Source organism: Methylomonas koyamae (genome assembly GCF_006483455.1).
In the GTDB taxonomy this organism is placed as follows: Bacteria; Pseudomonadota; Gammaproteobacteria; order Methylococcales; family Methylomonadaceae; genus Methylomonas; species Methylomonas koyamae_B.
Genome location: NZ_PPPU01000022.1, coordinates 1 through 192,115, shown reverse-complemented (window position 1 = coordinate 192,115; position 192,115 = coordinate 1). Strand labels below are relative to the sequence as shown.

Here is a 192,115-nt window from a genome sequence, read left to right as displayed (position 1 = left end):
CAAAAATTCTTACACCCTCGCCAGGTGAACATAAATGTGTTTCGTATCAACTCTAAATAGTTGATTGCAAACACCTGGAAACCCTCACCAAATCCTCCTCCGTATCCACCCCCGCCTCCGGCGTCTTGTCGACGATCTTTACCAATACCTTTTCGCCGTGCCACAGAATCCGCAATTGCTCCAGCGATTCGACACTCTCCAGCGGCGAGGCGGACCAACTGCAATAACGGTTCAAAAAACCCACGGTATAGGCATACATGCCGATATGTCGTAAATGCGGTAACGCCGCGGACTGAATATCATGCTGGTCGGGAAACGTGGCGCGGTTCCAAGGAATCGGTGCCCGGCTGAAATACAGGGCATAGCCGTTCTTATCCAACACCACTTTCACGGCGTTGGGATTGAAGATTTCGTCGGCGTCCAAAATCTTGGCCGCCAAGGTAGCAATGCCGGCCTGGTCTTGTCCGGCCAACGCCAAGGCCGCGTCGCGGATGTAGGCCGGCGGAATCAGCGGCTCGTCGCCTTGCAGGTTAACCACGATTTGATCGTCATCCCAGCCCATGATGCGCGCCACTTCGGCAATACGTTCGGTGCCGGATTGGTGATTGGGATCGGTCATTACCGCCTGCAGGCCCAGATTGCCGACCGCAGCGAAAATGCGCTGATCGTCGGTGGCGACGACCACTTGCCCGGCGTCGGCTGCCAGCGCCCGCTCGCAAACGTGGACGATCATCGGCTTGCCGGCGATGTCCAGCAGCGGCTTGCCCGGCAAGCGGGTGGAGCCGTAGCGGGCCGGAATCACGACCTTGAAGCCGGCGCTCATTTTTTCAGGGCTTCGGCTTCTTCGAAACTCAGTTCGCGGGCTTCGTCTTCCAGCATCACCGGAATACCGTCGCGGATCGGAAACGCCAGTTTGTCGGCCTTGCAGATCAACTCTTGCTGGTCTTTATCGTAAATCAGCGAGCTTTTGCACAGCGGGCAAGCCAGAATATCGAGCAATTTTTTATCCATGGGTTTTGGTTTTCAATAGTTTTAAGAGCTGTTGAGAAAATGCCTCGGGCAATTCGGCATCGATGGGTAAATACCAGAAATTATCGGCGGCAAAGGCGGCGCATTTGACGGCGTCTTTCTCGGTCATGACCACCGGCCGCTGGTCTTTGAACTGCAAGTCGGCAGCGCTAAATGGGTGATGATCCGGGAAGGCATGGGTTTCGCAGACCAGGCCGGCCTCGGCCAATTGGTTAAAAAAACGCTTGGGATTGCCGATCGCGGCCACGGCATGGACCGCTAGGCCTTTAAACTCGGTTAAAGGCCGGCTTTCGCCGGTTTTTAAGTTGACCAATTGCAGACCGACGCATTGCATCGCTATCTCGCCTTCCAGCAATTCCAATGGGCTGTTGACCACCACCAGATCGACTTCCCGCACGCGTTCGGGCGGTTCGCGCAACGGGCCGACCGGCAGGCAATAGCCGTTGCCGAACCGGCGCTGGCCGTCGATCACGATAATCTCGATATTGCGTTCCAGCGCGTAATGTTGCAAGCCGTCGTCGGAAATAATCACATCACAGTGATGGTTAGCCAGCAGATGTTTGGCGGCTGCCGGCCGGTCCCGGCCGATCGCCACCGGGCAGCCGCAACGGCGGGCCAACAACACCGGTTCGTCGCCGACGCTGGCCGGGTCGCTGTCCGCTGCGACCAGTTGCGGGCCTGAGTCGGTTTTGGCGCCGGCGTAACCGCGACTGACCACGCCGGGTTTATAGCCTTGCCGGCGCAAAAATTCGACCATCCAAACCACCAACGGCGTCTTGCCGGTCCCGCCGACCGTGATGTTGCCGACCACGATCACCGGCACCGGCAGTTTGGTTTTCTTCTTGATACCAACCCGATAAGCGAAACGGCGCAAGCGCACCGCATCGACATAAAGCATCGACAGCGGCATGAACCAGGCCGAGATATACATCTCGCCATACCAGGCATCTTCGAACCATTTCACGAGTTTTTTGTTCATGGCTGTTCCGGCTGATTGACGGCAAAGGTAATGTGATGGAAACCGAGTTGGTTGGCCACATCCAAGGCACTGACCACGGCTTGGTGCGGCGCCTTGCCGTCGGCGCTGATGATGAACGGCAAGTGCCGAGTTTCGCCGGCAAACTTAGCCAGCGCCGCTCTCAGGCCGTCCAGGTTTTGATTGACCAGTTCGTGAAATTGGTTGTCTTCGCCGGACAAGGAATAAACGCCCTTGGCGTCGACATACAAATTGATGGTTTTGCCCGGCTCGGCCGCTTCACTACCCTGCGCTTCCGGCAAATTGATCTTTAGCTCCGAATGGTGGCGGAATGTCGTCGCCACCATGAAGAAAAGCAGCAGAACCAGCAACACGTCGATCATCGGAATCAAACCGATTTCCACTGGCGCGCGGCGACGGCGGCGAAATTCCATTACACGTCCTCTCTGGCGCCTTGCATGATGTCGACCAGACGCAACGATTCCTCTTCCATCCGCACCACGTGGTCGTCGACCAGCCGTTCGAAATAACGGTGAAAAAACAGGCTGGGTATCGCCACGGTCAACCCGGACGCGGTACAGATCAAGGCTTCCGAGATACCGCCGCTCAACACCGCCGGGTCGCCCATGCCGCCGACCGCGATATCGGAAAACACCCGAATGATACCGTCCACAGTACCCAACAAACCCATTAGTGGCGTGATCGAGGCGATGCTGCCCAGGGCGTTCAAATAGCGTTCCAGTTCGTGAGCGACTTGGCGACCGACTTCCTCAATACTGGATTTCATGATCTCGCGGCCGTGTTTGCGGTTAAGCAAGCCGGCGGCCAGTATTCGCCCTAGCGGCGAACTGAGTTTGATGCGGCGGATGGTGGCTTCGTCGAGCTTGTTCTCGCGATGCAATTGCCAAATGTACGGCACCAGCTCGGCCGGAAGAATGCGTTTGCGTTGCAGCGACCAGAATCGCTCGCCGATGATAGCCATCGCCACAATCGAACACAAAATGATCGGCGCCATCATCCAGCCGCCGTTTTTGATAACCTCGAACACTTGATAACCCTTGTTAGTAAATCGTCACAATTTTAACCCAATCCGGGCCGCGATTCCCGCGCCAGACCCAGGAAAGCGATCAGCCAAGCCACGCCGCAAACCAGGGCCGCAATCACGTAAACTTCGCGCCCGCCCAACACGTCCCAGAAATAACCGCTGTACAAACTGCCGACCATGCCGCCGACGCCGAAACTGGCACTACTGTACAAGGCCTGACCTTTGCTCTGGTGGCGTTCGCCGAAATAATGGTAGAGCAACTGCATTGCCACGACATGGGCGACGCCGAACGTGGCGGCGTGCAGCAGCTGTGCGGCGACGGTCAAAATCAACGAGCCGACGCCGTCGGCAATCAACAGCCACCGCACCACGCTGAGTGCAATCGCCCACAGCAGCAAGCTGCGTGGCTTGCAACAACTCAACAGGCGGCGCATCGCCAGAAACAGCAGAATTTCGGCGCCAACTCCGGCGGCCCATAGCAGGCCGGTTTCGCTGGCGCTGTAACCGTGTTGCTGCAAATATACCGAATAGAACACGTAATAAGGACCGTGAGCCACTTGCAACAACAGATAAACCAGCAGAAACGCCAGCAACTCCCAGCGCAATAATACCTGCCAGATACCCGGCCCGGCTTGGCCGCGATCGATACGAGGCCGGGCTTCCGGGGTCAGTAGCGCCGCCAGCCAGTTCAACAACATCAAACCGCCGATGATCAACGGCAAGTTGGCGATACTGAAATAATCGAGAAAACGGCCGATGCCAAGCACCGCCGCAATGAAACCGATCGACCCCCACAAGCGGATCTGGCTGTAACGCTGCGGCTCGGCCTGCAAATGAAACAAAGTTGCCGCTTCGAACTGCGGCAGCGTCGCATTCCAGAAAAAGCTGAAGCCGACGGTGACCAACGCAAACCACCAGTAGTCGTTGCGGAACAAAAACCCGGCAAAACTGGACGCCGCCAGCAGCAGCGTCAGCCGAATCAAACGCAGATTACGGCCGGTTTTGTCGGCCAGCCAGCCCCAATAGTTCGGGGCGATGATTTTGGTCGCCACCATCAGCGCGGTCAGTTCGCCGATCTCATCGGCGGCAAATCCGGCCTGCTTCAGATATAAGCTCCAGAACGGAAGAAACGCTCCGAGCGTCGCGAAGTAGAAGAAATAAAAGCCGGATAGCCGCCAATACGGGACTGGCATCTAACGCAAGACAGGCAAACCGCAGTCGACGTGCAAATTTTGGGCGCGATGGCGCAGCAAGTGATCCATCAATACCAAGGCTACCATAGCTTCCGCAATCGGCGTGGCGCGGATGCCGACGCAAGGGTCGTGGCGGCCTTCGGTGATGACTTCGATCGGTTCGCCTTGGGTGTTGATGCTGCGGCCCGGCAGGCGCAGGCTGGAGGTCGGCTTCAACGCAATCCGGGCGACGATGTCCTGGCCGGTGGAAATACCGCCCAAAATGCCGCCGGCGTGGTTACTCAAAAACCCTTCCGGCGTGATTTCATCGCGAAACTGAGTGCCTTTGGTGGCGATGCAATCGAAACCGTCGCCAATCTCGACGCCCTTGACCGCGTTGATGCTCATCAAGGCGTAGGCCAGTTCGGCATCCAGCCGGTCGAAAATCGGCTCGCCCAAGCCCGGCGGCACCTGGCTGGCGACGACTTCGATTTTGGCACCGATCGATTCGCCTTCCTTACGCAGCGCGTCCATGTATTTTTCCATTTCCGCAACTTTGCCGGCGTCTGGGGAAAAAAACGGGTTATTGCCGACTTCGTTCCAGTCGAAACTTTCGATCTTGATCGGCCCGAGTTGCGACAAATAACCGCGCACCTGAATGCCGTGTTGCTGGAACAGATATTTCTTGGCAATCGCGCCGGCCGCGACCCGCATCGCAGTTTCCCGCGCCGACGAGCGGCCGCCGCCGCGATAGTCGCGGATACCGTATTTGTGGTGGTAGGTGTAATCGGCATGACCAGGGCGGAAGCTTTCGGCGATTTTGCCGTAATCCTTGGAGCGCTGATCGGTATTCTCGATCAACAAACCAATCGGCGTGCCGGTAGTTTTACCTTCGAACACGCCGGACAGAATCTTGACCTCGTCGGCCTCGCGGCGCTGGGTGGTATGGCGCGAGGTGCCCGGTTTGCGCCTATCCAGATCGATCTGCAAATCGGCTTCGCACAATTCCAGTCCCGGCGGGCAGCCGTCGACGATCGCCCCCAGCGCCGGGCCGTGGCTTTCGCCGAAGGTGGTAACGGTGAACAGTTTGCCTATGGTATTTCCGGACATGGTTAGAGCGCGTTGGTAAAGAGTGAATGGTAAGTGGAAACTTGTTCGGCGGTCAGCAGAAACACGCCGTCGCCGCCATGTTCGAACTCCAGCCAGTGGAACGGTACTTCCGGGAACATCTCCTGCAAGGTCTGGGCGCTGCTGCCGACTTCGACCACCAGGATACCCTGCTCCGCCAGATAGCGCTCGGCATCGACCAAAATTCGCAGTACCAAATCCAGGCCGTGTTCGCCGCCTTTGAAACCCAGCGCCGGTTCGGCATGGAATTCCGGAGGCAGGCTTTCCCACTCGGCAATCGAAACGTAGGGCGGATTGCTGACGATGATGTCGTAAGGTTTGGCCGGCAGACTATCGAATAAGTCCGACTGGTAGAGCTGCAATTGCTCTTGCAACTCGTGCTGTTCCAGATTGATGCGGGCCACGGCCAATGCGGCGTCGGACAGTTCCACCGCATCGACTTGCGCTTCCGGGAAGGCATAAGCGCAGGCGATGGCGATACAGGCGCTACCGGTACACAAATCCAGAATATTGAATACTTGGGTTTCGTCGACCCAAGGCTCGAAGCGTTCGTTGATCAATTCCGCTATCGGCGAGCGCGGCACCAGCACCCGCTCGTCGACGTAAAACGACAAACCGGCAAACAGGGCTTCGTGGGTCAAGTAAGCGGAAGGCTTGCGTTCGACGATACGCCGCTCTATGAGTTCGACCACTTGCTGGCGCTCGGCCATCGTCAATACGCTATCCAAGTAACTATCGGCCAGATCGTAGGGCTGGTGCAAGGTATGCAGTACGATTGCCGCGGCTTCGTCCAGCGGCGTTGCGGTGCCGTGGCCGAGAAATACCTTGTGTTCGGCAAAGCGGCTGGCGGCCCAGCGGATGTAATCTCGAATGCTGCTCAGGGTTGTAATAACATCCGGGCCTGTTATAGTCATAGCGTATCCGTGTGTAAAAAATGCAGCGGCGGATTTTAAACCAAACCCTTGCCGCTTGTCCGAATTAAGCAATGTCCATGACCGAGGCCGCAACCCATCCGCTCAGCGCCAAGCTGGCGAAAAACCGCTTGTACCAGGATTGCTTCAAATACATGCAATCCGATTCGCTGGCCTTGCCCACCATTCCGGACGTATCGCTGAAAATCCGCCGCGCCATCAACGAACCCAGCGCCAACAGCAACAAGATCGCCCGCGTGGTGCAAATCGACCCCAGCATCACCGCCCGCCTGGTCAAGATCTCGAACAGCCCGCTCTACCGCGGCCGACGCCGCATCGAAAGCTGCCCGGAGGCCTTGACCCGACTCGGCTTGAAGGCAGCGCAAGACATTATCACCGCGTTTGCCTTGAAAGCCGTGTTCAATGCCCGCTCGCCGGTGATCCGGCGCAGAATGCAGGAGCTGTGGGCCCACAGCAGTTACGTGGCGGCTATCAGTGCGGTACTGGCGCATAAGACGCCGGGCTTCGATCCGGACCGGGCCATGCTGGCCGGCCTGATCCACGACATTGGCGTGGTGCCGATTTTGGCATATGCCGATAGGCAACCGGACATTCTGGATAATCCGGGCGACCTGGCCGAAGCCGTGCGGGAATTACGCAGCCCGATCGGCGTGCAGATCGTGCGCAAATGGGACTTCCCGGCCGACTTCGAGGACGTGATCATTCACGCCGAAAACTGGCGGCGCGACAGTGGCGAATCGGCCAGCTACAGTGACATCGTGATGATTTCGCAATTGCACAGCTTCATCGGCAAAGTCGACGTCAAACAAATGCCGAAGATGGACGAACTACCTGCGTACAAAAAATTGGCGGCCGGGAACCTGGACGCCGATCTGAGCATCAATATTCTCGACCAGGCCAAGGACGAGATCGAACATATCCGGCAAATGCTCAGCTAAGCTGCCGTTTTTTGTACCGGCGATTGGCATTGGCGCCGGGTTGCGGAATAATCCCGCCGGCAACCCCCGCGGCCGCTTGCGGCCGATAAATTTCCGTTTAAATCCGTCATGGAGACAGCGAATGAAACTGACCGTTTTAGCGACGACCGCCCTGCTGGTGTCCAGCAGCATCACCACCGCCGGTACTTTGGGCAACGGCACTTGGGTTCCGGCCGCTTGCGGTACGCCGCCGGAAACACCGGTCGTCGATGACAGCGATGTCGATGCTTTCAATAAAAGCATTGCCGCAATCAACACCTGGCAACAAAAATCGCGCGACTATTTCGAGTGCATGATCAAAGAAGCCAATACCGACAATGCCACCATCGCCGACAGCGCCAACCAGGCTCAAGCCAAATATCGGGAAACCGTCGAGAAAGTCGGTGCCCAAGCCGACGCGGCGAAGAAAAAGCTGGATAAGTAACGCCCGCTGCGGAAAACCGCGCCTGCCGTCGGCATCAACCAAGCAACCCTGCCCGTAAACGCAACACACATGAAAATACTCAAACTGAAGCTGCCGATTCTGGCGCTTGCACTGCTGTCGTCCGGCTGCGCCAGTATCGGCAAAGGCATCACCGAAGCCATCCTGGAAAAACAGGAAGAAGAAGATACCCGCATCTGCGAGATCAAAGGCGAAAAATTCAGCGGCATCAAACCGCAGTTGGAAATCGCCAACCGGAAAATGAAATTGTTGATGGTGCACGGCGTCGGCAACCATTTGCCGGGCTATTCCACCCAGTTCATGGAAAAGCTGGCAAAAGAATTGGACCTGACCGTCACCTCCCGCAACATCAAAAACATCCGCTTGACCGATGCCAAGGAGCCGGCAAGGCCGTTGGGCAATTTGCGCATCAACCGCTATCTGAATGCCGACCGGACTCAAGAGATGCTGTTTTACGAGCTGACCTGGTCCGAAATCAGCGCCAAGGACAAGGAAGTGCTGTCTTACGACAATTCCGGGGAACAGTCTTTCCGCCGCGCCGAAGTCAACGACTTATTGAAGAAGTTCTCCAACGATACCGGTCCCGATCCGATCATCTACCTGGGCGAGAAACGCGAAGACATCCTGTCGGCCTTTGCTCAATCGTTTTGCTGGATGATCCAAGGCGATTGGAACAGCCTGCCGGACGATGTCCAACAAAGCTGTTCCACCAAAAATGTTACACCGTTTTACAACGACAGTTACGCCTTCGTCTCGCATAGTTTGGGCAGCCGGATCACCATCGACGGCCTGCAACATCTGGCGTCGAAACTGAGCAACGGCGATACCGCCAGCTATTACACCGCGCTGACCAATGTCTTGAAAAACAAGGAAGTGCCGATCTACATGATGTCCAACCAATTGCCGATGTTGCAGTTGGGGCGCAGCCTACCGGAAGTCGCCAACCAAGCCGAGGCCTATTGCAACAGCAATGGCGCCAAATACGGCGAACGGATACTCGCGAAAACGTCGGTGATTGCATTCAGCGACCCCAACGATCTACTCAGTTATGCGATCCCGCACGACTTCGTCAACAAGTATCTGGACTCGCGACTGTGCATTGATGTCACCAACATCAACATCAACGTAGCCCGGGTTTACGATGCGTTCGGTTTGGGCAAGCTTGCCAACCCGATGGATGCCCACATCGGCTACGATACCGACGAGCGAGTGGTGGCGATGATCGCGAAAGGTATCGCCAACGACAAAACCGCGCCCGTCGTCAACGAACGTTGCCATTGGATACAGACCATCGATTGACGGGCGTCAGCAGCAGCGTTTGACGCCGCTCCATTTGCGGCGGGTTTCGGCGGCGAAAAACGCCTTGCGGCTGAGCGGTTCGGCCTGTTGGCCGGCATGCTCGGCCTGCCAATGGCGCAAATAGCGCTGGTAGGCCGCATCGCCGTTCAGAGTGCGCCAGACCTGCAACCACGCTTGCGAATCAAATTTCATGAACCGCTTCCGGTTGCGGCGCCAGTTTGACGCATTCGAACATCAGATCGTCCAATTCGTGTTCTTGGTGCCTGTCGGGGTCGTATTGCAAACCGCACTCTTGTTCTTCCTGAATATGCTTGATGGTGCCGTGAATCGACACCGGTATTCCCGACTCCGGCAATACAATCGAAATACGTAACTCGGCCTCTTCGATAGCTTGACCCAACGGCTCCCGCAAACGGATTTTGATTCCGCTGTAACTCATATCCACCACTTGACCGTCGATGACGATTTCCCCGCCGGGCGGCGGCGGATCGATAATAATGTGGGCGACTAATCCGGCCGGATTAAAACGTATTCTGCTGCGGTTTTCGTTCTGCACGAATCGGTACTCCTGTGTTCGGTTTGCCAGAGTATAGGCACAAACCTCCGGCCGGCACAATTCATCTCGGCTTCCCGGCTAACCTTCCGGCTAGTCCGAATGCCAATAGCGCCGTCGCCGTGGCCGCTCCGCCACCGGAGACTGGCCGCTGCTCACGATATCGATTGCGCCCAGCTCAGCGGTATTCATCACCGTAGCCGGGAGTTGCCGATAACGTTCCAGCACTTGGCGATGGGGAAAGCCGAAACGGTTGGCGTAACCGGCCGGGATCAACACCCATTCGGGCTTAACCGCATCCAAAAACGCCTGGGTCGATGAGGTCTTGCTGCCATGGTGCGGTGCAACCAATACCCGACTGGCTAACTCGCCGCCGTAAGTCGCAGTCAACCAGGCTTCGGCAGTCTGCTCTATGTCGCCGGTCAGCAGTGCACTCTGTCCGGCCGCGATGACCTGCAATACGCAGGAATTATCGTTTTCTTTATTGAATGCCGGCTGCGGCGGCGCCAACATCCGGAAACGCACATCGTCCCACAGCCATTCCTGCCCGGCCCGGCAATAACCGGCACGCTCGCGCTCGGCCCACTCCGGAACGCTGCTCAGCAGGCGCTCTACCGGCAGTTCGGCCAGTACCGATTCGGCACCGCCGCTATGGTCGTTATCACCATGACTGACAATTAGCGCATCGACCTTGGCAATACCGCGCAGACGCAGGAAGGGCAACACTACCGATTCCCCCATATCGGAAAATTCGGAATATTTGGCCCCGGTGTCGAACAGCAACACGTGGTTAGCGGTCCGCACCACCGTAGCCAGGCCCTGGCCGACATCCAACAGCGTCAAGCCGAATTCACCGGACTTGGGTTTGTCGATAGCGGGAAAAAATAATGGAATCAGCAGCAACGGACTCAGCTGCCGCCCCGGAAAGCCGCGCGGCGCCAACGCCAGCAGAATGCCGATTGTCGCCAGTGGCAGTGCGTACCAGGGCGGCGACGCTAAACTCAATTGCGACAAAGGCAGTGCTGCCAGATGCTGCAATAGCCACCACAAGCCCTGTAATACCGAATCCGCCACCTGCAATAAAATGCTCGCAGCAGCCGGCCAGACGAACAACAGCGCGATAGCCAACAATGCCAACGGTACCACCACGATTCCGATCAGCGGCACCGCCAACCAGTTCGCCAGCGGCGCGATCAAGGACACCTGTTGGAAAAACAAGACCAATAGCGGCGCCAGGCCAAGCAAACTGGCCCATTGCGCCACGGCCAAATCCCGCCAATAGGCGGGACGCGCCAGCCGTCCGACCGAGACATACATCAATAAGGCCACAGCCACAAACGACAACCAAAAGCCGACTGACAAAACCGCCAACGGATCGGCAAGCACGACAGCCAACAAGGCCCACAGCAGCACCTGTGTCGGTGCCGGATTGCGTTGCCAGGCAATTGCCGCCAGCGCCACGCCAAGCATGATTACCGCCCGCTCCGTCGGCGCCGAGAATCCGGCCAAACCGGCATAGAACAGCGCCGCCAGCCAAGCAACCGGCGCGGCGGCCGATTGCGGCGAAATGCCGAGCAAACCCAAGTTAATCCAGATTCGCCGCGTCGCCAGATAGAACCAGCCGGCAATCAGGCCGATGTGCGATCCGGAAATAACGATTAAGTGTACGACACCCGTGACGCGGAAGATTTGCCATTGCTGTTGGCTGATTGCGTTCTGGGTGCCGATGGTCAATGCCTTTATCACGCCAAGTTGCGAACTTCCCGGCAATGCCGCGTCGATTTTGTCCGCGATCAGATTGCGGCAGACTGCAAGATAGCGGCCCAGGCTGGCGCTGTCGGCGATCCGCTGCGGCGGCGGCTTGCTCTTGACGTAACCCGTGGCGCCAATGTGATTGGCAAACAGCCAGGCTTCGTAATCGAAACCGCTGGGATTGAAACGGCCATGGGGTTTTCGCAACTTGACCTGAAACCGCCAACTTTGCCCCGCCTTCAGTTCGAACTCCGGCGTATACCAGGACAAGCGCATCTTCTCCGGAACCGCATCCGGCGCGCTCGTAACCACAAAATCGAAACCGGTTCGATGTTCCTGAACCTGGGGCAGACTGGCGATGTAGCCCTCGACTTCTATTTCGGTATTTTGGTAACGGTCCGGCAATTGTTGAGCCAAACGCCAAGCGCCGAATGCGCAAGCCCAAGCCAGGCCAAGCGACAAACTCAACACGGCATAATGGCGCCTGACGCAGGCCAGCAGCGCGAGCGCCGCCAAGCCGAGCCATTCCGCCGAATTCGGCAAGCGGCTGAATTGCTGAACCGCAACAATGCCGGCAAAAAACGCCAAGCTGTAGCCGGTCATTGTTGATTTTCTCCCGGAACAGCCGGTGCCGATTTGCTTTTTAACTCTACCATCGAATCTATGCGGCCAAACAATCCGGCCAGTCTAGTCGATTTTTCGGCCAACTGCGGCAAGGAAACGCGTTAAACTGCGCCGATTTTTTTCGCGGTGTCGGCGTCTCGAAGCGAAAACGCCGAGCCGGCCCCGATTCGCCTGGCCGTGTACGACCTGCAATATAGCGCAAACCCAACCATGCCTGAACCGTATTACCCACTGATCGTCCGCCCCCGCTTTATCGTCAACGCCCGAAAATTTTGGCGCCAGTGCCATTTGTTATTGGCGCTGGGCTTGGGATTGGTATTTGCGCTGATCGGCCTGACCGGCAGCCTCAGCGTTTACCGCGAGGAACTGGACAGCCTGTTCAATCCGCAACTGCGGATCGACATTCCGCGCGATGGTGCGCCGCTGCCACTGGATAAAATCCTGGCTTCGTTACGTACCGCCCATCCCGACCGCCACGGCGCCTGGACACTGGAAATGCCGCTCGCGCCGGACCGGCCGCTGACCGCCTGGTTCGACAAACCCAAGGAAAGCGTCGACGCGTTTTACGCACCATTGATGGTTTCGATCAACCCCTACACTGGAGCGGTGTTGGACAGCCGATTGTGGGGCCAGACCTTCGCCACCTGGCTCCTGGACCTGCACGCCCAACTGCAACTCGACGCCGCCGGCCGTAACGCGATGGCCATTCTGGGCAGCTTGCTGATGCTGTCTACCGTCAGCGGCCTGTATTTGTGGTGGCCGGGCTGGCGAAATCTGGCCGGCGCTTTCCGCGTCCGCCGCGATGGCAGTCTGATCGGGCTGATATTCGACCTCCACCGCTGGTTAGGCTTGGCAGCGGCCGGATTTTTGCTGTTGCTGGCGTTCACCGGCCTCCATTTGGCTTATCCGCCGTTACTGGAAAGCCTGACTTCGGCCGAAGGCATGGGCCACGGCGACGCCGGCCCCAACGTGCGCAGTACCGCGGTTCCGAACGATAGGCCAGTATCGGTAGGCGAAGCGATTTTGGTCGCCCGCGGACCGTTTCCCAGTTCCGAGGTCAGGCGAGTAACCACGCCGGCCGGCGAACTGGGCGTGTATCGGGTCAATCTGCGCCAGCGCGACGAAATCAACCAACACCACCCGTTTACCACAGTCTGGGTCGACCGCTGGAGCGGACAAATCCGAGACGTCCGCAATCCGCACCGGTTCTCGATGGGTCAGACATTCACGGTCTGGCTTTGGCCCTTACACACCGGGGAAGCCGTCGGTGGCGGCGGCCGTTTTCTATGGTTCTGCGCCGGACTGACCCCAACCTTGTTGTTCGTTTCCGGCTTACTGCATTGGCTATATCGGCACGGCTGGATAGCGGACCGCCAGGTCGACTGGGCAGCGCTGGCCGATAGAACCAGACGCAAAACCGCTGGCTCTGCAAGACGGATTGGCGCCGCTTGGGCCGCCCTCCGGCCACGGATTCAAACCTGGAGTGGCAACGCCGCTCGAGAAATATTGAATCGATTGCGGCATTAACCGAAAAGCCCAGTGTATATGGCGTTGACGACATACGGGCCGGTATTGAATTTGGGAACGACAGGCTTTGGATACCAACCTGCCGTCCGTGTCGGCGACAACCTATCTTCTATCGGCCCTAAGTATCGATGACAATGGCTTGCCGCAATGAGCGCAGACGAAACTTCCGGTCGGCAAGCCCATTACCAATTCTTTTGCCAGAGACGAATGGCTGCAATCGCCGCCGTGATTCTTATTTGATGTGTCGTTTTTCTTGGTGTCCATAATCTTTGGCCTCGCTATCGCTAAAATCACAATTCTTAAAGACTTTCCCTACACACCGACACCAAGCAAAATATGTGCACTTACCAAATAAGCAAGAAAAAATAACCACTTTATGTGACGAGCCTCACACGAAACAGGTCTTTGTTACAGAAATATGTAAAAATTTCCGACTAGTCATAAAGCCTTATCCGGCTAAACAAATATGCAGAAACAATCGTCACCAACTCGCTCTGCAAATACCAGAAAACTGATTATTCAACAAACACTTGTAAAATTTTTCGACAATAAACTTCAATAATCTTCATGTTGAATGTATCGCCTGATCCCGGCACCAGCGCCGTTCACGGTCAGCAGATATGTTCAATCCGGCGACATACGAAAGCCGCCGGACTGCCAGGCATCCCTTTCAGCGTAACAAAAGGCTACGCCGCTACGCGCCGATCAACTCCAACATCTCTTCTCGCTGTATTACTTCCCGGTCTTGCAACAACTCGGCGAGCCGATCCAACTGGCCACGCTTACTGGTCAGAATTTTGTGGGCCCGGCGTTCGGCATCTTCGACCAGCTCGCGAACTTCGGCATCGACCACCCGCGCGGTTTCTTCGCTGTAGTTACGCTGTTCGGTAACGTCTCCGGCCAAAAACTGCAGCTGCTGGCGTTGGCCGTAAATCAACGGCCCCAGCTTTTTACTCATGCCTAAATAACACACCATGTTACGGGCAATTTCGCTGGCTTTTTCCAGGTCGTTTTGGGCGCCGGTGGAAACGCTCTGCAACGCCAGCTGCTCGGCCACCCTTCCGGCCAGCAGTATGGCGATTTGGTCTTTCAGTTCCGCTTCGGTGGACAGGTATTTTTCTTCGACCGGCAGCTGCAAAGTAAATCCCAGCGCTGATACGCCGCGCGGAATGATCGAGATTTTGTGCACCGGCTGGCCGGTCGGCACGTTCTCGGCAACCAAAGCATGGCCGGCTTCGTGGTAAGCCACCCGGCGTTTTTCCTCCGGGCCGAGCACACGGTTTTTCTTTTCCGGCCCGGCCATAACCCGGTCGATCGCCGCTTCGAAATCGGCCATGTTTACGGTGTCGCGGCCGGCCCGAGCGGCCAGGATCGCCGCCTCGTTGGCAATATTGGATAGATCGGCACCAACGAAACCGGGGGTGCGCTTGGCAACGATGGTCAGATCGACGTCTTTGTCCAGTTGCATGCCTTTAGTGTGCAATTTCAGGATTGCCACCCGATCCAGTTGATCGGGCTTGTCGACCACGATTTGCCGGTCGAAACGGCCGGCGCGCAACAAGGCCTTGTCCAGAATTTCCGGCCGATTGGTCGCTGCCATCACCACAACGCCGGAAGTGGCGTCGAAACCGTCCATTTCGGTCAATAATTGGTTCAAGGTTTGCTCGCGTTCGTCGTTGCCGCCCATCACCACCGGGCCGCCGCGAGAACGGCCGATCGCATCCAGTTCGTCGATGAAAATGATGCAAGGGGCTTTCTGCCGGGCCTGTTCGAACAAGTCCCGCACCCGCGCCGCGCCGACACCGACGAATAATTCGATAAACTCGGAAGCGCTGATATTGAAGAACGGCACGCCGGCCTCGCCGGAAACGGCCCGCGCCAGCAAGGTTTTCCCGGTACCCGGCGAGCCGACCAGTAATACGCCTTTCGGCATCCGCCCACCCAGCTTTTGCAATTTTTCCGGCGCTTTTAAAAATTCGATGGTTTCCTTAAGTTCCTGTTTGGCGCTATCGGCGCCGGCTACATCGTCGAACGTAGTTTTCGAGGTTTCCTGCTGGATGCGCATTTTGTTGCCCAGATTCAGAAAACCGCGACCGCCTCCACCGGCCATTTTCGGTAACAGCCACATCCAGATGCCGGCAAAAATCGCGATTGGAATGATCCAATTGAACAACAAGCTGCTGGCCCAGTTGTCGCCGCTCCTGACCACATATTCCACCTTATGCGCCTGCAGGTTTTTGACCAGCGACTCGTCCCACAACGGTATCGTGAAAAATTGCTTGCCGATCTTTTGGTCTTCCTGCTTCAAGGTGCCGTTAATGAAGCGCTGGGTCACGACCGCATTTTCCACTTTGTCTTCATTGACCAGATTGATGAACTGGCTATACGGGATTTCCCGACCCTGGATACGTTCACCGCCGGCAAAAATCGACAACAGGAAAATACCTAAAAGCAGATACAACCAGAATCGCGATTGCTTCGGCGCGTCGCTACCGGATTGGCCGGCGCCATCCTCGCTTTTGGCATTAAAAGCGCGCCAACGCCCCTGTAGCCAAGCCCAGGCCACATTCAGCCATTCGACCGCAAGCCGGTAAATCTCGCCGATTTTTTGCTTATCTATCATGACCTTCGCCCTCGTTAGTTTCTTATTCGCAAAATACTCTACTCCACTTTTACCGTATTTTATCGACTTATCAACTAGCGGCTTTCTCCGCCGTCACTCGCGGCGCGCGGTCTCATTGGTTTTTGATAATCAGCGGCTGGACGATGGTGAAAACATCTGGCGATTTAACATCGCCAATCGGCAATTGCCCGATCGCCGGAAAGACGTATAACTCGAAGCGGCGCTGTTTCTTTTGCTGAGTAATGTCTCGGACAGTGTGAGCGGTCGACGCCAGCCATTCTCGGGTGACATATTGAAGCTGTTAATCAACACAGGCCGGCATCGAGGTGCCTTTCCTGTTCTAACACCCCTGTTTGGGGGGGTTATGGGCTTTCGAATTTTGCTGGAATCGCTGCCGTTGACCACAGGCGCACGGGCTTATCCGTTTTACGCCTGGCATCGGTTAAGCTGGTTGAGGGATAAACGCCAAGAGAAATCGTTTTTCGGCGGACGTCGATGGAATAATCGAATCGCCACCATTTGGCGCCGTTGGTCTTAACCAGCAAATACAATCCAGAACCGTCGTTTAGCAGGTTGGTGAAAAACCATATTTGAGACGCTAATTTTGCTCAATCGAACCAACATTTAGTAGGAAAGCGGCTTAATCGTCACTAAATATAGAGTCATTCAAAGCCAAAAAGAGTTTTTCACCAACCTGTTAGCCCATCCAAATAATCCGCCCAGTGCTGCATCATCTTGTGCCGTTCCGGTAAATGCGCTGTCCTGTTGTAAGCACGGCCGTTGGGATCTCGGACCGCGTGGGCGAGCTGGTGTTCGATAAAGTCCGGACGCACGCCTAACACTTCGTCGAGGATGGTTCTGGCCATGGCTCGAAAGCCGTGCATCGTCATTTTGCCCTTCCCTATCGGCAGACAATAAACGATTTCAACACCCCGAAAAACTTCAGCACAAACTAAGCCTGAAGCGAAAATTGGATAACCGTCGCCCTGTCCCGTAGCGCGTCAAGATAATCCGCGCAAGCCTGCATCATCCGCCGGCGTTCGTCCAGATATTGCGCCCGATTACAGGCGGCTCTGACTTGGTCTTTCGGCATGTGGCATAGCTGCCGCTCGATGGCATCAGGCGACCAGCCTTGTTCGTTGAGTAAGGTTGACGCCGTCGTTCTAAAACCGTGGGCGCTCATTTGGTCGCTTTCGTAACCAAGGGTTTTCAGCGCGGTGCGAATGGTTCCGTCGGACATCGGCCGGCCGTCGCCGCCGCTGGACGGGAAAACGTATCGGCCGGCCCCGGTTAACGGTTTGATGGTTTCCAAAATTTCGACCGCTTGCAGCGATAACAGAACAATGTGTAGCGTTTCGGTTTTAGTGACGAGGTAACGCCATTCCTTTGCCGCCAGATCGACATCTTTCCATTCCATTTGCCGAATTTCTCCCGGCCGCTGAAAAAGGTAAGGCGATAGCTTTAGCGCGGATTGCACCACGAATGCGCCTTTGTAGTGCGCGATGTCCCGCAGTAACTGGCCCACTTCTTTAGGCTCGGTAAGCGCGGCGTTGTGCTTCGCCTTTTGCGCCGGGATTTTAGCAGTAACCGCTTGGGCCGGATCGTAGTCGGCAAAACCATGGGCGATGGCGGATGCGTAAACGGTGCTGATGTCGGCACGTACCCTGTGAGCAGTTTCCAGTTTTTTTTAATTATCAGTGGTCGGATCACGGCAAAGACTTCGGGCGATTTAACTTCCCCGATCGGCTTTTGGCCAATTTCCGGAAACACGTAGAGATCGAAGCGGCGGATTTTCTTTTGGTGAGTAATATCGCGCACGGTATGCGCCGACGATTCGAGCCACTGTCGGGTGATGTGATCGAAGCTGTTGGCGATAGGCAGGCCGGCTTCGAGCCGGGTTGATTTTCGGCGACTTGGGCAATTTCAGCCCTGGATTGCTTTCTGATTTCGCTTGGATCGATGCCGTCGGCAAAATTGTTTCGGGCTTCTTCAGCTTTGCGCCTGACATTTTCCAACGTGGTGTCCGGATGCACGCCAAACAAAAGTTTTTCGCTTCCCTTCGAAGGTGAAGATGAACTTCCATATTTCGGTGCCGTTTTTTCCGACGACCAGATAAAGCCCTCCCCTTCGTTGATAAAGCATTCTTTATCGCGAGGCTTTGCCGCCCTGTAAACCGTGTCTTTATTGAGATGGAACGCCATTGTGCGTCTTCAATCGTGTCCTCGGTGAGAAGCATTATAGAAAAGGACACAATGAAGGACACACTTTTGGTGTGTATGCCCCCTACATTTCGTTGAACAATAAAAAACCCGCTAAGCCTTGAGGCTCGCGGGTTTTTAAATTTCTTTGGACTACCTTAGATAGGTAGGTGGTACCGAGGGTCGGAATCGAACCGACACTCCCGAAGGAACCGGATTTTGAATCCGGCGCGTCTACCAGTTTCACCACCCCGGCAAAGAAAGCGTCATTATACTGAAATATTCAGAAATGACAAATGTTTTTTATCAAGCTTCTAATGTCACCGCCGCTCGGAGTTTCTTCATCGCGTTTTGCTCAAGCTGCCGAATCCGTTCTGCAGATACCTGATACCGATCGGCAAGCTCGTGCAATGTAGCTTTTTCTTCGACCAACCACCGGCTAGCCAGAATATCCCTACTTCTTTCGTCCAGCCCCGCCATGGCATCCATCAGCAGCTCTTCCTTGCGACCTTCCCAGTCGCTGGCTTCGAGCATTAATGCCGGGTCGGCGCCGTGTTGTTCCAGGTAGGCAATCGGGGCCTGCACCTGATCTTCGCTATCGTCGCCAGTGGGCTCCAGCCCCACGTCGCGACCGTCCAGCCGCCGCTCCATCTCGTAGACGGTTTTGACGTCTACGTCCAGATTTTCGGCAATCGCTTCGGCATCTTCCCGCGTTAGATAGCTCAATTCCTTTTTGAATTTACGTAGATTGAAAAACAATTTACGCTGCGCTTTGGTTGTGGCGACTTTGACGATACGCCAGTTCCGGATCACATATTCGTGGATTTCGGCTTTGATCCAATGGACCGCGAACGACACCAAACGTACGCCCATGTCGGGGTCGAATCGTTTGACTGCTTTCATCAAGCCGATATTGCCTTCCTGCACGATATCGGCCATCGGTAGACCATATCCGGAGTACCCGCGCGCCACGTGGGCGACAAACCGCAGGTTCGTCATCACCAATTCGCGCGCTGCTTCCAAATCACCACGATCGCGGTAACGTAAAGCCAGTTCCTGCTCCTGTTCGGCGCTGAGTTTGGGCATCTGCGCAATCAGGTTCAAGTATGAATCAAAAGTCCCAACCGACAAATTGATGGGTAAAGCCAAGCTGTTACTCATATCTTCCTCGATTTTTCTGAAAAATTAGACATGTCCGAATTCTAGCACTCGTTTAACAAGAGTGCTAATAATTTAACAATTTCTTTATATATCAGTTAGATAAACCATTTTCCAGCTTCTATCGCGGTTTGCATTCGCCTTTACGGGCTCACGACAAACTCGTTAAAATGACCGGACGCTTAGCTTTTATCAGCGTTCTCGCAAAAAATCTAAAACCTCAACTCGCATCCGAACATGTCCGCCAACGATAACAGCACCGCCGCGCCTAATTTCATTCGCCATATTATTGCCGCCGACTTGGCTTCCAACAAAAACCAGGGCAAGGTTGCCACCCGCTTCCCGCCAGAGCCTAACGGCTATCTGCATATCGGCCATGCCAAATCGATCTGTCTGAATTTCACTCTGGCACTGGAAAACAAAGGCACCTGTAATTTGCGCTTCGACGACACCAATCCGGAAAAGGAAAGCGTCGAGTACATGGAGTCGATCGAGCGCGACGTCGCTTGGCTTGGGTTCAAATATGCCGGCAAATTCCACGCCTCGGATTATTTTGAACAGCTCTACGACTACGCGGTGCAGTTGATTAAACAAGGCGACGCTTATGTCGACAGCTCCAGTTCAGAACAAATGCGCATGGACCGCGGCACCTTGACTCAACCGGGCAAAGAAAGCCCGGATCGCAACCGCAGCATCGATGACAACCTGGATTTATTCCAACGCATGCGGGCCGGCGAGTTCAGCGACGGCCAATATGTGCTGCGCGCCAAAATCGATATGGCGTCACCGAATATCAACATGCGAGATCCGGTGATCTACCGCATCCGCCGGGTACACCACCACCGCACCGGGAACGCATGGTGCATCTACCCGATGTACGACTACACCCATTGTTTGTCGGATATGCTGGAAGGCATCACCCACTCGATCTGTACTTTGGAATTCGAAGACCATCGACCTTTGTACGACTGGGTGTTGGATAAATTGAACACACCTTGCCATCCGCAACAAATCGAATTCGCCCGCCTGCAATTGGAATACACCATCGTCAGCAAGCGTAAACTGCTGCAATTGGTCACCGAGAAGCATGTTTCCGGCTGGGACGATCCGCGGATGCCGACCATTTCCGGCCTACGCCGCGCAGGTTTCACCCCGGAAGCGATTCGCGATTTCTGCGAACGGATCGGCGTGACCAAAAACGATTCCTGGATCGAGATGGGGGTGTTGGAAAACTGTATCCGCGAAGATTTGAACGAGCGGGCACCGCGCGCGATGGCGGTGTTGCGGCCGCTGAAAGTGACGATCAGCAACTGGGAAGACGGCAAAACCGAAACCTACCAGATTGCCAACCATCCGCAAAAACCGGAAATGGGTAGTCGCGAAGTTCCGTTCGGCAAAGTCATATTGATCGAACAAGACGACTTCATGGAAAATCCGCCCAAAGATTTCAAACGCCTGGTGCCGGGCGGCGAAGTGCGCTTGCGCGGCTCTTATGTCATCAAATGCGATGAAGTAATCAAAGACGCTACCGGCAATGTTGTCGAACTCATTTGCAGCTACGACCCCGCAACCTTGGGCAAAAACCCTGAAGGCCGCAAAGTCAAAGGCGTCATCCATTGGGTATCCGAGGCGCATTCCATCCCGGCGGAATTGCGTTTATACGACCGCTTGTTCAGCCACCCCAACCCGGACACGTTGGACAATTTCCTCGACGGCATCAATCCCAACTCACTGGAAATCCTTAACGACTGCCGCCTGGAAGCCAGCTTAGCCAAGCCGGCACCGGACACGCGCTACCAATTCGAACGCACCGGATATTTCTACCTGGACGACCTGGATAGCAAAGCCGGCAAATTGGTATTCAATCGTACCGTGACCTTACGCGACAGCTGGGGAAAATAAGGGCCTGCCGATGTCGGACCGATTGCAACCCTTGATGCGGCATCTGGCGCAATCGACCGGACAAAATCTGGCCGAAGCTCGCCTGACTAGCGTCGGCGGCGGCGACATCAATTCCGCTTATCGGTTACAAAGCCGGGGTATCGACTGGTTTATCAAACTTAACCAAGCGGAATTGGCCGACATGTTTGCTGCCGAAGCCGTCGGCTTGACCGAATTGGCCGGTATCGGCGCTGTTCACATCCCGAATGTGGTCTGCCATGGCCAGCATCAGCAATACGCCTACCTGGTTTTGGAATACATCGAACTGCGCTCCTTGTCAGCCGGTGCTGCCGCACTATTCGGCGAACAACTGGCCCGCATGCACCTCCAACCGCAAGCCTACTTTGGCTGGAGCATCGACAACACCATAGGCTCAACTCCTCAATACAACCCGAGGCATCATGACTGGATGGAATTTTGGCGCGACCAGCGCCTGGGCAAGCAATTGCAACTCGCCGCCGAGAATGGCCATCGCGGCACACTGCAAAAACAGGGGGAAAAACTTCAGGAACGGCTAAACAGCCTATTCGACAGCTATCGACCGCAACCATCCCTATTACATGGCGATTTATGGGGCGGCAACGCTGCCGCCGACAGCCAGGGGAAGCCGGTAATGTTCGATCCGGCCTGCTATTACGGCGACCGCGAAGCGGATATTGCCATGACCGAATTGTTTGGCGGTTTCGGGCGAGAATTCTATTCGGCGTACCAAGCGTACTACCCTTTGGATCCGGGCTACAAAGTCCGCAAAACCTTGTACAACCTCTACCATATTCTCAACCACTTGAATTTGTTCGGCTCGGGCTACTTAAGTCAAGCTGCCCGGATGGTAGAACAATTACTAGCCGAATTGAAATAATCCTGCCGATGACGCCTCGTTAATAGCCCCGCATAACGGCCCGAGCAAGCCTGCACACATACTCCGCCGGAAACAACAAACACATGGAAACGAAAAGAAATCAGGAACTTATTGACCGGCAATTTGCGCTGACCTCACAAATTGAGGACAACCTACCAGCTAAAAGGGGAAAAAACACTGCAGAAGAAAGACCATTTATCCGGAAAAAATAAATGGTGCCGAGGAGAGGACTTGAACCTCCACGGGGTTACCCCCACTAGCACCTGAAGCTAGCGCGTCTACCAATTTCACCACCTCGGCTGAGTCAAGTGAAGTCCACATTGTATAGATCGCCAGCGCACATGTCAACTCAGATCTACCTAAATAACGAATGGCTGGCCCCGTCCAGCAAACGCCGGCTAAACCGTTCGCGTCAATCAAACCGCTTGGCGTTAGCCGGCAACTTATCGAAAAGCGGATGTTTGGCAATACCGTATTGGTGTGGGTAATACACCGCGGCCAGATGAAGGCCGTTGGGCGGCGCCGTCATTGCAGCTCTAGTACGGTCCTTGGCGACCAATAGCTCGGCAGTCCAATCCTCAGGCTGTTTACCGCTACCGATTTCGATCAATACGCCGGCGATATTGCGCACCATATGATGCAAAAAGGCATTGGCGCATAAATCGATCACCACTCTCTCGCCGTCGCGGTAAACATCGATGAAGTACATCAATCGGTTCGGACTGACCGATTGACAGCTTTGGGCGCGAAACGAGGAAAAATCGTGTTCGCCGAGCAAATGCTGAGCGGCTCGGTGCATACGCTGCTCGTCCAACGGCCAATAGCACCACGTCGCCTGATTGCGCAGCAGGGCCGATTTTGTCTGCCGGTTCAAAATCACATAGCGGTAAGCTCGGGCAATGGCGCTGTACCTGGCATGAAAGTCGGCAACTGCCGGCTGCGCCCAGGTAATCCGTATATCGTCCGGCAAATGGCTGTTGCCACCCATCAACCAGCCGCGCAAATCGCGCTGCACCGGGCTATCGAAATGCACCACTTGTTCCAGCGCATGGACGCCGGCATCGGTGCGGCCAGCGCATAACACACTGATCGGCGCGCAGGCGATTTTGCTCAAGGCACGTTCCAGTTCGCCTTGCACGGTGCGCTTGCCCTGCTGCCATTGCCAGCCGGCGTAAGCGCTGCCGTCGTATTCGATGCCTAAAACAATGCGATTCATACAGGTGGCACGCCGTGATCGACAGGTACGCTTCGCGGTTTTAAATTGCCGGCCATATCTCGGATACGGGGCTCAGACATGAATAAATACCCGGCAACCGACCGGCACCGCAGCGAACAAGGCAATCACGTCGGCGTTGTTCATCCGTACGCAACCGTGCGACTCCGGTTGTCCGTTCATCAATTCGTCCGGCGTGCCGTGGATATAGATATACCGCCAGCCACTATCGACCTCGCCGTAACGGTTCTTGCCGGGCTCCAAACCGCCCAACCACAGAATCCGGCTCAAAATCCAGTCGCGTTGCGGCTGTTGAATCGACAATTCGGGACTGTAAATCTCGCCGGTCGGACGCCGGGCTTTGAACACACTGTTAATCGGCAAACCGGCCCCGATCTTGGCCCGAATCCGGTGCCAGCCGGTCGGCGTACAGTAACTGCCCTTTCTTTCGCCGGGGCCGTTTTTTGCGGTCGATACCGGATAATCGGCAACGACCGCGCCAGCTTGCAGCAAACGCAAGCGCTGTTCGGCGATCGAGACATCGATCAAGCAAGCCGTCGACGCATCCGTCATTTCACAAACAATGCAATCGATTCGACGTGGGCGGTCTGCGGGAACATGTCCATCACGCCGGCTTTGACCAGTTTGTAGCCGAGTTCGTTGACCAGAATGCCGGCGTCGCGGGCCAGCGTCGACGGGTTGCAGGACACATAGACGATCCGTTCCGGCTGCCAATGCTTAAAATTATGCAAAACCTCGGACGCACCGGCCCGCGAAGGGTCGAGCAGGACTTTATCGAATTTTTGCTTGCACCACGGCAGCTCCTTGACGTCCTTGCTCAAATCGGCGACGTGAAACTCGACATTCTGCAGATTGTTGAGACGGGCATTTTCCCTGGCATGGTTGACCAACGGCAAATCGCCCTCCACGCCGACGACATGGCCGGCGCGGGTCGCTAATGGCAAGGTGAAATTGCCCAGGCCGCAAAACAAATCCAGTACCCGGTCGTCTTTGCCCAACTCCAAGGCCTCAATGGCGCGGCTCACCATCTTCCGGTTAATTTCATAGTTCACTTGAGTGAACATCGCCGGGCGGAAATTGAATTTGACGCCCTGCTCGGCCAAGGCATAACTCGGCACGACTTCGGCTTCCCCATCCAGCGGCACGATGCTGTCCGGGCCTTTCGGTTGCAGACAAATCGTCACTCCCAACTTTTCGGCATATTCGCGCATGCGCTGCTTGTCTGCCAAATTAGGCGGTTCCAACACCCGCACCGCCAGCACGCAGTCGTTGTCGCCGATCGCGACTTCAATCTGCGGAATCTTGTCCTTGATCGACAGGCCGGCGATCATTTCGCCCAAGGCCAACAGATTTTCGCCGACGATAGGATGCATGACCTTGCAACTATCGATTTCCGCCAAAAACGGATTGCGCCGTTCACGAAAGCCGACCAACACCCTGCCCTTCTTCGCCACCCATTTCACGCCCATCCTGGCTTTACGCCGGTATCCCCAATGCGGCCCGGTCAACGCTTCCCAGATTTGCGGGATTTCCAGCTTACCGATCCGGCGGAACTGGTCGCATAACAATTCTTCCTTGAAATGAATTTGCTCGGCGTCGTCGACATGCTGAAAACTGCAACCGCCGCAACGGCCGAAATGCGGACAAACCGGCTCCACCCGATGCGGGTTGCGGTCGTGCAATTCGACCACTTTGCCTTCAGCATAATCGCGGCGGCTGTCGGTGTAGACAAAATCCAGGGTTTCGCCGGGTAAGGCTTCGTCGATGAATACCACTTTGCCGTTGACGTGGCTGACGCCGCGACCGTCGTGGGACAGTGATTCGATGGTTACGGTGACGGGTTCGAGCGGAAGTTTTTTCTTGTGGGCCATTATCAGTAGAAGTTAGATCGGGGCCGCTCGTTAGAGCGCGACCCGACATGACAGGATGCGAAGACGGATAGTTTAAAAGAGGTGGTTCAGGTCGGAAATACGCCGGTCGACAAATAGCGGTCACCGCGGTCGCAGACGATGGTGACGATCAAGCTGTTTTCGACTTGCTCGGCCAATTTCAACGCGGCAAACACGGCACCGCCGGAAGAGACCCCGGCAAAAATACCTTCCACCGCCGCCAGACTGCGCGTGGTGTTTTCCGCATCCAATTGCTCGACTTCGATGATCCGATCCACCCGGCTGGCGTCGTAGATTTTCGGCAGATACTCCTGTGGCCAGCGGCGGATGCCGGGTATCTTCGATTCGCCTGCCGGCTGCACACCGACGATTTGAACATCCGGATTTTGCTGCTTCAGATACCTCGAAGTCCCCATAATCGTGCCGGTAGTCCCCATCGAGCTGACGAAATGGGTCACTTTGCCATCGGTGTCGCGCCAAATTTCCGGGCCGGTACCTTCGTAATGCGCCCGCGGATTATCGGGATTGGCAAACTGGTCCAAAATCCGGCCTTCGCCGCGGGCTTCCATCGCCCGCGCCAAATCGATCGCGCCTTCCATGCTCTGTTTTGCCGGGATCAAAATGATCTCGGCGCCATAGGCTTTCATCGACGCGATCCGTTCCGCGCTCATATTGTCGGGCATGATCAAGGTCATTTTATAGCCCTTGATCGCTGCGGCCATCGCCAATGCGATACCGGTATTGCCGCTGGTGGCTTCGATCAACCGGTCGCCCGGTTTGATCTCGCCGCGGGCTTCGGCGTGCTTGATCATGCTGACAGCCGGCCGGTCCTTGACCGAACCGGCCGGATTATTGCCTTCGAGTTTCAATAACACGGTGTTGCCGCCGACCACCGGCAGACGTTGCAGGCGCACCAATGGCGTATTTCCGACAAAAGACTCAATGGTTGGGAAGTTCATCAATGGCATCCGATTTGCGTGATGGCGGCGATTATAGCAAGTTCGAGGCCTGAGGCGCCGCTGTAACCCAAGGCCGAAAAAATTCCTTTATAATCGATTCAACCCAATCCAACCCGCAGCAGACATGGAATCCATCGATTTGACGAGTCCCGAACTCTACCTGAACCGCGAACACAGCCTGCTGGAATTCAACGTTCGGGTGCTGGCGCAGGCATTGGACGAAAGACTCCCGCTGCTGGAGCGCTTGAATTATCTATGCATATCCTGTTCCAACCTCGACGAGTTCTACGAGGTGCGCGTCGCCAGCTTGTTGCAGATGGCGGAAATGGACCCGAATCTGGTCAGCGCCGACGGCCTGACCATCAACGAACAGTTCGAGAAAATTTCGCAAAAAGCCCACGAGCTGGTCGCCGAACAATACCGGGTGCTGAACGAAATTCTGATCCCGAAGCTGGAAGGCGAAAACATCCGCTTCCTGCGCCGCGACCGTTGGTCGCCGTCGCAAAAAGCCTGGCTGGAAAGATACTTCAACGAGGAATTGCTGCCGATTCTGACGCCAGTCGGTTTGGATTCGGCCCACCCGTTTCCGCGCATCCTGAACAAGAGTTTGAACTTCATCATCTCGTTGACCGGAAAAGACGCGTTCGGCCGCAACAGCGGCCGCGCCGTGCTGCAGGCACCGAGGGCGCTGCCGCGCATCATCCAATTGCCGGTCAGCGAAACCGACAGCGGGCCGCACGATTTTGTGTTTCTGTCGTCGATCATCCACGCCTTTGTCAACGACCTGTTCAACGGCATGACGGTAAAAGGTTGTTACCAATTCCGGGTCACTCGAAACAGCGACTTTTTCGTCGACGACGACGCGATCGACGATTTGCTGCTCGCCGTGGAAGGCGAACTGGCGATGCGCAACTACGGCGACGAGGTTAGGCTGGAAATCGACGCCAATTGCCCGGAAGAAACCACCCAATTCCTGTTGGCACGCTTCGACTTGACCCAAGATCGATTGTTTTTGGCCAACGGCCCGGTCAATTTGAGCCGGATGCAAGCCATCTACAACATGATCGAACGGCCCGATTTGAAGTTTCCGCCGTTCAAACCCAGCGTACCGTCGGCCTTCGGCCGCAACAAAGACTTCTTCGCCAGCATCCGCAAACAGGACATCCTGCTGCACCATCCCTACGAATCGTTTTCGCCGGTGGTCGATTTCATCAAGCAGGCCGCAGCCGATCCCGACGTGTTGGCCATCAAACAAACCCTGTACCGGACCGGTGTCGATTCGCCTATCGTCGCCGCGCTGATCAAAGCCGCCCGTGCCGGTAAGGAAGTCACGGTCGTCATCGAATTGCGGGCCCGGTTCGACGAAAAGGACAACATCGGCCTGGCCGCCAAATTACAGGAAGCCGCGGCGCACGTGGTATACGGCGTGGTCGGATATAAAACCCACGCCAAAATGTGCATGGTGCTGCGCAAGGAGGGCAACAGCTTACGCAATTACGTCCATCTCGGCACCGGCAACTACCATCCACGCACAGCCAGGCTATATACCGATTACGGCCTGTTCACCTGCGAGAAGGAACTGGCCGAGGACGTGCGCCGGGTATTCATGCAATTGACCAGTCTGGGCAAGGTCAGCAAACTGAATAAATTGCTGCAATCGCCGTTTACGCTGCATCACGGCCTGCTGAAAATGGTGGAAAGAGAAATCGAACAGGCCAAGAAAGGTAAAATGGCCAAGATCGTGATCAAGGTCAATGCCGTGGTCGAAGAGCAAGCGATTCAAGCCCTTTATCGCGCCTCGCAGGCCGGAGTCGAGATCAAATTGATCGTGCGCGGCGTTTGCTGCCTGCGGCCGGGCGTGCCTGGGGTTTCAGACAATATCGAAGTCCGCTCCATCGTCGGCCGCTTCCTGGAACATACCCGGGTTTATGCCTTCTACAACGGCGGCGACTGGGCCGTCTACGCCTCCAGTGCCGACCTGATGAACCGCAATCTGTTCCGCCGGGTCGAAGTTTGCTTCCCGATTGCCGACAAAAAAATCGTCGAACGCGTACTCGGCGACCTGGACGGCTATTTGAAGGACAACACCCAGGCTTGGCTGCTCGGTCCCGACGGCCAATACCGGCAAGTACACGACGAACAACACCCGCTTTACCAAGTGCAAACCGAATTGTTGAAACACTTTTGCTCCTGAGGCCAAGGCATGAGTAAACCGACTCACCGTCAAGTCGTTCTGGATACCGAAACCACCGGTATCAACCCGAAAGAAGGCCACAAAATCATAGAAATCGGCTGTGTCGAGTTGGTTAATCGCCGGCTGACCCGCAACCATTTCCACGTCTATCTGAACCCGGATCGGGAAATCGACGCGGGCGCGATTGAAGTCCACGGCATCACCAACGAATTCCTGCGCGACAAACCGCGCTTCGCCGACGTGGTGGAAGATTTCATGGCGTTTACCGCCGGCGCCGAGCTGATCATCCATAATGCGCCGTTCGACGTCGGCTTTTTGAATCACGAGCTGTCGCAGCTGCCGCGCGAGACCCGCACCGTGGAAAGCAACAGCAGCGTATTCGACACGCTGGCCTACGCCCGCAAAAAACATCCCGGCGCCCGCAATAGCCTGGACGCGTTATGCAAACGTTACGGCATCGACAACAGCCACCGGGAGTTGCACGGCGCGCTGCTCGACGCCGAAATTCTGGCCGACGTTTATTTGTTGATGACCGGCGGCCAATCTTCATTGCTGGACGAGGGCGACCAGCAGGACGGCGGCGGCGAACGCGCGATTGTGCGGTTGCCGGCGGATCGGCCGCGTTTGAAGGTGATTGCCTGCAGTGACGACGAACTGTCGGCACATCAGCAACGTTTGGCAAAAATCAGCAAGGCTAGCGGCGGCGTTTGCCTTTGGCAGGAATAAAATTAACGGCGGAGCGCACTGACCTCAACCGATAGCCCGTCTGGTCAAAGCCTGCGGAGCACTAAAATCGCTCAATACGGCTTTGTCCAAGGTTTGCAAAAACTGTTCGATGGCGTGACCCAATAGACCGGTCAAGCCGCACCCATTTTCCAACGGGCAAAGCCCCTGCTTTTTCGGATTGAAGCATTCTGCCATCTGAAACCGGCCTTCGACTTCGCGCACCACATTACCGATACTGATTTCCTGGGCCGGCCGGGACAGGCGGATGCCGCCGCCTTTGCCGCGTACGGTTTTGATGAAACCCTTGACACCCAGCTTGTGTACCACTTTGACCAGATGGTTTCTGGAAATACCGAAGAACTCGGCCAGCTCGGTAATCGTGACCAATTTTTCGTTATTGACGTTCAGATAAATCAGTACGCGCAGCGCGTAATCGGTGTGTGCAGTCAGTTGCATATCCAGTCCTCACAAAGCTGTATTTGAAATAAATGTTAATGGCGCTTACACTTGTCGTAAAGCTGCATTTAAAAAACACCTTAAAAACTTACCTGGCGGTGGTAATCGATGTTGATAGAACCGGTGGCGTTATCCGACTTTTTTCTGAGTTTTTTCAGTGCGGCGCTGATTATTTTGCTCGCCACGCTGTACGCGGCGCTATTTGCCTGGGGCAAGGCCAGCGGCCGCCGGTCGCTGGGCGTTGCTGCGTGGATAACATACTTCGCGTTGATGGTTTGCGTCGCTGTTTTTAGCTACGTCAACCATTTCAGCGACTATTGGCTGGTACTGTCGCTGCTAATGGCGCTAGGTTACGGCTGGATGCCGCGCTTTATCTGGCAGTTGTGCGCAGCCACGCACCAGCCGGACCATCATCCCCCTCACCAAGCAGGAGACCACCATGACTGAGCACATCCCGCCGCCCTGGGCGACGGAAACTTTCTGGAAGAAAACCGCAATCTGGGTCACCGGCGGCTCATTCGTACTGCTAGTGATTTTAACCTTCGACTCGTTGGCGAAGATTTCCGCCGGCGGCCCGCGGGTACCGGCTTACAGCGTGATCAACCAAGACGTCGGTTACCGTTTCGATAAAACCAAACAGCGTTACCAGCCGGTGATCGGCGCCGAAGCGCCCTTGTTCGGTAAAATCCTGAGCGAAGAGGAAGCTGAAAAACTGGTCGATCTGGGCAAGAAAACCGTGCAGGCCAAAAACTGTATGAACTGCCACACCCTGCTCGGCAACGGCGCCTATTACGCGCCGGATCTGACCAAAGCCTGGCTGGACCAGGGCTGGATCGCCAAGGAATCGCGCGAACAGATGATGCTCAATTTTCTGCTCGATCCGGAAAAGAACGCCCGCACCTTCGGTTCCAACCGCAAGATGCCGAACCTGGAGATCACCCCGCAAGAAGCCGAAGGCATCGTCGCTTTCCTGAAATGGATGGCAGCCATCGACACCAACGGCTTCCCGCATAATTTCAGAGCACTCGGCGCAGAGGAATAAGACGATGACAGCGACAACTTTCCAAGACAAAGCGGCCGCCTGCTGGTTCGGCTGCAAGCAACGTCACGCCGAGCTCATGGCCAATCCGCATTTAAGCGGCGGCCAGAAACTGGCGGTGCACTACTTCACCGTCGCCATGGTGCTGTTCATGGCGCAATTGCTATTCGGCCTGCTGGCCGGCCTGCAATTCTTGTTTCCGAGTTTTCTTTACGAAATCCTGGATTTCAACGTCAACCGCATGGTGCATATCAACGCCATGGTGGTGTGGATGTTGTACGGTTTTATCGGCTCGGTGTACTGGTTTCTGGAAGACGAAAGCGGCGTCGAAATCGTCGGTCTGAAATGGGGCCAACTGGCGTTTTGGGTGCTGACCGGCGCCGTGACGCTGGTGGTTTTAGTTTACTTGTTCATCCAGTTCGGCGCCGGCAACGATACCTCGCTGTGGCTGATCAACGAAGGTCGCGAATACATCGAAGCGCCGCGCTGGGCCGACATCGGCATCGTCGTCGTGGTCTTGACCTTTTTCTACAACGTCGCCGCCACCTTTGCCAAGGGCCGGTGGTCCGGCATCGCCGGCGTACTGGTGCTGGACTTGGTGGCATTGGCCGGTTTGTATCTGGCCGGGATGTTTTACGTAACCAACATTTCGGTCGACCAGTACTGGTGGTGGTGGGTGATCCATTTGTGGGTGGAAGCGACCTGGGAAGTCTTGGTCGGCTGCATCATGGCCTGGAGCTTGATGAAACTGCTTGGCGTGCGCCGCCAAATCGTGCAGACCTGGTTGTATATCGAAGTGGCGTTGATGTTCGGCTCCGGTATTTTGGGCTTGGGCCATCACTATTTCTGGATCGGCACCCCGGAATATTGGTTCAGCATCGGCGGATTTTTCTCGGCCTTGGAACCGATCCCGCTGGTAGCGATGGTGGTGCATTCGGTCTACGATTCCGGCGTCCATCGCTTTAAAAACAGTAACCACCCTGCCCTGGCCTGGATCATTGCCCACACCTTCGGCAACTTCCTCGGCGCGGGCGTCTGGGGTTTCATGCACACCCTGCCGCAAATCAACCTATACACCCACGGCACGCAATGGTCCGCCTCGCATGGCCACTTGGCCTTCTTCGGCGCCTATGCCACGATCAATATCGCCTTCTTTTACCTGGCGGCACAGCAGGCGCGCGGTAAGGTCTGGATGGGCGGCGACCTGGCCAACGGCTGGCGCTGGAAAACGGCGGCGATTTTGCTGAACCTCGGCGTGCTAGGCATGACCGTAGCGCTGTTGATCGCCGGTTATGAGCAATCCTTCATAGAACGCGCCGTCGAAGGCTCGACCTGGGCCGGCTACTTCGCCGCGCAAAACCACCCGTGGTTCATGCAAGCCATGGTCTGGCGCATGGTGTTCGGCCTGATGACCGCGGCCGGCGGCGGCCTGCTGTTCTGGGACTTACTGGAAATCGGCAAAGGCGAACAACGGCCCGCCGCAGTAATCGCTAGCACAGCCGAATAAGCAATTATCGCTCAACCGGGCAAGCACAGACCGGTTTGCCCGGAATGCAGCTTCCGATCTTGTGCCGCGGCTAAAGCTGCCGCGGCACAAACACTGTCTTTAGCTTATTACCTCTGTCCGGCGCCCGGCCAATACGCCGTTCTGACGGTTCCAAGCCAAACGGCGCAGGCCCTAAAAATTGCAGGCGCTAATACAACCATCCCGGAACCGGTTCGCAAAAGTGTGACTACCCGGCCTTATTTTGCCTAATCCGTTTGTTGGATCGCGGAAATCTCTCCGATACTGTGCGGCACGAACGCTCGGCGTTCGGACAACCGATAACAACAATAACGAGAAAAACCATGACTTTCCTCTATAAACGCAATTTCGGGCCGATCGCGGCGGCCGCATTACTATTCAGTAGTTCGGCAATGGCCTCCTTCGTCAACACCTCGCCGCTGATCAACAGCTCGCGTAGCAACCGCAATGTCGATAACGGCTACGCCGGCCTAAAATGGACTTTGGGAGAAAGTTTCATTCCTGAATTGGTCGTCGGATTCCGCCATGCCAACATCAGCTCGAACGGCGATACCTATGGCGGCGATATTTCGTTTTCATTCCGGGTTTGGGGCGGCCTGCAGCCCGGACAAATAAGATTGAAATACTTTAACGGCGCCGACTATCTGCAAGGCGAGGTCGGCGGCGGCTACGATTTCAAAAACGGTTTTTTCGTCGGCATCGGCGGCAAAGCGCCTTTCTCCAGCGTGGGTTTGGATTATCAGTTTAACGGCCCGGTGCCGTTAGTTCCTTACTTCATGCTGGATTCAATCGGCCAGTACCGTAAGCCGGGCGTAAATTTCAGGTTTATCTGTCCGGTGGCAGGACAACACTACAACCCGGTCACCGGACTCTGCGACGGCGTAATCTGATAGCGCCAGCGGCGGCTGCATCGCCCACATCGGGAGTGTGGGCGAATTCCGGCGCCTGAAGGTACGGCGTCGCCCAACGCGAGGCAACCGCCACGGAGCCCGCCGCAAGCCCTATCCCGTCAAATTTTTCGCCGATCCAGCGGATGATTGTTAAAGGCCTTGCGCGCCTGTTGCCAGTGTTCAATGACCGCTTCGATCCGATTGGTATTCGCCGGCGTTAGCTGGGTAAAACACTCGCTGCTGCGAACGAAGGAGGCCAAAAAATCGGCCATAATGCGTTGCTGCGTCGCGTACTGGGCAATCGCTTCGTGCTTGCGAGCGATCTCGGTCGGCGTCAAATCCAGGCAAACCCGGCGATGCCCGCGTGGCGGCAGATTTTCCGGCAAATGCATGGGTTGGTTGCTCCAATCCTGCGCGACGCCCCAATCCGAACCCGTAGGCCAATGCGGCCAATGCACCAGATACGCCAACATTTTCGGGTTGACCTGTTCGGCCGATGCTTGCGCCCGCCATTCGTGCACCGCCAACAATGCAAACATACCCAATCCGGCATGGTCGGAATCGTCTTCCATCACATCCGGAAAACTGATGATGGTCGGTTTGGTCTCCTGCATGATTGCCACCAATTCTGCGACCAGATCTTTACCATCTTGCGCGTAGCCCCAATCCTGGCTGTCGCGATACGGTACATGGTCGAACCCGGTGAATTGCGACCGAAACGGGCTGTTTCGCCGCCAATGCGATACCAGAGCGGAATAGATCGCACCGTCGGAAAATCCCATTAAATCCAAGTGCAGGAAACCGTTGCCTAAAATCTGCGCCGCCCGGCGGGATTCTTCCAGCCGTTTTTCGCCGAATGCCAAATAATCGGCCGCAGACAAGCGGCTTTTGCCGGTATCCATTTTTACCGCATCGACATAGGCATCGCCGGATGTCACGACAACGGCTCGCACCGAGCCGCCTTTGGCAAACACTCGCTGAGTCAAACCGGCAGAACTAAGACTCTCGTCGTCCGGATGGGGAGCCAACACCAGTAAACGTTCGCCGACACCGACATCCAATGCGGATTCTTGCGCCAAGGCCGGCGCTATTGTCAGGCCCAGCCAGCAGGCGATAATGCCAACAAAGCCGCCACGCACTCTCATAGATCACTCCTTTGCAATCCCTAATTAATAATCTCTGCAATCAAGCGGATGCACACTCAAGTAAAAGCGTTCGATTCTTACCTTGCTCTGCCTGAATGCCGCCGTACTGAACCCCTTTTTTAAACCGCGGACACTCGACTAGATCCGCCCCGGACCTAGTCAAGCCGCGGAGCGTTTAGTGTAATTCGAAACGATCCAAATCCATCACCTTGGCCCAGGCAGTGGCGAAGTCCTGAACGAACTTCTGCTTGGCGTCGTCCGCCGCTTACACCTCGGCCACCGCCCGCAACTCGGAGTTGGAGCCGAAAATCAAATCGACGGGGGTCGCAGTCCATTTGACTTGCTTGGTCGAACGGTCAAGCCCCTCATAAATGCCATCACTGGCCGACTTGCTCCACTGCGTCGACATATCCAACAAATTGACGAAGAAATCGTTATTCAGTGTGCCCGGCCGGCTGGTCAGTACGCCGTGCTTGCTATGACCGGCGTTGGCATCCAGTGCCCGCATACCGCCGACCAGCACCGTCATTTCCGGTACGGTCAAGGTCAGGAAGTTGGCGCGCTCGACCAGCATTTCCGCCGGCGAATGCGCATTATCCTTGCCGAAGTAATTGCGGAAACCGTCGGCTTTGGGTTCCAACACCGCGACGGAATTGGCATCGGTTTGCTCCTGGGTCGCGTCCATCCGCCCCGGTTTGAACGGTACTTGCACCTTGTAACCGGCCTTTTTGGCGGCTTCTTCCACCGCCGCCGACCCGCCCAGCACGATCACGTCGGCCAGCGACACTTTCTTGCCGCCTTTCAAAGTGCGGTTAAAGTCGGCTTGGACGGCTTCCAGTTTGCCCAGCACTTTAGCCAATTCGGCGGGATCGTTGGCCTCCCAGTCTTTCTGGGGCGCCAGCCGAATCCGCGCGCCGTTAGCGCCGCCGCGCAGGTCGGTACCGCGGAAGGTGGCTGCCGATGCCCAGGCGGTTCTGACCAATTCCGGAATCGTCAAATCCGAAGCCAGAATCGCCGATTTCAGCTTGGCGACATCCTTGGCATCGATCAGTTTATGATCGACTTTGGGGATAGGATCCTGCCAGATAAAGTCTTCGGCCGGCACTTCGGCACCGACGTAACGCGCTTTCGGCCCCATGTCGCGATGGGTCAGCTTGAACCAGGCTTTGGCGAACGCCGCTTCGAACGCTTTAGGGTCATCCAGGAAACGTTTGGATATTTTTTGATACTCCGGGTCCATTTTCAAAGCCAAATCGGTGGTGAACATGATCGGCGCATGGCGCTTGCTCGAATCGTGCGCGTCCGGCACGAAGTTGTCGCCCTTGCCGTCTTTCGGAATCCATTGCGTCGCACCGGCAGGGCTCTTGGTTTGTTGCCACTCGAAGGTATACAGCCAAGTCAGGTAATCGTGGGTCCAGCGGGTCGGATTGGTCGACCAGGCCCCCTCCAGGCCGCTACTGACCGTGTCGACCCCGTTGCCTGCACCGCATTTGTTGGCCCAGCCCAGGCCTTGCTGTTCGATGCCGGCAGCGGCGGGTTCCTTACCGACACATTCGTCCGGCTTATGTGCACCGTGGGCCTTGCCGAAGGTATGGCCGCCGGCGATCAGCGCCACGGTTTCCTCGTCGTTCATCGCCATCCGGCCGAAGGCTTCGCGGATATGTTTGGCCGCTGCCAACGGATCGGGATTGCCGCCGGGGCCCTCCGGGTTGACGTAGATCAGGCCCATTTGCACGGCGGCCAGCGGTTTCGCCAGATCGCCTTTTTCGTCATGGCGTTCGTCGGCCAGAAATTTCTTTTCGCTACCCCAATTCACGACCTCGGCTTCCCAATCGTCGGCACGGCCGCCGGCAAAGCCTAAGGTCTTGAAGCCCATGTCTTCCAGCGCCACGTTGCCGGCCAGCACCATCAAGTCGGCCCAGGACAGTTTGGATCCGTATTTTTGTTTGACCGGCCACAACAAGCGTCTGGCTTTGTCCAGGTTGACGTTGTCCGGCCAACTGTTGAGCGGTTCGAAGCGTTGCTGGCCGCCGGAGGCGCCGCCTCGGCCGTCGAAGATGCGGTAAACACCGGCGCTATGCCAGGCCATGCGAATGAAGAACGGCCCGTAATTGCCGTAATCCGCCGGCCACCAGGGTTGGGACGTATGCAGCACCCCGGCGATATCCTTTTTCACCGCCGTCAAGTCCAGGGTTTTGAATTGAGCCGCGTAATTAAAATTTTGTCCCAACGGATTGGACTCGGCCGCGTTCTGGCGTAGCGGTGTCAAATCCAACTGGTCCGGCCACCAGAAACTGTTCATGGTCGGTTGCGATTCCGCCAACACCTGGCCGGCGTTCAAGGCTGCGGAGATGGCTAACGCCAAGGCGGATGCCAGCAAAATTGGTTTGGTTTTCATGGTGCACCTCTGTTAATTATTGTTAGTCTGCGAAAATACGTACCGTCGATAGCTGAGTTTAGATGCCGCTACGGAATAAAACCGTAGCCGCTTAAAACTGGCGTCATCGCTCAGGCACTACCGAATTGCTGTACGGCGATGGCAAATAAACTTATCTGCCATTGCCAACGGTACTAGCGAATTATCCGTCCGCCCTTTGAACGTGCTCGGTGGCTACATTGAACCGAATAGAGCCTGGAATTAGAAATTGATTCCCTCGATAAGCCGATAGGCGGAATCAATAAGCCTCGCTTTATGTTGTTATCATTTGCGGCTGAAACCAACCTTTCCGGACTTTCCAACTAACGACGGGCAGCAAGCCATGACTTTGCGCGAATTGAGCTATCTGGTAGCGGTGGCGGAATTTAGAAACTTCAGCCAAGCGGCCGAACATTGTGCAATCAGCCAACCCACTTTGAGCACCCAAATCAAAAAGCTCGAGGACTATCTGGGTGTGGACCTGTTCTTGCGCGACAAAAACAATGTGGACGTAACCGAAGCCTGTCGGGAGATTTTACCCATCGCCCGCCGCATGCTCGACGACGCCCGCGCCATTCGCCAAATCGCCGCCCATGCCAGCGGCCGCCAACGCAACCAACTGTCACTGGGCGCGTTTCCGTCGCTGGCAAGTTACGTATTGCCGGAGTACGTTTTTCGCATCAAGCAACATTATCCGGAACTCAAATTGCAATTGGTTGAGGAAAAAACCCACGCCTTGATCGCATTGCTGCTCGACAAAAAACTGGACGCGGCCCTGCTGGCCTTGCCGATCGCCCCCGATACGCTAGACTCCCGGGTGTTGTTCGAGGACCCATTCACGCTGGCAGTCAGCGCCGATCATCCGCTCGCCGATCAGGCCGAAGTCGACCTCAACCAAGCCGCCAACGAAAACCTGCTACTGCTGGACGAAGGCCACTGCCTGCGCGACCAGGCACTGAAATTGTGCGACCCGTCCCGTTTCATCGAACACGATTTTCGGGCGTCGAGTCTGGAAACCCTGCGCTTCATGGTCAGGAACGGTGTCGGCGTTACCTTGATGCCATCCGTGGCGATTCAGCCGGAAGACAAAGACATTCGTTACATCGACATTCGGCAACGCCCCAGTCGAGCCATTGCCCTGGTATGGCTCAAGACTCATCCGCGTATCGCCTTGCTGGAAACCATGGCCCAACTGCTGGCATACAAACCATTGCCCTGAGTGGGAGAAGCTTTGATCTGGCTGACGTTAAACGTCAGCCAGACGAACCCGGATTCTGTTATCACGCGGCAACAAGGGCGATCGCCGCGGTTTCAATAGCTGACGCCGGCCATCTAGCCGGCTCGAGATTGCCGGCCGAACAAAACGCTAATCCCGCTGCCGTGGCCACCGATGCCGGGGCCGACTTCAATCCGCGCCGCGTGCAGGTCGGCGATTTCCTTGACGATGGCCAGGCCCAAACCGCAGCCTTCACCGCGGCTGCCCGGAATCCGGTAAAACCGCTCGAATATCCGGTCCGCTTCCTCCAGCCGGATACCGGGACCGTCGTCCTTGACCACCCAGCCGGGCGGGTCAGCCAGAACCGTTACGTTGATCCGGCCGCCCGGATTGCTGTAGCAAATACTGTTATCCAGCAGGTTGTTCAGCAGCTCCCGCAGCAGGGTTTCGTCGCCTTTGATCGAAACCGGGACGCGCGGCGCGTCGAATCCCAATTCAATTTCCTGTTCCAGGGCTTTATATACCCAGTCCATACAGCAGGCTTTGGCCAGCGCGGCCAAATCCAGGAGCCGAAACGGGCGCGAACCCTGCGAGACCGATTCGGAACCGGCCAGAACCAGCAACTGCGAACTCAAATGCGCCACCCGGTCTGCCGAATGTTTGATGTGGCTCAGTGCCGGTTTCATCGCGTCCGGACTATCCGCGGCCAACGCCCGCTCGGCATGCACTTTCAGCCCGGCCAGCGGCGTGCGTAGTTGGTGGGCGGCGTTTTCGATGAAACGCTGCTGCGCGGCCAGCGCGGAACCCAGGCGTTGCAGCAGCGCGTTGATGGTGTGGGTCAAGGACCGCACTTCCAGCGGCACGTTGGTATCCGGAATCGGGTCCAGTTCCCGCGCCGACCGCTGGCCGATCAGCGTCGCCAGATCGTGCAACGGGCTCAAGCCGCGATTGATGCCGGCCCAGATGTGGAGCCCGGCGACCAGCAGCAGTAATAGCTGGGGCGCGACCACCGCCAGCAAAATCTCGTTCATCATGCCGCGCCGCTTGTTCAAGGTTTCCGCGACCGACACCAGCACGTCGCCGCTATCGCCGCCGGCCGACGCGGTCAACACCGAAACGATGCGAACCTTACGCCCCTGGATTTCGCCGTCGGAGAACAACGGCGCATCGGCCGCCATCGCCGCCAACGCCGGACCGGGCAATGCCCTGTCGCCGGCAATGAATCCGGCCGCCGCCGACTCGACCTTGAAAAAGGTCTTGTCCATTGCGTCCCAACGGAACACTTCGACCGCAATCGGCGGCAAATCGAAAGTCACTTTATCCTTTTGCGTCTTCACCTCCTGCGCCAACGATTTGGCCGAGTCCAGCAGCCAACTGTCGTAAGCGCGGTCGGCATAGTGCAACGCCACGAAATAAGACACGGCGGCATCCAGCACGACGACCGCGATCAACGGCAGCGTCAGCCGCGCCAGCAACTGCGCTCTCAGGCTCTGCGGTTTGCGCATCAGTCTTGCTCCAGCAGATAGCCCAGGCCGCGCAAGGTGCGGATACCGATGGCATAGGGTTCCAGCCGTTTGCGCAACCGGTGGATGTAGACCTCGATGGCGTTGTCCGCCAACTCGTAGGAACGCGCCGCCAAGCGTTGGGCGATATGGTCCTTGCTGACTACGCGCCCGGCCTGCAACAACAGCGCCTCCAGAACGCCGTATTCGCGCGGCGGCAGTTGCAGGGGCTCGCCGCGCACCTTGATCTGCTGCTGACGGGTATCCCAAACCAGGTCGCCGAAAACGATATCGTGACTGAAACCGCCCTGGCTGCGGCGCAACAACGCTCTGACCCGCGCCTCCAGTTCCAGCAGCTCGAACGGCTTGGTCATGTAATCGTCGGCACCGAGCTGCAAGCCGCCGACCCGGTCGTTCAGGCCGTCGCGGGCGGTCAATATCAACACCGGCATCGGCGACTGCTGCCGCCCGCGCAATTCGCGCAACACTTCGCGCCCGTCCATGTCCGGCAGACCCAAGTCCAGAATCGCCAACTCGAAGGGTTGCGTACTCAAGACCCCGACGGCAAAGGTACCGGTCTTGGCCAGTGTGACGTCGAATCCCCAGTCGCGCAAACTATGCGACAGTCCGTCGGCCAAGGCCTGATCGTCCTCGACCAGCAAAATCCTCATGTGCCATTCTCGCTAATGAAAGGTTGATGAAAGGTTAGCCCGCTAAAGTGGCAGGGTTAAAACCGGTGGCAAGCGCAGGGATTGCCACCGCACCGCTAATCGCGCTACTCGAACCGGCAACGGCAAGCTACCCGACACCACAACAGAGTTCATTATGAAATCGACATTAGCGACCGCGCAACCGCGCAATCGGCAATTGGACTTTTTCCGCGGCGTGGCGCTGTTGGTCATTTTCGTCAACCACATGCCGGGCAACCCCTGGTTCTGGTACACGCCGTCGCGTTTCGGCTTCAGCGATTCGGCGGAGATTTTCGTGTTTTTATCCGGATACGTCTCGGCCGTCGCCTACGGCCGCGGCTTCCGCCAGGCCGGCCTGGCGCTGGGTAGCGTCAGGGTGTTCTTGCGTTGTGCTCAGATTTACGCCGCCCATCTGGCATCGTTTTTGGCAATGGCCGCCGTCTGCGTAGTCGGCAACCGCTGGTTGCCCGGAACCGACTACATCCAACAATTGAACATCGCTTATTTTTTTAACGATACCCAGCAAGCTGTGTTCGATTTATTTGCATTGAGTTACGTGCCGAATTATTTCGACATCCTGCCTTTGTATTTGGTGCTGCTGGCCTGGGTGCCGCTGGCCTGGAGCCTGTCCCTGCTCGGCAAATACCTGGCCGTAGCGGCTTCGCTGCTGATTTACCTGGCAGCCTGGCACTACGGACTGGAGCTGAGCGGCGACCCGCACGACGGCCGGCCCTGGTTTTTCAATCCGTTCTGTTGGCAACTGTTGTTTTTCACCGGCTTTGCCTTCGCTGCCGGATGGCTGCCGCAACCCGGCTACCGGCCCGGTCTGATCTTGGCCTGCGCCCTGATCGCGGCCCTGGCCGTGCCGTTGGCTTACGAACCGTTCTATAGCCGGCATGCGCCATTACTGGAACTGCGGGCACAGCTGGAGCCGTTGCTGGACAAAAGCCACCTCGGCCCTTTGCGCTGGCTGCATCTGCTGGCACTGGCCTATCTGGCCGCGCAACTGCCGGCCCGCATCACGGCAGGCTTGGAGCGAGCTCCGGCGCGTTGGCTGGCCGAAATGGGACGCCAGTCCCTGCCCCTGTTTTTGTGCGGCATGGTCCTGTCGTATTTGGGCGGAATGGCGCTGGATTGGGCCGGCCGGGAGCCGCTTGCCGCAGCCGCGGTCAACCTCGCCGGCATCGCCGGCCTGCTGAGTATCGCCAGACTGTTGGCCTGGCTGCATGCCAAGCCGTGGCAAGCGACTTATCGCTCCGACGCCGAGCGCGAGACTAGCAGTTTGCCGCCCTTGTTCGGCTTGGGGTTGAAACAAGCCGCCGCCCTGCCCGTCCTGGTCTGCGCCGCCTTGACACCGCTGCTGTTGGTTCGGAGCCAGGATGACGCCAACACGCCGGCCGTAGCGACCGCGCCGCCGGCACCAGAGCCGGCGCCAACCGGCGAACTGCTGCAGACCGGCGCAACCAAACCCGACACAGATACCGAAACCGTGGCCCAGCGCCAGTTGTAGATTAGGGCTGAGCGGATCGTCAGGATTGCGATCTTGATCGACTCGGTGATTGGCTGAATTTGCAGTTTTTCCAGGTATGCTAGCCGGCGGCCGGTATTGCGCGGCCCGGCGTTCGGGCGGCAAAATGCCGGGCTGCCGACAACAGACTGATCAGGATTATTAGTATGGCAATCAACAAATTTTCGGCCGGCAAACTGAGATATGCCGGCATCAGCTTCATGTTAATGCTACAGCCCAATTCCGCGTTTTGCGCCACGCCGGAGGCTTTGGATTTAAGCGGGCATTGGATCGGCTTCCTGGCCTTGGGTTTGTTTGCCACCGCCTACGTGCTGGTAGTTCTGGAAGAACTGTTGGAACTGCGCAAATCCAAGCCGATGATGCTGGCCGCCGCGCTAATTTGGCTGGCAATCGCACTGATTTACAAAAGCCATGGCTTGTCGGACCTCGCCGAAACGGCGATACGGCATTACGTGCTGGATTACAGCGAATTATTCCTGTTTTTGATCGTCTCCATCGCCTACATCAATGCGATGGACGAAAGGCGCGTATTCGACAACTTGCGTGCCTGGCTGGTAAATCGCGGTTTCAGTTACCGTCAGCTATTCTGGGTCACCGGCCTGCTGGCATTCTTCATTTCGGCGGTCTCCAATAACATGACGACCGCAATGCTGATGTGCGCCGTGGTGATGGCAGTCGGGAAAGACAATCCGCGCTTCGTCGGCATTTCCTGCGTCAACACCGTCGTCGCCGCCAATGCCGGCGGCGCATTCTGCCCTTTCGGCGACATTACCACCTTGATGGTCTGGCAAAAGGGCATGATCGAGTTTTGGACCTTTTTCAACCTGTTCATTCCGTCGGTCGTCAATTTTCTGATACCGGCAACCATCATGCATTTCGCAATACCCAACGCCCGGCCGGCGCCGATTCAGGTCCAAATCCGCACGCTGCGCGGCGCCAAACGCATCGTCCTGCTGTTTCTGCTGACGGTGCTGACCGCGGTCGGGTTCCAGAACAGCCTGCAATTGCCGGCCGCCGTCGGCATGATGGCCGGTCTGACTTACCTGCAACTGTTCGGCTACTTCCTGCACATCACCCACCGCGACGAACCGGAACTAAGTATCGACGGCGTGGCCGGGGACCATCTGCCGGAGACCGGCGATGGCGGCAACGGTCTGCGTTTCGACGTGTTCCACCATCTGGCCAGGATGGAATGGGACACCCTGCTGTTCTTTTACGGCGTGGTGCTGTGCGTCGGCGGCCTCAACTTCATCGGCTATTTGCAGCATCTGTCCGAGTTCCTGTACGGAGAACTGGGGGCGACGCCGGCCAACATTCTGGTCGGTATCGTGTCGGCGGTGGTGGATAACATTCCGGTGATGTTCGCGATACTGGCCATGACGCCGGACATGAGCGAGGGCCAATGGTTGCTGGTGACATTGACCGCGGGAGTCGGCGGCAGCTTGCTATCGGTAGGCTCGGCCGCAGGCGTCGCGCTGATGGGGCAAGCGAAGGGGGTTTACACCTTTATGACCCACCTGAAATGGGCGCCGGCCATCATGTTGGGCTATCTCGGCAGCGTCGGCGCGCATTTTCTGATCAACGGCAGCCTGTTTTGACCGACTGGCCCGCACGGCGGCGAGCCGGCTTTACCTGCGAGCCGATGCCGCGCTATGCTGAGCCAGCTAGTGAATGCGCCGCGGCCGCGTGAACTATTAACCAGGCCCTTAAACTCCCTGGAGTCGTCATTCCAGCGAAGGCGGGAATCCACTATTGATTCTGGGCCCCCGCTTTGGCGGGAGCGACCCTATTTTAAAGTCGGGTTAATAAAACCCCTTGTCCCAACCGCACCATTTTTCAGGAAGCCCAAGCATGTATCAAGAACCGTCAATACCCGAAACCGAACCCGGCAAGCGCTACGTTTTTGTCGAGCAAAGCGTGTTTATTCTGCTGGTTTTGTTATCTCTGGCCGGAATTTACATTACCGATTTCAATCCGGATGACGGCTACGGTTACTGGCTGACTATGGTGTTCGTATTCGGTTCGCTTTCGGTGTTCGTGTCCTGGCTGCAGGCCAAAAACGGCGCCGCCGATTTCGGCCAGGTGTTGAAGGCGCAGGCGATGCATTGGCTGCATACCATCGTGGTCGTGATCGCCGCAGCCTTTTTGAACAAGTCCGGCCAATTGTCCGGCGTCAGCGCCGACTTGGTGATATTGCTGATTTTAGGCTTGGCGGCGATGCTGGACGGTTACCACATCGGCTGGGAATTCAGTTTCCTGGGCTTTTTTCTGGTCGGCTGCGCCGTGATCATCGGTTACGTGCAACCCTTTCTGTGGGCTTGCGGTGGATTCGCCGCCACCATCGTCGCCGTGTCGTTGCTACGCAATTTCCTTGGCGCAAAAGTCCGCCGCCTCGACGGCGAGCAAACATGATCAGAACAATTACCTGGTTCCGGCGGTTAAACCGCAAAAACAAACTGGCGGTGGTCTTATCCGCAATCTGGATGCTGGCGGTACCGGCTTTCGTCGTCCCCTACGGCGACGAAGCGACCGGCCGACTGGAACATTTTTTCTGGTGGGGCCTGTTTCCGGTGTTTTTATACTGGGGCCGCCATATTTGGGTCAGAAAATGGCCGAACTGAACCCCAATTATTCATGGTAAAAGCAGTATCAGCCGCCGGCCTAGACTATGAACCAAAATCCGCAGCAAGCACCTTTCAGCCCCAGCCTAGCCGAAGCCAGCCGATTCTGGCTGAAGCTGGGCTTCATCAGCTTCGGCGGCCCGGCCGGGCAAATAGCGATCATGCACCAGGAGTTGGTCGAGCGCCGGCGCTGGATCAGCGAAACACGCTATCTGCACGCCTTGAATTACTGCATGGTACTGCCCGGCCCGGAAGCGCAACAACTGGCGACTTACATCGGTTGGCTGCTGCACAAAACGCCGGGCGCATTGATCGCCGGCGGCCTGTTTTTCCTGCCGGCGCTGTTGATTTTGATCGGCCTGGGCTGGGTCTACATGCGGTTCGGCGACCTGCCCACGGTGGCCGGCTTGTTGTACGGCATCAAACCGGCCGTCACGGCGATCGTGTTGTTTGCTGCCTATCGGATCGGTTCGCGGGCCTTGAAAAACCGCTGGCTGTGGGCGATGGCGGCGGCAGCCTTTATCGCCATTTTTGCGTTGCAATTGCCGTTTCCGTTGATCGTGATTGCGGCCGGCTTGATTGGCGCCGCCGGCGGTAAATGGGCGCCGCAGTATTTTGCGGTCGGCGGCGGCCACGGCAGCACCAAGGCCAATTTCGGCCCGGCCGTGATCGACGACGATACGCCAACGCCAGAGCACGCCCTATTCAGGTGGGGCAAGTTTTACCGCCTGTTGGCGATAGGCCTGGTGCTGTGGGCCGGCGTGCTGGGCTGGCTGTGCGCGCAATACGGCTGGCAGGGCGGTTTGACCCAAATGGGCTGGTTCTTTACCAAGGCCGCCTGGCTGACCTTCGGCGGCGCCTATGCGGTATTGCCTTACGTCTATCAGGGGGCAGTGGAACAGTACCACTGGCTGACGCCGCAACAAATGATCGACGCACTGGCGCTGGGCGAAACCACGCCAGGGCCTCTTATCATGGTCAACACCTTCGTCGGTTTCGTCGCCGGTTGGGGCCAAGCCTGGTTTGGCGCGGATTCGGCGTTTTTGGCCGGCAGCGTGGCGGCCATGGTCGTCACCTACTTTACCTACCTGCCCAGCTTTTTATTCATTCTGGCCGGCGGCCCACTGGTGGAAACCACGCACGGCAATCTGAAATTCACCGCGCCGCTGACCGGCGTCACCGCCGCCGTGGTCGGCGTCATCGTCAATCTGGCCGTATTTTTTGCTTACCACGTGTTCTGGCCGCAGGGCTGGAACGGATCGTTCGACCTGTTTGCCGCCGGGCTGAGTCTGGCCGCGCTGTTGGCGTTGTTTCGGTTCAAACTCGGCATTATCCCGGTCATTGCCGGCGCGGCGCTAGGCGGCTGGCTGTGGATGCTTTGACCTAAAGCTACGCAGTGCTTACCCTCGTGGCAGGTCGTAATCTCCAATGAATTTAAAGAATCCCATCATCTGTGTCGGAATATGCCGAACGGCGTTTCTGGTGATTTAAAACTTACTGGAAACGCTAACGCTTGTTCCGGGCCACCTGGACTGACCGGCAAAGGGAGTGTTGACTAGCGGCCAATTGCCGTCCTTCTAGGTTGATCTCTGAATGTCCGGTATAAGTCACAGATTGCTCATTTAACATGGAGTTGTGGGGCTTCGCGCAAAGGTTATACCTTGGCTGCCTGTAAAAGTGAGATGAACTCAGAGAGGTTTGGTAACTCGTCATAGCATACTCCCTGAAGAATGGTGGGATCCCATGAGGCTTTGTACGCAACACATAGTTGGGCAACGATTTGCAGGTCGCCGTTGTCTTCAAGCAAACCGGTAGGCACCCAGATGTAAGGTAGGTTTCTTAGCGGATTCGGAACGGGAGAGCCGCAGATGGAACAAAAATCAGAGCGGAACCCTGATTCTTTCATCCACGAGGATATGAACTCAGCACCGGCCAACCACCGAAATTTTTCGTTCGGAACAATTGTGGCAGCATTGGATAGCGAGCCGCCTTGCCTCCGGCAAAGAGAGCAGTGGCATTGGTAGAGCTTGAAACTCTCGCCAACAATTTCAAATTCGACTTGTCCGCAAAGGCAATGACCCAGCATAAAACTTCCGATGATTAACGTTTTTTATAATGTGGGCGATTTAGCGAGTCGAGCTTGACTGATGGGGTAGCATTGCTCGATTTACGCAACGCCGTGTGACGGCGTTGCGAAACGGTCAAACACGAACAATCAATAGTTAACCCGGCTCGACAAGGCGCCATCCACATGAATATTGGCGCCGGTTACAAAGGAAGCAGCGGCAGAACACAGAAAAATGGCAACATTGGCCACTTCCCCAGGTGTTCCCATTCTTCCGAATGGATTCTTGTTCAAATAGCTTTGGAACAATTCCGGCATCTGCTGTCTGGCATTGCCCCAAAAACCGTCTTCGACGTAAATCGTTCCAGGGGAGATCACATTGACGCGAATTTTCTGATTGGCCAGTCTTCGAGCCGCACCTTTGGCTACATGAATCAAAGCCGCTTTATAAGCGCCATAAGCGCTTTCTTGGTCGGCTTCAACGGTTGCCACGGAAGAAAGGATTACTATTGCCGCATCGCCTGATTGGAGTGCCGATTGCTGTAAATAGGGTTGAGCTTCCTGTATTAAGTGAACTGTGCTCATGAGATCTGTTGAATAGCCCATTTGCCAGTCCTGTTCGCTGAAGCCGATGGCAAACGCGCTGGGATTGGCAATGATGATATCAATGCCGCCCATGGTTTCGGCTGAGTCGGCGATCCATTGTTTGAGTGCTTTGGAATCCGATACATCCAAGCAGCTTGCGTCTACCGGATAGCCTTGCTGCTGAAAATCCGTAGCTACCTGCTTAAGGCGTTGCGGATTGCGGGCGCACAGACAAACTGTTGCCCCTTCGGCAACCATTGCCTGCACAATCGCCAGTCCTATACCACGCGTTCCCCCCGTTACCAGTACTCTTTTATTTTTCAATTCAAGTTTCATGCTAAATTCCTAACCTCACTAAATCCCCTCGCTGTAGGGTGTGCGAAGTTTAAGACGGGGGAGTTTGTCAAACCATGCCTGAAAATCCTGAAGTTTTGTCCGATTGGCCGTATTGATGGATGCGCTGGAAGTCCTGCTGCCTAAGCTACAGATAGAAAAAGCCGTTTATACCCGAGTAGAGGGGCATTCGCCCTGGGGGATTGATTTAAAAGCCTACCCGCATACCAAGTTTGGCATTGTGATCCAGGGTTGCTGCTACATAGACCTTAAGGATGGTTCCTTGCCGGTAAAACTTGAACGGGGGTTCTGTTATTTATTGCCGCGTGGCAATGCGTTCCGGGTTCGTTCATCGGCAGACGGCACGACCGACAAATTCGAGGATTTGCTGGTGAATTTGCAAGGTAGAGTGTTGCGCTGTGGTCAGGATGGCGACCAAACCATCGTGCTGGGTGGACAATTCGTTTTTGCGCTTGAGCGTTATCCTTTAGCACTCGATTTACTGCCTCCGTTGATTTGTTTTCAGGTCACCGACTCGGAGTTGGTTGCCCTACAGGCCACATTGTCATTGATGGAACAGGAAATCCGCTCGCAAACTCTTGGCACTCAGGCCATGCTGAATTCGCTGGCCGACATTTTTTTCGTGCAAACATTGCGCGCCTATTTGTCGGGGTCTAGCGACCGTCAAACCGGATGGGCAGGTTTGTTAAGTGATGAGCGATTGGGCAAGGCGTTGCGGTGCATGCATCAGCAGATTGGCAAGCCCTGGACGATAGCCGCGTTGGCAGCACAAAGCGGCATGTCCCGCTCGGTATTTACTCAGCAGTTTAAGCAAAAACTGAGCATTGCCCCCATGGCTTATCTCAAACTCATCCGGATGAATCTAGCAAAAGAGCTGCTGCAACAATCGTCTGCTTTGGGGATTGCTCAAATCGCCGTCAAAGTCGGCTACGAATCCGAAGTAGCTTTCAATAAGGCTTTCAAACGGGAAATCGGTACTCCACCTGCTGCCTGGCGAGCGAAAAATAGTGATCGTTGATTTACGCAATTAAGCACTAGCTTGCCTCTGCAAAGTGTTAGCTAAATCAGCTCTTATCAATCCATAGCAACATAGCAATTAGGTTTACCGTTTCATTGCGCCCAATCCACCATATTATCGAAGACCAAGGTATATGACTGGTAACGAATCAATCTCTGTCATAGAATCACATTAGGTGACAGACCGCAAAGGGTCGAAACCAGCCAATCAACCTCGCAACCGAATAGCGCGGAACAACTCACAAACCCCGGCTATTTCAAACCATACACCTTCAATTGGCTGCAAACCGGCAACTGGTTATCCGGCGCGGTGCAATCCGAGGTGCCGATTCGGTAAATCATCACATACACCCGACCGTTGGCGACCACCGGCGGGATCATTCGCGACATTTTGCCCAGGCCGCCGTTATTGTCGTCGCCGGTGCGGAACAGGCGTTTCAGCTTGTTGCCCGGCAACACCGTGGTCGCGTCGTAGGCGACCAATTGGCCTTCGGCGAACTCCTTATTTGCATCGCCGAATTTGGAATAAACCGCCCAGACAATGGCAGAACCGAAGTCGATAGCGTGCGGAAACGCCGATGCGGCCGAGGGTTTGCCGGAGATCATCAGCAAACCGCCGGGCATGCCGCCGGGAGAGGCGACGCCGACCGAGGCCAGATCGTCGGCTTCGGCGCGGAAGCTGGGCAATTTGCCGTCCAGCGTCGAGAAATCGTAAGCCTTCAACCGCGAATTTTCGCCCCAGACGTAGACGATACCGCCGCTCTGGTCGCGTTGCGCCAGCGCCAAAGCATGGATATGGTGCATCTTGTTGTTTTCCGGATCGCCGCAGGGTACGAACCAGCCGTGGTCGCTGTGGCCGGCCGCCGGACACGGAAGACTGCGGTTCAGGTGTTGCGCCCTGTCCCAGTTCTCGTCGATGCCGCCGCCGTAGTAAGTCGCCACCAGCGGCGGTTTGGATAGCAACTGGTTGAAGCGATCGTTTTTCCCCAGATTGAATTTATCCAACGAATAAATGATGCCGTCCTTGGTGCCTTGGAGCAGCAAACTCGAACCCGGCACCAGCATCGGCCCCGCCGCACCGAAATCCCAATCCGCGCCAGCGGAACCGGCACCGGCCCGGCCGCAGGACACTTCCGAGTCGTTGTCCTGCCACAGGCAATCCTTTGGCGCAACCCGCTCGTCAAGAAAGGCTTTGTAATAATCCACTTGCTCCAACAGCGGCCGGGCGCCGCCAAGGCCGGGCTTGAAGCGCAGTTTGATCATGCTTTCCGCCAGATCGACGCCGCCGTTATTGGACGTACCGTTGGAGGTGGCAACGTAGATCATGTCGTCTTCGGTGACCGGTGCGCCGCCGGCGTGCCAGATGCCGGCGCCCCACGAATTGAACGCGGTCGCGCAGAAGATCGCCGCTTCTTTGGAGAACCCCGGCTGCCCCAGCAGCGCGCGGGTATCGTAGGCGACGACAAAACCGTGCGGATTTTTGCGCCCGCCCAGCAATTTTTCCTCGTTGGCGGCAAATGCCATGACCAAGCCGTTATTCGCGGTCAATGCCAGACCGGCGCGCAACTTGGGATAGACATATTGCTTGGTCTGGTTATTCTCCCGGTAAAGCGCACCGGCGTCGTTGAACCAACAGCCGTTGCCTTCCTGCGACCGGCCGAAAATCCTCACCGGCGGCGCTTTTTGGCTGCCGTCCGCGGGATTCAAGGCATAGACCCAATAGTCGCGGAGCTTGTTGTCGTTGTTTTTCTTTTGCCAGGAGGCGACAAATAAAGTATTGCTGGCCGGATCGACGATAGGCGTGGCCGATATGCCCCAGGTCGGCGTGTGCTTCCACATATCCATGTCCTGCGAACTGATTTCCGGCCCCAATTTGACGTGATAAACGGTGGCATCGGTGCGGGCGTTGATGCCGACAACTTCGTTTTTCATCGTCGTGACGACGACCAAATCGTCGCCGTTGGCCGCGTTTTCCAGCACCAATGGCTGGGTTTCGACTTTGGCGTTGAAATCATAGGTACGCAACAAACCGAAGCGGTCGGGGTTGACGCTATCCTTGTCAAGCAGCACTTCCTGATTGTTGGCGGCGGTGCGGAAATTGTTGCCGGCCCGTTGGGTAATACTGACCGCCACCGCCTGATTGACAAACACACCGCTTAACACGGCCCCGGCAAGACTGAGCGCAATTCGTTTCATGGCGTACTCCGGCTGTGGCAAAAGTCAACTGAGCCTAGAATTTATCGCTCGCCGCTGTCAAGCATTTAATAATCAAGGTTTTTTCTAGTCTGCCCGCCCGCCAACACTACGCCGTTTCAAGATCGTGCAATTGCGCCCGCATCACGCTAACCCGGCTGCCGCGGTATATTTCCTCGGCAACAGGCTGCCACCCCAGAGTTTCGTAAAACGCAACCCGATCCGGGGTAAACAAGTACAACTGCTCGTAACCGGCCGCACCGGCTTGGGCCATGACATGCCGCACCAAGCGCCCGCCGATTCCCTGCCGACGAAACTCCGGCGCGACAAACACGCTGGCCAACCAAGGCGTCCACTGCGGTCGGGTTTCCATATCGCAGGCCACAATGGCCGCCGACCCGGCCAGACAACCTTGTCGCTCGTAGACAAAGGTCGATGGAATCAGGCCGGCCTGCAAATAAGCCTGCATCCTGGCGATGCGCATCGGCAAGGTTTCGCCCGGATTCAAATACGCCCATTCCGCTTGGTGCCAGGCGGCCAAAGTTGGCAGGTGATGAGGTGCGGCGGTCAAATCGACGATCGACATACGATTTTGCTTATGTTGTTGAACTGGCCGGAATTATACGGAAACCCGGTGCCATTGAATCCGCGCTTTTTGCCAGCCCCCAACCTGGTCCGGTTTGACAAGCTCGCCCGCCGCGGCATGTTAATCCACTAACGGCCGGTCATATTCAAGCGTTGCAGCGCTGCCGGCATTCGGCGTAACATCGGCGGCAACGCCATCCCCGCGAGGCATACTCTGATGCTGCAAAAACGATTAATCGCGCTGTTGCTGCTCTTGATTTTGTTGCCGACCTTCGCGACCGGCTGGATGGCCTACCGCTTTGCGATCGACGATATTCTTGGCAACCGTCTGGACGCAGTCAGCCGCGTCGCTGAGAGCCGCCTGGAACAACTGGTGATGGTATTGCGCCGGGCCAATAGCCACACCAGTGCCGCTTTGGCAGATTTGTTGGCCGAATGTATGGTCCAGGACCGGCTAAACCGGGACTGCGCGATGCGTAGCGTCAACGATTTCCTGCATCGGGAAGGCGCAGCAGGCGCTTGGCTATTCCGCAGCGATCGGACCGACACGTTGGCGATCGGCAATCCGCCGCTGCCGATCGCCGATTTCGCCCACTTTGGCCGTGACCAGCTCGCCGGGCTGATTCCATCAGTGCCCGATCGCTCCGGCTATTTTTATACGATTGCCCGCGATCCTGGCCAACCGTGGCAACTGGCTGTGTTTTACCAGGAAGCGCCGATCCAGGCCATTTTTGGCCCCCACGCGGTCCTCGGCCGCTCCGGGGAAAGCCTATTGGCCGACCGGCAAGGCATTTTCGTAACGCCAGCCCGTTACCCGCCGGCCCCAAATCAAGCTCAGGCCACCGCCAACAGTCCTTTGGCCGCCTGCCTGGCCGGAGAAAACGGGCAAGGGCAAGACAAAGATTACCGGGGGCGAGCGGTGATCTACAGCTATCGCCACGTCGCCGAGATCGGCGGCGGCTGCATCCTGGCCCAAATCGAGCAGGACGAAGCCTTCTCGGCAATCCAAAGCCTGAAGCACAACATGTTGCTGGTGGTAACGGCCTTTATTCTGCTGACCGGTTTTACCTCGCAGGCTTTGGCCAAACGCATCGTCGCGCCGATCGCGCGCCTGACCTTGACCGCGCGCCGGATTCGCGACGGCGACTTCAGCCTGCGAGCCGAGGTGAGCGGGCACGACGAAATCGCCGAACTGGCCAGTTCCTTCAATCATATGACCGACGCGCTGGCCGACGCCCAGCACAATCTGGAAACGAAGATCGCCGAACGCACCCTGGCGCTACGTACCAGCGAAGAGCGTTATATCCTGGCAGAGCGGGCCGTCAACGATGGTATCTGGGACTGGAATATCCTGACCCACGAATACTACCTGTCGCCGCGCTGGAATAAAATTCTCGGTTATGCCGCAGGCGAATTGCCGAACGAGGAAGCGATCTTCTTCGAATTGATCCATCCCGACGACAAAGCCAGGGCCAGCGACGCCTTTGCCCGGCACCTGGAACGGAACGAACGCTATTCCACCGAACTGCGCCTACGCCATCGCGACGGCAGTTACCGTTGGGTCCTGGACCGGGGCGAGGCCTTGCGCGACGCAAACGGCCGGCCGGTGCGCATGGTCGGTTCGATTACCGATATTACCGAGCGTAAGGCCGCCGAAGCGGAGTTGCTGGAGTATCGCGAACACCTGGAAGAACTGGTGGCGATGGCCACTACGGAAGTCAAAGCGATTGTCCAGACCGCTGTCAACGGGGTGATTTCGATCGACAGCAGCGGCATTATCCGCATGTTCAACCCCGCAGCCGAGAAACTGTTCGGCTGGCGCAGCGATGAAATCGTCGGCAAAAACGTCTCGCTCCTGATGCCGGAACCCGACGCCTCGGCTCACGACGGTTATATCCGCCGATTTTTGGCTCAGCGACAATCGAGAATCCTCGGTACCGAACGCGAAGTCATCGCCCAACGCAAAGACGGCAGCCGGTTCCCGGCCAGTCTGGCGGTCGGCCACGGCATCATTTCCGAAGGTAGGCACATCTTTGTCGGTTTTATTTCCGATATCACATTGCAAAAACAGGCGGAGCTGGAGCTGCGCCAAGCCAAGGAAGCGGCCGAGGCCGCCGCCAAAGCCAAAGCCAACTTCCTGGCCAATATGAGCCACGAAATCCGCACGCCGATGAACACGGTGATCGGCTTCGCCGAGGTGGCCCTGCAGGACGCCAATCTATCCATCGCCACTCGCAATCACATCAAAACCATCCTCAGCTCGGGTCGGCATTTGCTGAGCGTGATCAACGACATCCTGGATTTCTCCAAAATCGAGGCCGGCAAAATCGAATTGGAGTCGGTCTGTTTCAACTTGCCGGTCGCAATCCAGGAAGCGCTGCAAATCATGAGTTTGCGCGCCGCGGAAAAGGGTTTGCGCATCGATCTTGCGGTTGAGGCCGGCCTACCCCACCTCTTCGTCGGCGACCCGAATCGGCTGCGGCAGGTCATATTGAACCTGGTCGGCAATTCGGTGAAATTCACCGACACCGGCTATATTGCGGTCAGTATCGGCCGGGCGGAACAGCCGGAGCTGCTGCATTTCGCCATCGCCGACACCGGCATCGGCATGAGCCCGGAACAAACCGAACGCATCTTCGAATCGTTCTCCCAAGCCGACGCCACCACCAGCCGCCGTTTCGGCGGTACCGGCCTGGGCACCACCATCAGCAAACAAATCGTGGAAATGATGGGCGGGCGGATTTGGGTGGAAAGCCAACTCGGCGTCGGTTCGGTGTTCCATTTCACGGTGCGGCTGCCGGAAGCGGCAGCCAACGACGTCTGCCTACACGAATCGGTTGCGCCGCGCAAACTGGCCTATTATTCGCCGCGCCGCTTCAAAATTCTATTGGCCGAGGATGTGGAAGCCAACGCGAAACTGGCTACCCTGCGCCTGGAACAACAAGGCCACCGGGTACGCTGGGTCAAAAACGGCGCCGAAGCCGTCGCGGCCTACCACGAATCCGACTTCGACTTGATTCTGATGGACTTGCAAATGCCGGTCCTGGACGGCATCCAGGCCACCCGTCAAATCCGCGAACTGGAGCAAGGCAGCCTGCGCCGGATTCCGATTTTGGCGCTGACAGCCAGCGTCCTCAGCCATGAACGCCAGGAATCGTTGGCGGCCGGCATCGACGCGATTGTCGGCAAACCGATCGACATCGACGAACTGCTGGCGCAGATGGAAAATCTGACGCCGCCCGGTTTCGGGATCGCCAATAACGGCGGAGCGCCCGCGACCATCAACGAAACCGCCGTCGATTTCGCACCGCTGGCCGACGTCGCCGACTACCGGAAAGGCTTGAGCAATTGGCTGGACCCGTTGATTTACGCCGACGCGCTGCTTAATTTCGCTGCGCAACACGCGGCCGACGCCGACAACATTCAGCTCAGTCTGGCAAACGGCGACATTGAAGCCGCCAAGCGCAGCGCACACGCCCTGAAAGGCGTGGCCGGCAATCTGGCATTGGTCGACATCGCAGCCTTGGCCGCCAACATCGATGCCGAACTGAAGAACGGCACACCGGCGCTGGCCGCAGCCCAAATCGACCGTTTGCGCAGTGCACTCGACCAAGCCGCCGCGGCAGTCCGCCGGCTTGAATTGCCGGAAAAACAGCCGGTGGCCAGCGCGGAAGCCTTCGACGCCGCGCACATCGACGATCTGTTGCAACAATTGCTGCGGAACCTGGACACGTTGAACCCGGAAAAAGTCGAGCCGGTGTTGCAGGAGCTGGCGCCTTACCTGACAGCAACCGAATTGCAAGCCATCCGCTACGAATTGGACAGCTTCGATTTCGACGGCGCCAAGGCAGCGGTCGGACGGTTGCAGGCCAAACTCGCCGGTGCCGCAGAAGGAGAGCAAGCATGAAAGACAGTTACAAACTGCTGCTGGTCGACGACGAACCGAACAATCTGAAGGTGTTGCAGCAAATCCTGAAAGACCGCTACGAGCTGATTTTCGCCATCAACGGCGAAAAAGCGCTGGCCGCAGCGCGCGACCACCGGCCGGACCTGATTCTGCTGGACATCATGATGCCGGACATGGACGGTTACCAGGTCTGCATCCACTTGAAAGCGGACGCCGGCACCGCGAAGATTCCGGTCATTTTCGTCACGGCGATGGGCGAAACCGAAAACGAGGCCTACGGTTTCGACGTCGGTGCGGTGGACTACATTCAAAAGCCGGTTTCCGGCCCGATCGTGCTGCGCCGGGTCCAAACCCACCTGTCGCTGGTCCGGGTCGAGGAACTGGATGACTTGGCCCGCGCCGCGATCGAAATGCTGGGTGCCGCCGGCCATTACAACGACCCTTACACCGGCGACCACATCTGGCGGATGGCGGCCTATTCGGCGGCGCTGGCCCGTGCTGCCGGCTGGAGCCCGGCGCAAGTGGAAATGATCAAGCTGGCCGCCCCGACCCACGACACCGGCAAGATTGGCATTCCGCACGCGATCTTGAAGGCGCAATCGGGTTTGGCCGGCCGCGATTGGGACATCATGAAAACGCATTCGCAAATCGGCTACGACATTCTGAGCAAGACCGACAATCCGGTATTCAAAATGGCCGCCGAAATCGCCCATTACCACCACGAACGCTGGGACGGCACCGGATATCCGGCCGGCTTGGCCGGCGCAGCCATCCCCGAATCGGCCCGCATCGTCGCAATTGCCGACGTGTTCGATGCCTTGAGCAGCAAACGGCCTTACAAACCAGCCTGGCCGCAGGAAACGGTCCTGGAAACGATGCGTAGCGGCGCAGGCAGCCATTTCGACCCGCATTTGCTGGAACTGTTCATGGCGATCATGCCGGAAATACTGGCATTGAAGGCGCAGTTCGCGCCTTGAGCCGCGCCCGAACGGCAAGCCGAGAAACAGGCTCATGTCGGCGCTGGGTACGCGCCCGACGCGAGCGTTTCAAATCGATTCGCGATACATTTCCAGATAAATCCGCCGCATGCGTTGCAAGTGCGCCGGGTCGGCGGCGCCGGCCCCGTAGCGGGCTGCTTCGAACAAGTGCGTCAGCTCCTGAGCGTGGCGCTGGACCTGCCGACGCTGCAGCCGGTTGATCTGCGCCAGATATTCGCGCGTATTGCTGAAGCGCGATCTGGGCAATTCGCCGAGCGCAAACAAACGTTCCATCGCCCGGTAGTATTGGCAAGCGCCGGACTCGCCCCCGGCGTGGCGTCCGCAGCGGCCCAGATACCAATAATCCCAACGGCTTGCCAGCCAGATCGCCCAAGGCGTCTCCCGCAGCAGATTGCGGAAAGCCAGTATCACGGCCAGCAGAATCAATCCCAGCAACGCGAACATCAAATCCAGCCAATGTTCGCGCAGCCATTGCCGCAGCCAGCGCCACCAATCGAAGACAAGCAATACCGCCGGCTGTAGCGTTTCGCTGAATCCGGCCAGTTGCTCAATCGCCGATTTTTGCCAGTGCGGCATATGCGGCCGCTGCGCCGCGGCGCGCATTTCCTGCGGACCGGGCCAGTGCATGCCCGGCCATTGCAAACCTTGGCCGCCACCGGTTCCGTTTTCGGCGGCCCCGCCCTGGCTTTTAGTTGCGGCGGAACCGGTCTGCCCGCCGGACTCCGCCTGTTCCAGCTCGCCGCCCGGCGCCTGCGGAATATCCTGGCCGAAGCGCGATTCCAGATAAGGCCAACTGACTTGCGGGGTCAACAGGTACAAGCCGCCACCGAGCAACAAGATGCTCAGCGTGGCGGCCAAGCTGGCGGCGCCCTGCCCCTGGCTGCTCGATGTCCGCGCCAGGCCGGTCAGGCGCAGGTCGTCGCTACGCTGACCAATCTGGCTGGCAACCAAGGTAAACACGGCGGCCATCAGATACGGCAGGATATAAAACAACATGGTCCAGTCCGCCCGGTAGTGGGAAGCGGCAAACAGCACCAAGGCCAGCGAGGTCAACAACCCCAGGTGCAACTGGCGGCGACTGGCGGTCGCGCAATTGTAAGCCGCTTGCAGCATCGCCAGCAGGTACAGGCCGGCGCGCGGCATGCCCCACAGCGGCAAGAATGCGAACACGAACAACACCAAACCGAAAAACAACACGAATTTTTGGGCAATGCCGCCCCAGCCGCCGGCTTTTCGGGCTTGGCGCCAGCCAACAGCCAGGGTGCCGCCGCACACCACCGTCCAAAACAGCATTTCCCTGCCGAAGCTGCCGTAGCCGATATCCAAATACGCGTTGCAGGCCAGCGCCAACAGTTGCGCGGCGAACAACCCGGCATACAGCGATCCGGCAAGTTTGGTTTCGCTCACGAATTGAATACCTCGGTCAAATCGTCGCCTTTGCGCACGGTCAGGCTCGGCACACCCATCTCCAGCAGGCCCAGGGTCAAATCCCGCCGCCGCGGTGCGGCGGCCATGCCGGCGCCGCTCGGAAAAAAACTGTCGCGATCGAAACTTACCGCCAGCAAATTGGCGCCTCTGGCGCGCAGCAAAGCCAGCGCTTGTAGCGTCGCCGAGTCCCGGTGCGGCGGTTCGCTGAGCAGCAACACCACCGTCTCGCCGCGCTGGCAATCCAACGCGATGTCGGTCAACAGTTCGGCGTACGGGGTGCGGCCGTCGCTGTCCGCCACGGCCAAGGCGTCCAACATATGCTGAAAGTGCAAGTCGCCTTTGCCGGAAGCAAAGCGCACGGTTTGAGCCCCGTAAGCCAGCAAGCGGCTATGGATGTTTTGGCGGCAGGCATATCCGGCGACCGATGCGGCGATGCGTATCGCATACTCCAGGGTGCTGTGGCGGCCGCGGCCGACATTGGCGTCCTTGGCCAAATCCAGTGCGATGTAAAGGCAAGCCGAAGCCAACGGTTCGAATTCTTTTACCATCAATTCGTTCATGCGCGCGGTGGTCGGCCAGTGCACGTGGCGCGGGTTGTCGCCGCTGCGGTATTCGCGCAGGCCGGCGAACTCGGCCGCTCCGGCGCCCTCCGGCAAACAGTAGGCGCCGCGGTGAATCTGGCTGGGCGCACCGAGCAAGGCCAAGGCCTGGATCGGAAACAATTTGGGGTAGATCGTGAATTCTGGCGTCGTCTGTTCTCCGGCGATACGCAGTTCCGCCAAACCTAACGGAAACGACGAAGCCAGGCCGACCGGCCCCAGCCGGTAAAAGCCGCGTTTTTCGCATTGCAACGTCAACTCGAAACGGCGGCTAGCGCCGCCGGGGATGTACGAAATCCCGCCGAGCAAGCGAGCGCCGGCGGCAGGCAGCGATTCGGCGGCGCCGACAAAAGGCAGATGGTCGGCTAACTCCAGCATAAAGCGCGGCAGCCAGCCACGGTTATGCACTTCGAATTCGAATTTAACCGTATCGCCTTCCAAAGCCCGTTGCGGGGCGATCCGACGGATTGCCACCCGCTTCAACAACAGATAAGGCCAAAGCAAACCGCTCAGTAAACCGCCGCCAATCAAGGCCGCCAATAGCCAAGGCAGACTTTGTTCGCGGGCGATGGCGGCGGCATAAGCCGCCAACGCAAAACCGGCCAGTATCCAAAACCGGCGTTGAACCGACATCGGCCTACACCACCGGCGGCGGCAATTGGCCAAGAATCTCGGCCAGAATTTCGCCGGCGCTGCGGCCCAGCACCGCCGCCTGCGGCCGCACCAGCAATCGGTGCTCCAGTACCGCCGGCGCGATTAGCTTCACCAAATCCGGAGTGACGAAGGCTTGGCCGCGCAACCAGGCCAAACCTTGCGCGGCGCGCGCCAGCGCCAAGGTTGCGCGGGGGCTGGCGCCCAAACGAAGATCGGCGTGTTTGCGGCTGGCAGCGCCGATACCGACGACGTAGGCGGCCACATCAGGGCTGATATAGACATTTTTCACCTCGGCGCGCGCCGCCAGAATTTGGGCTTCGGTGGTAACCGGTTGCAGGGTCTCGATCGGATGGTTGTGCGCTTGCGCCGCCAAAATTTTGATTTCCTGGTCGATGTTGGGATAGCCCATATGCAGCCGGATGAAAAAACGGTCCAACTGCGCCTCCGGCAGCGCATGGGTGCCGGCCATGTCAATCGGGTTTTGCGTAGCCATGACCGTGAATAATTTCGGTAATTCGTAACTTTGGCCGTCGACGCTGACGTGGAACTCTTCCATGCATTCCAGCAATGCCGACTGGGCCCGCGGCGTCGCCCGGTTGATTTCGTCGGCCAATAGCAATTGGGTGAATACCGGGCCGGGACGGAATTCGAAATCCGCGCTTTTCTGGTTGTATACCGCGACGCCGGTGATGTCCGACGGCAATAAATCGGGCGTGCATTGCAGGCGCTTCATGTCGACTTGGATCGACCGCGCCAATGCCCGCGCCAACATGGTTTTGCCGGTTCCCGGCACGTCTTCCAGCAGAATGTGGCCTTTGCAAAGGATGGCGACGCAAGCCAGTTCGATGACCGGCCGTTTGCCGACGATGACGCGTTCGACGTTTTCGATCAGGGTGTGAATGTTTTCCATAGCGAGCTATTGAGTTGAATCAGGAATTCGGACCGGCTTGGCCCAAGATCGGCTTATCGGCAAAAATGACCAGCAAGGCCAATAGCCCGACCGCCAAAGCAGAAGTACTCGCCGCGACCGCCGACAAGCCCAAATACGCCAACGCCGATAGAAAAATGAAGTAGATCGACGGCACGATTCCGGATAAACCGACATAAATCCCGTAACCGGCAAGTAAAACCCAGACCAGCAGATTCAGGCCGACGACCCAGCGCACCGGATAGTAAACCGCCGGATGCAACCGATCTTTATTTCTGGCCAGGGCCAGAAACACGATCAAATAGGCCAGTAACAATCCGTAACCGTAACCGAAAAACTCCGGATTTGCCGCAGCGGTCGAATTGTTGTTCAACACATAGAGCACGCTGCCGTCCAACACATTGGCCGGAATCAGATACTGCTGCAGATTGCGTTCGTTGCCGCCAATGTCCGCGGCGATATCCGGAAAACAGAACACCGCGTCCTGCGGCACGATTAACGAGCCTTGCGCCATCCGCAGTTGCGGATACACGGCCACCGGCTGGGCGTTCACCGTCAGGGTTTGCCCGGCAAAACCGACTTGGTCGCCCGGCATGCCCTGAATCCGAGTGATTTGCAGTTGCCCGGCAGCGTCGGTATAGCGGACCAAACGCCCCCGACTCAACTCAATCCGATTCGACATCACCATGAATGCATTCTGACTCAGTTCGCGATAAGCCGGATTGGCGGACGCCATGCGACTGACAGGATGGTTCAACGGCGCATGGATTAACGGAAATCCGAAAACGATGCCGGCCAACAGGCATAACAGATTCGGCCAAATTCTTAGGCTGGTAAGCATGAAGCTCCTGGTTGGGGTAAATTGCAAAGGGGCCAGCCAAGCGCCGCGACTGGCTGGTCGGCTCTAGCGTTGTTGCTGGGTAGCGTAAACATAGTCCAAGTTTTGGATTGCGTTGCCATGACTCGCTGCGTTACGGCGGGTATGCAATTGCGGCAGTTTGGCTATGGTTATGGCTATAACTTGATAAACTAAGGCCGCCCCCGGTTTCCGCTACCGGCCGGTTTTGGCCGACAGTAGACCGATTCGAATATCAAGGAGAATTTATGCGTTATTGGCTGATGAAATCGGAACCGGAAACCTTCGGTATCGACGATTTATATGCGCGGCCGCAGCAAACCGAACATTGGGACGGCGTCCGCAATTACCAGGCACGCAACATGATGCGCGACGAGATGAAAATCGGCGACCAAATCTTGTTTTACCACTCCAATTGCGACGAGCCCGGCGTCGTCGGCATTGCCGAGGTGGTCAGGGAAAGTTATCCGGATTTCACGGCGTTCGATCCGGACGACAAGCATTTCGATCCGAAAAGCCATCTGGATAAGCCGACCTGGTTTATGGTTGACGTCAAGTTCGTGCGCAAACTCTCGCGCACGATCAGCTTGCGCGAGCTGAAAACCAAATCCGAGCTGGGCGAGCTGGCTTTGTTGCGCCGCGGCAATCGGCTGTCGATCATGCCGGTCAGCGCCGAGCAGTGGGCGTTTATTCTGGCGCTGGAATAGCCGCAGTGCCGGCGGCAAGGTAACGCTCGTGGAAATCAAACTGCCGCTGGATGCCAATCTGCAAGCCGCCCTGAACAAAGTCAGCGCCGCCTTTCCGGAGCTGAAACTGAATCAGGTTCTGGAAGCCAAGATCGCCGTCAATCAAGCCCAATTGAATCTGCTGACGGTAAACATGGCCGGCAAGACCTTGACGCTGCAAACGCCACTGCCCTTGCCGCTCGCTGCCGGCCAAAGCTTGCAACTGCAAGTGGTCAAATTATTGCCGACGCCGGAATTCAAGTTGATCGCGCCGCCGCTACCGGCCAATGCCAAGCCGACAGCCGGGGGCGAAGCGCCGCTGCTGAAACTGACCACTGCCGCCGCGCCGGCACAAGTGGCGGCAGCCGGCAATCCGTTACCAAACCTGCAACTCGGCCAGGCCGTGCCGGCCCAGGTGGTCAGCGTCGGCAAACAGGGCGTGACGCTGCAATTGGCTATGCCATTGCCTGCATCCGGCCAACCAGCAACCGATAACGTTGCCGGCCATTCGCCAGCTCAGCCGGTCACGCTGGATAGCCGGCAATTGCTCGAAGCCGATCCGGCCAAACCGGTGCTGGTGCCGGGTAGCCGCATCGAATTGCAACTGGTCAAGGCCGGCTCGCCGCCATTGTTCAGCGTCAGCCTGGCGCCGGCGGACTTGGAAGCTGAACTGGTCGCCGCCGCTTTCAAACAAGCCCTGCCGCAGCAAAGTTCGCCGCTGCTCATGCTGAACCGGCTGGACCATGCCGTCGGTGAATTGATCGCCGATAAAACCGTCGGCGAAACCCTGAAACATCTGGCTTTGCAGATTTTGCGGGCGATTCCGGATAAGTCGGCGTTGTTCCAACCCAACGATCTGAAAACAGCTGTCGCTCGCTCCGGCCTGTTCCTGGAAGCGCAACTGGCGCAAGCCGGCCGGCAGCAGGCGCCGCCTACGTTGGCGGACGATTTCAAGCTCAGACTGAGCAAGTTTATTGCGCAATTGGCGCTGGAATTAAAACCGGCTGCGGCGGAACATTCCGCCTCCGCCAGCGAACCGCTGCTGAGAGAGCTGTTGCAGCAAGCCGAGGGCAGTCTGGCGAAATTAACCTTGGACCAGTTGCATTCGTTGCCGAAAGACGATGCGCCGCGTCAGGTTTGGGTGTTGGAGCTGCCTTTCCTGCAAAACGGTAAGCCGGACCTGCTGGAACTGGTCGTGGAGCACGATCGAGACGGCAGCGGCAACCCCGCCGGACAGAACAACTGGGTAGTGAGCATTACCATTACCCCGCCGGAACTTGCTACAATACATTGCAAGCTCTCCTGTTACGACGGTAGCGTCAACACCCGTTTCTGGAGCGAATCGGCCGTTACGGTCGAAAAAATTAACGCGCGTCTCGACTACCTGAGACGGCAATTCGAAGAAAAAGGATTGAAGCCCGGTTTTATGGATGCCCAACAAGGCAAACCTGCCCAAGAACACTCGCCGATAGCGTCGCCGCAAAGCTTGTTAAGCGAAAAAGTCTAGCTGCCTAACCTTGAACAGCCCGCTCACGTTCAGCCTTTACACTCATTTCCGCTTCGGCCGCCGCGCCGCGGCGTGCGCCGTTCATCCATTGGAGATACAGATTCATGTCTAACCAGCAAGTCACCCTTACCCAGTTCATCATCGAACAGCAGCGCGGTCTGCCGGACGCTTCGGGGACCTTTACCCTGTTGCTGAACAACATCGTCACCGCCTGCAAACAAATCTCGCATCGGGTGAACTGCGGAGCCTTGATCGGCGTGTTAGGCAGCGCCGAATCGGAAAACGTGCAGGGCGAGGTCCAGAAAAAACTGGACATCATCACCAACGACATCATGGTCAAAGCCCTGGATTGGAGCGGTTCTTTGGGCGGCATGGCCTCCGAAGAAATCAACGATCCGATCAAGATTCCGAAGCAATATCCGAAAGGCAAATACTTGGTGTTGTTCGATCCGCTGGACGGTTCCTCCAATATCGACATCAACATGACCGTCGGCACCATTTTCTCGATTCTGCGTTGCCGCGAAGGCATCGAACCGGAAACCGAAGATTTTCTGCGCCGCGGCACCGAACAGGTCTGCGCCGGTTTCGTGTTGTACGGGCCGTCGACGATGCTGGTACTGACCACCGGCAACGGCGTCAACGGCTTTACTTTGGACCAGGACGTCGGCGAGTTCATCCTGACCCATTGCAACATGAAAATCCCGGAAGAAAGCAGCGAGTTTGCCATCAATATGTCCAACCAGCGCTTTTGGGAGCCGCCGGTAAAACGCTATATCGACGAATGCGTGGCCGGCGAAGACGGTCCGCGCGGCAAAAATTTCAACATGCGCTGGGTGGCATCGCTGGTGGCCGAGGTCTACCGGATATTAAACCGCGGCGGGGTGTTTCTATATCCGCACGACTTGCGCGACCCGAGCAAACCGGGCAAGCTGCGTCTGATGTACGAAGCCAATCCGATGGCATTCATCATCGAGCAAGCCGGCGGTTTATGCAGCACCGGCCGGGAACGGATTTTGGATTTGAAACCGAATAGCATCCATCAGCGGGTGCCGTTGATTTTGGGCTCGAAGAACGAAGTCGAACGCATCATTGCCTACCATCAACAGGATTGAACATTTAAAACCAGAAACCGACTCCGGATGAGTCGGTAGCCGGTTGTGACCGGCGCGGCTACCTTATTTATCGGAAATTTAGTTTAACGTGACGATTAAAAATCAAGTCAATTGTGCCAACTGCGGCTTGGACAATATTTGTTTACCCCGCGGCTTGTCGCAAAGCGAAATCAACAACATCAGCCAAGTCGTAAAAGCCCGCAAAACCTTGCAACGCGGCGACTTCATTTACCGGGAAGGCGACAACTTTCGCGGCATTCTGGCCATCAAGTCCGGTAGCGCCAAACTGGTGGCCAACGACAGCCACGGCAACGAACATATTTTGAATATTTTGCTGCCCGGCGAATTGCTGGGATTCGACGGCCTATCGGAAGACAAACACAACTGCGCGGCGATTGCGCTGGAAACCATGAGTTTTTGCATATTGCCGGCCGACAACATGGACGACTTGTTCAAAAACGTGCCGAGTCTGACCAGGGAATTGTTTCGCCATACCGGCGAAAAAATGCTGGAAGACAAAAACCAGTTGGTACTAAGCAAGCGCCCGGCCGACGAGCGGCTGGCCTATTTTTTGATCAGCCTGTCCGAGCGCTTGAAGCGGCGCGGATTTTCCTCGTCCGAATTCAAGTTGTCGTTGACCCGCCAGGAAATCGGCAACCATCTCGGCTTGGCGCTGGAAACCGTCAGCCGGCTGCTGAAAAAATTCCAGGACGACGAACTGATCGTGGTGCAGAACCGTTTTATCGCGATCAAAAACCCGACCGGCCTGCGCAACATGCTGTTGCCTTTGGAATAAGTCAGTTTTTGATGCCGATACCTTTGTGCAGTAAAAACAGGCTCAGGCCGGCCAGCAGCAGAATAAAGCCGGCCGTCATCGCAAACGCAATCTGAATTTGCACGTCGCTGACGCCGATCATGCCGTAACGAAAGGCGTTGATCATGTACAAAATCGGATTGCCCTGAGCAACCTTCTGCCAGATACCGGGCAGCATTTCGACCGAGTAAAACACGCCGCCCAAATAGCTGAGCGGCGTCAGGATGAAGTTCGGGATGATGGAAATATCGTCGAAACTGTCGGCGAAGACGGCATTGATGAAGCCGGCCAAGGCAAACAAGGTCGCTGTCAACACGAATACCGCTGCCGCGATATCCCAATGCAAAATTGCCGTGTCGGTGAAGGCCATCGAAATACCGGCCACGACCAAGCCCACCAATACGCCGCGGGCGATGCCGCCGCAAACGTAACCGGACAAAATCACATAATTCGGCACCGGCGCCACCAGCAGCTCTTCGATGTGGCGCTGAAACTTGGTGGAATAGAACGAGGACACCACGTTCGAATAGGAATGACTGATCACCGACATCAAAATAATGCCGGGCACGATGTAATCCATATAGCGGACGCCGTGCACCAAGCCGATCCGGTCGCCGATCAATTTGCCGAAGATCAGAAAATACAAGGCCGTAGTGATGGCCGGCGGCAGCAAGGTTTGCGGCCAGATCCGGGTGAAGCGGCGAATTTCCTTGATTAAGATGGTCGAAAAGGCCACGGAATAGTTCATTGCACCAAGTCCAGGAAAAGTTGTTCAAGACGGTTGGATTTGTTACGCAGACTCAACACTTCAATCTGCCGGGCGGAGAGCTCCTGAAACAATCGGTTTAAACCGAGGCTTTTCGGCACGGCCACTTCCAGACTGCGTTCCGAGACCAATTCGATGTGATACCCGGGGATCGCCGGCACGCCACTCAGACTGCGCCCGACATCCAGCACGAAATGGTCGGTATGCATCCGGCCCAGCAATTGATGCATCGCCGATTTCTCGATGATCTGGCCATTGTTGATGATCGCAATATTGCGACACAGGCTTTCCGCCTCTTCCAGATAGTGGGTCGTCAGGATGATGGTCGTGCCTTGTTTGTTTACCGCCTGCATCATCTCCCACATCGAACGCCGGATCTCGATGTCGACTCCGGCGGTCGGTTCGTCCAGAATCAGCAGCCGCGGCGAATGCACCATCGCCCGCGCGATCATCAAGCGCCGTTTCATGCCGCCCGACAGCCGCCGCGACACGGTATCGCGCTTATCCCACAGTTCAACCTGGCGCAAGCACTGCTCGGTGCGTTGCATCGCCAACTTGCGCGGAATCCCGTAATAACCGGCCTGGTTGAAAACCACGCTGAAACAGGTTTCGAATTGGTTGAAGTTGATTTCCTGCGGCACCGCGCCGATGCAGGTTTTTGCCGCGACCGGGTCGGTGTCCAGATCGTGGTCGAAGATGCTGACCTTGCCGCTGGTTTTATTGACCAAAGAACTGATGATGCCGATCAACGTGGATTTGCCGGCGCCGTTGGGGCCGAGTAACGCGAAAAAGTCACCGCGTTCGACTTCCAGATCCACGCCCTTCAAGGCCTCGAAGCCGTTGCTATACGTTTTTTTTAAGTTTTGAATGGATAAAGCCGTCATGCTCTAAGTTATAATGGCCGCCGATGAAAGCTGGCGCCAGTTGGGAACGGTATCGCCAGTTAAGCTGCGGAATTCTATCAGACTCCGCCTTCCCCCGTAGTCCGAACAGGAACAGACTCGTGCCTCAGCAAATACCGACCAGCGTCGCCGCGGTCGATCTTGGCTCCAACAGTTTCCACATGATCATTTGCAGTTTGCACGACGGAAAGCTGCAAACCCTGGACCGATTGAAAGAAATGGTGCGCCTGGCAGCGGGACTGGACTCGCAGAAGTACCTGGATCAGGCTACGCAAGAACGGGCACTGGCTTGCCTGGAACGCTTCGGCCAACGCATTCGTAATTTCCCACCGAACAGCGTGGCCATCGTCGGTACCAACACCTTGCGCATCGCCAAGAACTCGCAACAGTTCATCAAAAAAGCCGAACGGGCCTTAGGCCATCCGATTCATATCATTTCCGGCATCGAAGAAGCCCGTTTGATCTACCAGGGTGTAGCCCACAGTCTGGCCAGCAACGCCAATAACCGCTTTGTGATGGATATCGGCGGTAGCAGCACCGAATACATCATCGGTCGCAACGATGTCGCCCATACCAAGGAAAGCCTGAACATGGGTTGCGTCACGGTTAGCCAGCTTTTTTTTAAGAACGGCGATATCAACAAGCGAGCGTTCCGCAAAGCCACGCTGTTTGCCGAACAGCATTTGGAACCCTTCCAAAACACCTTCCATTCCCAAAACTGGGATGAAGCGATCGGCGCCTCCGGCAGTTTGAAGGCGATCAGCAACGTGCTGCAAACCTCGGGCTGGAGCAACAACGGCATTACGCTGGCCGGCATGGAGCAACTGGTTGCGCAATTGTTGAAGCTGGATAAAGTGGAGCAGATCAATTTCCCGGCATTGAGCCTGGAGCGCCGCCCGGTCTTTATCGGCGCGGTCGCAATCGTCTATGCGACGTTCAAGACCTTGCATATCGAACAGATGACGGTGTCAGACGGCGCGCTGCGCGAGGGCTTGGTTTACGACCTGTTGGGCCGCATCTATAACGACGATATTCGTTCGCAGACCAGTAAACTGATTGCCGCCCGCTACCACACCGATCAACGCCATAGCGAGCAACTGCAAGATACCCTGCGTTACATTGTGCGGCAATTAGAATCACACCCCTGCTTTCAAGACAATCCGGCCAGCCTGCAATTTCTGGTGTGGGCGGCGGAACTGCACGAAATCGGCTTCGAAATCGCGCACAGTCATTACCACAAACACAGTGCATACATCCTGGAGAACGGCGATCTGGCCGGATTCTCCAAGCAAGATCAATTGCTGCTGTCGAAGTTGGTACGCAGCCACCGCAAAAAGCTGCGCCTCGAGCGCTTCGCCGACTTGCCTCATCCCTGGCGGCAAAATGCTCCGATTATGGCCATCGTGTTTCGCTTGGCGACGGTACTCCACCGAAACCGCCACAGCCAACGTGCCGACTTCAAAATCGATATCGACGGCAACACCATCAAACTCGCGTTTCCGGAAGGCTGGCTGGAACAGGCACCGCTGACCTACGCCGACTTGAAAAAAGAAATGCATTACCTGGAAGACGCTAATTTCGAGTTGATCATCGATCAATGCTGAAGGCTTTGTTATTCGCGCTGTTCTCGACCGCGGCGCTATTGGCAGTACTGTTGCTATTCGCGATCGACGACTCGCCGTTACCCAGCTTGAATCAGGGACTGACCCGCGACGACATCCAACGCGCCAAACAATTGCTGCAAGTACGTCCCGAAGAGCGGAGTCAACTGAAAACCGTCAATTTGGATCAAAAGGATTTGAATATTGCCGCCAGCTATTTACTGGACCATTTCGTCGAAAATACCACCCAAGTGCATTTCGGTCAGGATCGAATAGACTGCCAAATCGCAGTATTCGTACCGGAAACCTTGTTCGGACACTACCTTGATTTCAGTTTCAGCGTGCGGCAACTAAACGATACTATTCGGTTAAAGTCGTTCAAAGTCGGCGAAATTTCGATTCCGGATCCGGCGGCAAACCTATTGATTCCAGCCTTGGTCATCCATACGCCGCTAAACGACTACTGGCAAGTTCTGACCCAGTATGTCAAAAATGTGCAAATCGGCCCACAAACACTCGAGATCAGTTATTTGGGCTCAATAGCGGACGCCGCCAAACAGTTGGTGATTCGAAAACACGCCGAGTATCCCAACCTGCATCTGTATCAACAACAAATCAACGATATCGTCAATCGACACGATCCGGACTGGCGCCTGTCCTTGATCGAATTACTGCAACCTTTATTCGCAACCGCTTACCAAAACACCCCCGAAGCCGATGCCATCCAGGAAAACCGCGCCATCATCATCGCTGTGGCCAGTTACATCTACAAGCGCGACTTACGCCGATTTTTGCCATTGGGTTTGGTATACAGCAAGGAATACCCGGTCTTCGCCTACAAGCGCGTCGATATTCCGCAGCATTTCATCGCTTCGGCCTTGTTGGCGGCAGTGGATGCGTCGTTATTGGGCGAAAGAATGGGCGTGGACAAGGAATTGGGCGACGCCCGGCAAGGCAGCGGCTTCAGTTTCATCGACTTGTCCGCCGATATGGCCGGGAGCCGTTTCGGCCGGATGGCTATCGCCTCCCAGAACAAAGCCAGGCTACTGCAAAAATTAATGGCGGAGACCAAAGACTATTCGGCCATTATCCCCGAGGTACAAGACCTGCCGGAGCATATGGACGAAATGGATTTTAAGCAACGGTTTGAACGCGTAGGCAGCAAACGTTACCAGGAAGTTATTTCGGAAATCGACAAAAGACTGGATGATTTGCCGCTCTACCAATAAAAGCAAATTGCGAAAATGGACACCCAGACAACAACTCGCTCGAACCGGATCCCACTGCGGCAGTGGGACCGGTTGAAGATAATCACGCTAGTTAACTAAAAATGGATTCAAAGGAATAACCGCTGGTTTCCAAGATTTCCTTCAAACGTTTGAGACCATCCATCTGAATTTGCCGCACCCGCTCCCGAGTGACGCCCAATTCCAGAGCCACTTGTTCCAAGGTCGCATTTTCGAAACCACATAGTCCGTAACGCCGACAAATCACCTCGCGTTGTTTCTCGGCCAGTTGATATACCCAATATGTGACGTTATTTTGGATAAAGTTGTCCTGCAAAATTTCCGCCGGGTTACGGCTCTCTTCTTCGGAAATGGTTTCCAATAAGGGCTTGTCGAAATCTTTTCCGAAAGACACATCTACCGAAGTAACTCGTTCATTCAGTTTCAGCATTTTACTGACAGTTTTCGCCGGCTTATCCAAATGTTTAGCGATTTCATCAACTGTCGGCTCATGGTCCAGCTGTTGCGCCAGATTCCTTTGCGCTTTCAAATAAATATTCATTTCTTTGACGATATGAATCGGCAAGCGGATAGTCCGCGTCTGGTTCATAATCGCACGCTCTATGGTTTGTCGAATCCACCAAGTAGCATAAGTGGAAAAGCGGAAGCCGCGGTCCGGATCGAATTTTTCCACGGCTCTGATCAAACCCAGGTTACCTTCCTCAATCAAATCGAGCAAAGGCAAGCCTCGATTCAAATAGCGGCGAGAAATTTTGACGACCAAACGCAAATTGCTTTCGATCATGATTTTTCGCGCTTGTGGATCCCCTTGCTGAGTGCGTTTGCCGTATATCTTTTCCTCGTCGGCCGTTAATAATTGGGACTTACTGAGCTCGTTCAAGTAAGCGCGAGTAGCATCGAAACCGCTATCACTTTGCGAATCACCGCTTTCTATTTCAGTTAATTTGAAATTTTCATTAGGATCGACTTCAACTACATCGTCCTCCACATCCTCAAAAGAAATAAAGTCTGGAATATCCATATCTTTTATTACATCTAAAGTTTCTTCCATCATATTTAATCTCCCAGGTATTTGGCTTGCCGATTCAATTATTTTTTATTATCCAGCCGGATAAGCGATCTTCCTTTATAAACCTCAAGATGCCATGGGCGGTACCCGCCTCTTCTCTCTTGATACGAAGCATGAAAACCAGAGGCTCCACGTGCCGCTAGTGCTTTATTCCGAAAGACTCATAACGGACACTTACCTTAACGGCGTGACGCAGTATAACTTTAAAAGATTCGTCTTATAAATTGAATTCATTGATTTTTTTGCGGCGCACGTCTCTTTTTTTAATTTTATTTTAATCTCGCCATCATTTGATTTTTTCCGTTTTTGGCAGCGTTTTAGCGGCAAAAACTCGAGCCAGTACTTATATTTTGAAAAAAGATAGTGATGTAATTCACGGTTGCAAAAAACAGTCCGCATTTTGGCTGGGAGTTACGGGCGGGTTATCGTTCGCCTAAAAGGTAATTGCCCGACGGGTTTGGCGCGGCTTGAAATTGCATAGACAGGCTATTTCACTGCCTTATTTTGGTAGGTGAGGCGGTAGTCGGATTGGAGACTGTGGCGATGAAGCGGCGATGCGGAACCACGTCCCGCATCGCTCAGCCGAGTGAGCGCTTACCAGCCTGACGCATGACTGCCTCGGCAATACTCGGGCGGGAACGCGCTTAACCCGCGCGCACCAGGGCCGGCTTCAAACGTTAGATGCCGGCAGCGCATCGACTAACCGATTAATTCCGGTTCTGGGTCCGCCAATTGTGAACGATGCCTTCCACATCCAAATCCTCGGGGCCTTCGCGCCAGCTAGTGTAGTAATCGACATCGTTACTTTTCGGTTCGGGACTGGGCCGATAAATCTGCACCCTGGTCGGTAACGGCGCCGCCTCACCCAACACCAACGCCTCACCACGGCCCAAAGAGCTCAAAATATCCGCCAGATCGCCCTCCGCTTCCGGTACCAAACCCCGGATATATTGCTGGTCGTCAGGGTTGGTGGTGCGTAAACAAATAAACGAGCTGCATTGCGCCAGCATGGTCTCCGAAAGTTCGGTCGGCCGCTGACTGACCACGCCGATAGAGACACCGTATTTGCGTCCTTCCTTCGCAATCCGTTCCATCATTTTGCGGGTGCCGTCGAACTGACCGTTTTTTTCGCGCGGGATATAGGCGTGCGCCTCCTCGCAAATCAACGTAATCGGAAATTCGCGGCGGCGCGGGTTCCAATAGTTAAATTCGTAAGCCAAGCGGCCGACCTGGGCCGACACGGCCGGCCGGACGTCGGTCGGCACCGAACTGAGGTCGACCACGGTAATATTGGCTTTCTTGTCGCCAAGGCCGACAAACTGACGCAACAAGCCGGCCATGCTGTCCGACGAATTACGCTTTTTCGGTTTCAACAAAAAATCGTAGCGCACGTCATTGAACCGGCTTTGCATCCTGACCAAAAATTCGTCGAACTGACCGAACAACGCCCCTTTGGTTTTACCGAAGTCTTTGCGCTCCTCGTTGGCCGCTTTGAACTGCATATACATTTCCGCCAACGAAAAATAAATCGGCGTGTCTATCGTCACCGAAGCCAAACCGATCGCCTTGGCTTCCTTACGTTTCAGCTGTTGCAGAATTTCACGCATAAATGCCATCTGGATCGAAGCGCCGCTGTCGTCGCGATCGATGAACAAATCGACCAATTCGGCGTAGCTCATCATCCAGTACGGCATCTCCATGTCCAACGCATCGACATAATTGACCTGATCGGCCGGAAACGCCGATTCGATGCTGCCGTCGGGACGCTTCCAGCAATATTCGCCGTGCAAATCCAACATGACCATGTGCGTTTTCGGCATGGCTTTCATCGTGTGCTGGATCAAACTGGTGACGGTCCACGATTTACCCGAACCGGACTGGCCGATGATCGCAAAATGCCGGCCGAACAAGGCCCGCGGGTCCAAGCTCAGGTGATAATCCTTGTGGCTCGCCAACTGACCGATAAAAAATTGGTAATCGCGAAATTTGGAAAAAATCGCATTGATCTCGCTCAGCCCAACGGCATAGACCGCGGCACCGGGCGTTGGATAATGGCGCACACCGCGAATGAACACATTGTTTTCGGTCAACTCCCCGACCGGAATCAATGCAATGAAACGATCTGTAGCCCGGTTCCCGGCACTATCGAAACGGTCGCGTTCCCACATTTTAAACACCAACGCCAACACGCCGATATGCGACTGCCGAATCACGACGTAAGATCCGATATGGCCGGCCAGAATTTCCTCGTCGCCTAGCCGAATGATCGGCGCCGCGGTCGAATGTTCTTCGATGATGCGCGCATCCATGCCGTCGCCTCTCACTTCGGTCAAGTGGCCGATCAGAATGTTTTGGGTGTGGTTCATGACATCCTCTAAGCTGAAACTAACCGCTTAAGCTTAGTCAGTTTTTAGTCCTTCACCCCTTAGAGTGAAGGGTTTACGCCAAAACGACAGTAAAACCCGACAATTGCCTCCCGACTTCCGGCGAAGGGTTCGCAAGTTCTTGAAACTCGGCGACTTCGTCTCGGTCCATTTATTGCTATTATCCAAACAACGCTGGTCAACAACCCATGAGGTGAATATGAAAATCGGGATTCCGAAGGAAATCAAACCCAACGAAAACCGCGTGTCGCTGGTACCTTCCGGAGTAGCGGCATTGGTAGCCGCCGGCCATAGCGTGACCTTGCAGCGCGGCGCCGGTGTGGGTGCCGGCTTCAACGACGAACAATATCAAGCTGCCGGTGCCGGCTTGGCCGACAGCGCCGAAACGGTCTGGGCCGAAGCCGACATGATCGTCAAGGTCAAGGAACCGATAAAGGCCGAATGGCCGCTGTTGCGCAAAGGCCAAACCGTATTCACCTATTTTCACTTCGCTGCCGATCGCGAATTGACCGAAGCGCATCTTGCCTCCGGCGCGACCTGCATCGCCTATGAGACGGTCCAATTGGCCAACGGCGAATTGCCGTTGCTGACGCCGATGTCGGAGGTGGCGGGCCGGCTGGCGGTACAAGAAGGCGCTCACTACCTGGAGAAACTGTACGGCGGCCGTGGCATGTTGCTGGGCGGAGTCCCCGGCGTGCTGCCGGCTAAGGTATTGGTTTTGGGGGGCGGCGTAGTCGGCACCCAGGCCGCTAAAATGGCAGCCGGTCTGGGCGCCCAAGTCACGGTGATGGATTTGTCGCTGGAACGTCTGCGCCATCTCGCCGACATTCTGCCGGCCAACGTGCAACTGTTGTTCTCCAGCCGCCACGCCATCCTGGAACAAATCGCCGAGGCCGATCTGGTAATCGGCGGCGTGCTGGTGACCGGCGCCGCAGCGCCGAAATTGATTCGGAGAGAAGACCTGAAGCTAATGCAACCCGGCGCCGTGATCGTCGACGTCGCGGTCGACCAAGGCGGTTGCGTTGAAACCACCCGTCCGACGACGCACGCCGAGCCGATTTATTTGGTCGACGGTATCGTTCATTACGCCGTGGCCAATATGCCGGGCGGCGTACCGCGCACCTCGACGCTGGCCCTGACCAACGCCACGCTGCCTTATGTTCTGCAATTGGCAAACAAAGGCTGGAAACAAGCCTTGCGCGACAATCCGGCGCTATTGAAGGGTCTTAACGTAGCTGAAGGTCAGGTCACCTGCGCCGGCATCTCAGAGGCCTTCGCTATCGAATGTGTCCCGGCGGAGCAGTTCATCGCGTGACTTACCCCTCTCAACGAAGCCTTGAATTAGCCCGAGACAATTAACGCGGAATCGGCAATGGCGCTCTATGCAATCGGCAGTATCAACGGTAACTACCAAGCCTTACAACAGTTGCTGGGTAAAATCGGATTCGATCCGGCAACGGACCGGATCTGGTTGGCCGGCAATTTAGCCGGCGACAATCCGCAAACGCTGGAGGTACTGCGTTTGGTGAAAAGTTTGGGAAAAAGCGCGATTGCGGTATTGGGCGATCGCGACTTGCAGTTATTGTCGGCCGCGGCCGGCTGCGGCAATTCCGTTGCCGGTTTCGAGCCGGTGCTGGCCGCTCCGGATCGGGACGAGTTATTGAAATGGCTGCGCCAACGCGGTCTGATCCACCACGACGCTAAATTGAATTACACCCTGGTACACGCCGGCGTTCCGGCAGAATGGAGTTTCAGCCAGGCCATGACTTTTGCCTATGAAGTCGAATCGGTGCTGTCGCAAAGCCAATATCAGGCCTTCCTGGAACACCACCGCCAAGACCAATCGCGCTGGCATGCAAAACTGCGCGGCTGGAAACGGCTAAATTTCGTTGCCAACGCCTATACCCGGATGAAATATTGTAACGAAGCCGGCAAACTCGATTTCAGCGCCAGCGGTCCGGTCTCAGCGCAACGCGACGGCCTGCTGCCATGGTATCGGCTAGCTAACCGTCAGGCCGGCCAATTGCGTATCGTGTTTGCCGACGACGCCGGCTTCGAGGACCGGGATTGTTCCGGCGTTTTCCCGCTACCCGACGTCTACGCGCAAATAGCGGTTCGTCTGGCGGACGGCTAAAGGCAATGCAACTGTTTTGACTCAGGCCCCTGATCGGCTTAAAGCGAGCGATACCGGCAGTACCGGGTTATAGCAGATGCTGGATCGCCTGCCGCTCTTCCTTCAATTCCACTTCGTTTTGGCGCAAGCGCTCCAGGCTGAATTCGTTCAGATCCAAACCTTTGACGATCCGAATCTGGCCGTCTACGACCTGAACCGGGAATGAATAAACCAATCCTTCTTCGATGCCGTAACTGCCGTCCGACGCCACAGCCATACTAACCCAGTCGCCGGCATCCGTGCCCTGCGCCCAGAGGCGCATATGTTCGATTGCAGCATGCGCCGCAGACGCCGCGCTGGATTGGCCGCGTACTTTGATGATTTCGGTGCCGCGGTATTGCACCGTCGGAATAAAATCGTTGACGAACCAATCGTGCTCGACCAAAGACAAGGCATCCATACCTTTGACTTTGGCATGATGCAAATCCGGATATTGGGTACAGGAATGGTTGCCCCACACGGTGATGTTTTTGATATCCCGGCTTAATACGCCGCACTTTTCCGCAACCTGGCTGATCGCCCGTTTATGATCCAACATCGTCATTGCAGCAAAACATTCCGGCGCCAGATCCGGCGCATTGTGAATTGCGATCAACGCATTGGTATTGGCCGGATTGCCGGTGACCAGAACTTTGACCTTACGGCTGGCCACTTCATTTAAGGCTCGGCCCTGATTGATAAAAATCTGGGCGTTATCCAGCAGCAAGTCACTGCGCAGCATACCCGGACCGCGCGGCTTGGCCCCCACCAAAAACGCATAATCGACATTATCGAACGCCACTTTCGGGTCGTCCGTGATAATGACTTTATTTAATAGCGGAAATGCGCAGTCGTTCAGTTCCATGACCACGCCCTGCAATTGTTTCATTGCCGGCGGAATTTCCAACAAGCGCAATACGATAGGCTGATCTAGCCCCAACAGTTCACCCGCCGCCAAATGAAACAACAACGAATAGCTTATTTGACCAGCTGCTCCGGTAACAGCAATATCAACGGGGGTTTTCATCGGGGCTCCTCATCATCTGTGAATGGACTGATCCGGCCCTGGCGGCGCGGTTAGCCGTTTCAATATGACATAAAGTTTTTGCTCAAACAATCTCTAATTCCGGCTTTATCCGGCCGGTTCCGAATGTGAAGCGGGCAAAACAAACTCCGGTATAATGCCGCCACCCAAACGCCAGTCTCCGGCCTCCAGCGTCTTTTATCAGGTAGGTTAATGAAAAAACTGCTCTTCCAATTTGACACCGATGCCCACCCTTCCGTCTTCGATACCGTCGTGGCCTACGATGGCGGCGCCGACCATGTGATCGGCCACGGCAGCCTGACTCCGGACAATGTCGGCGCCCTGGTCGACGGTACCATTTTCACTCGCGCACCGAAGGACAAAAAAAACACGGCGATCTTCATCGGCGGCAGCAATATGGAGGCCGGCCAGAAGTTACTGGCCGCGGTACAAAAACATTTCTTCCCGGGCTTTCAAGTGTCGGTAATGCTGGACAGCAACGGCAGCAATACCACCGCTGCAGCCGCCGTGGCCAAACTGGCCGGCAGCGCGCCGTTGGCAGGTAAAAAAGCCGTGGTTTTGGCCGGTACCGGTCCGGTCGGCCAACGTGCGGCAGCGATGATGGCGCTTGAAGGCGCCCAGGTCAGCATCACCTCGCGCCACATTTTCAACGCCGAAAAAGCCTGCTTCGCGATGAAACAGCGCTTCGACGTCGACATCACGCCGCTGGAAGCCAGCGATTACGATAGCCGCGCAGCAGCGATCGCAGACGCCAACATCGTGTTGGCGACCGGTGCCGCCGGCGTCGAATTGCTGAAACCCGAACATTGGCAAGATAACCCTCATCTACAACTGCTGGCAGACGCCAACGCCACACCACCGGTCGGTATCGGCGGCACCGACGTGATGGATAGAGGTCGGGAGCGGCACGGTAAAATCGTCTGGGGCGCGATCGGCTTCGGCGCCTTTAAACTGGCCCTGCATCGGGCCTGTATTGCCAAATTGTTCGAAGACAACAAGCAAGTATTCGACGCCGAAATCATTTTCGCGCTGGCCAAGGAAATGGCATAGCTGTTTGCCGGCCGTGATCCTCGCTGCCGAATCCGCCGAACGGGCAACTGCCCTGGCCATCTTTCAGGCCGGCGTGGCGGCGGCCGATCCCGAAACCTGCGTCGGCAATTACCTGCATAAAGCGGGTAACAATCTAGTCATCGGCTGCGGCGGCGACCTCCGTAGCGGCAATTGGCGGCGAATTCATCTGCTCAGTTTCGGCAAAGCCGCTTGCGCTATGGTCAAAGCGGCCATTCGAATCATTCCGGATACGTGGCTGGCGGCACCCGGCATCGCCATCACCAACTACGAAAACGTCGTCGCGGTCGATAACATCCAAGTCTTTGGAACCGGCCACCCGTTGCCCGACCAAGCCGGCCTTCAAGCGGCGGAAACTCTGATCAATCGCCTCAACACCGTCCAAGCCGACGATTTGGTGCTGGCCTTGATTTCCGGCGGAGGTTCGGCGCTGTTACCCTGCCCGGTTGTCGGCGTCAGTCTGGCCGATAAAATCGCCACCACCCAATTGCTACTGGCATCCGGCGCCACCATTCATCAGATCAACTGCGTCCGCAAACATCTGTCGCGTTTGAAAGGTGGCGGACTGGCACGCTTGACCGCGGCCGCCGATCTACACGCCTTGATATTGTCGGATGTGCTGGACGACGACTTGAGCGTGATTGCCAGCGGCCCCAGCGTGCCGGACGACAGCACTTTCGGCGAAGCGATCGACATATTGCAGAGTTACCGGGTCTGGCCGCAGATACCTGACGCCGTGAAGAACCATTTACAAGCCGGCCAACAGGGACTGTACGCCGAAACCCCTAAATCCGGCGACCCCGTTTTCGAAAACGTCGGTCACCACTTGATTGGCAGCAACGCATTGAGCGTCGATGCAGCCGTCGCTGCAGCCAAGTGCTCCGGCTATGCCGCCGAACTGTTCAGCAAACAATTAAGCGGCGAGGCCCGGCTGGTGGCCGAACAGTTGTGTCGACACGCAGTGACAATATCGCCCGATCTGCAGCAACCGCTCGCAATCATTGCCGGCGGCGAAACCACTGTGACGCTGCGCGGCACAGGCAAAGGCGGCCGCAATCAAGAACTGGCCCTGGCTTTCGCGATCGCGGCTGAAACCCACGACTTAAATTGCCGCTGGACCTTTCTCAGCGCCGGCAGCGACGGCCGCGACGGCCCGACCGATGCCGCCGGCGCCATCGTCGATAACGGCAGCCTTAACCGCATCCGCGCCGCGGCTATCGACCCGGCGGCGATGCTGAACGATAATAACGCTTATCCGGCGCTGGACGCCGCCAACGATTTACTGAAATGCGGCGCGACCGGCACCAACGTTGCCGACTTGCAAATCCTGCTGCTGCATCCCAACGCATAACCCGAACCTTACCAGGAGACCACAATGTTTAAGCAGTCAATGACCATCGCCGGCTTTGATGACGAATTGTTCCGGGCCATTGAGCAAGAACGCCAACGCCAGGAAGACCATATCGAACTGATCGCGTCGGAAAACTACGCCAGTCCGCGCGTCATGGAAGCGCAAGGCACGCTACTGACCAACAAGTACGCCGAAGGTTATCCGGAGAAACGCTATTACGGTGGTTGCGAGTACGTAGATATCGTCGAGCAACTGGCCATCGACCGCGCCAAGGCACTGTTCGGTGCCGACTACGCCAACGTCCAGCCGCACTCCGGTTCACAGGCCAATATGGCGGTGTTCATGTCCTTGATTCAGCCCGGCGACACCATCCTCGGCTTGAGTCTGGCGGATGGCGGCCACTTGACTCACGGCGCCAAACCCAACTTCTCCGGCAAAATCTATAACGCCATCCAATACGGCTTGAACAAGGACACCGGCGAAATCGATTACGAGCAAGTCGAAGCGCTGGCTGTGGAACACAAACCCAAATTGATCATCGCCGGCTTTTCCGCCTATTCCAGAATCTGGGACTGGCAGCGTTTCCGCGACATCGCCGACAAGGTCGGTGCCTATTTGGTAGTGGATATGGCCCACGTCGCCGGTCTGGTTGCCGCCGGTTTGTACCCCAATCCGGTGCCAATCGCCGACGTCGTCACCAGTACCACCCACAAGTCGCTCCGCGGCCCGCGCGGCGGCTTGATATTGGCCAAGCACAACCCGGAACTGGAGAAAAAGATCAATTCCAACATCTTCCCTGGTATCCAGGGCGGTCCGCTGATGCACGTCATTGCCGCCAAAGCGGTGGCTTTTAAAGAAGCGATGACGCCGGAATTCAAAACCTATCAGCAACAAGTCGTCAAAAACGCACAAGCGATGGCCGAGGTGTTCATCAAGCGCGGTTACGACGTGGTCTCCGGCGGCACCGACAATCACCTGATGCTGGTTTCGTTGATACCGAAAGGCATCACCGGCAAAGCCGCCGACGCCGCCCTGGGCCGCGCCCATATCACCGTCAACAAAAATGCCGTCCCCAACGACCCGCAATCGCCGTTTGTCACCAGCGGCATCCGCGTCGGTACCCCCGCCCCGACTTCACGTGGCTTTAAAGAAGACGAAGTCCGCCAGGTTGCTCATTTAATGTGCGACGTGATGGATAACATCGAAGACGAAAGTGTGATTGATGCGGTGAGGGAGAAGGTGCATTTGTTGTGTGCGCGGTTTCCGGTTTATTCAGCCGGGTAAGATTTGGCTATAACCGATGCTCTGCGCATCCAAGATATTGTGTCGCTATCGCGACGGATTGTTTAGAAGTCGGGTCTCGGCCCGACAGCCGAGCTACTTTCGCTACGAAAACTATCCCTGGTTTTCGCCCTTCGGGCCAGCCTATCGGCTGTTCAAATTCGCTCCAGGCGAATTTGTGCGTGGCCAAAAGAAAGTATCCAAAGAAAAAGCGACCCGGACGCTGCTTATTCCCTGCGCTCCTCGCTTTTGAACGGGGTCGCCGAAAGGGGCTTCCTGCCCCTTCGGCAACGCGATGCATCCATGCATCGCCCCTAACGGGCTGATCCGTTCAAAAGCTCCGGTGCTCGGCGCGGCATACGGGAAGCAAGACCTCTAGACTGTGAAAGTTTTTAGGTATTATTCTGATTTTTGCCGTTTAGCTATGAGTAGCGAAGTGTATTTGGACGAACGAGGGATTCGATCTATACACACGGCCCATTGAGCTAGATAATCGAATCCATTAGCTCGATTACTTACGAACATAAAAGCCTTTCCCAGCTTGAACTAGACACGATCTTCGAATGGCAATAGAGCCTGAACTTCTATACCGGCAGCTCGGCCGTCTAATCGAGACAATGCCTGACCTCACCAAGAGTCCAGTTGATAATGACACACACCTATGGCTGGCGCGTGGATATTCTCTCGTCAAAGAGACAGGAAATATTGCTGATGCAGCGCTTTACTCAGTAAAAGTAAACAGCATTGGTACATCTTTTGGCGCGAACTCCGCTCATGAAATTAAGGCAATAATCTACCGCGCTTTTGCTGTTGCAGAAATGAAAGCTCCGGCGGGCGCCAGAGGCGCATTTATTCCAGTCGGAAACAACTTTGATGCATTTAGTGCAATTTCAAAGGTCTTGCAATCATCCAAAATTGATGTACTTATCATTGACCCTTACATGGATGAGTCAACCTTGACCGATTTTGCTCTCGCCGCGCCTGAAAAAGTGAACATACGATTGTTAGCAGATATGTCAGATTTCAAACCATCCCTTGAGCCAGCAGGGAAAAAGTGGCTTCAACAATATGGTTCTTTACGTCCTCTTAGCATCCGACTCGCTGCAAAAAAAACGTTGCACGACAGAGCGATTTTTATTGACCACACTAAGGTCTGGACGCTCACCCAATCTCTAAAAGACTTCGCAAAACGATCTCCGGCCGAAATCGTAAGAGCTGACGACTCGGCCGAATTGAAAATTCGTGCTTATGAAGACATTTGGGCTGTGGCTAACGAAATGATATTGGCCCCATAGCAAACAGCCCGGATAAGAAAAGAAACAGACCGAAATTCAGACAACCAAAGCCATCGAACCCTCGATTTCGTTTTACTCTATTGAGGCTAAGTTTTTTATAAAACGAGCGTCTTTCAAATACCGGCATTCCCCCGTATGCCGCGCCGAGCACCGGAGCTTTTATCGAGAATAGCCCGAAGGGGCAGCGCATGGATGCGCTGCGTCGGCGGAGGGGCTGGGAAGCCCCTTCTGCCGACCCTCGATAAAAGCTCCGGCGCGCAGGAAATAAGCGGCATCCGGGTGTCTTTTCTTTTGGATACTTTTCTTTGGACAAGCAAAGAAAAGTATCTCGGCTGTCGGTCCGAGAACCGACATTAAAACCAGCCGTCGCGATAGCGACACATAATCCGGAAGACTCGCATCCCTGCGGTCTGGATTCCGGCAATCCATGCCGGAACAACGCACTATCATAGCCTGTCAGCCGTGATGAGCCCTATCAGGCACAATCAACCCATCCTCCATATACAACACATGATCCATCCGCGCTGCCAAATCCGGATCGTGAGTTACAACCAGAAAACTGACTTGCAGCTCGCGGTTTAACTCCAGCATCAGTTGGTAAATCTGCTCGGCGGTTTTACTGTCCAGGTTGCCGGTCGGTTCGTCGGCCAGGACGCATTTGGGTTTGTTGATCAAGGCGCGAGCCACGGCGGCGCGCTGGCGTTCGCCGCCGGACAGTTCGCCGGGTTTGTGTTGCATTCTATGGCCCAAGCCGACGCGTTTCAGTAATTCGGCAGCTTGTTGTTGCGCGGATTTAACCGAATGGTTACCGATCAATAGCGGCATCGCCACGTTTTCCAGGATGGTAAATTCGCCGAGCAAATGATGGAACTGGTAGATAAAGCCGAGCGAACGGTTACGCAGCTGACTTAACTTCGCAGCACCGATTTGGTTTAAATCCGCACCGTCCAGAATCACCTTGCCTGAGCTGGGCTTATCCAAACCGCCCAGCAGGTGCAGCAAGGTGCTTTTGCCGGAACCGGAGGCACCCATGATGGCGACGCGCTGGCCGGCGTGAATCGCTAAATCGACGCCTTTTAACACTTCAACATTCAAATCGCCTTGTTCGTAACGCTTGGTCAGCTGTTGGCATTGCAACACGATGGGACTATTCATAGCGCAACACCTCGGCCGGATTGACTCGTGCCGCTTGCCAGGCAGGATACAGCGTAGCCAATAAAGACAGTAGAAACGCGACGCCGGCAATCCAGTAAACGTCGTTCCAGATCAGTTTCGAAGGCACTTCGCTGATGTAATACACGTCGGCAGACATAAACTGTACCCCAAAAGCCTGTTCGATGGCCGGAACGATGGTTTCCACGTTCAGCGCCAACAACACCCCTCCAACTGTACCCAATACGGTGCCGATGCTGCCGATGATGCAGCCCAAGACAACGAAGATACCCATCACCGAACCATTGCTCAGCCCCTGCGTTTTCAGAATCGCGATGTCGCCGCGCTTGTCGGTCACCACCATGACCAGGGTCGAGACGATATTGAACGCCGCCACCGCGACAATCAACAGCAGGATGATAAACATTGCCCGTTTTTCGGTTTGTACCGCACGGAAGAAGTTGCTGTGAGCTTTGGTCCAGTCGCTGACGCGATAATCGTCGCCTAAGGCGTCGGCCATACTTTGCGTGATCATCGGTGCATTGAACAAATCGTCCAGTTTAAGCCGCAAGCCGGATACCGCCTGCTCCAGACGGAACAGCTTAGCGGCATCGTCGAGATGCATCAGCGCCATGTTGCGGTCGTATTCGTACATACCGACTTTGAATACGCCAACCACGGTAAAGCGTTTCATGCGCGGCAAGATGCCGGCCGGGGTAGAGTTGATTTGCGGGGTGATGATCGTAACTTTGTCGCCGATCATCACGCCCAGATAACTGGCCAGCTCGGCACCCAACACCACGCCGAATTCGCCTGGGACCAAATCCTTCAGACTGCCAAACATCATTTTTTCGGCGACTTCAGATACTTTCGCTTCCTGTTCCGGCAGTATGCCTTGCAGCAAAGTGCCGCTGACCTGACGATCGGCATTGATCATGACCTGACCGTGAATGAACGGTGCCGCACCCAACACGTGCGGCATTTCGCGGGTGCGTTGTTCCAAGGCCTGCCAGTCGTCCAACTGACCGTAGCGGCCGGTGACGGTACTGTGTGCGGTCATGCCTAAAATCCGCTCGCGCAGTTCGGCTTCGAAACCGTTCATGACCGACAGAACGGTAATCAGAGCGGTTACACCCAGGGCGATCCCCAACACCGAAGTTAGCGTAATAAATGAAATAAATTGGGTGCGCTTTTTGGCACGGGTATAGCGTAACCCGATGTACAGGATGAGAGGTTTGAACATGCTGGAGAGTTAGGGGGTTTTACAGGCGGCGCAGTAGCCGTAAAGATACAAGCTATGATCGGTCAGGGTGTAACCCAGCCGGTTGGCGATTTCGGTTTGGCGCTTTTCGATGACTTCGTCGGTGAATTCGTCGACTCTGCCGCACTTCATGCACACCACGTGGTCGTGATGCCCGCCGCTATTCAGTTCGAAAATCGAATTGCCGCCCTCAAAGTGGTGGCGATTGACCAAGCCGGCCGCCTCGAACTGGGTCAACACCCGGTAAACGGTCGCCAACCCAATTTCTTCGCCTTCGGCCAACAAAATTTTGTAGACTTTCTCTGCGGACAGGTGCCTGTCGTCCTGTTGTTTTTCCAGAATCTCCAAGATTTTGACTCTGGGCAGAGTGACTTTTAAGCCCGCGTTACGCAAATCCTGAGTTTCCATAGCCTGTCCTCGTATATCCAACCATCCGGCCATTGTATCGTTTTTTGCACCGAGCCGCAGACAGAATTGTGGGATAATGCCGGTCCGTTTGTCGCAAGACCACCAACATTTCTCATGAAAAAATCGTCTATTCTGCTCGTGGCTGCCGCCGGATTTGGATTCAGCGCCTGCAGTACCATTCTGAATAATCTGCCGGGTGTTTATACGCTGGATATCGAACAAGGCAATATCATCGACCAAAGCATGGTGAACCAACTACGGCCGAATATGACCAAACGTCAGGTGCTGTACATCATGGGATCGCCGATGCTGACCGATGCCTTTCACGAGAGACGCTGGGATTATCTCTATTCGGAACAGCCCGGCGGCGAGAACCGGATGCAGAAACGGATTTCGTTATTTTTTGAAGGCGACAACCTGATCGGCGTGCAAGGCGACTTCCGCCCCAGTTCGCTGCCAGTGGTCAAGGAATCCACCGAAACCAGCGTCGACGTGCCGAAACGCGACCTGGACCGCTCGATGTGGGAAAAAATTACCGGCTTGTTCGGCGACGAACCCGACCCGCTGACCCGGCGGAGCACCACCAACGCCAAAGAAGCCAACTCCTCAGCCGAAAAAGGCAAGGAACTGGTCGAAGAAGGCGCTGAACAGAAGTAAACCGCCTCCCTGCGCGATTTACAACAAAAGCGCTTCCGCAATCGCGACGAAATTGTCGGCAGCGGCGATCAAGGCCGGGGCGGTCAGGCTACGCACCCCGTAGACATCGCAGGCCACACCGAAATCGCGTCTCACTTTATTCAGCAAGATTTCGAAATCGCCGTCGCCGGACAACAGTACGACCCGATCGACCTGTCGGGCAAAATCCAGCACATCAACGGTAATGCCAACATCCCAATCGCCCTTGGTACTGCCGTCGCGACGCTGGATATAAGGCTTCAGCTTTACCGTAAAGCCTATGGTTTTCAGAATATTCTGAAAACTTTGTTGCTTGCTGTCGCCACGATCGATTGCATAAGCAAACGCCGCCACGACCTGTTTATCGTTAGTGGCATGGCGCCAAAATGCGGTGTAATTGAAATGCTTTTGGTAGCGCTCTCGCGTCGTGTAATAAATATTTTGCACATCGGCAAAAATCGCTACCCGCTCCATCGGCTTATTTCAAAAACGAGCAGCAATAGTCGCTGGCAGTTTTGACTTTCATGGTAAATGCCGCGTTGGCCGGCACATTGAACGACTCGCCGCCTTTCACCGCTTGCCAAACATCGCTGCCGGGCAGTTGCACGTCCAATTCGCCGGACAGAATCTCCATTAACTCGGGGTCGGCGGTATTGAACGTATATTCGCCGGGCTGCATGAAACCCAGGGTCTTTGTGGAGCCATCGGCAAAGCGAATGGTGCGGCTGTTGACTTTGCCGTCGAAGTAAACGTTGGCTTGTTTAACGATAGTGACGTTATTGAACTCTGACATTGTCCTGACTGACTGGTTAAAAAAAGGAGCGCAATCATAGCAGATCGCCCCATTTACGCAGAATAAAAAGCCTGGGGGCTCCGGGCTTGTCGAACTGGCTCAGCACCAGCTCCGTTTCGAATTGGCTCGGGTCGAGACTGCGCATCCATTCCGCCGACCGTTCGGTTTCAGCGTCGCCACCGGCGTGTCCGGGATAGGCCAAAACGGTAATGATTCCGGATTTGGCGAGCAGCCGGCACGCAGCAGCCATTGCTTTGAGAGTGGAATCCGCCCGAGTAATGACGGCTTTGTCTCCACCAGGCAAATAACCCAGGTTAAACATGACCGCTGCCACGCCACCCATCACACTTTTGGGCAAGACTTCAAGCAGATCGGCGTGGCTGGCCAAATGCAAGGTTACCCGCCTTTGCAAGTCGTGAGCCAGCAACTTTTGGTAGCTACTGACCAGGGCTTGGCGCTGCACGTCGAAACCAAAAACATGGCCTGTGGGACCGACCGTTTCGGCCAAAAACAGCGTATCGTAGCCGTTGCCGACTGTAGCATCGACAGCGATGCCACCCGGCCGCAAACAGGATTTGACGGCAAGCTGGGCCGCGTTAACCAGAGAAATGCGAGGCATAGTATCGTTTTATATCGCAAGTTGACGGCAACGGCGCACGCTGCTGCAGAAAATCGGCAAAACGTTGCGCGTACCAGGGGATCAATAAACTGCCCTTGGCCCCGAAGCCGTTGAAGATGTGCAGGCAGGAATGCTGCGGATGTCGGCCTATCAGCGGCTCCTTATCCAGCGTCGCCGGCCGAATCCCTGTTTGGTGGCGGATCACCCGAATTCCGGCCATATCCGGCATGACAGTCTGCAAATCTGCCAGCAAGGCCTTTTCTGACGCAGGCTCCGGATCCAGATTCAAATTAAGCGGATCGAAGGTCGCTCCGGTTTTGAATGTGTCGGCAGTCAGCGGCAGCAACCAATGCCCATAATTCAGGATTCGACTCGGCAAGGGCGTTTGACTGGTGCAACTCAGAATCACCCCTTTAGCCGGCTGAAACGGTAAAGAGCCGAACCAGGGGTTGGTGCGCGCCATATGACCCTCGCAGAATACGATGCACCTGGGTTTGAGGTTCTGCCAGCGCAAATCAGCCCCCAGACAAATATCGGCATAATCGAACTCAGTCTGCCGATACTCGCCGCGCGAGATCAACCAATTCCGTAAAGTGTCAAGCAAGGCTTCGGTCGTCAGATACCCGGTCTGCAGCTGGTGCAGCGTACCGAATGGCGACAAGATCTCGGGAATGCCGGGGACCAATGCTTGTAAGTATTCGGCATATTCGGCTTGCTGCAGACGGCGTTCGGCTTGTCGCTTTTGCGTCGGGCCGGACAAAATTTTCCACATCGGCTTTTCGACGTAGAATTCGTTGCCGAAAACACGCCGCAAGCGGTCATAGCAGGCCTTGGCTGCCGGCAATAATTCAGCAACGTTAGATTGCAAGACCAGTCGCTTACCGCTGACCGGATTGATCAGACCCGCCGCGACCCGAGACGCATTGCATTGGCCGTCGTCGACCACACAGACGCGTAGCCCTCTGCTAGACAATTCCCAGGCCAACAGACTGCCGGCAAGCCCCTGCCCGACAATCAGAACATCGACGTCCATCAACTATTTGGCTTGCAACGCCTCGCCGTCGAATGCGATGCCAGCCCAGCCGTCGCGCATGAAATTTCGGATATTTTGGTGATCGCTGCCGCCCGGATTGCCTAGCACGTCTTTCCGGTAATAGTCGCCAAATAAGGCTAAAGTGTGTTGTTCGGACAGGCCATGTATCCTGGCAAACGCGAAAATTCGGCATGACCCCTCGTTCTGCCCAGCCTCGTTTATCAGGCAAGGCTCGAAACCGTTACTGAATCGGGTTGGCCTGTATTCGTAATGGTCGGCAATTACGGCCATCGTTTCTTTAAAATCAATAGCTTGGTTATTTTTTAACTTTTCGAGAAAATCGCTCACCGATATTGGACTATTCATAAAATTCCCATATTATTCGCTCTGTTACAGCCAAAACCGCACAAAACGACTCAATTAAAGGTTATAATTCAAATCGAGGCCTTGTTGCTCGGCACCGCCGCTAGCAACAGTCAGGATTGTCTTATTATTGTTATATTCCGTACTTACCATCTGGGCTGCCTGCACAACCGATCGGTTCTTACGGATTTCAACCTCAATAACATCATAAAGGGATACATTTTGAAACAGATAATTACACTTTTATCTTTCTGCCTGTTTTTCCCGGTCGCTACGCTAGCCGAGCCCGATCCAATATCCCAGCCCCCGCAAGCGGAACCCAGCCAATTAACCCCGGCCCCTACGCAATCGCCGAGCCCGAGCGTCATCATCGAACAAACCAACTTCGCCTCATATCAGCTTTCGCCCGGCGATGCTTTGGAAATCACGGTTTGGAAGGAAGAAGGCCTACAACAGTTGCAAATTTTGATCTCCCCGGACGGTACGATCATTTTTCCGCTGATCGGCACGGTCGGCGCGGCCGGCAAAACCATTACCGAGCTAAAAGATAATCTCACCACCCGGCTGTCAGATTACATCGCCGATCCGTCGGTCAGCGTTAAGTTGCTCAACAACCAAGGCAACTCCGTGTTCGTGATCGGCAAGGTCAACAAACCCGGTCAGGTATTTTCCGGCCGCCGCCTTGATGTGTTGCAAGCGCTAAGCTTGGCCGGCGGTTTAACGGTATTTGCCAAGGAAGGGTCAATCAGCATCATCCGCCGCACCGGCGACCAGGTTAAAGTCTTTCCGTTCGATTACGACGACGTAATTAGCGGAGAAGATTTGGAGCAGAATATTCTTCTGGAACCAGGGGATACGGTAACCGTACCCTAATTGGAACTAGATAGGCATTACTATCTATGAAGATTAAGACGGATTTTAAGCTATTCGCATTAGCTCTAATTAGTACGGAACCTTACGCACTAGATTTGCTTTTTAAACCGGATTTCGCATTCAAAGAACGTTACGAAGACAACTTGCGCATGCAAGAGAAACCGATACGCAGTAATTTTATAAGCACAATTTCCCCCGGATTGCTATTTGGTTACCTTGCGGATAACAACGAGTTAAAGACTAATTTCAAGTGGAATCAGCTAATTTACCATGGTGATTCTGATTTAGATTTCGCGGAAAAAATACTCAATCTAAACCACCAATATAAATCTGAATTATTTCGAACAGACGTCTTAGCAGGATATTCTGAAGAGTCTTCTATTAACACCCAGCTAGAAATAGCTGGCAGCGGAGACGTGCAAACTCAAGTTCCTAGGACTACGAAATTTTTGACCCCTAGCTTTACTTACAACTTGAATGCGAAAAATGCAGTTCAAATAGGCTATAGCTATTCAGATGTAACCTTTGAAAGGCAAGACAACCTGCAGAACAGCCTAAGGTATTCCGACTATACCAATCAGCAGCTATCGGGAACCTTAATGCATTCATATTCTGAACGGTTAAACTTCAATCTCACGGGAGCGTATTCCGTTTTCGAATCAGCAAACGAATCCCCAGGGTTTATATTCGGCATCATTCCTGTAAAGACAGGATTCAGCCAAAAATCGACGACCTTTAGTTACCAAGCTGGATTTCAATATTTATTTGACGAGCAAACACAATTAAATTTTTCCGCAGGCATAAGAGACACCACAACTGATGCTAGTCAGTATAATAAACTCGCCAACAGTGATTTGTTTATAAATCAAACAACAAATTCATCCGATACAATAGGCCACGTGTTCTCTACAAATTTGACGCGCAAAGCTGAGTGGGGGGATTTCTTTATTAGCGCAGGACAGCAACTCAATCCTGCAAGTACTGGTAGCCAACAAACTACGACTTCTTTTTCGGGCCGAGCGCGTTACAACCTAGACGAAAGGTGGCTAGCCGGAATTAATGCCAGCTATATCTCTACAGAGGCAATATCTACATTCAACAATAATAGTAGCGTTGCCAATAACAGAACTTTTACAACTTTAAGCCCCAATATTCAGTGGCGCTGGAGTGACGAAGTTAGTTTTGATTTATCGTATACCTATAGACAACAGGTGTTCGAAAACACTAGTCAGTCGGCAATAGGCAATAGCGTACAACTTCAGTTTTCTTATCAACCGCAAATTAATCGTCAGGTGAAATAGCGTGGAAAATCAAACCATAGATATTAAAGACTATCTAAAAGTCATCAAGCGACGCAGACGATTCCTTTTAATCCCTTTTATTATTATTGTTTTGGCCAGCATTTTGTTGGCGGTATTATTGCCAGCAAAATATCGCTCTAGCGCTACGATTCTTATTGAGGCCCAAGAAATTCCAGCAGACTTAGTTCACTCAACGGTAACGACATTCGCCGAACAGCGAATTCAGATGATAAGTCAACGAATTATGACAAGACCGAATCTGACAGAAATCATCAAAAAATATAATCTTTACGCTGCAGAAAGATTAAAAAAGCCCGAGGAGGTTATTCTTGAAAAAATGCGTAGCCTCATCAAAGTAGAGACAATCAGTGCTGATGTAGGTGATCAAAAAACAAACAGAGCAACTCAGGCTACCATAGCATTCACTCTGACGTTTGAAGACAAATCAGCCGAATTAGCCCAAAAAGTAGCCAACGAATTGACATCGCTTTTTCTGAAAGAAAATATTAAATCTCGCACTGAGTCTGCCGAAAACGCCGCGCTATTTTTGAGCGAAGAATCCAAACGTTTGAAAGCAAAAATACAGGAGATTCAAGAAAAACTCGCCACTTTCAAAGAAAAAAACCTAAATCAATTACCTCAAATCAGTGCCCTCAATCAACAGGAGTTGACCTCATTAAGTAACCAGTTATTATCGCTTGACAGTCAAGAACGGTCATTGCAAGACAGACGTTTCTATTTGGAAGGTGAGCTTGCTCAAATCGATCCGAATGCAATGGCTACCAATGCGGTTGGTAACCGGGTATTCGACATGAAAGATCGCTTAAAAGAACTACAGTCGCAATACCCCTCTTTAATTGCCAGTTTCTCTGCGAACCATCCGGACGTTATAAAAGTAAAACGTGAAATCGAATCGCTGCAAAAAGAAATTGGTTCGAATGCGGATATTAATAATTTAAATGCGGAACTCACTCAGAAAAAAGCTGAATTGGCGCTCTTATTAAAACAATACTCCGAAAAACACCCAGACGTCGTAAAACTACAGAAACAGATTACCGCTTTGCAAAAAAGCTTAGTGGATGCCAAAGCGAACGAATATTCGAATTCGTCTATAAAACCGGACAATCCGGCCTACATAACACTCAAATCTCAACTCGATTCGGTCAATACTGAGATAGAATCGCTGAACTATACGCGTGGCCGGATTCAAAGCAAAATAGAAGATTTGCGTAATAACTTGCGCCAGTCGCCTTTAGTAGAGAAAGAATACTCCGATTTGATACAAGACTTGGATAACACTAATCTGCGCTATCGGGAAGTTAGTGCCAGAGAAATGGAAGCCCAAATCTCCCAACAGCTGGAAATCGAAAGAAAAGGCGAACGCTTTACTTTGATCGACCCGCCGCAAGAACCTCTGGAACCGGTCAGCCCCAACCGAGTAGCGATCTTACTACTAGGCATTGTGCTGGCGACGGCAAGCGGATTTGGTTCGGTGGCTTTGGCGGAAATGCTCGACCCTACTTTAAATAGCGCTAAAGCAGTGGGATTGATTTTGGGATTCGAACCGTTGGCCGCAATCCCTTATTTGGAAAATCAGATTGAATTTCAAAAACGAGCTACGGAACGAAAAATGCTGATAGGCGGACTGATAGCCGCCTTCTTGCTGGGCATGGCGGCATTTCATTTTATTATCATGCCGCTCGACGTATTCTGGTACAAACTGTTGCGTGTAATTGGCAATTAACAGGCCAAGGAAATTAGGAATGAACTCAATCCAAAATACTGTAGAAGCTAGTAGTGGTAACGTCCGCTTCGAAGACAAAGTCAACATCGCCTATACCCAAACCCGGATCCATAAACCCGACCAGAGTCTGCTCAAGCAAAATCGGGTTCTTTGTGCCGATTCGCCAAGTAAGTGGCTTGAATCTTATCGGATGTTGCGGACCCGTTGCATGCAGCAAATGGATGCGATGGAATGGAAAACGGTTGCAATCACCAGCACCAGCGGCGGCTCCGGCAACAGCTTAACCGCAGTCAATCTGGCGATCAGCGTGGCGATGGAGTTGGATAGGACCGCGTTATTGGTCGACGCCAATCTGCGCAATCCGAGCATAGACCGTTTATTCGGCATCAAAGCCGATTCCGGCCTCAGCGACTATTTGTTGAACGATAAGGAAATCAGCTCGATGCTGGTCAATCCCGGTGTGGAGCGGTTGGTGGTACTTCCCGCCGGCAAGCCGCTGTTCAATGCCACCGAGATGTTGCGCTCGCCGAAGATGGTCCGACTAGTCAACGAATTGAAAAGCCGTTATCCGTCGCGGATTATCATTTTCGATATGCCGCCGATCCTGTCGCATGACGATACGTTGGGATTCTCGCCATACGTGGACAGCGTACTGTTGGTTGTGGAAGAAGGTCACACCAAAACCGACGAACTGAAAAACGCTGCATCTTTACTAAAAGACGCTAACGTTTTGGGTGCAGTGTTTAACAAGGCTACCGACAACAAAATCGGCTTCAACGAGGCGGCGTAACAGCCGTATTACCCCGCCGCAAAGCAGCAAATCGACCAACAGCTAAACAGGCGGACCTACCTGCGACTCAGGTAGGCCGGTTGTTTAGCTAGTCTATGAAGCAACTTGCTTGGCTTTATCCTGGTAACTGTCGATCTGGTCGAAGTTCAGGTAGCGGTAGGTATCGGCGCTGGATTGTTCGATTGCCGCTGCATACTGCATATACTCTGCCGCGCTCGGAATTTTTCCCAGCAACGAACAGACCGCTGCCAGTTCCGCCGACGATAAAAACACGTTGGTATTGTTGCCCAAACGGTTGGGGAAGTTTCGCGTCGACGTCGACACCACAGTCGCCCCGTCCGCCACCCGCGCCTGGTTACCCATGCACAGCGAACAGCCCGGCATCTCAGTACGGGCACCCACCTTACCAAACGTGCCGTAATAACCCTCTTCCACCAATTGGTTTTGATCCATTTTGGTCGGCGGCGCCACCCATAACCGGGTCGGCAGGGCGGCGGCTTTTTCCAACAACTTGCCGGCGGCGCGGAAATGGCCGATGTTGGTCATGCAGGAACCGATAAACACCTCGTCGATTTTGGTGCCGGCCACTGCCGACAGCGGCTTGATATCGTCCGGATCGTTCGGGCAAGCCAACAAGGGCTCGGTGATTTGGTTCAAATCAATTTCAATAATTTCCGCATATTCGGCGTCTTTATCCGCTTCCATCAATACCGGCTTATCCAGCCAATCCTGCATCGCTTTGATCCGGCGCTGAATGGTCCGGGCGTCGCCGTAGCCTTCCGCGATCATCCATTTCAGCAAGGTGATATTGGAGTTGAGGTATTCGCGGATCGGCGCTTCGTTTAGCTTGATGGTGCAACCGCCGGCCGAACGCTCGGCCGAGGCGTCGGAAATTTCGAAGGCTTGCTCGACTTTTAAGTCCGGCAATCCTTCAATCTCCAAAATCCGCCCAGAAAACACGTTCTTCTTACCCTGCTTCGCCACAGTCAGCAAGCCGCGTTGAATCGCCGCATACGGAATGGCATTGACCAAATCCCGCAAAGTTATGCCGGGTTGCATTTGGCCTTTGAAACGCACCAGTACCGATTCCGGCATATCCAGCGGCATGACGCCGGTTGCGGCGGCAAACGCCACCAGACCAGAGCCGGCCGGGAAGGAAATACCAATCGGAAAGCGGGTGTGCGAATCGCCGCCGGTGCCGACGGTATCGGGCAACAGCATGCGGTTCAACCAGGAGTGAATCACGCCGTCGCCTGGGCGTAAGCTAACGCCGCCACGGGTCATGATGAAATCTGGCAAGGTGTGCTGCATTTGCACGTCGACCGGTTTGGGATAAGCGGCGGTGTGGCAGAACGACTGCATCACTAAATCGGCCGAGAAGCCTAGGCAAGCCAGGTCTTTCAATTCATCCCGGGTCATCGGTCCGGTGGTGTCTTGCGAGCCGACCGTGGTCATTTTCGGTTCGCAGTAACTGCCCGGCCGCACACCGGCCACGCCGCACGCCTTGCCGACAATTTTTTGCGCCAGCGTATAGCCTTTGCCGGTATCGGCCGCGGCGCCCAAGCGGCGGAATACCGCTGAAGCCGGCAAGCCCAAAGCCTGTCTGGCTTTATCGGTCAAACCGCGGCCGATAATCAACGGAATCCGGCCGCCGGCGCGGACTTCGTCGAGAATCACGTCGGTTTTGAGTTTAAATTCGCACACCACGTCATCGGCACCGTGGCGTTTGACGACGCCCTGATAGGGATAAATATCGATCACGTCGCCCATCGCCATGCCGGTCACATCGCATTCGATCGGCAAGGCGCCGGAATCTTCCATGGTATTGAAGAAAATCGGCGCAATCTTGCCGCCGATGCAGACGCCGCCGGCGCGTTTATTGGGAATGTAGGGAATATCGTCGCCCATGAACCACAACACCGAGTTGGTGGCCGATTTGCGCGAAGAGCCGGTACCGACCACGTCGCCGACATAAGCCACCGGAAAACCCTTGGCTTTCAGTTCGGTAATTTGCTGCTCGGCATTGGTGATGCCATCGCGCGGCATTTTCAGCATCGCTTTGGCGTGCAACGGAATATCCGGCCGCGACCAAGCGTCCGGCGCCGGTGATAGATCGTCGGTGTTGGTTTCGCCGGTGACTTTGAAAACAGTGACAGTCAATTTCTGCGGAACTTCCGGCCGGCTGGTAAACCATTCGGCGTCGGCCCAAGATTGCAGTACCTGTTTGGCGTAGACATTGCCGGCTGCCGCTTTTTCCTGGACATCGTGGAAGGCGTCGAAAATCAGCAAAATTTGCGACAAGGATTTGGCGGCAATCGGCGCCAGCGCGGCGTGTTCAAGCAAGTCGATCAGCGGTGCGACGTTGTATCCGCCCAGCATCGTGCCCAGCAACTCGGTGGCTTTTTCCGGCGTAATCAGCGGCGACGACGCTTCGCCTTTGGCGATTGCAGTCAGAAAGCCGGCCTTGACATAAGCCGCTTCATCGACGCCGGCCGGAATTCGGTTTTCCAGCAAATCGACCAAAAAGGCTTCTTCTCCGGCAGGCGGATTTTTCAAAAGTTCGGCCAGCGCCGCGACTTGCTCGGCGTCCAGCGGTTTCGGAACGATGCCCTCGGCGGCGCGTTCGGCGACGTGTTTTCGGTATTGTTCTAGCATGATGATTTCCGGTAAAAAATTAGGCTTGGGATGCGTTGGCTTCGGCATTAGCTTGAGCCAGCGCTTGCTCGGCGATGAAGGTCCGCATGTCTTCGTTGTCGACGCGGGCATAAATGTCGGCGACGCCGAGAATCAATCCGACTGATTCGAAAGGCACGTCGTCGCCGAGAAAATAGTGATTGGAAACCCAACCCTCACTACGGCGACAGACTTCGACATCGACGATGTCCTGTTCGATCAGCACGTATTCCTGCAAGCTGGGAATACTTTGGTAGACACGGCGTTTGACGGTTTCGTCGAGGCGGCGGGTGGATTTAGAAAGGACCTCGACGACCAGTACCGGGGCTTCGGTATAGTACTCGCTGGTATAATTTTGATCGCATACCACCATCGCGTCCGGATAAAACACGTGTCTATCGGTTTTCATCTTGACGTTGGAGCCAAAGGCTTCGCACGGTTTGTCCCGCAAGTAATTTCGCAATTCGGCAAACACATTACCGGCAATTCGCTCGTGGTTTAAGCTAGCTCCGGACATCGCATAGACCTGACCATCCAAATACTGGTGCTTGGTATCGCTTGCCAGCTCACCCGCCAAGTAATCTTCGATCGAAATCCAGGCTTGCTCGAATCTTGGTTGCGCACTCATAACCGCCTCCGCCTCAGATTAATCACTCCATCGCATCGACAATGGCCTGCCCCATTTCCTTGGTGCCGTATTGGCTGGCCGGATTCAAATCCGGCGTCACATAAACGCCGTCGTTGACGACTTTTTCAATGGCATTTTGCATCCGCACTGCCGCCTCGTGTTCGCCGAGATGGTTCAGCATCATCACGCCGGCCATCATCACCGCGGTTGGATTGGCGATGTTTTTACCCGCGATGTCCGGTGCGCTGCCGTGCACCGCTTCGAACAAGGCCGCGTCCTCACCGATGTTGGCGCCGGGAATCAGCCCCAAGCCACCCACCAAACCGGCGGTCAAATCCGACAAAATGTCGCCGAACATGTTGGTGGTAACGACCACGTCGAATTGCTCCGGTTTCATCACCATGTGCATGCAGGCGGCGTCGACGATTTTTTCGTCGAATTCGATATCCGGATATTTGGCGGCGACTTCGCGAGCGGTTTTCAGGAACAGGCCTTGCGTGTATTTCAGGATATTGGCCTTATGGCAAACCGTGACTTTTTTACGGCCATTGTCGATCGCGTATTTGAAGGCATAATCGACGATGCGCTCGGAACCGGCCTTGGTCACAACCGCCAAGCTTTCGGCAATATCCTTGGCCGGGGTTAAATAGTGTTCCAGACCGACGTACAAACCTTCGGTGTTTTCGCGGACGATGACGATATCGACATCGTCATAACGGGTTTTCACGCCGTTCCAGCTTTTGGCCGGACGCACGTTGGCGTAAAGGTCGTATTGCTTGCGCAGTTCCACGTTGATACTTCTGAAGCCCTCGCCAACCATCGTGGTCAGCGGCCCCTTGAACGCCACCCGGGTTTGGGCGATCGATTCCATCGTCGCATCGGGCAATGGCGTACCGGTCCGCTCGTAAGCCGACATGCCGGCGTCGGCTTCGTGCCAGTGGATTTTCGCACCGGAGGCGTTAATCACCGCGACTGCGGCTTCCATAATCGAAGGACCGATACCATCACCTTTGATCAACGTGACGTTGTGCATTCATATCTCCTGCTTTTGTTTAAAAATGGTGCTCATGATACACCGTTTCGGTGCGCCGGCCCATGTGGGCGGCGCGCCTGCCAGGGGCCGGCCACCCTGGGTTGCCGATGGAATCCCAGTACTTGGCCGTCCTCAATATCTTCTCCAAGCAAATCTTGTACCGACAATCATTTTGGCCTGTGGACTTTTGCGGCCAAGCTTTTCGCCGAAATTATCGGTATTATCCGGTTTAACTCCACCGCAAGGTCTTGCCGATGATTACAGTCGATGATCTGATTTTCGAATATCCCGGGCTGCGCGCGTTGGACCGGGCGAGTTTTAGCGTCCCGCAAGGCCGCATCACAGCTCTGGTCGGCCCGAACGGCGCCGGCAAGACCACCTTACTGCGCTGCATGGCGGCGTTGGAGCAACCCGTCAGCGGCAGCATTGAAATCGGCGGGGTCGACGTACTGGAACAACCGCGCTCTTGCCACCGCATCATCGGCTACTTGTCCGACTTTTTCGGGCTTTACCAACGCCTGACTGTGCGCCAATGTCTGCACTACGTGGCCCGCGCCCAGGGCATCGCCGCAGCCGATTGCGTTGCAGCAATCGCCGATGTGGCGAAGGGCCTGCAAATCGAAGAACGGCTAGACCAGTACCCCGGCGCATTGTCGCGCGGTCTGCGGCAGCGAGTGGCCATCGCCCAGGCCATCATCCACAAACCCGCCGTGGTACTGTTGGATGAACCGGCCTCCGGCCTGGACCCGGAAGCCCGCCATCAACTGGCCGAGCTGTTTCTGCAGTTGCAGCGCCAAGGGATGACCTTGATGGTGTCGTCGCATATCCTGGCCGAACTCGAGGCGTACAGCACCGACATGTTGGTGCTACGCCAGGGCCACATCGTCGAGCATGCTGTGATCAACGCGCCGACGCTACGCACACCGTTCCGCCTGGTATTAGCTGGCGCATACCCGCAATTGGCCGAGACCTTGCAAAAACTGCAGGAAGTGGAGCTGGTACGCACTGATCAGGACCGCATGGCGATCGTCAATCTGGAAAACGACGGCGACCGTCAACATCAGGTGCTGAAAGCCTTGCTCAATGCCGGCCTGCCAGTGTGCGAATTCGGCCCAGCCGCCGTCAACCTGCAAGACGCCTATCTGCAAACCCTGCATAAACAGCCATGACCACCAATCCCGAATTCGAACGCCAATTGCTGCTGGAATGCCCGCCGGCCCGCCTCAGCTCGGCTACTGCGGTGCTCGGCACCGTTTTCGCGTTTTGCTATTTTCTGGACGACTACCGCTTCGGCTCGATCAGCAGCGCCGCCGCGCTGGGCCTGTTCTGGCTGATTACGCTGCTGTGGGGCGCTCGCCAAAGCCTGGACAGCATCGTCGACGAATACCGCGACCGCACCTGGGACACGCAACGCTTATCGGCGTTGGGCCCTTGGCAAATGGCCTGGGGCAAATTGTTGGGCAGCACCAGCATGGTCTGGTACTGCGCCGGTTTTTGCCTGTTGGTGTACACCTTGTCGGCCGGCCAGAGTACCGACCTGCCCCGCTTTTACTTTTATGCCATCGTCGGCGGCTTGTTGGTGCAAAGTGCGGCGTTGTTATTGGGGCTATTAGCGGTTGGGCGCGGCCAAACCAAGACCGGCTCGATTCTGCTGCCGGCGCTGATCGGCTTTGCCGTGGTCGCACCGCAACTCGGCGACTTATCGGAAATCTCCGGTCTGGGTTCCGCCGGATTTCGCTGGCAACCGTGGCACGGCTGGCAATTTGCACAACAGGATTTCCACCAATTCAGCCTGTTCTGCGCCGTGTTCTGGTGCATGGTCGCCAATTACCGTCTGCTGGCGCAAGCCCTAGGACTACGCAAGCCGCCAACGGCCTGGCTCGGCTTCATCGTATTTTTGGTGGTTTATCTGGGCGGACTAATACCGTCCGGCAATTTTGGCTTGGCGATGGCCGGATTCGGCGTTTGCGGCGGCTTGACGTACCTAAGCGTTGTCGCCGAACCCCAGCAACCGATGCAGATCAAGCGCTTGCTGGAGTATTACCGGCAACGCAACTGGCGCCGGGTAATGGAAGAGTTCCCGCTAAGCTGGCTGAGCTTCGCGCTGGCCTTGCCGTTTGCGCTATACCTCAGCGCCAATCGAGCCCATATCGCCTGGTTCGAGTTATCCTTGCACAGCTACCCGTTGGCAGCACTATTGCTGATCTTGCGCGACTGCGCGATTTACGTTTACCTCTGCTACGGCAAAAACCCGCAACGGGCATTTAATTTAAGTTTGCTGGCAGCGGTGTTGCTATACGGTGTGCTGCCCGGCCTGTTCAGCGCCCTGGGCATGAGTGGCCTGTCGGCGTTATTTTTTCCGCTCTGCGCAGATTCCGCGTTGGCTGCCCTGCTCTATGCCGCTATGCAAAGCGCCCTGGTCTTGCGTTTGGCTTATCAGCGTTGGCGGCAAACCGTCTGATAAATAGAACCGTTTGGACCGTTAGAAATTACCTTGCCTAATTCTGGATTAGCCGGGAGAATGCCGACCGAGCCATAACAACAAAGCCACGCCGCCAGCGCTTTCGAGCCTCCGCCAACAGCCGCTGTCTGCACCGCACAAGGGATCGGTAACATGCTCAGTTCCAGGCCGTTCGTCGCACATTTCTCAGTAAAATCCTTTCTCCGGCCGCCGGCCGCACCGGCCTCTATTTCCTTTAATCTCAAAGAATTGTACGCCGCGCTTACACCCCGCCGGCTATTTGCCATTCCGCAATTCGATGCCGACACCGAACAGGAATTTTGGCGCGAACGTTACCAAGTACTGTTGTCCCCGCTGAAATGGGCGCTGGCCCTGGGCGCTTGCGCTTTTCTAGCCTATATCCTGCTCGATCTGCACACTGGAACCGCATCGACAGCCAACGCCTGTATGCGCCTGCCGATCGTGCTGCTGCTATTCGGCCTGTTCCACTATTTGCAACACTGTCCAAACGCAGCAGACAAAATCAACGGCGTCGCAAAACTGAGCGCCGGTTTGTCTGCAACCCAGCTGATCGCCGTGCTGTTGATCGAGGACAACCCGCGCTACTACCAGGAAACCTGGCCGGCGCTGCTGCCGATGTATTTTTTCAGTTACGGCCAGATGTTCATGTCGTTGCGGGCGACGATAGGTTTTGGCTGGAGCACGACGTTGGCGATGCCGCTGGCCGGCTACTGGCTGGGTTTGAGCATCGTCGATTTGATTCCGTCGATATTAAACCTATTTATCGTCAACCTGTTCGGCGTCTGCACCCGCTGCCAACTGGAAGCTTACGCCCGCAATTCGTTTCGGGAAAAACGCAAAGTCGAAATCATCGCCGAACGCAAAAGCTGCTTCCTGCGCCAGCTCAGCCACAACCTGCGGCAACCGTTGCAGGCCTTGAACTGTTACGCATCGGTCCTGGAAACGGCCTGCGCCGAACCGGCCGGCCAGCATTTGCAAGCAATCGCCGGTCGCATGGGCTTTGCCATCGACGAACTCAGCCGGGCCATCAACCACATCCTGGACATCGGCAACCTGGAAAACGGCACTCAGCGGCCATTGTTGACTCATGTCGACATCAACCTGCTGCTGGCTGGGCTGGAAAACCAATTCGCCCCGCAAGCCGCCAAGCGCGATCTGAAATTGATCGTGCATCTGCGGCAAAGCCCGCCGTTCAATGTCTACAGCGATCCCAGCATTTTGAGCCAAATCATCGGCAACCTGCTGGATAACGCCATCAAATACACCCAAAGCGGCTGGATCGTCGTGTCAGCGGTCAAAATCGGCCCTGACCGGTTGAAGCTGCACGTCCGCGACAGCGGGCCCGGCATCGCCGCTGAGGTGCAAGGCGAGATTTTCAAGGAATTCGTCCGCGGCCGGCGCCGCACGTCAGACCAGACGGTTCCCGGTTTAGGCATCGGCCTGGCCTATGTCGCCACCGCCATTCAACATCTACCCGAACATCGGCTGGAATTGTGCTCCCGCCCCCAACACGGTAGCGACTTTCGCATCGACCTACCAATCTCCCACTCGGCTGAAGCCTCAGGCAATTCGCCGACGCAAACCGGGGACTTGGCCGGCCGTTATATTTTAGCGGTGGACGACGACGCCGAAATGCTGGCAGCGCTGAGCTGCCAACTCCGGGCTTGGGGCTGCGACGTGCAAACCGCCACGTCGCTGGCCGAAACCCGGCTGGCATTGGCCGACAATCTTTTGGTTCCGGATTTATTGATTACCGATTTTTACCTGAACCACAACGAAACCGCCCACGACATCGTCGCCGCCGTCCACGCCGACTGCGGCCCGGTACCGATTCTGGTGCTATCCGCCGCCGGAATCAGCGATCAGGAGAAAGCCAAGTGGCCGGCCAACACCTGTCTGCTACGCAAACCGGCAAGGTCGGACGTGTTGATGGGGATGATGGTTAAGGCGATGGAGCGAGAAAAAAATAATTCGCCAACTACAGTAACGAGATATTAATCCGGTTTAATCGGGTTGGTAATGATCAAGCATCAGACCGTTGATCTGGGAAAAGTGTTTGACGTTGCTGGTGCATAACAGCTCCTTGCGCGCCATAGCGGTAGCAGCAATCAAGGCGTCGCCCATTTCCATACTGTGACTCAGCGCAAATTGGCGAACCAGTTGTCTGGCGTGATACGAAATCCCATGATCGACTTCATGAATGTTGAATTGTAGGACTTGCAGCATATTTTCGAAGATCGCCAATTCCTTTTTGTTCCGACAAAACGGCACATACTCCATGTAGGTGACTGCGGAAATGGACCGTTGCTGAGTATCAAGAATCAACTGTTTGGCTGAGACGACGCCACGGTCGGCATAGATCAAAATATTGGTATCAAAGATCACTCAGCCGACTCCGGCGACCTCTACGGATATTACGCAATTCATCTTCCACGGTCACAATACTGGCATCACGATGCATGCCAAAAAACTCATTCATTGCCGCTTCTTGCTCCTCCGAGTTAACAGTGGGCACGGCAGGATGAACGACGCCAACTACTTGGCCATGATACGTAATCTCGACACACTCCCCGCGTTTAAGGGCATCGATCAGAGCTTTGTGTTTCGATTGAAGTTGGGATGCTGTGAGCTGCATGACAGGAACAAATAATTACTTTAGATTAAATATTTTACCATTGTGGAGGGACAAAACAATGTCCATGCAATCCTCAAGGTGCCGCCTCCGGCAAACCAAACACAATCCCCTGCTCGAATAACTTCACTAGCAACTCGGTGCGCCGCGACACGCCGAACTTCTGGAAAATCGGCCGCAGATGATTTCTCACGGTCTGTTCCTGAATATGCAATTTATTGGCGATGGACTTATTGGTATATCCGCAGGCAATCCAACGCAGAATCTCGAACTCGCGCGGCGTCAAGCCCAAGTTGGCTGGGTTGCTGACCCGCCGAATACCGGCTTCCGCCTCGGCATTGCTAACCTGTAAAGAAGCTTTACCGGCAATCGTCGCCGGCAAATACACCTTGCCGGACAACACGTCGCGTAAGGCCTCGACAAAAGCTTGCCGCGAAACGGTTTTCACGACAAAACCCATCGCCCCGAACTTCAAAGCCTGAAACACTATTTCCCTGTCCTCCACCCCGGAAAACATCACGACGCACAAATCCGGAAATTCTTGTTTTAGTTCGGCCAAACCCTCCAGACCCACGCGATCCGGTAACTGCAAATCCAGTAAAACCAAATTCAAGGCTTGCTCGCGGGCAATGACCAAGCCGGCGGCAAAGCTCTCCGCCTCGAATACCTGCACATCCGGGTAGATCTGTTTCAACAAACACGCCACGCCTTCGCGAGCGCAGAAGTGGTCGTCGATCAGCAAAATATTCATCCATCACCCTCTTGGCGTACCCGATTAAGCGATTGTAACTCCAGAAGGTAAGGATTCTACCCAGTACGTTTGTACTGGCACGAAAAACGATTGGATTAAGTAATTTCTTTGGTTGAGAATTGTTAAAAACCGAAATATTAAATCCTACTCACTGCCACTTCAAAATATAAACTGGGAGAGTATCAATGAACCGCCTAATCACTTGGACAATTAGTTTGACTTTATTTCAAGGATTAACAGGGTGTACTCCTAGCACTGGAACATTCGGTTTGGGTACGCCAACAATATTACCAGCGGAACTCTCCAAGAAAAGTCTGGATGAATATGCCAGTTATATGCAGACACGGATGAGTGTCAAGACAAAAGACACCGATATAGAAGATTTGGACCCGTTAAAGACGAATCGTGTGTCAAAAATTGAATACGCTCAGGCCGTTAAAGGCTCTGTATCCGCCTCACCAAATGCAACGTCGCCGATAAGCACATCAGGGAATAATGAGGAGATTTTGCCGAAAGCAAATGAAGTTTCGATAATCACTAGTAATGACAAACCGAACGGCCTTCTAATGGATAAAATCAGCACGTTAGAAGCTTTCGCTGCTCACAAACAACGCATGAAAGACTTAAGCTTTCTATACAAAGACAATCAAAAACAATTATATAAGATTGGCTTTACTCTTTGGATTGAACCTGAACGCCAAAATTATTGGGAATATATATGGCGCTGGGCTGATTTATACAACGGCTTTAGGAATTATACAAAAGATTATCATGCAGATATTAAATTTAGACTATGTAAAGATGAGAAATGTATTCAGCCTTTGGATAATTCTCAAGTAGTCCGTCTCGAACCAGAGCACGAAGGCGATATAGCAGATAGTTATTACGCCTCAATGAACCAATCCCAATTTGGACTTACCGGAACATGGACGGAAATCGCAGCTAATCTTGATTATGCGGAACGATTACGTCAAGCAGATGTTGAGCAGCGTAAACACCCAATTCTAAGAGGGATAATTGAAACAAAAAGCGAAAATGATACATGTGCTAAAGATTCAGAAATTCTTCTATGGAGTAAATGCAAGCGCGATGCCGACTTCCATTTCATAATTTCACCTCGACAACACGTAGAAGAGCGCACATTTTATATCCCAATCTTTATGAATCCTTATACAAACACACAACGCTTGGAGTCAGTGCCTTATCACGTGTCGGCGTATATTGAAACCCCAATTAAAGACAAGCTATACCTAGAGACGACCGCTTGTTATAAAGAATATGGCAAACCAGAGAGAAATTGCTCTAACAACTATATCCTTGATAACTCTGATTCAGAAAACTCGATGAAGATTATCGTCCCTATTTCTTTACCCAGAGATAGCTCTCAACCCGTAGTTGAAAAAGTGAAAATACCCGCTTCTGATCAGGCAATGAATATTGTTGAAAAAACAAAAATTGTTGAGACCAAAACCATTGAGAAGTTAAAACAAAAAAACGGCTCAACCACAAAAACAACAACAGAAACAACCAAAAGCAGCAAGTAGATTATATGAAAATAATATCTATCAATAAATTCAAATATCAAAAATAACGTTTACGGCTGGTTAAATACAGAATATGCAACCCTTAAAGTTTATATTCAAATGGCTATTGAAAAAATGACAAATAAAAGCCTTATTCTGACATTAATATTGGCAATAAACCTAGGAGGGTGTAGCTTAGCTCCAAAAAAGCTCAAAGTGCCAAACGAGCACGTCTTGATGTTCGACGAAGATGGAAAACCTCTGAATCCGAATGGAAATATCCCATTAATAAATACCGATTCGCTGGCAAATTCGCCGGAGAGCTGGCATGCTGATTTGGGGAAATACCGAAATCTAAGTTATGAACAGTTTGACGCCTATACTGACATAATAATCGATAACATTTTTAAGCAAGAATCTAGAAAAAAAATCCTGATTTTTATTCATGGTGGATTAAACACCCAAATGGACAGTTTGGCTAGACTTGAAGAAGACCCGAGAAACGGAGAAATATGCGATGATTCAAAAAACGATAAGGTTGCTTGCAAATCCAGAAACAAAATGATTCTTGAAGATAACAAATATTATCCTATTTTTGTAAATTGGCGATCATCTCTCATCAACAGCTATTCCGACGGACTATTCTCCATCCGTCAAGGAAAGAGTGCAGGCATTTGGGGTTACGTTACCGCTCCTTTTATTTTTGCATCCGACTTGACAAAAAGTGCTCTACGATGGCCAAATGTAATTGGAAGCTTGATATACAACGACGCTCAAACCGCTCCTGCTCTAAAAGACCCGCAAGATTATCCCGCAACAATTGCGAAAGAGACTTTGTGTAAAAAATACCAATATCCTTACAGAAACAAAGACAATCAACTCTGGGATCAAGAAGATTGCCTGAGCAATCTATCATTCTCTGAAGCACCTGATTTATTAAGACTTAAATTCAAGAAAACAATTGGAAACAATACCAGAAACAAAATCATTAAGAAAGAAGAAAACTCAAAATCATTCGACATATATATAGGTGAAGATGAACGCCAAGCAGCCGAACTAGTCACTAACTTCGGTAGATATATAATTTCCTTCCCTGGAAAAATATTGACAACCCCAATCATCGATACATTTGGAGGAATGTCCTGGGATTTAATGCTGAGACATATAGACATGCTTTTTAACAGCGAGGAGGAACTAACTAAATCGGAGCTTACAAACACTGCCGCATCGAAACAAAAATTACTCGACATCCCGAAGCATGGCGGTCTTAGTCTATTTTTAAAAAAGCTTGCTGACAAACTACGCGAAGAAAACGATAAGGAAAGAGAAATAGTTTTAGTTGGCCATAGCATGGGAACGATTGTGGCAAACGAATTGATTCGCAACTTTGGTGAAGACCTTCCTATTTCAAAACTGGTTTATGTTGCTGGCGCAGCAACTGTACACGATTATGAAACGAAAATTTTTCCGTGGCTATCCAGGGATCATAACCGCCATATCTATCATTTCCAGTTACATCCTCGAGCTGAGGAAAGTGAGAAAATGGCGTTTGATATTCCCGCTCGTGGTTCGTTATTGGTCTGGATCGATAACTTTTTAGATAAGCCGTTGTCGCCTAAACAACGAACTGTCGGTCGCTATGATAATTTGCTGCCTAGCTTGCATAACACTCATTATTCTCTTCGTGATCAGATTTCTTTGAAAGTATATAGTGCTGGATCAGATGTAGAACATGCCAACCCACAAACACACAGCGACATGGCAAGCCGCTTTAAATTTTGGGATGACGAATGCTGGAACCCAAATAGTGAAAAACCTGATTGTGTTTTTCCCAACCAATGACTTTGAGCTTCATAAAATAACTCCTTGATTAAGTTATTTTTCATGAAAACCATCAGCGTAATTCAAATCTTGGATGTCTACCTGATAGTGGCAAATACGCCCTTACACCAAAAAATAGCAAGGTGCCACCATGACCATCACCCTAGGCCCCATCATCGGCCATACCACCGACACCTCCGCCAAGATCTGGATACGCGGCGCGAAAGGACCCAACCATAACAGCCGGGAGTTTTGTTACGGCGCGTTCGATTTATACGACGGCAACAAACTGGTCGCGTCGCAGTTTTGTTTCTTGAAGGATTATTACGATTTCACCGGCGTCGCCCAATTCAACCAGCTCAGGCCCAATACAACTTACCGGGTGGAATGCGGCATGGTATACAAGCGCGATGCCGATGCGCCGCCGACCGGGACGCCGGTTCCCGGCCCGGTCGTCACCGGCGCGAAGAGAGCGGTAGCAACTTTCAAGACCGATCGCGGCAGTAACGACACCCGGCTGGAGTTCGTGTTCGGCTCCTGTCGTTATCTGTATTGGGACAATCTGTTTCAAAACGATGCCGAGAAAGGCGACAAGACTTTTCGTTCGATCGCCAACCTGCATCAGCGGCGGCCGCTGGATTTCTTTCTGGCGGTGGGCGACCAAGTCTATGCTGATCCGTTGAACAAGCTGTACGAATACAAAAACTTCGACGCCTTGTGCGAGATTTACCGCAAGTCGTTTCAATTGCCGCATATTGCCAATTTGATGCGTAGCGTGCCGACTTACATGATTCTGGACGACCACGAGATTCGCAACGACTGGTCCAAGGACCAGATGCGCAGCGAGGCCGATAGCGGGTTTTATGCGATGCGGATGCGGGCTTACGCCTCCTACCAGCACCTGCATAATCCGGATACACCGAACGGCCAGTTCTGGTACAGCTTCGCGAAAGGGCCGTTTGCGTTCTTCGTAATGGACACCCGCACCTTGCGCATCAACGATGCCAATGCGGTGGGCGGTAAAACCCTGCTCGGCCGCGAGCAACTGAATGCCTTTTTCGACTGGCTGTACCAGAACCGCAACGCGCCGGTCAAATTCGTCGTTTCCAGCGTGCCGTTTTTTCCGGACCCGAAACCCAACAAGGGCGGCGACGATAAATGGGCCGGCTTTAACGACGAGCGCAGCATGATTCTGGAATTCATCCGCGTAGAAGGCATCAACGACGTGGTGTTCCTGTCCGGCGACGTGCATAACTCCAGCTTCGCCCGGATGCGCTGTTACCAGGACCCTGCGTTTTTAACGACCTCGCTGGTATCGTCGCCGTTTTACTGGCCCTACCCGCACGAAAGCGCCAGCGATTTTTACGGCGGCCGCACCTTGGAGTTCATGCAATGGACCGACGGCAACCGCCGCAGTCGCGACCGCATCGAATACCGTTACGAAGGCGAAGGCTTTATCGGCGACGAAGCGTTTATGGCGGTGTCGGTGGACATCGGCAAAGGCAAGCCATGGTGCAGCGCGGAGATTTTCGACCGCAAAGGCAACCCGTTTCCGGCTTATCCGCGGCCGTTTTTCTTTTGAGCCGGGCGTTGGCTTGGACGCAGCCGCGCCGCCTTTAACCGAACAACACCTTGGCCAGCTCTTTGGTCTTGACAAACTCGGTTTGCAGTTGGGCAAAGCAGCGTTGTTCCGTGTTTTCCGCGATAGCCAATATCTCCAGCATCTCCAACTTCGGCATTTCTGCATCCTTGAACAAGGCGCTGACCAAACGCGTGGCAGCTCCGACTACCAAGGTTTGCTGCCAATAGTCGCCGCGGTAACCGGGATGACGGTGATGTTCGATGATCGTACACAAGGCTTCCGGGATTCCCCAATAGCGCGCCAGATGGGCGCCGATTTCGCAGTAATCGGTGCCAACGGTCTGGCGCAAGGCCTGGTTTAAATGCAATTGCGGATTGGCTCGCTTCAAGCGTAAGGCTTCTTGGGTCTGTTCCGCCATGGTATCGGCCAGACATAACAAACCCAGGTTATGCAAGATGCCGGCGGTGTGCACGGTTTGCACAAACGATTCGTCGACTGCCGCGTCCGGTAACGCCCAAGCCAGATCGGTCGCCGCTTGCGCCGCCAGCATACTGCTGACCCAGTAACGCCGGATATCGAAACTGCGGCACTGATTGACGTTGAATGGCTTCATTACCGCCAAACCGATACTGACACCACGTACGATGTTCAAACCCAATTTGAAACAGGTTCGCTCTATCGAGGTGACCGCTTCGCCGTTGTTGTTCAGCCAGGCCGAATTGGCCAAGGCGATCAGGCGGGAACAAATCGTCGGGTGATTCTGCAACACTTTCGCCAAGCCGGAGTAGTCCAGACCGTCGTCAGACAAGGCTTGAATCAGGTGATGGACATCGTGCGGCAGGGCCGGCAGTTGCTTAATGTCGGCAAGTGCATCAGGTAAATCGAGTCGCTGCATATTCAATTGTCGGGCGGGATAAACGGACTGGGTTTGGCGTCGACGAACTCCAAACGAAAATCTTTCCGGAACAAGGCGGGCATCGCAATAGCCGGTTGCGGCGTGCTAAACAAGAATCCTTGCACGATCTGACAGCCCAGGCCGGTCATCACCATGGCCTGATCGATGGTTTCCACCCCTTCGGCAATCAGGCAAAAATGCATCGCGTGCGCCATGCCGATGATGGTTCCCAATAAGATCGGCGTTTGTGGATTAATCAATACGTCTTGGACGAAGATACGGTCAATCTTCAAACAGTCCACCGGCATTTGTTTTAACGAGACCAAAGACGAATAACCGGTACCGAAATCGTCGATGGCGATTTTTACCCCAAGTTCTTTGACCTTGTGGAATACATCGATATCGGCTGCGTCCTGCATCGCGCTTTCGGTCACTTCCAATTGCAAGTATTCGGCGGGAATGGCGGTTTGCTGCAGAATATCCCGTAGCGAGGAAATGAACAGCGGATCGCGGAAATGGCTGGCCGACACGTTGACTGCCATCGTCATCAGCGGCAATCCCTGCTCGCGCCATTCGGATAACTGCATACAGGCGCTACGCAGCGCCCATTCGTCGATCTTGCCGATCAGACCCAAAGTTTCCGCCAGCGGGATAAATTCGCTGGGCCCGATAATGCCCCGCTGCGGATGGCGCCAGCGGGCCAAAGCTTCGATACCGATCATCCGGCCGTCGAGCATGCCGACCTGGGGCTGGTAAAACAACTCGAACTGGCCTTGATCCAACGCGTCGCGCAGCATTTGCTCGTCTTGTAAGCGTTTGATCGCCAGACCGGTCATTTCCGGCCGGTAATAGGCGTAGCGCTGTTTGCCGGCGGTTTTGGCCGAATACATCGCGGTATCGGCGGCTTTCATCAAGTCGTGCTCGTTGTCGCCGTCTTTCGGGTAAATGGCGATGCCGATACTGACCCGCGGCTTCAAATGATGGCCGCTCAGGATCAATGGCCGGTTGATTTCCTGCAAGCACCGTTCGGCGATATCCATGGCCTGGAACTCGTCGGTGATGGTATTGACGATGATGCAAAACTCGTCGCCGCCCAAGCGCGCAGCAAAATCTTCCTCCCGCACCACGCTTTGGATCCGCTGGGCGATGGCTTTCAGAAACTGGTCGCCGACGTTGTGACCAAAACTGTCGTTGACGTATTTAAACTCATCCAAATCCAAAAACAGGAAGGCGAACTCCTGCTGTGCACGGGAGGCCGCCTTGATAGTTTGCTGCATCCGCGAATGGTAATGCACCCGGCTGGCCAAACCGGTGAGTTCGTCGAAATAAGCCAACTGGTGGATGATTTTTTCCGATTCCTTCTGTTTGGAAATATCCTGAACCGTCCCGGTAACGTAACTTTGCGCCCCGCTGTTGATCAGCGCCGTATCCTGGCGCACCGTTATCGGCTCGTCGCTTTCGCTCAGCAGCCGGTATTCGGTGTATGGGGCCGGTTTGCCCTCCGCTGCGGCCTTGATCACCTCCTCAACTTTGGATCGGTCGGCGGCATCGATCAAATCCAGATATTTGGCCAATTCGCCCTCGAAATATTCCGGATTCGTCCGGCATAGCTCAGCCAAATACGGCGATATTTCGAATCTATCCAGCTTGGCGTCCCAGGTCCAATAGCCCAGGCCGGCTATGCGCTGCGCCGCCGACAATTGTTGCTTGCTATTGCGCAACTCGGCAGTGTCCCGATAGGAACGCAGCAAAAATTTGATGTGATGAATCAGCACCACGTGATTCAGCGGTTTGATAATGAAATCGGCGGCGCCGACCTTAAAGGCGCGATTGATCGACTCGATATCGTCCAGGCCGGTCGACATGATGACCGGTACATCGATCATTTCGGGTAAGGCCGTCATCCTGGCGCAGGTTTCGAAACCGTCCAGCCCGCCCATGATCGCGTCGAGAATCACCAGATCCGGAATGTCGCTCTGCAACATTTCCAGCGCCTGTTCGCCGCTGCAAGCTTCCTCGACCTGAAAACCGGCCGACTTCAATTGTTCACCGGTGATCAGGCGGAAATTAGGATCGTCATCGACCAGTAACAGGCGCACCGCCTCGCCGGCAGACGCAGCGCAAGCCTGTTTGGCTGTCACCGCCGATCCGGCTGGGCTCGCATCGGCCAAATGGCGCAGCTCGACCAAAACCTCCGGCAATTGCTGCTCGAATGTGGCGATCAAGGCTTTAACTTCATCGATTGAACCCTGGCGACCGGCGGTCTCCAAAGCCAGACAGGTTTTGGCAAATTCCCGCGCGCCCAGATTGGCGCTGGCCGATTTGAGCGCATGTGCAATGTTGCCGGCTGCCAGCGGATCATTGGCGGCAACCGCCTCGCGCAGCTTTTCGGCATTCTCCGCCGCCGTTTGCAGATATAACGCGACCGCTTTATCGAACAGACTGACGCCTTGCGCATCGACAACTTCGCGCAGCTCAGCGGTATCGGCTTGATAAATCGGGCCCGGCACAGTCGGTTGCGGCAGCGCGGCCGGCACCGACGCCGTGGTAACCGCACCGGCTCCGCTGCCCGGCAACCAGGTCGCCAACAAGGCGCGCAACTGGTCTTTGCTGAAAGGCTTGCTCAGATAGCCGTCCATCCCGGCCGCGTGGCACTGATCCTGAATACCTTTCTGCACGTCGGCGGTCAAGGCTATAACCGGCACCCGGCCCTTACCCGCCGCAGTTTCCTGCTCGCGCAAGTTGCGGGTCGCGGTAAAGCCGTCCATGACCGGCATGTGGCAATCCATCAAAATCAAATCGTAAGACCGGCTAACCGCAGCCTTTACCGCCTCTTCGCCGTTTTTGACTACGTCGGCGCTACAGCCCATATTCTCCAAAAAGCTTTTCACCACTTCCTGGTTGACCAGATTGTCTTCGGCGACCAGTATTCTCCCGCGCAACCGGGCTGGCGAAACCGGTTTACCGGATTGCGACAGCTGCGGCTCGGCGACCTTGTCGCGCGCCAAAGTCTCGCGCAGGCAGTTCAACAAGCGTTGCTGAAACACCGGTTTATTCAGGAAAAAGCTAATGCCGTATTCGTGGCTGCGTTCGGGTTGGAAGCTGACGTTCTCCGAACTGAGCATGATGATGGCGGGCTTGGGAATCCGCCGGTCGGTTTGAATCGCTTTTGCCAGCGATAAACCGTCCATGATCGGCAAATGCCAATCCAACAAGGCCAGTTGAAACGGCTGCTGCACGGCGGCGGCTTCCAGCAGCATTTTCAAGGCTCGCGGTCCGCTATCGACACTGGTGGGATTGGCGCCCCACAATGCCAACTGGGTGGTCAGAATATCGCGGTTGGTCGCGTTGTCGTCGACCACCAGAATATCCACGCCTTGCAAATCGGCCGTATCGGCCATCGGGATTGCCACCTGGATGCCCAAGCCGAATTCCAGATTGAAGTAAAACCGCGAGCCGACACCGACTTGGCTTTCCAGATGCAGTTCGCCGGCCATCAACTCCACCAATTGCTTGGATATGGTCAAGCCCAGACCGGTACCGCCGTAACGGCGAGTGATACTGCCGTCCGATTGGGTAAAGCTGTCGAAGATCTCGTTTTGCCGATCTTGCGGCACGCCGATGCCGGTATCGATCACTTCGAACAGCAAACTGACCTTGTCGGTGGCTGCGCTGCCGTCGATACGACTGATTTTGAGTTGCACGTCGCCGCGTTCGGTAAATTTGATCGCATTACTGAGCAGATTGACCAGCACCTGACGCAAGCGCTCGGCATCGCCCTGGACGATGTAATTCAGATCGTGGGGCATGTTCAAAATCAATTCCACGCCCTTGCGATGTGCCTGGTCGGCCAACAATTCCAAGGTTTCTTCCAACATCGGCCGCAAGTCGAACTCTTGCAGGATCAATTGCAGTTTGCCGGCTTCGATTTTGGAAAAATCCAGAATGTTGTTGATGATGCTGAGCAAGGAGTTGGCGGAACGGTATGCGGTTTCCGCAAAGCGTTTTTGCCGCTCGTTCAAGCCGGATGCCATCAGCAGTTCGGTCATGCCCAACACGCCGTTCATCGGCGTTCTGATCTCGTGGCTCATCGTCGCCAAAAACTGCGACTTGGCTTTGCTGGCTTGTTCGGCCTGCTCCTTCGCGGCCAGGGCGTCGGCTATGCTGATGTTCAGTTCTTTATTCGTTTCCGCCAATTGCCGGGTACGTTCCAGTACCTGTTGCTCGAGCGAATCCCGGTGCATCGCCAGCTGATCGTCGCGGAACTGGATTTCGGCAAGCATGGTGTTGTAGACCTCGGCCAAATCGCCAAATTCGTCGGAACTGGTTTTGCTGATGCGGTGGGAAAAGCTTTTTTCGTGGCCGACCGACTGCATCGCCTCCATCAACTTCAGCAGCGGCGCCAAAAATATGTGCTGCATTTTGGAGGTCAACGCGCTGATGCACAGCATCGTGAACAGCACGATAATGCCGAGAATCAGATAAAAGGTTTTCAGGATCGCATAGAAACCGCTCTGGTCGTCGACCAAATGCAATATACCGACGGTGTCGCCGTCCAGCTCGATCCGCCGCACGAAATGCAAGTTGTTTGCCGCATCGTATTGAAATACGTCCTTGTCTGTGGCAGCGCCGTCGGCGTACGGAAACAGTCTGTCGTACCAATGCGCGAGCGCACTTCCCAAGTTACCCAGCAAACTGCGGTTGGGATCCGGGGTTTCGGCCTGCTTCAAAAGCGCCAGGGCCTGCACGGATTCCCAGTGACTGACAGAGGATTTGGCGGAATGGTAGTCGGCAAACAATTCGCCTTGTTTGTCGTAGAGCTCGGCGTTCAATATGCTGTCCCGAGTCCGCATACTCTCCAGCATCGTGTTGGCCGAAACCATATCGCCGAACACCAGCGCGGCGGAAATATTCGAAGCGATGATATTCGCCACCAGCACCAACTGCTGTTCGGTTTCTTTCTTTTTTGCAAAATACTCGTTGATGATGATTGCCGTTGTCGCCAAGCACAGCGTCAACATGGCGATCAAAGTCATCATCGACACCAATTTGATTTTGATCGGCGCGTTATTAAACCATCTGACAAAGGGCATAGCTGTCTCCTAACGGTCTCCGACGATCTTTGCCAGCCGCAACAGGTTGGAACTGATATTCAGCCCCGAAGCCTTGACCGCCGCCAGATTGACGTGCAGCTGAATTTTGCCGTCTACATTCACCATTGCCACCATACCGCCGTTTTCCACAAATCCCTCATCTTCTCCCATCGTCAAAACCGGATGGTTCTTCGTATCTAAAAATACCTGCAACAAAACATTATTCGGCAACTCACCGATGAACAAAATCTGGCATTGATTCAAATTACGCAAGCGCTCGGAATTGACGATCTTGATCGCACGGTCGCCGACGTTCTTGCCGTCGATCGAATCGAATGACTGCAACAATACGTTATCGCCCACCAGACACACGTTCAGAACGTTGGCATCCGTTTTAGCGCCCTCCGGCCATTGGGTAAACCGGGCGAAATTCAGGGTCAGCGCGGCCAACACCGTGTATTGCTCCAGCGCGGCCGGCGCCGCCGCGCAAACGCTTGCCGCCGCCGCAAATGCCGCAAAAGTACCAGCTCTAAAAACGTTTACCACATGACTCCGTAGTAGCAAGCCGCTATCCGATTGCAAATTTAGTTCGAAAATTAGAAAGCATCGCGGCTTAAAAACTCCAGGCCACTTTGCCGTACATGCCGCGATCGATAAAGGTCGGCAAGGTCTGGTTTTCCTGTCTGAATTCCAAATGGCTCTCGCTGAGCAAATTCTGCCCGACCAAAGACAGCTCCAGACTGGCGGCCGGCCGCCAGGCCAAACGCACATCCATCGTCACGTAATCGTTGATTTGCTGCACGCCGTAGACGCCAACGGACGCATTGGTATCGACGTAGCGAAACCACAAATCGAAGTCCACATCTTTGCGCACGCTCAATGCGCTGCGCAGACTGATGCGATGTTGCGGACTGGCTGCGGCGACCGCAGTATTTGTGGTTGGGGCGAAATCGGACTTCAGCAAGCCGTAGTTTGCATCCCAACGCCACCAATCCAGCATCTGCCAGACTGCCGCGACCTCGAAGCCGTAGGTCTTGGCTTGAAAATTATTGTTCAGCGTCAACGGCACCACCACCACGCCGGACGATGGGTCGAAGGTTCCCGCACCTTGCGTAGCATTACGCAAATTATCGTAATCGTTATAAAACGCCGTGAAATCGACGGACAGCGATTTGATGAATGTGGTCCGGTAGCCCAATTCATACGCAATCACGTCTTCAGCCCGATAGCTGCGGTCACCGTTCAGATAGATCGCCGTCGCCGGAAAAAAGCCCTCCGGCGGCCGGACAGCTTGGAGTAGCGACATGTTCTGCTCGGCACGGGACGGCGTTCTGACGGCGCGCGATACCGCTCCCCAAAATCGATGCTGCGGATGCGGCGCCCACATCAAGCGCGCGGTCGGCTGACCTTCGAAACCGCTGTAATCGTTATGTTCGAACTTAGAGCCCAAAGTCAACCACAAGGCCTGGTCGACCAACTCGATTTCGTCCTGGACGAATGCGCTGAACAGTTGGTCGTTGCGGCTCGCCGGACTCAAACGCAGCAAACGGCCGGTTTCGGTGTGGTCGTGGGTATATTGGTAACCAAAACCCCAAATCAACTCATGACTGTCGAACAAACCGAAACGGTGCTGGAAATCCAAATCCAAAGTATCGCGCCCTTCGCTGAACCAGGCCTCGTTACGCCGATAGTAGTCGTAATAGAGTTGCAACGAATAATCCGAACGGGTCGAAATGGTATGTTGCCAGCGGCTCAACAAATTGCCGCCGTAGGCGTCGACCTGTTCGCCGAATGCACTTTGGTAAGGCGCGGCGAGTTGTGGAATCGATAAACTCTGGTTGATGGAACTATGGTAAGCATCGCCCTGCACGGTCAATTCGTCTTGCATGGACAGCCGCGAATCCAGTCTGAACCCGCCCTGCGCTTTATCCCAGGCGTCGCCGGCCGGGTCGCCATTGGCGCGGCTGTAGGCGTCGCGCTGGAAACCTTTGACGTATGCTCGGGCGGTGGTGTCTTCGTTCAACCGACCGCCGTAACGGAAGCCACCGAACCCGCGCTCCTCAGTACCGCCGCCGGCCACCAGCAGGCCGCCCTGGGTTTTGCTGGAATGCTTGGTGATGATGTTGATGACGCCGTTTACCGCGTTTGCGCCCCAAAGCGTGGCTCCCGGTCCGCGGATAACTTCGATCCGCTCCACGTCTTCCAACATCACGTCCTGGTTTTCCCAGTACACGCCGGAAAACGATCGGGTATAGGTGTTGCGGCCGTCGATCAAAACCAGCAATTTATTGGCAAAACGACCGTTGAAACCGCGGGCGCTGACCGCCCATTTATTGGAATCGATGCGGGAAACGTCCATCCCCGGCGCCATGCGCAGAGCCTCCGGAATGCTGGTCACGCCCGAGCGTTTGATGTCTTCGTGGGTGATGACGAACACTGCGGCTGCCGAGTCGTTCAAGGCCTGCGCCTTTTTGGATACCGAAGTCACTTCGACGCTGAGCAAATCCTCGACATTCAATTCCAGCGCATCCTGGTTTTCCGCAGCGCAATGACCGGCTTGATGTACTGCAAGCAGCAGTAGTCCGACTAGTGGTTTTTTCATAATGTAACTTACAACTGAATTGGCGTACCGTTGCAGTTAAGGCCGGCCATATCGGCTATTACTGCAACGAATGAAACGGGGCCGCCGATAGAATAGCCATTCGCGTAAAAATCCTGGGCCAAGGCTGGATTTTTCGGTTCCGCAGTCGCGGCGGCGGCGAAAACAGACGTGTCGGCGCATCCCTACAAATTAAGTTTAGTTCAATTTCGGACAAGACAACCCCGCCGGGCCGAACCGGTCCGGATTTAGCCGCCGGCGGCCGCGGTCATCGACCTCCGACTTGGTCGCGGTCCACGCGCGAATGTTGGAAAAATCGGAAACGCCGGTTGGCAACCAACAGCCATGCTCCGGCCAAAGCTGCCGGCACGACCTTCTGCGATCAAATGTTTAATTTGTCTTCCATTTTTTGCTTGTAGTTCAGGAAGTGCACGGTCTGCAACTCCGCGCTATGTTCGGCGCCCAATACCCGGCAAGGCGCGTCAATTTCGGTGATATGAAACGGATAGTCGTCATGACTGTTGCGGTAGCCCAGAATATCGCTGCGCACGGCCTTGTAACTGTCGGGGCCGTCGATCAGGAAGCGACGTTCGTTGGCATAAACCGCCACCGCACCGCTGTCTTCACTGACGATCCTGACTCTCAAATCGAATGCGCTGGCGCCCAACTTGACTTGCACCGTTTGGCAGGACACAACCCCGGCCGAATTTCGTTGAATCTCGTAAAACCGGATCGCGAGCCCCTCCGGCAACTGCGCTTGCGCCAGCAAGGTACCGAGGAATACCGAGTAATGAGCCAATATGTGTTCCGGATTGGCGTTGTGATGCTGGCGGACGAACAACGAGCCCTTTTCGTCCAGAATGTAGACGGCGACGTGCTTGCTGGTGGCATGGTAAAACAGCTGTACCGTATCGGCCAGATTGTAACGATACAGCAGCGGGATATAGGTCTGTTCCAAAACGTAGTCGTCGAACAACACCGCGGAGAACTGCGGCTGCGGTTTGGCCAACTCCTGCAACAACTGGGTATGGTTGTCCAAGCCGAAATAGCCCAAGCGGCCGTTATTGAATTGAAACAGGCAGTAACCGGTTTCCGCCGGAATCAGGTAGCGTTGGGCACCGATACCGGCCGCTACGAAACACTTTCGCAGGTTGTTGAACAGCGATTCGATGCGCAACACGATACTGCGGCCGCGAACCGGGGTGTAACACAATACCCGCAGGGCATCGCTGCCAAACTGGGTTCCGCCGTTATGCACGACATCGAGCAAACAGTTAAACAAACCGTCCAGCCCGGCGTACCGCTGCAAGGTGACCTCGCCCCAGCTCGACACCGACAGTTTCTCGATCGACTGCACGAAACACTGGCGGGACTCGCCATAGCTCAACGGGTCGGAGCGTTCGCTCATCACCAACTGCTGGCCGTTGGCGTCGATCGCCAGGCTTTCGCCAAGGTTGACCAGCAACAGCGACGCCAACAACCGGTTCGGTGCCGCATAGGCACTCAAACCGCTGTCGCCGCCCGGCAACCGACTCTGAAAAAATCCATGCAATTCGTTGAGCAATTGGTAGATATCGTTGCCGGCGAGTTTCAGACTCAGTGCAGATACCTGTAAATTCAGCGATTTCTTATACAAACCGTTCAGCACCGCCCAGCACAAAATCTCCAGCAAACTATCGGCCTGTTTGATGGCGCCTTCCGCCGACCCTTGTTGCGCTACGCTTCTATCGCTGTACAAACGCCAAATCGGCGCGGCGTGTTCGGCGGTGATTTCCTTCGCGATCAGCAAATCCGGCGTGGTATGCACCGCGCCGCGCGTGGTCAGAATCTCGATTTTGCCGGGGCGCTGGTCCAATCCGGCCCGCAGTTTGCGGCCGATCAAACCTAAATCCCGGTTTTCCCGTTGTGCTTGATCGATCGGCAAGCCGGTAAATTTGATGATCATCCGCAAGCACTGTTGCAACTGGTCGCGGATTACGCCGTGTTCGCTGTTGGCACGTTTGATATCCCAATAGCGTTGGCTGGCCAGATTCTCCAGCAAGGCTTCCGGCCAGTGCCATTGCTCGGCAACCTGGTGTAAAAAGCTTTCCCGCAATTGCCTTAGCCGGGTATCCAGGATCGGCCCGGAACCGGCCATAATCTTCATGTAAAAACACTCGCGGATCAGATCCAGACGCCGTTTGGAGCCGGCCTGACGCAAGTAGGCGTCGACCTTGCTGTACATCAACAAATACGGGTCCAGGCTTTCCACGCTGAAGTCGCCCCGGTAAACGGCTTGTTTCAAGGCTTGGCACAGCCAGTGCGGGCGCGGGAACTCGCTGGCATAGCTTTCCATCAGCAACAGCTTCAACAGAGATTTGTGCGGCGAAGTCAGAGATTTGTAGATATGCCAGAGCGTCGCGCTGACGAACTCGGCGGTCGGCATGTTGTTCAGATTGCCGAAATCCAAGACTTCGCTTTCTGCGACGAACCGGTTCTCGAGCAAATGCTGTACGTATTGCGCGTAATCGGCTTCCTGTTCGGGCGGCACCAGCCACCAAACCGGGGTGCGGCCGGCGACATAAATCGAGGTGCGGTAAAACTCTTCCAGCAACAGATAGTGCTGGGTCTCGCCGCTGCTTTCCTGCGAAATCGGCGTGTTTTCGCCGCGGACGAATTGTTCGGCGTCGACCAGAAAAAAATGCGCCTCGATTTTCAACGCCGCCGCCCATTTCTCGACTTCGCGGGCTTTTTGCTGAAGCTCGGCCAATTCGTCGGCCGCCAACCCCGAGGCATGGCAAAGCCAGATGTCGATATCGCTTTCTTTGGAAAAGGCCATACTGCCGACGCTGCCCATCAAAAACAAAGCGTGAATCGGATATTGCCGTAGCGCCTTGCGTTTGTAGACAAAGCCTTTGGAAAACTGCTTGGCAACGTCCAACGTTTGTTTGCCGGGCGTATAGTCGGGAATGCCGGCCGGGCTTTCCAGCGAGACGAAGCCGGGCAACAGCGGGTGGTTTTGGTGGAATAGCAGCGGCAGCAATTTCAGAAAATCCTGCTGCCGCGGCTGCAGCAAACTCTGCACATGCAGCAATCGTTGCTGGTTGAAATACTTGAAGCGCTGCGTCACCGCATGCAGATCTTTTTTACTGATCTCTTCGCCTGGTGCGCCCAATCGGATTGGAAGAAAACGGTTCGTCACTGCGGCGCACCAAAATCGAAACGGCCTTGAGTATAGAAGAAATCAACCCGGCCGATGGTAGTTCAGCTGCAGGTAACGGCCGTCTGCGCTATCGAAGGCTGTAAACCGAGTCAGTCCGGCCTGAGGAACCTCTATGCGGAAGGCTGCCGTCGGCGCCAGTTGCAGACAATGGCTCAACAGGCTGCGCACCACGCCGGCATGACTGACGACCAGAATCTTCTTGCCGGCATGCGCGGTCAACAGCGCATCCCAGGCCGTTTGCACCCGGCGATTGAATTGCCGGTAGTTTTCGCCGTTGGGCGGGGGCGAACGCTCCGGATCGCGGTAAAACGCATCCAATGCGCCAGGCCAATCGCGTTCGATTTGGTCGGCGCTCAGACCTTCCCAGGCGCCAAAATCGTACTCGGCCCAAGCCGGATCGACACACAATTCGGCTTGCTGCTGTCCGCACCACGCAGCGGCGAACGAACAGCAGCGGCGCAATGGCGAACTCGCCACCACGTCCCAGTGCAGTTCTCCGCACTGCCGGTACATTTGCCGCCAACCGCGCTCGGTCAACGGATCGTCGGTGATTCCGCGGTAACGGGCGCCGCCGCGGGCTTCGCCGTGCCGCAAAACATCTACCGTGGTTACTATGGTCATGGCTGCGGCTTCCGCTGATAAAAATTAAGGTTAAGTATTGAGGGTATCCATCAAATCGATCATAAATTCCATTTCCTCGTCGTCGATCGCTTGCCAACCATTGAAGCCCAATGCAGCCAGGACGCCCCTGCCCTTCTCGTCCGCCGCCATCTCCAACAAAGCCCGGCAGAATTCGCCGCGCCTTGCCTGCAGGCGCGGGCCGATCAACAAGGCATGGTGGATCACGCTAATCTGGCTGCGCACCAATATCCGTAATTGCTTGCGAATCACACCCGACAAATTATCGTAGGCTTCGGCCAGAATGATACCCGCATCGGCCTCGCCTTTCAGCAAATGCTTTGCCACCAGAACCGGCGTGTCGGCCAAAACCGGGACAATGTTGCCGGCATCCAGGTCGGCCGGCTCCAACATGATCATGCCCATCAGCCGCACGTCGGGATCGTCGGTAAACGCCACCCGGCTATTGGCTTGCAGATCGGCGACATCCTGCACCGGATTGTCGGCATTGACGGCGATGATGGCCTCGTCGGCCTGGCCCAGAGCCTTGACCAGCGGCACGAAGCCCTTAGTCCTGACCAGCATGGCCGCGTCGAACGGGTTGGCATAAATCAAATCGATTTCATCCGCTTCGATCGCTTGATGCAGTTGCTGGTAATGGTTGTACATTTCCAGATGGATCGCGGTATCGGTTTGTTTTTGTAGCCAGGTGTTAAATATATACCAACCGGACAGCCGGTCGGGCGCGAAATCGGGACTGACGGTAAACAGAAATGACATGGCAGGCTCCGTTAACGTAGTGTCGGATAGAGTTTGACGCATTCGTCGACCTTGGTCCGCGACGGCTTGCGCCGGACCGAGGTATAGCCCACGACTTGACCGCCGCGCACGTTGGGGATGACGGTGGCTTTGACCCAGTAATAACCGCCGTCCTTGCGCAGATTTTTGACGTAACCCTGCCATTTCTCGCCGCGCTGAACCGTCTCCCACAAATCCTTGAACGCCGCCGCCGGCATGTCGGGATGACGCAGAATATTGTGCGGCGCACCGATCAGTTCGGCTTCGCTATAGCCCGACATTTCGACGAACGCCGGGTTTACCTGACGAATCACGCCCTCCGGCGTCGTGGTCGACACGATCAATTTGCCGTCCGGATACGGCGTTTCCAGTTCGGTGTACAACACTTTGCGGCGAGTACCGTCATAGAACGTCAACTCGGCCTCCCGGTAATCTCCAACGATGTCTTCGGGTTTCATATCGCTAATCATGATCGGCTCCGTAGCATGGTTTCGGGATCACAGCATTTCGGAAATACTTTCCGCCGCGCGCTTGACGTCGAGAAAGATCAGGCCCAATTTGGCATTGGGCTTGGCTAACACCGTCAATACCGCTTCGCTGCCGGCGTAAGTCATCAGCACATAGCCGCGCGCGCCTTTGATCAACACCTGCTCCAGATTGCCCCGGTTCAGTTCCTGGGCAGTACGGTCGCCCAAAGACAGCATCGCCGCACTCATGGCGCCGACCCGGTCTTCATCCATGCCGGCCGGCAATACCGAGGCCATCATCAATCCGTCCGTGGATATCACGCCCGATGCTTCAATATCGGCCGAAGTGCCGTTCAACTCCGTCAGTACCGAGGTCAGCATATCTGCTTTCATAATGGGTCTCTCCTAATAAATGATGTTGATAACGCAAGCGGACGAAACTAATCGCCTTTTTTGACGTAGCGGGTCGTCAGGCTCCAGGCCAAACTGACGAATTCGGCCCGATTGAAATGCGGCGTGCCGGCAATCGCCAGCACGAAGCGACGGCCACCGACGAACACAGGCCAGAAGCCGATCTGGCTGGCGCCGAACGCATCGACGATCGCCCAGGCGTGGCTGGCGATGCCCATGTTGTTGCTTAACAAACCGGAACGGCGTTTATGCACGGTCGCCAATTCGGCGCTCAAGGCCGACAATTCTTCGGCGGCCTCGTGCGGAAAACCGCTACAAGCCAGATAAAAACCCTGGTCGTCAGCCAACAATACTTTGCCGGAATCGGAGATCGCCGCCAGCAGGCCGGGTAGCAGTTCCTCCAACGCGCCAGCCGGCGCCTGCAACGGCGTATCCACGCCTTGTACCCAGCCCAACTTCTGACAATGCGACAACATTTCCAAGGCTTTGTCTTCGTCTTCGATTTCCATCAGGCTTTGCAGTTGCGGTAAGACCAGTGCCGGCGTCTGCGCCTGCTGCAACAGGCGCAGCAAAAAGCGCCGGGGTTTGTCGGAATCCGGATAAGCTACCGCGTAATAAGCCCCGGCCGGCGTCGGATATAAAAACAGGTCTTCGACGAGTTTGAAGCGCTCCATGCCCCTACTCCGCCATACCGGGATCAAGCGAATACAACAAGGCCTGCACCAATAACGAAACGTCGTTCTTTTCGCGGGCATCCACCGCAAACACCGGCGGTTTGATGCCGAATTCCTGCAAGCGCGAGTGGTAATCGTCTATGGTCGGCCGGTTGCTGAGATCCATTTGGGTGACGCCGATGGCCAGACTGGTATCGCTGATGAATTTACTGAACGCATCCAGAAAGAACTTCATATCCTGAAACGGATCGGCGCGGGTGTTATCTAACAGCAAAATCAAGCCGATGCCGCCATTGACCAGAATGTCCCACATGAAATCAAAGCGTTCCTGCCCAGGGGTACCATACAAATGGATCTTTTCGCCGCCGGCCAGATTCATCACGCCATAATCCATCGCCACCGTGGTCGAAGCTTTGCGGTTTTTGGTCATGTCGCTGGCCGCCGCGTCGGTTTTCACCGGCGGCGTGTCGCTGATGGCGTTGATCGCGGTGGTTTTTCCGGCCCCAACCGGACCGGTGAAAATAATTTTGTATTGGCTCATCGAGATTCCTGCTGAGAGCGGCTAGGCACCGCGCAATTTACTGAGAATTTTGCGTAACAGGCCTTGGTTCTGCGCCCGATCCGGTACCGGCGGGGCGATCACTGCATCCGCTTCGCGCTCGCTTTGCCGCAACAGTCCCAAGGCATGGCATGCGCTGATAAACGCAAACACATATTGCGGCTTGACGTTCAACACTCGACAAACCGCAATTGGCGTGGTCGGTGTTTTGACCAGCAATGCAGCAATCCGCAGCGCGTCGGGCGTGATGACCAGACGGGTGAAATTGGGCCAGCGCAGCAGAAATACCGGCCGCTGAATATCCAGTCCGATCGGAAACCGCCCTTTCGAAGTCCATAGCGCCAGCTTCCAGATAAACCCTGCCACATCCTGATATTTCTCCGGGTCCCGTTCCTTATCGACGGCAGCCGGTTCCAAAGCCGATAAACTCATATTGCCGGCGGTGCCGGATTTGAAGGCGACGCCGGCAAATGCCCGTAATTGTTTGTCGTCCGCATCCAGCCACACTTCATTCTGCTCGGGAAAAATATACAGCGGCTTCCAGATCGAACTCAGCCGCAACGGCCGCACCTGCAATCCGGCGGTTTTCACGGCCGACTGCACATAACCCAGGAAAAACTGGCGCGGATCGTAACAAGCGGTCGGTAATTGCACCTCGTCGTCGAAATCGATATCGCCGAGCGTACCCAAAAACGCGGTAAAACCGCCTTCGTTGAGTTGCATCGCCGATTGGTGTTTAGCGGTCTTTTGCCGTTCCAGGTTAGCGATGGGTTGGCTCGGTTTCACCGGCTTGACGTAGACGTCCAGCGTAGTTTTGGGGGGCGCTAGAGGTCGTTGCTCTTCCGCGGCAGTGACCGCCGGGGCTGGAGCCGGTTTGACTTCCGGCGCTTTTAGCAAGGCACCGATTTTGTCCAACACCCCGAGAATTTGCTCGACATTGACCGGCTTTTTGACGAAAAAAGTGTTGTCGATCTGTAAGGTCTGCAAGGACAGCAGGATGATCGGGCGGCCGGGCCTTGCCGCCTTGCACTGCTCCAGGATTTCCCGCGCCTTGACATGGTCGGCATCGATCATGTCGATCTGTGCCGCTTCAGCCGGGACGACGACTGCCGCACCGCGGCATGGGCCTTTCAGATACATTTCCATGGTCTTGCAAGTGCGGCCGTCCATACCGTGCAAGGCAATCCGGTAGGAATGGGCCGTCTTAGTCATGACGCTTGCCGTTGGAAAATATCTGCCAGCGCCTGCCAATCGTCCGCTAACGGGATAGCCAATTCGGCGAAGCTTCTTCTGGCATGTTCAAACCGCTCGCGGCTGCCGGTAGAACGGTAAAGTTCCAATAACGCCCGTTGCAATTCGGTCCGTTCCGGATCGACTCCCACCGCGCTTTCCAGTACGTCCATCGCCTGATCGAGTTGGCTATATTCGATGAAGTCGCTAGCCAGTGTCAGAGGGTCATGACTGGGAGCGATCGGTGCTTCGATTTGCAAGACCAATTTGCTCCGGCCCTGCAGCCCGCCGGTGAATAAGGAATAGCGATTGCCGATTTGCTGGGGATCGTGCCGCCCCAATTCAAACAGGATATGGCAATGACGCTTGTCCAGACCCGACCGGCAAGCGTTGAGCAGTCGCCGGGCCAGCGCTTCGCCTTTGCCTTCCAGCACCAGCAACAAATCCAGCAGCGCTCCGTACAGCGCCGCCGGCAGCCGGTTTCGGAAACAGAAATGAATCCGCCGCAGGTGCGCCAGCAGATCGAGCGGATTCCGCCGAACCTTGACCGACAAAACTCTGAGCGCGGACTCCGCGGACGATTCGCAGCCGAAGCTCCCCAGTTCTCCGTCCAGCCAAAAATCGCTGTCAGGCTTCGGATCGGCTTGCTTGTCGACGATTAAAGTCGAATGAAAAACGGCCATCGCTACCTTCCTTCAAAAACGATGCCGGAAGGTTAGCAGTTAGGCCGGTTATTTCCAGATGGTTTATCCGGTTATTTGGTGTCTTGCTTCACAGATTGCCTTACGCACCGTCTCCGGAGCCGTGCCGCCGATCAGGGAACGAGCGGCGACCGAACCTTCCAGGGAAAGAATATCGAAGACATCGGCGCCGATAGCGGCGGAAAACCCTTGCAACTCGGCCAAAGTCAGTTCCGATAAATCCCGGCCGCTATTCAAGCCCAAGCGCACGGCTTGGCCGACCACTTCGTGCGCATCGCGAAACGCCATGCCCTTGCGCACCAGATAATCCGCCAGATCGGTCGCGGTGGCAAAACCGCGTTTGGCGGATTGGTACATGTTTTCCCGTTTGGCTTTGACGTGAGGCATCATGTCGGCAAAGGCGCGCAGGCAATTGACCAAGGTATCGGCGGTGTCGAACAACGGTTCCTTGTCTTCCTGATTATCTTTGTTGTATGCCAAAGGCTGGCTTTTCATCAGCATCAGCAATGAAATCAAATGCCCGGCCACCCGGCTGGATTTGCCGCGCACCAGTTCCGGCACGTCAGGATTTTTCTTTTGCGGCATGATCGACGAGCCGGTGCAGAACGCATCCGGAATGTCGATGAAATCGAATTGGGCGCTGGCCCACAACACCAACTCCTCGGCAAATCGCGACAAATGCATCATCAACACGCTGCCGGCGGCGGCGAATTCGATCGCGAAATCGCGGTCGCTAACTGAATCCAGCGAGTTATTCGACGGCCGACTGAAACCCAACAACTCGGCGGTCATAAAACGATCCAGCGGGTAGCTGGTGCCGGCCAATGCCGCCGCCCCCAACGGCATCACGTTCAGGCGCTTGGCGCAATCCAGAAAACGCTCGCGGTCGCGGCTCAGCATCTCGAACCAAGCCATTAAGTGGTGGCCGAAGGTGACCGGTTGCGCCACCTGCAAATGGGTGAAGCCGGGCATGATGGTGTCGGCTTCCTGCTCGGCTTTATCCAGCAGCGCCAACTGCAAGCGCTGTAATTGGCCGAGAATGTTGCCGATTTCGTCGCGCAGATACAAACGAATGTCGGTCGCCACCTGATCGTTGCGGGAACGGCCGGTATGCAGCTTCTTGCCGGCGATGCCGATCAGGTCGGTCAGGCGCGCTTCGATGTTCATGTGCACATCTTCCTGCTTCACCGACCAGACGAATTCACCGCGTTCGATCTCGCCGCCGATTTGGGCCAAACCGTTGCGGATGTCCGCCAATTCCTGCTTGGTCAGAATACCGATCTTGCACAGCATCGCCGCGTGCGCCAGCGAGCCTTGGATATCTTGTTGCGCCATGCGTTGGTCGAAATTGACCGATGCGGTGAATTCCTCGACGAAGGCGTCGGTGGCTTCGGCAAAACGGGCGCTGGAGAGTTTTTCGGAATTAACGGTGGTCATGATACTCGGCAGATTGATCGAACAAAAAAGGCCGATTATACGCGCCGCCGCCGTTCAGCGCGGGAATTGCACGCTGACGCGCAAACCGCCGAGCCGCGCCGAGCGCTCGATACTTAATTTTCCGCGGTAGAACTCGGCAATATCACGCACAATCGCCAGCCCCAGACCGTGGCCCTGCACCGCTTCGTCCAGGCGCAAGCCGCGCCGGCTGAGCTGCTGCATATCCGCTGCAGAACATCCCGGCCCGTCGTCCTCGACAATGATGCGCATGGTCTGCGCGCACTCGATTTCCACGGCGATGTATCGTCCGGCCCACTTGCAAGCGTTGTCCAGCAAATTGCCGATCACTTCCAACATGTCTTCCCTATCGAAATTGATCGGCCGATCCGGCGCACTGATTTGAAAGTCCAGCGCCTTTTCCGAATAAATGTTGCGCAGCAGCTTGGTCAACGCATCCAGTTCTTCCTGCGGATTAAATACGCTGGCCGATTGCAAGTTGCCGGACAAACGGGCGCGTTTCAATTCGCGCTCGATACGTTCGTGCATTTTTTGCGCCTGTTGTTGCAACTGTTGCTGCAGCTCCGGATGAGCCGCCAAAACCGGGTTTTCCGCCAATCTGAACAGCATCGCCAACGGCGTTTTCAAAGAGTGCGCCAGATTGCCGATTGCGGTCCGCGACTGGTGCAGACGCCGCTCGACCAACAGCAGCAGGCGGTTGACTTCCCTGACCAAGGGTTTGATCTCTCGCGGCACCCGGGTTTGGATTGGTTGTTTGCGGCCGCCGGCAATCTCCGCCAACTCGGCGCGCACGGCCTGCAACGGATGCAGAGCGCGCCGGACATCGCCGGTTTGCAAACCGATGGCCAGCAGCAGTACCAACACCGTCAACAGCAAATACGCCAGCCGGATATGGTCGATATCGCGGCCGATATCGGTTAAATCCTCAGCGATGGCGATGCTGACCGGATAACCGAAACGTTGCAAACCGCGGTTCAACACCAGTAGCGGCTGGTGCTGCGGCCCTTCGGCATAATGGAACAACTGCACCGCATCGGTCGGCAAGGCGCCTATCGGCAAGGTCTCGCCCTGTAGCGACTGCGAGTAATAGGTTTTGCCGCCGATATGCAGCACAAAATAGTGGCCGGAAAATGGTTGGCCGTAGACGGTACCGATGTGCGAACTGTCGAACTCCAGCCGGCCGTCGCCATTGGGCTGCAACGTATCGATCAGAGAGTCGGCATCGTGCTGCAATCGGGTCGTCATCTGTTTTTCGGCGACGGCGCGGATCACCCAGTCCGCCGCCAGCCAATGGCCGATAAACACGGCACTCAAAATCAGTATCAAGCCGCGGTTCAAACGGCGTTGTAGCGACATCAGGCTTTCTCGCCGAACACGTACCCCTGGCCGCGGCGGGTGGCGATCAGGTCGTTGCCCAGCTTGCGCCGCAAACGGTTGACGTAGACCTCGATCACGTTACTGGCCGGATCGCTGTCGCATTGGTAGATATGTTCCAGCAGATGGGTTCTGGTCAAAACTTTGCCGGGATGCAACATGAAGTAACGCAGCAAGCGAAATTCGATCGCCGTCAGTTGTTCCGGGCGGCCGCCGTTAACGCTGACCGTTTGCGCATCTTCGTCCAGCGTTAATCCGCAACCGGCCAGTTGCGGCTGCATCCGGCCGTGAAAGCGCTTCAACAGGGCCTGCACCCGGGCCAACAGTTCTTCGGTATGAAACGGCTTACCCAGGTAATCGTCGGCGCCGACTTTGAAGCCGTCGACTTTCTCGTGCCAGGCGTCGCGGGCGGTCAACACAATCACCGGCACGTGGTTTTCCGCCTGCCGCCAACGGCGCAACACCTCCAGGCCGGGCATTTTCGGCAAGCCCAGATCCAGAATCACAATGTCGTAGGATTCGGTCGAGCCCAGGAACTCGGCAACCTCGCCGTCCATCGCGCAATCTACGGCAAAACCGGCACTTTCCAGCTCGAGTTTTAGCGATCTCGACAAACTCGGATCGTCTTCCACCAACAATAAACGCATACGCGGCGCTCATCTCCCCCTTGAAAATCGGTCAGAGTGTAATGGTTTATCGGCCGATACGGCGATTTTTAAGATTGGTTTCATTTCGCCTGACTAAAATGCCGGCCATACCTCAACCATTATGGAGCTTAATCCATGCAAAACGACAATTCGGTAGCTGTTTGGGATATTTTCGTCCGCGTGTTCCATTGGTCGCTGGTCGCGGCATTCGCACTCGCTTACGCCACCAGTGAAGAAGAAAATCTCTGGCACATCTACGCCGGCTACACGGTACTGGGCTTGATCAGCTCAAGATTGGTCTGGGGCTTCGTCGGCGGCCGCTACGCCCGATTCAGCCAATTCGTGTGCTCTCCTTCTGGCGTGTTGCGTTATGTTTCCGAACTACGCCAAGGCACTGCGCCGCGTTACCTGGGCCACAATCCGCTCGGGGGCTGGATGGTTTTGGCATTGCTGGCCACGCTGTTCGTGGTGACGATAAGCGGCTTGAAAGTCTATGCCATCGAAGAAGGCCGCGGCCCGCTGGCGCAGGACAATCGAATGCTGAGTGTAATCAGCGCCGCCCACGCCGAAGAGGAAGAAGAAGGCAAAGGCAAGCCGGCTGAAGCTGGAGATGAGGCCGAGGAATTCTGGGAGGAAATCCACGAGACCGCCAGCAATCTGATGTTGGTATTGATCGCTATCCATGTGCTGGGCGTAGTCGTTTCCAGCAAAGTCCATAAGGAAGGTTTGGTGAAAGCGATGATCACCGGGCGCAAACCGCATTCGCCAAACTGTGAGGATTAACACAGTTTTAATGTTAAATTCATCTTGGTTTGCTATAAGACATGCTGTCGTCCCATAGACGATCTGCCCAGTCAAGTCCCAGCCAACCAGGAGCAATAATGGCGACCACACTCAAATCCCAGGCTTATGCCGCAACATTCTCGTTAGTCCTGTTACCGAATATTGCTTCGGCGAGTTTTCTCGGTTTTCTGGGCAATTTCGACGTCGTTAACGATACCGGCAATACCGCCCACGGCTTCGAAATCGAACTCGAAGGCCTGCACAGTAGCGACATTACCGACACCTTCGGCGGCGCCGGGCGCGGCTTTCCCAGCGGCACCGGCTTCGATCCCGGCAATGCGGTAGTGCGTTACGGCGCGCCAATGATCAGCGAATACACTAACGGCGCCGTGTTCGGTACTCGGGTCACCTACGCCAGCGCGTGGGATGCGGCGAGTCAATCCTGGTTTTTCGGTACCCCGAGCGGAACCTTCATCACGCCCGGCGACAACTGCTGGACCGGCGGCGGCGTCGGCTACAGCGCCGCGACCCCGTGCGACCATTTCGGCGTCGGCACCAGCAAGAACGCCAGCAAAACCACCTATAGCTGGCTGTTCGACGACGGCAGCAATACCGGCAAACTTACCAACAGCAACGGCAACGTGGTGCTGCCGGCACCGAATTGGAACGTGATTCCGGCCGATCCGGCTCCAGCCGGTCAGCCGCAACCGCAACCGGTGGTGGTGGCCGATATTCGCGCCCCGCAAGCGGAGCTTGAGGGCCAATTCGGCGAAGCGATCTGGGTGAAAGTATTCCGTACCGAGCTGGAGAGGGAAGTCGGACTGGAAGAGTTAATCGGCGGCAATCCGGTTATTGAAAAAGCCGAAACCGAAATCGAATGGCAGTTATTGCAAACCGATCCGGGCAACCCGGACGCCGGCAAATTGGAAGCCGGCTATAAAAACGTACTGGGCCAGAACGCGGAATCGGTGATCTTCCGTTACGAATTTTACAAGTATGCCGGCGAGTACGACCCGGAAAACCATGAAGCCAAAGCCAGCAGCGACTCGAACCCGTTGGATACCGAAATCGGTACTTACCTCGGTGCTCAGAACGGCGCGGTCAATCTGAATGCTGTCGCGCCGGTGCCGGTACCGGCTGCATTTTGGTTTATGGGCTCCGGGGTATTGGGACTGTTGGCAGCCCAGCGCCGCAAACGGGCTGAGGCAGTTTGATCCGGCGCTAACCCGTTTGATACCGTTCGCATTGAGCCGGCCCTAAAACGGCACAGCGCGAACGGTTTTCGCCGGCTGCGTCAATCCTCGGATTGCTGACGCCGCAACAACGCTTCGAAGTCTCGCTCCGATAGTGGTTTCGCAAAATAATAACCTTGGGCTTCGTCACAGCCGTGGGCGATCAGGAAAGCCAAATGCTCCGAGGTTTCCACGCCTTCGGCGATCACCTTGAAGCCCAGATTGTGCGCCAACGCGATCGTGGCCGAGGCGATCGCTCCATTATTGCGCTCGCCAACGTCGGCGGAAATATCTTGGACGAAGGCCGCGTCGATCTTCAAACGGTCCAACGGCAAATTTTTCAGCTGGCCCAACGACGAATAGCCTTGGCCGAAGTCGTCCAAGGCCACCGTGATGCCTATTTCGCGAAACGACTGCAACATTTCGCCGGCCTGTACCGGTGAGGTCATTACGGCGGTCTCGGTAATTTCCAATTCCAACTCCAGCGACTCAGGGCTAATGTCGGCCAGCACCAGTGCCCGCTTTACCGCTTCGTACAGGCCTTTGTTTTGAAACTGTTTGGCCGAGACGTTGATCCCGATCCGCTTTAGCGGTAATCCTTGCGCTATCCATTCGCCCGCCCGCCGGCAGGCGTTTTCCAGCACCCACTCGCCGATTTTGTAAATTTGGTTGGTCTCTTCCGCCAACGGAATGAACACCGAGGGCGAAATCAATCCCTTGACGGGATGACGCCAGCGCAACAACACCTCAGCACCCAGCAAACGTTCGTCCGGCAGCGAAAGTTGCGGCTGGAAATACAATTCGAACTGGCGTTTTTCGATCGCTTCGTGCAACTGGTTTTCCAGTTCCATTTTCTCGTGGGCGTTGCGGTTCATTTCCGGCGAGAAAAACTGAAAATTGCCGCCGCCTTCGGACTTGGCGTGGTACATCGCGGTATCGGCGCTTTTCATCAGGTCTTCCATATGCTCGGCATTATCCGGATAGACCGCGATACCGATACTGGAAGCGGTACGCAACGTGAATTTTTCTATCGTGAACGGCTGCCCCAAGCTATGGCAGATCTTATTCGCCACCGAAGAAGCGACATCCTCTATCGCGGCAGATCTAAGTACCACCACAAACTCGTCACCGCCCAGCCGGGCGACCATGTCGTATTCCCGCAACGAGGTTTTCAGCCGCTTCGCCACCTGAATCAGCAACTGGTCGCCGATGGAATGACCCAAGGTATCGTTGATGTTCTTGAACCGATCCAAATCCAACAACATGACGGCCAATTGCTCCCCCCCACGCTTGGCAATCATCAGCGATTGTTCGAGATAGAGTTGCAAGTGCAAGCGATTCGGCAATTCGGTTAACGGATCGTGGTGAGCCAGATGCTCGATCCGGGCATGGGCTTCTTTCAGATGGCTGATGTCGACGAAGTTGGCCAAATGAAACTCGATGACGCCGGTTCGGTCCCGCACGACCGACACCGTCATCATTTTGGGAAATACGCTACCATCCTTACGCCGGTCCCAAAGTTCCCCCTGCCAGAATCCTGTGTCCCGAATACCGGCCCACATCTGCTCGTACAACTCCCGCTCGGCCTGACCGGAAGACAACATTTTCGGGTCCATGCCCAATACGTCGGCCTTATCGTATCCGGTCAGAGCCGAAAACGCGGCGTTGACGTCGATGATGCGGTTATGGCGATCGGTAATCATGATCGCCTCCCCACTGTACTCGAACACATGCGCCGCCAAACGCAACTGCACCCGGTCCGCGTGGCGCTGAATCTGGTTGTGGACCCTTACCGACAAGACATTGGGTGAGATCGGTTTTACCAAGTAATCGTCCGCGCCGAGGTGCAGGCCGGCCAGCTCGTTTTGTTCCGAACTGTCGGCGCTCAGCAGAATCACCGGAATGTCGCCGGTTGCCGGCGACGCCCGCATCCTACGCAATACCTCGATGCCGCCGATACCCGGCATTTTGACGTCGAGGACGACCAGTTTCGGCAGATCGTCCTGCTGCTCCAGCAAGGCTAAAGCGTCCGCGCCGCTGGTCGCGGTTTTCAGGCGGAAATCCGCCTTTAAGGCCGACACCAGCACGTGCAAGTTGGCCGGCAAATCGTCCACCAACAGTACCAGGGGTTTTAGGCTGGGGGCACTATCGCTCACGCTTGCCCCCCAGTGCTCGATTTCCAATTCGCGAATACCTCGCGCGCTTGCCGGTGGTCGAAATTGTCCAGATGGTATTTCAACTGGCGTAATAAAGCGGAACCGTCCGAGTTGTCGGCAGCCAGCCGGTCGAGGGCCTCAAGCAATGCATCGGGAATGATTTCCTGGCGCAGCAGATACGGCTCCAATTCCAGCAAGGTCTCGGGCGAGCCAACATAGTCGTTTTCTTCGACTTTGACGCTTGCGGTTTGGGGGTGCTTGCCCAGAAAAACTTGCATCTCCTTGACGGTTTCGGTGAACACCGTGTTGAATGCGTCCATCGACAAGGTTCCGCTGTCCAGCTTGATTTCCTCCATCAACCGGCTACAGGCGTCCGCCAACGCCGATGCCCCCAGATTGGCGGCAACCCCTTTCACGGCATGAATCATATTGGCCGCGTCCTTTGGATTGCGCTTGGCCAGCAATGCGGATAACTGCGCCGTAATATCGTGAAAACGCTCGATGAAGCTGCTGATCAGCCGTTGCAGCAAAGCGATGTCGCCGTCCAGCAGACGCAAACTTTGGGTCACATCCAAGATGGGCCGATGGGTTATGATCGCGGCCTGTTCGACTTGCGCCGCCAACGGGCCGCGCCGACTGAAAAGCTCCAATACCCGGGCCAGATCGGTCGGCTCTACCGGTTTCGGAATAAAATCGTCCATGCCGGCCTCCAGGCAAGCTCTGCGATCTTCGTCCAAAATGGCGGCGGTCATCGCCACGATCGGCAGATTACGGCCTTGCGGCATTTGCCGAATCAAACGAGTGGCTTCCTGCCCCCCCATCACCGGCATGTGCAAATCCATTAACACCAAGTCGAATGTACGGCGCTTGACAAACTCGACCGCTTCCAAACCATGCCAGGCCACTGTAACGTCCACCCCGCGTTTTTTTAAAAAATTGACGGCGACTTCCTGATTGATATCGTGATCTTCCACCAGCAACACCCTAAGCCCTTCGAAGCGGCGCCTGGTCAATTCCGGCGCAACCACGTCAGGATTGGTTTTACGGCTCAACAGCGCATCGAACAACTTGGAAGGCAGAATCGGTTTCGACAGCACGTTGTCGACGAAATGTGCATCGGGATGCCGCAGCAGCGCCTGCTTATCGTAAGCGGTGACCATCAACACCTTGAGCGGATCGTTAGCTTCTCCCCCGCTCAGCCGTTTTTTCAACTCCGCCGCCACTTGCAATCCGCTCATTCCCGGCATACGCCAATCCAGCAGCACCGCGTAAAAAGGCCACCGCTCACGCAAGGCCTGTTCTATCGCCACCAACGCTTCTTCGCCGGAACCGGCCATGACCGCATGCATCCCCCATAAACCGATCAGACGCGACAGAATATTGCGCGACGACTCGATGTCGTCCACGATCAAAACCCGCTTGCCCAGCAAGCTTTGCAAATCCCCGGCCGAGGTGTGCGACAGAACGGCCTCGCCCGGCATTAATCCCACCTCGATCGAAAAATTGACACAGGTACCCTGGCCGCAGGTACTGGTCATCTCGATACGCCCGCCCATCAGCTCCACCAGCTTCCGGGATATGGCCAATCCCAAGCCGCTGCCGCCGAAGCGCCGCGTGGTCGAATTGTCGGCCTGCACAAAGGGATTGAACAGGGATTCGATTTTATCCGCCGACACGCCGATCCCGGTATCGCGGACGCTAAAAACCAGAGTCACTGTTTTTTCGGTCCGGCCATCCGCTTGTACCGACAGGTAAATTTCGCCATTTTCGGTAAATTTAATCGCGTTACTGATCAGATTGTTAAGAATTTGGGTCAGTCGATGCGGATCGCCCATCACGTAAAACGGCGTATCGGGATGAATGTCCACAAACATCTCCAAGCCTTTTTCTTCGATCTGGGCGCCGAACAAGTCGGTGACTTCCTGCAACACCGTCTCAAGTCTGATCGGCAGCTGTTCCAGCGCCACGGCACCGGACTCGAATCGGGAAAAATCCAGAATGTCGTTAATGATCCGGATCAGCACCTGGCCGGACTTTCTGACTTTATCCAATTGTTCGCGTTGCTCCGCCGTCAGTTCGGTTTCCAATACCTGGCGAGTCAGACCCAAAATCGCGTTCATCGGCGTCCGGATCTCGTGGCTCATATTGGCCAAAAATTGCGATTTGGCCACCGTCGCCGCGTTGGCGGCTTCTTCGGCGCGTTTGCGTTCGGTGATGTCGGTGCGAATCGCCAGATACCGGCGCGGTTTCCCATTCTGGCCGATGTCCGGCACGATAGTGGTCGATACCCAGTACAGCTCGCCGCTCTTGGTCCGATTGCAGATATCGCCCTGCCAAACCTTGCCTTTGCCGATAACCTTAAACATATCCCGAAAGAACTGCTGCGGATGCAGTCCCGAGTTCAACAGCCTGTGGTTCTGGCCGATCAACTCCTCCCGCGAGTATTGGCTGACTTTGCAAAACAGATCGTTAACGTAAGTAATGGTGCCGTCCACTTCAGTAACGGCCACGATTGCGTGCTGGTCGAATGCGTATTTATGAAAACTCAGCTCGGCGACGTTATCCAGCAGTTGGCTATCGCGCTTGACCGCGGCCGTAATATCGTTGATTTGAATCAAACAAAGATGCGAATCGGCAGTATTGAGCGGCGTAACCTTCAATTGCTGATCGATGGCTGCACCGCTGGCAGCAGTCAACGGCAGCGGATTGCGGTTTAAGGTATGGGAAATAATCGACGACATGCCGTGGCTCAAAGCAACGTCTATCGCTCTTTGCAAACTGCCGCCGACCACATTGGGAAATAGTTCGGCTAAAGATTTGCCGAACGCCCGCTCGGCATCGATACCGCTGCACTTCGCCATCCAAGGATTCCAGGCAACGACGGAAGAAGCCCGGTTCACAACGATCAATCCAAACTGGCAGTTTTCGAAAATAGCCTGAAACAGGCTTGACCTGACGAAATCCGAATCCGGCTTACTATTCGCCACCATCACATACCCAGATAAGACTTGACGCTTTGCTTGAATATCGACATCGATTCGACGTCCATCAAAAAGGTGACGTAACCCTCGACGCGGTTCTTATCGAGCGAGAACTCCATGTTCAACAACAACACGCAAGCCTCGACTTTTTCGCGCAACTCGTTGTCGGTAAGGATGTCCGCCAAAGAACCTTTTACGAATTCGGGGATGCCGCCGGAAATCCGCTGATTGAACAGATCGGCGATGCTGCATAAACAACCGTTCAATATGACATTGCCGATTTCCGCCATCGCCTCCTGTTCCATTTCGGTCAAGTCTTCCAGCGACAAGTCCTGCTGCAGTACGGCTCTGACCAACTGCAGGCTTTTTTCCTCCGGAAACAGCAGCAGTACGTCGCCGCCCATCACGCCGTCGAATTGCTGGCAAACGCCGCTGACATCGCGATCGGTCTTGGCTTGAATCACCTTCAAAGCCTCCGGACGCGAGACAAAGGTCACGCCGGGCACACTCAGCTTCACCTCTTCGTTGACCATTTCGCTGAGTACGCTGGCAGCGTAACCCATGCCGATATTAAGCACTTCGGCGACGGCATCTAAAAAATCTTCGTCATTCTCAATCAAGTTATCCGACATAGGCTTTGATTTTGGCTTCTGTGATCGGTTTGGGGATAAAGTCGATGTGCAATTGCACCGCCAGATTCTTTACCGCCTCTTGCACGTTGGCGGTCAGGAACGCCATCTTGGCCTCGGCTTGCATCGGACGGATGATTTCGGCCGCTTGGCCGCCTTCCATGACGGGCATGTTGTAATCCAGCAAAATGATGTCGTACTTGGCTTCGCCGGCTCTGTCGATCGCTTGCTGCCCGTTCTCGGCTTCGACGATATGCCAATCGGGATGCGCCTCCAGAATGATTTTTTTCACCATCATTCTGGACATCTTGCTGTCGTCGACAATCAGACAATGTTTTTCCGTCATGTTTTACTCCATCTGTAATAAGTTGAAAGGACGCGGCACCGGCTGTTAGCAACCAAGGCCTCCGGCCGCGCTGCACCGGCCTGCTGGCCGCGGCGCGTTACCGGTAAACTGTAGCCCATACTCGCGGAACTTGAAGCCAAGGTCAGTCCGGGCCGCAACAGTTGCGACAATCGAGGCAATTTTGAAACGAGAACGCAAGAGGGATTGCGCCTAGGCAGGTAGCGGTGGCACGGCGCCGGTCGGCCGGGCCGGGTTTTGCAAACGACTGATTGAAAAGAGCAAAGTGGCCCGGCCGATCCGGTGCCGGGTCGGGCGGTTGACTTGGGGACCTGGGCGAGTGCGGTTTGCTACCGCCGGCCGACCATCAACTCGATTTCCTCGACGATTTCCTCCTGCCGCAGACGGTTGCGCTGGCGTTGCAAGTCCTCGCCGCCGTGTTCCAGATGACGTAGCGCAGTTTCCATCTGCATCAAGCGCATATGATTTTCGACCCGAATCGAACGCAACATCAGCGCCAGCAGCACATGGAACCAATACTGTTCGGCAACGCCCATCGCAACTGCGGCAGGACGCTGATAAGTCAACGGCAGTTCCAGCGGAACACTCCCGCCGGCAATGGGTGGCAACGGCCACAAGCGCTGGCTGCGAGCGCCCTGCTCGTCGCGAATGCAGACCATCAAACCATAATCGCTATCGCCGCGCAGTTCGGCGACCGCCGCCAAAATCCGGTCAATCGCCGCCGGCGCATCCAGTCCGCCCTCGGCGCCGTCCAGAAAAACGGCGGATTCATGACCGTCGAATAGGCAATGCAGGCGCTCGCCCACCAAAATCAACGGCGCTTCAAGCTCGGCTGCACCCTGCCAAAAACGCAGCACGTCTTCGTTGAAACTGCCGCAAAAGCCGCGCACCGAGCCGAACAACAACCAGATATCGGCGCGGGTTTTGGCGGTATCGGCATAAAACGCTTCCGGCAAGGCGCCGGACAAATCGTGCAAAGCGGCCAGCAACGACTCTACGACCAGCTGCTGGCCGGCTTCGCGCTTGCCGACCTTGCGCAATTCGGCCAACGCAAAACTGCGCATCGCGCCGAGGATGCCGGACAATTCGTCGAACAGCGCCAACCGCGCTTCTACTTCCCGCCGCTGGCTCATGGTTTAGCCGCCAGCCATTGCCTGAGCGCCGCCAGCCATTGCTGCTTCGGCGAATCCAGGCTCAAGCGGGTCTCCGCCAGTTGTTGCTGTAGATAGGCCAACACCCCGGCCGCTTGTTCCGGCGCGACACCGGCCAGCAAACCTTCGCCGTAAGCCAGCAACCAGGCCAGATGCGCCGCTTCGGACCAAGGCTGCAAGCGGTCCTGCTTCAGAATTTCCCGCAACAGCCGGCCGCTCTGCAATTTTTCCTCGACGCTGGCTTCCAGCCGGGTGCCGAAGCGGGCGAACAGTTCCAGCTCCAGAAATTGCAGATAGTCCAGCCGGATATGGGCGGCGGCGTTTTTGATGGCCGGATGCTGGGCCTTGCCGCCGATCCGCGACACCGACCGGCCGATATCGATGGCCGGCAGGATGCCGGCGGCGAATAATTTGCTCTCGAAATAAATCTGGCCGTCGGTAATCGAAATCAGATTGGTCGGGATATAGGCCGACAATTCGCCTTGCCGGGTTTCGATGATCGGTAGCGCGGTCATGCTGCCGCCGCCGTGTTGCAGGCTCAACACCGTCGAGCGTTCCAGTAAGCGCGAATGCAGATAAAAAATATCCCCCGGATAGGCTTCGCGGCCCGGCGGCCGTTGCAATAGTAGCGACAGCTCGCGGTAGGACTGAGCGTGGCGGGTCAGATCGTCGTAGACCACCAGCGTATCGCGGCCCAGCCGCATCCAGTGCTCGGCGATGGCGCAGCCGGCAAACGGCGCCAGATAGCGAAAACCCGGCAAGGCATTGGCTTCGGCCACCACCAGCACGGTGTAATCCAGTGCACCGGCGGCACGCAAGGCTTCCAAGGTGCCGGCCACCGACGAGCGCGGTTGGCCGATCAACACCATCACGCACAACACGTTGCGGCCGCGCTGGTTCAACACCGCATCCAAGGCCAGGGCGCTTTTGCCGACACCATCGTCACCGATGATCAATTGGCGCTGGCCCTTGCCGATCGGGATCAGACTATCGACGATCTTGCAGCCGGTATAAAACGGTTCGGTGACGAAATCCCGTTCGATAATGCTCGGTGCGGCGGCTTCCAATGGCCGGAACTGGCGAATTTGCGGTGCCGGCAAACCGTCCAGCGGATTGCCCAGCGGGTCGACTACCCGTCCCAACAGGGCGTCGCCGACACCGATCTCCAATTTGCGGCCAATGTGCTGCACCGCCATGCCGGCGTTGACGCCGCGGCTCTGCGACAGCAGGATCGCGCCCAACACTTCCTTGCCGAGTTGGAATACCAAACCCGAACTACCGTCGTCGAAGCCGATCAGTTCGTCAAGCCTGGCCGACGGCAGGCCGCGGATCCAGGCGATGCCGTCGCCGATCCCGGCCACACAACCGCGTTCGGACAAACGCAAACCGAAACGGTAAGGCGGATTCGCTTCAGTCATGGTTGGTTTGGCGGCGGAAAAAAGCCAGTTCGTCGGCCAAATTGGCGTGCAACTGGCATTCGCCGACTACGGCGCGGACGCCGGCGATCAAGGCCGGGTCGATGGAGAAGTTGAAAGCCAGCTCGCGACCGGCCGCCGCCGACAACGCTTGGCCGAGTCGACCCTGCTCGGCGTCGGTTAACGGGTGGGCGCTGGCTATCGTCACCGCCGACGCCTGGATCAGAGCTGCCGCTGCTTTATGCAATGCCGCGAGCTCCGTTTCCGGCAACTGCCGCAAATCTTCCAGGAAAATCTCGACGATGCGTCCGGTCAAATCCGGTCCGGCCATCCGCTGCAGCATGGCTGCGGTCTGGGCGTAGGCCTTGGCCGCCGCTTCGCGGATCAAGGCGGCTTCGCGGGTGGCGGTGGCCGCCTGATTGCGCACCCGAAACTTGGCTTCTTCGTCGGCCAAAGTTTTCCTCAGCGCGTCCAATTCGCTGCTGCGCAGTTGCGCCAACTCTTCCTCCAGCGCCCGCCGCGCGGCATCCTGTTGTTGCTGCCAATCCGCCAGGCGCGCCTGGTACTGGCTTTGCAAGGCTTCGGCTTCGGCGTGCAATTGCGCGGCGCGCTCGGTTTGCTGGTTGATGCGTTGCTGGCGGGCGTCCAGTAGCGCCAGAACCGGCCGGTACAGAAAGCGCTGCAGTATCCACACCAGCACCAGGAAATTGAGGATTTCCAAAATAAACGTGGTCCAGTCGAGTTGCATCATGGCAGAAGTCCGGTGGATTGGGGGAGCGATAGGGATAGCTCGGCGGCCTAACCCAGGAAATACTCCAGCAACGGGTTGCGGAACAGCACGATCAACGCTACCACCAGACAATAAATCGCCAGCGATTCGATCATCGCCAAACCGATAAATAAGGTGCGGGTGATGGTTTTTTCCGCTTCCGGCTGCCGGGCCAGCGCTTCCAACGCGCTGGCAATGGCTTTGCCCATCGCGATGGCCGGCAGCATCGTGCCCAGGGCAATGACCAGCCCGGCCACGCCGGTGGAGATGATGCTGAACAGGTGTAAATCGGTCATGACGGATTCTCCGTGACTGAAGTGTCGGATTCGTTGGGTTCCAGCGCGCCGGCGATGTAAATCAAGGCCAGCATGCCGAAGATATAGGCCTGCACCACGGCTTCGACCACGTGCAGCATTAACAGCGGCACCGGCACCAAAAAGCCGGCGATCAGCAATACCAGCAACGCGGCCATTTCCAGACTCATGACGTTGCCGAACAAACGGATCGCCAAGGCCAGCGTCCTGGTCAATTCGCTGATGATATGAAACGGTAGCAGGATCACGCTGGGTTCGATGTAGTGGCGCAGATGGTTGCGCAGGCCGCGGTCGCGAATCCCGAACCAATGGGTGGAAACGAACACCAGTACCGCCAGTGCGGCCGTGGCGGATAAATCGCGGGTTGGCGAATGCAAGCCCGGAATCAGGCCGACCAGATTGGCGACCAACACGAACAGCCACAGCGTCGCGACGAACGGCAATACCCGTCGCACCGCAGCTGCCGGCAGCACCTCGCCGATTGCGCCTTCTATGGCGACCACCACCGCCTCCAGCGCCGTATGCAGCCGCGCCAATCCGCCCTTCGCCGGCCAGCGCAGCAGTAACGCCAGCAAGGTAAATCCGGCCATCACGCCCCAGGTGGTCAACACCGTGCCGCTGATCGCCAGCGGTCCGAGATGCAAGGTAAGGTCGGGCTCGGTCATCGCGAATGCTCCTGCAAAAACCGGACGGCATTGTAGCCGCCGACCACAATGCCCAATACGATCAGGCTGACGGTCCAGCGTACCGAATAGCCCGCTGCCAGCGTATCCAGCCAACGCCCCAGGTAGGCGCCGGCCACGATGGGCACCACAAACAACAGTCCCAGCGTACCGCCGTACAGCAACACACCGAGCCAGGACGCCGATTGCCGGCGTTGTTCCTGCAAGCGCCGCGCATCGCGCCGGGTGAATTCGATCAATTTATTGCGAAAACTCATCGCTATGCTCCCCCCGGAACCCGGTTGCTCAACTCCGCCAAACGCCGCAGCAGCGAACGTTCGATTTCGGTCAGCGTCGCTCGCGCCCGGTGTACTTCCGAATCGGTGCGCGCCATTTCCGCCGCCAATTGCTCACACAAGGCGTCGGGATCGTCGCCGAGAAAATAGCGCACCGCGGTCAACGTCATCCGATTATCGGCAAAGCGCAACACGCCGCCCGGCAGGGCCAGATAGCGCCAGACGCCGGCTTGGTCGCGAAACCGCGCCAGCCCGTAACGCAATAACGCAATCATCCGCACGTGGCCGGGCAAGATACCGAAACTGCCGTCGGCGTCGGCCCCGACGAATTGGCCGACTTGCGGAAAATGCTCGACGCCGCAGCTGTCGAGCAAAGTCAATTCAAACCCGTTCATGCCGGCATCGCCCCCTTCATGTAACAGTCGGCTTCGCTGAGCGTGTCGTACTTGCCGGCGATGAAGGCCTCGCAGTCGGCGATGGTCTGTTGCAGCGGCACCCGCACGCCGGGCAAGCCGGTATGGTCGGCAACGGTAACGAAGGGTTGAGTCAGATAGCGTTGCAGGCGGCGGGCGCGTTCGACGATGCGCCGATCCTCGACCGATAATTCCTCGATGCCGAGCATGGCGATGATGTCCTCCAGCTCACGGTAACGCGCCAGATGCTCGCGTACCGCCCGTGCTACTTGATAATGGCGCTCGCCGACGATGTGGCGGTCCATGATCCGGCTGCCGGAGCGCAGCGGATCGATCGCCGGATAAATGCCCTTGGCCGCCTGCTGCCGCGACAGGATCACCACGCTATCCAGATGGCCGAGTATTGTCGCCACGGCGGGATCGGACATGTCGTCGGCCGGCACGTATACCGCCTGCACCGAGGTGATCGAACCGGAACGGGTGGAGACGATGCGCTCCTGCAACGACGCGACTTCGGTCAGCAAGGTGGGCTGGTAGCCGACCGTGGCCGGCATCCGTCCCAGCAAACCGGAAATCTCGCTGCCGGCCTGAACGAAACGGAAAATGTTGTCCATCAGAAACAGCACCTCGCCGTGCAGCGTGTCGCGCAGATACTCGGCATAGGTCAAGGCGGTGTAACCGACATGAAAGCGGACGCCGGGCGATTCGTCCATCTGGCCGTAAACCAGCAAAGCCTTGGGCAATACGCCGGCATCGGCCATTTCGTGCCACAGTTCGTGGCCTTCACGCATGCGTTCGCCGACCCCGGCATACACCGAAACGCCTTGCATGCCGGCGCTGACCGCATGCATGAATTCCATCATCAACACCGTCTTGCCGACGCCGGCGCCGCCGAACAGGCCGGTCTTGCCGCCACGCACGAACGGACACAGCAAATCGATGACTTTGATACCGGTTTCCAGAATCTGCGAGGCTGGCAAGGTCTCGCACAATAACGGCGGATTGGACAGGATATTCCGAAACTCTTTTCTCGGCAGCGGAGGGCCGTCGTCGAGCGGTTCGCCGAACAGATTCAACATCCGCCCCAGACAAGCCGGATCGACCGGCACGTGCAGCGCGCCGCCGCGGTCGTAGACCGGCATGCCGCGATACAGCCCGGACACCGGATGCAAGGCAATCGCCCGCACCAAGGTCGGTTCCAGGTGTTGAAACACCACCATCACATAGGCCGATCCGCCGTTGATCACGTCCAAAGCCTGGCCGATCGGCGGCAGATACTCGCAGCGCACGTCCACCACCGGCCCCTGTGCCGCTTCGATGCGGCCGACCGGTTGCTGCGAGTGGGGCTTGGTTTCCGCCGGCACCGAAGCGGATATGTCCGCTGTTGCCTGCCGGGCGATTGCTGCGTCTGCCATAAGCGCGATTTCCGTATAAAAGCTAGCGGAATACTACTCCTAAGTCCGGTATTTCACCAGCGCCACACCGGCGCGCGGTGCGGTCTCTATTTATCCATAATTGAGATTAACAATTCTAATAATATCGTTTTATTTCACAAAACGCAGTCATTAACATTGCTCCGTATAACGCCGGACGGTACTGACCCGACCGGCTGTTTTGCCCGCTCTACAACTTTATTCAAGAGGAAGCGATCATGCCTTTGCAACAACTCGTGGAATATTTCAACGACCGCCTAGAACAGGAACACAGCGATGGTATCCGGCCGTTTTTGTTGGAGAACGGCACCGTACACGGCTTGTTCGGGCCGATCAAAGTCGGCAGCACCTTGGCGCCGATCCGGGAAACCTTGCGCACGTCGCAGGTCGTCGGCCATATCGCGCAATTGACGGTCGCGGCGAATCCGGTACAGACGCTGTTGGGTAACGAGCTGGACAATCTGCTCAGTCTGCCTCAAGCGCCCGGCAACAGCGATTCGGTGATCAACTTCGACCGGCTGACCCGCACCGTGCACATGCTGAATTACTTGCCGCAGTCGCATCTGGACGAATTGCTATTTCTTTACGTCGATCCGCGGCATATTCTGGGCGTCAAGGCCGACCACGGTGCTTACTTCGAAGAGATCATCGTCAAATGCGGCTTGCAAACCAGTAACGTGGCCATTGCGCTGAGCGTCAGCAACGCTTACGCCCGCTTCTTTCCGTCCCTGCAAAAAGGTCTGGAAAATTACCAACGCCGCGGTTACCGGCTGGCGTTGAAATTCGACGTTCAGTCGCTGGAAAAAGCTGCGCTGGAATTGATCTCGAGGGTATCGCCGGATTTTGTCGGCTTATCCGCCGAGCATTTGGATCAAGTCAGAGACAACCAGTTGCTGGGCAAAATCCAGCAACTGAACAGCCTGGTCGCCTCGGTCAATGGCCGCAGCTTGCTATTGGATGTCGCCGACAAGCGCAGCGCGGCATTGGCCAGACAGAGCGGCTTCGATTTGGTACAGGGGCGTTATTTCGAACTGCCGGTGACGTCGGCGAATAGGCGGGACGCAGCACATCCGCTTGGCACCACGCAGAGTTACTCGAGCCGCAGCGCGTTGTGAAAGCGTTCGAGGCCATTCAACTTGTTGCAAAGCGCGATTTGCTGGAAGTTCTATCAATGACTTCAAGCAGACCAGACTGTTAGAACTAGAGTAATGCGGTAGCGCCGAGTTCCCCTCACCGTGCTGACCGGATACGTCATGCATACGCTGGATGTGCACAGCGAAAACCCGACGCGGAAAGCGATGGGTGGGGACAGTTCTCAGCGCGATCGAAGATCTGCGCGCTTTACTTTATCCCTTGTTTGACTTTGCCCCAATCCATCTCGAACCGAAAGGGCTGTGCCGGCTCGGCGGCGGCTGTCACGCGTTGAATGCGCTCCTCGGTTAGCGGATGAGTTTGCAACAGCACCGGGATGCTGCCGGTCAGCGTATCCGCGGTTTGAATTTTTTTAAAAAAAGCCGCCAGGTTTTGCGGCGATAAGCCGGCAGCGGTCATGATTTCGATCGCCCCGTCGTCGGCGCGGCGCTCCTGATCGCGGTCGAATGACAGGCTATCCAGTTGCGAGCTAAGTTCGATCAACTGCGACAGTACCGACACGTCGCCGAATACAATGCCGATCAACACCCCCATACCGGCCTGACGCACCAGTTTTCGCATCCCGTGTCGCTGCAGCACATGGGTCAATTCATGCGCTAACACGCCTGCGACTTGTTCGGGATTGTCGGCATTTTCGATCAGCCCGGTAGTCACCACCACGTAACCGCCGGGGAAAGCAAACGCGTTGATCATGTCGGCATCGACCACCGCCACCTGGTATGCGATCTCCGCGCCGTCGAACTGATCTATGCGGTTAACGATGGCGTTAACCCCGTCGGTGACGGTTTGATCCGCGATAGTTCGTTTACCGGTTTGGTAGTGTTCGAAGGCAACTTCGCCGATTTTTTGCTCCCATTCATAGGGAATCAAATCGGCGATCAAGGGCGCGGCATAGTGCAACGCCGCATATCCGCCAACAAAAAACGCCGCAATCAGCCCCAGGTAAACCGGCACTCGATGTTTTTCGCCGCTGAGTGTTTGACGCTGCCGGGTTTGCAAGGCAGTTAGGTGCGCGCGAGCCGGTTGCGGTAAATTCAGCGACAGCAGGGTAACGAATAGGCCGGGCTCCGCGCACAACAAGGCGTGCCGACCATTGTGGTCTGACCAGCCGATTTGCAAGGTCGTACACGGGTCGCCGATCAGCTCCAAGGTGGTGCCTTGCAGAGCAATCGCCTGTCGCCCCCGTTCGGCCAGTTCGAATTCGATCAGTCCGTGCGCGGATACGGTAAACCGCACACTGAATTTGTCGCGCCCGGCATAGTAAAGCCCATTGAAATTGCTTCCTGAATTCATAGTCTTCTGTGCGCTGAATAGTCTATCCGCGGTATCAGCGGGTCGGGATGAACTGGCGTAGCCAAGAGCCGAAACCCGGCGAGTTGCGGGTTTGAATATAAACATCGCCCGGCCCCGTAAACCGGCAGACCAGACCTTCGCCGCTGGTAAAGCTGGAAATCCAGCCTTTGGCGGCTTTTTCGATTTTATAATTGGCGTTGGCGCTCCAGGCCACCATATGGCTGTTGTCGATGATACGGGTTTCGCCGGGTGCCAGCGACAGCTTTTGGATGCCGCCGTAGGTGCTGATCGCCAGTTTGCCCTGCCCGCTTACCCGCATCACGAAGAAGCCTTCGCCGGAAAACAGACCCTTGGTCAGGTTTTGCGCCTTAGTGGAGACTTGCACCGATTGCTCGGCTGCCAAAAATCCGTCTTTCTGTAAGATGTATTCTTCCGAGCCGTCCATCTCGAGTATGGCGATTTCGCCGGGATAGGCAGACGCCATCAACACTTCGCCGGGCCCGCGTGCCGCAGTAACGGTTTGAAAAAACAACGACTCCCCGGTCAGCAGTTTGCGGGATAACCCGCCCAACAAGCCTCTTTCCATTTTTGAACTCACATCCAGCGTCTCGCTCATGGTGATCATCGCCCCCGACTCGGCTTTGATGGATTCGTTGAGTTCCAGACAGACCCTTAAGGTCGAAAATGCGCCGGGGTTGGTTATATCGAATTTCATACATCGCTCCTATGTTGACTATGGCCGGCGCCTAGTCTAACGGATTTCATAGTTCAGTTTTAAAAAAGCAGATTTTGCTTGGCCGCGAGCTAGCGATGTCACGAACAAGGAAGAAGGGGGTCAGGCATAAAAGAGAAAAGCCTTTCAAGCACGCTTACTTGCTAGATCTGGCCCTTTTCCTCGCTTTTCCTCGAACGTGATCGATTATTTGGCTTTTTATAACGGCCGCCGATCGCACTCAACCTTGGGCTATCAGTACCCGCCTGAATTCGAGCGGGAATTTTTATAGAAACGCTGCCTGAAGTGGTGTCCGGTTTTTTGACCATTACATTTCGTGAATGGTAAGCGAGACCGGAGGCAAAACTACACCGCCGGTCCCGTACTTCGTTAACCGCTGAAGTGGGTTTTAGAACATTGCAGACGTTTGACCACGGCCGCCAGGCGGTCGATTTCTTCATAGGTGTTATAGAACGCCAGTGAAGGCCTGACCGTCGCTTCCAAGCCAAACCGGCGCAGAATCGGCTGGGCGCAGTGGTGGCCGGAACGCACGGCAATGCCGGCCTCGTTCAAGGCTTTGCCGACATCCTGCGTACTATGGCCGGCGAGTACGAACGACAACACGCTGGTTTTGTCCGGCGCGGTGCCGATCAAGCGCAGGCCCGGAATCATGCGTAGCGCGTGCATGCCGTATTCCAGCAACTCGTGCTCGTAACGGGCCACGTTCTCGATGCCGATTCGGCTCAAATAATCCAGCGCCGCGCCCAAACCTACCGCATCGGCGATATTGCCGGTACCGGCTTCGAATTTGGCCGGGGCCGGCTGGTAGACGGTTTTCTCGAAGGTCACGTCTTCGATCATATTACCGCCGCCCTGCCACGGCTGGGTGGCTGCCAACAGTTCCGGCTTGCCGTACAACACGCCGATGCCGGTCGGGCCGAAGATCTTGTGGCCGGAAAACACGAACCAATCGCAATCCAGACTTTGCACATCGACCCGCAAATGCGACACCGATTGCGCGCCGTCCAGCAACACCTTGGCCCCCGCCCGATGCGCCAGTTCGATCATTTCCGCCGCCGGTGTTACGGTACCCAAGGCGTTCGAAACCTGGGTGAACGATACCAGCTTGGTCTTGGCGTTCAGCAATTTTTGGTACTCGGCCAAAATCACCTGGCCGTCGTCGTCGACCGGAATCACCCGCAACACCGCGCCGGTTTCCTGACATAGCTGCTGCCACGGCACAATGTTGGCGTGATGCTCCAGCCAGCTGATGACAATCTCGTCGCCCTCACCGATAAATTGCCGGCCCCAGCTTTGCGCGACCAGATTGATCGCCTCGGTGGAACCGCGCACAAATACGATGTCGTCGGCCGACGACGCATTGATGAAACGCGCCACGGTATCCCGAGCACCCTCGTAAGCGTCGGTAGCCCGCGCCGCCAGTTCATGCGCGGCGCGGTGGATATTCGAGTTCTCGTGTCGATAAAACTCGGAAATCCGGTCGATCACGCATTGCGGCTTTTGCGTGGTTGCGGCGTTATCGAGCCAGGCCAGCGGATAGCCGTTGACGCGTTCCGCGAGGATTGGAAAATCCTTGCGTACCCCATGCACGTCGAAAGACGGATGCGCGTTACCGAGCGAGGTCAAATCGGCATTTCTGCCCAATGCCGCCAAATCGTGCAAAAAATAGAACGACGAAGCCGCTGCCGGCGGCTTGGGACCCACCAAGTTTCCTGGCTTGACGGCCAAGGCCTGTTTCAGTTCCGCTTCGCCGGGCAGACCGAAGCTACGCGAAACCAAACCCGACGGCGCATTTTGGTCGATACCGGGCAGCCGATCGAAACCGGAGGCTACGTTTGCGGCCGGCGCCAACGTGGCGGCCGAATGCGGCACATTGTCGATGGCTGCGCCGTCGGTCATCGGCGCAGAGCTAAAGTACAAGTTGGCCAAGAGGGTCAGTTCCGCCGCGTCCGGCAGACCGGCCGGCACCGGGCCGCCGTTCAAGGCTTGTTGCGCCAGCGCGGCCAAATCCGGATTAGGCGTAGTCATAGTAGTTGTCCACTTCGACGTTTTCGAGCACGCCGATGGCGTCGTCGGTCAAAATCGCCAGCGAGCAATACAGCGACACCAGATACGAGGCAATGGCTTTGTGGTTGATGCCCATGAAGCGCACCGACAAGCCCATGCTCAGTTCGTCGGTCAGATTCGGTTGGTACAAACCGACTACGCCTTGGCGGCTTTCGCCGGTGCGCAGCAGCAGAATATTGGTTTTGCCGTTGCTGATTTTCAGTTTGTCGGTTGGGATCAACGGCAGACCGCGCCAGGTGATGAACTGCGAACCAAACAAAGACACAGTCGGTGGCGGTGTGCCGCGGCGGGTGGCTTCGCGGCCGAAGGCGGCTATCGCGCGTGGGTGGGCCAGGAAAAACGCCGGCTCCTTCCAGACCCGGGCGATCAGTTCGTCCAGATCGTCCGGAGTTGGTGAACCTTTGCGGGTTTTGACTTTTTGCGACTCGGCGACATTGTTCAACAAACCGTACTCAGCGTTGTTGATCAGTTCGCTTTCCTGACGTTCTTTGACGGTTTCTATGGTCAGGCGCAATTGCTCGTGGATCTGGTTATGCGGACTGCTATACAAGTCAGCAACGCGGGTATGCACGTCCAGTACGGTATTGACCGCATTCAGGCGGTATTCGCGGCCCCACTCTTCGTAATCGACGAAGGTTTGCGGCAGCACTTTCTCGTCCAGGCTGGAGCAATCGACAGCGATGCTGGTTTCGCTTTTAACTTTGTTGACCCGATAAATACCTGCTTCGACCGGTACCCAAGGCAACAGGTGAACCAGCCAGCGCGGCGTAATCGTGCCCATCATCGGCACGGTTTTGGTGGCGTTCGATAAGGTGCGCGCGGCGACGTCGCCTAACGCGGTATGGGCTTCATGGATATCCGACATAACAACTCCCTAAGTGGTTTGGTGACAATTGAAAATCGCCGTAGCGATCCTTTTTGCATCAGCCGCACCGGAAACCGGCCCGGAGCATTACTTTTCTTCAGGCCAAAAAAAAGCCAATGAACCTCGGCCGCGATTAAAACGGTCAAGATTCATTGGCTTCCGGTGGTCCGGTCAGCGGATGACTAATATCAAGATAATGGCTGCTTGGAAAGGCTGTCAAGCCGCGCCGGCTTTGAACCAGCGGCCGTTATCGAGTTACTGAATATGCTTATCTAAAAATAACGTTTAGCGAAATTAAGAAAACGCGTTTTGCGCAGCCAATTCATTTTATCTGTTTGTTTTTCTTAAAATTTTCTTGTCATCGCCTTGAAAAGGCGTTCGCTAAAAAAGTTTTCGGCTAAACCGATTTTTTTTATAAAAAACTTCAAATGCCGCCGCCGGCGGCGAAAATTTCGGTCCGGGTTTGGCCTTGGCTGACATGACTGCCCGGCGGCACGCTGTGGGTCAACCAGACGTTACCGCCGATGATCGAGCCCTTGCCTATCGTGATCCGGCCCAAGATCGTCGCGCCGGCATAAATCACCACATCGTCCTCGACGATCGGATGGCGGGCATTGCCCTTGACCAGCATGCCGTTGTCGTCTTTCTCGAAGCGTTTCGCGCCCAGCGTCACGGCCTGATAGACCCGCACCCGGCTGCCGATCACGGCAGTCTCGCCGATGACGACGCCGGTGCCGTGGTCGATAAAAAAACAATCGCCGATTTGGGCGCCGGGATGGATGTCGATACCGGTGGCCGAATGCGCCAACTCGGCAATCACCCGCGCCACCAACGGCGCTCCCAAATTGTAAAGCTCGTGCGCTACCCTATGGTGTATCGACGCGGTAATCCCCGGATAACACACCAACACTTCGTCCGAGCTGCGTGCGGCCGGATCGCCTTCGTACGCAGCCTGAATGTCGCTATCGATCAACCGCCGGATTTTCGGCAGCCGTTTGGCAAATTCGCGGGTTATCTCGACTGCCCTGGGTTTGACATCGGTCGATGAGCCGTTTTGCTCGGCAACGAAACGCAGTTCCAAGGCCACTTGCCGCTCTAATTGGCGCAACAGACTGTCCAGGGTATGGCCGACGAAGTAGTCGATACCTTCGTCGTTCAAGTCCTCCTGGCCCAAACGATTCGGAAACAACACCGCGCCGAGGCTATCGATGATCGGACCGAGCACTTTGCGCGACGGCAATTTCGGCGGATGCTCGCGGCGCTGGCGGTGTTCCAGCGATTTCACGCGCAGGTCGCGCAACTCGGCGACCAGCGCGTCGATACCCCAGCCAGTGGCGATATCGCTTAGACTCATACCGCCACTCCCTGGGCATCGAACAAACCTTCGAACAAGGCCGAACTCAGATAACGTTCGCCCGAGTCCGGCAAAATCACGACGATGGTCTTGCCGACATTCTCTTCGCGTTTGGCCACCCGCACTGCGGCGGCGACCGCGGCACCGCAGGAAATGCCGGCCAGGATCCCCTCTTCCCGCGCCAAGCGCCGGGCATACTCAATCGCGTCGTCGTTGCTGACCCGCTCGATGTCGTCGACCAGCGACAAATCCAGGATGTCCGGCACGAAGCCGGCACCGATGCCTTGGATTTTATGCGGCGCCGGTTGTAGCTCCTGGCCGCTACGGAACTGGGTCAGGATCGGACTGGCTTCCGGCTCGACCGCAATCGAGACGATCGGTTTACCCTGGGTCAGCTTGATGTACCGCGATACGCCGGTAATGGTGCCGCCGGTACCGACGCCGGAGACGAAGATGTCGATCGCGCCGTCGCTGTCGCGCCAGATTTCCGGGCCGGTGGTTTGTTCATGGATCGCCGGATTGGCCGGGTTCTTGAATTGTTGCAACAAAACATAGCGTTCCGGATCGGAGGCGACGATTTCCTCGGCTTTGGCGATCGCGCCTTTCATGCCTTTGGCGCCTTCGGTCAACACCAGTTTGGCGCCGTAGGCCACCAGCAATTTGCGGCGTTCGATGCTCATGGTGTCCGGCATCGTCAAGGTCAGCGGGATACCGCGCGCGGCGGCGACAAAAGCCAGGGCGATGCCGGTGTTGCCGCTGGTCGGTTCGATGATTTCCTTGCCTGGGCCCAGCAAACCACGCTGTTGGGCGTCGTTGATCATGGCCGCGCCGATCCGGCATTTCACCGAATAGCCGGGGTTGCGGCCTTCGATTTTGGCCAGCAAGGTCACCGGCGCGCCGTCGGTGATGCGGTTGAGTCTGACCAGCGGCGTGTTGCCGATCGATTGCGAATTGTCGGGGTACCAATATGCCATGTTGATGTCCTTGCGCCGCAGCGGCGCGAATACGTTAAATGCGTTAAATGCGTTGAAACAATCCCCTCCCATTGTACGCACCGTCCGATTTAAGAGGTAGCCCGGCCGCTGCCGGCGTTTAACAACTCGCCGATAAAGCAACGCAAATAAGTGGGTAAATACAGTTGCTTAAGATACGCCAATTTGGTCATAGAGCGCGGGATCAAATGCGCCAGATCGATACAGATCAGATCGCTGTCGTTGCCCGGCTCGTACGAAGCGCCGGAAATGATGCCCACTCCCAGACCGAGCCTGACATAGGTTTTGATCACGTCCGAGTCGGCGGCGGACAAGGTGATATCCAGTTCCAAGCCGTGCTTGGCAAAGGCTTTTTCGATATTGGAGCGACCGGTATAACCGGGCGAATAGGTCAATAACGGATAGGACGCCAGCTTCTCCAGCGTCAGCTTGGCGTCGGCGAGCGGATGGCCCTGCGGTACGATCGCGACGTGGTTCCATTCGTAGCACGGCTTGATCACCAGCTTCTCGCTGTCCTCCATTTTTTCGGTGCAGATGGCGATGTCGGCTTCGTGGCGGTACAGCAAATCGATGATTTCGCCCGGCGACGACTGCACCATGTAAATGGTCACGCCGGGAAATTGCTCGCGAAACTTGCGGATCGGCTCCGGCAACAAATACTTGGCCTGCGTGTGCGTCGTGGCGATGTGCAAGGCGCCGTTGCGGTTGGCCTGGTAGTCGTCGGCGATGGTCTGGATGTTGCGTTTGGCCAGATCGATGCCTTCGATTTCCTTCATCACCCGCTCGCCCATCGGCGTAAAACCTAGGATTTTCTTGCCGTGGCGTTCCAGCAGCGGCGAGCCCAGTTCCTCTTCCAGCAATTGAATATGGCGGCTGGCAGCGGATTGGACGATATTGACCTTGTCCGCGGCCTTGGACAGGTTGAACTGGGTTTCCGGCAGCAGGCGCAGTAGTTCCAATTGGCTGAAATTCATCGATGCGCACTCCTTTGCCGAAGCCGGCTAGTCATCAGTTGAACCAATGCGCATGTTTGATCCGCAGCGCCACCCGGTCGCCCTTTTGTAACGCCAGTTCGCGGAACTGTTCGTTGGGCATTTCGGCGTAAATCGTGGCGCCGGAACCGTTGGCACCGTCGCGGTTCAATTCCAGCCGGATCGTGCCGCCCAGATGTTGCCAGTCTTTCAGATAAACCGGGGCTTGATTCTGATCGACTGGTTTTTCGACGCCGATATGGTGCGGCCGGACATGGGCGACGATGCCTTGCGAGTCGTCGACGATCACGCCGCTTTGCTTGAGCCAGAAATGTTCCTCGTCGTCGAGTTTGAAGACGTTGGTCTGGCCGATGAAACGGGAAACGAAGTCGCTGGCCGGATGATCGTAGATTTCGCTCGGCGTACCCTTTTGTTCGATCTTGCCATGGTTCAACACCACGATCTGGCTGGAGACTTCCATCGCCTCTTCCTGGTCGTGGGTGACGAAGATGCTGGTCACGTTCAGTTCCTGGTGCAAATGCCGCAACCACAGCCTTAAATCCTTGCGCACGCTGGCATCCAGCGCGCCGAACGGCTCGTCCAGCAGTAATACCGACGGCTCGACCGCCAAGGCTCTGGCCAAGGCGATGCGCTGGCGCTGGCCGCCGGACAATTGATCCGGGAACCGGTCGTGCAGCCAATCGAGTTGCACCAAATTCAGCAAGTCGTGGACCTTCTTGCGGATGATCGCTTCGCTGGGCCGGTCCTTGTGCGATTTGACCCGCAAGCCGAAGGCGATGTTGTCGAACACCGTCATGTGGCGGAACAAGGCGTAATGCTGAAACACGAAACCGATCTGCCGGTTTTTGACCGGTTGCTGGGTGACGTTATCGCCTTTTAGGTAAACCTCGCCTTGGTCGGCCTGCTCCAGGCCGGCGATGATGCGCAGCAAGGTGGTTTTGCCGCAGCCGGACGGTCCCAACAGCGCCACCAGTTCGCCTTCCGGAATATCCAGGTTGATGTTGTCCAGGGCTTTGAAGTCGCCGAACTGTTTGCTGATGTTTTGTAGGGTGATGCTCATGGCGGCAGTCTCTGTGAATCGTATTTGGAAATTATTTTCAAGGCCGACGCGTCGGGTTATACCCATAGGGCACAAGCGCCTAACGGCTCGGTAACCGCTCCTGCGTTACCCTACCTCCTTTATGCCCCAGAGGGTATGCATCCATGCAGTCGTAACCCGACCTACGTTGTTTCGATTTTTATGCCTTCGCCTTTTTCCGGTCTTCGCTTTGTTTCCATTCCAGCAGGGTTTTGAAGATCAGGGTCACGATCGCCAGGCCGGCCAGGATCGACGCACCGGCAAAGGCGGCGACGAAGTCGTATTCGTTGTAGCTGACCTCGACATGCAGCGGCAGGGTGTTGGTCAGGCCGCGAATATGGCCGGATACCACCGACACCGCACCGAACTCGCCCATCGCTCTGGCATTACAGAGCAGCACGCCGTACAGCAAGCCCCATTTGATGTTGGGCAAGGTAATCTTGAAAAAGGTTTGCCAGCCGCTGGCCCCCAAGGACAAGGCCGCTTCTTCCTCTTCGTGGCCGATTTCCTGCATCAGCGGGATCAATTCACGGGCGACGAATGGAAAGGTCACGAACAAGGTCGCCAGGACGATGCCGGGCACTGCGAAGATAATCTTGATGTTATGTTCGGCCAACAGCGGCCCCAACCAACCTTGCGAGCCGAAGATCAATACGTAAATCAAACCGGCGATCACCGGCGACACCGAAAACGGCAAATCGATCAAGGTAATCAACAGGCTTTTGCCACGAAACTCAAAGCGAGAGATAGCCCAAGCCGCCGATACGCCGAACACGGTGGTCAACGGCACCGTGATGGCGGCGGTCAGCAAGGTCAAACGCATCGCCGCCAGAGCGTCCGGATGTTGCAGCGCCGTGGCATACGCTGACCAGCCCTTGCTGAAGGCATTGATCAAGACCGTCGCCAGCGGCAACACCAAAAACAGGCCGATGGTGGCCAGACTGATGCCGATCAGCACCAGCCGCACCCAGTCGGCATCTTTCAGCGCCAGCGCGTTGGCCGGTTTTCCTATAGCTGTAGAAATCGCACTCATCGCCGTCTCCTTAAAGTTGGCCGCTACGGCGGCGCACCCACCATTGCAGGCTATTGATTAACAGCAGCAACAGGAACGAAATTACCAACATGGTCAGACCTATCGCCGTGGCGCCGGCATAGTCGTATTGTTCGAGCTTGGTGATGATTAACAGCGGCACCACTTCCGAGATGTAGGGCATGTTGCCGGCGATAAAAATCACCGAGCCGTACTCGCCGACGCCGCGGGCAAAAGCCAAGGCAAAACCGGTAATGGTCGCCGGTAGAATGTTGGGGAAAATCACTTTGATGAATGCCTGCCAGCGGCTGGCGCCCAGGCTGGCAGCGGCTTCTTCCATGGCCAGATCGAATTCCTGCAACACCGGCTCGACGGTACGCACCACGAACGGCAAGCCGATGAAAATCAACGCGAACACGATGCCCAAGGGTTTGAACGCAATCTGCACGCCGGTAGCTTCGATCACCCATTTGCCGATCCAACCCTTGGGTTCGTAGATCGTCGCCAACACGATGCCGGCCACGGCGGTCGGCAAGGCAAACGGCAAGTCGATCAGCGCGTCGAACAGTTTTTTGCCGGGAAACGGATAGCGCACCAGCGTCCAGGCGATGACAAAGCCCAAGGCGGCGGCGACGGCGGCGGCGATCAAGGCCGCGCCGAAGCTGACTTGAAACGAGGCGATCACCCGCTTGTTGGTCAAAATCCCCCAAAACTGTTCCAGACTCAGATTCAGCGATTTCAGCAACAACGCACTGAGCGGAATCAAGACGATCAGCGTCAGGTAGAGCAAGGTAAACCCTAAAGCGGGGCGAAATCCGGGCATGATGTGGCTTTGTGGCATAACTATTTTTATGTAGGTCGGGTTAGCGAAGCGTAACCCGACGTTTGGCAATCGATTTGTCGGGTTACGCTTCGCTAACCCGACCTACATTTTCATTCGCAACAATATCTTTCTACGGCGTATAGATCTGGTCGAAATTGGCGCCGTCGTCGAAGTGTTCTTTCTGCACCTGCGCCCAGCTGCCGAAGCGCTCGTTCACCGTGAACAATTCCAGTTTCGGGAAGCGTTTCAGATCCTCGGCATCGGCGTGTTCCGGATGCGACGGCCGATAGAAATGCTTGGCCACCAATTTTTGGCCAATCGGGGTGTACAGATAATTCAAATAGGCTTCGGCCAAGTCCTGGGTGCCGTTTTTCTTGACCACTTTGTCGACCACGGTCACCGGCGTTTCGGCTTTGATGCTGGTCGGCGGCACGACGATTTCATATTCGCTGGCGCCGAACTCCTTCAAGGCCAGGAAGGCTTCGTTTTCCCAGGTAATCAAGACATCGCCGATGCCGCGTTGAATAAAGGTCGTGGTCGAGCCGCGGGCGCCGGAGTCCAGTACCGGCACGTTTTTAAACAGCTTTTTGACGAAATCCTTGGCGGCGTCCTTGCTGCCGAATTTCTTCTCGCCGTAGGCCCAGGCCGCCAGATAGTTGTAGCGGGCGCCGCCTGAGGTTTTGGGATTGGGGGTGATCACTTGCAAGCCGTCCTGGGTCAGATCGCCCCAGTCCTTGATCCCTTTGGGATTGCCTTTACGCACCAGAAACACGATGGTCGAGGTGTACGGCAGGCTGTTGTCCGGCAGCCGTTTTTGCCAGTCTTTCGGCAGCAAATTGGCTTTCTCGGCGATCTGGTCGATGTCGTAGGACAGGGCCAAAGTCACCACGTCGGCTTCCAGGCCGTCGATCACCGCCCGGGTCTGTTTGCCGCCGCCGCCGTGCGATTGCTGAACGTTAACGTCCTCGCCGGTTTTTTGTTTCCAGTACTTGATGAATTCCTTGTTGAAATCCTGATAGAACTCGCGGGTCGGGTCGTACGACACGTTCAGGATGGTCCGGTCCGCCACCGCCGTGGCGCTGGCCAGCAGGCCTAACGCAAGCAGCACGGATTTAACGGTGTAACTCAGCTTCATAATGACTCCTCAAGAGATTGATTCGGTACTCGGTAGCCGAAACGCCCGGCTTTAACACCTTTGGCGATATGGTACGCGGCCTTTTATCTGATTTAAAATGATCGTTTTCGAGATACATATCTTATTTAGGGATATAAAAACCCACGGCTCCGCCCGGCTCGACCAACCGGCCAAACCTGCTCAGGGGGAATGAGCGTTTAATTAATGATATTTGGGCTTGCCGTCGCCGAATGCGTTCAGCGAAACTTCGAAATAAAAGAAGTTGCTCGGTTCGTTGGTAAAAGGGCCGTTGGTTCTGGCCAAAGAGGTCGTATAGTCTCCGGGCGTGTAATGGGCGTAACTCAAGCTCCAATCCACGAAAGCATTCAACTTGTGGCGCAGGCGGATATCGAATTCGTGACCCATAAAGGTCTTGCCGTTGCCGTTACCCAAACCGGCCCGCCGCCATCCGCCGGCATCGCTTTCCAGCCAATAGGCGTTGTAACCGGTATCGATCCGCACATCCTTGTAGGGCGTAAATTCCAACCGCGCCTTGGGGGCATGAATGTTATCCCACGAGTAATAGTCGTTGCGCGACCAAGGCTGGTTAAAGCCGTAAAAAGCATCGAAGCGTTGATTGGTGCGGTCGCCGCCGGTTTTATCGCCGGTACCGTAGCCGTAATACAGGCTGGCGCGGGGTTTCCAGTCGTGGTCGAAGGTGTAACCCAACTCCAGCGAGTAAGCCAACGCGTCGTGTTGTTCGACGATCTGCGAATAGTTATTGCGGTTGGTTCCGGTCAAGCGACCTTGGTGACCGAACTGCTTGGTGATATCGGCATCGAAATCGAAGCCGCTGTCCCAAAACAAGCCGTAAACCCGTAAACCCGGTGAATAAATATCAGCATCGGCCTTGCGGTTGGCGTTGATCGGATTGCGCGGATCGCCATCGACGTGCTTACCCAGAAAATACGGTTGGATCGTCACATAGTCCGACCATTGCTTCCAACTGAACACCGCGCCATAGAACCAGGTGTCTTCGTCGGGCTGGTCGAAGTCGTATTTCAAGCGGTCGACCGGTTGAAATACGAAGGTATCCAGATCCCAGTTGTTCTGCTTCTTGCCGAACCGCACCCGATAACCTTCGAAATTGTTGGTGGTATTGCGGAACTCGTTGTTACCGACCAAGCGCCGGTCCAGTAGCTCCAGATGCTGGCGACCGGCGCGAATGCTGATCGGCCGGTTATGGCCCAAGGCATTGGCGAAATACAACTCGGCATAGCCCTGGATCATTTCGAATTCGTTGACGTCGGCGTCGGTCCGCGAGTAGAGGCCGTTATAACTGCGGGCGTCCTCCAATTCCATGACAAAGCGTAGCGGATCGAGAATATCCTTTACCCCCAGAAAAGCCCGGGTTCGTAACAACCAGATATTGTCGGGATCGGGCCGGTAAACTCCGCTGTTGTTTGCTCCTACCGGGCGGTAATCGTTTTCCCGGTATTCGTAACGGCTGCGAAAATCCAGACCGACGTCCAGCCACTCTACATTGCGGAATTGTTCGAATTGGGTTTTGCTCAAGTTTCTGACATAAGCCGGCGTATCCGGTGCCGGTTCCACCCGGTAGCCTTTGGTCGGCCGGTAATAATCCTCGGCGCCGACGTTCCCAATTAGGCCGAGCAGTAAGCCGATCGCACCGGTCGCCGATCGTGCGCTGATGTGTTTTCTTCTCATGGTTAACTCGTGTATTCGGTTGCAGACGTGGAATCAAAATTCCTGATTGGCTAACTTCCGGCGATCCGGTCGGTTATCGGTGCTATTGGTTTTTTCGCCGCGGGTACGGTAGAACTGGGGTTAGATGCGTCAGGCACTTTTCACGCGAAACTTTTCATGTTTCTCGATTTGTACCACACGGCCGTCGTGCACCACGATTTCCACCGAACCGAAACGCAGCCCCCGCAAGATGGCAATGACTTGCCTGACCAGCTCTTGCTGCTGGGCCGATGTTGAAAAGTCGGTTTCGAATTGGATTTGCATGTGGTCTCCGCGCGCATGAACTGCATAAGAACTCCCGTTGCGAAACATGTTACGAAAAACAAATAGCCGTTTGAAACGGTAAATATCGATTATTAAATCGAAAAAAAAGATAAAGCATGAACACACCAGTACATAGCAAAACCTGAGGGCAAAAAAAACGCCGGCCCTTGCGGGACGGCGTTTTCCGGTGGCGAAGCGCGGCGGTTTACAGCTTGCCGAGCACTTCCTTGGCTTCGGCCAAGCCGTCGAACTCGACTTTCTTGTCGACCGCTTTTTGCAGATACTCGCGAGCTTTGACCGGATCGTTGGTTTTGTAATAAATCATGCCCATGTGGTAGTTGCTGATCGGCGATTGTGCGTCGCGTTCGATCGACTTGTTCATGATTTCCTTGGCCTTGTCGTAATTGCCCTGCTTGTAGGCAATCCAGGCCACGGTATCCAGCATATTTGGGTTGTTGGTTTTCAGCAGGGGTTCTGCCAGTTTGGCAGCCCGCTCCAGATTTTCCGGCGTCGCCGCGAAATCCGACAAGTAGCTTGCCAGATTATTGACCGCCACCGCCGAATCGGGATGCTGTTTGTAGGAAGCTTCATACAGGGCTAACACTTCCTGATTCTGACCGTCGCGGTGGTACAAACGAGCCAGATCGTCGACCAGTTCCATGGCTCCGCCAGTTTTCTCGATACCTTTTTTATAAATATCGATCGCGCCGGCTTTGTTTTTCTGGGCCAGTTCGATCAAGGCCAAGTTGCGATAAGGGCTATACCAATCGGGTTTGATCGACTGCGCCTTCTGGTAAGCGGTTTTGGCTTCGGCAAACTTCTGCTCGTTCAGATAGGCGCCACCGATCAGGTTATAGGCGACGAAATGGTCCGGCTGTTGTTTGACCACCTGTTGCAACTTGGCCAAGGCTTTGTCCGATTGTTTTAACACCAGATAGCTTTTCACCATTTCGGTCAAAGGCTCCACCGCATCCGGTTTCCGCTCCAAGGCCTTGCTAAAGGCTTCGACACTTTCCGCCAGCTTGTTTTCCGCCTGGTAGGCCAAACCGGACATGTAAAAACCGGTAGCGTCCTTGTCGTTCAAATCCTGCACCTGCTTGGCCGCGGCTTGGGCTTTGTCCCAGTGCTTTTGCGTCACTTCCAGTTTGAACAGAGCTTCCAGACCCTTCAAGCTTTTCGGATTGGCTTTCAGCAAAGATTCAAGTTGGGCTTTGGCTTGGTCGGGCTTATTACCTTTCAAAAACAGGCCGACCAAATCCAGTTGCGCGGTTTCGTCGGTCGGTGTCAGCGACACGACTTTTTCCATGTTCTCGCGCGCCAGTTCATCTTCGTTATTGCGCAGATGCGCCGCCGACAGCATTTTCAACACGCCGGTGTTGTTGGGCTGATCGACCAGCACCGCCCGGAAGTCGGCGATTGCGTCCGGAATCCGGTTTTCCGCCAGCGCAAATTGGCCGCGCATCGTCAACGCTTCGGCGTCGCGCGGATTGTTTTCCAGTACTTCCTTGATCAGGGCTTTGGCTTCGTCGCCGCGTTTGGTCAAGGCATACAAGGCGGCCAATTTATTGCGCGCGGTGATCGCGTTCGGGCCTAATTTGTCGCGGTCGACAATTTCTTTCAAAGTGGATTCGGCCTTGTCGAATTCTTTTTTGGCCAGATGGATGTTAGCCAGTTTGAATTTCAATTCGTAGGCATCCGGCTTTTGCTCGATCATCGGCAGCAGTTCGGCAATCGCCACTTCCGGCCCGCGCTTTTCCAGCAAAAAATCGATTAAGTAGGTTTTTGCAGTATCGTTGTCCGGCATTTGGGCGACGGCGTTACGCAAAGTGGCTTCGGCCTTGTCGACTTGCTGAGTGCCGACCTGAAACAGCGCCAGGCTGCGGTAATGCTGCAATTGCTGCGGTTCGAGCTTGACGATGTCCGCCAGCGTATTCTCGGCTTCCGCCGCATTCTGGGTTTTGGCGTACAAACCGGCCAACATGCTGCGCAGCGGCACATTGTCTGTCTTTTTGGCAATCGCCTGTTGCAATAGCGCAATGGCCTGATCGGTTTTGTCCAGACGGGTTTGAATCGATGCCATCATCAATGTAGCCGGCACGTCGTCCGGACTTTGCTTCAGCGCGCGCTCGACCGAAGCAATGGCGCCGTCGTTATTGTTTTTGGCTGATTGCACGCCGGCCAGCAATACCAGCGCTTCGACGTTGTCCGGTTCTTTCGCCAGCGCTTCACCGACCATTTTTTCGGCATCGTCGACCATTCGATTCAGTAGCAGCAATTGGCCGACCCTGACTCTGGCCATCACATGATTCTCGCTGCTGGCGACAACGCCGCTGTATTCCTTGAACGCGGCTTCGATTTTACCTTGCTTGCTTAGGGCCTCAGCCATTTGAAACCGGCTTTCGGCGTCTTTCGGATCGATTTGCAGAACGTTTTTAAAGGCCAATTGGGCTTTCTCGTAATCGCCCGCTTGAAACAGCTGCTTACCCTCTTCCATGTATTTCGCTTTCCGTTCCTCGGCGCCGTTACAGGCCACCAATCCGGTCGTCAAAACAACAATGCCCAGATTTTTCAAAAAATTATGTGTTGTCATGAGTATCTCGATGATTCTTGCGTGTGGTTGTTTAGGACGCGCCGGTCGAAGCGGATGACTCCATCCCGCCCGGAACAGATTCAAATAGACACTGAAAAATCAACGCCTTATATCTGGTCCGCAATGATCTTCCGTCGAAAAACGGAACTTCGAATATCGTTTCCTTAGCCGCTTTAAAAACGCTGCTAGCCCGATTTTAACTTATTTGTATCGTTAAACTGGTACTGGCTTCGGTAATTTGCGGGGAAACGAGGTGCGACATGACGCCGCACCCCGGCAACGAAAAGGCTTATTGGGCGGGAATGCCGGCCTCGGCCGCGGTTTGCTCCGCCAGCTTGCCGGCACGCAATTTGTCTTCGTATTCCTGGACGATGTTTTCCATTTCCACACTATTGAACTGCAACAAGGTTTCCTGCTCCAGCAAACCGGACAGGGCGCCCTTGTTCTGGTAGCGCTGCAGCAAGTCCTTTCCGGCTTCATAGAGCTTCAGATTATGCTCGCCGCAAACGTTCAACTGCTGCTCGGTTGTCTGCTGCTTGCCTTTCAACGCCGCCAACTGTCCGGCCAATTCGGCCTTAGCCTGGCTAAGCTCCTGGTTTTTGGAGAAGGCCTCCTGCAAGCGGGCGTTGGATTTTTCCAGACGTTCGCGCACTTCGCCGGCAGCATTGCGCTGGGCCGACAATTCGCTACCAAGTTGCTCCTTGGCCGCGACGGCGGCGGAATGCTCTTTCTTCAGTTGCTCCAACTGCTTGAGTTGCTCGTTCAGTTTGGCGGTTTCGGCCTGGGCCGCGTCGCGCTCGGCGGTCAGGCTTTTCACCATGCCCTGCAGTTTCAAGACCGCGCCACTGTCTTTAGACGCCTCGCGCGGCGCGGCCGAAACCGTCGCCGAAACTGCCAGCGCCAGCAACAATCCCGCCGGCAAATGCCAGGTAATCTGATACCGCTTCATGTCGCCTCCTCGCCTAGAACTGGGTGTTGATATCCATTTGCAGCACGTCGACGCCCCAGGTCGGGCCGCTGATCATATCGGCCGTCAGCCAGCGTCCGGTCAACCAGACGTTTTTCATCAAACCGTAGTTGCCGCCGATGAACCAGCCTTTGACGTTGGTGCCGCCCAAATGGAAATCCGAATCGGTAAACGCGTCCAACACCGAATCTCGGCCGACGTATTTATAAGCGGCGAATACGTTCCAATGCCCGGCGACTTCCGCCTTGGGCCAACCGAAATCGGCGCGGAACTGCCAGGCCGTGGTCTTGGCATCGACCGCGGAACCGTACAAGCGACTGACTTCCTGTTTGTCGAAGCCGATGTTTCTGGCGTAGTCGCCGCTGATGCGTAGATGGTACGGCGCGAACAAGGCCATGTCGTAAGAAGCATTGATATTGACGATGTTGAAATCCGACGCCAAACCGACCATGGCCGGCAAGGTGCCGGGCGCCAAGCGGGTGCCTTCCTTACAAATCGTCGCCAAGGTATTGCCGCCTTGCATAAACTGCGGTCGCGAGGCGGTATTGGCTCGATTGTTGGTGTCGCAGGTGCCGGAAGGGGTGGTATTTTGCCTGGCCTGCAGATTGACGTAATCGTAATACGCCGCGGCCAATTTCAAATTATCCTGGTTGGTAAAGGCCCAATCCATGCCGGCCTGGCCGCCCAACAGCCATTTGTCGCTGCTGAAACTGCTTTCCTGCAACGGAAACGCGCCGACCGTCAGATAAGCCTGATGGCTCTGGTCTCCCGCATCCATCAGTCTGCCGGAGTCGCCCAAGTGGTGGCGCCATGTCGCGGCGAAGCCCTCGAACGACAAATCGACATCCCACAGCAACTCGCTACCGCCGGTAAACTCGCCGCCGCCGGTATACCACGGGTTCTTGATCCGGCCGCCGCTCAGCGTCAACCATTTGAATTTGTTGTCGTCGGTCGCATCGTATTGCAGGTAGGCGCGGTCGACCGTGAAATCGTAATGATTACCGAAGTTAGCCAAGTCCTGGTTGGTCGATACCGGATCGCGCTGGTTGCCGGTCGCCAGCCTGACGCCGGCCTTCAAGTTGTCGGTGACGTTGGCATCGATACCGATCCGCAACCTTTCCCGGAAACGATGGCGGTCTTCGGTGGTGTTGTAAAACGCATCCAGGCCGGCATTGGTCACACCGCCGGCATTGTTGATAGCCTGGTAATCCAGATAAGAATTTGGGATATTGTCCGGTGCCTGATAATCGTGCTGCGAACGCAAGCGCAAATCGCCGGACAATTTGAACTTGCGGGTCCAGTCCGGCAACGCATTCGGTAAGCCCCATTGTTCGTTCTTGGCTTTTTGCATCACGTCGCCGACCACTTCTTCACGCAGTTCGCTGCGCACTTGCTGGCGAATCTCGTCCTTGACGAAGTCCGGCACGTAAGCCACCCGCACTTCGTCGGCCGGCACGGCCTCTTTCTCCCCGGCCGCTTTGGCGGCAGCGGCCTGTTGGCCGGCGTCGGCTTCGGCCTGCTTGATCATTTCGTTGGCCGCTTTGTCGGTCAAGATGCCTTGCTTCACCAATTGTTTGATCAAATTGGTGGTGGTGTTGCGCAGCTTCAGCAATTCTTCCTTCTCGCCGGCCTGGACGCTGCCGATCATCCCCGACAGCGCCAAGGCCATCAGCCGTGTTTTGTTCGCCATTGTTTTGTTCTACCTATGATTTTTAAATTCTCGATGAAATCTTCAATTTGACCGGTTGCTGCATGCCGGGCGGCGGCGGTTCCGCGACCCGGTCGAACTTGTTCAGCAAACGGCTCAACAGCTCGTCGATTTCGGCATCGTTGCTGCCCTTGGCTAACTCCACCCGTTCTACTGAACCGTCCGCCTTTAACCAGACTTTGACGATGGCGGTATAGCCCTTGCGCCGCAGCTCCTCGTGGTTGTTCAGCAGAGCCGAAATGCCGTTCTTGATCAGACCGCCGTACCAGGCGTAGGGATTGCCGCTGCCGCCGCCGAACAGGCCGGTGCCGCCCTTACGCGCCGCCAGACCGAAACCGTCGGAACCGGCCGCGCCTTCGGCATCCAGCCCCAAATCGCGCGGCGGTGCCTGTTCCGGTTCGGGTTCCGGCTCAGGCTCGGGTTCCGGCTCCGGTTCCTTGATTTTTTCCTTGATTTCCGGCTCGGGCGGCTTCTCCACTTTCGGTGGCGGCGGCGGCGGTGGCGGCGGTTTCAGCAAGGTGATAGGTTGGATTTTCTTTTCGTTTTTGGCCGGTTTGTTACCGGCAAAGTCGATGATGACTTTGACGATATAAAAAATCGCCACGGCAGCGATCAAGGCGCCTATCACCATGGGTATGTAAACCCGCCAATGCTTCTTTTTCGACATCGCGCCAACTTATTTCACGAGGTTCTGCGTGACCAGACCGACCTGGGTGATTTCCAGTCGGCCCAGCAATGCCAGAATGTCGACCACGCTTTGGTATTGCACCGTGGCATCGCCCTTGACCACCACCGGCAATTCCGGATTTGCCGCCTTGTATTGCAGCAGCGTGGATTCGAGCTGTTCCATCGTCACCGGAAAGGTATCCAGAAAAATGGTGCCGTCGGCAGTGACTGTAATGGCCTTGGTTTGCGGTTTGGCCAAACTTGGGGTGTTGCTGGCCTTGGGCAGATTGACCTGGACGCCCTGCACCGCGGCGGTGGTCATCAGGATGAACACCACCAACAACACGTAAGCCAGATCCAGCATCGGCGTGACGTTGATTTCGTCGTATGCGGCGTTTTCTTCTTGAACTTTCATTGGGTATTCTCTTGACTGCGTGGCTTGCGCAGGCGCTACCGGCAACTGTCCGCCAGGTGAGCGCTGCGTCTGCTAAGAATGGGATATCAGCTGTGCTGTTCGGCGAGTTTGGCGATGAATTCGTCAACGAAGACGTGCATATCGGCGGTGATTGCTTTGATCATGCTGCCCAGGTAGTTGTAGGCAAACAGCGCCGGAATCGCCACGCCCAGACCGGCCACGGTCGCAGCCAAGGCCGCGGCAATACCCGGTGCGATGGCGTTGACGTTGACTTCGCCGCTGGCGGCAATCGCGGCGAAGGTAATCATCACCCCGACCACGGTACCCAGCAGACCCAGGAACGGGCCGCCGGAAATGGCGATGGTCAATAGCACCATCTGCGAATTGAGTTTTTGCAGTTCCCGCACCAACACCCCGTCCATCGAAGCCTTGACCGCATTCAGCGCCTGTGCGGACAAGCCCTGTTCGGCGGCATCGGCGCCTACGCCTTTGGCCAGTCGTTTGTTCATTTCCTGAACGCCGATATGGTAGATACGGTAGATGGATGAACCGGCGAAGGCCGCATGGTTACCGGTCAACGACAGCAGCAACGGTGATTCGTCGAAGTCCGCTTGATCTTCCTCGTCCTGATGATCGAGGTTGGTAAGGTTTTTGGAACCGAGCTGACTGAAGGCTTCCTCGAACTTTTTATTTTCGCTGCGGGTACGGTTCAGAATAATCGCCTTGCTGACGATCACCAGAAAACTAATGATGAACATCACCGCCAGAATGCCGATGATGACCCAACCGTCCAGCGTAACGTTGTCCAGCGTCGCCATCAGATAGGATTCGCCGCCCTCTTCGCTGTCCGGCGTGCTGTCCTCGCCGTAGTTCAACAACGCCGAAGACTGGCCCTGCATCAACGCGGCGAATTGCAAATAATTCTGGTCGCGGGCGACTTTGGCGATGCCGAATTCGTCGATCGCGCCGGCAAAGCCGCGGGAACCGTCCACCGCCGCGCCGATGCTGCTGTCGCCGAGTAGAGTCGGCACGCTGGCCGGCAACACGCCCATCGGCTTGCCGTCGACGTATAAGGTAAAACCTTCTTTGGTGGCGCTGACGGCCAGGAATTGCCAAGTCGCCAGATTCAGATCGGTCGGGCTGACCAGTTCCTTACGGTTAAGGTCCAAGACCGGGGTCTGACCTCTAACCGACAAGGTCAGGCCGTCGCGCTGAAAAATCACGCCGTCGGCTTGGGCTTGGTCGATCTTGACCCAGGCCGACACGGTCCAGCCGAATTCGACCGCCATTTGCACTGCCGGCGTCGCGGCGATCTTCAGCGCCTGACTACCGTTGAATGCACCGGCGTCACCGACGGCGCCGCCTTCGATTCGGGTCGAGGTCGCCGCAGACGGTTGATTGGCGTAAGCCGTGGCGTCTTTCACCGCATCGGCGTCGAAGTGATAAGCCACGGCCTGGGCCACGTCGAAAATGCCGGCGCCGTCCTGGGCGTCCACCGCTTTCGGGTTACCGTAATACATCCAGAACATAGCCTCGTCGGCGCTTGCTATGTCTTTTGGTAGTTTGACCCAGATCAGGGCCATCTCGTTGACGGTATCGATTTTCTCGATGAAATATTTCAGCGGTGTCTTGTCGTCGGCCGCCAAAAACCGCAAATCCTTGCCGTTCTCGGCCAGATCGGCAAAGAAACCGAAATTGCCGGTATGCAGCCGCACCGGCACCAAGCCCTCGGCCACCGGCTTGACGCCGTTTTGCTGCAACTGCTGCGCGTCGATGGTGATTTTCTTCCGATAGCCCCAGTCGTCGTTCCACCAGGCTTGCGCCAATCCGGGCATCATCGACAAGGCCAACATTAAAAAGGCAATCCGCTTCATTTTCTCTCTCAAAACAAGGTACTTAGCGAATTATCCCGACTTTTCTTTACATTTTTATGACATTTTCGTGAAATTTACCGACCAATCCGGTTGCGACCGGATTCCCCTCGTTCCGACGTTACGGCGTGGGAATACCTGCGGGCCGGTCAGCTCGGTACGGGTTTCCAAGGGGGACCGTGGGCACCAGCGAAGTGCCGTAATGCCGGCAGGACTCGGGCATCCAACACCATGGAAGGTAGCTTCGAGCTATCCTTGCAGCCTGGATTCCGGCGCTCCCTGCCGGAATGACGGTCAGCAAACGAACATGCGTATAACAATGAGCGGAAAATCGTTGGAACCGGCCAATTCCGCCGGCTTCGGCTAGTCGCCGAAGCCCAACAATTCAACACTGAGCATGCCCAGTATCGCTTTGGCGATGGAGTTGCCGTTGTCCTTGCCGACGCTGTTGTTGACCGAGCTTTCCGCCATCTGGCTGACGCCGGCGTTCAGGTTGCTGGTTCCGGTCAAACCGGCGGCGACGCTGCCGGTGGCCGCGACCGGGACGCCGGTGCCGACGCCGCTGACCTGAATGTTTTGCGCACCGAGTACCGCCGTCGCGGCGATAAACACGTTCTTGCCGCCGATCCCGGCTTCACCGGCGTCGACCACGCCTTTCGGCGCGAACAGGAACACGTCGCCGGCTTCCATACCTTCCGAACTTGCAGCCGTCCGAATACCACTACCGGAAACGACGGGCGGAAACTCAATTTTCATATTACCTTTATCATCGAAACTGATTACCGGAGGCGGCGCGGCGATTGCCGACTTCGCGCCTCGTCCCGCGTCGATATTTCCATTTGATGACCAAACCATAATATCGCCGCCATCCAGAGAGAACACGCGCGAGGTATTCACCATGAAATCTCCGTCGACCATGACGTTAACATTGCCTTGCCGTTGGACCACAATCCCTAGCTCCGACGGTGGCTTTGCTCCCGCGAAAGAAGTAGCCAAACCTACGTTGACGAATCCACCGGGCACAACCAAGTTGACGTTACCGCCATCGACAGTCTGAATTTTGCTGAAGAACATACTCAAATCGCCGCGCCAATCGCTGTCCGAAAATAAATGGCTTATCGCGTCGTAACCTCGTTGGCTGTTAGTACTAGTATTTCCGGCGGATGCTTTACCCGACTCTTTAATTTCGTTAAAGAACACCGGCAACAAAATGGCATTGAGCTTGGGCTGAATCTCAACAAAATCCGACGACTTCAATTTGGCAAACTCGGCCAACGCAGTTTCGTCGGTTATGGATTCGTCATTCAGGCGTTGACGCATAAACCCTGTAATCAGCGATTTCAACTGCGTATTTGCTTGGGCATAGAGTGGATTTCGAGTCAAATAGGTCTCGATAAAGCCGCCATAATCTAATTCGCCGTTGGCACCGGTTAAGATTGTCAAATTGGCGCCATGCTCGGCCAAACTGGTATTGACTAGGTTACCTACCGTCGAAATACCGCCGGATGCGCCGAGATCGACGTTGCGACCGGCTTTTACCAACAGCTCACCCGGACCGCCCACTGCGATTTTCGCAGAATTATCCAGCAGACCGCCCGTTTCGGGGTCGCGATCGCTGGTATAACGCACGTCGCGGCCGGCTTCGATTAGCGTAGTGTCATCATCGTTAACATGTTGCAGCGATAACGATAAGTTGACTATATCGTGCCCCGCCTTCACCAGGGTTTTCTTCGGAAAATTGAACTCGACGTTTTTGATATCGCCTTGCAAACTTACCAAGCGTGCCGCGTCATCATCACCGAGATGAACCGGAATTGTGGCGTGCAACAATTTAGGCTGCGCGCCGAAAGGACTGACCCGGCCTACAACATCGGCCATATTATTCCGAGCCACCGGTGTTTCAGCGTCAGGCAACAAACTCCGATCCGCATCGGACATACCGAATCGAATACCCACCTCGCCGCTGATATCCTGCTTCGCGAATAAATTCAAATTGCCTTGCGCCGACGGAAACAAGACAATTTCATTTGCAATCCGCAAACTACCGCCGTGGGCAACCGCATTCAGCGACGCCGGATAAATCGGCGCCAACGCTTGCTGATTTGAGTTCGTATTGGTTCTTGGAAAAATCCTACCGTTGGCCGCTAAAACCACATCTCCAGACAAGGAGTCAATATCCAGCGCACTAGCTTCGCTGTAACTAAAAAAATTGACGTCGGCCTTGTGGGAAATCATCGGATCTGAGGCGCCGGTCAGAGTGACGCCGTTGCCGGCGCTAACCTTGAAACGAGTATCTCCCAGCAACAGCATAGGACCCTTCTTGAAACGGTCACCGCCGGTAATTTGGCCGCCCGCCGTCAAATTACCACTGCCCTTGCCCAAGAAATAACTGCCGCCGACAATATCTCCGTTGGCCACCACGGCCATCGTACCGCCGCCGTTGACCTGAACCTGATTCGATAAAAAGTCAAAGCTACCGGCGGTACTATTATCTGCAACCCCTATTTGCTTGCCGGTGGTCGGCATCATGATGTCGAGATTATTAATATTACCGCCAGCCGAGACTTTAACGTTGCCGCCGCCGAATGAACCGACATTTTGTTGAAAAAAGGATTTTTTAGCCGTAGTTGCGGCCGCGTTCTGAAATTGCAGATTGGGGTTATTAGTCGGTATATAACCAACGGTCACACCCCAAGCAGTCGGCCGCTGCCCGCTGTGGTCGGCGGTGTCGGCTTTCCAGTTACCGATACGGAACAACCAGTCGTTGAAGTCGTTATTATTGACGACCGCCCCGTCGATATTACCGCCCGCTTTCAGAGTCAAATCGCCACCGGCCACCGGATATTCGGTATAAAACAACAGGCCGACGAAACGGTCTTTCAGCGCGCCGTACGGGGAGTCCTGAGTCGGCCGGCCGGCGTTGTAAATCGACGACGAACCATCGGTGAAGGCAATATCCTTGCCCGCCACAACATGCATATCGCCGCTACCGGTCCTAATCACGGCACCGGAGCTCAGTTTCATCGTGCCCATGTTGCCGGTAGCATTGATATCGGCGCTGGTTTTATCGGCGCCCGCCACCAAATGGTAGGACCACGATTCGCCACCCTGCAATTTATCGACGATGGTTGCCGAACCGCCGCTATAGGTGAAGGTTACGTTTTTAAAGCCGTCGGACAGTGATTTTTCCACGTTAAAATCGCCCGTGGTTTTAATCACCAAACCGCCGGCAACATCGTCCCAGAGGTCGGTATCGGCCACGTCGTCGTAACGCCATCCCATCAAATCCCATTTATCCTTGAGCGCCAGATCACCGGTGTAATTGATTTCAACGCCGGCTACCAAACGCAAACCGTCGGCCAAATCCGCGACGTTGTGCATGTTCGCAGCCGTCATGTAAGCGGAAGTCTGGTTTTGAATCTTGGTAATATCGGCTGCATTGATTTGGCCATCGTTGCCTAAATCAGCATTGGCGTATTTTTTGACCCCTTCGGCGTAGAACTTGCTGAAGCCTTCCACCTTGCCGGCAACCGGTTGCACATTGATGCCGTTAGCAGTACGCAAGGCCCGCAATACTACCGAACCGCCCTCAGCGCCGTTGCCCCACACCGAAATGTTCGAACCAGCCTGAATCTCGATGCCGCTGATATTGTCGCCATCGGCGTCCACAGCCGACAGCAACACCTTACCGCCCTTGGCACCAACCTGGCTACCGTTTGCGGTTAGATCGGCACCGGTCGCCAGTACGATCCGGTCACCGGCATACAGGTTGACATTGCCGCCCTGACCGGTGCCATCGGCATGAACCCCAGCATCCAGATTGATCGAGCCACGATCGGCGACCAACGTAATTTCCTTGGCATTAATCGCCACACCCTTTTGCAGAATATCATCGCCGCGCGAACGCAGATAAATCGACTGGTTTACCCCGGCGCCGGCCACTACCGACATCAACTGATCGAAACGGATCGCAGGGTCGAATCCGCCGACATCGAACGCCGCACTACCCTCCTTGGCTTGCAATTTACCCAGCAATACCACCGATTTTTCGGCAGCGGCAAACTCCACGCTGCCGCCAGCCGCGCCATTGCCGCCGCTGTTGACATTAACCAGCGAATCCGCCCCGGTCTTGACGATACCGTGATCGGCGACGGCCCGGAAATGGCCGCCCGACGTATAAACCGCCTTATCGGCAAAAACGACCTTGCGTCCGGCCAAATCGATACTGGCCTGGTTACCCAAAATCACGTCACCTTTCAACGCTGTAAGCCCCAAACTACCGGAAGGCAACAAAGCCTTGGCATTGAAGCTTATCGTATCCGCTGTAAATTCGATCGCCCCGCCGAAACCGTTGGCGGTGGTCGCGCCGCCGCTCAAACCGATGACATTCGCCTGGCCGCCGACATTGACCGTCAACTTGCTGCCGCCATCCGCCGTCAACAGGCCGGCATTCAGGTTCAAATCCTTGCCGACTTGCAACGAACCGACGTTGCTGGCGGTGAAGACTTTATTGGCAGTCAGGTTGGCTTTATCGAACCCGGCCAACGTGAACAGGCCTTTACCCATCACCACGGTATCGGCGCTGAGATCCAGATGACCGTTACCGTCGGCGGTTTGTTGGTTGCCGGCACCGGCCAGATTATGCAAATCCAGCCTGCCGGCCGCCAATTTTGCATGGTTGGTGCCGCTGCCGTAACCGGCAAGACCTGCAGCGTTGATCGCCAAATGGTCAAAGTAAATCGCCCGCATATCGCCGTTATCGTCTCGTTGAAATTCGCCGTCCGCCGCCAATCGGCCAACGTTACCGTACACCCCGATACTATCGCGCGCGGTCAAAATCAGTTCGTCGACGGTCAGGTCGGTCAATTTGCGATTGGATAAATTCAACGCATTGCCGGTCAATCCGGCAACTTCGCCGATATTGATGACGTTGGCCGCCAAATTTAACGAGCCGCCGGTCATATCGATGTCGCCAAGCAATTGCGACGACTGGCTGGCATCCAAAAGAATCGAACCCTTATCCGTTTTCAATACGGAACCTTCTGCCAGATTCAACTGGCCGGCCGTTCCGTCCGTACCTGTGCGATTCAGGGCCACTTGCCCGCTGCTGGAAACCCTTAACAACGCGCCATTGCCGCTGACGTTGAATACACTATCGCTGCTGCTTAGGGCCCGATCTGCAATCAATTTGGCACCACTTTGCAATTCGACGTTTTCGGTCGCGGCCACGGCAAATTCGCTACCGTGAATCTCGGTATCTGCGTCGAACACTACTTCCTGTGCCGTAACAGCCAAATCGGTTTCGTTGGCGTTGCCCTTGTTGCGGCTACGCGCGCCGCCCAACAACAAGCTACCGACGCGTAATTTGTTCAAATTCTCGGCCAGAATTTCCAACGTTCCGGAAATCGGCGTATCGCTGAGTTGGTTGGTGACAACGATACGATTCGCGGCAATATCCATTTTCGAACCGCGCCCGCCGGCCAGCGCGTCGCTGATGAAAAGGCCATCCATGACCAGACGGGTCTGCGCCACCAAAGAGATTTGGCCGGCATCAATCGACAACCCGGGACGCGGCGCATCTTTCTTCAAGGCGTTCCGGGTGAAAAACTGATCCCCCCGATTGATGTCATAGCTGGAATTTTTCCGGACATCCGCGCCGTTTTCGATTTTGAAGCCACCGGTCCTGGCATCAGCCGCACGGCTACCGGCATGAATAAAGTAACCGGACACGACGGATAGGCCATCAACAGTGGACTGCCTGACAGTCAGGTCTTGGGTACCGGCTTGCGGTGTAATCAGGAACGCACCAGGCAACAAGGCGTAATGGCTTGGCAAAATCGCGTATTCACCTGCCGGCAACTCGTCACTACCGCTCAAGTAAATAGTGGAACCTGGCGCATACGGAAAATTTTGCGACTCGTAATGGTCGTAGGGTGCCAACTGGCTACCCAAAGTCGGCAAAATCGCAAAACCGCCCTGGTAAGATGCGCGGCCCGGCTGCAGATAATCGAACGAACCGCCCGCGCCGGGCTGGAATTCATAAGCCTGAAGATCGCCGCCACCCGACACGTCAATGCGGCTGCCGGTTTTGATATCAATTTCCGGCGCATCGAAAATCACCCGCTTTTCCGGCGCGGCTTCGAACACCAGATTGCGTATATCGTCCAACGGGTAAAGCCAATCCAGGCCGCCCTGTGTCGCGCCAAACGGAATCACCATGCCCTTGGCGGAAACCGAGGTCACGCTGTTGTCGCCCACTGTCATTTTCGATGTGGCTTGCAGGTTGATAGTCCCCAACGGCGCCTTCAATACGCCGTTCTGGTTGATCTGCGCCGCCTTAAAAGTCAAGGTACCGCCGGCAGACAACGGCGGTGCGTCGGTATTGCTACCGGAAATCGTGATTGTGCCTTCAGGATTATTAACGACCGCAAACGTGAAATCGCTCAACGTGGTCGGATAAATCTGCGTCGCCCGCAAATCCAAATTCGCTGCGGTCACCAAACCGCCGACAAAATCGCGTTGCTCGTCGCCGTTACGCAAACCGACGCCCCGAATATCGTGAGCGCTATTCAACGCAATCCGGTTAAAACCGTTCCACTGGGTAGCGCCATTCAGTTGAATCCAACGCGCGTTGGCAGTGAAACGACCTTCGCCCGCATCGGCGTTGCTTGCCAAGTTGCGATCCAGACTGGAGCCGATTTGCAAGAAACCGGTGTCCAGACGGATAGTACCGGCGGCACCGCCATCGATGCCCACGGCATTGATGGCCGAGGCATCAATCCTAATGCGCTCGGCGGCTTTAAGCTGCACGTCCCCCAAAAATCCGACGCTGCCGATACTGCTTAAGGACACGTCGGCAAAACCGGCGGCGTCCACCAAATCCGCCCGCAACAGGGCTTTGCCGAGTAGATCACCCGCAAAATCGTCGCCGAATTTAGCCGTTCTGGACAATGATCTTGGCGCCGACTGTACGATATTGATCACCAATGGATCGGTCGGAAACGGTATATTTGGTTGGTCAGGCAAAAACCGCCGGGAGCGGTTCAGTGAAACCGCCAGCGAACCGCCCAACAGCTCCGGCGAGCCGGCCCGTGCCGACATCGAACCGTCCATGACCACCCCCTCGGCGGCGGCGATTTTTATCGAACCGGCGTTGGAACCGACGATTTTTTTGGCGTACGTGAAACCCAACCGGGTTGAAGGTTGCAAAATATCAACGGGCGCTCTAGTGCCGGAAACGTTGAGCTTCGAGCCTTCTTCCAGGACCACCGCGCCGCGCTCGGCATAGAAATTGATCACACCGCCGTCTAGTACTTGGCCGCTTTGATAGCCGAATTGGTCGACCGGATTCAGGCGTGTCGTGCCGGCAACGGATAAGTTGGCGTTGCCGCCAACCCATATCGCCTGACTCGCCAAATACTCTTGAGCTATGGTTGGACGTATTTCCAGGGAAATTCGCCCGGCCAGGGCTTGCAATAGACCATCGACAAAAATGTTGCCACTGTTACTCAGCAAGGTTATTGACGAACCTTTGTCGGCGATGACCGCGCTGCCGGTTTCGATGCGGGTATCCAACTGGGAGCTCAACTCCAAATTGAAAGCTTGCCGCAGGTTTTCCGGCAATAACTCGAAATGGGAAAAATCCCGTAGACTATGGCCGGACGACCGGCTCAGGTACGAGGCATCCAGTACCAGATTTTTGTTTTTTAAATCCAATTGAGTTCCGGCAGCGACCGTCAACCCGGCAAAATTACTATTCAGCTTAATTTCCGAGAACCCTGATTCCTGATCGAAACCAAAACCGCCGTTAGTGACCGTCAGACGCATAGGATCTGTCAAAGCCGATACGAGTACATCTCCAATCAGTATTTCACCGCTGCTGATCGATAAACTACCACCTTTAGTCAACGACGCGGCACGCACTAGACCGTCGAGGTGTACGGTCGAAGCTTGCCCCACTGGCCCTTTGGCGCTCAAACCGATACTGCCGCCCTTACCGGCAACAATATCGCCATCCAATTTCAGTTGAGCACCGCCATCCGCAGATATCGAGGAACCGGCCTTCACATAAAGATTACCGACCGCGCTAAGTTTGATGCTGCCGCCGTCCAAGTAAAGCGGATCCGTCTGCGCCGCATCGAAACCAGCCTGAAGATCGTTAACCCAGCGCCCCGATACATCCAGAACCGCCTTCGAACCGATATGCAAGTCGCTGGGCAACTCCAGCACCTTATTCCCTTCGCTGTCCGTTAGCAGGCCGCTGTTCAAGGTTATCGAGCCTCCGGCCGCATGAACTTGTCCGAGCACGTTAATTGCCGCGCCGTCGCCGTTGGCGGACATGGGGTGACCACTGCCAAGCGCCTGCACAGAAAACTCTGCACCCGGCACCATTCGAATATTGGCGTCCTCAGCGACCGTCGCGCTGCCGTTTACTCTGACAACGACATGCTGCACATTGGAACGATTGGTTAAATCGGTAGAAAGCACCAGATCAACTGGTTTGCCCTTGTCATTCGTCGGAAACAATTGATTCAGGCCAATGCTTACCGGGTCCTTGCCGGTTTGGAAACGCACGTTCGAAAACGAGTTGGCAAATGCCGCTGAATCGAAAATAAAAGTTCCACCGTCAGGACGCGCGCTTGGCGAACGCTGGTACAAGCCGGCGTCGCTACCGGCGATCAAACGCCCATTCCAAGCCATATTTGGCGATTTAATATTCAATGATCCGGCGGCATTGGCTTCACGATAACCCTGCTCATACGTACCTTGACCCAATTGTCCGAGCGAATTCCAAATCTTTTCCACCCCCCACTTCTTGTGGGTCTGGGTGACTTGGCCGATTATGGCAATGTAGGTCTCTTTGGGATCGGCGTCGCTGATATCCACAATCCGCCCATAGTCGGTCATCAGTTTGGTGGTATTGATATAACCGCCCTGATAATCCACATAACCGCCGGAGATATCGAAAGTTGCGCCATCGTTAACAATGATGTCGCCGCTAGATGATAAATTGATTTGCCCGCCTTCTCCCAGCCGTTCGTCGATTCCTCGACTTACCCTTGCCTTGGCGCCACTGGTATCGACAATTTTCGAACCTTTTCTCAAATCGACGCGAACGGTCTCTCCCTTCAAAATACCGCTTCTCTGAACCGGCGCGTCGCGTAACTCAAAACTTTGTACGGAAATTTCAGCTACATTGCGCTCGATAGGCGCTACGACACCTTTAGTCCCGGAAACATCGACCACAGCTCCTTTTTCAAAATAAATCCGGCCCTTGGTTCCTAGCGTTGGAGTGGCTAAATTGTCCGTGGCTTTGATATTGACCTGGCCGGAGTGCGCTTTGACCGTTGCCCCGGATTGCATATGCACGGTGTTGCCGGTAATTTCGATATAAGCATTCGGTTGCGCTTGCTCGTCGATAGCGCTCCCTCCGGCTTGATCCGCAACCACTTGAGTGACGCTACCCGCGGCCAAAGTGGTTTTGGCCTCGGTTCCCAGACCGTCGCCCAGGTCCGTATCGCGGCTGGTTTTGGTGGCTACCAACGTATTGCCAAGCTTACCGTGCTGTTCCTGTGCAAGTAGACGAATCGAGCCGTTAACCTTAACCGAACTGGTGGCGTTGATGCGGCCTTGCTGATTCACGGCAAAACCGGCCATGGTCACGTTGCCTTGTCTGGCGACAATATCGCCAAAATTGGAAACCTTACCGCCGGTATCCACTTCCACTATCAAACCGGCAAACGGACTGTTTTTGTCGGCTGGTTGTAGATAAACCTTGTCCTGGCTCGCAGCGAGAATCACCTGACCCTGCTCTTCGGACGTTAGAGTGCCTCTATTCTCGATTTTGGGAGCGGCAATAATGATACGCCCGGCTTTATCCGTATGAATTTTGGCGCCCGCCTCAATGAGTATTTGTACCGTCTTAGGGTCTAAGGCGTCGCCGGGTTGCATCGGTTCGATAGCAAGCGCTGCTCCACCGTCTTCATCGTAAACTTTCGCTATACCTCGATTGAAAATCTGATCGGTAATGTTCAAGGTACTCGCCATGAAGCTATTGGCATTAACGACCGCTTCCTTACCGAACACGAAACCGTTTTTGTTGTACAGGTAAATCTGGCCGTTGGCGATGATCTGGCCGAAGATTCGGCTGGGGTCTTGCTGATTGATCCGATTCAAAGCGATCGATTGGCTGTTCGGCTGCACGAACTGGACGGTCTTTCCCGCATCGACGTTAAACTTGTCCCAGTTCAAAATCGCTTTGTCGGTCGTTTGATCGATGCGCAGGGTATTGCCGATAATCTGGTTGGTCGCGGCGCCGCTGGTGACCCACGTTGCCGCCGGAATCGGCAACCCGGTGTCCGCCCAAGCCGCACTGGCACTGCCCACCAGCATGCCGCCGGTCAGCGCCAGACGGACGCAAGCCACCAAAGGATTGAGTCGGAACGGTTCGCAGGATGTCTGCCGTGGAAATGCCGCGGATTTAGCCATGTCTCGGTTGCCTCGATCAATTAAGGTACACCAGCGCTCTGGCGGCAACCCGGCTGTCTTAGCATAAAGACCCGTAGCTTTCCGTCCCCGCTTCGCAACGGGTTTGGCTTTAGAATGAAATTTAACTACTTCAATTTATTTTCAATAAATTCGCGTCGTTATGGGTAAGTCGATCAAAAAGTTATTCGGCACCGCGCAATTTAATTACCAGATAGACCCAATTATCAAACGACCCCTAATTGCGCATATTCGACAACATTTATTAAAAACCAACAAACCTCAGTTTAATATTTAAACCTGAATTAATAATTGTACCAAGGTATTAAATAAAATTATGTCAATATTATGACAACAACGAATTTGAAAACCAAAACCTAATTAAATAAATATTACAAATACATTACAAAATACTGCTTCGTACTATTTTAAAACTCGGTCGCGATATTAAAATGCACGCGCGGATCGCCGCTTTGCACCGGTGCCAGGGTCGTGAACGGAATGCCGATATCCAGCGCGCCGCTGAATTTGCGCCACATTTGAAACCGCACACCGAAGCCGCCGCCGCTTAGGAAATTGCTGCGGACGTTGCCCGGCAAGGCGTTCTTGATCCAGCCGCGGCCGACGTCCAGGAAACCCAGCAGCTTGAATTTGTTCAGAAACTCCCAGTCGCTCGGCCCCAGATGCGGCGAGCGCAGTTCCACCGAACCGAACACGGCATCGTCGGCCAGCGCCTGGGTCTCGAAATAACCGCGCACGCTTTCGTCGCCGCCCAACGAGAATTGCTCGTTACTGATCAGCGGCGTATCGGCCACTTGCGCCGCGACGTGGCTGTAAAGTTCCATGCCCAGCGGCAGGTCGTGCTGGAATTTCAAATCGCCGGTCAAAAACAGGTAATTGGCTTTGGCCAGATAGCGCTTGTTCTCGAATTCCTTCTGGTTATTGCCCAAACCGCGGAAGGAGAAATGCGCACCTATATCAAAACTGGTAAACGATTCGGCGCCGCGCAGGCTACCGCTGTATTGCGCTAGAAACGGTGCGTAGCTGATCGGCGTCTTGATCGAATCGGCGCTGAGCAGATTCACGTCTTCCTGAAAGTCTTTGTAATCCATGCCCAAGGTCGCGGTATGAAAGTAATCCGCCAACGGTTTCAAGGGCTTGACCAGGCGGGCACCGTAGATGTTACCGATACCGATCACCGACAAGGCGCCGGCGTTGGCGATTTGCGCGTTGGAAGACGAACTGACCGCATACAAGGCCAGGCGACTGTCGCTATCGAACAGCGGCATGGCATAGGTACCGGCCCAAACGTCGACTTCCTGATTGTTTTCCGGCGAGACTTGGTACATCAGCGACGCACTATGCATCTCCTGCCACAGATTGTCGTAACGCAGCGACGACACCAGTCGCAAGCGCGAGGTGCTGGAGGTATTGCGGCCGTTCAATTCCACCTTGCCGTGAACCGGCAGTTCGTCCTTGACGTTCAAATCCACTTCCAGCGTGCCCGGGGTCTCGCCGGCGCGGAGCACCGGCACGATCTGCCGGTCCGGACTTTGTCCGGCCAGTTGCGTCAATTGCTGTTGCATGCTCTTGAAGTTGGGCACGTTGCCTTCCGCCAATTCCGGTACGCCGGCCTTGATCTTGCCCAGCGCGAAGTAGCGGCTGTCTTTGACCCGCAAGCGGGATACCTTGCCTTCCACTACTTGCAGATAGACCACGCCGTTCTTGACATCCTGTTCCGGAATATCGACCGCGACGGTCTGGTAGCCATTGGTACGGTAAAGGTCTTCCAAGGCACCGCGGGCGGCTTCGACATTGTCGATGCTCTTGTTGGGGCCGAGAAAATGGTAGACCGTGCGTTCCAGTTGTTTTTTATCGAGCAAGGTGTTGCCCTTGACCCGCAATTCCAGCAAATCGAAGGTTGCCGGCGCTTGCGGCTCGGCCGCCCCCTGCGCCGCTGCGGCTTGCTCCGGCGCTGCCTGTGCCGTCGCCCCATTCGCCTGTGCAACCGTCATCAGGGTTGCTGCGGCGCAAACCAGCCTGAGCCATGGCTTGCGCACTATCGTTCCGGTGTCCTGCATAAAAATGATGTTGTTTCCTAAAGCCCGGCTTTCCCGTTGAAAGCCGGTAGCCCTAAATTCTATTTCTGCCACGTTAAAACTTTATGACAGTGCTGTTACCGTTGCTTACCGCCGTAACAGGCCCTGAAACAGCAAAACCAGACGTCCGAAAACGGCTGGTTTTGCAGGTGTGGAGCCGTCCCTGGCTCCGGCCGGGATTGCCCCGGTTACGATTCCTTACAGTTGAGAGTCGCCCAGAGCCGATGCACTGTCGTTGTAGACTGAGGGCAGACGGCAAGCGTCGGCGCCGGCGCTGGTCGTAGCGTGGGTATAAGGGTTTACCGGTCTGCTGAAGCTATATACACCGTTGGCTTCCGGCGCATAGTTAGTCGGTACGGCCAGGAAAGCACCTTTCTCGCTGACAGGAGCGCTAGCGTTATGGAATGTTTGAGAGAACGTATTCAATTTGCTCATTACCGTTGGAGATGCCGCAGATTTGATCAACGCGTCAACTAACGGCAAGCTTTCGAATGCATGGGAAGGCCAGTATTGGAAAGTATTTTCCGCCCAATCCTTGTATCTGCCGTTTACGACGTTAGCCAATTTCGGCGCGACGCCGTCAACTTTGACGAAACGGTACTTGGAAGAGGTGGTGGTGGATTTTTCCAGAGATTGAATACCCACCGCCCAACGTTTACCGTAGGTGTTGTTAAACGCAGTACCCAGATTGTTGACACCATCGTTCAACTCGTTCAAGCACTCGTCTACGCGACCCGAAGTCGAATTTTCATGAACCATGGGGTAACCGTCGCCTTCGGCGGCACCGACCGCTGCAGCGTCACTCGCTGGTGCTACCGCGCTCGCATTACACGGATTGCTCAGGAACTTGACGTTGGATTGCGCTTGAGTACCGGAGCCGTTTTCGCGGCGGCAAGTATGCAGAAAACTTTTGCCGGCCGCTGGCAAATAAGCAGTCAAACTGCCCTGCGCCACAGCCCAATCGTACAGGCCTTGATTGCCGACTTTCAATTGGTTCCAATCCGCCAACTGGCCGCTATGAATCGAAGCCACCTGAGAGCTGGTCAGGCTAGGCATGCAAGCTTCGGTTTCGTCGCCAACCGCGCAAGTCGACGGCACTTGGCCGGTCACTTTTTGCGCCGCTTGCAACGTAAAGTACAAACCTTTGGTCACAGGTACGCCGAACGCCACAGCAGCAGCAGCCTTTACAGTGAGTTTAGAGACGTCGTCGGTAGAGACGTCCGGATACGGTGAACCGGTTGCCGGATCGATTGGAGCATTAACGCCTTTGAACTGGCCAGGGTCGACATCAGAAACCCCAAAATCAGGAATTTTCTTTTCATGTCTGGCTGGGTTGGCCGGATCGTAAGCGCACTTCACGACGCCTAAAGTACCGTTAGAGCTGCTGGTACCCGCAACCGGATTGGACACCACATCGCACCCGCCGTTAGCAAAGGTGGTTGAGCTGGAGATTTTCAAGAACTCGATAGAAGCGCCCGCGGTATCGCCGTTAGCTTCGGCAACGATAGGGCTGACACCGAACGCAGAACCGCCGGCGCTACGTTTGTAGATCAAAATGTTTGCTTTACCAGTCGGCAACGAGGTGTTTGACGGTGCTCTTTCACACAGATACGCATATTGCTCAGTCGCTGCAGGATCTTGAAATTTCCAGATCGGCTTGGTCGTATCGCAGATTTGCTCGCTATCAGCGATAGTTGCGTCGGTGAACAGCTTTTCCAGGAATTTTTCCGCCGCAGAAGCACCAGATAAATGCACCGTGTAGGTGGTGGCAGAGTTAATCACCGGTACGCCGGTTGGACCGAATGTCCAAGCAGCTTGCGCACCTGCCGAAGACAGCGCTGCGGCGATAGCCACGCCTAATACTAAATTTTTCATAAAATTGTCTCTCAGTGAACGTATTAAAAGTAATCGGGGCAGAGAACACCCCGATTCGAGTTTTATGCAGCGTATTTACGGCGAGTAGAACGCAAAACGCCCATCAAACCGGCGCCAAACATCCAAACCGCGGCAGGCAGAGGCACTGGCGCAGCATTACCATAAGTCAATTTTCCGGCAGCTAAATCCATGTGCCAGCTTTGCAAGGTTTGGCTGTTGCCGTTTTGTTGGTTGTAGAACCAGAATGCACCCTCTGCGCCGTTGATATCCGCATCAGCTGCTGAAACAGTACCGAAAATGGTGGCAAACGGCAGGTTTTGGTTATGTTGACCGGTACCGGCTGTATCCGAATCGACTACGATAGAGCTCAGATTGGTTGACGCTTGGTTAGCGTTGGCAACACCCGCGTTGTCGGCCACCGCGCCAGTGTTGACTTGACTGACGTGACTTCTAATTGCAATTGCAACGTTATTTGCTGCGGTCAGATTGGCAAATTTCGCAATAGATTTTTCGCCGGTAACAAACATCTTTCCGGCGTTAGTGGTCATTACGCCCCAAGAAGTATTGGCGGCATCCATATTGGCAGCGAAAGCGCTCCATTTTGCATTTGGAGAACCGGCAGTCAGAGCGTTCAAATCAAAAGACAATGAATAAGCAGCGTTATCCTTGTTGTTGAAGAAATCGTTGTAAGTTACACCCAAATCCAGCGTAAAAGTGGTTTTTTGAGTTTTGTCGTAAACAGACAAAAACGCTTCATTTGCACCGGTGGTTGATGACGCCCAAATCGCCGCATTCGCACCCGCTGAAGATGCCAAAAGAGCTGTAGCTAATAACGCTTTGTTCAGATTTTTCATTTTGTTTCCTTGATGATTTAAAAATTAAATAAATACACAAGGTGACAACCCGGCCATCTTGCCTGGCGGCAACATCCGTGGCTTTCCGTCCCCGCCTCGCGACGGGTTTGGCTTTTACACGCTTCCTAAGTACTACTTTTGCACCGAAGTGGCGCCGCTCTCCCCGCTACCATTTTTGCCACCTCCGCCTACTCCCTAACCTCTTCCCTCGCCGCTCCGTCTGCGTGCCGTCCCTGCTCCCTGTTCGATCCCTAACTGTGCGAACCATTGCGCATTCCGGCGCAGTTCCAGTTGCGCAAATTATTTCAGTTGTAATCGAGGTTTTTCGTTACGCGTTGGTTACAGTTTGATGAAACGTAATACATTTGTATTACACGGCCGCGCGAATCCGGGATTCAGGCCATGGCTATGCTGTTGTATTGGTTGCAAAATCTTCCTAATCGCTCAGACTCGGCGGAGCGAGCGCAACAAGACAAGCAAGGCTTGCCGGTCTGGTTACACCGCTGCTACAGTGGCTGAGCCACTTGGCACCGCACCGGCAGACTCAAACCAGAACCTTCCCGCATGACAGAAATCGACCTTTTGCACCAAGCCTTTGCCGGCGCGCAGCCGCCGATCGGCGATTTAGCCGGTCTGGCCTCGGCGTTAAACCGTTGGTATCTGCAGCACCCGGATTGCAATTTTCTGCATCCCTGCCAAATCGGCGGCCGCCCGGCCCTGGTCTGCCAAGCCGACCTGAGCCGTAGCGAGCCGGCGGCCTTCGCCGAATTGCAAGCCATCGCCGAACGCTATGCGCTGTACCTGAAGGAAGATGCCCGCCGCCAGGAGCAAACCTGGGCCGACGCCAACCGCCGCCGCGGCATCGGCCTGGTATTGAGTTTTTGTATCGGCCTCAGCGCGGTCTCGCGTAGCGTCGGCGCCGATGAACTGTTGCCGGTCAACGTGGTGGCCAGCCAGCATTTGCCAAGTCCGCTCGGCGCTAGCGCCAACACCGGCGATGGCGTGATTCGTTTGCGTCACCGACATCCGCCGTCAGCGGCGCAAGTACTCGCCGCCTACAGCCAAAAACAGACGAACGTGCAGGTTGATTCCGCCGCGGCAGCCGACATCGCCGAGTTCCTGCAATCGCTCTACCAAAAAAAATCAGGCGACCCGCCTACGGTCAATGCCGATCTGCAAACCATCGCCGACTATTTTTCACGTTATCCACAGGCCGTAGCGCTGATCGGCGAATTACGCGGCCAAAAAATCGGGTTGGATTACCAGGCCGGCGCTTGGCAGACCGTGGCATTCGGTAACCAATTCGGCATCAGCAGCGTGACGATCCGTTTCGATACCCGCCTCGGCGCGCAATTGCTCGGCGACCCCGGCTGCGACGCTACCCCGGCGTGCAGCATCGCTCCGGCCGACGCTTTATTGCACGAATTGCTGCACGCCAAATTGATGCTATTGGATAGCGAACACTTCATCGCCGGCGGCGGCTTGGCGCCGGGACTGTATCCTTTCGAACACGAACACGAAGTGATCGCCGAGGAAAACCGGCTATTTCAGGCCATGAACCAAACCGACGGCCGGGCCCGGCCGATCCGCCACCGCCATAGCGGCGAGTTGCTCCAGGTATCCTGCCCCGCCTGCATTCCGGTAAAACAAGTTGCATCGGGCGAATTAAGCCTGTGAAACCGGCGAAATTCCTGAAGCCCGTTACAAGGCAACGCGTGCAGGCGGTCGTTTGGGGAGACAAAAGTCAAGGCCGGTTCGACGCAGCTCAATAGCCTTGTGCCAAATTGGGCGGTTTCGATCAAGGCGAGTGGAGGCGAGCAATCTTCCGGCGCGGCCGGAGCTGGACCGGCGACGACGGTCGGATTCCGGCGCAAGGGGTGTCGGTAGCGGTCGGTTGGGCCAGTGGGATGCTGAAAAATCCTGGCCGTCGGGTGTGATTTACGATCGGGCCGCGGGAAGGCTGGCATTGCCAGCCTTCCCGGACCAAGCCGATGCCGCGTCAACGGCGACGGTGTACTCCGGCCGAAACCGTACCGATCACGGCGCAATCATGCCGTTGTGCAGATAACTTTCTTCGTAACTGAACACGATATCGGCGTCCGGCAACACCAGTGCTTCGTTCTTGCCTTTGTAGTCCAGCCGGAACAGCAAATCCTTGATCAAATTGATTCTGGCCAGTTTTTTGTCGTCGGCTTTGACGATGGTCCACGGCGCCGATAAGTGGTGGGTTCTGGCGAACATAATGTTGCGCGCCTCGCTGTAGGCCTGCCAATGCTTTTGCGCTTCCTTGTCGATCGGGCTGATTTTCCATTGCTTTAGCGGGTCTTTTTGGCGTTGGCCCAGACGTCTTTTTTGTTCGCCTTTACTGATGTCCAAGTAATACTTCAGCAACTTGATGCCGGAGCGCACCAGCAGTTGCTCGTAATGCGAAACCGTTTCGATGAACTCGTGGTATTCGTCGTCGCTGCAAAAGCCCATGACCCGCTCCACCCCGGCCCGGTTATACCAACTGCGGTTGAACAGCACCATTTCCTGCGCCGCCGGCAAATGTGCGGTATAGCGTTGAAAATACCAGGTACTGTTGTCGCGGTCGGACGGCTTGCCCAACGCAACCACCCGGATTTCGCGCGGACTGAGATGCTGGATTATGCGCTTGATGGCGCCGTCCTTGCCGCCGGCGTCGCGGCCCTCGAACAAAATCAAAATCTTGTCGCCGTGCTTGATGATGTGATTTTGCAGCTTGACCAGTTCCACCTGCAATTCGTGTAGCACGTCCTTGTAATCGGGTGCCTCGGCCTGTTTTTGGTGTTTTTTGCTCATGTCCGCCGCCTGTTCCGGGTTGAAGGGTTTACTGGAAAATAGCACGCTCCCGGAGTTTTTGCCGAAACCGGGCTAAGCCGACGCACCGCCGGCAAACAAGCGGTAGGCCGGGTTCCCGGTCTCCTGCCGGTAAAGCAGTTGCAACGCGTTCAGGCATTGTTCGAAATGCACCGCTTCCGCATCGCCGAGCTGCAAGCCGATCAACACCTTGCCGAATGCGGCGCCGTGGTTGCGGTAATGGAACAGGCTGATATTCCATTGGCTGCCCAACGCCATCAAAAACTTCAACAAGGCGCCGGGCCGCTCCGGAAACTGCAGGCTGTAAACCCGTTCTTTGACATCGTACGGCGCATGGCCGCCGACCATGTACCGGATATGGTCCTTGGCCAACTCGTTACCGGTCATATCGGTCACGGCAAAGCCTTCTGCGGCCAAATGCTCCAGCAATTGCTGCCGGTCGGTCTCGGCGCCGCTACTGCTGATGCCGACGAAGACCTGGGCCATAGCCGGGTCGAAATAGCGGTAATTGAACTCGGTGATGTTGCGTTTACCCAGCGCTTTACAGAATTTCAGGAAACTGCCCGGCGACTCGGGAATGGCCACCGCCAGCAAAATCTCGCGATGCTCGCCGACCTGGGTCCGCTCGGCAACATAGCGCAGCCGGTCGAAATTGATGTTGGCGCCGCTGTCGATCGCGATCAGGGTTTGTTGCTGCAAACCATTCAGTTCGGCGTATTTTTTCAGGCCGGCCACGGCCAAGGCGCCGGCCGGCTCGGCCATCGAGCGGGTATCGTCGAAAATGTCCTTGATCGCCGCGCAGATTTCGTCGGTGCCGACCGTAACCACCTCGTCGACGAACTGGCGCGCAATCCGAAACGGTTCCGCGCCGATTTGCTTGACCGCGACGCCGTCGGCGAATAGGCCGACCTGCGCCAACACCACCCGCTCACCGGCGCGTAAGGCCTGATTCAGGCAATCGGCATCGTCAGGCTCGACGGCGATGACTTTGATCTCCGGCCGTACGAATTTGACGTAGGCGGCGATGCCGGCAATCAAGCCGCCGCCGCCGACCGGCACGAAGATGGCGTGAATCTCGCCGTTGCGCTGGCGCAAAATTTCCATCGCCACCGTGCCCTGGCCGGCGATTACGTCCGGGTCGTCGTAAGGGTGGATAAAGGTCATGCCTTTCTCGGCGGCCAATTCCATGGCGTGAGCGTAGGCGTCGTCGTAGGAGTCGCCGTGCAACACGGCTTTGGCACCGCGCGCCTTGACCGATTTGACTTTGATTTCCGGCGTGGTTTTCGGCATCACGATCAAGGCTTTGATGCCGAGCCGTTTCGCCGCCAACGCGACGCCCTGGGCATGGTTGCCGGCCGAGGCGGCGATCACGCCGTTGGCGGTCTGCTCCGGCGTCAACGACGCAATTTTGTTATACGCGCCGCGCAGCTTGAAGGAAAACACCGGTTGCAGGTCCTCGCGCTTCAAATAGACCCGGTTGTTGACCCGCTCGGACAAGGTCGGCGCATAGTCCAGCGGGGTTTCCTCGGCCACGTCGTAAACCCGGGCCCGCAATATTTTTTCTATGTAATTCAGCATCGCTATCCTCGGCGCCAGCATCCTGTCGCGCCGCGCATTCCTGGCCTTAAAAACTGCTGAGCGATCAGCGTTAATCGGGTATTATCCCACACAATGACGGGTTGAAAGCCGTGTCAGGATTCATAAGAGCATAACCATCAGGACCATCACACATGACTCAAGACGAATTAAAAAAACAAGTCGCCGCCGCCGCATTGCAATACCTGAAAAACGTACCAATCATCGGCATGGGCACCGGCTCGACGGTGACGCATCTGATTAACCAATTGGCCGATTGCAACTTCAAAAACGACATCGAAGCCGCCGTGTCCAGCTCGATCAAAACCACCGAGCACCTCAGATCGATCGGGATTAAAGTCATTGAATTGAACGACAGCGGCGACCTGGACATTTATGTCGACGGCGCCGACGAAGTCACTCCGCACCGCAAAATGTTGAAAGGCGGCGGCGGCGCGCTGACCCGCGAGAAAATCATCGCCGGCGCCAGCAAGAAATTCGTCTGCATCGTCGACGAAACCAAGTGCGTCGACGTGATGGGCAAGTTCCCGCTGCCGGTGGAAGTGCTGCCGCTGTCACGCAGCTTCGTCGCCCGCCAATTGGTCAAACTGGGCGGCCAACCGATCTTGCGCATGAACAAGGAAACCGGCCAACCCTACATCACCGACAACGGCTGCGAGATTCTGGACGTGCACAATATGAGCATCGTCGACCCGGTCGGCACCGAACAAGCGATCAACAACATCCCCGGCGTCATCACCAACGGCCTGTTCGCGATGCGCGACGCCGACGTGGTGTTGGTCGGTAAAGGTAGCGAAGTCATCAGTTACTGATTGCCGCCTGTCTAAGCAAGCTTGCCGCCACCGGGCGGCAAGCGTTAGTTGTTCCGCCCTGCCCTCGGCAGGTCATAAAAGACGCCGCTCCGCCGATTTTTTCTGGCTGCTGCGGCCGTTGCCCTCTAAAATAGCCGCCATTTCCGCCGTCAGCCGGTCTCCTCGCCGCTTCGAGCTTTAATTTAGTATCCAGGATATTCAACATGTCAGACATCGAAATTGCCCAACAAGCAAAAATGCGCCCGATTATCGATTTGGCCGGAGAAAAATTCGCCATCCCGGCCGAACATCTCGACCCCTACGGCCATTACAAAGCCAAAATTTCCCTGGAATACGTCAACAGTCTGACCGATAAAGCCGACGGTAAATTGATTCTGGTCACCGCCATTTCGCCGACCCCGGCCGGCGAAGGCAAAACCACCACCACGGTCGGTTTGGGCGACGCGCTGAATCGCATCGGCAAGAAAGCCATCATCTGTTTGCGCGAGCCGTCGCTGGGCCCCTGCTTCGGCGTCAAGGGCGGCGCAGCCGGCGGCGGCTACGCCCAGGTAGTGCCGATGGAAGATATCAACCTGCATTTCACCGGCGACTTCCACGCCATCGGCATCGCCCACAACCTGCTGTCGGCGCTGATCGACAACCACATCAACCACGGCAATAAGCTCGACATCGACCCGCGCCGCATCCAATGGAAGCGGGTGATGGACATGAACGACCGCGCGCTGCGCAAGATCGTGGTCGGCATGGGCGGCGCGGCCAACGGCTATCTGCGCGAAGACGGCTTCGACATTGTCGTCGCTTCGGAAGTGATGGCGATTCTGTGCCTGGCCACCAGCCGCGCCGACTTGAAACAGCGCCTGGGCCGCATCGTCATCGGCTACAAATCCGACAAGGTTACGCCGGTGTACGCCCGCGACCTGAACGCCCACGGCGCGATGGCGGCGGTATTGAAAGACGCGATCAAGCCGAATCTGGTGCAAACCCTGGAAAACAATCTGGCAATCATCCACGGCGGTCCGTTCGCCAACATCGCCCACGGTTGCAACACCGTCACTGCCACCAAAACCGCGCTGAAACTGGCCGACTATGCGGTGACCGAGGCCGGCTTCGGCGCTGACCTGGGCGCGGAAAAATTCATCGACATCAAATGCCGCATGTCCGGTCTGAAGCCGTCGGCGGTGGTGTTGGTGGCGACGGTGCGGGCGCTGAAATTCCACGGCGGCGTGGCGAAAGACGAGTTAAACCAGGAAAATCTGGCTGCGTTGGAAAAAGGCTTCGCTAACCTGGAACGCCACCTGAGCAACATCAAAAACCACTACGGCCTGCCGTGCGTGGTCAGCATCAACCATTTCACCTTCGACACCGACGCCGAAATCCAATGGCTGAAAAACCAATGCGAAAGCTTGGGCGCCAAATGCGTGATCGCCAAGCATTGGGCGCACGGCGGCGCCGGGGCGGAGGAGCTGGCGCGCGAGGTGTTGAACATCGTCGACAACCGCGAGCCGGCCTTCAATTACGTTTACGACGACGAACTGCCGCTGTGGAACAAGATCGAAGCCATCGCCACCAAGCTTTACGGCGCCGGCAGCGTCAGCGCCAGCCCGAAAGTCATGGCCGACATCAAGGCCTTGCAAGCTAACTACGGCCACTTCCCGATCTGCATGGCCAAGACCCAAATGTCGTTCTCGACCAATCCCAACGCCAAGGGCGCACCCAGCGGCCATAACGTGGAAATCAGCGAAGTCCGTCTCGCCAACGGTGCCGGCTTCATCGTCGCTATCGCCGGCGACATGATGACCATGCCCGGCCTGCCGAAAGTCCCGGCCGCCGAACGTATCGATATCAGCGACGACGGCGTGATTAGCGGCTTGTTCTAACCGATTTGGCAGGACAGTCGCCGCCGCGGCCCCGAGCCTTTGGCTAATTAACCCGGCGAATCCCTTGATGCTGCGAGGGATTCGCCATTCTTTCTTTCTCAGGCCTGCGGACGCCAAAACAAGCGGTTAAACCTGACATTTCGGCCGAACGGAAAGCACTAGCCGATCAAGCAAACCAATCTCGTTTAGCCGATTGACATTCGGTTATATCAGCGGCTTTTCGTAACCGATAAACCCGGTATGCGCCGCCACTTTGTCGTACAGCGCCCTAGCCGATTCGTTGGAACTTTGCGTCAACCAATAAAGCCTGGGCGCTTGTTTTAATTGCGCTTGCCGGGCGACAAATTCGATCAACGCCCGACCGATACCGCGGCCGCGGTGCTGCGGATCGACAAACAAATCTTGCAGATAGCAAACATCGGCACTCCAGCCACTGGCGTGATACAGGTAATGCGCAAACCCCACGAGCGCACCATCGATCCGCGCACCGGCCGCATGTATCTCGCGATTTTCTATCAGCCGTCGCCAAAGCGCGTCGTATTCCGCGTCAGTTCTGACGGTTTGGTAGAACGCCATGTATTGGCGAACCAGATGGTTCCATTCGGCGCGGTCAGGCGCTGTTAGCGATGCGATTTCGACCATGCTTGTCTGGTGAATTGGGATCAAGTAACTACAACGGGATTAAGTATTGGCATCGCTCAACAAAGCCAAAAGGCAGCGGGCCAATCGCTCCGCTTGCGGCGTCGGCGCCTCCATATGGTAAACGACGGCTTTGCTTGTCGTGCCTTAACCGGTTTTGCCGATTGGCGCCACCGCCACCGGCTGCAAACACACTAACTTGCAATCCGGCTGGGCGGCGACCAACAGCGTGGTCTGCACGAAACGCAGCGTGCCGCGTTGCGGATGATGGAAGCAACGCTCGCCGCCCTCGCGATGCAACACCGCTTGTTCCTGCCAATAGACTGTAAATTCGGCGCTCTGCGCCAGCAACGGGTCAATCAAAGCCTGCAATGCCGCATCCTTGGGCCGGCGGCTGAAATCGGCACGAAACTCCGCCGCCAGCCGCCGGGCGCGTTCCGGCCAGTCGGCCAATAGCGTTTTCGCGGCGGGTTGCAAGAACACGAAACGCAGCAAATTGCGTTCGGCACTATCCGCATCCAGCCAGCCGACGAACAACTCGGCCGCCGCCGCGTTCCAGGCCCTGGCGGTCCAGCTTGCATCCAGCAAATAGGCTGGGCCGTGGAACTGCGTCGGTAAGGCCAGCAATTCGGGCGGCATTTCGGCTTGGATTTCGAGCGTAGCTTGCGGGTCGCGTTTGCCGGCCAGATCGAACAGCGAGGCGCGTTCGGCCGGGGTCAGGCGCAAGGCGTCGGCCAGGCGCGCCAAGGCTGCCGGCGACGCCGCCACGTCGCGGCCCTGTTCCAACCAAGTAATCCAGGTAAGGCTGACCAACGCCGCTTCGGCCAATTCCTCGCGCCGCCAGCCGGGCGTGCGCCGCCGTCCGCCGCTTTTCGGCGGCAGCCGTTCGCGATGGACGCGGATAAACGCACCCAGCAGACGTTTGGGATCGGACTCGCTCATAGTGGCTTTTATACCAGGATAAATCGTCATCTTGTACCGGTTTATCGATCGTCCAACAATGAGCCTCCACTCATTATTCGAGGATTTAGCATGCGCAACAACGATCATCAAACCCTGGTCAACCAGCAATTCAGCGAACATGCCCTCGCCTATCTTGCCAGTTCAACCCATGCCGACGGCGAGGATTTGCAACGCATGGCCGACCTGGTTGCTGCCCGGCCGCCCGGCGTGGCGCTGGACTTAGGTTGCGGCGCCGGCCACGTGGCGTTTCGCCTGTCGCCGTTGGCGCAACAAGTGGTCGCTTACGATCTGTCATCGGAAATGCTGGCCGTGGTCGAGGCGGAAGCGCAACGGCGCGGCTTGCCCAACATCGCCAGCCGAGTCGGCACGGTAGATAATCTGCCGTTTGCCGACGCGATGTTCGACTGGGTCGTGACCCGCCATAGCGCGCATCACTGGCGCCACATTGTCCCCGCCCTGACCGAAATGCGCCGGGTGTTGCGGCCAAACGGCACGCTGTTGTTGATGGACGTGGTCGGCCCCGGCCTCCCGTTGTTGGACACCTGGTTGCAAAGTCTGGAAGTATTGCGCGACCCGTCCCACGTCCGCGACCGCTCGTTGGCCGAATGGCATTCCTTGTTGGCGGCGGCCGGTTTTCGCACCGTCAGCCTGCAAACATTTCGCCGCCGGCTGGCGTTCGGGCCCTGGATAGCGCGCATGCAAACCCCACCGGCTCAGGTCGCGGCCATCCGCAGCTTGCAGCACATCGCGCCGCAAGAAGTGGCCGACTATTTTGCGTTGGAAGCCGACGGCAGCTTTACCGGCGATACCGTGTTGATCGCCGCCGAAATCGCGGCCGGCCGATCATGAGCACCTACGCTTGGGAGGCCGAGGATTACGCCTGTCATTCGGCGATGCAAAAAATCTGGGCCGGCGAATTAATCGAACGTTTGGCCTTACGCGGCGACGAAAGCGTATTGGACTTGGGTTGCGGCGACGGTCTAATCGCGGCGCAGTTAGCGGCGGCGCTGCCTTGCGGTTCGGTGGTCGGCGTGGACAATTCGGCGGCGATGATCGCCTTGGCGCGGCGCCGCTATCCACCGGAGCGCCACCCCAACCTGAGCTTCCAAATCATGGATGCGCAAGCGCTCCGGTTCGATGCGCGTTTCGACCGGGTTTTCTCCAACGCCGTGCTGCATTGGCTCAAAGATCATCCGGCGGTACTGGCAGGTTTACACTGCAGCCTGAGACCCGGCGGCAAGCTGTTGCTGCGCATGGGCGGCCAGGGCGACGTCGCCGACATGCGAGCGACGCTGGAGAGCGTCATCGCCGCGGCGGAATGGTCCGAGTATTTTCAAGATTTCGAATTTCCCTACACCTTTCCGTCGCCGGCCGACTACCGCCACTGGCTACAGGCCGCCGGCTTTAGCGTGCGCCGCGCAGAGTTGCTGTCCAAAGACGCAACCCACGACGGCCCCGCCGGTTTGGCCGCCTGGATCAGAACCACCTGGCTACCCTACAGCCAACGCTTGCCCGAATCCCGGCGCGAGGCGTTTATCCAAAATGTGGTCGAAGCCTATTTACTACGCATCCCGCCGGATGACAACGGACTGGCCCATGTGGCGATGGTGTTGTTGGAGGTCGAAGCAGACAAGCTTGGCGACGAACGGATGGATACAACATAATCGGTCAATTTCTGGCCTTTACTCCAACCAGAACCAAAATCCGAACGTTGCTCGGAGCAGTGCAAAACAGGGTTGAGATCGAGCTTAAATGCCTTTGTGGATTAGTGTAATTCGTGGTTATAAAAAACGACTTGAACATTCATTTTGTTTTTACTCGGCTGGTCAAAATCGACCCTTTGCGGTCTATCGCCTAACGTGATTCAATGTCCGCAATTTGATGTTTTCTAGTCATACCTACTAAGTTCCGATGATATACAGAAGGGAAAATCATGGGTTAATCAATGAAATATCGGTTCTAGGATTCATTTTCGGTAGATATACAGAACTATCTAATTACTAGTTAGGCTTTAAAGGGAGGACGTCGGTGGTTTGGACTGTAAATGCTGGATTCGATGCTTTTTACAACGCAATAAATTTATCTGGCGACCACCGTTCCACGGCAAACAGAAGTGGCTCCATTCG

162 protein-coding genes, 2 tRNA genes and 2 riboswitches are annotated in these 192,115 nt (G+C 55.7%); of the genes, 53 read left to right on the top strand and 111 right to left on the bottom strand.

Annotated features, from left to right (window positions below):
• Positions 1 to 52 precede the first annotated feature (52 nt).
• The 8 genes from kdsB to prmB are packed head-to-tail and all read right to left on the bottom strand — an operon-like array spanning position 53 to position 6,264.
• Complete coding sequence (gene kdsB / locus C2U68_RS13380; RefSeq protein ID WP_140912971.1) at positions 53 to 823, bottom strand: 3-deoxy-manno-octulosonate cytidylyltransferase; 771 nt, start codon at positions 821 to 823, stop codon at positions 53 to 55.
• Positions 820 to 1,011, bottom strand: a complete 192-nt coding sequence (locus C2U68_RS13375) for a Trm112 family protein (RefSeq protein ID WP_140912970.1) — start codon at positions 1,009 to 1,011, stop codon at positions 820 to 822. The genes kdsB and C2U68_RS13375 overlap by 4 nt, the downstream gene beginning before the upstream one ends.
• Complete coding sequence (lpxK, locus tag C2U68_RS13370; RefSeq protein ID WP_140912969.1) at positions 1,004 to 2,008, bottom strand: tetraacyldisaccharide 4'-kinase; 1,005 nt, start codon at positions 2,006 to 2,008, stop codon at positions 1,004 to 1,006. The genes C2U68_RS13375 and lpxK overlap by 8 nt, the downstream gene beginning before the upstream one ends.
• Entirely contained in the window at positions 2,005 to 2,439 is a 435-nt protein-coding gene (locus C2U68_RS13365) for an ExbD/TolR family protein (RefSeq protein WP_140912968.1), read from the bottom strand. The genes lpxK and C2U68_RS13365 overlap by 4 nt, the downstream gene beginning before the upstream one ends.
• Positions 2,439 to 3,053 carry a MotA/TolQ/ExbB proton channel family protein gene (locus C2U68_RS13360; RefSeq protein WP_140912967.1) on the bottom strand — a complete coding sequence of 205 codons (615 nt, stop codon included), beginning with the start codon at positions 3,051 to 3,053 and terminating at the stop codon, positions 2,439 to 2,441. The genes C2U68_RS13365 and C2U68_RS13360 overlap by 1 nt, the downstream gene beginning before the upstream one ends.
• A gap of 32 nt (positions 3,054 to 3,085) precedes the next feature.
• On the bottom strand, positions 3,086 to 4,243 hold the full coding sequence (locus C2U68_RS13355) for an MFS transporter (RefSeq protein ID WP_140912966.1): 1,158 nt from the start codon (positions 4,241 to 4,243) through the stop codon (positions 3,086 to 3,088).
• A complete protein-coding gene (gene aroC, locus C2U68_RS13350; RefSeq protein WP_140912965.1) occupies positions 4,244 to 5,332 on the bottom strand; it encodes a chorismate synthase in 1,089 nt (362 codons plus the stop codon).
• A gap of 2 nt (positions 5,333 to 5,334) precedes the next feature.
• Entirely contained in the window at positions 5,335 to 6,264 is a 930-nt protein-coding gene (gene prmB, locus C2U68_RS13345; RefSeq protein ID WP_140912964.1) for a 50S ribosomal protein L3 N(5)-glutamine methyltransferase, read from the bottom strand.
• Between the two features lie 77 nt (positions 6,265 to 6,341).
• Here prmB and C2U68_RS13340 point away from each other — a divergent pair, with 77 nt between their 5' ends.
• The 3 genes from C2U68_RS13340 (at position 6,342) to C2U68_RS13330 (ending at position 9,000) form a co-directional block, all read left to right on the top strand.
• Positions 6,342 to 7,220: an HDOD domain-containing protein gene (locus C2U68_RS13340; RefSeq protein WP_140912963.1), complete on the top strand. Its 879-nt coding sequence runs from the start codon at positions 6,342 to 6,344 to the stop codon at positions 7,218 to 7,220.
• A gap of 121 nt (positions 7,221 to 7,341) precedes the next feature.
• The gene (locus tag C2U68_RS13335; RefSeq protein WP_140912962.1) at positions 7,342 to 7,683 is read left to right on the top strand and encodes a hypothetical protein; all 342 of its coding nucleotides are present in this window, start codon (positions 7,342 to 7,344) and stop codon (positions 7,681 to 7,683) included.
• A gap of 69 nt (positions 7,684 to 7,752) precedes the next feature.
• Positions 7,753 to 9,000, top strand: coding sequence for a hypothetical protein (locus tag C2U68_RS13330; RefSeq protein WP_140912961.1), 1,248 nt, complete (start codon positions 7,753 to 7,755; stop codon positions 8,998 to 9,000).
• 6 nt (positions 9,001 to 9,006) lie between these two features.
• On the opposite strand, the gene C2U68_RS13325 is transcribed toward C2U68_RS13330, so the two are convergent.
• The 3 genes from C2U68_RS13325 to C2U68_RS13315 all read right to left on the bottom strand — a co-directional run bounded on the left by C2U68_RS13325 (position 9,007) and on the right by C2U68_RS13315 (position 11,908).
• A complete protein-coding gene (locus C2U68_RS13325) occupies positions 9,007 to 9,192 on the bottom strand; it encodes a YbdD/YjiX family protein (protein ID WP_140912960.1) in 186 nt (61 codons plus the stop codon).
• Positions 9,182 to 9,556, bottom strand: a complete 375-nt coding sequence (locus C2U68_RS13320) for a PilZ domain-containing protein (protein ID WP_140912959.1) — start codon at positions 9,554 to 9,556, stop codon at positions 9,182 to 9,184. The genes C2U68_RS13325 and C2U68_RS13320 overlap by 11 nt, the downstream gene beginning before the upstream one ends.
• Before the next feature lie 90 nt (positions 9,557 to 9,646).
• Complete coding sequence (locus C2U68_RS13315) at positions 9,647 to 11,908, bottom strand: DNA internalization-related competence protein ComEC/Rec2 (RefSeq protein WP_140912958.1); 2,262 nt, start codon at positions 11,906 to 11,908, stop codon at positions 9,647 to 9,649.
• Positions 11,909 to 12,139: 231 nt separating this feature from the next.
• On the opposite strand from C2U68_RS13315, the gene C2U68_RS13310 reads away from it, so the two are divergent.
• On the top strand, positions 12,140 to 13,456 hold the full coding sequence (locus C2U68_RS13310; RefSeq protein ID WP_140912957.1) for a PepSY-associated TM helix domain-containing protein: 1,317 nt from the start codon (positions 12,140 to 12,142) through the stop codon (positions 13,454 to 13,456).
• A 694-nt stretch (positions 13,457 to 14,150) separates the two neighbouring features.
• On the opposite strand, the gene ftsH is transcribed toward C2U68_RS13310, so the two are convergent.
• The 9 genes from ftsH to rpoH all read right to left on the bottom strand — a co-directional run bounded on the left by ftsH (position 14,151) and on the right by rpoH (position 19,438).
• The gene (gene ftsH / locus C2U68_RS13305; RefSeq protein ID WP_140912956.1) at positions 14,151 to 16,079 is read right to left on the bottom strand and encodes an ATP-dependent zinc metalloprotease FtsH; all 1,929 of its coding nucleotides are present in this window, start codon (positions 16,077 to 16,079) and stop codon (positions 14,151 to 14,153) included.
• Positions 16,080 to 16,191: 112 nt separating this feature from the next.
• Positions 16,192 to 16,323, bottom strand: coding sequence for a phage integrase central domain-containing protein (locus tag C2U68_RS21830; RefSeq protein ID WP_409563857.1), 132 nt, complete (start codon positions 16,321 to 16,323; stop codon positions 16,192 to 16,194).
• A 118-nt stretch (positions 16,324 to 16,441) separates the two neighbouring features.
• Positions 16,442 to 16,624 carry an Arm DNA-binding domain-containing protein gene (locus tag C2U68_RS21825; RefSeq protein WP_222101907.1) on the bottom strand — a complete coding sequence of 61 codons (183 nt, stop codon included), beginning with the start codon at positions 16,622 to 16,624 and terminating at the stop codon, positions 16,442 to 16,444.
• Positions 16,625 to 16,765: 141 nt separating this feature from the next.
• Positions 16,766 to 16,963, bottom strand: coding sequence for a tyrosine-type recombinase/integrase (locus C2U68_RS13290; protein ID WP_260839353.1), 198 nt, complete (start codon positions 16,961 to 16,963; stop codon positions 16,766 to 16,768).
• A gap of 68 nt (positions 16,964 to 17,031) precedes the next feature.
• Positions 17,032 to 17,604, bottom strand: a complete 573-nt coding sequence (locus C2U68_RS21635) for a site-specific integrase (RefSeq protein ID WP_260839352.1) — start codon at positions 17,602 to 17,604, stop codon at positions 17,032 to 17,034.
• A complete protein-coding gene (locus tag C2U68_RS21820; protein ID WP_409563856.1) occupies positions 17,541 to 17,897 on the bottom strand; it encodes a phage integrase central domain-containing protein in 357 nt (118 codons plus the stop codon). The genes C2U68_RS21635 and C2U68_RS21820 overlap by 64 nt, the downstream gene beginning before the upstream one ends.
• Positions 17,786 to 18,280 (bottom strand): integrase arm-type DNA-binding domain-containing protein, encoded by a 495-nt coding sequence (locus C2U68_RS21630; protein WP_260839351.1) that lies wholly within the window; start codon positions 18,278 to 18,280, stop codon positions 17,786 to 17,788. The genes C2U68_RS21820 and C2U68_RS21630 overlap by 112 nt, the downstream gene beginning before the upstream one ends.
• Positions 18,281 to 18,448: 168 nt before the next feature.
• Positions 18,449 to 18,533 (bottom strand) — tRNA-Leu (locus tag C2U68_RS13280).
• A 50-nt stretch (positions 18,534 to 18,583) separates the two neighbouring features.
• On the bottom strand, positions 18,584 to 19,438 hold the full coding sequence (rpoH, locus tag C2U68_RS13275; protein ID WP_140912955.1) for an RNA polymerase sigma factor RpoH: 855 nt from the start codon (positions 19,436 to 19,438) through the stop codon (positions 18,584 to 18,586).
• A 234-nt stretch (positions 19,439 to 19,672) separates the two neighbouring features.
• Here rpoH and C2U68_RS13270 point away from each other — a divergent pair, with 234 nt between their 5' ends.
• From C2U68_RS13270 to C2U68_RS21625, 3 genes are all read left to right on the top strand, one after another.
• The gene (locus C2U68_RS13270) at positions 19,673 to 21,337 is read left to right on the top strand and encodes a glutamine--tRNA ligase/YqeY domain fusion protein (protein ID WP_140912954.1); all 1,665 of its coding nucleotides are present in this window, start codon (positions 19,673 to 19,675) and stop codon (positions 21,335 to 21,337) included.
• Between the two features lie 10 nt (positions 21,338 to 21,347).
• Positions 21,348 to 22,235 (top strand): fructosamine kinase family protein, encoded by an 888-nt coding sequence (locus C2U68_RS13265; RefSeq protein ID WP_140912953.1) that lies wholly within the window; start codon positions 21,348 to 21,350, stop codon positions 22,233 to 22,235.
• 83 nt (positions 22,236 to 22,318) lie between these two features.
• The gene (locus C2U68_RS21625; RefSeq protein WP_260839350.1) at positions 22,319 to 22,447 is read left to right on the top strand and encodes a hypothetical protein; all 129 of its coding nucleotides are present in this window, start codon (positions 22,319 to 22,321) and stop codon (positions 22,445 to 22,447) included.
• 1 nt (position 22,448) lies between these two features.
• On the opposite strand, the gene C2U68_RS13260 is transcribed toward C2U68_RS21625, so the two are convergent.
• From C2U68_RS13260 to cysM, 5 genes are all read right to left on the bottom strand, one after another.
• Positions 22,449 to 22,535 (bottom strand) — tRNA-Leu (locus tag C2U68_RS13260).
• Positions 22,536 to 22,647: 112 nt separating this feature from the next.
• Positions 22,648 to 23,451 carry a tRNA pseudouridine(38-40) synthase TruA gene (gene truA, locus C2U68_RS13255; protein ID WP_140912952.1) on the bottom strand — a complete coding sequence of 268 codons (804 nt, stop codon included), beginning with the start codon at positions 23,449 to 23,451 and terminating at the stop codon, positions 22,648 to 22,650.
• A 72-nt stretch (positions 23,452 to 23,523) separates the two neighbouring features.
• Complete coding sequence (locus C2U68_RS13250) at positions 23,524 to 24,021, bottom strand: L,D-transpeptidase (protein WP_140912951.1); 498 nt, start codon at positions 24,019 to 24,021, stop codon at positions 23,524 to 23,526.
• Complete coding sequence (gene rlmD, locus C2U68_RS13245) at positions 24,018 to 25,340, bottom strand: 23S rRNA (uracil(1939)-C(5))-methyltransferase RlmD (RefSeq protein WP_140912950.1); 1,323 nt, start codon at positions 25,338 to 25,340, stop codon at positions 24,018 to 24,020. The genes C2U68_RS13250 and rlmD overlap by 4 nt, the downstream gene beginning before the upstream one ends.
• 86 nt (positions 25,341 to 25,426) lie before the next feature.
• A complete protein-coding gene (gene cysM / locus C2U68_RS13240) occupies positions 25,427 to 26,317 on the bottom strand; it encodes a cysteine synthase CysM (RefSeq protein ID WP_140912949.1) in 891 nt (296 codons plus the stop codon).
• Positions 26,318 to 26,441: 124 nt separating this feature from the next.
• Here cysM and ppk1 point away from each other — a divergent pair, with 124 nt between their 5' ends.
• Positions 26,442 to 28,511, top strand: coding sequence for a polyphosphate kinase 1 (gene ppk1 / locus C2U68_RS13235; RefSeq protein WP_140912948.1), 2,070 nt, complete (start codon positions 26,442 to 26,444; stop codon positions 28,509 to 28,511).
• A 9-nt stretch (positions 28,512 to 28,520) separates the two neighbouring features.
• Entirely contained in the window at positions 28,521 to 29,237 is a 717-nt protein-coding gene (dnaQ, locus tag C2U68_RS13230) for a DNA polymerase III subunit epsilon (RefSeq protein ID WP_140912947.1), read from the top strand.
• A gap of 24 nt (positions 29,238 to 29,261) precedes the next feature.
• On the opposite strand, the gene C2U68_RS13225 is transcribed toward dnaQ, so the two are convergent.
• The gene (locus tag C2U68_RS13225; RefSeq protein ID WP_140912946.1) at positions 29,262 to 29,693 is read right to left on the bottom strand and encodes an Rrf2 family transcriptional regulator; all 432 of its coding nucleotides are present in this window, start codon (positions 29,691 to 29,693) and stop codon (positions 29,262 to 29,264) included.
• Positions 29,694 to 29,801: 108 nt separating this feature from the next.
• On the opposite strand from C2U68_RS13225, the gene C2U68_RS13220 reads away from it, so the two are divergent.
• The 4 genes from C2U68_RS13220 (at position 29,802) to C2U68_RS13205 (ending at position 33,147) form a co-directional block, all read left to right on the top strand.
• A complete protein-coding gene (locus C2U68_RS13220) occupies positions 29,802 to 30,140 on the top strand; it encodes a hypothetical protein (RefSeq protein WP_140912945.1) in 339 nt (112 codons plus the stop codon).
• Positions 30,133 to 30,735, top strand: coding sequence for a cytochrome c (locus C2U68_RS13215; RefSeq protein WP_140912944.1), 603 nt, complete (start codon positions 30,133 to 30,135; stop codon positions 30,733 to 30,735). Before C2U68_RS13220 ends, C2U68_RS13215 begins: the two co-directional genes overlap by 8 nt.
• Before the next feature lie 76 nt (positions 30,736 to 30,811).
• The gene (locus C2U68_RS13210) at positions 30,812 to 32,239 is read left to right on the top strand and encodes a cbb3-type cytochrome c oxidase subunit I (protein WP_140912979.1); all 1,428 of its coding nucleotides are present in this window, start codon (positions 30,812 to 30,814) and stop codon (positions 32,237 to 32,239) included.
• Between the two features lie 341 nt (positions 32,240 to 32,580).
• Positions 32,581 to 33,147 (top strand): hypothetical protein, encoded by a 567-nt coding sequence (locus C2U68_RS13205; protein ID WP_140912943.1) that lies wholly within the window; start codon positions 32,581 to 32,583, stop codon positions 33,145 to 33,147.
• A gap of 119 nt (positions 33,148 to 33,266) precedes the next feature.
• Here the strand turns inward: C2U68_RS13205 and C2U68_RS13200 are convergent, their stop codons facing one another.
• Both C2U68_RS13200 and katG read right to left on the bottom strand, forming a co-directional pair.
• On the bottom strand, positions 33,267 to 34,292 hold the full coding sequence (locus C2U68_RS13200) for a PIG-L deacetylase family protein (RefSeq protein WP_140912942.1): 1,026 nt from the start codon (positions 34,290 to 34,292) through the stop codon (positions 33,267 to 33,269).
• A gap of 265 nt (positions 34,293 to 34,557) precedes the next feature.
• Complete coding sequence (gene katG, locus C2U68_RS13195; RefSeq protein WP_313901413.1) at positions 34,558 to 36,690, bottom strand: catalase/peroxidase HPI; 2,133 nt, start codon at positions 36,688 to 36,690, stop codon at positions 34,558 to 34,560.
• Positions 36,691 to 37,051: 361 nt separating this feature from the next.
• Between katG and C2U68_RS13190 the strand changes: the two genes are divergently transcribed.
• A complete protein-coding gene (locus C2U68_RS13190; RefSeq protein WP_140912941.1) occupies positions 37,052 to 37,927 on the top strand; it encodes a LysR substrate-binding domain-containing protein in 876 nt (291 codons plus the stop codon).
• A gap of 113 nt (positions 37,928 to 38,040) precedes the next feature.
• Here C2U68_RS13190 and C2U68_RS13185 read toward each other — a convergent pair whose 3' ends face one another.
• Together C2U68_RS13185 and C2U68_RS13180 are read right to left on the bottom strand one after the other, a co-directional pair.
• Positions 38,041 to 39,429: a sensor histidine kinase gene (locus tag C2U68_RS13185; protein WP_140912940.1), complete on the bottom strand. Its 1,389-nt coding sequence runs from the start codon at positions 39,427 to 39,429 to the stop codon at positions 38,041 to 38,043.
• Positions 39,429 to 40,097, bottom strand: coding sequence for a response regulator transcription factor (locus C2U68_RS13180; protein WP_140912939.1), 669 nt, complete (start codon positions 40,095 to 40,097; stop codon positions 39,429 to 39,431). Before C2U68_RS13180 ends, C2U68_RS13185 begins: the two co-directional genes overlap by 1 nt.
• Positions 40,098 to 40,251: 154 nt before the next feature.
• On the opposite strand from C2U68_RS13180, the gene C2U68_RS13175 reads away from it, so the two are divergent.
• From C2U68_RS13175 to chrA, 5 genes are all read left to right on the top strand, one after another.
• A complete protein-coding gene (locus C2U68_RS13175; RefSeq protein ID WP_140912938.1) occupies positions 40,252 to 41,625 on the top strand; it encodes an OpgC family protein in 1,374 nt (457 codons plus the stop codon).
• Between the two features lie 218 nt (positions 41,626 to 41,843).
• Positions 41,844 to 43,241 (top strand): sodium:proton antiporter NhaD, encoded by a 1,398-nt coding sequence (gene nhaD / locus C2U68_RS13170; protein WP_140912978.1) that lies wholly within the window; start codon positions 41,844 to 41,846, stop codon positions 43,239 to 43,241.
• Between the two features lie 253 nt (positions 43,242 to 43,494).
• Entirely contained in the window at positions 43,495 to 44,055 is a 561-nt protein-coding gene (locus tag C2U68_RS13165; RefSeq protein ID WP_186289603.1) for a hypothetical protein, read from the top strand.
• On the top strand, positions 44,052 to 44,264 hold the full coding sequence (locus tag C2U68_RS13160; protein WP_140912937.1) for a hypothetical protein: 213 nt from the start codon (positions 44,052 to 44,054) through the stop codon (positions 44,262 to 44,264). Before C2U68_RS13165 ends, C2U68_RS13160 begins: the two co-directional genes overlap by 4 nt.
• Before the next feature lie 47 nt (positions 44,265 to 44,311).
• Entirely contained in the window at positions 44,312 to 45,646 is a 1,335-nt protein-coding gene (gene chrA, locus C2U68_RS13155; RefSeq protein ID WP_140912936.1) for a chromate efflux transporter, read from the top strand.
• Positions 45,647 to 45,918: 272 nt separating this feature from the next.
• Here chrA and C2U68_RS21815 read toward each other — a convergent pair whose 3' ends face one another.
• A complete protein-coding gene (locus C2U68_RS21815) occupies positions 45,919 to 46,350 on the bottom strand; it encodes a GFA family protein (protein ID WP_140912935.1) in 432 nt (143 codons plus the stop codon).
• Between the two features lie 129 nt (positions 46,351 to 46,479).
• On the bottom strand, positions 46,480 to 47,250 hold the full coding sequence (locus C2U68_RS13145) for an SDR family NAD(P)-dependent oxidoreductase (RefSeq protein ID WP_140912934.1): 771 nt from the start codon (positions 47,248 to 47,250) through the stop codon (positions 46,480 to 46,482).
• 115 nt (positions 47,251 to 47,365) lie between these two features.
• Here C2U68_RS13145 and C2U68_RS13140 point away from each other — a divergent pair, with 115 nt between their 5' ends.
• On the top strand, positions 47,366 to 48,286 hold the full coding sequence (locus C2U68_RS13140) for an AraC family transcriptional regulator (protein ID WP_140912933.1): 921 nt from the start codon (positions 47,366 to 47,368) through the stop codon (positions 48,284 to 48,286).
• A gap of 251 nt (positions 48,287 to 48,537) precedes the next feature.
• Here the strand turns inward: C2U68_RS13140 and C2U68_RS13135 are convergent, their stop codons facing one another.
• Positions 48,538 to 50,481, bottom strand: coding sequence for a hypothetical protein (locus tag C2U68_RS13135; protein ID WP_140912932.1), 1,944 nt, complete (start codon positions 50,479 to 50,481; stop codon positions 48,538 to 48,540).
• Between the two features lie 106 nt (positions 50,482 to 50,587).
• Positions 50,588 to 51,064 carry a GNAT family N-acetyltransferase gene (locus C2U68_RS13130; RefSeq protein ID WP_140912931.1) on the bottom strand — a complete coding sequence of 159 codons (477 nt, stop codon included), beginning with the start codon at positions 51,062 to 51,064 and terminating at the stop codon, positions 50,588 to 50,590.
• A 216-nt stretch (positions 51,065 to 51,280) separates the two neighbouring features.
• Between C2U68_RS13130 and C2U68_RS13125 the strand changes: the two genes are divergently transcribed.
• Both C2U68_RS13125 and C2U68_RS13120 read left to right on the top strand, forming a co-directional pair.
• Positions 51,281 to 54,970: a PAS domain S-box protein gene (locus C2U68_RS13125; RefSeq protein ID WP_140912930.1), complete on the top strand. Its 3,690-nt coding sequence runs from the start codon at positions 51,281 to 51,283 to the stop codon at positions 54,968 to 54,970.
• On the top strand, positions 54,967 to 55,947 hold the full coding sequence (locus C2U68_RS13120) for an HD domain-containing phosphohydrolase (RefSeq protein ID WP_140912929.1): 981 nt from the start codon (positions 54,967 to 54,969) through the stop codon (positions 55,945 to 55,947). Before C2U68_RS13125 ends, C2U68_RS13120 begins: the two co-directional genes overlap by 4 nt.
• 69 nt (positions 55,948 to 56,016) lie before the next feature.
• On the opposite strand, the gene C2U68_RS13115 is transcribed toward C2U68_RS13120, so the two are convergent.
• Genes C2U68_RS13115 through C2U68_RS13100 form a run of 4 tightly spaced genes read right to left on the bottom strand, consistent with a single transcriptional unit; the run spans position 56,017 to position 60,418 of the window.
• Complete coding sequence (locus C2U68_RS13115; RefSeq protein ID WP_140912928.1) at positions 56,017 to 57,375, bottom strand: DUF4129 domain-containing protein; 1,359 nt, start codon at positions 57,373 to 57,375, stop codon at positions 56,017 to 56,019.
• Complete coding sequence (locus C2U68_RS13110) at positions 57,372 to 58,628, bottom strand: DUF58 domain-containing protein (protein ID WP_140912927.1); 1,257 nt, start codon at positions 58,626 to 58,628, stop codon at positions 57,372 to 57,374. The genes C2U68_RS13115 and C2U68_RS13110 overlap by 4 nt, the downstream gene beginning before the upstream one ends.
• 4 nt (positions 58,629 to 58,632) lie before the next feature.
• Positions 58,633 to 59,559 (bottom strand): AAA family ATPase, encoded by a 927-nt coding sequence (locus C2U68_RS13105; RefSeq protein WP_140912926.1) that lies wholly within the window; start codon positions 59,557 to 59,559, stop codon positions 58,633 to 58,635.
• A 19-nt stretch (positions 59,560 to 59,578) separates the two neighbouring features.
• The gene (locus tag C2U68_RS13100) at positions 59,579 to 60,418 is read right to left on the bottom strand and encodes a hypothetical protein (protein WP_140912925.1); all 840 of its coding nucleotides are present in this window, start codon (positions 60,416 to 60,418) and stop codon (positions 59,579 to 59,581) included.
• A gap of 263 nt (positions 60,419 to 60,681) precedes the next feature.
• Here C2U68_RS13100 and C2U68_RS13095 point away from each other — a divergent pair, with 263 nt between their 5' ends.
• From C2U68_RS13095 to C2U68_RS13080, 4 genes are all read left to right on the top strand, one after another.
• Positions 60,682 to 61,140 (top strand): EVE domain-containing protein, encoded by a 459-nt coding sequence (locus C2U68_RS13095; protein WP_140912924.1) that lies wholly within the window; start codon positions 60,682 to 60,684, stop codon positions 61,138 to 61,140.
• 28 nt (positions 61,141 to 61,168) lie between these two features.
• Positions 61,169 to 62,665 (top strand): flagellar hook-length control protein FliK, encoded by a 1,497-nt coding sequence (locus tag C2U68_RS13090; RefSeq protein ID WP_140912923.1) that lies wholly within the window; start codon positions 61,169 to 61,171, stop codon positions 62,663 to 62,665.
• 104 nt (positions 62,666 to 62,769) lie between these two features.
• On the top strand, positions 62,770 to 63,777 hold the full coding sequence (locus C2U68_RS13085; RefSeq protein ID WP_140912922.1) for a class 1 fructose-bisphosphatase: 1,008 nt from the start codon (positions 62,770 to 62,772) through the stop codon (positions 63,775 to 63,777).
• Between the two features lie 88 nt (positions 63,778 to 63,865).
• A complete protein-coding gene (locus C2U68_RS13080; RefSeq protein WP_140912921.1) occupies positions 63,866 to 64,573 on the top strand; it encodes a helix-turn-helix domain-containing protein in 708 nt (235 codons plus the stop codon).
• Between the two features lies 1 nt (position 64,574).
• Here C2U68_RS13080 and C2U68_RS13075 read toward each other — a convergent pair whose 3' ends face one another.
• Positions 64,575 to 65,339 carry an ABC transporter permease gene (locus C2U68_RS13075; RefSeq protein ID WP_140912920.1) on the bottom strand — a complete coding sequence of 255 codons (765 nt, stop codon included), beginning with the start codon at positions 65,337 to 65,339 and terminating at the stop codon, positions 64,575 to 64,577.
• On the bottom strand, positions 65,336 to 66,241 hold the full coding sequence (locus C2U68_RS13070) for an ABC transporter ATP-binding protein (RefSeq protein ID WP_140912919.1): 906 nt from the start codon (positions 66,239 to 66,241) through the stop codon (positions 65,336 to 65,338). The genes C2U68_RS13075 and C2U68_RS13070 overlap by 4 nt, the downstream gene beginning before the upstream one ends.
• A gap of 119 nt (positions 66,242 to 66,360) precedes the next feature.
• On the opposite strand from C2U68_RS13070, the gene ppx reads away from it, so the two are divergent.
• Both ppx and C2U68_RS13060 read left to right on the top strand, forming a co-directional pair.
• The gene (gene ppx, locus C2U68_RS13065; protein WP_140912918.1) at positions 66,361 to 67,863 is read left to right on the top strand and encodes an exopolyphosphatase; all 1,503 of its coding nucleotides are present in this window, start codon (positions 66,361 to 66,363) and stop codon (positions 67,861 to 67,863) included.
• Complete coding sequence (locus C2U68_RS13060) at positions 67,857 to 69,089, top strand: hypothetical protein (RefSeq protein ID WP_140912917.1); 1,233 nt, start codon at positions 67,857 to 67,859, stop codon at positions 69,087 to 69,089. The genes ppx and C2U68_RS13060 overlap by 7 nt, the downstream gene beginning before the upstream one ends.
• Positions 69,090 to 69,180: 91 nt before the next feature.
• On the opposite strand, the gene rpoS is transcribed toward C2U68_RS13060, so the two are convergent.
• Both rpoS and C2U68_RS13050 read right to left on the bottom strand, forming a co-directional pair.
• Positions 69,181 to 70,161, bottom strand: coding sequence for an RNA polymerase sigma factor RpoS (gene rpoS / locus C2U68_RS13055; protein ID WP_140912916.1), 981 nt, complete (start codon positions 70,159 to 70,161; stop codon positions 69,181 to 69,183).
• A 722-nt stretch (positions 70,162 to 70,883) separates the two neighbouring features.
• A complete protein-coding gene (locus C2U68_RS13050) occupies positions 70,884 to 72,542 on the bottom strand; it encodes an ATP-binding protein (protein WP_140912915.1) in 1,659 nt (552 codons plus the stop codon).
• A 217-nt stretch (positions 72,543 to 72,759) separates the two neighbouring features.
• Between C2U68_RS13050 and ald the strand changes: the two genes are divergently transcribed.
• Both ald and C2U68_RS13040 read left to right on the top strand, forming a co-directional pair.
• Positions 72,760 to 73,875 carry an alanine dehydrogenase gene (gene ald / locus C2U68_RS13045; RefSeq protein ID WP_140912914.1) on the top strand — a complete coding sequence of 372 codons (1,116 nt, stop codon included), beginning with the start codon at positions 72,760 to 72,762 and terminating at the stop codon, positions 73,873 to 73,875.
• 57 nt (positions 73,876 to 73,932) lie between these two features.
• Positions 73,933 to 74,694, top strand: a complete 762-nt coding sequence (locus C2U68_RS13040) for a symmetrical bis(5'-nucleosyl)-tetraphosphatase (protein ID WP_140912913.1) — start codon at positions 73,933 to 73,935, stop codon at positions 74,692 to 74,694.
• Positions 74,695 to 74,761: 67 nt separating this feature from the next.
• On the opposite strand, the gene C2U68_RS13035 is transcribed toward C2U68_RS13040, so the two are convergent.
• Positions 74,762 to 75,739, bottom strand: a complete 978-nt coding sequence (locus tag C2U68_RS13035) for a malate dehydrogenase (protein WP_140912912.1) — start codon at positions 75,737 to 75,739, stop codon at positions 74,762 to 74,764.
• A 210-nt stretch (positions 75,740 to 75,949) separates the two neighbouring features.
• Between C2U68_RS13035 and C2U68_RS13030 the strand changes: the two genes are divergently transcribed.
• The 4 genes from C2U68_RS13030 (at position 75,950) to C2U68_RS13010 (ending at position 80,752) form a co-directional block, all read left to right on the top strand.
• The gene (locus tag C2U68_RS13030; RefSeq protein WP_140912911.1) at positions 75,950 to 76,807 is read left to right on the top strand and encodes an NADP-dependent methylenetetrahydromethanopterin/methylenetetrahydrofolate dehydrogenase; all 858 of its coding nucleotides are present in this window, start codon (positions 75,950 to 75,952) and stop codon (positions 76,805 to 76,807) included.
• 13 nt (positions 76,808 to 76,820) lie between these two features.
• Entirely contained in the window at positions 76,821 to 78,176 is a 1,356-nt protein-coding gene (locus tag C2U68_RS13025) for a glycerate kinase (RefSeq protein WP_313901414.1), read from the top strand.
• A gap of 24 nt (positions 78,177 to 78,200) precedes the next feature.
• Positions 78,201 to 79,460 (top strand): serine hydroxymethyltransferase, encoded by a 1,260-nt coding sequence (gene glyA / locus C2U68_RS13020; protein WP_140912910.1) that lies wholly within the window; start codon positions 78,201 to 78,203, stop codon positions 79,458 to 79,460.
• 560 nt (positions 79,461 to 80,020) lie between these two features.
• A complete protein-coding gene (locus tag C2U68_RS13010; protein ID WP_140912909.1) occupies positions 80,021 to 80,752 on the top strand; it encodes a phosphatidylserine/phosphatidylglycerophosphate/cardiolipin synthase family protein in 732 nt (243 codons plus the stop codon).
• 456 nt (positions 80,753 to 81,208) lie between these two features.
• On the opposite strand, the gene lolD is transcribed toward C2U68_RS13010, so the two are convergent.
• From lolD to fur, 3 genes are read right to left on the bottom strand one after another with little or no spacing between them, the layout of a single operon-like run.
• Positions 81,209 to 81,907 (bottom strand): lipoprotein-releasing ABC transporter ATP-binding protein LolD, encoded by a 699-nt coding sequence (gene lolD, locus C2U68_RS13000; protein ID WP_140912908.1) that lies wholly within the window; start codon positions 81,905 to 81,907, stop codon positions 81,209 to 81,211.
• Positions 81,900 to 83,147, bottom strand: coding sequence for a lipoprotein-releasing ABC transporter permease subunit (locus tag C2U68_RS12995; RefSeq protein ID WP_140912907.1), 1,248 nt, complete (start codon positions 83,145 to 83,147; stop codon positions 81,900 to 81,902). Before C2U68_RS12995 ends, lolD begins: the two co-directional genes overlap by 8 nt.
• A 9-nt stretch (positions 83,148 to 83,156) precedes the next feature.
• On the bottom strand, positions 83,157 to 83,573 hold the full coding sequence (gene fur, locus C2U68_RS12990) for a ferric iron uptake transcriptional regulator (protein ID WP_140912906.1): 417 nt from the start codon (positions 83,571 to 83,573) through the stop codon (positions 83,157 to 83,159).
• A 114-nt stretch (positions 83,574 to 83,687) separates the two neighbouring features.
• On the opposite strand from fur, the gene C2U68_RS12985 reads away from it, so the two are divergent.
• Positions 83,688 to 84,230 (top strand): outer membrane protein assembly factor BamE, encoded by a 543-nt coding sequence (locus tag C2U68_RS12985; RefSeq protein WP_140912905.1) that lies wholly within the window; start codon positions 83,688 to 83,690, stop codon positions 84,228 to 84,230.
• A gap of 18 nt (positions 84,231 to 84,248) precedes the next feature.
• Here the strand turns inward: C2U68_RS12985 and C2U68_RS12980 are convergent, their stop codons facing one another.
• Genes C2U68_RS12980 through C2U68_RS12960 form a run of 5 tightly spaced genes read right to left on the bottom strand, consistent with a single transcriptional unit; the run spans position 84,249 to position 87,059 of the window.
• Positions 84,249 to 84,722: an NYN domain-containing protein gene (locus C2U68_RS12980; RefSeq protein ID WP_140912904.1), complete on the bottom strand. Its 474-nt coding sequence runs from the start codon at positions 84,720 to 84,722 to the stop codon at positions 84,249 to 84,251.
• A gap of 4 nt (positions 84,723 to 84,726) precedes the next feature.
• Positions 84,727 to 85,041, bottom strand: coding sequence for a pyrimidine/purine nucleoside phosphorylase (locus C2U68_RS12975; protein WP_140912903.1), 315 nt, complete (start codon positions 85,039 to 85,041; stop codon positions 84,727 to 84,729).
• Positions 85,042 to 85,075: 34 nt separating this feature from the next.
• Positions 85,076 to 85,660 (bottom strand): class I SAM-dependent methyltransferase, encoded by a 585-nt coding sequence (locus C2U68_RS12970; RefSeq protein ID WP_140912902.1) that lies wholly within the window; start codon positions 85,658 to 85,660, stop codon positions 85,076 to 85,078.
• Positions 85,638 to 86,693 carry an NAD(P)/FAD-dependent oxidoreductase gene (locus C2U68_RS12965; protein WP_140912901.1) on the bottom strand — a complete coding sequence of 352 codons (1,056 nt, stop codon included), beginning with the start codon at positions 86,691 to 86,693 and terminating at the stop codon, positions 85,638 to 85,640. The genes C2U68_RS12970 and C2U68_RS12965 overlap by 23 nt, the downstream gene beginning before the upstream one ends.
• A gap of 3 nt (positions 86,694 to 86,696) precedes the next feature.
• A complete protein-coding gene (locus C2U68_RS12960) occupies positions 86,697 to 87,059 on the bottom strand; it encodes a HopJ type III effector protein (protein WP_260839347.1) in 363 nt (120 codons plus the stop codon).
• Between the two features lie 84 nt (positions 87,060 to 87,143).
• Between C2U68_RS12960 and C2U68_RS21620 the strand changes: the two genes are divergently transcribed.
• The 4 genes from C2U68_RS21620 to C2U68_RS12940 are packed head-to-tail and all read left to right on the top strand — an operon-like array spanning position 87,144 to position 91,764.
• Positions 87,144 to 87,929 carry a polysaccharide biosynthesis/export family protein gene (locus tag C2U68_RS21620; protein WP_260839346.1) on the top strand — a complete coding sequence of 262 codons (786 nt, stop codon included), beginning with the start codon at positions 87,144 to 87,146 and terminating at the stop codon, positions 87,927 to 87,929.
• Between the two features lie 26 nt (positions 87,930 to 87,955).
• Positions 87,956 to 89,230 carry a TonB-dependent receptor gene (locus C2U68_RS12950; RefSeq protein WP_140912900.1) on the top strand — a complete coding sequence of 425 codons (1,275 nt, stop codon included), beginning with the start codon at positions 87,956 to 87,958 and terminating at the stop codon, positions 89,228 to 89,230.
• A 1-nt stretch (position 89,231) separates the two neighbouring features.
• Entirely contained in the window at positions 89,232 to 90,974 is a 1,743-nt protein-coding gene (locus C2U68_RS12945) for a Wzz/FepE/Etk N-terminal domain-containing protein (protein ID WP_140912899.1), read from the top strand.
• Positions 90,975 to 90,993: 19 nt separating this feature from the next.
• Positions 90,994 to 91,764: a CpsD/CapB family tyrosine-protein kinase gene (locus tag C2U68_RS12940; protein ID WP_140912898.1), complete on the top strand. Its 771-nt coding sequence runs from the start codon at positions 90,994 to 90,996 to the stop codon at positions 91,762 to 91,764.
• Between the two features lie 93 nt (positions 91,765 to 91,857).
• Here the strand turns inward: C2U68_RS12940 and acnB are convergent, their stop codons facing one another.
• From acnB to C2U68_RS12925, 3 genes are read right to left on the bottom strand one after another with little or no spacing between them, the layout of a single operon-like run.
• On the bottom strand, positions 91,858 to 94,419 hold the full coding sequence (gene acnB, locus C2U68_RS12935) for a bifunctional aconitate hydratase 2/2-methylisocitrate dehydratase (protein ID WP_140912897.1): 2,562 nt from the start codon (positions 94,417 to 94,419) through the stop codon (positions 91,858 to 91,860).
• Positions 94,420 to 94,438: 19 nt separating this feature from the next.
• Positions 94,439 to 95,065, bottom strand: coding sequence for a Uma2 family endonuclease (locus C2U68_RS12930; RefSeq protein ID WP_140912896.1), 627 nt, complete (start codon positions 95,063 to 95,065; stop codon positions 94,439 to 94,441).
• A gap of 22 nt (positions 95,066 to 95,087) precedes the next feature.
• Positions 95,088 to 96,098: an isocitrate/isopropylmalate dehydrogenase family protein gene (locus C2U68_RS12925; protein WP_140912895.1), complete on the bottom strand. Its 1,011-nt coding sequence runs from the start codon at positions 96,096 to 96,098 to the stop codon at positions 95,088 to 95,090.
• 254 nt (positions 96,099 to 96,352) lie between these two features.
• On the opposite strand from C2U68_RS12925, the gene C2U68_RS12920 reads away from it, so the two are divergent.
• From C2U68_RS12920 to C2U68_RS12910, 3 genes are all read left to right on the top strand, one after another.
• The gene (locus C2U68_RS12920) at positions 96,353 to 97,267 is read left to right on the top strand and encodes an ABC transporter ATP-binding protein (RefSeq protein ID WP_140912894.1); all 915 of its coding nucleotides are present in this window, start codon (positions 96,353 to 96,355) and stop codon (positions 97,265 to 97,267) included.
• Complete coding sequence (locus tag C2U68_RS12915) at positions 97,264 to 98,559, top strand: hypothetical protein (protein ID WP_140912893.1); 1,296 nt, start codon at positions 97,264 to 97,266, stop codon at positions 98,557 to 98,559. Before C2U68_RS12920 ends, C2U68_RS12915 begins: the two co-directional genes overlap by 4 nt.
• Positions 98,560 to 98,712: 153 nt before the next feature.
• The gene (locus tag C2U68_RS12910; RefSeq protein ID WP_140912892.1) at positions 98,713 to 100,578 is read left to right on the top strand and encodes a hybrid sensor histidine kinase/response regulator; all 1,866 of its coding nucleotides are present in this window, start codon (positions 98,713 to 98,715) and stop codon (positions 100,576 to 100,578) included.
• A 6-nt stretch (positions 100,579 to 100,584) separates the two neighbouring features.
• Here the strand turns inward: C2U68_RS12910 and C2U68_RS12905 are convergent, their stop codons facing one another.
• A complete protein-coding gene (locus C2U68_RS12905; protein WP_140912891.1) occupies positions 100,585 to 100,965 on the bottom strand; it encodes a type II toxin-antitoxin system VapC family toxin in 381 nt (126 codons plus the stop codon).
• Positions 100,966 to 101,288: 323 nt separating this feature from the next.
• Positions 101,289 to 101,963, bottom strand: coding sequence for a response regulator (locus C2U68_RS12895; RefSeq protein ID WP_140912889.1), 675 nt, complete (start codon positions 101,961 to 101,963; stop codon positions 101,289 to 101,291).
• 185 nt (positions 101,964 to 102,148) lie between these two features.
• Here C2U68_RS12895 and C2U68_RS12890 point away from each other — a divergent pair, with 185 nt between their 5' ends.
• The 3 genes from C2U68_RS12890 (at position 102,149) to C2U68_RS12880 (ending at position 106,889) form a co-directional block, all read left to right on the top strand.
• The gene (locus tag C2U68_RS12890) at positions 102,149 to 103,507 is read left to right on the top strand and encodes a hypothetical protein (RefSeq protein ID WP_140912888.1); all 1,359 of its coding nucleotides are present in this window, start codon (positions 102,149 to 102,151) and stop codon (positions 103,505 to 103,507) included.
• A gap of 99 nt (positions 103,508 to 103,606) precedes the next feature.
• Positions 103,607 to 105,328 (top strand): alpha/beta hydrolase, encoded by a 1,722-nt coding sequence (locus tag C2U68_RS12885; protein WP_140912887.1) that lies wholly within the window; start codon positions 103,607 to 103,609, stop codon positions 105,326 to 105,328.
• 130 nt (positions 105,329 to 105,458) lie between these two features.
• Positions 105,459 to 106,889: an alkaline phosphatase D family protein gene (locus C2U68_RS12880; RefSeq protein WP_140912886.1), complete on the top strand. Its 1,431-nt coding sequence runs from the start codon at positions 105,459 to 105,461 to the stop codon at positions 106,887 to 106,889.
• 34 nt (positions 106,890 to 106,923) lie between these two features.
• Here C2U68_RS12880 and C2U68_RS12875 read toward each other — a convergent pair whose 3' ends face one another.
• The 16 genes from C2U68_RS12875 to C2U68_RS12800 form a co-directional block, all read right to left on the bottom strand.
• The gene (locus C2U68_RS12875) at positions 106,924 to 107,784 is read right to left on the bottom strand and encodes an HDOD domain-containing protein (protein ID WP_140912885.1); all 861 of its coding nucleotides are present in this window, start codon (positions 107,782 to 107,784) and stop codon (positions 106,924 to 106,926) included.
• A 2-nt stretch (positions 107,785 to 107,786) separates the two neighbouring features.
• Positions 107,787 to 112,877, bottom strand: a complete 5,091-nt coding sequence (locus tag C2U68_RS12870) for an EAL domain-containing protein (RefSeq protein ID WP_140912884.1) — start codon at positions 112,875 to 112,877, stop codon at positions 107,787 to 107,789.
• Positions 112,878 to 112,886: 9 nt separating this feature from the next.
• Positions 112,887 to 113,423 (bottom strand): YfiR family protein, encoded by a 537-nt coding sequence (locus C2U68_RS12865; protein WP_186289602.1) that lies wholly within the window; start codon positions 113,421 to 113,423, stop codon positions 112,887 to 112,889.
• A 67-nt stretch (positions 113,424 to 113,490) separates the two neighbouring features.
• Positions 113,491 to 115,479 (bottom strand): TonB-dependent receptor plug domain-containing protein, encoded by a 1,989-nt coding sequence (locus tag C2U68_RS12860; protein WP_140912882.1) that lies wholly within the window; start codon positions 115,477 to 115,479, stop codon positions 113,491 to 113,493.
• A gap of 379 nt (positions 115,480 to 115,858) precedes the next feature.
• Entirely contained in the window at positions 115,859 to 118,630 is a 2,772-nt protein-coding gene (locus tag C2U68_RS12855) for a class I adenylate cyclase (protein WP_260839345.1), read from the bottom strand.
• A 69-nt stretch (positions 118,631 to 118,699) separates the two neighbouring features.
• Positions 118,700 to 119,299 (bottom strand): histidine phosphatase family protein, encoded by a 600-nt coding sequence (locus C2U68_RS12850; RefSeq protein WP_140912880.1) that lies wholly within the window; start codon positions 119,297 to 119,299, stop codon positions 118,700 to 118,702.
• Positions 119,300 to 119,329: 30 nt separating this feature from the next.
• Complete coding sequence (locus tag C2U68_RS12845) at positions 119,330 to 120,076, bottom strand: phosphate/phosphite/phosphonate ABC transporter substrate-binding protein (RefSeq protein WP_140912879.1); 747 nt, start codon at positions 120,074 to 120,076, stop codon at positions 119,330 to 119,332.
• Positions 120,077 to 120,087: 11 nt separating this feature from the next.
• Positions 120,088 to 120,564, bottom strand: coding sequence for a PAS domain-containing protein (locus C2U68_RS12840; protein ID WP_140912878.1), 477 nt, complete (start codon positions 120,562 to 120,564; stop codon positions 120,088 to 120,090).
• Positions 120,565 to 120,591: 27 nt separating this feature from the next.
• On the bottom strand, positions 120,592 to 120,954 hold the full coding sequence (locus C2U68_RS12835) for a roadblock/LC7 domain-containing protein (RefSeq protein ID WP_140912877.1): 363 nt from the start codon (positions 120,952 to 120,954) through the stop codon (positions 120,592 to 120,594).
• A gap of 47 nt (positions 120,955 to 121,001) precedes the next feature.
• Complete coding sequence (locus C2U68_RS12830; RefSeq protein WP_140912876.1) at positions 121,002 to 121,646, bottom strand: hypothetical protein; 645 nt, start codon at positions 121,644 to 121,646, stop codon at positions 121,002 to 121,004.
• A gap of 4 nt (positions 121,647 to 121,650) precedes the next feature.
• Positions 121,651 to 122,187: a GTP-binding protein gene (locus tag C2U68_RS12825; RefSeq protein WP_140912875.1), complete on the bottom strand. Its 537-nt coding sequence runs from the start codon at positions 122,185 to 122,187 to the stop codon at positions 121,651 to 121,653.
• A 21-nt stretch (positions 122,188 to 122,208) separates the two neighbouring features.
• A complete protein-coding gene (locus tag C2U68_RS12820; protein WP_140912874.1) occupies positions 122,209 to 123,417 on the bottom strand; it encodes a hypothetical protein in 1,209 nt (402 codons plus the stop codon).
• Positions 123,414 to 124,118, bottom strand: a complete 705-nt coding sequence (locus C2U68_RS12815; protein ID WP_140912873.1) for a FimV family protein — start codon at positions 124,116 to 124,118, stop codon at positions 123,414 to 123,416. Before C2U68_RS12815 ends, C2U68_RS12820 begins: the two co-directional genes overlap by 4 nt.
• A 63-nt stretch (positions 124,119 to 124,181) precedes the next feature.
• A complete protein-coding gene (argH, locus tag C2U68_RS12810) occupies positions 124,182 to 125,573 on the bottom strand; it encodes an argininosuccinate lyase (RefSeq protein ID WP_140912872.1) in 1,392 nt (463 codons plus the stop codon).
• A 54-nt stretch (positions 125,574 to 125,627) separates the two neighbouring features.
• Positions 125,628 to 126,947, bottom strand: a complete 1,320-nt coding sequence (locus C2U68_RS12805) for a sensor histidine kinase (protein ID WP_260839344.1) — start codon at positions 126,945 to 126,947, stop codon at positions 125,628 to 125,630.
• Complete coding sequence (locus C2U68_RS12800; protein ID WP_140912870.1) at positions 126,947 to 127,612, bottom strand: response regulator transcription factor; 666 nt, start codon at positions 127,610 to 127,612, stop codon at positions 126,947 to 126,949. Before C2U68_RS12800 ends, C2U68_RS12805 begins: the two co-directional genes overlap by 1 nt.
• A 135-nt stretch (positions 127,613 to 127,747) precedes the next feature.
• Here C2U68_RS12800 and C2U68_RS12795 point away from each other — a divergent pair, with 135 nt between their 5' ends.
• Both C2U68_RS12795 and C2U68_RS12790 read left to right on the top strand, forming a co-directional pair.
• Entirely contained in the window at positions 127,748 to 128,395 is a 648-nt protein-coding gene (locus C2U68_RS12795) for a cytochrome b/b6 domain-containing protein (protein ID WP_140912869.1), read from the top strand.
• 98 nt (positions 128,396 to 128,493) lie between these two features.
• Positions 128,494 to 129,609, top strand: a complete 1,116-nt coding sequence (locus tag C2U68_RS12790) for a PEP-CTERM sorting domain-containing protein (protein WP_140912868.1) — start codon at positions 128,494 to 128,496, stop codon at positions 129,607 to 129,609.
• A gap of 80 nt (positions 129,610 to 129,689) precedes the next feature.
• On the opposite strand, the gene C2U68_RS12785 is transcribed toward C2U68_RS12790, so the two are convergent.
• The 12 genes from C2U68_RS12785 to atpD form a co-directional block, all read right to left on the bottom strand.
• A complete protein-coding gene (locus C2U68_RS12785; protein WP_140912867.1) occupies positions 129,690 to 131,783 on the bottom strand; it encodes an EAL domain-containing protein in 2,094 nt (697 codons plus the stop codon).
• Positions 131,780 to 134,773: a response regulator gene (locus C2U68_RS12780; protein WP_140912866.1), complete on the bottom strand. Its 2,994-nt coding sequence runs from the start codon at positions 134,771 to 134,773 to the stop codon at positions 131,780 to 131,782. The genes C2U68_RS12785 and C2U68_RS12780 overlap by 4 nt, the downstream gene beginning before the upstream one ends.
• Positions 134,773 to 135,396, bottom strand: coding sequence for a chemotaxis protein CheX (locus C2U68_RS12775; protein WP_140912865.1), 624 nt, complete (start codon positions 135,394 to 135,396; stop codon positions 134,773 to 134,775). Before C2U68_RS12775 ends, C2U68_RS12780 begins: the two co-directional genes overlap by 1 nt.
• Positions 135,386 to 135,739 (bottom strand): response regulator, encoded by a 354-nt coding sequence (locus tag C2U68_RS12770; RefSeq protein ID WP_140912864.1) that lies wholly within the window; start codon positions 135,737 to 135,739, stop codon positions 135,386 to 135,388. Before C2U68_RS12770 ends, C2U68_RS12775 begins: the two co-directional genes overlap by 11 nt.
• A 347-nt stretch (positions 135,740 to 136,086) precedes the next feature.
• Complete coding sequence (locus C2U68_RS12765; RefSeq protein ID WP_140912863.1) at positions 136,087 to 136,890, bottom strand: F0F1 ATP synthase subunit gamma; 804 nt, start codon at positions 136,888 to 136,890, stop codon at positions 136,087 to 136,089.
• The gene (locus C2U68_RS12760) at positions 136,887 to 138,326 is read right to left on the bottom strand and encodes a F0F1 ATP synthase subunit alpha (RefSeq protein WP_140912862.1); all 1,440 of its coding nucleotides are present in this window, start codon (positions 138,324 to 138,326) and stop codon (positions 136,887 to 136,889) included. Before C2U68_RS12760 ends, C2U68_RS12765 begins: the two co-directional genes overlap by 4 nt.
• Positions 138,319 to 139,074 (bottom strand): F0F1 ATP synthase subunit delta, encoded by a 756-nt coding sequence (locus tag C2U68_RS12755; RefSeq protein WP_140912861.1) that lies wholly within the window; start codon positions 139,072 to 139,074, stop codon positions 138,319 to 138,321. The genes C2U68_RS12760 and C2U68_RS12755 overlap by 8 nt, the downstream gene beginning before the upstream one ends.
• Positions 139,075 to 139,121: 47 nt before the next feature.
• The gene (atpE, locus tag C2U68_RS12750) at positions 139,122 to 139,388 is read right to left on the bottom strand and encodes an ATP synthase F0 subunit C (protein WP_140912860.1); all 267 of its coding nucleotides are present in this window, start codon (positions 139,386 to 139,388) and stop codon (positions 139,122 to 139,124) included.
• Positions 139,385 to 140,071, bottom strand: a complete 687-nt coding sequence (locus C2U68_RS12745; protein ID WP_140912859.1) for a F0F1 ATP synthase subunit A — start codon at positions 140,069 to 140,071, stop codon at positions 139,385 to 139,387. Before C2U68_RS12745 ends, atpE begins: the two co-directional genes overlap by 4 nt.
• Positions 140,068 to 140,346, bottom strand: a complete 279-nt coding sequence (locus C2U68_RS12740; RefSeq protein WP_140912858.1) for an AtpZ/AtpI family protein — start codon at positions 140,344 to 140,346, stop codon at positions 140,068 to 140,070. The genes C2U68_RS12745 and C2U68_RS12740 overlap by 4 nt, the downstream gene beginning before the upstream one ends.
• A 2-nt stretch (positions 140,347 to 140,348) precedes the next feature.
• Positions 140,349 to 140,759, bottom strand: coding sequence for a FoF1 ATP synthase subunit delta/epsilon (locus tag C2U68_RS12735; RefSeq protein WP_140912857.1), 411 nt, complete (start codon positions 140,757 to 140,759; stop codon positions 140,349 to 140,351).
• Positions 140,756 to 142,192 (bottom strand): F0F1 ATP synthase subunit beta, encoded by a 1,437-nt coding sequence (gene atpD, locus C2U68_RS12730; protein ID WP_260839343.1) that lies wholly within the window; start codon positions 142,190 to 142,192, stop codon positions 140,756 to 140,758. Before atpD ends, C2U68_RS12735 begins: the two co-directional genes overlap by 4 nt.
• Before the next feature lie 236 nt (positions 142,193 to 142,428).
• On the opposite strand from atpD, the gene C2U68_RS12725 reads away from it, so the two are divergent.
• Positions 142,429 to 143,325 carry an EAL domain-containing protein gene (locus C2U68_RS12725; protein ID WP_140912856.1) on the top strand — a complete coding sequence of 299 codons (897 nt, stop codon included), beginning with the start codon at positions 142,429 to 142,431 and terminating at the stop codon, positions 143,323 to 143,325.
• Positions 143,326 to 143,551: 226 nt separating this feature from the next.
• On the opposite strand, the gene C2U68_RS12720 is transcribed toward C2U68_RS12725, so the two are convergent.
• From C2U68_RS12720 to C2U68_RS12610, 23 genes are all read right to left on the bottom strand, one after another.
• Positions 143,552 to 144,655, bottom strand: a complete 1,104-nt coding sequence (locus C2U68_RS12720) for a M48 family metallopeptidase (RefSeq protein ID WP_186289600.1) — start codon at positions 144,653 to 144,655, stop codon at positions 143,552 to 143,554.
• 34 nt (positions 144,656 to 144,689) lie between these two features.
• Positions 144,690 to 145,370 carry a TIGR00266 family protein gene (locus tag C2U68_RS12715; protein ID WP_140912854.1) on the bottom strand — a complete coding sequence of 227 codons (681 nt, stop codon included), beginning with the start codon at positions 145,368 to 145,370 and terminating at the stop codon, positions 144,690 to 144,692.
• Between the two features lie 387 nt (positions 145,371 to 145,757).
• Entirely contained in the window at positions 145,758 to 147,416 is a 1,659-nt protein-coding gene (locus tag C2U68_RS12710; RefSeq protein WP_140912853.1) for a family 2A encapsulin nanocompartment cargo protein cysteine desulfurase, read from the bottom strand.
• Positions 147,403 to 148,320 carry a family 2A encapsulin nanocompartment shell protein gene (locus C2U68_RS12705; protein ID WP_140912852.1) on the bottom strand — a complete coding sequence of 306 codons (918 nt, stop codon included), beginning with the start codon at positions 148,318 to 148,320 and terminating at the stop codon, positions 147,403 to 147,405. Before C2U68_RS12705 ends, C2U68_RS12710 begins: the two co-directional genes overlap by 14 nt.
• A 424-nt stretch (positions 148,321 to 148,744) precedes the next feature.
• Positions 148,745 to 149,674 carry a serine O-acetyltransferase EpsC gene (gene epsC / locus C2U68_RS12700; protein ID WP_140912851.1) on the bottom strand — a complete coding sequence of 310 codons (930 nt, stop codon included), beginning with the start codon at positions 149,672 to 149,674 and terminating at the stop codon, positions 148,745 to 148,747.
• Complete coding sequence (gene cysK, locus C2U68_RS12695) at positions 149,671 to 150,648, bottom strand: cysteine synthase A (protein ID WP_140912850.1); 978 nt, start codon at positions 150,646 to 150,648, stop codon at positions 149,671 to 149,673. Before cysK ends, epsC begins: the two co-directional genes overlap by 4 nt.
• A gap of 89 nt (positions 150,649 to 150,737) precedes the next feature.
• Positions 150,738 to 151,640: a LysR substrate-binding domain-containing protein gene (locus C2U68_RS12690; RefSeq protein WP_140912849.1), complete on the bottom strand. Its 903-nt coding sequence runs from the start codon at positions 151,638 to 151,640 to the stop codon at positions 150,738 to 150,740.
• Between the two features lie 34 nt (positions 151,641 to 151,674).
• Positions 151,675 to 152,718 carry a sulfate/molybdate ABC transporter ATP-binding protein gene (locus tag C2U68_RS12685; protein ID WP_140912848.1) on the bottom strand — a complete coding sequence of 348 codons (1,044 nt, stop codon included), beginning with the start codon at positions 152,716 to 152,718 and terminating at the stop codon, positions 151,675 to 151,677.
• 178 nt (positions 152,719 to 152,896) lie between these two features.
• A complete protein-coding gene (cysW, locus tag C2U68_RS12680; RefSeq protein WP_140912847.1) occupies positions 152,897 to 153,769 on the bottom strand; it encodes a sulfate ABC transporter permease subunit CysW in 873 nt (290 codons plus the stop codon).
• 10 nt (positions 153,770 to 153,779) lie between these two features.
• On the bottom strand, positions 153,780 to 154,607 hold the full coding sequence (cysT, locus tag C2U68_RS12675) for a sulfate ABC transporter permease subunit CysT (RefSeq protein ID WP_140912846.1): 828 nt from the start codon (positions 154,605 to 154,607) through the stop codon (positions 153,780 to 153,782).
• A gap of 112 nt (positions 154,608 to 154,719) precedes the next feature.
• Entirely contained in the window at positions 154,720 to 155,724 is a 1,005-nt protein-coding gene (locus C2U68_RS12670) for a sulfate ABC transporter substrate-binding protein (protein ID WP_140912845.1), read from the bottom strand.
• Between the two features lie 201 nt (positions 155,725 to 155,925).
• The gene (locus C2U68_RS12665; RefSeq protein ID WP_140912844.1) at positions 155,926 to 157,431 is read right to left on the bottom strand and encodes an alginate export family protein; all 1,506 of its coding nucleotides are present in this window, start codon (positions 157,429 to 157,431) and stop codon (positions 155,926 to 155,928) included.
• Positions 157,432 to 157,560: 129 nt separating this feature from the next.
• Positions 157,561 to 157,734, bottom strand: coding sequence for a YezD family protein (locus tag C2U68_RS12660; RefSeq protein WP_140912843.1), 174 nt, complete (start codon positions 157,732 to 157,734; stop codon positions 157,561 to 157,563).
• 205 nt (positions 157,735 to 157,939) lie between these two features.
• Complete coding sequence (locus C2U68_RS12655; protein ID WP_140912842.1) at positions 157,940 to 160,324, bottom strand: tetratricopeptide repeat protein; 2,385 nt, start codon at positions 160,322 to 160,324, stop codon at positions 157,940 to 157,942.
• A 289-nt stretch (positions 160,325 to 160,613) separates the two neighbouring features.
• Positions 160,614 to 161,273: a hypothetical protein gene (locus C2U68_RS12650; protein ID WP_140912841.1), complete on the bottom strand. Its 660-nt coding sequence runs from the start codon at positions 161,271 to 161,273 to the stop codon at positions 160,614 to 160,616.
• Positions 161,274 to 161,286: 13 nt separating this feature from the next.
• Positions 161,287 to 162,981: a putative porin gene (locus C2U68_RS12645; protein ID WP_140912840.1), complete on the bottom strand. Its 1,695-nt coding sequence runs from the start codon at positions 162,979 to 162,981 to the stop codon at positions 161,287 to 161,289.
• Positions 162,982 to 163,003: 22 nt separating this feature from the next.
• Positions 163,004 to 163,666 (bottom strand): energy transducer TonB, encoded by a 663-nt coding sequence (locus tag C2U68_RS12640; protein ID WP_260839342.1) that lies wholly within the window; start codon positions 163,664 to 163,666, stop codon positions 163,004 to 163,006.
• Between the two features lie 9 nt (positions 163,667 to 163,675).
• A complete protein-coding gene (locus tag C2U68_RS12635; protein ID WP_140912839.1) occupies positions 163,676 to 164,080 on the bottom strand; it encodes an ExbD/TolR family protein in 405 nt (134 codons plus the stop codon).
• 86 nt (positions 164,081 to 164,166) lie between these two features.
• Positions 164,167 to 165,954: a DUF2341 domain-containing protein gene (locus tag C2U68_RS12630; protein WP_140912838.1), complete on the bottom strand. Its 1,788-nt coding sequence runs from the start codon at positions 165,952 to 165,954 to the stop codon at positions 164,167 to 164,169.
• Between the two features lie 360 nt (positions 165,955 to 166,314).
• The gene (locus tag C2U68_RS12625) at positions 166,315 to 176,439 is read right to left on the bottom strand and encodes a filamentous haemagglutinin family protein (protein WP_140912837.1); all 10,125 of its coding nucleotides are present in this window, start codon (positions 176,437 to 176,439) and stop codon (positions 166,315 to 166,317) included.
• Between the two features lie 40 nt (positions 176,440 to 176,479).
• Positions 176,480 to 176,557, bottom strand: a riboswitch (cyclic di-GMP riboswitch).
• Between the two features lie 307 nt (positions 176,558 to 176,864).
• Positions 176,865 to 178,589 carry a ShlB/FhaC/HecB family hemolysin secretion/activation protein gene (locus C2U68_RS12620; RefSeq protein WP_260839341.1) on the bottom strand — a complete coding sequence of 575 codons (1,725 nt, stop codon included), beginning with the start codon at positions 178,587 to 178,589 and terminating at the stop codon, positions 176,865 to 176,867.
• Between the two features lie 144 nt (positions 178,590 to 178,733).
• Positions 178,734 to 180,410 (bottom strand): hypothetical protein, encoded by a 1,677-nt coding sequence (locus C2U68_RS12615; RefSeq protein ID WP_140912836.1) that lies wholly within the window; start codon positions 180,408 to 180,410, stop codon positions 178,734 to 178,736.
• 62 nt (positions 180,411 to 180,472) lie between these two features.
• Complete coding sequence (locus C2U68_RS12610; protein WP_140912835.1) at positions 180,473 to 181,264, bottom strand: VPLPA-CTERM sorting domain-containing protein; 792 nt, start codon at positions 181,262 to 181,264, stop codon at positions 180,473 to 180,475.
• Between the two features lie 40 nt (positions 181,265 to 181,304).
• Positions 181,305 to 181,386, bottom strand: a riboswitch (cyclic di-GMP riboswitch).
• A 442-nt stretch (positions 181,387 to 181,828) separates the two neighbouring features.
• On the opposite strand from C2U68_RS12610, the gene C2U68_RS12605 reads away from it, so the two are divergent.
• Positions 181,829 to 182,941: a hypothetical protein gene (locus C2U68_RS12605; protein WP_140912834.1), complete on the top strand. Its 1,113-nt coding sequence runs from the start codon at positions 181,829 to 181,831 to the stop codon at positions 182,939 to 182,941.
• Between the two features lie 360 nt (positions 182,942 to 183,301).
• Here C2U68_RS12605 and ppk2 read toward each other — a convergent pair whose 3' ends face one another.
• Both ppk2 and ilvA read right to left on the bottom strand, forming a co-directional pair.
• Positions 183,302 to 184,084, bottom strand: a complete 783-nt coding sequence (gene ppk2, locus C2U68_RS12600) for a polyphosphate kinase 2 (RefSeq protein ID WP_140912833.1) — start codon at positions 184,082 to 184,084, stop codon at positions 183,302 to 183,304.
• Positions 184,085 to 184,156: 72 nt separating this feature from the next.
• Positions 184,157 to 185,680: a threonine ammonia-lyase, biosynthetic gene (ilvA, locus tag C2U68_RS12595; protein ID WP_409563855.1), complete on the bottom strand. Its 1,524-nt coding sequence runs from the start codon at positions 185,678 to 185,680 to the stop codon at positions 184,157 to 184,159.
• A 152-nt stretch (positions 185,681 to 185,832) separates the two neighbouring features.
• Here ilvA and rpiA point away from each other — a divergent pair, with 152 nt between their 5' ends.
• Together rpiA and C2U68_RS12585 are read left to right on the top strand one after the other, a co-directional pair.
• A complete protein-coding gene (gene rpiA, locus C2U68_RS12590; protein ID WP_140912831.1) occupies positions 185,833 to 186,510 on the top strand; it encodes a ribose-5-phosphate isomerase RpiA in 678 nt (225 codons plus the stop codon).
• Positions 186,511 to 186,713: 203 nt separating this feature from the next.
• On the top strand, positions 186,714 to 188,387 hold the full coding sequence (locus C2U68_RS12585; protein WP_140912830.1) for a formate--tetrahydrofolate ligase: 1,674 nt from the start codon (positions 186,714 to 186,716) through the stop codon (positions 188,385 to 188,387).
• Between the two features lie 204 nt (positions 188,388 to 188,591).
• Here the strand turns inward: C2U68_RS12585 and C2U68_RS12580 are convergent, their stop codons facing one another.
• Together C2U68_RS12580 and C2U68_RS12575 are read right to left on the bottom strand one after the other, a co-directional pair.
• Positions 188,592 to 189,029, bottom strand: coding sequence for a GNAT family N-acetyltransferase (locus C2U68_RS12580; RefSeq protein WP_140912829.1), 438 nt, complete (start codon positions 189,027 to 189,029; stop codon positions 188,592 to 188,594).
• A gap of 144 nt (positions 189,030 to 189,173) precedes the next feature.
• Positions 189,174 to 189,968 (bottom strand): helix-turn-helix transcriptional regulator, encoded by a 795-nt coding sequence (locus C2U68_RS12575; RefSeq protein ID WP_260839340.1) that lies wholly within the window; start codon positions 189,966 to 189,968, stop codon positions 189,174 to 189,176.
• Between the two features lie 90 nt (positions 189,969 to 190,058).
• On the opposite strand from C2U68_RS12575, the gene C2U68_RS12570 reads away from it, so the two are divergent.
• Positions 190,059 to 190,838 (top strand): class I SAM-dependent methyltransferase, encoded by a 780-nt coding sequence (locus C2U68_RS12570; protein ID WP_140912827.1) that lies wholly within the window; start codon positions 190,059 to 190,061, stop codon positions 190,836 to 190,838.
• Positions 190,835 to 191,653, top strand: coding sequence for a methyltransferase domain-containing protein (locus tag C2U68_RS12565; RefSeq protein ID WP_140912826.1), 819 nt, complete (start codon positions 190,835 to 190,837; stop codon positions 191,651 to 191,653). The genes C2U68_RS12570 and C2U68_RS12565 overlap by 4 nt, the downstream gene beginning before the upstream one ends.
• The last annotated feature ends 462 nt before the right edge of the window (positions 191,654 to 192,115 follow it).

Excerpts from the sequence above, each read along its gene's own strand:
- rpoH (WP_140912955.1), bottom strand. The coding sequence starts at position 19,438 with ATGAGTAACAGCTTGGCTTTACCCATCAATTTGTCGGTTGGGACTTTT.
- dnaQ (WP_140912947.1), top strand. The coding sequence starts at position 28,521 with ATGAGTAAACCGACTCACCGTCAAGTCGTTCTGGATACCGAAACCACC.
- lolD (WP_140912908.1), bottom strand. The coding sequence starts at position 81,907 with ATGAATAGTCCCATCGTGTTGCAATGCCAACAGCTGACCAAGCGTTAC.
- C2U68_RS13030 (WP_140912911.1), top strand. The coding sequence starts at position 75,950 with ATGAAAAAACTGCTCTTCCAATTTGACACCGATGCCCACCCTTCCGTC.
- C2U68_RS12735 (WP_140912857.1), bottom strand. The coding sequence starts at position 140,759 with ATGAACGGGTTTGAATTGACTTTGCTCGACAGCTGCGGCGTCGAGCAT.
- cysK (WP_140912850.1), bottom strand. The coding sequence starts at position 150,648 with ATGGCATATTGGTACCCCGACAATTCGCAATCGATCGGCAACACGCCG.
- C2U68_RS12890 (WP_140912888.1), top strand. The coding sequence starts at position 102,149 with ATGAACCGCCTAATCACTTGGACAATTAGTTTGACTTTATTTCAAGGA.
- C2U68_RS13160 (WP_140912937.1), top strand. The coding sequence starts at position 44,052 with ATGATCAGAACAATTACCTGGTTCCGGCGGTTAAACCGCAAAAACAAA.
- C2U68_RS13210 (WP_140912979.1), top strand. The coding sequence starts at position 30,812 with ATGGCCAATCCGCATTTAAGCGGCGGCCAGAAACTGGCGGTGCACTAC.
- C2U68_RS12630 (WP_140912838.1), bottom strand. The coding sequence starts at position 165,954 with ATGAAGCGGATTGCCTTTTTAATGTTGGCCTTGTCGATGATGCCCGGA.
- C2U68_RS12650 (WP_140912841.1), bottom strand. The coding sequence starts at position 161,273 with ATGAAGCGGTATCAGATTACCTGGCATTTGCCGGCGGGATTGTTGCTG.
- C2U68_RS12995 (WP_140912907.1), bottom strand. The coding sequence starts at position 83,147 with ATGTTCAAACCTCTCATCCTGTACATCGGGTTACGCTATACCCGTGCC.
- C2U68_RS12895 (WP_140912889.1), bottom strand. The coding sequence starts at position 101,963 with ATGAATATTTTGCTGATCGACGACCACTTCTGCGCTCGCGAAGGCGTG.
- C2U68_RS12645 (WP_140912840.1), bottom strand. The coding sequence starts at position 162,981 with ATGGCGAACAAAACACGGCTGATGGCCTTGGCGCTGTCGGGGATGATC.
- cysT (WP_140912846.1), bottom strand. The coding sequence starts at position 154,607 with ATGCCACAAAGCCACATCATGCCCGGATTTCGCCCCGCTTTAGGGTTT.
- C2U68_RS13215 (WP_140912944.1), top strand. The coding sequence starts at position 30,133 with ATGACTGAGCACATCCCGCCGCCCTGGGCGACGGAAACTTTCTGGAAG.
- C2U68_RS12795 (WP_140912869.1), top strand. The coding sequence starts at position 127,748 with ATGCAAAACGACAATTCGGTAGCTGTTTGGGATATTTTCGTCCGCGTG.
- C2U68_RS12815 (WP_140912873.1), bottom strand. The coding sequence starts at position 124,118 with ATGGCCGTTTTTCATTCGACTTTAATCGTCGACAAGCAAGCCGATCCG.
- C2U68_RS13060 (WP_140912917.1), top strand. The coding sequence starts at position 67,857 with ATGCTGAAGGCTTTGTTATTCGCGCTGTTCTCGACCGCGGCGCTATTG.
- C2U68_RS12975 (WP_140912903.1), bottom strand. The coding sequence starts at position 85,041 with ATGTCAGAGTTCAATAACGTCACTATCGTTAAACAAGCCAACGTTTAC.
- C2U68_RS13375 (WP_140912970.1), bottom strand. The coding sequence starts at position 1,011 with ATGGATAAAAAATTGCTCGATATTCTGGCTTGCCCGCTGTGCAAAAGC.
- ppk2 (WP_140912833.1), bottom strand. The coding sequence starts at position 184,084 with ATGAGCAAAAAACACCAAAAACAGGCCGAGGCACCCGATTACAAGGAC.
- C2U68_RS12640 (WP_260839342.1), bottom strand. The coding sequence starts at position 163,666 with ATGTCGAAAAAGAAGCATTGGCGGGTTTACATACCCATGGTGATAGGC.
- chrA (WP_140912936.1), top strand. The coding sequence starts at position 44,312 with ATGAACCAAAATCCGCAGCAAGCACCTTTCAGCCCCAGCCTAGCCGAA.
- C2U68_RS12570 (WP_140912827.1), top strand. The coding sequence starts at position 190,059 with ATGCGCAACAACGATCATCAAACCCTGGTCAACCAGCAATTCAGCGAA.
- C2U68_RS12565 (WP_140912826.1), top strand. The coding sequence starts at position 190,835 with ATGAGCACCTACGCTTGGGAGGCCGAGGATTACGCCTGTCATTCGGCG.
- C2U68_RS12875 (WP_140912885.1), bottom strand. The coding sequence starts at position 107,784 with ATGCAGCGACTCGATTTACCTGATGCACTTGCCGACATTAAGCAACTG.
- C2U68_RS12835 (WP_140912877.1), bottom strand. The coding sequence starts at position 120,954 with ATGAAAGCAGATATGCTGACCTCGGTACTGACGGAGTTGAACGGCACT.
- C2U68_RS12780 (WP_140912866.1), bottom strand. The coding sequence starts at position 134,773 with ATGGTGGCGAATAGTAAGCCGGATTCGGATTTCGTCAGGTCAAGCCTG.
- C2U68_RS12885 (WP_140912887.1), top strand. The coding sequence starts at position 103,607 with ATGGCTATTGAAAAAATGACAAATAAAAGCCTTATTCTGACATTAATA.
- C2U68_RS12805 (WP_260839344.1), bottom strand. The coding sequence starts at position 126,947 with ATGTCGCTACAACGCCGTTTGAACCGCGGCTTGATACTGATTTTGAGT.
- C2U68_RS13310 (WP_140912957.1), top strand. The coding sequence starts at position 12,140 with ATGCCTGAACCGTATTACCCACTGATCGTCCGCCCCCGCTTTATCGTC.
- C2U68_RS12635 (WP_140912839.1), bottom strand. The coding sequence starts at position 164,080 with ATGAAAGTTCAAGAAGAAAACGCCGCATACGACGAAATCAACGTCACG.
- C2U68_RS12790 (WP_140912868.1), top strand. The coding sequence starts at position 128,494 with ATGGCGACCACACTCAAATCCCAGGCTTATGCCGCAACATTCTCGTTA.
- C2U68_RS13190 (WP_140912941.1), top strand. The coding sequence starts at position 37,052 with ATGACTTTGCGCGAATTGAGCTATCTGGTAGCGGTGGCGGAATTTAGA.
- C2U68_RS12740 (WP_140912858.1), bottom strand. The coding sequence starts at position 140,346 with ATGAGTTTTCGCAATAAATTGATCGAATTCACCCGGCGCGATGCGCGG.
- C2U68_RS13095 (WP_140912924.1), top strand. The coding sequence starts at position 60,682 with ATGCGTTATTGGCTGATGAAATCGGAACCGGAAACCTTCGGTATCGAC.
- nhaD (WP_140912978.1), top strand. The coding sequence starts at position 41,844 with ATGTTAATGCTACAGCCCAATTCCGCGTTTTGCGCCACGCCGGAGGCT.
- C2U68_RS13010 (WP_140912909.1), top strand. The coding sequence starts at position 80,021 with ATGGCAATAGAGCCTGAACTTCTATACCGGCAGCTCGGCCGTCTAATC.
- cysW (WP_140912847.1), bottom strand. The coding sequence starts at position 153,769 with ATGAGTGCGATTTCTACAGCTATAGGAAAACCGGCCAACGCGCTGGCG.
- C2U68_RS13140 (WP_140912933.1), top strand. The coding sequence starts at position 47,366 with ATGGATGCGCTGGAAGTCCTGCTGCCTAAGCTACAGATAGAAAAAGCC.
- C2U68_RS12615 (WP_140912836.1), bottom strand. The coding sequence starts at position 180,410 with ATGAAAAATTTAGTATTAGGCGTGGCTATCGCCGCAGCGCTGTCTTCG.
- C2U68_RS21630 (WP_260839351.1), bottom strand. The coding sequence starts at position 18,280 with ATGGCGTTCCATCTCAATAAAGACACGGTTTACAGGGCGGCAAAGCCT.
- C2U68_RS12705 (WP_140912852.1), bottom strand. The coding sequence starts at position 148,320 with ATGTCGGATATCCATGAAGCCCATACCGCGTTAGGCGACGTCGCCGCG.
- C2U68_RS13335 (WP_140912962.1), top strand. The coding sequence starts at position 7,342 with ATGAAACTGACCGTTTTAGCGACGACCGCCCTGCTGGTGTCCAGCAGC.
- atpE (WP_140912860.1), bottom strand. The coding sequence starts at position 139,388 with ATGACCGATTTACACCTGTTCAGCATCATCTCCACCGGCGTGGCCGGG.
- C2U68_RS12610 (WP_140912835.1), bottom strand. The coding sequence starts at position 181,264 with ATGAAAAATCTGAACAAAGCGTTATTAGCTACAGCTCTTTTGGCATCT.
- C2U68_RS13105 (WP_140912926.1), bottom strand. The coding sequence starts at position 59,559 with ATGGAAAACATTCACACCCTGATCGAAAACGTCGAACGCGTCATCGTC.
- C2U68_RS13100 (WP_140912925.1), bottom strand. The coding sequence starts at position 60,418 with ATGCTTACCAGCCTAAGAATTTGGCCGAATCTGTTATGCCTGTTGGCC.
- C2U68_RS12685 (WP_140912848.1), bottom strand. The coding sequence starts at position 152,718 with ATGAGCATCACCCTACAAAACATCAGCAAACAGTTCGGCGACTTCAAA.
- lpxK (WP_140912969.1), bottom strand. The coding sequence starts at position 2,008 with ATGAACAAAAAACTCGTGAAATGGTTCGAAGATGCCTGGTATGGCGAG.
- cysM (WP_140912949.1), bottom strand. The coding sequence starts at position 26,317 with ATGAACTTCCCAACCATTGAGTCTTTTGTCGGAAATACGCCATTGGTG.
- truA (WP_140912952.1), bottom strand. The coding sequence starts at position 23,451 with ATGAATCGCATTGTTTTAGGCATCGAATACGACGGCAGCGCTTACGCC.
- C2U68_RS12920 (WP_140912894.1), top strand. The coding sequence starts at position 96,353 with ATGATTACAGTCGATGATCTGATTTTCGAATATCCCGGGCTGCGCGCG.
- prmB (WP_140912964.1), bottom strand. The coding sequence starts at position 6,264 with ATGACTATAACAGGCCCGGATGTTATTACAACCCTGAGCAGCATTCGA.
- C2U68_RS13225 (WP_140912946.1), bottom strand. The coding sequence starts at position 29,693 with ATGCAACTGACTGCACACACCGATTACGCGCTGCGCGTACTGATTTAT.
- C2U68_RS12980 (WP_140912904.1), bottom strand. The coding sequence starts at position 84,722 with ATGGAGCGGGTAGCGATTTTTGCCGATGTGCAAAATATTTATTACACG.
- C2U68_RS13250 (WP_140912951.1), bottom strand. The coding sequence starts at position 24,021 with ATGACGGATGCGTCGACGGCTTGCTTGATCGATGTCTCGATCGCCGAA.
- katG (WP_313901413.1), bottom strand. The coding sequence starts at position 36,690 with ATGAAAACCAAACCAATTTTGCTGGCATCCGCCTTGGCGTTAGCCATC.
- atpD (WP_260839343.1), bottom strand. The coding sequence starts at position 142,192 with ATGGCAGACGCAGCAATCGCCCGGCAGGCAACAGCGGACATATCCGCT.
- C2U68_RS13075 (WP_140912920.1), bottom strand. The coding sequence starts at position 65,339 with ATGAACTATTCCGTGGCCTTTTCGACCATCTTAATCAAGGAAATTCGC.
- C2U68_RS12710 (WP_140912853.1), bottom strand. The coding sequence starts at position 147,416 with ATGACTACGCCTAATCCGGATTTGGCCGCGCTGGCGCAACAAGCCTTG.
- C2U68_RS12665 (WP_140912844.1), bottom strand. The coding sequence starts at position 157,431 with ATGAGAAGAAAACACATCAGCGCACGATCGGCGACCGGTGCGATCGGC.
- C2U68_RS12775 (WP_140912865.1), bottom strand. The coding sequence starts at position 135,396 with ATGTCGGATAACTTGATTGAGAATGACGAAGATTTTTTAGATGCCGTC.
- C2U68_RS12585 (WP_140912830.1), top strand. The coding sequence starts at position 186,714 with ATGTCAGACATCGAAATTGCCCAACAAGCAAAAATGCGCCCGATTATC.
- C2U68_RS13070 (WP_140912919.1), bottom strand. The coding sequence starts at position 66,241 with ATGACGGCTTTATCCATTCAAAACTTAAAAAAAACGTATAGCAACGGC.
- argH (WP_140912872.1), bottom strand. The coding sequence starts at position 125,573 with ATGACCACCGTTAATTCCGAAAAACTCTCCAGCGCCCGTTTTGCCGAA.
- C2U68_RS13085 (WP_140912922.1), top strand. The coding sequence starts at position 62,770 with ATGTCTAACCAGCAAGTCACCCTTACCCAGTTCATCATCGAACAGCAG.
- C2U68_RS12760 (WP_140912862.1), bottom strand. The coding sequence starts at position 138,326 with ATGACTGAAGCGAATCCGCCTTACCGTTTCGGTTTGCGTTTGTCCGAA.
- C2U68_RS12825 (WP_140912875.1), bottom strand. The coding sequence starts at position 122,187 with ATGAGCCAATACAAAATTATTTTCACCGGTCCGGTTGGGGCCGGAAAA.
- fur (WP_140912906.1), bottom strand. The coding sequence starts at position 83,573 with ATGGAAACTCAGGATTTGCGTAACGCGGGCTTAAAAGTCACTCTGCCC.
- C2U68_RS12970 (WP_140912902.1), bottom strand. The coding sequence starts at position 85,660 with ATGCCTCGCATTTCTCTGGTTAACGCGGCCCAGCTTGCCGTCAAATCC.
- C2U68_RS13180 (WP_140912939.1), bottom strand. The coding sequence starts at position 40,097 with ATGAGGATTTTGCTGGTCGAGGACGATCAGGCCTTGGCCGACGGACTG.
- C2U68_RS12715 (WP_140912854.1), bottom strand. The coding sequence starts at position 145,370 with ATGAAATTCGATATAACCAACCCCGGCGCATTTTCGACCTTAAGGGTC.
- acnB (WP_140912897.1), bottom strand. The coding sequence starts at position 94,419 with ATGCTAGAACAATACCGAAAACACGTCGCCGAACGCGCCGCCGAGGGC.
- C2U68_RS13290 (WP_260839353.1), bottom strand. The coding sequence starts at position 16,963 with ATGCACGGCTTTCGAGCCATGGCCAGAACCATCCTCGACGAAGTGTTA.
- C2U68_RS13355 (WP_140912966.1), bottom strand. The coding sequence starts at position 4,243 with ATGCCAGTCCCGTATTGGCGGCTATCCGGCTTTTATTTCTTCTACTTC.
- C2U68_RS12880 (WP_140912886.1), top strand. The coding sequence starts at position 105,459 with ATGACCATCACCCTAGGCCCCATCATCGGCCATACCACCGACACCTCC.
- C2U68_RS21815 (WP_140912935.1), bottom strand. The coding sequence starts at position 46,350 with ATGCTGGGTCATTGCCTTTGCGGACAAGTCGAATTTGAAATTGTTGGC.
- C2U68_RS12820 (WP_140912874.1), bottom strand. The coding sequence starts at position 123,417 with ATGACTAAGACGGCCCATTCCTACCGGATTGCCTTGCACGGTATGGAC.
- C2U68_RS12960 (WP_260839347.1), bottom strand. The coding sequence starts at position 87,059 with ATGAATAGTCCAATATCGGTGAGCGATTTTCTCGAAAAGTTAAAAAAT.
- C2U68_RS12870 (WP_140912884.1), bottom strand. The coding sequence starts at position 112,877 with ATGCCCTTTGTCAGATGGTTTAATAACGCGCCGATCAAAATCAAATTG.
- C2U68_RS12770 (WP_140912864.1), bottom strand. The coding sequence starts at position 135,739 with ATGACGGAAAAACATTGTCTGATTGTCGACGACAGCAAGATGTCCAGA.
- C2U68_RS13185 (WP_140912940.1), bottom strand. The coding sequence starts at position 39,429 with ATGCGCAAACCGCAGAGCCTGAGAGCGCAGTTGCTGGCGCGGCTGACG.
- C2U68_RS13330 (WP_140912961.1), top strand. The coding sequence starts at position 7,753 with ATGAAAATACTCAAACTGAAGCTGCCGATTCTGGCGCTTGCACTGCTG.
- C2U68_RS12575 (WP_260839340.1), bottom strand. The coding sequence starts at position 189,968 with ATGAGCGAGTCCGATCCCAAACGTCTGCTGGGTGCGTTTATCCGCGTC.
- C2U68_RS12950 (WP_140912900.1), top strand. The coding sequence starts at position 87,956 with ATGAAGATTAAGACGGATTTTAAGCTATTCGCATTAGCTCTAATTAGT.
- epsC (WP_140912851.1), bottom strand. The coding sequence starts at position 149,674 with ATGAGTCTAAGCGATATCGCCACTGGCTGGGGTATCGACGCGCTGGTC.
- C2U68_RS12925 (WP_140912895.1), bottom strand. The coding sequence starts at position 96,098 with ATGCACAACGTCACGTTGATCAAAGGTGATGGTATCGGTCCTTCGATT.
- C2U68_RS13050 (WP_140912915.1), bottom strand. The coding sequence starts at position 72,542 with ATGAACCACACCCAAAACATTCTGATCGGCCACTTGACCGAAGTGAGA.
- C2U68_RS12625 (WP_140912837.1), bottom strand. The coding sequence starts at position 176,439 with ATGGCTAAATCCGCGGCATTTCCACGGCAGACATCCTGCGAACCGTTC.
- C2U68_RS13315 (WP_140912958.1), bottom strand. The coding sequence starts at position 11,908 with ATGACCGGCTACAGCTTGGCGTTTTTTGCCGGCATTGTTGCGGTTCAG.
- C2U68_RS12850 (WP_140912880.1), bottom strand. The coding sequence starts at position 119,299 with ATGACCATAGTAACCACGGTAGATGTTTTGCGGCACGGCGAAGCCCGC.
- glyA (WP_140912910.1), top strand. The coding sequence starts at position 78,201 with ATGTTTAAGCAGTCAATGACCATCGCCGGCTTTGATGACGAATTGTTC.
- C2U68_RS13205 (WP_140912943.1), top strand. The coding sequence starts at position 32,581 with ATGACTTTCCTCTATAAACGCAATTTCGGGCCGATCGCGGCGGCCGCA.
- C2U68_RS21625 (WP_260839350.1), top strand. The coding sequence starts at position 22,319 with ATGGAAACGAAAAGAAATCAGGAACTTATTGACCGGCAATTTGCGCTG.
- C2U68_RS13130 (WP_140912931.1), bottom strand. The coding sequence starts at position 51,064 with ATGTCGATCGTCGATTTGACCGCCGCACCTCATCACCTGCCAACTTTG.
- C2U68_RS13125 (WP_140912930.1), top strand. The coding sequence starts at position 51,281 with ATGCTGCAAAAACGATTAATCGCGCTGTTGCTGCTCTTGATTTTGTTG.
- C2U68_RS12670 (WP_140912845.1), bottom strand. The coding sequence starts at position 155,724 with ATGAAGCTGAGTTACACCGTTAAATCCGTGCTGCTTGCGTTAGGCCTG.
- C2U68_RS13135 (WP_140912932.1), bottom strand. The coding sequence starts at position 50,481 with ATGAAACGAATTGCGCTCAGTCTTGCCGGGGCCGTGTTAAGCGGTGTG.
- C2U68_RS13265 (WP_140912953.1), top strand. The coding sequence starts at position 21,348 with ATGTCGGACCGATTGCAACCCTTGATGCGGCATCTGGCGCAATCGACC.
- C2U68_RS12660 (WP_140912843.1), bottom strand. The coding sequence starts at position 157,734 with ATGCAAATCCAATTCGAAACCGACTTTTCAACATCGGCCCAGCAGCAA.
- C2U68_RS12755 (WP_140912861.1), bottom strand. The coding sequence starts at position 139,074 with ATGATGCAACTCGACTGGACCACGTTTATTTTGGAAATCCTCAATTTC.
- C2U68_RS13145 (WP_140912934.1), bottom strand. The coding sequence starts at position 47,250 with ATGAAACTTGAATTGAAAAATAAAAGAGTACTGGTAACGGGGGGAACG.
- C2U68_RS12840 (WP_140912878.1), bottom strand. The coding sequence starts at position 120,564 with ATGATTAGCGATATGAAACCCGAAGACATCGTTGGAGATTACCGGGAG.
- C2U68_RS13325 (WP_140912960.1), bottom strand. The coding sequence starts at position 9,192 with ATGAAATTTGATTCGCAAGCGTGGTTGCAGGTCTGGCGCACTCTGAAC.
- C2U68_RS12915 (WP_140912893.1), top strand. The coding sequence starts at position 97,264 with ATGACCACCAATCCCGAATTCGAACGCCAATTGCTGCTGGAATGCCCG.
- C2U68_RS12830 (WP_140912876.1), bottom strand. The coding sequence starts at position 121,646 with ATGGAGCGCTTCAAACTCGTCGAAGACCTGTTTTTATATCCGACGCCG.
- C2U68_RS13040 (WP_140912913.1), top strand. The coding sequence starts at position 73,933 with ATGGCGCTCTATGCAATCGGCAGTATCAACGGTAACTACCAAGCCTTA.
- ppk1 (WP_140912948.1), top strand. The coding sequence starts at position 26,442 with ATGGAATCCATCGATTTGACGAGTCCCGAACTCTACCTGAACCGCGAA.
- C2U68_RS12845 (WP_140912879.1), bottom strand. The coding sequence starts at position 120,076 with ATGTCATTTCTGTTTACCGTCAGTCCCGATTTCGCGCCCGACCGGCTG.
- C2U68_RS13270 (WP_140912954.1), top strand. The coding sequence starts at position 19,673 with ATGTCCGCCAACGATAACAGCACCGCCGCGCCTAATTTCATTCGCCAT.
- C2U68_RS13035 (WP_140912912.1), bottom strand. The coding sequence starts at position 75,739 with ATGAAAACCCCCGTTGATATTGCTGTTACCGGAGCAGCTGGTCAAATA.
- C2U68_RS12720 (WP_186289600.1), bottom strand. The coding sequence starts at position 144,655 with ATGAATTCAGGAAGCAATTTCAATGGGCTTTACTATGCCGGGCGCGAC.
- C2U68_RS13365 (WP_140912968.1), bottom strand. The coding sequence starts at position 2,439 with ATGGAATTTCGCCGCCGTCGCCGCGCGCCAGTGGAAATCGGTTTGATT.
- ald (WP_140912914.1), top strand. The coding sequence starts at position 72,760 with ATGAAAATCGGGATTCCGAAGGAAATCAAACCCAACGAAAACCGCGTG.
- aroC (WP_140912965.1), bottom strand. The coding sequence starts at position 5,332 with ATGTCCGGAAATACCATAGGCAAACTGTTCACCGTTACCACCTTCGGC.
- C2U68_RS13220 (WP_140912945.1), top strand. The coding sequence starts at position 29,802 with ATGTTGATAGAACCGGTGGCGTTATCCGACTTTTTTCTGAGTTTTTTC.
- rpoS (WP_140912916.1), bottom strand. The coding sequence starts at position 70,161 with ATGATGGAAGAAACTTTAGATGTAATAAAAGATATGGATATTCCAGAC.
- C2U68_RS12965 (WP_140912901.1), bottom strand. The coding sequence starts at position 86,693 with ATGGACGTCGATGTTCTGATTGTCGGGCAGGGGCTTGCCGGCAGTCTG.
- C2U68_RS12655 (WP_140912842.1), bottom strand. The coding sequence starts at position 160,324 with ATGACAACACATAATTTTTTGAAAAATCTGGGCATTGTTGTTTTGACG.
- C2U68_RS12605 (WP_140912834.1), top strand. The coding sequence starts at position 181,829 with ATGACAGAAATCGACCTTTTGCACCAAGCCTTTGCCGGCGCGCAGCCG.
- C2U68_RS12800 (WP_140912870.1), bottom strand. The coding sequence starts at position 127,612 with ATGCGTTTATTGTTGGTGGAAGACGATCCGAGTTTGTCGAGATCGCTA.
- ilvA (WP_409563855.1), bottom strand. The coding sequence starts at position 185,680 with ATGCTGAATTACATAGAAAAAATATTGCGGGCCCGGGTTTACGACGTG.
- C2U68_RS13200 (WP_140912942.1), bottom strand. The coding sequence starts at position 34,292 with ATGAGAGTGCGTGGCGGCTTTGTTGGCATTATCGCCTGCTGGCTGGGC.
- rpiA (WP_140912831.1), top strand. The coding sequence starts at position 185,833 with ATGACTCAAGACGAATTAAAAAAACAAGTCGCCGCCGCCGCATTGCAA.
- C2U68_RS12985 (WP_140912905.1), top strand. The coding sequence starts at position 83,688 with ATGAAAAAATCGTCTATTCTGCTCGTGGCTGCCGCCGGATTTGGATTC.
- C2U68_RS13340 (WP_140912963.1), top strand. The coding sequence starts at position 6,342 with ATGACCGAGGCCGCAACCCATCCGCTCAGCGCCAAGCTGGCGAAAAAC.
- C2U68_RS13120 (WP_140912929.1), top strand. The coding sequence starts at position 54,967 with ATGAAAGACAGTTACAAACTGCTGCTGGTCGACGACGAACCGAACAAT.
- C2U68_RS12860 (WP_140912882.1), bottom strand. The coding sequence starts at position 115,479 with ATGAAAAAACCACTAGTCGGACTACTGCTGCTTGCAGTACATCAAGCC.
- C2U68_RS13175 (WP_140912938.1), top strand. The coding sequence starts at position 40,252 with ATGAAATCGACATTAGCGACCGCGCAACCGCGCAATCGGCAATTGGAC.
- C2U68_RS12725 (WP_140912856.1), top strand. The coding sequence starts at position 142,429 with ATGCCTTTGCAACAACTCGTGGAATATTTCAACGACCGCCTAGAACAG.
- C2U68_RS12940 (WP_140912898.1), top strand. The coding sequence starts at position 90,994 with ATGAACTCAATCCAAAATACTGTAGAAGCTAGTAGTGGTAACGTCCGC.
- ftsH (WP_140912956.1), bottom strand. The coding sequence starts at position 16,079 with ATGATAGATAAGCAAAAAATCGGCGAGATTTACCGGCTTGCGGTCGAA.
- C2U68_RS12745 (WP_140912859.1), bottom strand. The coding sequence starts at position 140,071 with ATGACCGAGCCCGACCTTACCTTGCATCTCGGACCGCTGGCGATCAGC.
- C2U68_RS12765 (WP_140912863.1), bottom strand. The coding sequence starts at position 136,890 with ATGAGCCAGCGGCGGGAAGTAGAAGCGCGGTTGGCGCTGTTCGACGAA.
- C2U68_RS12690 (WP_140912849.1), bottom strand. The coding sequence starts at position 151,640 with ATGAATTTCAGCCAATTGGAACTACTGCGCCTGCTGCCGGAAACCCAG.
- rlmD (WP_140912950.1), bottom strand. The coding sequence starts at position 25,340 with ATGGCCCACAAGAAAAAACTTCCGCTCGAACCCGTCACCGTAACCATC.
- C2U68_RS12930 (WP_140912896.1), bottom strand. The coding sequence starts at position 95,065 with ATGAGTGCGCAACCAAGATTCGAGCAAGCCTGGATTTCGATCGAAGAT.
- C2U68_RS13165 (WP_186289603.1), top strand. The coding sequence starts at position 43,495 with ATGTATCAAGAACCGTCAATACCCGAAACCGAACCCGGCAAGCGCTAC.
- C2U68_RS12910 (WP_140912892.1), top strand. The coding sequence starts at position 98,713 with ATGCTCAGTTCCAGGCCGTTCGTCGCACATTTCTCAGTAAAATCCTTT.
- C2U68_RS12580 (WP_140912829.1), bottom strand. The coding sequence starts at position 189,029 with ATGGTCGAAATCGCATCGCTAACAGCGCCTGACCGCGCCGAATGGAAC.
- C2U68_RS13110 (WP_140912927.1), bottom strand. The coding sequence starts at position 58,628 with ATGTCGGTTCAACGCCGGTTTTGGATACTGGCCGGTTTTGCGTTGGCG.
- kdsB (WP_140912971.1), bottom strand. The coding sequence starts at position 823 with ATGAGCGCCGGCTTCAAGGTCGTGATTCCGGCCCGCTACGGCTCCACC.